The organism is Mesorhizobium album (genome assembly GCF_033977205.1).
Taxonomy (GTDB): Bacteria; Pseudomonadota; Alphaproteobacteria; order Rhizobiales; family Rhizobiaceae; genus Mesorhizobium; species Mesorhizobium album.
The window spans coordinates 1-226,408 of the sequence record NZ_JAVIIW010000002.1 but is presented as its reverse complement, the minus strand read 5'-3'; the positions used below and the strand labels follow the sequence as shown (position 1 = coordinate 226,408).

General features: G+C 63.8%; 211 protein-coding genes and 2 pseudogenes (1 of these 213 cut by a window edge). 111 read left to right on the top strand and 102 right to left on the bottom strand.

Annotated features, from left to right (window positions below; all coding sequences use genetic code 11):
* A protein-coding gene (locus tag RFN28_RS02845) for a bifunctional diguanylate cyclase/phosphodiesterase (protein ID WP_430677087.1) crosses the window boundary here: on the top strand, positions 1-1,152 show its end. It extends 1,503 nt beyond the left edge of the window; the window shows 1,152 of its 2,655 coding nt (coding positions 1,504-2,655); the start codon falls outside the window, past its left edge; it ends in the stop codon at positions 1,150-1,152.
* 170 nt (positions 1,153-1,322) lie between these two features.
* On the opposite strand, the gene RFN28_RS02840 is transcribed toward RFN28_RS02845, so the two are convergent.
* On the bottom strand, positions 1,323-2,507 hold the full coding sequence (locus tag RFN28_RS02840) for a Gfo/Idh/MocA family protein (protein ID WP_320285853.1): 1,185 nt from the start codon (positions 2,505-2,507) through the stop codon (positions 1,323-1,325).
* A gap of 184 nt (positions 2,508-2,691) precedes the next feature.
* Between RFN28_RS02840 and RFN28_RS02835 the strand changes: the two genes are divergently transcribed.
* The 9 genes from RFN28_RS02835 to RFN28_RS02795 all read left to right on the top strand — a co-directional run bounded on the left by RFN28_RS02835 (position 2,692) and on the right by RFN28_RS02795 (position 12,511).
* Positions 2,692-3,597: a MurR/RpiR family transcriptional regulator gene (locus tag RFN28_RS02835; protein ID WP_320285852.1), complete on the top strand. Its 906-nt coding sequence runs from the start codon at positions 2,692-2,694 to the stop codon at positions 3,595-3,597.
* A 70-nt stretch (positions 3,598-3,667) separates the two neighbouring features.
* The gene (locus RFN28_RS02830) at positions 3,668-4,450 is read left to right on the top strand and encodes an SDR family oxidoreductase (protein ID WP_320285851.1); all 783 of its coding nucleotides are present in this window, start codon (positions 3,668-3,670) and stop codon (positions 4,448-4,450) included.
* On the top strand, positions 4,426-5,982 hold the full coding sequence (locus tag RFN28_RS02825; RefSeq protein WP_430677084.1) for a mannitol dehydrogenase family protein: 1,557 nt from the start codon (positions 4,426-4,428) through the stop codon (positions 5,980-5,982). The genes RFN28_RS02830 and RFN28_RS02825 overlap by 25 nt, the downstream gene beginning before the upstream one ends.
* Before the next feature lie 18 nt (positions 5,983-6,000).
* The gene (locus RFN28_RS02820) at positions 6,001-6,915 is read left to right on the top strand and encodes a sugar phosphate isomerase/epimerase family protein (protein ID WP_320285849.1); all 915 of its coding nucleotides are present in this window, start codon (positions 6,001-6,003) and stop codon (positions 6,913-6,915) included.
* 92 nt (positions 6,916-7,007) lie between these two features.
* Positions 7,008-8,057, top strand: coding sequence for an ABC transporter substrate-binding protein (locus RFN28_RS02815; protein WP_320285848.1), 1,050 nt, complete (start codon positions 7,008-7,010; stop codon positions 8,055-8,057).
* A 53-nt stretch (positions 8,058-8,110) separates the two neighbouring features.
* Complete coding sequence (locus tag RFN28_RS02810; RefSeq protein ID WP_320285847.1) at positions 8,111-9,691, top strand: sugar ABC transporter ATP-binding protein; 1,581 nt, start codon at positions 8,111-8,113, stop codon at positions 9,689-9,691.
* Positions 9,688-10,674 carry an ABC transporter permease gene (locus RFN28_RS02805; RefSeq protein WP_320285846.1) on the top strand — a complete coding sequence of 329 codons (987 nt, stop codon included), beginning with the start codon at positions 9,688-9,690 and terminating at the stop codon, positions 10,672-10,674. Before RFN28_RS02810 ends, RFN28_RS02805 begins: the two co-directional genes overlap by 4 nt.
* Positions 10,671-11,657, top strand: a complete 987-nt coding sequence (locus RFN28_RS02800; protein WP_320285845.1) for an ABC transporter permease — start codon at positions 10,671-10,673, stop codon at positions 11,655-11,657. Before RFN28_RS02805 ends, RFN28_RS02800 begins: the two co-directional genes overlap by 4 nt.
* Positions 11,658-11,788: 131 nt before the next feature.
* The gene (locus RFN28_RS02795) at positions 11,789-12,511 is read left to right on the top strand and encodes a Crp/Fnr family transcriptional regulator (protein WP_320285844.1); all 723 of its coding nucleotides are present in this window, start codon (positions 11,789-11,791) and stop codon (positions 12,509-12,511) included.
* A gap of 42 nt (positions 12,512-12,553) precedes the next feature.
* Here RFN28_RS02795 and RFN28_RS02790 read toward each other — a convergent pair whose 3' ends face one another.
* Genes RFN28_RS02790 through RFN28_RS02775 form a run of 4 tightly spaced genes read right to left on the bottom strand, consistent with a single transcriptional unit; the run spans position 12,554 to position 15,957 of the window.
* Positions 12,554-13,021, bottom strand: a complete 468-nt coding sequence (locus tag RFN28_RS02790; protein ID WP_320285843.1) for a hemerythrin domain-containing protein — start codon at positions 13,019-13,021, stop codon at positions 12,554-12,556.
* Positions 13,022-13,060: 39 nt separating this feature from the next.
* On the bottom strand, positions 13,061-13,192 hold the full coding sequence (gene cydX, locus RFN28_RS02785) for a cytochrome bd-I oxidase subunit CydX (protein WP_320285842.1): 132 nt from the start codon (positions 13,190-13,192) through the stop codon (positions 13,061-13,063).
* A 19-nt stretch (positions 13,193-13,211) separates the two neighbouring features.
* Positions 13,212-14,366, bottom strand: coding sequence for a cytochrome d ubiquinol oxidase subunit II (cydB, locus tag RFN28_RS02780; protein ID WP_320285841.1), 1,155 nt, complete (start codon positions 14,364-14,366; stop codon positions 13,212-13,214).
* A gap of 19 nt (positions 14,367-14,385) precedes the next feature.
* A complete protein-coding gene (locus RFN28_RS02775) occupies positions 14,386-15,957 on the bottom strand; it encodes a cytochrome ubiquinol oxidase subunit I (protein ID WP_320285840.1) in 1,572 nt (523 codons plus the stop codon).
* Between the two features lie 99 nt (positions 15,958-16,056).
* Here RFN28_RS02775 and RFN28_RS02770 point away from each other — a divergent pair, with 99 nt between their 5' ends.
* Both RFN28_RS02770 and RFN28_RS02765 read left to right on the top strand, forming a co-directional pair.
* A complete protein-coding gene (locus tag RFN28_RS02770) occupies positions 16,057-17,661 on the top strand; it encodes an ATP-binding cassette domain-containing protein (protein ID WP_320285839.1) in 1,605 nt (534 codons plus the stop codon).
* The gene (locus RFN28_RS02765; RefSeq protein ID WP_320285838.1) at positions 17,658-19,256 is read left to right on the top strand and encodes an ATP-binding cassette domain-containing protein; all 1,599 of its coding nucleotides are present in this window, start codon (positions 17,658-17,660) and stop codon (positions 19,254-19,256) included. Before RFN28_RS02770 ends, RFN28_RS02765 begins: the two co-directional genes overlap by 4 nt.
* Here RFN28_RS02765 and RFN28_RS02760 read toward each other — a convergent pair whose 3' ends face one another.
* A complete protein-coding gene (locus RFN28_RS02760) occupies positions 19,257-20,750 on the bottom strand; it encodes a helicase HerA domain-containing protein (RefSeq protein WP_320285837.1) in 1,494 nt (497 codons plus the stop codon).
* Between the two features lie 320 nt (positions 20,751-21,070).
* Between RFN28_RS02760 and RFN28_RS02755 the strand changes: the two genes are divergently transcribed.
* Positions 21,071-21,325, top strand: a complete 255-nt coding sequence (locus tag RFN28_RS02755) for a hypothetical protein (protein ID WP_320285836.1) — start codon at positions 21,071-21,073, stop codon at positions 21,323-21,325.
* 36 nt (positions 21,326-21,361) lie between these two features.
* On the opposite strand, the gene RFN28_RS02750 is transcribed toward RFN28_RS02755, so the two are convergent.
* Positions 21,362-21,847 carry a hypothetical protein gene (locus RFN28_RS02750; protein WP_320285835.1) on the bottom strand — a complete coding sequence of 162 codons (486 nt, stop codon included), beginning with the start codon at positions 21,845-21,847 and terminating at the stop codon, positions 21,362-21,364.
* A 207-nt stretch (positions 21,848-22,054) separates the two neighbouring features.
* Here RFN28_RS02750 and RFN28_RS02745 point away from each other — a divergent pair, with 207 nt between their 5' ends.
* Positions 22,055-22,420, top strand: coding sequence for a RidA family protein (locus RFN28_RS02745; RefSeq protein ID WP_320285834.1), 366 nt, complete (start codon positions 22,055-22,057; stop codon positions 22,418-22,420).
* Between the two features lie 28 nt (positions 22,421-22,448).
* Positions 22,449-23,672, top strand: coding sequence for an amidohydrolase/deacetylase family metallohydrolase (locus RFN28_RS02740; protein ID WP_320285833.1), 1,224 nt, complete (start codon positions 22,449-22,451; stop codon positions 23,670-23,672).
* Between the two features lie 203 nt (positions 23,673-23,875).
* Here RFN28_RS02740 and RFN28_RS02735 read toward each other — a convergent pair whose 3' ends face one another.
* Together RFN28_RS02735 and RFN28_RS02730 are read right to left on the bottom strand one after the other, a co-directional pair.
* Positions 23,876-25,666: an NAD(P)/FAD-dependent oxidoreductase gene (locus tag RFN28_RS02735; protein WP_320285832.1), complete on the bottom strand. Its 1,791-nt coding sequence runs from the start codon at positions 25,664-25,666 to the stop codon at positions 23,876-23,878.
* Positions 25,667-25,810: 144 nt separating this feature from the next.
* Complete coding sequence (locus tag RFN28_RS02730) at positions 25,811-26,086, bottom strand: hypothetical protein (protein ID WP_320285831.1); 276 nt, start codon at positions 26,084-26,086, stop codon at positions 25,811-25,813.
* Between the two features lie 472 nt (positions 26,087-26,558).
* Here RFN28_RS02730 and RFN28_RS02725 point away from each other — a divergent pair, with 472 nt between their 5' ends.
* The 14 genes from RFN28_RS02725 (at position 26,559) to RFN28_RS02660 (ending at position 38,359) form a co-directional block, all read left to right on the top strand.
* Positions 26,559-26,648, top strand: coding sequence for a K(+)-transporting ATPase subunit F (locus RFN28_RS02725; RefSeq protein ID WP_040990279.1), 90 nt, complete (start codon positions 26,559-26,561; stop codon positions 26,646-26,648).
* Between the two features lie 27 nt (positions 26,649-26,675).
* Positions 26,676-28,379 carry a potassium-transporting ATPase subunit KdpA gene (kdpA, locus tag RFN28_RS02720; protein WP_320285829.1) on the top strand — a complete coding sequence of 568 codons (1,704 nt, stop codon included), beginning with the start codon at positions 26,676-26,678 and terminating at the stop codon, positions 28,377-28,379.
* A 233-nt stretch (positions 28,380-28,612) separates the two neighbouring features.
* Entirely contained in the window at positions 28,613-30,706 is a 2,094-nt protein-coding gene (kdpB, locus tag RFN28_RS02715; RefSeq protein ID WP_320285827.1) for a potassium-transporting ATPase subunit KdpB, read from the top strand.
* 12 nt (positions 30,707-30,718) lie between these two features.
* Positions 30,719-31,282 carry a potassium-transporting ATPase subunit KdpC gene (gene kdpC / locus RFN28_RS02710; RefSeq protein ID WP_320285826.1) on the top strand — a complete coding sequence of 188 codons (564 nt, stop codon included), beginning with the start codon at positions 30,719-30,721 and terminating at the stop codon, positions 31,280-31,282.
* A 55-nt stretch (positions 31,283-31,337) separates the two neighbouring features.
* Positions 31,338-34,061: a DUF4118 domain-containing protein gene (locus RFN28_RS02705; protein WP_320285825.1), complete on the top strand. Its 2,724-nt coding sequence runs from the start codon at positions 31,338-31,340 to the stop codon at positions 34,059-34,061.
* Positions 34,058-34,750, top strand: a complete 693-nt coding sequence (locus tag RFN28_RS02700) for a response regulator transcription factor (protein WP_320285824.1) — start codon at positions 34,058-34,060, stop codon at positions 34,748-34,750. Before RFN28_RS02705 ends, RFN28_RS02700 begins: the two co-directional genes overlap by 4 nt.
* Positions 34,751-34,863: 113 nt before the next feature.
* Complete coding sequence (locus RFN28_RS02695; protein ID WP_320285823.1) at positions 34,864-35,181, top strand: hypothetical protein; 318 nt, start codon at positions 34,864-34,866, stop codon at positions 35,179-35,181.
* A 145-nt stretch (positions 35,182-35,326) separates the two neighbouring features.
* Positions 35,327-35,794: an NUDIX hydrolase gene (locus tag RFN28_RS02690; protein ID WP_320285822.1), complete on the top strand. Its 468-nt coding sequence runs from the start codon at positions 35,327-35,329 to the stop codon at positions 35,792-35,794.
* A 166-nt stretch (positions 35,795-35,960) separates the two neighbouring features.
* On the top strand, positions 35,961-36,284 hold the full coding sequence (locus RFN28_RS02685; protein ID WP_320285821.1) for an ArsR/SmtB family transcription factor: 324 nt from the start codon (positions 35,961-35,963) through the stop codon (positions 36,282-36,284).
* Positions 36,281-36,691: an SRPBCC family protein gene (locus RFN28_RS02680; RefSeq protein WP_320285820.1), complete on the top strand. Its 411-nt coding sequence runs from the start codon at positions 36,281-36,283 to the stop codon at positions 36,689-36,691. Before RFN28_RS02685 ends, RFN28_RS02680 begins: the two co-directional genes overlap by 4 nt.
* Before the next feature lie 77 nt (positions 36,692-36,768).
* Positions 36,769-37,161: a VOC family protein gene (locus RFN28_RS02675; RefSeq protein ID WP_320285819.1), complete on the top strand. Its 393-nt coding sequence runs from the start codon at positions 36,769-36,771 to the stop codon at positions 37,159-37,161.
* A 40-nt stretch (positions 37,162-37,201) separates the two neighbouring features.
* Complete coding sequence (locus RFN28_RS02670; RefSeq protein ID WP_320285818.1) at positions 37,202-37,435, top strand: hypothetical protein; 234 nt, start codon at positions 37,202-37,204, stop codon at positions 37,433-37,435.
* Positions 37,435-37,884, top strand: coding sequence for a DUF1801 domain-containing protein (locus RFN28_RS02665; protein WP_320285817.1), 450 nt, complete (start codon positions 37,435-37,437; stop codon positions 37,882-37,884). Before RFN28_RS02670 ends, RFN28_RS02665 begins: the two co-directional genes overlap by 1 nt.
* 76 nt (positions 37,885-37,960) lie before the next feature.
* Complete coding sequence (locus RFN28_RS02660) at positions 37,961-38,359, top strand: DUF1801 domain-containing protein (protein WP_320285816.1); 399 nt, start codon at positions 37,961-37,963, stop codon at positions 38,357-38,359.
* Here RFN28_RS02660 and RFN28_RS02655 read toward each other — a convergent pair whose 3' ends face one another.
* On the bottom strand, positions 38,360-38,908 hold the full coding sequence (locus RFN28_RS02655) for a GNAT family N-acetyltransferase (protein WP_320285815.1): 549 nt from the start codon (positions 38,906-38,908) through the stop codon (positions 38,360-38,362).
* A gap of 395 nt (positions 38,909-39,303) precedes the next feature.
* Here RFN28_RS02655 and RFN28_RS02650 point away from each other — a divergent pair, with 395 nt between their 5' ends.
* Entirely contained in the window at positions 39,304-39,759 is a 456-nt protein-coding gene (locus RFN28_RS02650) for a DUF2214 family protein (protein ID WP_320285814.1), read from the top strand.
* Positions 39,760-39,798: 39 nt separating this feature from the next.
* On the opposite strand, the gene nth is transcribed toward RFN28_RS02650, so the two are convergent.
* Positions 39,799-40,605 carry an endonuclease III gene (nth, locus tag RFN28_RS02645; protein WP_320285813.1) on the bottom strand — a complete coding sequence of 269 codons (807 nt, stop codon included), beginning with the start codon at positions 40,603-40,605 and terminating at the stop codon, positions 39,799-39,801.
* A 22-nt stretch (positions 40,606-40,627) separates the two neighbouring features.
* On the opposite strand from nth, the gene RFN28_RS02640 reads away from it, so the two are divergent.
* From RFN28_RS02640 to RFN28_RS02600, 9 genes and pseudogenes are all read left to right on the top strand, one after another.
* Entirely contained in the window at positions 40,628-41,122 is a 495-nt protein-coding gene (locus tag RFN28_RS02640) for a DUF2244 domain-containing protein (RefSeq protein ID WP_320285812.1), read from the top strand.
* Positions 41,123-41,292: 170 nt separating this feature from the next.
* On the top strand, positions 41,293-42,198 hold the full coding sequence (locus RFN28_RS02635; RefSeq protein WP_320285811.1) for a methylated-DNA--[protein]-cysteine S-methyltransferase: 906 nt from the start codon (positions 41,293-41,295) through the stop codon (positions 42,196-42,198).
* Positions 42,199-42,381: 183 nt separating this feature from the next.
* Positions 42,382-42,831 (top strand): hypothetical protein, encoded by a 450-nt coding sequence (locus RFN28_RS02630; RefSeq protein ID WP_320285810.1) that lies wholly within the window; start codon positions 42,382-42,384, stop codon positions 42,829-42,831.
* 45 nt (positions 42,832-42,876) lie between these two features.
* Positions 42,877-43,248 (top strand): hypothetical protein, encoded by a 372-nt coding sequence (locus RFN28_RS02625; RefSeq protein ID WP_320285920.1) that lies wholly within the window; start codon positions 42,877-42,879, stop codon positions 43,246-43,248.
* Positions 43,215-43,756 (top strand): annotated as a pseudogene (locus RFN28_RS02620) (hypothetical protein). Before RFN28_RS02625 ends, RFN28_RS02620 begins: the two are co-directional and overlap by 34 nt.
* Positions 43,731-44,213, top strand: a complete 483-nt coding sequence (locus RFN28_RS02615) for a hypothetical protein (protein WP_320285809.1) — start codon at positions 43,731-43,733, stop codon at positions 44,211-44,213. Before RFN28_RS02620 ends, RFN28_RS02615 begins: the two are co-directional and overlap by 26 nt.
* A 152-nt stretch (positions 44,214-44,365) precedes the next feature.
* Complete coding sequence (locus RFN28_RS02610; RefSeq protein ID WP_320285808.1) at positions 44,366-45,268, top strand: ribokinase; 903 nt, start codon at positions 44,366-44,368, stop codon at positions 45,266-45,268.
* A 5-nt stretch (positions 45,269-45,273) separates the two neighbouring features.
* Positions 45,274-46,725 (top strand): amidase, encoded by a 1,452-nt coding sequence (locus RFN28_RS02605; protein WP_320285807.1) that lies wholly within the window; start codon positions 45,274-45,276, stop codon positions 46,723-46,725.
* Positions 46,726-46,816: 91 nt separating this feature from the next.
* A complete protein-coding gene (locus RFN28_RS02600; RefSeq protein ID WP_320285806.1) occupies positions 46,817-47,431 on the top strand; it encodes a LysE family translocator in 615 nt (204 codons plus the stop codon).
* A gap of 162 nt (positions 47,432-47,593) precedes the next feature.
* Here RFN28_RS02600 and RFN28_RS02595 read toward each other — a convergent pair whose 3' ends face one another.
* On the bottom strand, positions 47,594-48,535 hold the full coding sequence (locus RFN28_RS02595) for a nucleoside hydrolase (protein WP_320285805.1): 942 nt from the start codon (positions 48,533-48,535) through the stop codon (positions 47,594-47,596).
* 141 nt (positions 48,536-48,676) lie between these two features.
* Between RFN28_RS02595 and RFN28_RS02590 the strand changes: the two genes are divergently transcribed.
* Together RFN28_RS02590 and RFN28_RS02585 are read left to right on the top strand one after the other, a co-directional pair.
* Positions 48,677-49,102, top strand: coding sequence for an Hsp20 family protein (locus RFN28_RS02590; RefSeq protein WP_040973938.1), 426 nt, complete (start codon positions 48,677-48,679; stop codon positions 49,100-49,102).
* 62 nt (positions 49,103-49,164) lie between these two features.
* Complete coding sequence (locus RFN28_RS02585) at positions 49,165-49,422, top strand: BQ00720 family protein (RefSeq protein WP_040973937.1); 258 nt, start codon at positions 49,165-49,167, stop codon at positions 49,420-49,422.
* Positions 49,423-49,527: 105 nt separating this feature from the next.
* Here RFN28_RS02585 and ptsN read toward each other — a convergent pair whose 3' ends face one another.
* The 6 genes from ptsN to lptC form a co-directional block, all read right to left on the bottom strand.
* A complete protein-coding gene (ptsN, locus tag RFN28_RS02580) occupies positions 49,528-49,992 on the bottom strand; it encodes a PTS IIA-like nitrogen regulatory protein PtsN (RefSeq protein ID WP_027165361.1) in 465 nt (154 codons plus the stop codon).
* Between the two features lie 63 nt (positions 49,993-50,055).
* Positions 50,056-50,640 (bottom strand): ribosome hibernation-promoting factor, HPF/YfiA family, encoded by a 585-nt coding sequence (gene hpf / locus RFN28_RS02575; RefSeq protein ID WP_320285804.1) that lies wholly within the window; start codon positions 50,638-50,640, stop codon positions 50,056-50,058.
* 314 nt (positions 50,641-50,954) lie between these two features.
* Positions 50,955-52,484: an RNA polymerase factor sigma-54 gene (rpoN, locus tag RFN28_RS02570; protein ID WP_320285919.1), complete on the bottom strand. Its 1,530-nt coding sequence runs from the start codon at positions 52,482-52,484 to the stop codon at positions 50,955-50,957.
* A gap of 190 nt (positions 52,485-52,674) precedes the next feature.
* Positions 52,675-53,493 carry an LPS export ABC transporter ATP-binding protein gene (gene lptB, locus RFN28_RS02565; RefSeq protein WP_292302580.1) on the bottom strand — a complete coding sequence of 273 codons (819 nt, stop codon included), beginning with the start codon at positions 53,491-53,493 and terminating at the stop codon, positions 52,675-52,677.
* A complete protein-coding gene (locus RFN28_RS02560) occupies positions 53,493-54,110 on the bottom strand; it encodes an LptA/OstA family protein (protein WP_320285803.1) in 618 nt (205 codons plus the stop codon). The genes lptB and RFN28_RS02560 overlap by 1 nt, the downstream gene beginning before the upstream one ends.
* Positions 54,097-54,810, bottom strand: a complete 714-nt coding sequence (gene lptC / locus RFN28_RS02555; RefSeq protein ID WP_320285802.1) for an LPS export ABC transporter periplasmic protein LptC — start codon at positions 54,808-54,810, stop codon at positions 54,097-54,099. Before lptC ends, RFN28_RS02560 begins: the two co-directional genes overlap by 14 nt.
* 294 nt (positions 54,811-55,104) lie before the next feature.
* Here lptC and sppA point away from each other — a divergent pair, with 294 nt between their 5' ends.
* The 4 genes from sppA (at position 55,105) to lhpI (ending at position 57,924) form a co-directional block, all read left to right on the top strand.
* Positions 55,105-56,058 carry a signal peptide peptidase SppA gene (gene sppA / locus RFN28_RS02550; RefSeq protein ID WP_320285801.1) on the top strand — a complete coding sequence of 318 codons (954 nt, stop codon included), beginning with the start codon at positions 55,105-55,107 and terminating at the stop codon, positions 56,056-56,058.
* Positions 56,059-56,136: 78 nt separating this feature from the next.
* Positions 56,137-56,421 (top strand): integration host factor subunit beta, encoded by a 285-nt coding sequence (locus RFN28_RS02545; protein WP_027165368.1) that lies wholly within the window; start codon positions 56,137-56,139, stop codon positions 56,419-56,421.
* Positions 56,422-56,537: 116 nt separating this feature from the next.
* Positions 56,538-56,870, top strand: coding sequence for a DUF1049 domain-containing protein (locus tag RFN28_RS02540; protein ID WP_320285800.1), 333 nt, complete (start codon positions 56,538-56,540; stop codon positions 56,868-56,870).
* Between the two features lie 91 nt (positions 56,871-56,961).
* On the top strand, positions 56,962-57,924 hold the full coding sequence (gene lhpI, locus RFN28_RS02535) for a bifunctional Delta(1)-pyrroline-2-carboxylate/Delta(1)-piperideine-2-carboxylate reductase (RefSeq protein WP_320285799.1): 963 nt from the start codon (positions 56,962-56,964) through the stop codon (positions 57,922-57,924).
* Here lhpI and RFN28_RS02530 read toward each other — a convergent pair.
* The 3 genes from RFN28_RS02530 to RFN28_RS02520 form a co-directional block, all read right to left on the bottom strand.
* Positions 57,917-58,354 carry an EVE domain-containing protein gene (locus RFN28_RS02530; RefSeq protein ID WP_320285798.1) on the bottom strand — a complete coding sequence of 146 codons (438 nt, stop codon included), beginning with the start codon at positions 58,352-58,354 and terminating at the stop codon, positions 57,917-57,919. The genes lhpI and RFN28_RS02530 overlap by 8 nt on opposite strands.
* Positions 58,351-58,731, bottom strand: a complete 381-nt coding sequence (locus tag RFN28_RS02525) for a VOC family protein (protein WP_320285797.1) — start codon at positions 58,729-58,731, stop codon at positions 58,351-58,353. Before RFN28_RS02525 ends, RFN28_RS02530 begins: the two co-directional genes overlap by 4 nt.
* 70 nt (positions 58,732-58,801) lie before the next feature.
* Positions 58,802-59,512, bottom strand: a complete 711-nt coding sequence (locus RFN28_RS02520) for a helix-turn-helix transcriptional regulator (protein WP_320285796.1) — start codon at positions 59,510-59,512, stop codon at positions 58,802-58,804.
* Between the two features lie 124 nt (positions 59,513-59,636).
* Here RFN28_RS02520 and RFN28_RS02515 point away from each other — a divergent pair, with 124 nt between their 5' ends.
* The 6 genes from RFN28_RS02515 to olsB all read left to right on the top strand — a co-directional run bounded on the left by RFN28_RS02515 (position 59,637) and on the right by olsB (position 66,634).
* Entirely contained in the window at positions 59,637-60,683 is a 1,047-nt protein-coding gene (locus RFN28_RS02515; protein ID WP_320285795.1) for an RsmD family RNA methyltransferase, read from the top strand.
* Positions 60,684-61,544, top strand: a complete 861-nt coding sequence (locus tag RFN28_RS02510; protein WP_320285794.1) for a TrmH family RNA methyltransferase — start codon at positions 60,684-60,686, stop codon at positions 61,542-61,544.
* A gap of 10 nt (positions 61,545-61,554) precedes the next feature.
* Complete coding sequence (lspA, locus tag RFN28_RS02505) at positions 61,555-62,043, top strand: signal peptidase II (RefSeq protein ID WP_320285792.1); 489 nt, start codon at positions 61,555-61,557, stop codon at positions 62,041-62,043.
* 111 nt (positions 62,044-62,154) lie between these two features.
* Positions 62,155-63,144: an acrylyl-CoA reductase (NADPH) gene (gene acuI / locus RFN28_RS02500; RefSeq protein ID WP_320285791.1), complete on the top strand. Its 990-nt coding sequence runs from the start codon at positions 62,155-62,157 to the stop codon at positions 63,142-63,144.
* Positions 63,145-63,287: 143 nt separating this feature from the next.
* The gene (locus RFN28_RS02495) at positions 63,288-65,564 is read left to right on the top strand and encodes a hybrid sensor histidine kinase/response regulator (protein ID WP_320285790.1); all 2,277 of its coding nucleotides are present in this window, start codon (positions 63,288-63,290) and stop codon (positions 65,562-65,564) included.
* Positions 65,565-65,761: 197 nt separating this feature from the next.
* On the top strand, positions 65,762-66,634 hold the full coding sequence (gene olsB, locus RFN28_RS02490; RefSeq protein WP_430677115.1) for a l-ornithine N(alpha)-acyltransferase: 873 nt from the start codon (positions 65,762-65,764) through the stop codon (positions 66,632-66,634).
* A 139-nt stretch (positions 66,635-66,773) separates the two neighbouring features.
* On the opposite strand, the gene RFN28_RS02485 is transcribed toward olsB, so the two are convergent.
* Together RFN28_RS02485 and grpE are read right to left on the bottom strand one after the other, a co-directional pair.
* Positions 66,774-67,406 (bottom strand): trimeric intracellular cation channel family protein, encoded by a 633-nt coding sequence (locus tag RFN28_RS02485; protein ID WP_320285788.1) that lies wholly within the window; start codon positions 67,404-67,406, stop codon positions 66,774-66,776.
* A 121-nt stretch (positions 67,407-67,527) separates the two neighbouring features.
* Positions 67,528-68,175 (bottom strand): nucleotide exchange factor GrpE, encoded by a 648-nt coding sequence (gene grpE, locus RFN28_RS02480; RefSeq protein ID WP_320285787.1) that lies wholly within the window; start codon positions 68,173-68,175, stop codon positions 67,528-67,530.
* 218 nt (positions 68,176-68,393) lie between these two features.
* Here grpE and RFN28_RS02475 point away from each other — a divergent pair, with 218 nt between their 5' ends.
* Positions 68,394-68,591 carry a hypothetical protein gene (locus tag RFN28_RS02475; RefSeq protein WP_320285786.1) on the top strand — a complete coding sequence of 66 codons (198 nt, stop codon included), beginning with the start codon at positions 68,394-68,396 and terminating at the stop codon, positions 68,589-68,591.
* Between the two features lie 254 nt (positions 68,592-68,845).
* On the opposite strand, the gene RFN28_RS02470 is transcribed toward RFN28_RS02475, so the two are convergent.
* The 7 genes from RFN28_RS02470 to cysG all read right to left on the bottom strand — a co-directional run bounded on the left by RFN28_RS02470 (position 68,846) and on the right by cysG (position 76,251).
* Complete coding sequence (locus RFN28_RS02470; protein ID WP_320285784.1) at positions 68,846-69,466, bottom strand: DJ-1/PfpI family protein; 621 nt, start codon at positions 69,464-69,466, stop codon at positions 68,846-68,848.
* Between the two features lie 195 nt (positions 69,467-69,661).
* Positions 69,662-71,269, bottom strand: a complete 1,608-nt coding sequence (locus RFN28_RS02465) for a GMC family oxidoreductase (protein ID WP_320285783.1) — start codon at positions 71,267-71,269, stop codon at positions 69,662-69,664.
* Between the two features lie 78 nt (positions 71,270-71,347).
* A complete protein-coding gene (locus RFN28_RS02460; RefSeq protein ID WP_320285782.1) occupies positions 71,348-71,881 on the bottom strand; it encodes a DUF934 domain-containing protein in 534 nt (177 codons plus the stop codon).
* A gap of 171 nt (positions 71,882-72,052) precedes the next feature.
* Entirely contained in the window at positions 72,053-72,817 is a 765-nt protein-coding gene (locus RFN28_RS02455) for a phosphoadenylyl-sulfate reductase (protein WP_320285781.1), read from the bottom strand.
* On the bottom strand, positions 72,792-74,462 hold the full coding sequence (locus tag RFN28_RS02450; protein WP_320285780.1) for a nitrite/sulfite reductase: 1,671 nt from the start codon (positions 74,460-74,462) through the stop codon (positions 72,792-72,794). The genes RFN28_RS02455 and RFN28_RS02450 overlap by 26 nt, the downstream gene beginning before the upstream one ends.
* A gap of 38 nt (positions 74,463-74,500) precedes the next feature.
* The gene (locus RFN28_RS02445; protein ID WP_320285779.1) at positions 74,501-74,806 is read right to left on the bottom strand and encodes a DUF2849 domain-containing protein; all 306 of its coding nucleotides are present in this window, start codon (positions 74,804-74,806) and stop codon (positions 74,501-74,503) included.
* Positions 74,803-76,251, bottom strand: a complete 1,449-nt coding sequence (gene cysG, locus RFN28_RS02440) for a siroheme synthase CysG (RefSeq protein WP_320285778.1) — start codon at positions 76,249-76,251, stop codon at positions 74,803-74,805. The genes RFN28_RS02445 and cysG overlap by 4 nt, the downstream gene beginning before the upstream one ends.
* 432 nt (positions 76,252-76,683) lie before the next feature.
* Here cysG and RFN28_RS02435 point away from each other — a divergent pair, with 432 nt between their 5' ends.
* Positions 76,684-77,127, top strand: coding sequence for a baeRF12 domain-containing protein (locus tag RFN28_RS02435; RefSeq protein ID WP_320285777.1), 444 nt, complete (start codon positions 76,684-76,686; stop codon positions 77,125-77,127).
* Positions 77,128-77,351: 224 nt separating this feature from the next.
* The gene (ybaL, locus tag RFN28_RS02430) at positions 77,352-79,130 is read left to right on the top strand and encodes a YbaL family putative K(+) efflux transporter (RefSeq protein WP_320285776.1); all 1,779 of its coding nucleotides are present in this window, start codon (positions 77,352-77,354) and stop codon (positions 79,128-79,130) included.
* Between the two features lie 92 nt (positions 79,131-79,222).
* Here the strand turns inward: ybaL and RFN28_RS02425 are convergent, their stop codons facing one another.
* Complete coding sequence (locus RFN28_RS02425) at positions 79,223-80,029, bottom strand: AraC family transcriptional regulator (RefSeq protein WP_320285775.1); 807 nt, start codon at positions 80,027-80,029, stop codon at positions 79,223-79,225.
* 220 nt (positions 80,030-80,249) lie between these two features.
* On the opposite strand from RFN28_RS02425, the gene RFN28_RS02420 reads away from it, so the two are divergent.
* Positions 80,250-81,170, top strand: coding sequence for a zinc-binding dehydrogenase (locus RFN28_RS02420; RefSeq protein WP_320285774.1), 921 nt, complete (start codon positions 80,250-80,252; stop codon positions 81,168-81,170).
* 20 nt (positions 81,171-81,190) lie between these two features.
* Here the strand turns inward: RFN28_RS02420 and RFN28_RS02415 are convergent, their stop codons facing one another.
* From RFN28_RS02415 to RFN28_RS02405, 3 genes are all read right to left on the bottom strand, one after another.
* Positions 81,191-81,940 (bottom strand): SDR family NAD(P)-dependent oxidoreductase, encoded by a 750-nt coding sequence (locus tag RFN28_RS02415; RefSeq protein WP_320285773.1) that lies wholly within the window; start codon positions 81,938-81,940, stop codon positions 81,191-81,193.
* Positions 81,941-82,006: 66 nt separating this feature from the next.
* Positions 82,007-84,244 (bottom strand): transglycosylase domain-containing protein, encoded by a 2,238-nt coding sequence (locus tag RFN28_RS02410; protein ID WP_320285772.1) that lies wholly within the window; start codon positions 84,242-84,244, stop codon positions 82,007-82,009.
* Between the two features lie 342 nt (positions 84,245-84,586).
* Positions 84,587-86,032 (bottom strand): adenylate/guanylate cyclase domain-containing protein, encoded by a 1,446-nt coding sequence (locus RFN28_RS02405; RefSeq protein WP_320285771.1) that lies wholly within the window; start codon positions 86,030-86,032, stop codon positions 84,587-84,589.
* Positions 86,033-86,396: 364 nt separating this feature from the next.
* On the opposite strand from RFN28_RS02405, the gene RFN28_RS02400 reads away from it, so the two are divergent.
* Entirely contained in the window at positions 86,397-89,300 is a 2,904-nt protein-coding gene (locus tag RFN28_RS02400; protein WP_320285770.1) for a trifunctional glycosyltransferase/class I SAM-dependent methyltransferase/polysaccharide deacetylase, read from the top strand.
* A gap of 152 nt (positions 89,301-89,452) precedes the next feature.
* On the opposite strand, the gene RFN28_RS02395 is transcribed toward RFN28_RS02400, so the two are convergent.
* Together RFN28_RS02395 and RFN28_RS02390 are read right to left on the bottom strand one after the other, a co-directional pair.
* Positions 89,453-90,133 (bottom strand): redoxin family protein, encoded by a 681-nt coding sequence (locus RFN28_RS02395; protein ID WP_320285918.1) that lies wholly within the window; start codon positions 90,131-90,133, stop codon positions 89,453-89,455.
* A gap of 19 nt (positions 90,134-90,152) precedes the next feature.
* The gene (locus tag RFN28_RS02390) at positions 90,153-93,452 is read right to left on the bottom strand and encodes an adenylate/guanylate cyclase domain-containing protein (protein ID WP_320285769.1); all 3,300 of its coding nucleotides are present in this window, start codon (positions 93,450-93,452) and stop codon (positions 90,153-90,155) included.
* A 243-nt stretch (positions 93,453-93,695) separates the two neighbouring features.
* On the opposite strand from RFN28_RS02390, the gene RFN28_RS02385 reads away from it, so the two are divergent.
* Positions 93,696-93,821 (top strand): hypothetical protein, encoded by a 126-nt coding sequence (locus tag RFN28_RS02385; protein ID WP_320285768.1) that lies wholly within the window; start codon positions 93,696-93,698, stop codon positions 93,819-93,821.
* Between the two features lie 78 nt (positions 93,822-93,899).
* Here the strand turns inward: RFN28_RS02385 and RFN28_RS02380 are convergent, their stop codons facing one another.
* The 3 genes from RFN28_RS02380 to RFN28_RS02370 form a co-directional block, all read right to left on the bottom strand.
* Positions 93,900-95,285 (bottom strand): hypothetical protein, encoded by a 1,386-nt coding sequence (locus RFN28_RS02380; RefSeq protein ID WP_320285767.1) that lies wholly within the window; start codon positions 95,283-95,285, stop codon positions 93,900-93,902.
* Between the two features lie 157 nt (positions 95,286-95,442).
* Positions 95,443-95,967, bottom strand: coding sequence for a GNAT family N-acetyltransferase (locus RFN28_RS02375; protein WP_320285766.1), 525 nt, complete (start codon positions 95,965-95,967; stop codon positions 95,443-95,445).
* A gap of 74 nt (positions 95,968-96,041) precedes the next feature.
* Positions 96,042-96,866 (bottom strand): hypothetical protein, encoded by an 825-nt coding sequence (locus tag RFN28_RS02370; protein ID WP_320285765.1) that lies wholly within the window; start codon positions 96,864-96,866, stop codon positions 96,042-96,044.
* Between the two features lie 203 nt (positions 96,867-97,069).
* Here RFN28_RS02370 and RFN28_RS02365 point away from each other — a divergent pair, with 203 nt between their 5' ends.
* A complete protein-coding gene (locus RFN28_RS02365; protein ID WP_320285764.1) occupies positions 97,070-98,485 on the top strand; it encodes an adenylate/guanylate cyclase domain-containing protein in 1,416 nt (471 codons plus the stop codon).
* A gap of 22 nt (positions 98,486-98,507) precedes the next feature.
* Here RFN28_RS02365 and RFN28_RS02360 read toward each other — a convergent pair whose 3' ends face one another.
* From RFN28_RS02360 to RFN28_RS02325, 8 genes are all read right to left on the bottom strand, one after another.
* Entirely contained in the window at positions 98,508-98,987 is a 480-nt protein-coding gene (locus tag RFN28_RS02360; RefSeq protein WP_320285763.1) for a class I SAM-dependent methyltransferase, read from the bottom strand.
* A 181-nt stretch (positions 98,988-99,168) separates the two neighbouring features.
* Positions 99,169-100,350 (bottom strand): ABC transporter permease, encoded by a 1,182-nt coding sequence (locus RFN28_RS02355; protein ID WP_320285762.1) that lies wholly within the window; start codon positions 100,348-100,350, stop codon positions 99,169-99,171.
* Positions 100,347-101,345: an ABC transporter permease gene (locus RFN28_RS02350; protein ID WP_320285761.1), complete on the bottom strand. Its 999-nt coding sequence runs from the start codon at positions 101,343-101,345 to the stop codon at positions 100,347-100,349. Before RFN28_RS02350 ends, RFN28_RS02355 begins: the two co-directional genes overlap by 4 nt.
* Positions 101,346-101,347: 2 nt before the next feature.
* Positions 101,348-103,246, bottom strand: a complete 1,899-nt coding sequence (locus RFN28_RS02345; RefSeq protein WP_320285760.1) for an ABC transporter substrate-binding protein — start codon at positions 103,244-103,246, stop codon at positions 101,348-101,350.
* The gene (locus tag RFN28_RS02340; RefSeq protein WP_320285759.1) at positions 103,243-105,138 is read right to left on the bottom strand and encodes an ABC transporter ATP-binding protein; all 1,896 of its coding nucleotides are present in this window, start codon (positions 105,136-105,138) and stop codon (positions 103,243-103,245) included. Before RFN28_RS02340 ends, RFN28_RS02345 begins: the two co-directional genes overlap by 4 nt.
* 168 nt (positions 105,139-105,306) lie before the next feature.
* The gene (locus RFN28_RS02335; protein WP_320285758.1) at positions 105,307-106,644 is read right to left on the bottom strand and encodes an adenylate/guanylate cyclase domain-containing protein; all 1,338 of its coding nucleotides are present in this window, start codon (positions 106,642-106,644) and stop codon (positions 105,307-105,309) included.
* A 250-nt stretch (positions 106,645-106,894) separates the two neighbouring features.
* Positions 106,895-108,238 (bottom strand): nucleotide sugar dehydrogenase, encoded by a 1,344-nt coding sequence (locus tag RFN28_RS02330; protein ID WP_320285757.1) that lies wholly within the window; start codon positions 108,236-108,238, stop codon positions 106,895-106,897.
* 105 nt (positions 108,239-108,343) lie between these two features.
* Positions 108,344-109,504, bottom strand: coding sequence for a DUF3095 domain-containing protein (locus tag RFN28_RS02325; protein WP_320285917.1), 1,161 nt, complete (start codon positions 109,502-109,504; stop codon positions 108,344-108,346).
* Positions 109,505-109,596: 92 nt separating this feature from the next.
* Between RFN28_RS02325 and RFN28_RS02320 the strand changes: the two genes are divergently transcribed.
* Together RFN28_RS02320 and RFN28_RS02315 are read left to right on the top strand one after the other, a co-directional pair.
* Positions 109,597-110,685, top strand: coding sequence for a glycosyltransferase family 4 protein (locus RFN28_RS02320; protein ID WP_320285756.1), 1,089 nt, complete (start codon positions 109,597-109,599; stop codon positions 110,683-110,685).
* A complete protein-coding gene (locus RFN28_RS02315; RefSeq protein WP_320285755.1) occupies positions 110,682-111,446 on the top strand; it encodes a polysaccharide deacetylase family protein in 765 nt (254 codons plus the stop codon). Before RFN28_RS02320 ends, RFN28_RS02315 begins: the two co-directional genes overlap by 4 nt.
* A 1-nt stretch (position 111,447) precedes the next feature.
* Here the strand turns inward: RFN28_RS02315 and RFN28_RS02310 are convergent, their stop codons facing one another.
* From RFN28_RS02310 to RFN28_RS02295, 4 genes are all read right to left on the bottom strand, one after another.
* Positions 111,448-112,305: an MBL fold metallo-hydrolase gene (locus RFN28_RS02310; protein ID WP_320285754.1), complete on the bottom strand. Its 858-nt coding sequence runs from the start codon at positions 112,303-112,305 to the stop codon at positions 111,448-111,450.
* 71 nt (positions 112,306-112,376) lie between these two features.
* Positions 112,377-112,826 carry a cyclic nucleotide-binding domain-containing protein gene (locus RFN28_RS02305; protein ID WP_320285753.1) on the bottom strand — a complete coding sequence of 150 codons (450 nt, stop codon included), beginning with the start codon at positions 112,824-112,826 and terminating at the stop codon, positions 112,377-112,379.
* A gap of 102 nt (positions 112,827-112,928) precedes the next feature.
* The gene (locus RFN28_RS02300; protein ID WP_320285916.1) at positions 112,929-115,643 is read right to left on the bottom strand and encodes an ABC transporter transmembrane domain-containing protein; all 2,715 of its coding nucleotides are present in this window, start codon (positions 115,641-115,643) and stop codon (positions 112,929-112,931) included.
* A 17-nt stretch (positions 115,644-115,660) separates the two neighbouring features.
* Entirely contained in the window at positions 115,661-115,981 is a 321-nt protein-coding gene (locus RFN28_RS02295) for a hypothetical protein (protein ID WP_320285752.1), read from the bottom strand.
* A 125-nt stretch (positions 115,982-116,106) separates the two neighbouring features.
* On the opposite strand from RFN28_RS02295, the gene RFN28_RS02290 reads away from it, so the two are divergent.
* Positions 116,107-116,781: a class I SAM-dependent methyltransferase gene (locus tag RFN28_RS02290; RefSeq protein WP_430677041.1), complete on the top strand. Its 675-nt coding sequence runs from the start codon at positions 116,107-116,109 to the stop codon at positions 116,779-116,781.
* Positions 116,782-116,878: 97 nt separating this feature from the next.
* Here the strand turns inward: RFN28_RS02290 and RFN28_RS02285 are convergent, their stop codons facing one another.
* From RFN28_RS02285 to RFN28_RS02275, 3 genes are read right to left on the bottom strand one after another with little or no spacing between them, the layout of a single operon-like run.
* Positions 116,879-118,069, bottom strand: a complete 1,191-nt coding sequence (locus RFN28_RS02285; protein ID WP_320285751.1) for a glycosyltransferase family protein — start codon at positions 118,067-118,069, stop codon at positions 116,879-116,881.
* Positions 118,066-119,310 carry a glycosyltransferase gene (locus tag RFN28_RS02280; protein WP_320285750.1) on the bottom strand — a complete coding sequence of 415 codons (1,245 nt, stop codon included), beginning with the start codon at positions 119,308-119,310 and terminating at the stop codon, positions 118,066-118,068. Before RFN28_RS02280 ends, RFN28_RS02285 begins: the two co-directional genes overlap by 4 nt.
* Position 119,311: 1 nt before the next feature.
* Entirely contained in the window at positions 119,312-120,526 is a 1,215-nt protein-coding gene (locus tag RFN28_RS02275) for a glycosyltransferase family protein (RefSeq protein ID WP_320285749.1), read from the bottom strand.
* 575 nt (positions 120,527-121,101) lie between these two features.
* Between RFN28_RS02275 and RFN28_RS02270 the strand changes: the two genes are divergently transcribed.
* Positions 121,102-121,977, top strand: a complete 876-nt coding sequence (locus RFN28_RS02270; RefSeq protein WP_320285748.1) for a FecR family protein — start codon at positions 121,102-121,104, stop codon at positions 121,975-121,977.
* Positions 121,978-122,018: 41 nt separating this feature from the next.
* On the opposite strand, the gene RFN28_RS02265 is transcribed toward RFN28_RS02270, so the two are convergent.
* From RFN28_RS02265 to RFN28_RS02245, 5 genes are all read right to left on the bottom strand, one after another.
* On the bottom strand, positions 122,019-124,223 hold the full coding sequence (locus RFN28_RS02265) for a CHASE2 domain-containing protein (protein ID WP_320285747.1): 2,205 nt from the start codon (positions 124,221-124,223) through the stop codon (positions 122,019-122,021).
* Between the two features lie 201 nt (positions 124,224-124,424).
* Positions 124,425-125,651: an alpha/beta hydrolase gene (locus tag RFN28_RS02260; RefSeq protein ID WP_320285746.1), complete on the bottom strand. Its 1,227-nt coding sequence runs from the start codon at positions 125,649-125,651 to the stop codon at positions 124,425-124,427.
* Between the two features lie 60 nt (positions 125,652-125,711).
* On the bottom strand, positions 125,712-126,656 hold the full coding sequence (locus RFN28_RS02255) for a formylglycine-generating enzyme family protein (protein WP_320285745.1): 945 nt from the start codon (positions 126,654-126,656) through the stop codon (positions 125,712-125,714).
* A 5-nt stretch (positions 126,657-126,661) separates the two neighbouring features.
* Positions 126,662-128,170: an arylsulfatase B gene (locus tag RFN28_RS02250; protein WP_320285744.1), complete on the bottom strand. Its 1,509-nt coding sequence runs from the start codon at positions 128,168-128,170 to the stop codon at positions 126,662-126,664.
* Between the two features lie 198 nt (positions 128,171-128,368).
* Positions 128,369-129,154 (bottom strand): hypothetical protein, encoded by a 786-nt coding sequence (locus RFN28_RS02245; RefSeq protein WP_320285743.1) that lies wholly within the window; start codon positions 129,152-129,154, stop codon positions 128,369-128,371.
* Between the two features lie 390 nt (positions 129,155-129,544).
* On the opposite strand from RFN28_RS02245, the gene RFN28_RS02240 reads away from it, so the two are divergent.
* The gene (locus RFN28_RS02240) at positions 129,545-130,519 is read left to right on the top strand and encodes a helix-turn-helix domain-containing protein (protein WP_320285742.1); all 975 of its coding nucleotides are present in this window, start codon (positions 129,545-129,547) and stop codon (positions 130,517-130,519) included.
* Between the two features lie 641 nt (positions 130,520-131,160).
* Positions 131,161-133,383, top strand: a complete 2,223-nt coding sequence (locus tag RFN28_RS02230; RefSeq protein ID WP_320285741.1) for a mechanosensitive ion channel family protein — start codon at positions 131,161-131,163, stop codon at positions 133,381-133,383.
* A gap of 173 nt (positions 133,384-133,556) precedes the next feature.
* Here RFN28_RS02230 and RFN28_RS02225 read toward each other — a convergent pair whose 3' ends face one another.
* From RFN28_RS02225 to RFN28_RS02200, 6 genes are all read right to left on the bottom strand, one after another.
* Positions 133,557-133,940 carry a hypothetical protein gene (locus RFN28_RS02225; RefSeq protein WP_320285740.1) on the bottom strand — a complete coding sequence of 128 codons (384 nt, stop codon included), beginning with the start codon at positions 133,938-133,940 and terminating at the stop codon, positions 133,557-133,559.
* 207 nt (positions 133,941-134,147) lie between these two features.
* Complete coding sequence (locus RFN28_RS02220) at positions 134,148-134,294, bottom strand: hypothetical protein (RefSeq protein WP_320285739.1); 147 nt, start codon at positions 134,292-134,294, stop codon at positions 134,148-134,150.
* A gap of 25 nt (positions 134,295-134,319) precedes the next feature.
* The gene (locus RFN28_RS02215) at positions 134,320-134,574 is read right to left on the bottom strand and encodes a GlsB/YeaQ/YmgE family stress response membrane protein (protein ID WP_320285738.1); all 255 of its coding nucleotides are present in this window, start codon (positions 134,572-134,574) and stop codon (positions 134,320-134,322) included.
* Between the two features lie 200 nt (positions 134,575-134,774).
* Positions 134,775-134,975, bottom strand: coding sequence for a hypothetical protein (locus RFN28_RS02210; protein ID WP_320285737.1), 201 nt, complete (start codon positions 134,973-134,975; stop codon positions 134,775-134,777).
* 68 nt (positions 134,976-135,043) lie between these two features.
* Positions 135,044-135,664: a ribonuclease D gene (locus tag RFN28_RS02205; RefSeq protein ID WP_320285736.1), complete on the bottom strand. Its 621-nt coding sequence runs from the start codon at positions 135,662-135,664 to the stop codon at positions 135,044-135,046.
* A 135-nt stretch (positions 135,665-135,799) separates the two neighbouring features.
* The gene (locus tag RFN28_RS02200) at positions 135,800-137,185 is read right to left on the bottom strand and encodes a M20/M25/M40 family metallo-hydrolase (RefSeq protein WP_320285735.1); all 1,386 of its coding nucleotides are present in this window, start codon (positions 137,183-137,185) and stop codon (positions 135,800-135,802) included.
* A 413-nt stretch (positions 137,186-137,598) separates the two neighbouring features.
* On the opposite strand from RFN28_RS02200, the gene polA reads away from it, so the two are divergent.
* The gene (polA, locus tag RFN28_RS02195; protein ID WP_320285734.1) at positions 137,599-140,556 is read left to right on the top strand and encodes a DNA polymerase I; all 2,958 of its coding nucleotides are present in this window, start codon (positions 137,599-137,601) and stop codon (positions 140,554-140,556) included.
* Positions 140,557-140,791: 235 nt separating this feature from the next.
* On the opposite strand, the gene RFN28_RS02190 is transcribed toward polA, so the two are convergent.
* From RFN28_RS02190 to RFN28_RS02155, 8 genes are all read right to left on the bottom strand, one after another.
* The gene (locus tag RFN28_RS02190) at positions 140,792-141,196 is read right to left on the bottom strand and encodes a Fur family transcriptional regulator (RefSeq protein WP_059184736.1); all 405 of its coding nucleotides are present in this window, start codon (positions 141,194-141,196) and stop codon (positions 140,792-140,794) included.
* Between the two features lie 154 nt (positions 141,197-141,350).
* Positions 141,351-142,397, bottom strand: coding sequence for an L-glyceraldehyde 3-phosphate reductase (mgrA, locus tag RFN28_RS02185; protein WP_320285733.1), 1,047 nt, complete (start codon positions 142,395-142,397; stop codon positions 141,351-141,353).
* Positions 142,398-142,512: 115 nt separating this feature from the next.
* Positions 142,513-143,655, bottom strand: coding sequence for a Gfo/Idh/MocA family protein (locus RFN28_RS02180; protein ID WP_320285732.1), 1,143 nt, complete (start codon positions 143,653-143,655; stop codon positions 142,513-142,515).
* Between the two features lie 12 nt (positions 143,656-143,667).
* Positions 143,668-144,414: a sugar phosphate isomerase/epimerase family protein gene (locus tag RFN28_RS02175; RefSeq protein WP_320285731.1), complete on the bottom strand. Its 747-nt coding sequence runs from the start codon at positions 144,412-144,414 to the stop codon at positions 143,668-143,670.
* Positions 144,415-144,463: 49 nt separating this feature from the next.
* Positions 144,464-145,573, bottom strand: a complete 1,110-nt coding sequence (locus tag RFN28_RS02170; RefSeq protein WP_320285913.1) for an ABC transporter ATP-binding protein — start codon at positions 145,571-145,573, stop codon at positions 144,464-144,466.
* Entirely contained in the window at positions 145,573-146,496 is a 924-nt protein-coding gene (locus RFN28_RS02165; RefSeq protein ID WP_320285912.1) for a carbohydrate ABC transporter permease, read from the bottom strand. The genes RFN28_RS02170 and RFN28_RS02165 overlap by 1 nt, the downstream gene beginning before the upstream one ends.
* A gap of 13 nt (positions 146,497-146,509) precedes the next feature.
* Positions 146,510-147,403: a carbohydrate ABC transporter permease gene (locus RFN28_RS02160; RefSeq protein ID WP_320285730.1), complete on the bottom strand. Its 894-nt coding sequence runs from the start codon at positions 147,401-147,403 to the stop codon at positions 146,510-146,512.
* Between the two features lie 77 nt (positions 147,404-147,480).
* The gene (locus tag RFN28_RS02155; protein ID WP_320285729.1) at positions 147,481-148,719 is read right to left on the bottom strand and encodes an ABC transporter substrate-binding protein; all 1,239 of its coding nucleotides are present in this window, start codon (positions 148,717-148,719) and stop codon (positions 147,481-147,483) included.
* 372 nt (positions 148,720-149,091) lie between these two features.
* On the opposite strand from RFN28_RS02155, the gene RFN28_RS02150 reads away from it, so the two are divergent.
* The gene (locus tag RFN28_RS02150; protein WP_320285728.1) at positions 149,092-150,135 is read left to right on the top strand and encodes a LacI family transcriptional regulator; all 1,044 of its coding nucleotides are present in this window, start codon (positions 149,092-149,094) and stop codon (positions 150,133-150,135) included.
* Here the strand turns inward: RFN28_RS02150 and gnd are convergent.
* From gnd to RFN28_RS02125, 5 genes are all read right to left on the bottom strand, one after another.
* Positions 150,132-151,559: an NADP-dependent phosphogluconate dehydrogenase gene (gene gnd, locus RFN28_RS02145; protein WP_320285727.1), complete on the bottom strand. Its 1,428-nt coding sequence runs from the start codon at positions 151,557-151,559 to the stop codon at positions 150,132-150,134. The two genes, RFN28_RS02150 and gnd, sit on opposite strands and share 4 nt — an antisense overlap.
* A 105-nt stretch (positions 151,560-151,664) precedes the next feature.
* Entirely contained in the window at positions 151,665-153,299 is a 1,635-nt protein-coding gene (locus RFN28_RS02140; RefSeq protein ID WP_320285726.1) for a copper resistance CopC/CopD family protein, read from the bottom strand.
* Positions 153,300-153,387: 88 nt separating this feature from the next.
* Positions 153,388-153,933 (bottom strand): copper chaperone PCu(A)C, encoded by a 546-nt coding sequence (locus RFN28_RS02135; protein WP_320285725.1) that lies wholly within the window; start codon positions 153,931-153,933, stop codon positions 153,388-153,390.
* A 98-nt stretch (positions 153,934-154,031) separates the two neighbouring features.
* Complete coding sequence (locus tag RFN28_RS02130) at positions 154,032-154,379, bottom strand: hypothetical protein (RefSeq protein WP_320285724.1); 348 nt, start codon at positions 154,377-154,379, stop codon at positions 154,032-154,034.
* A 129-nt stretch (positions 154,380-154,508) separates the two neighbouring features.
* The gene (locus tag RFN28_RS02125) at positions 154,509-155,411 is read right to left on the bottom strand and encodes a GntR family transcriptional regulator (RefSeq protein WP_320285723.1); all 903 of its coding nucleotides are present in this window, start codon (positions 155,409-155,411) and stop codon (positions 154,509-154,511) included.
* Positions 155,412-155,662: 251 nt separating this feature from the next.
* Here RFN28_RS02125 and RFN28_RS02120 point away from each other — a divergent pair, with 251 nt between their 5' ends.
* The 6 genes from RFN28_RS02120 to RFN28_RS02095 all read left to right on the top strand — a co-directional run bounded on the left by RFN28_RS02120 (position 155,663) and on the right by RFN28_RS02095 (position 163,189).
* On the top strand, positions 155,663-157,168 hold the full coding sequence (locus RFN28_RS02120) for a UxaA family hydrolase (protein ID WP_320285722.1): 1,506 nt from the start codon (positions 155,663-155,665) through the stop codon (positions 157,166-157,168).
* A gap of 66 nt (positions 157,169-157,234) precedes the next feature.
* A complete protein-coding gene (locus tag RFN28_RS02115) occupies positions 157,235-158,233 on the top strand; it encodes an aldo/keto reductase (protein WP_320285721.1) in 999 nt (332 codons plus the stop codon).
* A 196-nt stretch (positions 158,234-158,429) separates the two neighbouring features.
* The gene (locus tag RFN28_RS02110) at positions 158,430-159,425 is read left to right on the top strand and encodes an ABC transporter substrate-binding protein (RefSeq protein WP_320285720.1); all 996 of its coding nucleotides are present in this window, start codon (positions 158,430-158,432) and stop codon (positions 159,423-159,425) included.
* 162 nt (positions 159,426-159,587) lie between these two features.
* Positions 159,588-161,141: a sugar ABC transporter ATP-binding protein gene (locus RFN28_RS02105; protein WP_320285719.1), complete on the top strand. Its 1,554-nt coding sequence runs from the start codon at positions 159,588-159,590 to the stop codon at positions 161,139-161,141.
* Complete coding sequence (locus tag RFN28_RS02100; RefSeq protein WP_320285718.1) at positions 161,138-162,103, top strand: ABC transporter permease; 966 nt, start codon at positions 161,138-161,140, stop codon at positions 162,101-162,103. Before RFN28_RS02105 ends, RFN28_RS02100 begins: the two co-directional genes overlap by 4 nt.
* Positions 162,104-162,172: 69 nt before the next feature.
* Positions 162,173-163,189 carry a zinc-binding alcohol dehydrogenase family protein gene (locus RFN28_RS02095; RefSeq protein ID WP_320285717.1) on the top strand — a complete coding sequence of 339 codons (1,017 nt, stop codon included), beginning with the start codon at positions 162,173-162,175 and terminating at the stop codon, positions 163,187-163,189.
* A 294-nt stretch (positions 163,190-163,483) separates the two neighbouring features.
* On the opposite strand, the gene phnF is transcribed toward RFN28_RS02095, so the two are convergent.
* Positions 163,484-164,263 (bottom strand): phosphonate metabolism transcriptional regulator PhnF, encoded by a 780-nt coding sequence (gene phnF / locus RFN28_RS02090; RefSeq protein WP_320285716.1) that lies wholly within the window; start codon positions 164,261-164,263, stop codon positions 163,484-163,486.
* A gap of 91 nt (positions 164,264-164,354) precedes the next feature.
* Between phnF and phnG the strand changes: the two genes are divergently transcribed.
* From phnG to phnE (RFN28_RS02030), 12 genes are all read left to right on the top strand, one after another.
* Positions 164,355-164,816, top strand: a complete 462-nt coding sequence (phnG, locus tag RFN28_RS02085) for a phosphonate C-P lyase system protein PhnG (protein WP_320285715.1) — start codon at positions 164,355-164,357, stop codon at positions 164,814-164,816.
* Positions 164,816-165,427, top strand: a complete 612-nt coding sequence (phnH, locus tag RFN28_RS02080; RefSeq protein ID WP_320285714.1) for a phosphonate C-P lyase system protein PhnH — start codon at positions 164,816-164,818, stop codon at positions 165,425-165,427. The genes phnG and phnH overlap by 1 nt, the downstream gene beginning before the upstream one ends.
* Before the next feature lies 1 nt (position 165,428).
* Positions 165,429-166,541 carry a carbon-phosphorus lyase complex subunit gene (locus RFN28_RS02075; protein ID WP_320285713.1) on the top strand — a complete coding sequence of 371 codons (1,113 nt, stop codon included), beginning with the start codon at positions 165,429-165,431 and terminating at the stop codon, positions 166,539-166,541.
* Positions 166,538-167,449 carry an alpha-D-ribose 1-methylphosphonate 5-phosphate C-P-lyase PhnJ gene (locus RFN28_RS02070; RefSeq protein ID WP_320285712.1) on the top strand — a complete coding sequence of 304 codons (912 nt, stop codon included), beginning with the start codon at positions 166,538-166,540 and terminating at the stop codon, positions 167,447-167,449. The genes RFN28_RS02075 and RFN28_RS02070 overlap by 4 nt, the downstream gene beginning before the upstream one ends.
* Complete coding sequence (phnK, locus tag RFN28_RS02065) at positions 167,446-168,222, top strand: phosphonate C-P lyase system protein PhnK (RefSeq protein ID WP_320285711.1); 777 nt, start codon at positions 167,446-167,448, stop codon at positions 168,220-168,222. Before RFN28_RS02070 ends, phnK begins: the two co-directional genes overlap by 4 nt.
* A gap of 2 nt (positions 168,223-168,224) precedes the next feature.
* Complete coding sequence (gene phnL, locus RFN28_RS02060; RefSeq protein WP_320285710.1) at positions 168,225-168,932, top strand: phosphonate C-P lyase system protein PhnL; 708 nt, start codon at positions 168,225-168,227, stop codon at positions 168,930-168,932.
* Positions 168,929-169,543 carry a DapH/DapD/GlmU-related protein gene (locus RFN28_RS02055; protein ID WP_320285709.1) on the top strand — a complete coding sequence of 205 codons (615 nt, stop codon included), beginning with the start codon at positions 168,929-168,931 and terminating at the stop codon, positions 169,541-169,543. Before phnL ends, RFN28_RS02055 begins: the two co-directional genes overlap by 4 nt.
* Positions 169,544-169,708: 165 nt before the next feature.
* A complete protein-coding gene (locus RFN28_RS02050; protein WP_320285708.1) occupies positions 169,709-170,419 on the top strand; it encodes a DUF1868 domain-containing protein in 711 nt (236 codons plus the stop codon).
* Between the two features lie 172 nt (positions 170,420-170,591).
* Positions 170,592-171,449, top strand: a complete 858-nt coding sequence (phnC, locus tag RFN28_RS02045) for a phosphonate ABC transporter ATP-binding protein (protein WP_320285707.1) — start codon at positions 170,592-170,594, stop codon at positions 171,447-171,449.
* A 142-nt stretch (positions 171,450-171,591) separates the two neighbouring features.
* Entirely contained in the window at positions 171,592-172,500 is a 909-nt protein-coding gene (phnD, locus tag RFN28_RS02040) for a phosphonate ABC transporter substrate-binding protein (RefSeq protein ID WP_320285706.1), read from the top strand.
* Between the two features lie 58 nt (positions 172,501-172,558).
* A complete protein-coding gene (gene phnE / locus RFN28_RS02035) occupies positions 172,559-173,515 on the top strand; it encodes a phosphonate ABC transporter, permease protein PhnE (protein WP_320285705.1) in 957 nt (318 codons plus the stop codon).
* Position 173,516: 1 nt separating this feature from the next.
* A complete protein-coding gene (gene phnE, locus RFN28_RS02030) occupies positions 173,517-174,884 on the top strand; it encodes a phosphonate ABC transporter, permease protein PhnE (RefSeq protein WP_320285704.1) in 1,368 nt (455 codons plus the stop codon).
* Between the two features lie 243 nt (positions 174,885-175,127).
* Here the strand turns inward: phnE (RFN28_RS02030) and RFN28_RS02025 are convergent, their stop codons facing one another.
* The 3 genes from RFN28_RS02025 to RFN28_RS02015 form a co-directional block, all read right to left on the bottom strand.
* Positions 175,128-175,979: a sugar phosphate isomerase/epimerase family protein gene (locus RFN28_RS02025; RefSeq protein WP_320285703.1), complete on the bottom strand. Its 852-nt coding sequence runs from the start codon at positions 175,977-175,979 to the stop codon at positions 175,128-175,130.
* Positions 175,980-176,194: 215 nt separating this feature from the next.
* Entirely contained in the window at positions 176,195-177,382 is a 1,188-nt protein-coding gene (locus RFN28_RS02020) for a Gfo/Idh/MocA family protein (protein ID WP_320285702.1), read from the bottom strand.
* Positions 177,383-177,538: 156 nt separating this feature from the next.
* On the bottom strand, positions 177,539-178,594 hold the full coding sequence (locus RFN28_RS02015) for a sugar phosphate isomerase/epimerase family protein (RefSeq protein ID WP_320285701.1): 1,056 nt from the start codon (positions 178,592-178,594) through the stop codon (positions 177,539-177,541).
* 403 nt (positions 178,595-178,997) lie between these two features.
* On the opposite strand from RFN28_RS02015, the gene RFN28_RS02010 reads away from it, so the two are divergent.
* The 4 genes from RFN28_RS02010 to RFN28_RS01995 are packed head-to-tail and all read left to right on the top strand — an operon-like array spanning position 178,998 to position 182,808.
* Positions 178,998-179,885, top strand: a complete 888-nt coding sequence (locus RFN28_RS02010) for a sugar phosphate isomerase/epimerase family protein (RefSeq protein ID WP_320285700.1) — start codon at positions 178,998-179,000, stop codon at positions 179,883-179,885.
* 51 nt (positions 179,886-179,936) lie between these two features.
* On the top strand, positions 179,937-181,106 hold the full coding sequence (locus RFN28_RS02005) for a mandelate racemase/muconate lactonizing enzyme family protein (protein WP_320285699.1): 1,170 nt from the start codon (positions 179,937-179,939) through the stop codon (positions 181,104-181,106).
* Positions 181,107-181,108: 2 nt separating this feature from the next.
* Entirely contained in the window at positions 181,109-181,825 is a 717-nt protein-coding gene (locus tag RFN28_RS02000; protein ID WP_320285698.1) for a FadR/GntR family transcriptional regulator, read from the top strand.
* Between the two features lie 5 nt (positions 181,826-181,830).
* On the top strand, positions 181,831-182,808 hold the full coding sequence (locus tag RFN28_RS01995; RefSeq protein WP_320285697.1) for a hydroxyacid dehydrogenase: 978 nt from the start codon (positions 181,831-181,833) through the stop codon (positions 182,806-182,808).
* A gap of 21 nt (positions 182,809-182,829) precedes the next feature.
* On the opposite strand, the gene RFN28_RS01990 is transcribed toward RFN28_RS01995, so the two are convergent.
* Positions 182,830-184,125, bottom strand: a complete 1,296-nt coding sequence (locus tag RFN28_RS01990) for an amidase (RefSeq protein WP_320285696.1) — start codon at positions 184,123-184,125, stop codon at positions 182,830-182,832.
* A 178-nt stretch (positions 184,126-184,303) separates the two neighbouring features.
* On the opposite strand from RFN28_RS01990, the gene RFN28_RS01985 reads away from it, so the two are divergent.
* Positions 184,304-184,651: a GFA family protein gene (locus tag RFN28_RS01985; protein WP_320285695.1), complete on the top strand. Its 348-nt coding sequence runs from the start codon at positions 184,304-184,306 to the stop codon at positions 184,649-184,651.
* Positions 184,652-184,714: 63 nt separating this feature from the next.
* Positions 184,715-185,791 carry an Acg family FMN-binding oxidoreductase gene (locus RFN28_RS01980; protein ID WP_320285694.1) on the top strand — a complete coding sequence of 359 codons (1,077 nt, stop codon included), beginning with the start codon at positions 184,715-184,717 and terminating at the stop codon, positions 185,789-185,791.
* Between the two features lie 93 nt (positions 185,792-185,884).
* Here RFN28_RS01980 and RFN28_RS01975 read toward each other — a convergent pair whose 3' ends face one another.
* On the bottom strand, positions 185,885-187,099 hold the full coding sequence (locus RFN28_RS01975; RefSeq protein WP_320285693.1) for an MFS transporter: 1,215 nt from the start codon (positions 187,097-187,099) through the stop codon (positions 185,885-185,887).
* Positions 187,100-187,271: 172 nt separating this feature from the next.
* On the opposite strand from RFN28_RS01975, the gene RFN28_RS01970 reads away from it, so the two are divergent.
* Positions 187,272-188,249 carry an AraC family transcriptional regulator gene (locus RFN28_RS01970; RefSeq protein ID WP_320285692.1) on the top strand — a complete coding sequence of 326 codons (978 nt, stop codon included), beginning with the start codon at positions 187,272-187,274 and terminating at the stop codon, positions 188,247-188,249.
* Positions 188,250-188,350: 101 nt separating this feature from the next.
* A complete protein-coding gene (locus RFN28_RS01965; protein WP_320285691.1) occupies positions 188,351-188,782 on the top strand; it encodes a DUF4437 domain-containing protein in 432 nt (143 codons plus the stop codon).
* Between the two features lie 151 nt (positions 188,783-188,933).
* Here the strand turns inward: RFN28_RS01965 and RFN28_RS01960 are convergent, their stop codons facing one another.
* The 8 genes and pseudogenes from RFN28_RS01960 to RFN28_RS01925 all read right to left on the bottom strand — a co-directional run.
* On the bottom strand, positions 188,934-189,596 hold the full coding sequence (locus RFN28_RS01960) for a c-type cytochrome (protein ID WP_320285690.1): 663 nt from the start codon (positions 189,594-189,596) through the stop codon (positions 188,934-188,936).
* A 322-nt stretch (positions 189,597-189,918) separates the two neighbouring features.
* The gene (locus RFN28_RS01955) at positions 189,919-191,004 is read right to left on the bottom strand and encodes an ABC transporter ATP-binding protein (protein WP_292623314.1); all 1,086 of its coding nucleotides are present in this window, start codon (positions 191,002-191,004) and stop codon (positions 189,919-189,921) included.
* Positions 191,004-192,110 carry an ABC transporter ATP-binding protein gene (locus tag RFN28_RS01950; protein WP_320285689.1) on the bottom strand — a complete coding sequence of 369 codons (1,107 nt, stop codon included), beginning with the start codon at positions 192,108-192,110 and terminating at the stop codon, positions 191,004-191,006. The genes RFN28_RS01955 and RFN28_RS01950 overlap by 1 nt, the downstream gene beginning before the upstream one ends.
* Complete coding sequence (locus tag RFN28_RS01945) at positions 192,107-192,328, bottom strand: hypothetical protein (protein WP_320285688.1); 222 nt, start codon at positions 192,326-192,328, stop codon at positions 192,107-192,109. The genes RFN28_RS01950 and RFN28_RS01945 overlap by 4 nt, the downstream gene beginning before the upstream one ends.
* Positions 192,325-193,281 (bottom strand): carbohydrate ABC transporter permease, encoded by a 957-nt coding sequence (locus RFN28_RS01940; RefSeq protein WP_320285687.1) that lies wholly within the window; start codon positions 193,279-193,281, stop codon positions 192,325-192,327. The genes RFN28_RS01945 and RFN28_RS01940 overlap by 4 nt, the downstream gene beginning before the upstream one ends.
* A gap of 1 nt (position 193,282) precedes the next feature.
* A complete protein-coding gene (locus RFN28_RS01935) occupies positions 193,283-194,188 on the bottom strand; it encodes a carbohydrate ABC transporter permease (RefSeq protein WP_320285686.1) in 906 nt (301 codons plus the stop codon).
* A gap of 66 nt (positions 194,189-194,254) precedes the next feature.
* Positions 194,255-195,571 carry an ABC transporter substrate-binding protein gene (locus tag RFN28_RS01930; RefSeq protein WP_320285685.1) on the bottom strand — a complete coding sequence of 439 codons (1,317 nt, stop codon included), beginning with the start codon at positions 195,569-195,571 and terminating at the stop codon, positions 194,255-194,257.
* 388 nt (positions 195,572-195,959) lie between these two features.
* Positions 195,960-196,619: pseudogene (locus RFN28_RS01925) on the bottom strand (TetR/AcrR family transcriptional regulator); the annotation flags it as partial.
* A gap of 123 nt (positions 196,620-196,742) precedes the next feature.
* Between RFN28_RS01925 and RFN28_RS01920 the strand changes: the two are divergent.
* From RFN28_RS01920 to RFN28_RS01910, 3 genes are read left to right on the top strand one after another with little or no spacing between them, the layout of a single operon-like run.
* Complete coding sequence (locus RFN28_RS01920) at positions 196,743-197,939, top strand: Tm-1-like ATP-binding domain-containing protein (protein WP_320285683.1); 1,197 nt, start codon at positions 196,743-196,745, stop codon at positions 197,937-197,939.
* A 12-nt stretch (positions 197,940-197,951) separates the two neighbouring features.
* Positions 197,952-198,803: a phosphoenolpyruvate hydrolase family protein gene (locus RFN28_RS01915; protein ID WP_320285682.1), complete on the top strand. Its 852-nt coding sequence runs from the start codon at positions 197,952-197,954 to the stop codon at positions 198,801-198,803.
* A 14-nt stretch (positions 198,804-198,817) separates the two neighbouring features.
* On the top strand, positions 198,818-199,234 hold the full coding sequence (locus RFN28_RS01910) for a cupin domain-containing protein (RefSeq protein ID WP_320285681.1): 417 nt from the start codon (positions 198,818-198,820) through the stop codon (positions 199,232-199,234).
* Between the two features lie 75 nt (positions 199,235-199,309).
* Here the strand turns inward: RFN28_RS01910 and RFN28_RS01905 are convergent, their stop codons facing one another.
* Positions 199,310-200,491, bottom strand: a complete 1,182-nt coding sequence (locus tag RFN28_RS01905; RefSeq protein WP_320285680.1) for a M24 family metallopeptidase — start codon at positions 200,489-200,491, stop codon at positions 199,310-199,312.
* Between the two features lie 338 nt (positions 200,492-200,829).
* Here RFN28_RS01905 and RFN28_RS01900 point away from each other — a divergent pair, with 338 nt between their 5' ends.
* From RFN28_RS01900 to RFN28_RS01875, 6 genes are all read left to right on the top strand, one after another.
* Positions 200,830-202,440 carry an ABC transporter substrate-binding protein gene (locus tag RFN28_RS01900; RefSeq protein WP_320285679.1) on the top strand — a complete coding sequence of 537 codons (1,611 nt, stop codon included), beginning with the start codon at positions 200,830-200,832 and terminating at the stop codon, positions 202,438-202,440.
* Between the two features lie 138 nt (positions 202,441-202,578).
* Positions 202,579-203,565 carry an ABC transporter permease gene (locus RFN28_RS01895; RefSeq protein ID WP_320285678.1) on the top strand — a complete coding sequence of 329 codons (987 nt, stop codon included), beginning with the start codon at positions 202,579-202,581 and terminating at the stop codon, positions 203,563-203,565.
* Complete coding sequence (locus tag RFN28_RS01890) at positions 203,562-204,392, top strand: ABC transporter permease (RefSeq protein ID WP_320285677.1); 831 nt, start codon at positions 203,562-203,564, stop codon at positions 204,390-204,392. Before RFN28_RS01895 ends, RFN28_RS01890 begins: the two co-directional genes overlap by 4 nt.
* Positions 204,389-205,396, top strand: coding sequence for an ATP-binding cassette domain-containing protein (locus RFN28_RS01885; RefSeq protein WP_320285676.1), 1,008 nt, complete (start codon positions 204,389-204,391; stop codon positions 205,394-205,396). Before RFN28_RS01890 ends, RFN28_RS01885 begins: the two co-directional genes overlap by 4 nt.
* Positions 205,393-206,172, top strand: coding sequence for an ABC transporter ATP-binding protein (locus RFN28_RS01880; protein WP_320285675.1), 780 nt, complete (start codon positions 205,393-205,395; stop codon positions 206,170-206,172). Before RFN28_RS01885 ends, RFN28_RS01880 begins: the two co-directional genes overlap by 4 nt.
* Positions 206,169-206,675: an L-2-amino-thiazoline-4-carboxylic acid hydrolase gene (locus RFN28_RS01875; RefSeq protein WP_320285674.1), complete on the top strand. Its 507-nt coding sequence runs from the start codon at positions 206,169-206,171 to the stop codon at positions 206,673-206,675. Before RFN28_RS01880 ends, RFN28_RS01875 begins: the two co-directional genes overlap by 4 nt.
* Here the strand turns inward: RFN28_RS01875 and RFN28_RS01870 are convergent.
* On the bottom strand, positions 206,672-207,346 hold the full coding sequence (locus RFN28_RS01870) for a GntR family transcriptional regulator (RefSeq protein ID WP_320285673.1): 675 nt from the start codon (positions 207,344-207,346) through the stop codon (positions 206,672-206,674). The two genes, RFN28_RS01875 and RFN28_RS01870, sit on opposite strands and share 4 nt — an antisense overlap.
* A gap of 136 nt (positions 207,347-207,482) precedes the next feature.
* Between RFN28_RS01870 and RFN28_RS01865 the strand changes: the two genes are divergently transcribed.
* The 8 genes from RFN28_RS01865 to RFN28_RS01830 all read left to right on the top strand — a co-directional run bounded on the left by RFN28_RS01865 (position 207,483) and on the right by RFN28_RS01830 (position 216,254).
* A complete protein-coding gene (locus RFN28_RS01865; protein WP_320285672.1) occupies positions 207,483-208,070 on the top strand; it encodes an amino acid synthesis family protein in 588 nt (195 codons plus the stop codon).
* A complete protein-coding gene (locus tag RFN28_RS01860) occupies positions 208,063-209,856 on the top strand; it encodes an alpha/beta fold hydrolase (RefSeq protein ID WP_320285671.1) in 1,794 nt (597 codons plus the stop codon). Before RFN28_RS01865 ends, RFN28_RS01860 begins: the two co-directional genes overlap by 8 nt.
* Complete coding sequence (locus tag RFN28_RS01855) at positions 209,853-210,890, top strand: LLM class flavin-dependent oxidoreductase (RefSeq protein ID WP_320285670.1); 1,038 nt, start codon at positions 209,853-209,855, stop codon at positions 210,888-210,890. Before RFN28_RS01860 ends, RFN28_RS01855 begins: the two co-directional genes overlap by 4 nt.
* 22 nt (positions 210,891-210,912) lie before the next feature.
* Positions 210,913-212,388, top strand: a complete 1,476-nt coding sequence (locus RFN28_RS01850) for an aldehyde dehydrogenase (RefSeq protein WP_320285669.1) — start codon at positions 210,913-210,915, stop codon at positions 212,386-212,388.
* 66 nt (positions 212,389-212,454) lie between these two features.
* The gene (locus RFN28_RS01845; protein WP_320285668.1) at positions 212,455-213,459 is read left to right on the top strand and encodes an ABC transporter substrate-binding protein; all 1,005 of its coding nucleotides are present in this window, start codon (positions 212,455-212,457) and stop codon (positions 213,457-213,459) included.
* A gap of 56 nt (positions 213,460-213,515) precedes the next feature.
* Positions 213,516-214,376 (top strand): ABC transporter permease, encoded by an 861-nt coding sequence (locus tag RFN28_RS01840; protein WP_320285667.1) that lies wholly within the window; start codon positions 213,516-213,518, stop codon positions 214,374-214,376.
* 1 nt (position 214,377) lies between these two features.
* A complete protein-coding gene (locus RFN28_RS01835) occupies positions 214,378-215,178 on the top strand; it encodes an ABC transporter permease (protein ID WP_320285666.1) in 801 nt (266 codons plus the stop codon).
* A complete protein-coding gene (locus tag RFN28_RS01830; RefSeq protein ID WP_320285665.1) occupies positions 215,175-216,254 on the top strand; it encodes an ABC transporter ATP-binding protein in 1,080 nt (359 codons plus the stop codon). The genes RFN28_RS01835 and RFN28_RS01830 overlap by 4 nt, the downstream gene beginning before the upstream one ends.
* Positions 216,255-216,296: 42 nt before the next feature.
* On the opposite strand, the gene RFN28_RS01825 is transcribed toward RFN28_RS01830, so the two are convergent.
* The 7 genes from RFN28_RS01825 to RFN28_RS01795 all read right to left on the bottom strand — a co-directional run bounded on the left by RFN28_RS01825 (position 216,297) and on the right by RFN28_RS01795 (position 224,182).
* The gene (locus tag RFN28_RS01825; protein ID WP_320285664.1) at positions 216,297-217,592 is read right to left on the bottom strand and encodes an NAD(P)/FAD-dependent oxidoreductase; all 1,296 of its coding nucleotides are present in this window, start codon (positions 217,590-217,592) and stop codon (positions 216,297-216,299) included.
* A gap of 2 nt (positions 217,593-217,594) precedes the next feature.
* Positions 217,595-218,971, bottom strand: coding sequence for a glutamine synthetase family protein (locus RFN28_RS01820; RefSeq protein WP_320285663.1), 1,377 nt, complete (start codon positions 218,969-218,971; stop codon positions 217,595-217,597).
* A 407-nt stretch (positions 218,972-219,378) separates the two neighbouring features.
* Positions 219,379-220,140 (bottom strand): SDR family NAD(P)-dependent oxidoreductase, encoded by a 762-nt coding sequence (locus tag RFN28_RS01815; protein WP_320285662.1) that lies wholly within the window; start codon positions 220,138-220,140, stop codon positions 219,379-219,381.
* A gap of 11 nt (positions 220,141-220,151) precedes the next feature.
* On the bottom strand, positions 220,152-220,964 hold the full coding sequence (locus RFN28_RS01810) for an ABC transporter permease (protein ID WP_320285661.1): 813 nt from the start codon (positions 220,962-220,964) through the stop codon (positions 220,152-220,154).
* Complete coding sequence (locus RFN28_RS01805) at positions 220,964-221,857, bottom strand: ABC transporter permease (RefSeq protein ID WP_430677001.1); 894 nt, start codon at positions 221,855-221,857, stop codon at positions 220,964-220,966. Before RFN28_RS01805 ends, RFN28_RS01810 begins: the two co-directional genes overlap by 1 nt.
* Positions 221,858-221,901: 44 nt before the next feature.
* On the bottom strand, positions 221,902-223,065 hold the full coding sequence (locus RFN28_RS01800; protein WP_320285660.1) for an ABC transporter substrate-binding protein: 1,164 nt from the start codon (positions 223,063-223,065) through the stop codon (positions 221,902-221,904).
* On the bottom strand, positions 223,046-224,182 hold the full coding sequence (locus RFN28_RS01795) for an ABC transporter ATP-binding protein (protein WP_320285659.1): 1,137 nt from the start codon (positions 224,180-224,182) through the stop codon (positions 223,046-223,048). The genes RFN28_RS01800 and RFN28_RS01795 overlap by 20 nt, the downstream gene beginning before the upstream one ends.
* A gap of 119 nt (positions 224,183-224,301) precedes the next feature.
* Here RFN28_RS01795 and RFN28_RS01790 point away from each other — a divergent pair, with 119 nt between their 5' ends.
* Complete coding sequence (locus RFN28_RS01790) at positions 224,302-225,114, top strand: LuxR C-terminal-related transcriptional regulator (protein ID WP_320285658.1); 813 nt, start codon at positions 224,302-224,304, stop codon at positions 225,112-225,114.
* A 214-nt stretch (positions 225,115-225,328) separates the two neighbouring features.
* Positions 225,329-226,027 (top strand): GntR family transcriptional regulator, encoded by a 699-nt coding sequence (locus RFN28_RS01785; protein WP_320285657.1) that lies wholly within the window; start codon positions 225,329-225,331, stop codon positions 226,025-226,027.
* A 167-nt stretch (positions 226,028-226,194) separates the two neighbouring features.
* Here the strand turns inward: RFN28_RS01785 and RFN28_RS01780 are convergent.
* A partial coding sequence (locus RFN28_RS01780) for a transposase (protein WP_320285656.1) occupies positions 226,195-226,408 on the bottom strand: 214 nt, incomplete at its 5' end.

Genomic DNA, 226,408 nt, shown 5'->3' with positions numbered 1-226,408 from the left:
AACGATACGCTTGGTCACGCGGCGGGTGACGCGATGCTGGTTCATGCGTCATCTGTTCTGCAATCCAACGTCGGCGAGCAGGGATTCGTCGCTCGAGTCGGGGGAGACGAATTCATCATACTCTGTCGAGTGCGCGACGATCTCGACCAACCGGCCGTGCTCGCCGATCGCATCATCAAACAGATGCGTCAGCCTGTCTATTACAAGGGTCACCAATGCCGCTTCGGCGTCAGCGTGGGCATAGCCATCGACAATGGAAACGACGTCGAGGCCAGGCAGTTGTTGGTGAATGCCGATATCGCGCTTTACCAGGCAAAGAGTCGCGGCCGCAACCGGCGCGAATTCTTTACCGGAGCGCTGCAGAGCGAGATCATCAACACGAAGAGAATTGCCGACGAGATTCTAAACGGCCTGGAACGCAACGAGTTCATCGTATCTTACCAGCCTCAATTTGATGCACAGACACTCGATATTGTTGGTGTTGAGGCGTTGGCGCGATGGAAGCATCCAGAGAAGGGCATTCTGGCACCAGACGCATTTCTGAAGATCGCGGAAGAACTGAACGTCGTCTCGACGATCGACAGAAGCGTACTTAAGCAATCGCTTTCGGATTTCGATGAGTGGGCCGCCGAGAACCTCGGGATTCCACATGTATCAGTCAACGTTTCCGCCAAGCGCCTCCAAGATGAAGAGCTCATCAAGAACTTGAGGGAACTCAAAATAAAGAAGGGGACAGTTTCCTTCGAACTTGTCGAGTCTATATTTCTCGATGAAAACGATGACTTGGTCACATGGAACGTAGAGCAGATAAAGCAACTTGGCATCGACGTGGAAATCGACGATTTTGGCACCGGCTATGCTTCCGTTATCAGCCTGCTCAAATTGCAACCACGCCGGCTGAAGATAGACCGCCAGCTTGTATTTCCGATCGTCAGATCGCGGCAGCAAAGACAGCTCGTCTCGTCTATCATTGAAATAGGCAAGTCCCTGGGCATTGAAATCGTGGCGGAGGGCGTGGAGACAATGGAGCACGCGCGTCTCCTCAAAGGTCTTGGCTGCGACGTGCTGCAAGGTTACGCGTTCGGGCGCACGCTGGCTTCCGATGAACTGAAGACCTTCGTTCGATCTCGTCGGTTATCGGTCGCCAGCTGATGCATGTCGGCGAAAAGTCTGCAGCGGTTGGGAAATGACGTAAAAACAAATGCTTAAAGCGCGTCGCTCGAATCCTTTTCGCCGCGGCGTGCTTTAGAGCCTGTTCGATTGAAAGCACTGGCATTTCAATCGGAAGACGGAGCTTTCGCGGGCTCTTCCTGCCGATGTTCTCACCCGAACCGCGCCGGCGTCCACGTTCCCCCTGCCGCGTTCGATTCCACCGCCGCCGCCACGAACTTCACGCCGCGCGCGCCGTCGACGACATCGGGCACCTGCGCCACGCGTGCGGCATCGACCTCGGCACCAGAACGATGCGCGCGAATGATGTCGGCGGCATCACAGTAGAAATTGGCGAAGGCCTCGATATAGCCTTCCGGATGCGCGGCCGGCATGCGCGACACGCGTTGGGCTTCCGCCGTCGAGCCGTGGCCGCCGCGCACCAGTATGCGCGTCTCCTCGCCATAGGGCGAGAAGCGCAGTTCTTCCGGCCGCGTGCCCGACCATTCGAGCCCGGCCTTGTCGCCATAGATGCGCACCGAGAGATCGTTGTAGTGGCCGGGCGAGGTCTGACTGGCCAAGATCGTGCCGCGGGCGCCACCCGTCCAGCGCACCAGTACATGCGCGTTGTCGTCGAGGCGACGACCGGGCACGGCGGTGAAGAGGTCGGCCGAAACCGCCTCGCCCTCGAAGCCCGAGATATAGCTCGCCAGGTTGAAGGCGTGCACGCCGATATCGGCGAGCACCGCCGATTGCCCGGCGCGCGCCGGGTCGGTGCGCCATTCGGCCTGCTTCTGCCCTTGCGCGTCGATCGGCTGCGTCAGCCAGTCCTGGATATAGGCGCCATGCACCGAAACGATGCGGCCGAGCGCGCCCGCCGCCACCATCTCGCGTGCCTGGCGGACCATAGCGTAGCCGGTGTTGTTGAGTGTGACGACGAAGCGGCGCTTCTTCGCGCGCGTAAGCGCCACCAGCGCTTCGGCGTCGGCAAGCGTCGTCGACAGCGGCTTGTCGCAGATGACGTCGATGCCGGCCTCGAGGAAGGCGGTGGCGATCGGCGCATGCAGATGGTTCGGCGTGACGATGACGACCGCCTCGATGCCGTCCGGCCGCGCCGCTTCGGCTTTCGCCATGGCGTGATAGTCGGCATAGCTGCGCTCGGGCGCGATGCCCAGCTCGGCGGCCGAGGCTGCCGCATTGTCCGGATCCGAAGAGAGCGCGCCGGCCACCAGAGAGATCTGGTCGTCGAGCCGCATGGCGAAGCGATGCACGGCGCCGATGAAGGCATTGCGGCCGCCTCCGACCATGCCGACCGTCAGGCGTTGGCGCGAGGTTCCGTCAGCGGTTGCACAGACCATGATTGCGATTATCCTCCCTGAATAGCGATCCGTTGTCGGTGCCGCCTGCCGCAATTTTCGAATGATATTTCTATTTTTCGTTTTGTAAAACTATTGTGCCGCGATAGCGTTTTCTCGTGGCCCGGTCGATGGGCCGAATCCGAAGGAGGGCTCGGGTGTTTCAAACCGTCTTTGGGTACGTCGTATGAGCGGGCGTCGTAAAGCGGCCGACGAGCCGTCTCAGCACGGCCTGGAGGCGGCGGCGAGAAAGCGCGGCCGTTCGCTGGCGGCACTTGGCTACACGAAACCTCAAACCTACGAGGAACTGCGCGCCGTGCTCTCTTCCGGCACCGTGCATTTTCCGAAGCGGCTGCGCCAGGTCGCGATCTTCCTGTGGCAGCATCCGAGCGACGTGGCTCTCGGCACCATCGGGCAAGTGGCCGAGCAGGCCGGCGTGCAGCCCTCGACCCTGGTGCGTTTCGCGCAGATCTTCGGCTATGCCGGCTTTTCCGATTTTCAGGACCTGTTTAAGGACCACATGAAAGGCTCCTGGCCGGAGGGCCGCGGACAAGGCGGTCAGGAACAGGCGGCTGAGGCCAACGCCGGCCTGCATTTCCTCAACGGCATGGTCGGCGCCTCGCAGGCCTCGCTCGGCCGCATCGGCAGCGGTTTCGACATCGACAGCTTCGAGAAGATGGTCGACCTCTTGGCGGCGGCCGAGCTGATCTATGTCATCGGCAGCAAGCGCGCCTTCCCCGTCACCACCTATCTGTCGCTAACGCTGTCGCAGCAGGGCGTGCGCAATGTGCTGGTCGACAATGTCGGCTCGACAGCGTTCGATCAGGTCGGCTGCATAAGCCCGCGCGACACGGTGCTCGCCGTCTCCTTCAGCCCCTACAATTCGATCACGCCCGACCTCGTCGCCGTCGCGCATGAGCGCAAGGCACGCATCGTGACCATCACGGACAGCACCTTCTCGCCGCTGGTGAACCTCTCCGACACCTGGCTGGAGGTGGTCGAGTCCGACTTCGCCGGCTTCCGCTCGCTCGCCGCATCGCTCGCCGTCGGGATGGCTTTGGTCCACGGCGTCGTCGCCCGCCGGATAAGCTGACCGACGCGATTGACTATCGGGAATTGTCGTTCCATTTTCAAAAAATAGAAACTTTGTTCCGGGAGGAGGAATGGAGGTTCGTCTCGACGGCAAGGTGGTGCTGGTCACCGGCGCGACGCAAGGTGTCGGCCGCGCGATCGCCGAGACGGCCGCGCGCTCCGGCGTCGCTGGCCTGCTGATCACCGGACGCGACAGGAAGCGCGGCGACGCCGTCGCGGTGCAATTGTCTGCTATCGGCACGCCAACCGTCTTTGCCGCCGCCGATCTCGGCGCTCCCGAGACTCCGCCAATGCTCGCCCAAGCCTGCATCGGGCGCTTCGGCCGCATCGACGGTCTGGTCAACGCTGCCGGCCTTACCGACCGCGCCTCCTTCATCAATGCCAGCCTGGACGACTGGGCATCGCTGTTTGCCGTCAACGCGCGCGCTCCTTTCTTTCTCATGCAGGCGGCCATAGCCGAGATGAAGCGCCGCGGACAGGGCGGCGCCATCGTCAACATCCTGTCGATCAACGCGCATTGCGGCGCGCCGGAGCTTGCCGTCTATTCCGCCACCAAGGGCGCGCTGGCGACGCTGACCAAGAATGCCGCCAACGCCCATCGCTTCGACCGCATCCGCGTCAACGGCATCAATGTCGGCTGGACCGACACGCCGGCCGAACGCGTCATGCAGGCCGAAACCCTCGGACAGGGTCCGGGCTGGCTCGACGCGGCCAACGCCGCGCAACCCTTCGGCCGGCTGTTTTCGGTGAACGATATCGCCAACCTCGCCGTCTTCCTGCTCTCCGATGCTGCCGGGCCGATGACCGGCGCGCTGATCGATCAGGAGCAATGGGTGATCGGAGCGAACCGGTGAACGCGGCGCGCGCCGAAAATCTCGGCCCGCCCCTGCTCGGCCGCCTGCCGCCGGAGGTCCGCAAGCCGGCATACGATCGCGCCGCGCTCGAGCCAGGCATCGCGCATATCGGTGTCGGCGCCTTCCATCGCTGCCATCAGGCTGAATACACCGACGACCTTCTGGCGAGCCATTTCGACCGCTGGGGGCTGGTCGGCATCAACATCCGCCCTCCCATGCTTGCCGAAACGCTCGGCCGGCAAGACGGCCTCTACACGCGGCTGATCCGCCAGAACGACGAGGTCGAGGCGCGCGTCATCGGCAGCATCGTGCGCGTCGTCGACAGCCAGGACAGCGCGGAGCCGGCGCTGGAGGTACTCGCCTGGCCCGACATCGAGATGGTCACCATGACGGTGACCGAGAAAGGCTACTGCCACGTCCCGTCGAGCGGCGCGGTCGACCTCGACCATCCCGACATTGTTCACGACCTCGTGAACCCCGAGGCGCCGCGCAGCGTGCCCGGCATCCTGGTGAAGGCGTTGGAACTGCGCAGGGCTTCGCATGGCCGGCCGGTGACGCTGCTTTCCTGCGACAACATCCCGGCCAACGGCACCATCCTGCGCAATGTCGTGCGGGCGATCGCCGAGCGGCGCGGCAACGGGCTGGCGGACTGGATCGCCGCCAATGTCGCCTTCCCCTCGGCCATGGTCGACCGCATCGCGCCGGCCACGACCGAAGCCGATATCGATACCGTCGCAGAGCGCTTCGGCTATCGCGACGACGCCGTGGTCGTCGGCGAGCGCTTCCGCCAATGGGTGATCGAGAACCGCTTCGCCGGCCGCGTTCCGCGCTGGGACCTTGTCGGCGCCACCTTCGTCGACGATGTCACCCCGTTCGAGCACCTCAAGATGCGGGTGCTGAACGGCGCCCAGACGACGCTCTGCTATCTCGGCGTGCTCGGCGGCTTCGAGCACACTTTCGAGGCCGTCGCCAACCCGCTTCTGGCGACCTTCGTCCGCCGCATGCTGACTGAAGAGACGCTGCCGACACTGATGCCGGTTCCAGGCATCTCGCCGGCCGCCTATGTCGAGCAGAGCCTCGCGCGGCTCGCCAACACGGCGATCCGCCATCGCAATCACCAGATCGCCACCGACGGCTCGCAGAAGATCGCCCAGCGCCTGCTCAACCCGATCCGCGACCGGCTGGCCAAGGGCGAGAGTATTGCGCTTCTGTCAGTGCCGGTCGCCGGCTGGATGGCTTATCTGGTCAAGGCTTCCGCGCGCTTTGGCCGTGCCTGGCAGGTGTCCGATCCCTTTGCCGAAAGGATCGCGGCCATTGCTGACCGTGTCGGTGCGGGCAGCAAGGGACTCGCCGACGCTATCCTTGCCATCGATGCCATCTTCGATCCGTCCTTGGCGGCCAATGACACACTCCGCGCGAATGTCATCGCCGCACTCGATGGATTGCTCTCAAAGGATCCGATGGCCTTTGTCAGACATGTCTGCGCTGAACCAATAGATGCGCGGTTGAAGCGACCAGTACGATCTGCATAGTACAAGAAGGGAGGCATCATGAAACTTGGACTGCTCACGGCGCCATTTCCGGATACTCCACTCAGCGAGGTCGCCGACTGGGCGCGCTCGGCCGGCTTCGAGGCGCTGGAAATCGCCTGCTGGCCGAAGGCTTCCGGTGCCAGCCGCCGCTATGCCGGCACCAGCCATATCGACGCCGCCGGCACTTCGGCAGCGCAAGCGAAGGACATCGCCGACGAGCTTGCCGGCAAGGGCCTGACCATCTCCGGCCACGGCTTCTACCCCAATCCCCTGCACCCGGATCAGGCGCATCGCGAGGCGGTGATCGATCATCTGAAGAAGGTGATCGTGCTGGCGAGCCGTATGGGTGTCTCGGTGGTCAACACCTTCTGCGGCGGCGATCCCTCGAAGACCATCGACGCCAACTGGGAAGACGCGCAAAAGGTCTGGCCCGCGATCATCGCCCATGCGCGCGAGCATGGCGTGAAGCTCGCCTTCGAGAACTGCCCGATGATCTTCAGCTACGACGAATGGCCGGGCGGGCATAACATCGCCTACTCGCCTTACATCTGGCGCCGCATCCTCGAAGCCTGGGGCGGCGACATCGGGATGAATTTCGACCCCTCGCATCTCGTCTGGCAGATGATCGACAAGGAACGCTTCATCCGCGAGTTCGGCCCACACATGCTGCATGTGCACGCCAAGGACCTGATGATTGATCATGATGGTTTGTACGAGCGCGGAATTCTCTCCGCCGGCATAGGCTGGCAGGTGCCGCGCATGCCGGGGCTGGGCGACATCAACTGGAGCACGATCTTTTCGGGTCTTTACCGGGCCGGATATGACGGGCCGATCATCATCGAGCATGAGGACCGCCGATTCGAGGGGAGCGACGAAAAGGTGAAGCGCGGATTCCTGCTTGCCCGCGACGTGCTGCGCCCCTTCGTCAAGTGACCGGGACAAAACGGCTTGGCTCCTACGGCGCCGAGGACGCCCTGGAGCTGCAACTGAACTGCAACTGACAATCAATGTGGAGGAGTACTGAAATGAAGAAATACCTGACCATGGCCCCGCTGCCCATTGTCCCACTACTTGCCGGTGCCGCCTTGCTTGCCTCGGTGGGCGTCTCGTCCGCCGCCGGCAAGTACACGATCGGCATTTCCAACACCGTGCAGGGCAATGGCTGGCGCGAGGAGATGATCTGCGCCATGAAGGCGCAGGCGCTCGCTTCCGGCGAAGTGGCGAAGCTCAACATCGCGCACCGCAATACCGACGCCGCCGGCCAGCTCGAGGACATCCGCAACCTGATCAGCGCCAAGGTCGACGCCATTGTCGTCAACCCGGCCGACCCGGCCGGCATAAAGGCCGGCCTCGAGGAAGCGACCAAAGCCGGCATCGTCGTCGTCGCCGTCGACCAGGCGGTGACCGAGCCATCCGCCTACATCATATCCAACAACCAGGAAGACTATGCCTATCTCGGCGCCAAGTGGCTGTTCAAGCAGATGGGCGGCAAGGGCGAGGTGCTTTATATGCGCGGCGCCGCTGGCGCCTCGGCCGACAGCGATCGCGACAAAGGCTTCAAGAAGGCGCTGGCCGAATTCCCCGACGTGAAGGTGGCGCAGGAGGTCTTCACCGGCTGGCAGCAGGATCAGGGCAAGCAGCAGATGCTGTCCTTCCTCGCCTCAGGCGCGCCCTTCAACGGCGTCTGGACCTCCGGCATCGACAACGTGATCGTCGACGCGCTTGTCGAGCAGCAGGCGCCGATGGTGCCGGTCGTCGGCGCCGACAATGCCGGCTTCGTCGGCCAGTTGAACTCAGTCAAGGGCCTGATGGGTGCCGCGGTCACCAATCCGGGCTCGATCGGCGGCGCGGGCATCACGCTGGCGCTGCAGATCCTCGATGGCAAGAAGCCGGCTGAGCAGACCGTGCTGGTCCAGCCGCAGCTCTGGGAAAACGCCACCGACGAAGGCAAGGCCAAGCTGAAGTCGGCCGCCGACCCGTCGCTCAGCCCCGAATGGCCGGTCTCGATCTCGATCCCGGACTGGACCAGCTACACCAAAGACCAGATCGTCGCCTGCAAGGGCCCGGGCGAGTAATTGCGCAATTGAGTTGAAACACGAGGACGGCAGGTATCAACTTGCCGTCCTCGATGCTTGAGCCGAGAACGCAAGTTTTGACGACGAACGAATTGCCGAAAAAAGCATTGCTGGACGCCACCGGCGTGGCGAAGAACTACGGTGCGGTTGCCGCGCTGCGCAACGCCTCGCTCTCGGTGCTGCCGGGCGAGGTCCATGCGCTGATGGGCGCCAACGGCGCCGGCAAGTCGACGCTGGTGAAGATTCTGACCGGCGCCATCCGGGCGGATGCCGGCCGCATCTTGATCCGCGGCGAGGCCCGTGATGTCCGCTCCCCCGCCGCCGCCCGCCGCGCCGGCCTGCTGCCCGTCTACCAGGAGCCGGCGCTGATCCCCGATCTCAACGTGCTTTCCAATCTGCGGCTCACCGGCACGCCGGTCGAGCCGTTCCGTGCCTGGGTGCGCGAGCTCGGCATTCCGAACCTCGACATACGCGAGACCGCGCGCGACATTCCGCTCGCCGTGCTGCGCGTGCTCGACCTGGCGCGCGCACTTGCCATGGAACCCGATGTGCTGCTGCTCGACGAGATGACGGCGGCACTTCCCGCCAACCTCGCCGAAAAGGTGCTGGAAGTCATGCGCCGCCAGGGCAACAGCGGCCGCTCTGTCATCTTCATCTCGCACCGTTTCGTCGAGATTTCCGCGCTTTGCGACCGCGCCACGGTGCTGCGCGACGGCGCCACCGTCGGCGTCGTCAACATCGGGCCGGGCGTCGAGGAGAAGATCGTCGAGATGATGCTTGGCGCCCGCATCGAGAAGACCAGCGTCGCCGCGGCACGCACGGCAAGCGAGGCGCCGGTCGTGAAGGACAGCCACCCGCGGCTCTCGGTCCGCAATTTGCAGCTCGGCACCAAGCTGCACGATGTCTCCTTCGATCTCGCCAATGGCGAGGTGGCCGGCGTCGTCGCGCTCGAAGGCCAGGGCCAAGACGAGCTTTTCGCCGCCCTTGCCGGCTCGATCCGGCCGGCCGCCGGCACGATCGCCGTCGACGGCGTGCCAGTGAAGTTCTCGCATCCGAGCGACGCCATCCGCGCCGGCATCGCCTATGTGCCGGGCGATCGCACCGAGGCGCTCGCCATGCAGCGCTCGGTGCGCGAGAACATCGCGTTGCCCTTCAGCGCCGCGTTCCGCAAATGGGGACCGATCAAGGTGCGCAGAGAGCGCTGGGTCGTCTCCAGCGCAGTCGCCCGTTTGCAGATCGACACCCGCGCTCAGGGCGAGGTTCAGCGCCTTTCCGGCGGCAACCAGCAGAAGGTTACCATTGCCCGCTGGATCGCGGCGGACGCCCGCACCATCCTCTGCTTCGACCCGACGCGCGGCATCGACGTCGGCACCAAACAGGAGATCTACAAATTGCTGCGCGAGCTCGCCGGCCTTGGCAAATCGGTTCTGTTCTACACGTCGGAACTGGAAGAGGTGCAGCGTGTCTGCGACCGTGTCATCGTGATCTTCGGCGGCCGCGTCGTCGACACTTTTCCGGTCGAGCTCGCCGACGAGCCGACGCTGATGCGGGCAGCCTACGGCCTGCCGCGCGGCGCCAGGGAGGATGTCGGCATCCTTGCCGATGTCAGGCCCGATGCGGAGGCAGCGCCATGATGCGCTTCCTGCGCCGCCAGGGCTGGGTCGCCGGCCTGCTCGCCCTGTTAATATTCCTGTTCGTCATCACCAGGCTGATCCAGCCGGGCTACGGCAGCGGCGACTTCGGCTCGCTCGCGCGGGCAGTTTTGCCCTACGCCTTTGCCGTCGCGGCGCAGACCGTCGTCGTCATCGCCGGCGGCATCGACCTCTCTGTCGCCGCCATGATGGCGCTGACCAGCGTGACGGCCGCCTCGATGATGAACGGCGCCAGCGAAGAATTTGCCTTCTTCGTCGTGCCCTTCGTGCTGGCCATGGGGCTAGTGCTCGGCGCGCTGAACGGCATCCTCATCGTCGTCACCCGCGTGCCAGATATCGTCGTGACTTTAGCCACGCTGTTCGTGCTGCAGGGGGCGGCGCTTCTGGTGCTTGACGCGCCCGGCGGCGCCGCCGCCGAATGGCTGAAGGCAAGCGTCGTCGGCACCATGCCGATACCCGGCCTGCCGGATTGGGCCGACGCCTGGGTTCCGAAGGCGCTGGTGCTGCTCCTTGTCTGCCTCTTCATCATCTGGATCCCGCTGCGAAGTTCGCGCCTCGGGCTTTCCATCTACGCCATCGGCAGCGACGAGCTTGCCGCCTTCCGCAGCGGTGTGCCGGTGGCCCGCACCAGGATCGTCGCCTACGCGCTCTCCGGCCTGTTCGCGGCGTTTGGCGGCCTGTCGCTCACCATCAGCACCGGCATCGGCGCGCCTATCCCAGGCCCCTATCTGCTTGCCAGCGTCGCGGCGGTGGTGCTGGGCGGCGTCGCGCTCGGCGGAGGCAAGGGCGGGCTGCTCGGACCGATCATTGCCGTCTTCGTGCTCAGGCTGGTGCGCACCGACCTCACGCTTCTCGCCATCGATCCCAACGTCACCGCCATCATCGAGGGCGCGATCATGGTCGCCGTGGTCATGTTCGGCGCCTTCATCACCATCCGGGGCCGCCCGGCAGGAGCAATGCCATGAGCAGCAGCGCGACCATGCCCCAACCGGCCCCCTTCGGCCGCCGCCTCAAACGCTTCATGGCGGATCGGCCGCTCATCCCGCTGATCATATTGCTGATCATCCTGGTCGCGATCCTGCAGGGTCTGCGCCCGGGCATCGTCAACGAGCGCTGGATCGCCAACACGGCGAAGTTCGCCATTCCGCTGGCGATCCTCGCCGGCTGCCAGACCATGACGATGCTGACCGGCGGTATCGATCTCTCGGTCGGCACGGTGGCGACGATGGGCGCCTTCATCATGGCCAGCCAGATCGTCAATCAGGACCCCACGGTGGCTTTCATCCTCGCCATGCTGCCGGCGGTGCTGATCGGCCTCGTCAACGGCATAGGCGTCGGCGTCTTCCGCGTCCATCCGCTGATCATGACGCTCGGCACCAGCCTGATCGGCACCGGCTTCCTACAGGTCTACCAGCGCACCGTCATCGCCTCAGGCGCCAGGATCCCGGATTTCCTCAACTGGCTGGGCACCGGCCTCACCTACGGCTTCCCAAACGCGCTCTTCCTGTTCGTGCCGGTGGCGGTGTTGATCGTCTTCACGCTCAACCGCACCGGTTTTGGCCGCCTGCTCTACGCCGTCGGCGACAATGAGCGCGCGGCACGCCTCTCCGGCGTCCGCTACTGGCAGGTGATCACCGCGCTCTACGTCATCTCCAGCCTGCTCGCCGGCATCACCGGCCTGCTCTATATCGGCCTGATCAAGGCGCCCTCGCTCTCGCTCGCCGAGCCGCTGGTGCTGCCTTCGGTGGCCGCCGCCGTCATCGGCGGCACCTCGATCTTCGGCGGCCGCGGCGGCTACATGGGCACAATCGTCGGCGCGCTGATCCTCACAGTTCTGACGACGCTGCTCACCATCCTGCAGATGCCCGAAGGTGGTCGCCGCATCCTCTTCGGCTTCATCGTGCTGTTCGTGACCGCGGCGTATTTGCGGATCATCGAGGATCGCTGAGACGGCTCGCGCGGTGGTCGTGGGTAGTTCGGAGGCGGTGGGGACGGAGGGTTCGTAAGGCGGGGCTGCGACGCTATCGCCCTCTCCCTTGCGTTGCTGGCGGGCGGCAGGAACACTATAGGTGTTCCATCGTGCGCGAAGACATTCACACGACGGGCATTCCGGCTCTCTGCGTTTCATGCGAAGCGCGGCATCGCGGCGTTTGCGGCGCGCTCAGCTCCGACCAGCTTGTCGCCCTTTCCAAATCGACGAAGCGGCACAAGGCCGAGGCCGGCAAGGAACTGGTGAGCGATTCCAGGAGCGTCGAACGCTTCGCAAACGTGCTTTCCGGCGTCGTGAAGCTCACCAAGACGCTTTCCGACGGCCGCCAGCAGATCGTCGGCCTGCAGTTTGCTCCGGATTTCCTCGGCAGGCCGTTCCAGGCCGAGAGCTCGCTGACCGCCGAGGCCGCAACCGAGGTCGAGCTGTGCTCGTTCCCGCGTCAGGCGCTGGAGCGCTTGATGAAGGAGCAGCCGGACCTCGAGCATCGCCTGCTTGAGCAGAAGCTGCGCGAGCTCGACCAGGCGCGCGACTGGATGGTGGCGCTCGGCCGCAAGACCGCAGCCGAGAAGATCGCGAGCTTCCTTTTGATGATCGCGCGCAACATCGATCCTGCCGCCGGACCGGAGCGCCGCAGCGCCGCTTTCGAACTGCCGCTGTCGCGCGCCGAGATCGCGGATTTTCTCGGGCTGACCATCGAGACGGTTAGCCGTCAGATCACCCGCCTGCGCGGCGAAAACGTGATCCGCGTCGAGAATAATCGCCACGTCATCGTCGACGACATCGGGCGTCTGGCTGCGCGGGCCGGGGACTGATTTCCGCCTGCCTGTCCGTTGGCAATCCGGCACAGGAAGTCGCTACGGATTGTTGCCGGAACCGTTCCCGCGAGCGCCGAGGATCTCGGGCAGCACATGGTCGCGCTCGAAGGCGATGTGGCGGCGTGTCGATTCGAAAAAGGCGCGCAGCATGTAACCGAAAGCCTCGGGGTTCTCGATCGGCCGCCCGTGACCGTGAGCGAGCAGGGCCTCGCTGAGGTCCGCCGCTGCGCTTTCGTCCTCCACATGCTCGAGCCTGAGCCGCGCGACGATGTCTTCCTCGCCTGTTCGCCGCAGGAAGGCGGGGAAGACGACCTCTTCCTCGAAGCGATGACACTCGCGCAGCACAGGCAAGAGGTCGGCCGCCACGGCGAGGCACTGAAGCCGGTCGACGCGCGACGGCAGATCGTCGGCGATGCCTTCAAGCATGTGGCAGAGCGCGAGCATCTGCACATGCGCCCGCCTTAAATCCGCCGGGCTGCGCAACGGCTCTGGGTTTGCGTCTGTCATATTGGCTCCTCCGCCTGACCGGACTGCAAATAATCGGACTCAAGGGGTGGGTAAGACCACGGCGTCCTGGGTAGGCTCTTCGCGAACGGTGCGCAGCTCGTACCAGAGCGCGTTGAGGATGCCGACGGAGGCGGCCAGTCCGAGGCCGAGGATCCAGGAAAAATACCACATGGTCAGTACTCCGGTTGAATCAATAGGCCGACGAGCCGGCCTTCTCGATGCTTTTCTCGCCGACCTTGCCCCACAGCACGCGGTAGACCCAGCCGGTATAGGCAAGGATCAGCGGCATGAAGACCACCGTGGCGATCAGCATGTTGCGCAGCGTGGCGCGGCTTGACGAAGCGTCGAAGACGGTGAGCGAATGGCTGGGGTTGCTGCTCGACGGCAAGAGGATGGGGAACATGGCGAGCCCGACGGTCGCGATGATCATCGCCACGCTGAGCTTCGAGACGAGGAAGGTCCTGCCTTCGAGCCTCGCGCGGAAGCCAAGCGCGGCAAGCAGCGGCGCGGCGATGCCGAGAGCGGGCACGATCCAGAGCAGCGGGTGGGCCTGGAAGTTTGCCAGCCAGGCGCCGCCATCGGCCGTAACCGTCTTGGCGAGCGGATTGGACGGCCCACCCCAGGCGATCGGCGAGGTCACGCGGTAGCCGCCGAGCAGGCCGAGCCAGACGAGCACGCCGCCGCCCGCGAAGAGCGCCGAAGTGACGATGGCAAACCTTGCGCCGATCGCGCGGGCGCGCTCGGCGACGCTGCCTTCCGCCTTGAAGGTGAGCCAGGCCGCGCCATGCGTCACCAGCATGGCGAGCGATACCAGGCCGCAATAAAGCGCCAGCGGATTGAGCAAGCCGAGTAGACTGCCTTCGTAGACCGGGCGCAGGTCCGGCGTGAAATGGAAGGGCACGCCTTGCAGCGTGTTGCCGACGGCGACGCCGAAGATCAGCGCCGGCACCGCGCTTCCGACGAAGAGTGCCCAGTCCCAGCGCGTGCGCCAGGCCGCCTCGGGCCGCTTCGAGCGGTACTTGAAGGCCACCGGGCGCATGATCAGTGCCAGGAGCACCAGGAACATGGCGAGGTAGAAGCCGGAGAAGCTCAGCGCGTAAAGCGCCGGCCAGGCCGCGAAGATGGCGCCGCCGCCGAGGATGAACCACACCTGGTTGCCTTCCCAGACCGGGCCGATGGTGTTGATCGCAACGCGACGTTCAGCATCGGTTCGGGCGACGAACGGCAGCAGCGCGCCGACGCCCATGTCGAACCCGTCGGTCGCGGCAAAGCCTATCAGCAGCACGCCAAGCAGGATCCACCAGATCACGCGCAGCGTTTCATAGTCGAAGAGAAAGTCGATCATCGTCGTGATCCTTTGCGCGTCATTCTGCGGGTTGCATGGCAAGGTCGGCGTCCGGGCGCAGGTCATCGATGACCTTCGCGACCTCCGGCCCCTTGCGGATGGCGGCGAGCATCAGCCTGACCTCGATGATGGCGAGCACGCCGTAGACGAGCGTGAAACCGGCGATGGTGAGGAGCAGGTCGGCGACGCCAAGCTCGGACGTAGCAAGGAAGGTCGGCAGCACCCCGTCGATGATCCAGGGCTGGCGGCCGAATTCCGCCACGAACCATCCGACCTCGATGGCGATCCAAGGCAGCGGCATGGCGATGAGGGCGGCGCGGAAAAGCCAGCGCGGCGCCTCGGTTTCCCGCGTCGTGTGCCAAAGCGACAGCGCGAACAGGGCAAGAAGCACGAAGCCGCAGCCTACCATCAGCCGGAAGCCGAAGAAGAGCAGCGGCACATAAGGCACCGTCGACCAGGCGGCATCCTTGATCTGCTGCTCGCTCGCCTGCCTGGGGTCGGGCAGGTATCGCTTGAGCAGCAGCGCGTAGCCGAGATCCTTGGAGCTGGCATTGAATACTGCGCGAGCGGCAGTGTCGCCGCGGTCCGCCTTGATCTTCTCCAGCGCGTCATAGGCGACGATGCCGTTGCGGATGCGGGCTTCGGCACGGGCGACGAGCTCATCGATGCCGGCGATCGGCCTGTCGACCGAACGCGTGCCGATGATACCCATCACCCACGGGATGCGGATGGCGAAATGCGTCTCGCGGTCGCTCTGGCTTGGGATGCCGAAGGCCGTGAACGACGCCGGTGCGGGCTCCGTCTCCCACATGGCCTCGATGGCCGCGAGCTTCATTTTCTGGTTGTCGGTGAGCGCGTAGCCGCTCTCGTCGCCGAGCACGATAACCGAGAGCGCCGAGGCCAGGCCAAAGGCCGAGGCGATCACGAAGGAGCGCTTGGCGAGCTGGACATGGCGTCCCTTAAGCAGATACCAGGCCGAGACGCCGAGCACGAAGGTGGCGGCGCAGACATAGCCGGCAGAAACGGTGTGGACGAACTTCGCCTGCGCGACCGGATTGAAGATCACCGCCATGAAATCGGTGACCTCCATGCGCATCGTGTCCGGGTTGAAGGTCGAGCCGACCGGATTTTGCATCCAGCCATTGGCGATCAGGATCCAGAGGGCGGAGAAGTTGGTGCCGAGCGCCATCAGCCAGGTCACGATCATGTGCGCGCGCGGCGACAGCCTGTCCCAGCCGAAGAAGAACAGCCCGACGAAGGTGGCTTCGAGGAAGAAGGCCATCAGGCCCTCGATGGCTAAAGGCGCCCCGAACACGTCGCCGACATAGTGCGAGTAATAGGCCCAGTTCATGCCGAACTGGAATTCCATGGTGATGCCCGTGGCGACGCCGAGGGCGAAGTTGATGCCGAACAGCACGCCCCAGAATTTCGTCATGTCGCGCCAGATGGTCCGGCGCGTCATCACATAGACCGTTTCCATCATGGCGATCAGGATGGAGAGGCCGAGCGTGAGCGGCACGAACAGGAAGTGGTAGAGGGCCGTCAGCGCGAACTGCAACCGGGACAGGTCGACGAGAAGGAAGTCGGACATGGGAAGTATCCTTTTGGATACGTCTCATAGCGCCGGGACGATCGTCATGACTTGATATGGATCAACTCGTTCGGTCGCGGCGCGTGCCAAGAACGAGGCATGAGAAAGCGCTCCGCCCCGCCCCAATATCCTGATCCCGCCTCGCGGGGCGCCTTTCAGGCGCTGACTGCCGCGCGGCGACTGGCAAAACCCGGATTGCGTGGCTTTCTCGTCTTGCAGCTCGTCCGCACCGCGCTGCGGCTCGGCTTCGCCGCCACGGCGGCGATGGCCGTGGGACGCCTCGTGATGGGCGGGTCCGTCGATCCGGAGCTCCTGGCGGCGGCGATGGTTCTTCTGGCGGTTTCCTGCCTTGCCGGCCTTGCCGCCGATAGGGTGCAGGCTTCCGCGGAAAACGCCGTGTCGACCGGCCTGCGCGAGCTGGCTGGCAAGCGCCTGGACGAAATGCCGGCGAAGCTCCTGCAATCGCTCCCGGTCGGCAGCGTCATCGTATCGATGCAGCGGCATCCTGAGCAGGTGGCGGCGCTGGTCATCGGCCATCGCGCCGCCACGGTTATGATGGCGGCCGGTCCGCTGCTTGCGGCCTTGTCGCTCTGCTTCGTCTCCTGGCAGGCGGCGCTGCTGCTCGTCGGCCTGACGCCGGTGATGGTCCTGTTCTTCGCGCTGGTCGGCAATGCCATCCGCCGGCGCGCCGATGCGCAGGAACGCGCCTTCGGCCGGCTGGCCGGCCAGTTCGCCGACCGCATCCGCACGCTGCCGACGATCCTCGCCAACCATGCAATGGTGGGCGAAGCGGCAAAGCTTGCCCGACGCCTCGAAGACTACGCCGGCAGCACGATCGGCCTGCTGCGTATCGCCTTCGTCAATGCCGGCATCATCGATTTCTTCGCCTCGCTCTCGATCGCGCTCCTCGCCGTCTTCCTCGGTCTCGGGCACCTGAAGCTCGCGACCATCCCCGGCTTCTCCAATCTCGAGCTCTGGCAGAGCCTGTTCATCCTGATGATCGCGCCGGAATATTTCGCGCCGTTTCGGCGCTTTTCGGAGCAGTATCACGCCAAGGCGGAAGGGCTCGCGGCGGCTGCGGCGCTCGACCGGCTGCTCGACGCCAAACCGGTCGCGGCGAAGGCTCTGCCGGTGCTCGATCGTCTGGCGCTCTCACTGCCGGCGCAAGGTCTCGTCGCCATTGTCGGCCCCAGCGGATCGGGCAAGTCGACCCTGCTGCGCCGGCTCGCCGGCCTCGAACAGCGCGGAATGTCGGGCGCCGACGGGCTCGCTGGCGAGGAGATCGCCTGGGTCTCGACCGACAGTTTCGTGCCGGAGGGAACGCTCGCCGAAGCCATCGCCTGGAACGCCGGCGCCATGACCCGGGACCGGCTGGAGGACGCCGCCGGCGCGATCGGCCTGCTCGACGACGCGCTTCTGCCGGGCGGCCTCGATGCCAGGCTCGACAAGGGCGGCGCCAACCTTTCCGGCGGCCAGCGGCTGCGCATCGCGGTCGCTCGCGCGGCGCTTGCGGGGCGCGCCGTGCTGGCCGACGAGCCGACGGCAAAGCTCGACCGCGAGACTGCCGAAGCGGTGCGGCGCACGCTGCTTGCGATGTCACGGTCGCGACTGGTCGTCGTGGCCACGCATGACCGGGACCTATCTGCCGCTGCCGACCTGACGGTCGATCTCACCCACGACGATGCCATCGAGGTGGCGGCATGAACACTGCACTCCAATCCTCGAGCCGGAACGTGTGGCGGCTGGCGGCGGCCTTTGCCTTCGCGGCGCTCTTCTGCGCCATATTGCTCGGCGGCGTTTCCGCCTGGCTGCTGGGATCGGTGGCGATCGTCGGCCTATCCGCTACCGCCCTGACCTTCAATTTCCACATGCCGGCGGCTTTCATCAGGCTGTTCGCCATCGGCCGCACGGCGGCCCGTTACGGCGAACGCCTTGCGGGCCATAAGGCGGCGCTCGCCGATCAGGTAGTGCATCGTGTCGAGCTCTTCGCCGCGATGGCGGCGGCGCCCGCGGTGCGCCGGGCCGGATGGCAGCTCGGCGACGACGCACGGCTTGCCGACTATCTCGACGATGTCGAGGACCTCGACTACGCGAAGCTGCGCGCCGGCTTGCCGGCGCTGACGCTGGGCTGCGGGCTCGCCGTGCTGGTCGCCGCGTCGGCGATGCTTGCGCCTTTGTCCCTCTTGCCGATCGTCCTCTTGGTGCTCGCCATTCTGTTCGCGGGGAACAGGGTGGCCAAGGCTGGCGCCATGGCATGGGAGCGCGCCAGGTCGCTGCGCCGCGATGGCGCGAGCCGGCTTGGCGCGGCCATGGCGTCAGCCGTTCCACTCAAGGCGGAGCGTGCTTGGAGCGGTGAATGCGCCGAAGCGCTTGCCGCGTTGTCCCGCGCCGACGGCGCGCTGCTTGCGCTCCGCCGGCTGCAGGCTGGGCTCGACATGATCGGCGCGGCCTTCGGCCCGGCAGCCGGCATCAGCGTGATGGCGGCTGCCTGGCATGCCGGCAGGCAAGGCACGGAACTGCTCCTGCCCATGCTGCTTGCCTTCTCCTGGCTGGCGTTCGGCGAAACCATGAACGGCGCATCGCGCATGCTGGTGGCCATGTTGCGCCGCAACGCCGCCGGGGCGGAGATCGGTCAATGGACGCGCGTGGCTTCGGCCGGCAGGCCCGAACTTGCGCCCGGAGAGGTCGAACCTCGACTGCTTCGGCATGGCGCCCTGCAACGCCGCGCGCCCGACGGCCGGGCGATCGGAACGCCCATCTCCGTGCTCCTCGCAAGGGGTCAGCCGACGGTGCTTGTCGGGGCAAGCGGCTCGGGCAAGACCAGCCTGTTGAAGCAGATCTCCGGCTGGATCGGCGAGGATGCTCTTGCCGCGGGCGACCGCATCCTGTCGGCAGGCGAGCGGCGGGCGCTTTCGGCACTCGTCTTGCACGACGCCGTCATCCTGGAAGACACGGTGCGCGCCAACCTCTTTGCCGGCGACGTCCCGGACGCCGCGCTTTGGCGGGCGCTCGAAGCCGTCGAGATGGATGGCCGCATCCGCGAGGCTGGCGGGCTGGATGCCTGGATCAGGCAGGACAGCTTCTCGCTCGGCGAGGTGCAGCGCATCAATCTTGCGCGCGCTTGGTTGTCCTCCCGGCCGCTCGTGCTCCTCGACGAACCGACCGAGCATCTCGACAACGCGCAGGGCGAGCGCATTCTCGGGCGGCTGCTCGCTCGCTTGAGCGACAGGATCGTCGTGGTCTCCACCCATCGCGCGACGCCGCCTGGCGACGCCCGCACCGTCGAGCTGCAGCCGTAATCAGGCCGCCGAGCTGTCCTGCTCCGCGGCGTTCGGATCGCCCGGCGCCGTCGCCCAGGCGAGTTCGACCAGCGTCACCGTTCGCCGGCCGGCGCCGTCGATCTGGCAGACGATCAGGCCCTGCTCCTCGATATAGTCAAGCAGCCGGCGCGCGCGGCGCAGCGAATGCGAGCCATAGGCCCGGGCAATCGCCGCGTCGCTCGGACAGGGCCAGCCCTCCTTGGCCGCGCGGGCGATCATCATGAACACGCCCTGCATGTCCTCGGGCAGAAGCGAGGCGCGTACCGAAACGTCCCGCCACGCATCGTCCTCGGCCATGTCGGAGCCGACGCCGGCGCGGGCGCGCGTCAGCATGCGGCGGAATTCCGAAAGGTCGGGCACGACCGAAGCCAGGCCTTCGATCCGGCAGCGGACCACGAACTCCTGGTAGAGCACGCCGATGACGCGGAAGCCGGCGTCGGGCTCGGCAAGGATGGCGCGCAGGATGCGGTCCATCCGCTGGCGCCGCTCGGCGAGGTCCTCCGCGCTCGGCTGCGGCTCGGCTGGCTCGGGACGGATGTCGAGCGGAGCGGCCTTGGCCGCCATCAATTGATCGAGCAGGTCCGGCGAAGGCCGGCGCTGTGGTCGCACCGTCTCCGGCGGCGGCGCCGCCAGGATGATCGAGCGCGCATCCTCCAGCGCCGCCTCGGGCAGCGGCATCAGCCGTGGCGTGCCGTTGCGAGGGCTCGTCTCGGTCGATCCGATCCGTACGCTGAGCGGGCGACGCGACAGCGCGGGCCCGAGCGCCATGAAATGCCCGCGCTCCAGATCGCGAAAAGCTTCCGCCTGCCGCCGCTCCATGCCGAGCAGGTCGGCGGCGCGCGCCATGTCGATGTCGAGGAAGGTGCGGCCCATGAGGAAGTTGGAGGCTTCCGCCGCGACGTTCTTGGCAAGCTTCGCCAGCCGCTGCGTGGCGATGATGCCGGCAAGCCCGCGCTTGCGCCCGCGACACATCAGATTGGTCATGGCGCCGAGCGAAAGCTTGCGCGCTTCGTCCGACACCTCGCCGGCGGCGGCCGGCGCGAAGAGCTGCGCCTCGTCCACCACCACCAGCATCGGATACCAATGGTCGCGCGCGACTTCGAACAGGCCGCCGAGGAAGGCGGCGGCGCGCCGCATCTGGTTTTCGGCATCGAGCCCTTCGAGGTTGAGCACCGTCGAGACGCGGTGGATGCGCGCCCGCTCGCCGGCGGCCTGCAGGCCGCGCTCCGTATGCTCCTCGGCGTCGATCACCAGATGGCCGTAACGCTCGCCGAGCGATACGAAATCGCCTTCGGGGTCGATGATGGTCTGCTGCACCCAGGGCGCGCTCTGTTCGAGCAGACGGCGCAACAGATGCGACTTGCCGGAGCCCGAATTGCCTTGCACCAGCAGGCGGGTCGCCAGCAGCTCCTCAAGGTCGAGGGCCGCCGGCGCGCCTGCCGTCGTCTGCCCCATCTCGATTGCAACCGTCATAACTCGACTCGGATAGTCTCCCTGCGCGGGAGGGGCTTAGCAACCGGAGGGCTGTGCGTCGAGCATGCGTCATGATCCTCGGCGCGGTGTTCCACACTTAACGTATGTCGCCCAAAAGCGCGCAGCAGGTTTTGGAAAAATCACATGCGCAAATACAAAGACTTAAAGCGCGTCGCCTGATCCTTTTCAGCGCAACGCGCTTTGACGGACAATGGCGGTAGGCTGTCGCCAATCGCACTGGTAGGACCACCATTTCGCTGGCGCTATCCACCGATTGGCGTATCATTCTCGCCCGGAGGGTTCATGGCAGGAGGAGGCCAATGAACGTCGCTGCGGAAGTGCCCGTCATGGATCCGACGGCCCAAGATCTTGTTTCGTCTGCTCTTTCGAAATTTCGCGCCGGCGACACGATTTCGACCCGGGCGATGCTCGATATCATCCATCAATCGGATCCCGCCTGCGAGGACACCGACGACCATCTGGTCGAGCTGATCGTCATGGCCGCCGTTGGTAAGACCATGGGCGTCGTCTTCGATCACCGCTCGCCCGATGAGCAGTTGCCGCGCATTTCCTAGAAGGCCCAGTTCGATCAGGTTAGCTGGGATAGCCCCCTAGCTTCCCAGCGGATGCGGCATGTAGCCGACGAAACCGGCGATCCTCCAGCGGCCGCCGACCTTGCGGCAGAAATAGAGCGTCTGCCATTTGAGACGGTCGACGCCGCCGTCCGCCTTGGCGACGGAACCGTCGAACTTCTTGTGCAGCACGGCGCGGTCGCCGTCGACGTCGATATCGCGCATGTTGGTGACGCGGAACAACGCCTCGCGCAGCGGCTCGGCGAATTTCGTCGCCGCGGTCTCCTTGGCCTGGCGCAGCCATTCGTCGCGATAGACTTCGAGCCTCGGGAACTGCAGCCGCCAGGCGTCGGCATTTTTGAGGAAATGCGCATGCATGCCGAAGAAGCTCTCCGCGATGAAATCGTCCTCGACCATCGACCAGTCCTGGCTGAGAAAGGCATCGATGTCGCGCCGCACCAGCATTTCCCAAAGCGCATGGCGATCGACATCGCCTTCGGGAAACGGATTCTTGTCGAAGGTCATGCTGGATCTCCCCTCTTTTGTGCGTGCCGTCGGTATCCTACCGATTGCAGACCCGGCTTCGCGGGGCAAGATGCTCAGGGATTTGTAATTAAGCAACATGGATTTCGAAAAAATGTTGCTTTCCAACAGGGGGCACTATGAGGATCACGCCGACAGGCGTAGAGGGCTGTAGGAATAGCTTATCCAGTCGACAAGAGGAGGCTCACTTTGCCCAAGCAGTGCTTTGGAAAATCGCATGTCCCGCTCTCGCCAGCCGTCCGCGCCGGCGATTTCGTCTATGTCTCCGGCCAGGTGCCGATGGGCAGCGACGGGCTGGTGGTCAAGGGGGGCATCGCCGAGCAGGCCGAGCAGGTGCTGCAGAACGTCAAGACGGCGCTGGCGCTGGCCGGCTGCGCCATGGACGATGTGGTCAAGACCACCGTCTGGCTCGAGGACGCCCGCGATTTCGGCGTCTTCAACACGGTCTATGCCAGGCATTTCCCGAATGACCCGCCGGCGCGCACCACCGTCGAGTCCCGCCTGATGATCGACATCAAGATCGAGATCGAAGCGGTCGCCTATCGGCCGATATGATCGCGAAGGGACAAGAGGAGGCATCCTGATGCAGTTCGATCTGCTGATCAAGGGCGGCCGTGTGATCGACCCGGCCTCCGGGTTGAACGCGCCGCGCGACGTCGCCATCGCCGATGGCCGTGTCGTGGCGATCGAAGTGGCAATCGATGCGGAGGCCGCCGGTGCGGTCGTCGATGCGAGGGACTGCCTCGTCACACCCGGCCTCGTCGACCTGCACAGCCATGTCTACTGGGGCGGCACCTCGCTCGGCGTCGACGCCGACAGGCTGGCCGCCAAGAGCGGCACCACCACCTTCATCGATGCCGGCAGTGCCGGCGCCGGCAATTTCCTGGGCTTTCGCCACCACGTTATCGAGCGCTCGAAGGTCCGCATCCTCGCCTATGTCAACATCTCGTTTGCCGGCATATTCGGCTTCGCCCAGACCGTGTCGGTCGGCGAATGCAGCGACCTCAGGCTCTGCGAGCCCCGCGAGACGGTGGCGGCGGTGCGCGAGCACGCCGACGTCATTGTCGGCGTCAAGGTCCGCTCGGGCCGCCACGCCGGCGGCACCAGCGGCATCGCGCCAGTCGACCTCGCGCTCGAGGCCGCCGACAACGCCGGCCTGCCGCTGATGGCGCATATCGACGAGCCGCCGCCCGGCCGCTCGGAAGTACTGCCCAGGCTGCGTCGCGGCGACATCCTCACCCACTGCTTCCGGCCGTTTCCCAACGCACCGGTCTTTGCCTCCGGCGCCGTGCGGCCGGATATGCGGCTGGCCCGCGAGCGCGGCGTCATCTTCGACATCGGCCACGGCATGGGCTCTTTCGATTTCGAGGTCGCAAAGGCCATGCTCGCCGAAGGCCTGGCGCCCGACGTCATTTCGAGCGACGTGCATCTCTACTGCGTCGATGGCCCAGCCTTCGACATCCTCGTTTGCATGTCGAAGCTCATGGCACTCGGCATGCCGGTGGTGGAGGTGTTGCGCGCTGCGACGCAGCGCCCGGCCGAGGCGATCGCCAGACCAGAGCTCGGCAGCCTGAAGGTCGGTGGCATCGGCGATGTCGCGGTGCTCAGGCTGCAGCCCGGCCGCTTCACCTTCGTCGACGCAGTCGGCGCCTCAATGGTCGCGGACCAGCGGCTGGTCTCCAACGGCATCGTCATCGGCGGCAAATGGTGGCCGAACGAGGCGCCCGACCACGACGAGACGGAGCGCTTCGAGGCGCATGCGCATCACACGCATGTCGAGGTTGCGGCGGGGCATTTTGGGAGGTGATTGGCCAATCTCCCCCTTGTGGGTCCCTTGTGGGGGAGATGCCCAGCAGGGCAGAGGGGGGCGCGAAGGAACGCCAACCTTAGTGGTTTTGCGGCGAACCAAGGACCAACTGACGACGCAATTGCAATCCATTGATAGGCTGGCGGGACAGCGCCCCCCTCTGGCCTGCCGGCCATATCCCCACGAGGGGGAGATCGGCAGCTTCACCTCCGTGCGTTGCTCGGCTCGCCGTAAACCGGCGTCGCAATCCCCTCCATGCGCGCCTTGAGCTGCAGCGCCACGAACTTCGAATAGAAGCGCGACAGCGCCAGGTTGCCGCCATGGAACCACAGCGCTTCCTGTGCCGTCGGCTTCCACATGTTGCGCAATTCGCCCTGCCAAGGGCCGGGATCGCCCTTGACGCCCGAGCCGAGGCCCCAGCACGGACCGACCTTGTCGGCGACCTCGCGCGACACGATTGCCGCCACCGTCTCGTTCATCGACTGGTAGCCGGTGCAGCAGACGATCGCGTCGACCGTAAGCTCGCTGCCGTCCTCGAACAAGATGCCGCTCGGCGTCAGTGACTTGATGTCGACGCCGCTTTTCACCGCGATCTCGCCATTCAAGATCAGCTCGCAGGCGCCGACATCGATGTAAAAGCCCGAGCCGGTGCGGTAGGCCTTCATCAAGAGCCCGGTCTCGTCCTCGCCGAAGTCGATGGCAAAGCCGCTGTCGCTGAGCCGCCTGTAGAAATCCGCGTCGCGCTCGCGGATGACGTCGTAGAGCGCCCGCTGGCCCTTCGGCACCAGCGCGAACGGCGTCGAGGCGACGATCATGTCCGCCTTGTCGGTGGTGATACCCCGCGCCAGCGCTTTCTCCGAAAAAATCTCGAAGCCGATCTCCATCAGCGTGTCGGACTTCACCACAGTCGTCGGCGAGCGCTGCACCATGGTGACCTTGGCGCCGGCCTCCCAGAGATCGACGCTGACATCGTGGCCTGAGCTTGCGGCGCCGATCACCGCGACACGTTTGCCGCGGAATTTCTCGCCGGTGGAATACTGGCTGGAATGCAGGAGTTCGCCCTTGAAGCTTTCGGCGCCAGGCAGCTCGATCCGCCGCGGCGGTCCGTAGGCGCCGGTCGCGAAGACGATGTGCTTCGGCTTCAGCGTGATGCGCTGGCCGACGCGGTCGACCACCACCGTCCAGACCTTTTCCGCCTCGTCATACGCCGCACTGATGCATTTGGTGGCGACCCAGTAATTCAGCTCCATGACGCGGGCATACATTTCCAGCCAGTCGCCCATCTTGTCCTTGGGCGTGAAGACCGGCCAGTTTTCCGGGAACGGAATGTAGGGCAGATGGTCGTACCAGACCGGGTCGTGCAGCACGAGCGAGCGGTAGCGGTTGCGCCAGGAATCGCCGGCGCGCGCGTCCTTCTCGACGATCAGCGCCGGAACGCCGAGCTGCCGCAGCCGCGCGCCCAGCATGATGCCGCCCTGGCCACCGCCGATCACCAGGCAATAGGGCTGCTGGTGCACGCCAAGCTCGCGCGCCTCGCGCGCTCTTGCTTCCGCCCAGGTCTCACGCTCGGGATCGGCCTTGTGACGGATGCCGAGCGGCCGGGCCGGTCCTTTCTGCTCCTCGAAACCCTTGAGTTCGCTCATCGCCGTGAACAGTGTGCGGCAGCGGCCATCCTTGAGCCGCAGGATCCCTTCTCCGCGCGCGACCACTGTCTCGAAGCTGAACCAAGCCTCGATGATGCCGTCATCGACGCTCGCTTCGCCGGACAGGCGCCAATGCGACGGCTGCGCCGACGGCAGCGTGGCCTTGAGCGTGGCGCGGATCGCCGCCTGGCCTTCCATGGTCTTGATGTTCCATGTGAAGGTGAGCAGATCGCGCCAGTAGCAATCCTCAAGGAAAAGACCGGTCGCCGCCTCGATGTCGCCGGCCTCGAGCGCCCGGCCGAACGAGCCGAGCCAGGTAGCCGCCTGTTGCGATGGTGCGATATCGAGCATTTTTGTCCTTCCGGCTGGCCTCGCATGGCTGCAGGCTTTGTTCAGCGTCCCCGAGTTTAGCATATTTGCGATTGTCCGCTGCTGGCCATAGGCAATCGCCGATGACCAGCAGCGTCTCTGCTGACGCCGTCGCCGCACCCTTCATCAGCCCTTTGTTTCGAGAGCGTAGACCAAGCCGGGCTGCACGATCCACTCACCGGGCCGCAGCGAGTCGACATCGTATCGTCCATCGGCAGCGCGTGTCGCGACACCGACATAGCGATAGCGGAGGCCGCGGTCGTCGACCACGATTTCGGAGATCGGATGATCGGCCAGCCGGCCGACAACCTTCCCTTCGTTCCTGAGATTGGCAAGGACAAAGTATTCGGTCGGGATAGTTCGACTGAGCCTCGGCGCAACTCTGAGGGATACGAAGGTCATTTCGAATCTCGAAAAATGCCCGCGGGAACGCCGGCGAGGTCCGCGGTGCAGATCTAAATAGGCGTCCGCCGCATGAATTCGAGAGGGGATTCCGGGGCAGTTTATATATGCGTCTTTATTCGATGCGCCCGAGGGCAAACTGCCTGGGTTGAAGGCGGCGAATTACGCAAGAGCTGCGGAAGGCGCGGGCCAACCTTTATGAAATTCCTATATCTTTCCTCTCGGCCTCGTCTCGAACCTTTATGGCGATCGGGTCCATATTCCGCCCGAAAAAGAAGCTTTGGCCAAAATCAAGGCCGGATGGCACGCGCCCTCTGCAGTTTCTCAGCCCACCGATCGTGGCTGAATGTTCAAGCAAAACAAGGAATGCTTCCAATGGACATTATTGTTCTCGGGATCGGGATTTTATTCTTCGCCCTGTCCTTAGCCTACGTCAGAGCCTGCGACAGAATCTGAGCGAAGGGACCGGACCATGCTTCTCGATTACATCCTCGGCGGCGCGGTGACCTTGTTCCTGCTTGCCTATCTCACCTATGCGCTTATTCGCCCCGAGCGCTTTTGATCGTACGGGCCTGCGGGAAGTCACATCATGACAATATACGGCTGGATACAGATCCTTCTCTATTGCGGCATCCTTGTCGCGCTCGTTAAGCCGATCGGCGGCTATATGTACCGCGTCTTCAACGGCGATCGCACCTTTCTTTCACCGGTTCTCGTCCCGATCGAGCGCGGACTCTATCGCCTTTCGGGGACGAACGAGAAGGAAGAGCAGCACTGGGCCGTCTATACGACCGGCATGCTGCTGTTCCATCTTGCCGGCTTCCTGCTGCTTTACGCGTTGCAGCGGCTACAGGGAGTTCTTCCCTACAACCCCGCAGGCATGACCGCGGTTGAGCCCGGCCTCGCCTTCAACACCGCCGCCAGCTTCATCACCAACACCAACTGGCAGAATTACAGCGGCGAAAGCACGATGTCCTACCTCGTGCAGATGGCCGGCCTCGCGGTCCAGAACTTCATGTCCGCTGCGGTCGGCATCGCCATCGCGGTTGCTTTGATCCGCGGCTTCGCTCGCGCTTCAGGCAGGTCGATCGGCAATTTCTGGGTCGATCTGACCCGCTGCACGCTTTACGTGCTCTTGCCAACCTGCATCGTGCTGACGCTCGTCTATGTCTGGCTGGGCATCCCGCAGACGCTCGGGCCGTATGTGGATGCCACCACGCTCGAAGGCGCCAAGCAGACCATCGCGGTCGGACCGGTGGCTTCGCAGATCGCCATCAAGATGCTGGGCACCAATGGCGGCGGCTTCTTCAACGCCAATGCCGCGCATCCGTTCGAGAATCCGGACGCGATCTCCAACCTGATCCAGATGCTGACGATCTTCGTGCTGGGTGCTGCCCTCACCAATGTCTTCGGCCGCATGGTCGGAAACCAGCGCCAGGGCTGGGCGATCCTCGCCTCGATGGGCGTGCTGTTCATCGCCGGCGTCATCGTCTGCTACTGGGCCGAGGCCGCCGGCAATCCGCTGGTCCATGCGCTGGGCATCGACGGCGGCAACATGGAGGGCAAGGAGACCCGCTTCGGCATTGCGCTCTCGGCCCTGTTCGCGGTCATCACCACCTCCGCCTCCTGCGGCGCCGTCAACGCCATGCACGACTCTTTCACCGCGCTTGGCGGCATGATCCCGATCATCAACATGCAGCTCGGCGAGGTCATCGTCGGCGGTGTCGGCGCCGGTTTCTACGGCATCCTGATGTTCGTCGTCGTCGCCGTCTTCGTCGCCGGCCTGATGGTCGGCCGCACGCCCGAATATCTCGGCAAGAAGATCGAGGCCAAGGAGGTCAAGATGGCGATGCTCGCCATCCTCTGTCTGCCGCTGGCGATGCTGATCTTCACCGCCATCGCAGTGGTCCTGCCGAGCGCCGTGGCCTCGATGGCCAACGGCGGGCCGCACGGCTTCTCCGAGGTTCTCTATGCCTACACTTCGGCGGCTGCGAACAACGGCTCGGCCTTTGGCGGACTCACCGGCAACACGCCCTGGTACAACCTTACGGGCTCTATCGGCATGCTGATGGGCCGCTTCCTGGTCATCATCCCGGCTTTAGCCATCGCCGGCTCGCTGGCCGCGAAGAAGACCGTGCCCGCTTCGGCCGGCACCTTCCCGACTGACGGCATGCTGTTCGTCGGCCTGCTGGTCGGCGTCATCGTCATCGTCGGTGGTCTTACCTTCTTCCCGTCGCTCGCCGTCGGTCCGATTGTCGAGCACCTGGCGATGATCCATGGGCAGACCTTCTGAGATGACCATGCCCGGGTTCAACGACATACGTCTGCATGACCGTCACCATCCGGTGACGGAATGCCAGATGACGGAAGGGACGGAAGACCCCGTCCTTTCCCCACGCTCTCCACCTTCCTCGGCATGGCAGCCGTGCCGTTCGTGCTGTGGCTGCTGGCTTCCGGTCTTCCGCCCCTGTTCCCGACGACCGAGCAGCCCGCGCCGTCCAACACAATCGATCCTGGAGCTTCGAAATGAACCAGCCCAAATCCGCGAGCATTATGGATGCCCGCATCCTGGTGCCCGCCATCGGCGGTGCCTTCCGTAAGCTCGATCCGCGCACGTTGATGCGCAACCCGGTGATGTTCGTCGTCGCCATCGTCTCGGCGCTTACGACCGTGCTGTTCGTCAAGGACCTGGTCACCGGCGGCCGCGATCTCGGCTTCACCCTGCAGATCATCATCTGGCTGTGGTTCACCGTGCTGTTTGCCAACTTCGCCGAAGCCGTCGCCGAGGGCCGTGGCAAGGCGCAGGCCGACTCGCTGCGCAAGGCGCGCACCGAGACCCAGGCCAAGCTGCTCACCAATGGCGATCGCGGCAAGTTCAAGCTGGTGCCCGGCACCAGCTTGAAGGTCGGCGACATCGTCCTGGTCGAGGCCGGCGACATCATCCCCTCGGACGGCGAAGTGATCGAAGGCGTGGCCTCGGTCAACGAGGCCGCCATCACCGGCGAATCCGCGCCCGTCATTCGCGAATCCGGCGGCGACCGCTCGGCCGTCACCGGCGGCACCCAGGTGCTGTCCGACTGGATCCGCGTGCGCATCAGCGCCGCCTCCGGCCACACCTTCCTCGACCGCATGATCTCGCTGGTCGAAGGTGCGGAGCGCCAGAAAACCCCGAACGAGATCGCGCTCAACATCCTGCTCGTCGGCATGACGCTGATCTTCGTGCTTGCCACCGCGACGATCCCGAGCTTCGCCTCCTATTCGGGCGGCTATATTCCGGTCACTATCCTCGTTGCTCTCTTCGTGACGCTGATCCCGACCACGATCGGCGCGCTGCTCTCGGCCATCGGCATCGCCGGCATGGACCGGTTGGTGCGCTTCAACGTCCTGGCCATGTCCGGCCGCGCCGTCGAGGCCGCCGGCGACGTCGACACGCTGCTGCTGGACAAGACCGGCACCATCACGCTCGGCAACCGCCAGGCGACCGAGTTCGGTCCGGTCAAGGGCGTCACCGAGCAGGAATTGGCGGATGCCGCCCAGCTCGCTTCGCTCGCCGACGAGACGCCGGAAGGCCGCTCGATCGTCGTTCTGGCCAAGGAGAGATACGGTATCCGCGCCCGCGACATGGCAACCTTGCACGCGACCTTCGTGCCCTTCACCGCGCAGACCCGCATGAGCGGCGTCGATGTCGACGGCTCGTCGGTGCGCAAGGGCGCGGTCGACGCGGTGCTGGCGCATGTCAACCAGGCGGCGTCCGAGTCCCACGGCGCGCGTCCGACGAGCGACACCATCCGCGACCTGCAGGCCATCGCCGGCGAGATCGGCAAGGCCGGCGGCACGCCGCTGGCGGTCGAGCGCGACGGGCGTCTCCTCGGCGTCGTCCATCTCAAGGACATCGTCAAGGGCGGCATCCGCGAACGTTTCGCCGAGCTGCGCAAGATGGGCATCCGCACTGTGATGATCACCGGCGACAATCCGCTGACGGCGGCAGCCATCGCCGCCGAGGCCGGCGTCGACGATTTCCTTGCCCAGGCGACGCCGGAGAACAAGCTGTCGCTGATCCGCGAGGAGCAGGCCAAGGGCAAGCTGGTCGCCATGTGCGGCGACGGCACCAACGACGCACCGGCGCTCGCCCAGGCCGATGTCGGCGTCGCCATGAACACGGGCACGGTGGCCGCGCGCGAGGCCGGCAACATGGTCGACCTCGACAGCGATCCGACCAAGCTGATCGAGATCGTCGAGATCGGCAAGGCGCTCTTGATGACGCGCGGCTCGCTGACGACCTTCTCGATCGCCAACGACGTGGCCAAGTATTTCGCCATCATCCCGGCGATGTTCGCGGTCTTCTACGTCGCGCCCGGCCAGTCGGCGGGGCCGCTGCAGGCGCTCAACATCATGCATCTGGCGACGCCGCAAAGCGCCATCCTGTCGGCCATCATCTTCAACGCGCTGATCATCATCGCGCTGATCCCGCTATCGCTGAAGGGCGTGAAATACCGCGCCATCGGCGCCGGCGCGCTGCTCACCCGCAACCTGCTCGTCTACGGCCTCGGCGGCATCATCGTGCCTTTCGTCGGCATCAAGGCGATCGACCTGATCGTCACGGCCCTCGGCCTCGCATAAGGATCCATTCCGATGTTCAAGCAACTCAGACCCGCGATCGTCATGATCGTCTTCTTCACGGTGCTTACCGGCCTCATCTATCCGATCGGCATGACCGGCATCGCCCAGGCGCTGTTTCCCAAGCAGGCCAACGGCAGCCTGATCGCCAAGGACGGCAAGGTCATCGGCTCCGAACTTATCGGCCAGGCCTTCGCCAGCGACCGCTATTTCCACGGCAGACCCTCGGCCGCCGGTGACGGTTACAACGCCGCCTCTTCCAGCGGCTCGAATCTCGGACCGACCAATGCAAAGCTGATCGAGCGCATCAAGGGCGATGCCGAGAAGCTGAAGGCGGAGAACCCGAACGCGCCGGTTCCGATGGATCTGGTCACCACTTCCGGCAGCGGTCTCGACCCCGACATCAGCCCGGAGGCTGCCTATTTCCAGGTGCCACGGGTCGCCAAGGCCCGGGGTCTCGATGAGACGAAGGTCAGGTCGCTTGTCGACAGCCATGTCGAGGATCGCGAGTTGGGCTTCATGGGTGAGCCGGTGGTCAACGTGCTTGCCCTCAACCTCGCGCTGGACGACCTGAAGTAGTCAGCACCGCGCCGGGGATCGACACGATCCCCGGCACAATTCATGATTGGACTTGATGCCGGACGACAGGACCAACCCCGAGAACAGACCATCTCCCGACGCGCTGCTCGAGCATGCCGAGCGGGAGGGCCGCGGCCGTCTGCGCATATTCCTCGGCGCAGCCCCAGGCGTCGGCAAGACCTACGAGATGCTGATGGCGGGCCGCGCCCGCCTCGCCGATGGCATCGACGTCGTGATCGGCGTCGTTGAAACGCACGGCCGCAAGGAAACCCAGGCGCTGGTCGACGGCTATGAGGTGATCCCGCGCAGAGAGGTCGAGTACAGGGGGCGCACCCTCGACGAGATGGATATCGACGCCATCCTGAAGCGGCATCCGGCACTGGTGCTGGTCGACGAGCTCGCGCACACCAATGCGCCCGGCAGCAGACATCCCAAGCGCTACCTCGATGTGCAGGAAATCCTGACGCGGGGCATCGACGTCTACACCACGCTCAACATCCAGCATGTCGAAAGCCTGAACGATGTCGTGGCGCAGATCACCCGCGTCCGGGTGCGCGAAACCGTTCCCGATTCCATCATCGACCGGGCCGACGACATCGAGGTCATCGACCTCACCCCCAACGACCTGATCAAGCGGCTTCACGAAGGCAAGGTCTATTTCCCTCAAACCGCCCAGCGCGCGATCGAGAACTATTTTTCGCCGGGCAATCTGACCGCACTCAGGGAGTTAGCGCTGAGGCGCACCGCCCAGCGTGTCGACGAGCAGTTGCTCAGCCACATGCAGTCCCACGCCATCCCAGGGCCGTGGGCTGCCGGCGAGCGGGTTCTGGTCTGCGTCGACTCACGTCCCGGCGGGGCAGCTCGCATTCGCTACGCGCGCCGGCTCGCCGATCGTCTTCGCGCCCCCTGGACGGCGCTGCATGTCGACACGCCGCGCCTGGCCGGCATGTCCGAAGAGGACAAGGACCGGCTGGCGACGAACCTGCGCCTTGCCGAGCAGCTTGGCGCCGATGTGACGACCATCCCGGGTCAGAACGTCGCCCAGGACATCGTGCGCCACGCGACGGCGAACAACTTCACCCATATCGTCATCGGCAGGCCGACCCGCTCGCGTTGGCGGGAACTCATCGAGGGTTCGCTGACCTACGATCTGATCCGCAATGCCGGCGACATCAGCGTCCATGTCATTTCGGGCACGGAGCGCAACACGGAGATGCCTTCGACAAGGGTGAAGGCGGCCACCGAGGGGAGACAGTTTCAGGTTTGGCCCTATCTGCTTGCCACCGCCTATGTTGCCGGTGGGCTGGCCGTAAGCTCGGTTCTCGATCAATTCCTCGACGTCCGCAATCTCGCGATCGTGCTTCTGCTGTCGGTGCTGACAGCGGCGGTGACCAGCGGACTGTGGCCGGCGCTCTATGCCTGCTTCCTGAGCGCGCTTGGCTTCAACTATTTCTTCCTCGAGCCGCGCTACACGCTGACGATCAGGGACCCGGAGAGCATCGTTGCCTTTGCCGTCTTCCTCGTCGTCGCCGTTATCGCCAGCAACCTGACGGCGCGCGTGCAGCGGCAGGTGGTCGCCGCCCGTTCGCGCGCGCGGGCCACCGAAGACATCTATTCCTTCTCGAAAAAGCTCGCCGGCGCCGGCACGCTCGACGACGTGCTTTGGGCCACCGCATTCCAGATCGCCTCGATGCTGAAAGTGCGCGTCGTGCTGCTTCTGCCTGAGAACGGCGCCATCACCGTCAAGGCCGGCTATCCGCCGGACGACACGCTGGCCGAGGCCGACATCGCGGCGGCCCGCTGGGCCTGGGAGCATGATCGCCCGGCCGGCCGCGGTGCCGACACGCTGCCCGGCGCAAGGCGGCTCTACCTCCCCTTGCGGACAGGCAGAACGGCGGTCGGGGTGATAGGCCTCGACAATGACAAGCAGGGCCCGTTGCTGACCCCCGAGCAGCAGCGCCTGCTCGATGCGCTTGCCGACCAGGCGGCGGTCGCCATCGAGCGCATCCAGCTTGTCGCCGATGTCGACCGCGCCAGGCTGGCGGCGGAGGCGGACCGGCTGCGTTCGGCGCTGCTCACCTCCATCTCCCATGATCTGAAGACGCCGCTTGCGGCGATCATGGGCGCGGCGGGCACGCTGCGCGAGTTCGCCCCGGCATTGCCCGAGGAGGATCGGGCCGACCTTCTGGCGACGGTGCTGAACGAATCGGAGCGGCTGAACCGCTTCATCGCCAACCTGCTCGACATGACCAAGATCGAATCCGGCGCGATGGAGCCCAACTATGCCTTCCACTATCTCGGCGATGTCGTCGGATCGGCACTCAACCGGGCGCACAAGATTACCGGCGAGCATCGGATCGAGACCGATATTCCGCCCGACCTGCCGATGCTGCGGCTCGATCCCGTTCTGTTCGAGCAGGCGCTTTTCAACCTGCTCGACAATGCCGCGAAATACGCGCCTCCGGGCTCGGCCATCCGCCTGCAGAGCTGGGTCGACAACGGGTCCGTCATCCTGCAGGTCATGGACGAGGGTTCAGGCATCCCGCCGGACGACCTCGAGCGGATTTTCGACACCTTCTACCGCGTGCGCAAGCGCGACCAGGTCCGCGCCGGAACCGGCCTCGGCCTGTCGATCAGTCGCGGCTTCATCGAGGCCATGGGCGGCACGATCTCGGCGGCGAACCGGACCGACCGGCCGGGCGCGATCTTCACAATCAAGATGCCGGTGCCGGCGGACTTGCCCGATATGAGCGACGCCAGGATGGACCAGACGGCATGACCAATCAGAACGTCAGCATCCTGATCGTCGACGACGAGCCGCCGATCCGCAAGCTGCTGCGCGTCGGCCTCGGCAGCCAGGGCTATGCAATATCCGAAGCGCCGAACGCCAAGGCCGCGATCGAGCTCATCGGGACGGAGACGCCCGATCTCATCCTGCTCGACCTCGGCCTTCCCGGCATGACCGGCCTCGAGCTGCTCGGCAAATGGCGCGGCGACGGCCTCGACATTCCGGTCGTCATCCTGTCGAGCCGCACTGATGAGGCCGGCATCGTCACGGCGCTGGAACTCGGCGCCGACGACTATGTGACAAAGCCCTTCGGCATGAACGAGCTTATCGCCCGCATCCGCGTGGCGCTGCGGCACAAGTTCCAGCAACAGGGCGAGAAGCCGGTATTCCAGACCGGCGATCTTTCCGTCGACCTCGTCAAACGCATCGTCAAGGTCGAGGGCAAGGAGGTGAAGCTGTCGCCCAAGGAATACGACATCCTGCGCATCCTGGTTCAATACGCCGGCAAGGTGCTCACCCACCAGTTCCTGATGAAGCAGATCTGGAACGACACGACCGACGTGCAGTATCTCAGGGTCTATGTCCGCCAATTGCGGCAGAAGATCGAGAAGACACCGGACCAGCCGCGCTACATCATCACCGAGACCGGTGTCGGCTACCGTTTGCGCGAAACGGAGTAGTCCTTCCAGGATTCTCTTTGGCAGGACGTTCGATTACCTGACCGCCTGCGCAAGCTCGAACCATGGCATATCCGGACGAGCGTCCTATATTACAGCAAGGTTCTGTCTTTCACATGAAGGAAGCGATGTCGCATCCTCGTTTATCGGCGGTTTTGATGTCGGCGGCTCTGGCAATTGCCGTCCTGTCGGGCACGGCTTCAAATGCCTCGGCGCAGGTGGTCATCCCGACGAATCGGGACGTCCTGATCCAGCAGAACGAGCTGCAGACGCTCCGGAACCAACTGCAGCGGCAGCAGTACCAGCAACAGCAGCAGCTCTATCGCGAGCAGGACCGGCAGATCGTGCCGACGCCTCGCCCTGAAGTGCCGGTCGTCAAGCAGAATTGCCAATCTCAGGTGATTGGCACAACCATTTCACGGGTTTGCCGCTGACATTCCGTATCTTTCGGTTTATTTAGCCGACTTAATTGCCGGCAAATGCCGGATTGCAAGGGCGGTCGTTTTGGGGTTTGCAGGGGCAGGGTTCTGCCGTGCGCGCATAACGCGCCGGGCGAATGCCGCTCTCATCGGATTTGGGATGGCAACAGCCAAGAAGAAGGCAGTACGCAGGGCAAAGAAAGGGGAGCGGATCCGCCAGGTGGCGGCCATACCCTTTCGTTTGCGCCAAGACGGCAACCTCGAGGTGCTGCTGGTCACCTCGCGCACGACTAGGCGCTTCATCGTTCCCAAAGGCTGGCCGATGAAAGGCAAGACCGGGCGCAAGGCGGCCATGATCGAGGCCCAGGAAGAGGCAGGCGTGCTCGGCAAGGCGCTGAAGCAGCCCGCCGGCACCTATTCCTATTGGAAACGCATGGCCAGCCGTTTCGTCCGTGTCGATGTGGTCGTCTACCTGCTCGAGGTCACCGGGGAGATGGCCGACTGGCGGGAGGCCGCGAATCGGCAACGGGCCTGGCTGCCGCCGGCCGATGCTGCCTTGCTCATCGACGAACCGGAGCTTTCGACGCTGCTCGGGGATTTGACGGTTCCCGCAGCCGTTCAAGCCTAATAAGAGCTCCCTGCTCGGAGTTGCCTGGAAGGGTCGCGCCGGCACAGGCGCGCCCGACATGGCCGGCTACTCCCGTGACGAGGATCATCCTGCCGCTCCTCCCGCTTGACTCACATATATCTACATGGTTATAGATCGATCAATAGCCATCGAGTTATCGATCCAGATGCCGAATGCGCATGATATGCTCTTCCGGACGCTTGCCGATCCGACAAGGCGTGCCATTTTCGAGCGTCTATGCCGCCAGGGCGAGCAGACGGTGGGCGCGCTGACGGCGCAGGCCGGTGTCTCGCAGCCGGCGGTGTCGAAGCACCTGGGCGTGCTCAAGGAAGCCGGGCTGGTGCGCGACCGCCACGAGGGCCGGCAGACCCACTACAGCGCGCAGCTTGCCGCCCTGGCGCCGCTGATGGACTGGACACGCGAGATGGCAGGCTTCTGGGAGAGCCGCTTCGACGATCTCGAGGATCTGCTGAAGAGGATGGATCAATGAACGATATGCCGGCCGAAACGCGCTCCGTCGTCGTGGAGCGCGAGATTTCTTACCCGCCGGAAAAGATCTGGCGCGCGCTGACCCAACCGCATCTCATCGAGGAGTGGCTGATGAAGAACAACTTCAAGCCGGTCGTGGACCACCGTTTCAATCTCAGCGCGGACTGGGGCGGCGTCCAGTGCCAGGTCCAGACGGTCGAGCCCAACAAAACGCTCTCCTACACCTGGGACACCAAGGATCTGGAAAGCGTGGTAACCTGGACGCTCACTCCGACGAGCACCGGCACCCATCTGCGCATGGAGCAGACAGGCTTCCGCGCGGATCAGCAATCCTACTACCGGGGCGCCACCGTCGGCTGGCAGAGGTTCCTTACGGCCCTGGAAGAGGTCCTGGCGCGGATCGACTGAGAACCCGTCGGAAGGATTCAGAAAGCAGACATTTTTGGCGGGTGGCAACCTGCAGGCGTAAGCGATGGAGAAATGCAATGAAGATCAAGCTGACCAGCGTCTATGTCGACGACCAAGAGAAGGCGCTTGGTTTCTACACCGGCGTTCTCGGCTTCACCAAGAAAGCCGATTTCACCAACGGCCCGTTTCGCTGGCTAACGGTCGCCTCGCCCGAAGACCCGGACGGCACCGAGCTGCAGCTGGCGCTGAACGACAATCCGGCGGCGAAGACCTACCAGCAGGCGATATTCAAGCAGGGCCAACCGGCGCTGATGGTGTTCACCGACGACATCAAAGGGGACCACGAGCGCATCACGGCGAATGGCGGCAGCTTCGCCATGGCGCCGACCGAGGTTACCGGCTCGACCATCGCGCAGCTCAACGACACCTGCGGCAATCTCATCCAGATCACGCAGCTGGCGCGCTGGTGAGCAGCCCAATCCGTTCAGATTCATTTCCATGGAGGCAACATTGGACTGGAGCAAGTGGATTCGCCAAATTCATCGCTGGCTTTCGATCATCTTCACCGCGACCGTAATCGCCAATTTCGTTGCCATGGCATTGGGCGAGCCGCCCGCCTGGGTGGTCTATTCGCCGCTCCCGCCGCTCTTCCTACTGCTATTCAGCGGCCTCTACATGTTCGTGCTGCCCTATGCCGTCAGATGGCGCGGTGAGCCAGCGCGCGAGCGCATAGGATCGGCCTGATGGCGAAGGCGAAATCGCCGAAGGTTGCCGCCAAGCCCTCGGACGCGAAGCCCGTCCTGCTTTCTGGCGGCAACCCGCAGATCGCGAAGGGCTATGGCAACGCTTCCGTGCAGGCCTATATCGCGGCGATGCCGGGCTGGAAGAGCGACGTCGGCCGCCGGCTCGACCAGCTCATCATGCAGGCCGTTCCTGACGTGCAGAAGGCCGTCAAATGGAATTCGCCGTTTTACGGGATGGAAGGCGAAGGCTGGTTTCTCGGCATCCACTGTTTCACCAAATACATCAAGGTGGCCTTCTTTCGCGGCAAGTCGCTCGAGCCCGTGCCGCCCGGCGAATCCAAGAGCAAGGACACGCGCTACCTCAATATCCACGAAGGCGACCCGCTGGACGAAGCGCAATTCGTCTCTTGGGTGAAACAGGCGAGCCGGCTGCCGGGCGAGCGAATGTAAGCGCTGGCGGCGGTCCGTGGTCCCGGCTAGAAGATTTGCAGGGGCGGCTTCCATCCGGCCTTCGGGGAGAACAGACATGGAAAAAACCGGCTCACAGGCAGGCAAGTCTCCTTCCGAGCTGATCGATGGACGCATCGAGGAATTGGGCGATTGGCGCGGCGAGATGCTCAGCCGCCTGCGCGCCCTGATCAAGGAGGTCGATCCCGAAGTCGCCGAAGAGTGGAAATGGCGCGGCGTGCCGGTCTGGGAGGACGCCGGAATGATCTGCACCGGCGAGACCTACAAGGCAGTCGTCAAGCTGACCTTCGCCAAGGGGGCGGCGCTGCCGGATCCCGCGGGCCTCTTCAACTCCAGTCTCGAGGGCAACACAAGGCGCGCCATCGACTTTGGCGAGGGCGAGGAGATCGACGAGGAAGCGTTCAAGGCTCTCGTCCGCGCTGCCGTGGCCCTGAACAGGTTGAAGGCCAAGCGCTGATCAGCCGAGATTGCCTCCGGCGGGCCGCTCCAACAGGATCGTCGGCTTGTCGTGATAGGTGGTCCGCAGGATTTCGCGATATCCGTTCTTTTCCGCCACCTTGAGCGACGCGCCGTTTTCGGGATCGATGATGCAGACGGTCCTGGCCCGCCCGAACACCGCGTCGCCCCAGGCGACGATCCGCCCGACGACCTCGCTGGCAAGCCCCTGGCCGTGCGCGACCGAAGCCAGCGCCCAGCCCGCTTCCGGCACGCCTTCGATCGAGGGCTCGATGTCGCGCTTGAGATCATGGAAGCCGGCCTCGCCGATGAAGCGGCCTGTTGCCTTGTCCTCGATCGCCCAGAAACCGTAGCCGAGCAGCGACCAGAGCCCGGCATGACGCAGGAAGCGCAACCAGCTTTCCTCGCGGGTGCGCGGCTTGCCGCCGATGAAGCGGGTGACCCCCGGATCGGCCCACATGGCGACATAGGCCTCGAAATCATCGAGCCGGTGCGGCCGCAGGATGGTCCGCGCCGTCTCCAGGATCGGCACGCCGGCTTCAATCTTCATGGTACTCACCCCTGTTGAGGCGGAAGCGCTTAGCAAACCAGCATGTTAGAACAAGGGCCAGGATGACCGGAGCCATCTTCCAGAGGCAAGCAAGATGACAGGCACGCAGACGCTGGAGAGGCGACTTTCAGCCGTGCCTGGCCATGTTCATGTAGACGCCGCCGCGCGCCAGGCGGCCATCAGTCCCAGCTCCGCGAGTACGGCTCGAACGTCTTCAGGCATCGGATTGAGGGCGCGCTTCAGTCGGCTCATGGTTCCAAGCAATAGACTGTCGGCAGGTGGCGTCAACGACGCCTATGGTTAGCTTGCGCATATGGGATTTTTGCCTCGCGATGCTACTCTGCAACCGCTGAAAACGGATTCAACACTCGCGCTCTTCGATCGAAGGAAGAAACATGGACACTACCGACCTTCTGCTGGCGATTGCCCATCATCTTTTGGTGTTCTCGCTGGCCGGCATCATCGGCGCCGAATTCGTGCTGGTGCGCGGCGACTTGGGCGCGGCGACGCTCAAGCGCCTTGCCGGCGTTGACCGCCATTACGGCATCATCGCCACACTGATCGTCATCGTCGGCATCTGCCGGGTGGTCTTCGGGCTGAAAGGCTGGGAATTCTATGTCTACAACTGGGTGTTCTGGGCAAAGATGGCGGCCTTCATCATTGTCGGCCTGCTGTCGATCGTCCCCACTGTGCGCTTCATCTCCTGGAACAGGCAGGCCAGCGGCAACCCGTCCTTTGCGGTGCCGGCAGCCGAACGTGCCTCGGTGAAGAACTACGTCCGCGCCGAGGGCTTCATCTTCCTGCTTATTCCGGTCTTTGCCGCAGCGATGGCGCGTGGCTACGGTTACTGAGCCATTCCCGGAAAGCCGTCCGGAATTGCAGCAAAGACTCTAAATCTCCGCGGGAAAAGCCTCCTTCAAGGGCGCGATCGGCACTAGCGGCGCCGGCACGTCGGTGGTCTTTTCCTTGGACTTGCAGATGTCGGCAATCACGCAGGCCGGGCAGTCGGGCTTGCGTGCCTTGCAGACATAGCGCCCATGCAGGATCAGCCAGTGATGCGCGTGGCGTATATAGTCGGCCGGGATGACCTTCAAGAGCCCTTGCTCTACCTGTTCCGGCGTCTTGCCCGGCGCCAGCCCGATCCGGTTGCCGATGCGGAAGATATGCGTGTCGACCGCCATCGTGTGCTGGCCGAAGGCGACGTTGAGCACGACATTGGCGGTCTTGCGCCCGACACCGGGCAGCTTGACCAGTTCGTCGCGATCCTCCGGCACCTTGCCACCATGCTCGTCGATCAGCGCCTTCGAGAGCGCAATCACGTTCTTGGCCTTGTTGCGCCAGAGCCCAATGGTGCGGATGTAGTCGCCGACCTTGGCCTCGCCGAGCGCCAGCATCTTCTGCGGCGTGTCGGCCACCGGAAACAGCGCCTTGGTCGCCTTGTTGACGCCGGCATCGGTCGCCTGTGCCGACAGCACCACCGCGATCAACAACGTGAAAGGGTTGATATAGTCGAGTTCGCCCTTCGGCTCGGGCCGCTGCACGGAAAAGCGCCGGAAGATCTCGTGCACCTCGCCGGGTGTGTAGAGCGAGCGCGGGCCACCTTTCCGGGAAGGCGCCCTTGCCGTCGCGCCGCCGCCCGAGGCGGACGCTGATGGCTTTTTGTCGGATTGGGAATTTTTGGACTTGGGGGGCGCCATTCCCCTCCTATAATATGACCCTATGAGCGACACAAACGCCTCGTTCGATGCCGACGAGCCATTCTTCCAGGCGTTGCTGACGCCCCATCGTTCGCTCGGCCGCACCGGTTTTCTGATATTGATGGGCGCGCTGCTGTTCGGCTGGGCGGTCACTGGGGTGATCTTCCTGGCGCACGGCGCCTGGCCGGTTTTCGGCTTCTGCGGGCTGGATGTGCTCGCCGTCTACATCGCCTTTCGCGTCAACTATCGCGCCGCCCGCGCCCGCGAGGAGATATCGGTTTCGCGCACCAGCCTCGACATCCGCAAGACAGCGCCTTCCGGCCGTTTCGAGGACCATCGCTTCAACCCGTTCTGGGCGCGCTTTTCGATCGCCCGTCATGCCGAGATCGGCATCACCAAAATGGCCGTCGAAGCGCAAGGCAGGAGCGTCTCGATCGGCAGCTTCCTCAACCCGGACGACCGCGAAAGTTTTGCGACGGCCTTTTCGCGCGCTCTGGCGACCGCCAAGGCGCGCTGAGGGCCTCCCTCGCCCCGGTCAGACTTGCCTTTTCGCCGGCCATGATTGTCCCCTTCGGTTCGGAGCCGACCCTGTCTGGATAGGGCGGATGAAGGCAAGTTTCGGGTGGTGGCCAAGCGCAGGAAGAACGATATTCGCGGTCAAGGAGATATTGCCATGGAGATATTGCCATGAACGCTCAGATGACCATGAATACGCAGATGAAACCGTCAGCGATCCTGCAGAACGACATCACGCCCGAAGGCAGCGACTACGAAATCGTGCGCCGCGCCATCGAGAAGATCAGCCTCGACTATCGCGACCAGCCCTCGCTCGAGGTTCTGGCCGAGGCGGTCGGCGAGACGCCGACCGGCCTGCAGAAACTGTTCACGCGCTGGGCCGGCCTGTCGCCCAAGGCCTTCCTGCAGGCGGTGACGCTCGATCACGCGCGCAGGCTGCTCGATTCAGGCATGCCGCTTTTGGAAACCTCGTTCGAGCTCGGCATGTCGGGACCTGGACGGCTGCATGACCTGTTCGTCACCCATGAGGCGATGTCGCCCGGCGACTACAAGACCCGCGGCGCCGGCCTCACCATCCGCTACGGCTACCACATCTCGCCCTTCGGCATCGCGCTTATCATGGTCACCGACCGCGGACTGGCCGGCCTCGCCTTCTGCGACGCCGGCGGCGAGCGGGCTGCCTTCGCCGACATGTCCGGCCGCTGGCCGAACGCTTCCTATGTCGAGGACATGTCGGCCACCCGGCCTTATGCGGCGCGCATCTTCGACCCGACGCTGTGGCGGGCCGACCAGCCGCTGCGCGTGGTCATGATCGGCACCGATTTCCAGGTGCGCGTCTGGGAGGCGCTGCTGCGCATCCCAATGGGCAAGGCTTGCACCTATTCCTCGATCGCCGCCAGCATCGGTGCGCCAGCCGCAAGCCGGGCCGTCGGCGCGGCTGTCGGCGCCAATCCGATGTCCTTCGTCGTTCCCTGCCACCGGGCGCTGGGCAAGTCCGGCGCGCTCACCGGCTATCACTGGGGTCTGACGCGCAAACGCGCCATCCTCGGCTGGGAAGCAGGACAGGTGGCTTCCTGAAAACCTCGATTTTTCCGCACACTGTTGCGAAAAACCGCCGATCGTAATATCTGCAAGTGTAATCGAAAGAAATTCGCCAGCATATACGGACAATACAACCGAAAACAACCTCTGGTTACTCAATTTGTATTGCAGGCTGCTTGCTAACGCCATTTCAGTTAACGCTAAATTAACCATGATGAGATGGTCGCAAGCCTGCTGGCCGCCGGCGCCGGCCAGACGGCATCGGCCGCCACCGGAAATGTCCTCTTCAACGGCACCATCACCGCCACTTGCACGCTGACGGTCAACGCCAACGGCACCATGACCGTCAGCAGCAACCTGCAATCGCTGAGTTCCCACAATGCGGGCGGCTCCGCCGGCAGTGTCCAGGTCGACACCACGGGCGGCGTTTCGCTGAGCGTCGACCCGGTGACCGCCACAACCGTGCCGGCGAGCGACACCACCGCCACCACCTGGACGCCGACCTTTGCCACCACCGGCGCGCAGACGATTGCCGAGACCGGCACGGCGACGGCGCTCACCGTGCCCGGCACGTCGACAGCCGCGATCAATCTTACCGGCACCAAGAGCGGCACCAACCGCTTCTCGGCCGGCGGTTACCAGGCAACGGTGACCGTGCGCTGCGAATAACCCCTCTCGCCAATGGAGCGGTCGTTGACAAAGGTTCGGATCTTCATGGCGGCGCTGGCCGCAACCCTTGCTCCCTTAACCGCGACGGCCCAGTCGATGACGCCCATGCGCGGCGAGGTGAGATCCTTCACCGATGCCTTCGCCGTGCGGGTCTTCCCAGGCAACCCTTACGACCAGCGCATCCGTGTCGAGGTCCACGTCTACGACCAGGACTTCCAGCCGATCAATGCCGAGATCTCGCCAAGCGCCTTCCTTCTGGCCGGACAGGCGTCGCGTCCCGTTCTCGTGATCGTTCCGTTCGACGGCGCGACCGACCGTAAAGTGCGTATCTGTACCGAGAGTATTCCCTTTCCAGGGGAGCAGACGCAGATAAGGGCACAGATATGTGGAAAGTTCTTCGGGCATCGCAGGTCCTGACCCTTTCGCTGCTGACCGCCTTGGCGGTCGTGAGTCAGGGGCTTGCCGAGGACATCCTGAATCTGAATCAGAACCAGACGGGCTTCAGCTTGCCCGGCGTCAGCCTGCCCCAGGGGCAGGACGAGGTCCATGCCAGCGACGGCACGACCTGCCGCTCAGCCGTTTCCGGCAGCGGCGCCTATCTCGACCTCGGTGTCATCCGGGGCGACAACACCAGCAGCCAGTCGAACAGCGACATCGCCACCTACGGCCGCGTGGTGATCCCGATATCGGACGGACGCCGAAGCGCCTCGATTGCAGCCGCCTCTACGAGCTCGAGGTCGAACGACTGCAGATGGAGTTGCGGCTTTTGAAGATGGGACTGGCCTCGGATGGCCAGACAGCGAGCACGACGAACACGGCTGCCGCGGCCGCAGCAGCTCCCCAGGCAACATCAGCCGGATGGGCCAACGAGGGCTGGACCATCAGAGGCACGAAAGGCAATGAGACGAAAAAGCGGAAGAAGTAGCCGCGCCCTGCTTGGCGCAGCTGTGCTGGCGGCTTGCTGTGTGCCCACTCAGGCCGCGATCGTCGGCACCTGCACGATCGTGATCGGCGCCTCGGGAACGATGAAGGCGAACCCGGCGATCAACATATTCGGCTCCAAACAGGCGGGCGGATCGAGCGCAACCGCCACCATCACCGCGAACTCGGTGCTCTGCACCTTGTTCAACCTGATCGACTGCTATTCCGTCTCGGCGCCTGCCCCGCTCGCCTTCACCTCGGCGCCGAGCGGCGGCGACACCAACGTCACTTTCGACACCCTCTTCCGCCTAGACGGTTCGGCGGTCGACATTCCCGGCAGTTCGCCGGAACGGGTGATCAACGGAACCCACTCCATCGAGGTCGATCTTACGGCAACGAAATCGCCCGGCATCTTCCCGGCGGGCAACTATCAGGGCACGGTCACGGTGCGCTGCGAATGATCCTGTGGGCCAGGCCTCGCGCACGGCCGGCATGATCTGGCAACCGGCGGTCTTTGCCGCTAGCCTCCCGCGCAATCAATTGTGTAAAAGCATATACTTGGAGCGGGTCGGCCTTCGATCGAAGGCCGACCTCCTCCGGCAGGAGGCGCTTCTTGATCATCATTGTCGGTTCGATCAACCTTGACCTCATCGCCAATGTCGACCGCTTGCCGGAACCTGGCGAGACGGTCCGCGGCTCCGGCTTCGCTACCGCTCCCGGCGGCAAGGGCGCCAACCAGGCGCTGGCCGCCGCCCGCGCCGGCGCTGAGGTGCGCATGGTGGGCGCCGTCGGCAAGGATAGTTTTGCAGGGGAGGCGCTGGCGCTGCTGAAAGCCGGCAATGTCGATCTTTCCGGCGTCGGCGAGAGCTTCGCCTCCACAGGCACGGCGCTGATCCTGGTCGGCGCCGACGGTGAGAACGTGATCGCGGTGGTGCCGGGCGCCAATGATTCGGTACTGCCGGGCGACATTGCCAAAGCCCATCTGAAAAAGGGCGACGTCGTACTTCTGCAGCATGAAATCCCCCTGCAGACGGTGGAAGCAGCACTCGATGCAGCACGCTCGGCGGGCACCGTGAGCGTGCTCAACACCGCGCCTTTCCGAGCCGAGGCCGCAGGCTTTCTCGGCAAGGCCGACTACGCCGTCGCCAACGAAACCGAGTTCGACCTCTATGGCGAGGCGCTTGCGCTCTCCGGGCGCGACCGGCAGGCTCGGATGCGCGACTATGCCCAAAAGACCGGCAGGACCATTGTCGTCACCCTCGGCGGCGACGGCGTGCTGGCCGCCGCTCCCGACCAGTTCCTCACCGTCCCGGCACTGAAGATCACCCCGGTCGACACGGTCGGCGCCGGCGACACCTTTTGCGGCTATTTCGGCGCCGGCCTGTCGTCGGGCCTGTCGCTCGAACAGGCGCTTGTCCGCGCCGCTGCGGCCGGCTCGCTCGCCTGCCTGAAGCCGGGCGCCCAGCCGGCGATCCCGCTGGCAAGGGACGTCGACGCGGCCTTGGCCGCGCGGTGACGGCGATGCGTCCCGTAACCAAGCATGCCGTGCCGCCGGCCGGCGACATCTGCCGCCTGTCGGCGATCGATCTTGCCCAAGCCATCCGGCAGCGGCACCTGTCGGTGGGCGAGGTGGTCGGCGCCTTCCTGGACCGCATCGAAGCGGTGAACCCGCTGGTCAACGCGATCGTGTCGCTGCGCGAGCGCGACGATATCCTCGCCGAGGCCGACAGGGCCGATGCGCATCTGGCTCGCGGCGGCGCGGCCGGATCGCTGTTCGGCCTGCCGATCGCGATCAAGGATCTGGCATCGACCACGGGCCTGAGGACGACCTTCGGCTCGCCGATCTTCGCCGATTTCATCCCGCAAGAAGACGATTTCTTCGTCGAGCGAATCCGCAAGGCCGGAGCCATCATCATCGGCAAGACCAATGTTCCCGAATTCGGACTGGGCTCCAACACCTACAATCCGGTCTTCGGCCCGACGCTCAACGCCTTCGATCCGGCGCTCACCGCCGGCGGTTCGAGCGGCGGCGCGGCGGTGGCGCTGGCGCTCGACATGGTGCCGGTTGCCGACGGCAGCGATTTCGGTGGTTCGCTGCGCAATCCGGCTGCGTACAACAATGTTTATGGCTTCCGCCCCTCGCAGGGGCTGGTGCCGGCCGGCCCCGACATCGATGTCTTCCATGCGCAGATGGGCGTCGAAGGCCCGATGGGCCGGAGCGTCCGCGACATCGCGCTGCTGCTCGACGAGCAGGCGGGCTATCATCCAAGGGCGCCATTATCGCACAACAAAGAGGGCTCCTTCCTCGAAGGCCTGCGCTCGAAAGCCACAGGCGGCCGCATCGCCTGGCTCGGCGATCTCGGCGGCCGCCTGCCGATGGAACCCGGGATCCTCGAGCTTTGCGAAAGCGCGCTGGCCCGCTTTGCCGAGGCATCCTTCGTCAGCGAGGCGCTGGTTCCAGACGTCGACTTCGAGGCGCTGTGGCAGGCCTTCGTGACGCTCCGCCAGGCAAGCAGCGGCTGCGGGCTGAAGGCGCACTATGACGATCAGGAAAAACGCAAGCTGCTGAAGCCGGAAGCGGTCTGGGAAGTCGAGCAGGCGATGCGCCTCAGCGCGCCGCAGGTCCACGCCGCCTCGGTCCGGCGCTCCTCATGGCATCGGACGTTGCTGTCGCTGTTCGAGCGCTTCGACCTGATCGTCCTGCCGACGGCGCAGCTCTTTCCGTTCGACGTGACCATCCATTGGCCGAAGGAGGTCGCTGGCCGCACCATGGACAGCTATCACCGCTGGATGCAGGTCTCCGCCTTCGCCACCTTGGGCGGTTGCCCGGCGCTCAATGTGCCTGTCGGTTTCGATGAGACGGGTCGGCCGATGGGCATGCAGCTGATCGGCCGGCCGCGCGGCGATTTGGCGGTGCTCCAGGCCGGCGCCGCCTATGAGACGATGCTGCCCTGGCCGGCTGGCGCCGCCTGACGGCCACCTAGCCGGCGCGCTTGCGCCGGCGTCAACTCCGTGCATTGATCGCGCTCCGCCCCGTCGGCGCCATCCTGTTCGAGGGAAGATCATGTCGCTGGAACTTTACGCCACCTATGTCGTCGCCTGCATCGTCATCGTCCTTGTGCCCGGACCGACGGTGACGTTGATCATCGCCAACAGCATGCGTCACGGCTCGAAGGCTGGTCTTGCCAATGTCGCCGGAACCCAGGCCGGGCTCGCCATCATGATCGCCATCGTCGGCATCGGCCTCAACACGCTGATCGCCGGCATGGGCCACTGGTTCGAATGGGTGAGACTGATCGGCGCCGCCTACCTGATCTGGATGGGCGTGCAGATGTTCCGCTCGAAAGGCAAGCTGAACCCCGATGGCTCGGCGAGGAAGCCGCGCGGCGGCTTCTTCCTGCAGGGTTTTTTGGTGGCGATCTCCAATCCGAAGACGCTTGTCTTCTTCGGCGCCTTCTTCCCGCAGTTCATCGCGCCCCAAGGCAATTATACCCTGCAGATCGTTGTCATGGGCCTGACCGCGATGGTCTTCGCCGCAATGTCGGATTCCACCTATGCGCTTGCCGCCGGCCGCGCCGGACGGCTGCTGTCTGCCAGCCGCGTCAAGCTGATGTCCCGGATCAGCGGCAGCTTTCTGGTCGGCGGCGGGCTGTGGCTGGCGTTCTCGAAGGCGAAGTAAGCGCCTCCCCTTCTCCCCTTGTGGGAGAAGGTGTCGCCGAAGGCGACGGATGAGGGGTGTTCCAGGAAACACCAGCGTCTCACTCCGTCCAACACCCCTCATCCGTCTCGGCGCTTCGCGCCGATCCACCTTCCCCCACAAGGGGGGGGAAGGAAGGGTGCCCTACAGCCGCCCCAGCCTCTCGACCAGCAGCGCAAAGAAGGCGTCGTGGTCGATGTCGCGCATCACCATGGCGTTCTTCTCCCGCTTGGTGACGCCCCACCAGTCGATCACCGTCATGCCCATGGTGAGCTCGGAGGAGGTCTCGACGCTGACGTTGCAGCGGCGGCCCTTGAACAGCTCCGGCTTCAAGAGATAGGCGATCACGCACGGATCGTGCAGCGGGCCGCCGTCGGTGCCGTATTTCTCCTCGTCGAAACGCTCGAAGAACTCCAGCATCTCGGCGGTCGCGATGCCGACCCTGGTGCCGAGATCGCGGAAAGCCTTGGTGCGCTTGGCCGTGGTCAGCGCCTTGTGGGTGACGTCGAGCGGCATCATCACGATCGGAATGCCCGACTTGAACACCACGTCAGCCGCCTGCGGGTCGACATAGATGTTGAATTCGGCGGCGGGCGTGACGTTGCCGCCCTCGAAGAAACCGCCGCCCATGAGCACGATTTCCTTGATGCGCGGCGCAATCCGCGGCTCGCGGATCAACGCCAGGGCGATATTGGTGAGCGGCCCGAGCGGGCAGAGTGTGATCGTGCCCGCTTCCTCGCGCATCAGCGTCTCGACGATGAAATCGACCGCGTGTTGCTGCTGCAGCGGCATTGTGGGTTCGGGCAGCTGCGGCCCGTTGAGGCCGGTCTTGCCATGCACTTCCTCGGCGGTGACGAGCTCTCGCGCCAGCGGGCGGATGGCGCCGGCAAAGACCTTGACGTCGGGCCGGCCGGCGAGCTCGCAGATCTTGCGGGCGTTCTTCTCGGTCAGCTTCAGCGGCACGTTGCCGGCAACGGCGGTGATGCCGACGACCTCCAGCTCGGAGCTGCCGAGCGCCAGCAATATAGCGACGGCATCGTCCTGGCCGGGGTCAGTGTCGATGATGATCTTTCGTGACTGGGGCATTTCAATTCCTTTGTGGGGAGTCTTTTTGGGCGGGGTTTTGATGGCTTGAACTTGATCGCGCGGCGGACCATATCAAGACAATCGGGAAAAATGCCATCCGGGTTTTTCCAGTTTATGTCGCTCTTGAGAGGACAGTGTAACATGAGCCGAATGACGCCCTTCTCCAGCCCGCTTCTGCTGGGTTTTGACGCTATGGAAAAGACGCTGGAGCGTTTGGCGAAGTCCGGCGACAGCTACCCTCCGTATAACATCGAGCGCCTGGGCGCCGCTGACGGCAAGGCCGAGAGGCTGCGCATCACGCTCGCCGTGGCGGGGTTCGCCGAGAGCGACCTCGATGTCACCACGGAGGAAAACCAGCTGATCGTGCGCGGCCGTCAGACCGATGATACCGAGCGCGAATTCCTTCATCGCGGCATCGCCGCGCGCCAGTTCCAGCGCTGCTTCGTGCTGGCCGACGGCATGCGGGTGATCGGCGCGGAGCTGAAGAACGGCCTTTTGTCGATCGATCTCGATCGGCCTGAGGCCGAGCGGCTGGTACGGAAAATAAACATATCGGTGAAAGACTGATCTTCGCCGATGGCTCTATGCGGGACGGCCGACATGGCGTTCTCGCGGCAAGGAGGCTTGAAATGACCAGAACTGACGAAACTCTGACCATGACCAGTGGCGAATTCGCCCATTTGGGCGAAGGTTCGGTCGCTTACCTGAGGAAAGTATCGAGCGACGATCTGCGCGGCCGCTTCCCTGGCCTCGCCGAGATCGCGCCCGGCCTGGAACTGTGGGCGCTGTTTGCCGCCAACGGCCAGCCGATCCTGCTTTCCGATGCCCGTGACCGGGCGCTGGCGGGTGCGTTGGAGAACGATCTGACCACGGTCGCCATTCACTGACCCTGGTCATTGCCCGAATTGGAGAGGGCCGCTCTCGGCGGCCCCTAAAGGTTTTATCCCAAAAACCAGGTTTTGGCCAAAAGGCCAGGCTTCACCCTGAAGGCTTCAGGCTGCGTGCGAGGCCTGCGTATCCGACAAGAGCGCGTGGATTGCCACCGCGTCGCGCGTTCCCCTGATTTTAGCCACCGTGTCGGCATCGCGCAGCACCCGCGCGATGCGCGACAGCGCCTTGAGATGGTCGGCGCCGGCGCCTTCGGGCGCAAGCAGCAGAAACACCAGATCGACCGGCTGGTCGTCGAGCGCCTCGAAGTCCACCGGCGTCTCCAGCCGGGCGAACACACCCGCAATCCGCTTCACGCCGGCAAGCTTGCCGTGCGGAATGGCGATGCCGTTGCCGACGCCGGTGGAGCCCAGCCGCTCGCGCTGCAGGATGGTGTCGAACACTTCCCGCTCCGGAATCCCGGAGATCGCCGCCGCCCTCTCCGACAGCAATTGCAGAAGCTGCTTTTTGGAATTCGCCTTCAACGCCGGCATGATAGCCGAGACGCTGATGAGATCGCTAAGATCCATGCTTGAAAAATCCCTTGCTCGCCTGCCGCGCCGGTCGTCGTCCCCCTCGCGCGGCCGACTTTCTTATCCCTGGGCGACTTTGGTCGTCGACGGATCGATCCAGCCGATGTTTCCATCCGGCCGGCGGTAGACGATGTTGAGATGGTCGTTTCCGGCGTTGCGGAAGACGAAAACCGGGCTGTCCTTGGTATCGAGCTCGATGACGGCCGATGCCACCGACATGGTGCGAAGCGTCATGGTCGACTCGGCGACGACGACCGGGGCGAAGTCCTCCGGAATGTCTTCTTCATCGTCGGCGAGCGGCGCCATCACCGTGTAGGCGATATCGGTGGGCTCGCCATTGCCGTTGCCGGAACTATGCGACTTGAGCCGGCGCTTGTAGCGCCTGAGCCGCGTTTCGAGGCGATCGGCGGCGGCCTCGAAGGCGAGCGTGGGATCCTGGGCGTCGCCGGTCGCCTGCAGCGAGGCGCCGGAATCGAGCCGGATCATGCAATCGGCCGAGAAGCGCGACCCCGCTTTGATGACCGTGACATGTCCTGAAAAACCTCGGTCGAAATACTTTTCGATCGCTTCGTTGACACGATCGTTGATGCGCGTGCGGAACGCATCGCCGATGTCCATGTGTTTTCCCGAAATGCGCAGATTCATCTGAAAACTGACCTTCCTTGCTCAGGCTTCAAACTGTGTCGAGTTTATACCCGTGGTGCGCGCGCACAAGCTTTGCGGCGGCACGCGCGCCGATTTTAGACCCGAACTTTCCGGTTGATCACAAGTCGCCTCTTGGCCGTCCGAGGCCTTCGCTTTGACGGACCCTTTCGCGAGCGGGCATCACGGCCCGGCTCATGCGGGCGGGCTTCTAGACACTTCATTGCAGCTTGTCAATGAAGCACGAAAACTGTGGAAATCCGCCATTCCCCGAGCCAGCACCAAACTAGGTCAGGCCGGTTGGATATCAACTCCCCTTAGCGTCCGGCGTTGGCCATCGCCCGCTTCTCGCGCCGCCGCTGCACCGATGAGGGGATGTTCATGCCTTCCCGGTACTTGGCGACGGTGCGGCGCGCAATATCGACGCCGCTTTCCCGCAGCATGTCGACGATGGCATCGTCTGAAAGCACGTCGGCGGGCCTTTCCTCGTCGATCAGCTGCTTGATGCGGTCGCGCACGGCTTCCGAGGAATGCGCTTCCCCGCCTTCCGCCGAGGCGATCGAGGCGGTGAAGAAATAGCGCAGTTCGAACACGCCGCGCGGCGTCAGCATGTATTTGTTAGCGGTGACGCGGCTCACCGTCGATTCATGCATGCCGATCGCGTCGGCCACGGTGCGCAGGTTGAGCGGCTTCAGGTGACGCACGCCGTGAACGAGGAAGGCATCCTGCTGGCGCACGATTTCGGAGGCTACCTTGAGGATCGTCTTCGCCCGCTGGTCGAGGCTGCGCGTCAGCCAGTTGGCGTTCTGCAGGCATTCGGACAAGAAATCCTTCTCCGCCTGGTCCCTGGCATGGCTGGAGACGCGGGCAAAGTACACATTGTCGACCAGGACGCGCGGCAGCGTGTCGGGATTGAGCTCCACCGCCCAGCTGCCGTCGGCGGCCGCCCGCACCTCGACATCGGCGACGATCGCGTCGCTCGCCCCGCCCGAAAACGCCGTGCCGGGCCGCGGATCGAGCGCCCGGATCTCGGCCAGCATGTCGAGAAGGTCTTCCTCGTCGACGCCGCAGATGCGCTTCAGCGTTTGGAAGTCCCGTCGCGCCAGAAGCTCGAGGTTCGCCAGCAGGGCCTTCATCGCCGGATCGAGCCGGTCGCGCACCATAAGCTGCAGCGACAGGCATTCGGCAAGGTCGCGGGCAAACAGGCCGGCCGGCTCGAGGCTCTGGCAGACGGCCAGCACACGCGCCACCGCCGCCTCGTCCGTGCCGAGCCGCGCAGCAATGTCATCCAGGTCGGCACGCAGATAGCCCGCCTCGTCGAGGCTGTCGGCAAGCTCGCCGGCAATCAGGCGTTCTGCGGGGTCGGTGAAGGCAAGCGCGATCTGCTCGCCGACATGTTCGCGCAGCGTCACCGTGGTCGCAGCCATCTCGCCGACATCGAAGCCTTCCGACGAAGCGCCGCCGGCGCTGCCGCCGGACGCCGACTTCCATTGTGCCGTGAGGTCCGGCCCGAGTTTGTCGCTCGTCCCGGGATCGTCGGGAAACAGGTTTTCCAGCGAAGAATCGAGCTTTTGCGAGATCGCCTCGGCGCTCCATTCCGTCTCGCGTTCGAACCAATCGTCTCCGGCAGCGGGTTCCGAAACAGTCTCGGCCTTCTGCGGCTGGTCGCCGCCCGCCTCGTCCTGCGGCTCGGCCCGCTCCAAGAGCGGGTTGCGCTCGATCTCCTCGTCGATGAAGCGCTCGAGCTCGACATGGGTGAGCTGCAGCAGCCGGATCGACTGCATCAGCTGGGGCGTCATCACCAGCGATTGGGACTGTCTGAGCTGCAGTTTGGCCGCCAGCGCCATGGTCGAATTCAAACGCCTCGTCTACGCTTCGGAGTACAGTTTTCCGGTCGGGCATAGAAACTGGCCCGGCTTTTGCTTGTCAAGCCAAACGCTAACAGAAGCGGCTTACCGGAGCGTTATCCGGGAGCAGCTTGCCGAGAATCTCGTCAAGCCGGGCGAAAATTCGGGCAGGAAACCGGACTTTCCACCCTCAGAGGGTAAAGCCCTCGCCGAGATAGAGACGCCGCACATCGGCATTGGCGACGATCTCGTCAGCCCGGCCATGTGTCAGCACCTGGCCGGCATGGATGATATAGGCGCGGTCGATCAGGCCAAGCGTCTCGCGCACATTGTGATCGGTGATCAGCACGCCGATGCCGCGCGCGGTAAGATGGCGAACGAGCTGCTGGATGTCGGCAACCGCGATCGGATCGATGCCGGCGAAAGGCTCGTCGAGCAGCATATAGGCCGGCCGCGTCGCCAGCGCCCGTGCGATCTCGAGACGGCGTCTTTCACCGCCCGAGAGCGACAGCGACGGCGCCTTGCGAAGGTGGCTGATGTGGAATTCCTCGAGCAGTTCGTCGAGCGTGCGCTCGCGCTCCTTGCGGCTCTTTTCCACCACCTCCAGCACGGCGCGGATATTCTGTTCGACGCTGAGACCGCGGAAGATCGACGCTTCCTGCGGCAGGTAGCCAATGCCGAGGCGGGCGCGGCGGTACATCGGCATCGAGGTGACGTCGAAGCCGTCGATCTCGATCGTCCCTTCATCCACCGGCACGAGACCCGTGACCATGTAGAAACAGGTGGTCTTGCCGGCGCCGTTGGGGCCGAGCAGGCCGACGGCCTCGCCGGCGCGCACGCCGAGCGTAACCCCGCTCACAACTTTGCGGCCCTTGTAGCTCTTTGTCAGGCCCTTGGCGATGAGGGTGCCCTTGAACTTCGCCTTGTCGACGCCGACCATTGCCGGCGCGGCCGGTTTGCCGGCAGCCCGTCCGGGCAGACGGGCCAGCAGCGACGATACGCCGGCCATTAGTTGTTCGACGCTCCCTGCTGGGTCGTGCCCTTCTGGGGCGTCCCTTGCTTCTGCGGCGTGATCGACATGATGACGCGACCGCTGCTGCCGCAACCGTCGACATTGGCAAGGCCGCTCTTCATCTGCACGGTAAGCTTGCAGCCCTTGAGCACATTGTCGCCCTGCGACAGCACGACTTCCTTGCCCTGCAGGGTGAGCACCTGCGTCTTCATGTCGAAAGTGCCGGTATCGCCGGTAGCGATCTGGTCGTTCGATTTGATGTAGACTTTGTTCTCGACCACGAGGTGGTCGATGTTGGCGGCGCCCGTCATCGCAGATGCGCCGGCCGCCGCGCCCTTGGGGGCGTTGGGATCCTTGACGTAGTAGACCGTCATCTTGCCGGCCTTGAGCAGCGTCGGCCCCTGGTTGACTGTGACGTTGCCGCTGAAGATCGCCGCGCTGTCGGCCTGACGGACCTCGAGCTTGTCACTTTCGATCTGGATCGGCTGATCGCCGGAGAGCTTCAGGCCGGACATCTGGCTGGTCGCGCTCGACTGCGCGAACGAAGGCGCCGTTCCCAAGAGCAGCAACGCTGAGGCCGCGCCCAGAAGCCATGCGGAATTACTGCGACGCATTCTGCTCTCCACTCTTAGCCTCTGCCGCCTTCAGGCTGGCCGGATCGATGTTGACGCGCACCCGGTTCTCGAAGACCACGACCCTGCCGTTTTCCTCGACCGACATCGAGTCGGCGGTGATGCGCGACCCGCCACGGCTGACATCGACCGGATTGCCCGTCTTCATAGAGCCTTTGCCCATGTCTAGGAAGACCGATTTGAACTTGGCGACCAAGCCGTCGGTGGTCGTTACCGAGACATCGCTGGTCAGGTCCATCGTGTTGGCGCCGCGGTTATAGATGCCGTGCGCGGCATTGACGGCCACGACATTGTCAGTCGCAACCGGCAACTTGGCGTCGATGCCTTCGAGATCGATGATGTCCTGCTTGCCGACATCCTGCGTCGCCCTGGTCGCGGTCAGCGAATAAGGCAGCTTCTGTTTGGTGAAGCCGTTGAGCTTGGGATTGGCCATCACCAGCTTGCCGTTCGAAAAGGCGCTGCCTTCGGCCTGCACCGAGATCGACACCGGCGCTGCGAGGTAGGAATAGACCGGAAAGGCGATCGCGATCGCGGCCGCAAGCAGCGGCACGGCGAACTTCAGCACGCGCACGCGGCGCGAATGCCGCTGCGCGCGGTCGAACGCGTCGCCGCGCGTGCCGCTTTCGCCAGCGGCAACCGACGCCATCTCGGCATCGCTTGTTTCGTCAGATCGCGCCAACATGACTGTTTCTAATGAGCCCTTGCCCCCGCCAAACACCGCCTATAGGTGGTATGCCGGCCCCCGCACGCAAGCACAAGCGGAGGAAAACTGCAAAAATGTGACGGCTGCTACCGCACGACTAGGACGAATTCGGCCGAACTGCCAGCCTTTCATAGCAGATAGGGACAGGCTGCGTTAATTTTTCGTGAGGCCGTCATCCGCGTCCATCGTTCGCGCTGGAGTTGACAGGAAACGGTAGCCCAGCGTGGGCGGTTGCTTTAAAAGCGTGCTTTCCCAGCGACTGTGAGGCTGACAATGGCAATGAGAGCCGACGACCTGATCGACCGCCGCCGCTTGCGCCGCAAGCTGACGTTCTGGCGCGTGGCCGCGTTTGTGGTTCTGGCGGCAGCGCTGATCGCCTTTTCGGCATGGATCTACGGTGAAGATTTCACCGGGCAGGCGGTCGACCACATCGCCAAGGTCAAGATCGAAGGCACCATCACCGAGGACGAGGAACTGATCAAAAGGTTGGAGACGATCCGCAAGTCCGCAACGGTGAAGGGCGTCATCCTGTCGATCGATTCGCCAGGGGGCACCACGGTCGGCGGCGAGTCGATCTATGAGGAAGTGCGCAAGCTTGCCGGCGACAAGCCGGTGGTTGCCGAGGTCGGCACGCTGGCGGCGTCCGCCGGCTACATGATCGCAAGCGCGGCCGACCACATTGTTGCCCGCAAGACCTCGATCGTCGGCTCGATCGGCGTGCTGATCCAGTATCCCGACGTGAGCGGCCTGATGGACAAGCTCGGCATCAAACTCGAGGAAGTGAAATCCTCGCCGCTGAAGGCTGCGCCCTCGCCCTTCAAGCCGACCAATGACGACGAGCGCGCCATGGTGCGCAAGCTGATCCTCGACAGCTATGACTGGTTCGTCGGCATTGTCGCGGAGCGGCGCAAAATGACGCATGAGCAGGCGCAGGCGCTGGCGGACGGTTCGATCTTCACCGGTCGCCAGGCGCTCGGCAATCATCTGGTCGATGCCGTCGGCGGCGAGACCGAGGCGATCGACTGGCTGGCGAGCAAAGGCGTCGACAGCAAACTCAAGGTCGTCGAATGGAAAAGCACAGAGGGGCGCAGCTACCTGTTTCCGAGGAGCATGACCAAAGCCGTCGCCAACGCGCTGGGCCTGCCGGACGCCGGCGGCGATGTCATTCACGAGCTCGGCGCAGACCGCTTGTTCCTTGACGGTCTCGTTTCGGTCTGGCACCCTTGACAAGCTGTTGGGAAGAACCAAAAAAGCAATAAAATCATCCTGATAATTTGACCGCAGTGGTTTACGGGGAACGTTCTCATGATCAAGTCCGAACTTGTGCAGATCATTGCCGCGCGCAACCCGCACCTTTTCCTGCGCGACGTCGAAAACATCGTCGGCGCGATCTTTGACGAAATCACCGACGCCCTTGCCGAAGGCAACAGGGTCGAGCTGCGCGGTTTCGGTGCCTTTTCGGTGAAGAACCGCCCTGCCCGCACCGGCCGCAACCCGCGCACCGGCGAGTCCGTCGAGGTCGAGGAGAAGTGGGTGCCGTTCTTCAAGACCGGCAAGGAGTTGCGCGAAAGGCTGAACGGCGGCAAATAGGCGTCGCGCCGGCGGGTCCAAACGACGTGTCGGCGCTTCAAGCATGTCTCCCGAAAATGGAAACCGGTTTCGGGACAAAGACATGCGCGCTTTTAGATGCTCTCCATGGAGATCTGATGCTCAATCGCTTCGTGCTCGTCGTGGTCTTCGTGCCGCTGGCCGTCATCCTGATCGCGCTCGCCGTCGCCAACCGCGGACCGGTCGCCTTCACGCTCGACCCGTTCCATCCGGGCAATCCGGCGCTGACGCTGAACTTGCCGCTCTTCTTCTTCCTGTTCCTGGCTTTAGCCATCGGCATGATCGTCGGCAGCATGGCGACCTGGGTGAAGCAGGGCCGCTATCGCAAGCTCGCGCGCCAGCGCGGCCTCGAGGCCGAGAACCTGCGCCAGGCGGTGAGCCGCGCGCCGGCGGCGCCGAAAGGACCGGCGCTGCCCAAGCCGACGAACTAAAGCAATTCCAGGAAAAGTGTGTGGCGGTTTTCCGTCCGGAATTGCGTGAAAACAAACACTTCAGCGGCCACTCACTTTCGCGGAGTTTCACATGCTGACCATTTCGGCCGCCGAGGTCGATCATGCGCTCACCTTTCCCGGGCTGGTCGAGACGCTGCGCACCGCCTTCCGCGAAGGCGCGGTGCAGCCGGTGCGCCACCATCACGCGGTCGAGCGGCCGGACGGCGCCGCCTCGACGTTGCTGCTGATGCCGGCCTGGACCGATTTCAACACCGCCGGCACCTCGGCGGGCGGCCATATCGGCGTCAAGATCGTCACCGTGTCGCCGGACAACAACGCCATCGGCAAGCCGGCGGTGATGGGCCTCTATCTGCTGCTCGACGGCGTGACCGGCGAGCCGGAAGCGCTGATCGATGGCCAGCGGCTGACGCATTGGCGCACCGCCTGTGCCTCGGCGCTCGCCGCATCCTACCTCGCCCGCGAAGACGCCTCGCGGTTGCTGGTGATAGGGGCCGGCGCCTTGTCGCCCTTTCTCGCCAAGGCGCATTCGGCGGTTCGGCCAATCAAGTCGATACGCATCTGGAATCGCACGCCGGCCAATGCCGAAAAGGTGGCAAGCGCACTGCGCGCCGAAGGTCTTCCAGCCGAGGCTGCAGGCAATCTCGAAGCCGAGCTTGGCGAGGCTGACATCGTCTCCTCGGCTACCATCTCGACCACGCCGCTGGTCAGAGGCGCGCTGCTGAAGCCGGGCGCCCATGTCGACCTGGTCGGCGGCTTCACGCCGCAGATGCGCGAAAGCGACGACGACGCGATTGCGCGCGCCCGCGTCTATGTCGACACCCGCGCCGGCGCCACCAAGGAAGCCGGCGACATCGTCCAGCCCCTGGCCTCCAGCCTGCTGAAGCCGGAGGCGATCGTCGCCGACCTGCATGAACTTGCGCGCGGCGAGAAGGAGGGCCGGCAGAGCGACGGCGAGATCACGCTGTTCAAGTCGGTCGGCGCCGCTCTCGAAGACCTCGCCGCAGGCATCGCCGTCTACAAGGCGCTCAAATAGCTGCTCTAGCCAGCCTGGCCCCCATCACTTCGCCGATCAGCAGGAAATCGTGCTCACTGATCTCGAACAGCCCAAACCGCAACTGATAGCCCCAGTTCGGCTTGCCGGCGGTGAAATCCAGCTGGTCGAGCAGAGGCTTGATCGGCGCTTCCTTGGCATCCGACCAGTCGACATCGCGCCGCGCCGGCTTGAAACCGGTGCCCATGATGCCCTGATAAACCTCGCCCTCCCGCACAGTGCCGAGGGCGGTGAAGGACTGTAGTCCGTCCTTCTCGCCCAGCACCGTGCTCGGTGAGTAATAGGCGATGCCGTCGCCCGGCTTGATCCGACGCAGCGGCGCCGCCTTGCCGTGGTTCACCTGCATGAAGCCACTCTTGCGGCCGATCCGCACATGCTCGGCCGATGCGACAGCAACCCAATAAGCGCTCATCCCTGTGCCCCCTCGAAAGGCCAGTAGACGCGCATGCGGTGACCGTCGGGATCGAGCGCGACGAATGTGCGGCCGAAATCCATGTCGGTCGGCGCCTGCAGGATCTTCAGGCCGCGCCCGGCCCAGTCCGCATGCGCGGCGTCGACGGCAGCCGCATTCTCGACCGCAAGCACGAGCTCACCGCCTCCGCCCGCCGCGGCGGCGGCCGGCTCCACGGTGTGTCGCGACCAGAGCCCGAGCTTGAAGCCTTTGTCGAGCACGAACATGGCGAAGATCGGTGAGGCCTCGACCGGCTCATGTCCCAGCAGCGAAGCGTAGAAGGCGCCGCTCTTCTCGGGGCTGTCGACATAGAGGATGACGAAATTGGGCGTGGACATATCTGTTCTCCAAGGTGTCTGGACCTTGGTGAACGTAGATCATGACACTGTCAGATTCTGGCAGCAGCCGTCACCCGGCCGCGTCTTTCGGTGCGTTCTGGCCCGGCTTATCGAGGGTCGCTTTCCATTCCTTCAGCATCGCCTGGCGGCGGCGTGGATAGCGAATATCTGCAGCGGTGAGATGAGACATGCGATCGGCGCGGAAATGCCGGAAATCCTGGCGCGTCTCGCACCACGCCACCATCACCCGCACCTTGTCGAAGAAGCCGAGCGCGAACGGCCAGACCATGCGCTCCGACGCGGCGCCACCGGCATCGCGGTAGAGGAAGCCGAGCTTGCGCTCGTTGCGGATCGCCTGCCTGACAATGCCGAGATCGATCGCCTCAACGATCGCTGAGCTCGGCCCGACCAGCAGTGTCGTGGCGTCGAGATCCTCGCGCAGATCGTCCGGCAGCACCGCCGCGATCTTGGACAGCGCGTCTGTTGCGGCCGCTGCCAGCCGCTTGTCTGGCTGCTTGGCCACCCAGCGGGAGCCGAGCACGATCGCCTCGATCTCCTCGTCGGTGAACATCAGCGGCGGCAACATGAAGCCGGGTTTCAGCACATAGCCCAGCCCCGCCTCGCCTTCGATCGGCGCACCCTGTCCCTGCAGCGTCGCGATGTCGCGATAAAGCGTGCGGATCGAGATGCCCATCTCGCCGGCGAGCGTGCGGCCGCTCACCGGCAGGCGGTGCCGGCGCAGGATCTGGATGAGATCGAGGAGGCGTTCGGAACGGGACATGACCGGAGATTTGCCCGTTTCTTCGGGCGAGGTCCATCGCTTCGCGACCGAACAGCGCCGGACCATCCGGTTGCGAAGGCGGAGGGCCTATGCCAAAAGCAGCCTGCCGTTCCGGAGATTGTTCTTGAAGTCCTTTCGCGACCGAAACCGCGACAACCGCCCGCGCCAGCCGGCGAAACCCGGTCCCAGCCAGTCGCAGCGCGGAAGTAGTGTCGCGCCTGCCAACCGCCAGGAGGCAAAACCAGAGCCGCGCCCCCTCGTCCGCCGCGAGGGCATTTTGCCCGCCGAGCGCCTGCCGCTGATCCTCGAGGTCGCGCCCAATGCCGATTATGCACTGCTGGACAGCGGCGCCGGCGAGAAGCTGGAGCAGTACGGTCCCTACCGCATCGTACGCCCCGAGGGCCAGGCGATCTGGCAGCGGGCGCTTCCCGCGAAGGAATGGGAGCGCGCCGACGCCATCTTCACCGGCGACACCGACGAGGAAGGCATCGGCCGATGGCGCTTTCCCAAGGCGCCGCTCGGCGAGACATGGCCGATGAAGCATGACGGCATCGATTATCTCGGCCGCTTCACGTCCTTCCGCCATGTCGGCGTCTTTCCCGAGCAGGCCTCGCACTGGGACCACATGGCCGGGCTGATCGCCGCCGCCAAACGCCCGGTCAAGGTGCTCAACCTCTTCGGCTATACCGGCCTTGCCTCGCTGGTGGCAGCGCGCGCCGGCGCCGAGGTCACCCATGTCGACGCCTCGAAGAAGGCGATCGGGTGGGCCCGCGAGAACCAGGAAATGGCCGGGCTTTCCGATAAGCCGATCCGCTGGATCGTCGAAGACGCGGTGAAATTCGCCGAGCGCGAGGAGCGCCGCGGCAGCCGCTACGATATCGTGCTGTTCGACCCGCCCGCCTATGGCCGCGGCCCCAAGGGCGAGGTCTGGCAATTGTTCGAGGACCTGCCGGGGCTCACCGACCTCTGCCGCTCGATCCTGACGCCGAAGCCTATCGCCGTGGTTCTCACCGCCTATTCGATCCGCGCCTCCTTCTTCGCCATCCACGCCTTGATGCGCGATACCTTCGCCGGCATGGGCGGCACGGTCGAATCCGGCGAGCTGATCATTCGCGAGAAATCCGCCGGCCGCGCGCTGTCGACCTCGCTGTTCTCGCGCTGGGTGGCTTGAATGGTCCCGCATGATGGAGCCCGACCTGTAGGCCAGGTCAAGGAAGTCACCAGCCTCGCCAATCCGCTGGTCAAGGACATCAAGGCACTCGCCCTGAAGAAATTCCGCGACCAGCAGAACGCCTTCATGGCCGAAGGCCTGAAGCTGGTGATCGACGCGCTCGACCTCGGCTGGTCGATCAGGACGCTGGCCTTCGCCAAGGCGGGGCGCGGCAATGCGGCTGTCGAAAAGGTCGCGGCGCGCACGGTCGCCGCCGGCGGCACTGTGCTGGAAGTCTCGGAAAAGGTGCTCGCCGCAATCACCCGCCGCGAGAACCCGCAAATGGTCGTCGGCGTCTTCGCGCAGCAGACGCTGCCGCTGAAGGAAATCCGCGCCACGGACGGCGATGTCTGGGTCGCGCTCGACCGCGTGCGCGACCCCGGCAATCTCGGCACCGTCATCCGCACCGTCGATGCCGTCGGCGCCAGGGGCGTCATCCTGGTCGGCGACACCACGGACCCGTTCTCGCTGGAGACGGTGCGCGCCACCATGGGCTCGATCTTCGCCGTGCCGGTCGCCAAGGCGACGGAGCAGGCCTTCCTCGCCTGGCGGCGCGACTTTCCGGGCCTGGTTGCGGGAACGCATCTCAAAGGTGCGGTCGACTACCGCTCGGTCGACTTCTCGCGCGGGCCGGTGTTGCTCCTGATGGGCAACGAGCAGCAGGGCTTGCCGGACAGTCTTGCCGAGAGCTGCGACCGGCTGCTCAGGATCCCGCAAGCCGGCCGCGCCGATTCGCTCAATCTGGCGGTTGCCACCGGCGTCATGCTGTTCGAGATCCGACGCGGCGCGCTGAAGCTCGACCCCGCCACCGACACCCGATGAGGACTGCAAAGTGAAATCCTGGTCCCCCTATGCCGTGCTGGCGGTTGTCGCCATTGGGCTCGATCAGTGGATCAAACAGCTGGTCGAGAACGGTCTCTCCTTCCAGGACAAGGTCGATCTCCTGCCGTTCCTGGCGCTGTTCCGAACCTACAATACCGGCATCGCCTTCTCGATGTTCTCGTCCTTCGGCGACACCGGCCTGGTGGTCGTCGCCGCGCTCGTCGTCGCCTTCGTGCTCTATCTGGCTGCACGCACGCCGCCCGGCCAGGTCATTGCCCGTATCGGCTTTGCCCTGATCGTCGGCGGCGCGCTTGGCAATCTGATCGACCGCGCCATATACGGCCACGTCATAGACTACATCCTGTTTCACACACCGGTCTGGTCCTTCGCGGTGTTCAACCTCGCAGACGCCTTCATTTCCGTCGGGGCAGCACTAGTTGTCTTCGACGAGCTGATCGGCTGGCGGCGGGAAACCAAGCCCCAGGATCCAGGCAATTGACCTCACGCGGCCATCGCCGCAAATTTGTTTCAAGAGCAATTCCAGGAAAAGCGTACTGCGGTTTTCCGTCCGGAATTGCGTAAAACAATCGCCAGAACCGAGGAGACAAAAGTGTCCGATACCTTCAAAGCCATCCTCGTTTCGCGCGACGCCGAGAAGAAGCAGTCGGTCGAAGTCGTCGACCTCACCGAAGCCGAGCTGATGGAAGGCGATGTCACCGTCGCCGTCGATGCGACGACGGTGAACTACAAGGATGGGCTCGCCATCACCGGCAAGGCCCCTGTCGTGCGCCGCTGGCCGCTGGTGCCCGGCATCGATTTCGCCGGCACCGTCATCTCCTCGTCCCATCCCGACTGGCGCAAGGGTGACAAGGTGATCCTCAACGGCTGGGGTGTCGGCGAGACGCATTACGGCGCCTATGCCGGGCGCGCCCGCGTCAAGGGCGACTGGCTGGTGCCGCTGCCCGAGGGCATGAGCCCGCATGATGCAATGGCCGTCGGCACCGCCGGCTATACCGCGATGCTCGCCGTCATGGCGCTGGAGCGGCACGGCATCGTGCCGGATCGCGGACCGGTGGTGGTGACGGGTGCGGCCGGCGGCGTCGGCTCGGTCGCCATCTCGATCCTCTCCACCCTCGGCTACCACGTCATCGCTTCCACCGGGCGCAATGCCGAAAGCCCGTATCTGATTGGCCTCGGCGCGTCGGAAGTGATCTCGCGCGAAGAGCTCAGCCAGCCGGCCAAGCCGCTCGCCAAGGAACGCTGGGCCGGCGGCGTCGATTCGGTCGGCACCCACACGCTCGCCAATGTGCTGTCGATGACCTCCTATGGCGGCGCGATCGCCACTTGCGGCCTGGCCGGCGGCATGGACCTGCCCGGCAGCGTTGCCCCTTTTATCCTGCGCGGCGTCTCGCTGCTCGGCATCGATTCCGTCATGGCGCCGAAACCGGTCCGCCTCGAGGCATGGCGCCGTATCGGCACCGATCTCGACTTGAAGAAGCTGTCGACCCTGTCGCGCTCGATCGGCTTCGACGGCATCATCGGCGCCGCGCGCGATATCGTCGAAGGCAAGATCAGGGGCCGCGTGGTCGTCGATATGTAGCGCAATTCCAGGAAAAGTGTTCGGCGCGTCTCCATCCGGATTTGCGCCAAAACAAGTCAAAACCGCCGCAATCCGCGCCAAACACTAAAATTCGAGCGATCAGCCGCAATCTTCCATAATTTCTGTCTGGCAAGGTTTGCCGCATGTTCGCGGACTCCGACATCAGGCAGGACAGCAGGGCCGCCGGCGACGACGGGCCGGAGCTGGGCGCGCCGAAGCGGCAGGTGCTTGCCGCGCCGCCGCTCGTCCCGGCACTGGAAGCGGACAGCCATGAAGGCCTGCCATTCCTCTTGGTCGTCGCCATTACCGTGATGGCCGGGCTGGCACATCTCACCGGTGCGTCGACGTTCATCACCGTCGGCCTCTTGGCGACAAGTCTCGGCGGCCTCGCCATGCATCTGCGCAACCGGCGCACGGAGCGCCGCACCGCGGCGCTTCTCGACGAGACCGCCGCCCGCAGCCGCGCCGAGATCGAGACGCTCGCCGACCGCATGTGGGAGATGCAGGAAAGCGAGGAGCGTTTTCGCGGTCTGATCGATGCGCTCGGCGATCTCGTCGTCCATCGCGACCGCGACGGTCACATCGTCCACGCCAACAAGGTGTTCGCCTCGCTCGTCGATGTCGACCCGCGCGACCTCGCCGGCAAGACGCTTTCCGAGCTCGGCATCGATGTCGGCGTCGTGCCCGACGCCGCCTTCGCGGACCACGAATGCCTGAGCTCCACCGATGTAGCCATCCGCACGCCGAACGGGCCGCGCTGGTTCTCCTGGATCGAGCTGTCGGTGCGCGACAAGGATACGGGCGCGGTGTCGCACCGGGCGATCGCCCGCGACATCACTGCCCGCAAGCGCGCCGAATCCTCGCTGATCACCGCCCGCGAGCGGGCCGAATATGCCAGCCAGGCCAAGTCTCGCTTCCTCGCCACCGTCAGCCACGAAATCCGCACGCCGATGAACGGCATCATGGGCATGGCGAAGCTGCTTGCCGATACCAACCTTTCGCCGGAGCAGCGCACCTATGTCGGGGCCGTCTCCACATCGGCGAGCGCGCTGCTTGCGCTGATCGAGGACCTGCTCGACTATTCCAAGATCGAGGCCGGCCGCTTCGATCCCGAGCCGCAGCCGACATCGCTGCGCGAGATCGCCGACAACATTATCGAGCTCCTGGCGGCGAAGGCCTTCTCGAAGAACATCGGCCTCGGCTGCCATGTCGAGCCCGATGTGCCGCAGATGGTCACCGCCGATCCCGGCCGCGTGCGCCAGGTGCTGCTCAACCTCATCGGCAATGCCGTCAAGTTCACGGATGCCGGCGGCGTGCTGCTCACCGTCGCGCGCGTCCGCACCGAAAGCAGCGACCGCATCTGCTTCACCGTCGCCGACACGGGGCCAGGGCTGCGTGAAGAGGACATGGAGCGCATCTTCGAGGAGTTCGAGCAGTCGGACGGCACCTCGACCAGGGTGCATGGCGGAGCGGGTCTCGGCCTTGCCATCTCCAAGCGCCTGGTCATCGCCATGGGCGGCACGATCTCGGTTGCAAGCCGGCTCGGCGAGGGCTCCGAATTCGCCTTCGACCTCCCAGCGACCGCTGCGACCGAGCCGCCGCCGCATCGCCAGAACATCCTGTCGGACCAGCGCGCGGTGATCGTGTCGAAGAACGCGGTCGAGGCAGATGCCATCGCGCGCACCATCCGCGCCCATGGCGGCGCCGTCGAGATCACCGCAACGCCGGACCAGGCGGCTGCGTTTGCCGCCGGATGCAACGTGCTTCTCGTCGATGCCGCGCTCGAAAACAGCGACGGCCGTCTGCTCAGGCGCCTGCGCCAGAGCGGCTTTGCCGACTGCCAGGCCATCACACTGATCGCGCCCACCGATCGCGGCATGCTTGGCGAGTTCCGCGCCAGCGGCTACGCGACGTTCCTCGCTCGGCCGGTGCGCGGCGAGACGCTGCTGCGCGTGCTGTTGACCAGCCATGTGGCGGCGCCCGCCGAGCCGCAGCCGGAACCGCGCGGCGCCCCGTCCCGCCGCCGCGACCAGGGCCTGTCCGTGCTGATCGCCGAGGACAACGACATCAACGCCATGCTTGCCCGCGCCACGCTTCTCAAGGCCGGGCATCGCGTCAAGATCGTCGGCAACGGCAAGGCCGCAGTCGAAGCCGTAACCGACGCCGGCCTCAAGCACCGCTTCGACGTGGTGCTGATGGACCTGCACATGCCAGTGATGGACGGGCTGGACGCAATCGCCGCCATCCGCCGCCACGAGGAGGCGCTTGCCGTGCCGCCGATACCGATCATGGTCCTTTCGGCCGACAGCCAGGAAAAGACCCGCCACAGCGTGCTCGCCCACGGCGCCAGCGGCTTCGTCACCAAGCCTCTCGACCCCGATGCGCTCGTCCAGGCCGTCGAGGCCCAGGTCGCGGCGTAACGAATTTTTTAGGCTTGTCGAACGCCTTGGATTGCCTGGCTTTCGCGTCCATAAGATAGCCGGTTGAGGGTATTGCCCAGCCGACGAAGTATTGCCGGCCCCGCCGTATCACGGTACTGTCACAATCCTGTTGCACCTACACCGTATCCCCGTGCCAAGAGGGATGGCTCGAAGGAGAATCACTCGTGCATACAGTCATGCCTGAATGCGATACTCGGTCGAACGCCAGCGCCCTGCTCGCTACGCGTGCTGTCGACGCTGTCGCAAACGGCGCAACGCTGGGCCGTATCGGTAACCTTGAAGTGCGGCTCGCCCGCAACGAGGCCGAGATCGCTGCCGCCCAGGAAGTGCGCTACCGGGTATTCTATGACGAGCTTGGCGCGAGGAAGGATCTGTTCCAGGCGCAGGACCGCCGCGATGCCGACCGTTTCGACCCGCTCTGCGATCATCTCCTGGTTTTCGACACCTCGCTTCCCGGTCCCGAACACCGCCGCATCGTCGGCACCTACCGTCTGCTGCGGCAGGAGATCGCCACGGCCGCCGGCGGCTTCTATTCCGAGGGCGAATTCGAGCTGACCAAGCTGGTCGCGCGCCATCCGGGCCAGCGCTTCCTCGAGCTCGGCCGCTCCTGCGTGCTTCCTGAATACCGCTCCAAGCGCACCATCGAGGCGCTCTGGCAAGGCATCTGGGCCTACATCAACCATTACGGCATCGGCGTGATGACCGGCTGCGCGTCCTTCCACGGCACCGTGCCGGCCGCGCATGCCGAGGCGCTCACCTATCTCGCCCATCATTGCCGCACCGACCAGGCCTGGGATGTCCGGGCGGTGGCCGGCCGCTATTGCTCGATGGACCTGATGCCGATCGAGGCGGTCAACGCCAAGGCGGCGATCGCCGCCATGCCGCCGCTGGTCAAAGGCTACCTGCGCGTCGGCGCCCGCATCGGCGACGGCTGCGTCATCGACCACGAATTCTCGACGGTCGACGTTTTCGTCGTCATGCCCGTCAAGGAAATCGGCGCCCGCTACGTCAACTATTATGGCGGTGAAGGCCAGCGCTTCGCGGCATGAGCCTAGCGAATAGCGAATAGCGAATAGCGAATAGCGAATAGCGAATAGCGAATAGCGAATAGCGAATAGCGAACGAAATAGATGTCGGCGAGTGATTACAACAGCCCTATTCGCTACTCCCTATTCGCTATTCGCTCCTTCACGGAATATCCTCCGGCCTTCGGCCGGGCCGGCTCTTATAGGCCGGAAACGACCAGCCGAATTTGAGTGCGCCGCCGCGCACCAGGAAGGCGGCGGCGAAGCCGAGCAGGCTCGAGGCAAGCGCCGGCAGGCCGGCAAGGTCGCCAAGCGTGAAGAGCGCAGCACCGGCAAGCGCCGCCGTGACATAGATTTCGGGTCTCAGCAGTACGGAAGGCTCGCCGGCGAGCAGGTCACGCAATATGCCGCCGAAGGTGGCGGTGAGCACCCCGGTGATGACGGAGACGACGGGCGAGCCGGTGATCGCCAGGCCCTTTGCGGCCCCCATCACCGCAAAAGCGGCAAGCCCGATGGCATCGAGCCAGAGCAGCAGCTTGTAGCGGGATTCGACGCGATGGGCGCTGAAGAAGACGAGCACCGCCACAACGGCGCAGATCAGCACATAGCCGCTGTGGGCGACCCAGAATACCGGCAGGTTGAGGATCACGTCGCGCAAGGTTCCGCCGCCGATGCCGGTGACGCTCGCCAGGAACAGGAAGCCGATGATGTCGAGCTCCTTGCGTGACGCCGCGAGCGCGCCCGTCGCCGCAAAGACGGCGACGCCGGCATAATCGAGCAGCTCGATGGGATTCATGAGGGTAAGGGAGTAGGGCAGTAAGGGAGTAGGTGAGTAGGGACCATAAATAGCACAAGCCGGATGAAATGTACGGCCGCTATCCCTACTTCCTTACTGCCCTACTCCCTTACTCCCCTAATTACGCATCCTTCTCGGCCTGCTCGTTCACCGGCCCTGGCTCGACCTTCGCCTCGGCGGCGGCCTTCGGGCCGCCCTTGGAGACGCCGACCATCGCAGGCCTCAGCACCCGCTCGCCGATCGAATAGCCGGGCTGTACCACCTGAACGACAGTGCCGGCCGGGACGTCGGCGTTGGGCACTTCGAACATCGCCTGGTGGAAGTTCGGATCGAACTTCTCGCCTTCGGGCGCAAGCTTCTTCACGCCGTGCCGCTCCAGCGCCGACAGCATGGCGCGTTCGGTGAGGTCGACGCCCTCGATCAGCGCCTTGAAACCGGCATCGCCGGAGGCCTTGGCCTCGGCCGGAATGGCGTCCAGCGCGCGGCGCAGATTGTCCGACACCGACAGCATGTCGCGTGCGAAGTTGGCCACAGCGTAGGTGCGCGCGTCATGTACGTCGCGCGCGGTGCGGCGCCGCAGGTTCTCCATCTCGGCAGCTATGCGGAGCGCGCGGTCCTTCAGTTCCTCGTTTTCCTTCAGCAGCCGCACAAGCGCTTCATAGTCGCCGTCGACGCCGCCTTCCGCACGTTCGCCGGAAGCCTTGGCGCCGGAAGCTTGGGTGGCTTCGATTCCCTCGGGCGCGCGTTCGTCTTTTGCCTGGTCGCTCATCGCCATTTCCCGTCATTCGGATTGGTTCGGATTTGCGCCCGATATCGAGGTTTGATGGTCAAAAATCAAGGGGTAAGCGCCATCGGCGGCCTGCCTCGGATCGTTCCAGATTAATTCAAATTTTACCTTACCGGACGGCTTTGCTTGCCTTCAAGGGCCAATGCGGGAACCATTGCCGGGCTGCAGGAGTTTCGAAGCCGACACAGGATTTTGGGACTATGAACGGTACCAGTGGCGAGAGGCGCGCCAAACTCGCCCACGACATCAGGCGACAAATTGGCACGGAAGCGACGAAGCGCTTTCTGCGCACGCTGCCGGCATTTCGCTTGGAAAAAGAGGTGCCGAAGCGGCTGACGGACCTGCTCGACCGCCTGGAAGGGGCCGAGGCGGCCAAGGCAGGCGGCGAGCGGCGTTAATAGCCGCATGCCGCCCTTGATGAAGCTAGGCTGCGAAGAGTGGGGAAAGAGCTAGAGCAATTCCAGGAAAAGTGTGAAGCGGTTTTCCGTCCGGAATTGCGTGAAAACAAAGAGATAGAGTGGTTCGCCGTTTCCGTGAAACGGTGAACCGCTCTAACGCATGCCGCCCAAAAGTGCGTAGCGGTTTTGGGCGACATGCGTAAATACAAAAACTTAAAGCGCGTCACCTGAATCCGTTTCAGCGCGACGCGCTTTTAAGCTGCCTTGCGCTCGTCGCGCATCAGCGCCTCGCCATGGTGGATCTCCGTGCCGAGCACCTTCAGGCATTCCCGCATGAAGGCGGCAAGGCCGGGCCATCCCTTGGCCGAAACCAGATTGCCGTCGACGTGCGCACCGGTCGGGGCAACGTCGATATAGGTGCCGCCGGCGAGCGTCACTTCGGGCTCGCAGTAGTGCAGCGCTGCCACTTGCCTACCGCGCACCACGCCGTCGACGGCAATCAGGATCTGCACGCCGTGGCAGATGGTGAAGATCGGCTTGCCGGTCTCGTGGAAATGCCTGACCAGCGCCTGCACGCGCCTGTCGATGCGGATATATTCCGGCCCGCGCCCACCCGCCGCGTAGACCGCGTCATAGTCGGCGGGATTCACCTCGGCGAAAGTCTTGTTGAGGATGTAGTCGTGGCCGAGCTTCTCGGTATAGGTCTGATGGCCCTCGAAGTCGTGCAGCGAGGTCTTGAGCACGTCGCCAGCCTTCTTGTCCGGGCAGACGACATGGACGGTGTGGCCGACCGCATGCATTGCCTGCTCAAAGACGAAAATCTCATATTCCTCGCTGAACTCGCCAACGAGCATCAATATCTTCTTGCCTGCCATGCCGGTTCCTCCCTTAGCTGGCTATTTATTTCGGGGTCCAAAATAATAACCCCATCCTAAGGGCAAGACGGCGGGAGGGGAAGAGCAAATCGCGCAAGTGGTCTGACCAGATGGATTCGATCCCGCGATTGCGTCCCCGAGTCAGGCTCGGCAGAGGCAAAATCGAAGAAGCTGGTCCTACCAAGCATCGAAAGATCAGGCAGCCGCCCGGATCATGTCCGCGGCCTTCTCGGCGATCATGATCGTCGGCGCATTGGTGTTGCCGCCGATCAAGGTCGGCATCACCGAGGCGTCGACCACGCGCAGCCCCTCCAGCCCGCGAACCTTGAGCTTCGGGTCGACCACGGCCATGTCGTCGACGCCCATCTTGCAGGTTCCGGCAGGGTGATAGATCGTGTCGGCACGCGCCCTGATATGCGCCATCAGGTCGGCGTCGCTGGAAGCGCCGGCGGTGTAGATTTCCTTATGGCGATACTTTGCCAATGCCGGCGCCTCCAAAATAGCGCGCATCATCCGCACCCCCTTGAGCAGAAGCTCGGCATCGCGCCCGTCCTCCAGGAACCGCGGATCGATGCGTGGCGGCGCCAGTGGATCCGCGCTGGAAAGCCCCACCTCGCCGCGCGAATAGGGTCTCAGCACGCAGACATGACAGGAAAAGCCGTAGCCCATATGCAGCTTGCGGGCATGGTCGTCGACGATGGCGATGCAAAAATGCAATTGCAGGTCGGGACGCTCGACCGCCGGATCGGATTTGAGGAAGGCGCCGGCTTCGGCATAAGGCGTGGCGATCATGCCTGTGCCATCCTTGCGCCAGCGCAGCATGTGCTTGACCAGCCCCGGCATGCCGCGCAGGCCGATCCCCATCAAATCCGTCTCCCGCGACCTCCAGGCTAAGATGAAATCGAGATGATCCTGCAGGTTCCTGCCGACGCCGGACAATTCGTGGACGAGCGGAATGCCGTGCGCGGCAAGCTCGACTGCCGGACCGATGCCGGAGAGCAGAAGCAGTTGCGGCGAGCCGAAGGCTCCGCCGCAAAGGATCACCTCTCGTCTCGCTTCCGCCAGGGCCTCGTTCTTGCCGATACGATATCGCACACCCTTGGCGCGCTTGCCGTCGAGCACGATGCCTGTCGCGTGTGCGCCGGTGACGACGGTGAGGTTCGGCCGCCCGACCGCCGGATGCAAATAGGCGGCGGCCGCCGAGCAGCGCTCGCCGTTGCGGCGCTCGCCCCAGAACTGCGTGACTTGGTAAAGCCCCGCCCCTTCCTGCTCCGGCCCGTTGAAGTCGTCGTTGCGCCTGATCTGGTTTTCGCCGCAAGCCTCGACAAACGCTCTTGCGATCGGGCGCGGCTCCTGCTGCTCGGCAACCCTGAGCGGCCCCTCTCCGCCATGCAGCGCATCAGTGCCGCGCTGGTTGCCCTCGGCGCGCCGGAAATAGGGAAGCACCTCATCCCACGACCAGCCGTCGCAGCCGAGATCGGCCCATTCGTCATAGTCGCGGCGATGACCCCGCGTATAAAGCATAGCGTTGATGGCGCTGCAGCCGCCCAATGCCTTGCCGCGCGGCTGATAGCCCCTGCGGCCATTGAGACCTTCTTGCGGCACGGTCTGGAAGGCCCAGTTGTTGATCTTCGGCCTGCCCGGCAGCAGCGCGATGATGCCCGCCGGCGCGCGGATGAGCAAATCCTTGCCGTCGCCTCCCGCTTCGATCAGGCACACCGTCTTCGATGGATCCTCGGAAAGCCTGGCGGCAAGTGTGCAGCCGGCGGAGCCGCCTCCGGCGATGACATAGTCGTAGCGCATGGTCCCCTCCCCGGCGGATGTTTCCGTCCGTTCTTGGAGAGAAGACTTGCGCGAATGCCTTGTAAAGATGCCGCTGCGTCAGCCGGGGCGCTTGCGCCGCCAGGAATATTTCGGCCCCTTGGCCTCCGGCTCCACGGCCGGCTGGTAATAGACCGGCAGCCCGCCGGTGCGGCCTTCCTCCAGCCGCTTCAGGAGCACCGGATTGGAGACTTCGAACTCGTCGAAGCCGAGCCTCAGCATATGCGGCAGCTGGTCGACCAGCACCTGGCCGGTGGCACGGACTGCGCCCTTGAAGTTATGCCGGGTGCGCAGGAGCTCGCCCTTGGAGAAGGAGCGCCCGTCATTGAACGCCGGGAAGGCAAGCGCCACCAGCGACAGCTGGTCGAGCAGGCCGACGATCTTGTCGAGCTCGTCGCCGGGCAGCAACAGCACGCCTATGCGCTCCTTGGCCGACCTGCGGGTGTCGTCATCGAGCGCGAGGAAGGCTTGCAGCGGCAGGATGAAGCGGCCATTTCCGGCAAGCGCCTCGGCGCTCTCGGAGTGCGTCCAGTCATCCTCGCGAAAACCCTTCGGGGTCCAGAGTCGGGTTTCCGGTTTGGTCAGTTCAGTCATCAAGGAATTCCTAAAGCTCAAAGAACGCCCAGGGCGTGTTGAGATTTAGGTCAGGCCGAACCGAAAACGGTGGCTTCCGAGAACCGGAGCGGAGCGTACTATAGTACGTGAGCACCGGAAGCGCAGGAAACCGCCGTTTGCAGGCCGGCCTCACCTGAATATCAACATACCCTAAAGCGATGCGTCGGTCAGCGATTTCTCCAGCCCCGACAGGTGGATGCCGCACTCGGTCTTGGCGTGCCCTGCCCAGCGGCCGCTGCGCGCATCCTCGCCGGGCTGCACCGGCTGCGTGCACGGGAAGCAGCCGATCGAGAGATAGCCATAGGCGACCAGTGGATTTTCGCGCAGTACGTGGGCGCGCATGTAGTCGGCCTGGTCCGACGTCGTCCAGTGCGCCAGCGGATTGATGCGGATGCGCGTGCCGACCGCCTCGAAAACCGGAAGTGCCGCGCGCGTCGAAGCCTGGAAGCGCTTGCGCCCGGTGAACCAGGCGCGGAACGGCTCGACGCCGCGCGCCAACGGCTCGACCTTGCGCACATTGCAGCAGGCGTCGGTGTCGGTCTCATGCAGCCGGCCGGTCGGATCGACGCGTTCGAGCGCCGCCTCGTCCGGCTTGATGACCCTGACATCGGTCAGGCCGAAATCGGCGACCAGCGCGTCGCGATAGTCCAGCGTTTCCTCGAAATGCTTGCCGGTGTCGAGGAAGATCACCGGCAGCGAGCGGTCGATCTCGGCGATCATGTGGAGCAGCACCGCCGAATCCGCGCCGAAGGACGACACGGCGGCGATCTCGCCACGGAAGGATTCGCGCAGCGAGCGCTCAATGATCTCGATCGGCTTCAGATGGCCGAGCAGCGCGTCGAGCCCCGCCGCTTCCGCGGCAACGCCGGCCTCGACGCCGCCGATCCGGTCAAGCGGCCTTGGTTTCGCCAGCATAGAGCGCCTCCTTGAACGGCGCGGGACCGACACGGCGGTAGGCGTCGATAAAACGTTCATCGGGATTGAGCCGAAGGCCGAGATAGGTTTCGACGATCTGCTCGATGGCATCGGTGATCTCTTCCGAGGAGAAGCCGGGGCCGACGATCTCGCCGACCGACGTGTTCTCGTCGGCCGAGCCGCCGAGCGTCACCTGGTAGAGCTCGGTGCCCTTCTTCTCGACGCCGAGGATGCCGATGTGGCCGACATGGTGGTGGCCGCAGGCATTGATGCAGCCGGAGATCTTCAGCTTCAACTCGCCGATCTCGCGCTGCCGCTCCAGCGAGGCGAAGCGGCGCGAGATTTCCTGCGCCACCGGGATGGAGCGTGCCGTGGCCAGCGCGCAATAGTCGAGACCCGGGCAGGAAATGATGTCGCTGATCAGGTTGGAATTGGCCGTCGCCAGCCCGATCTCGACCAGCGCGTCATAGACCGCCTTGAGGTCGGCGCGCGCAACATGCGGCAGGATGACATTCTGCTCGTGGCTGACGCGCAGCTCGTCGAAAGCGTATTTCTCCGCGATGTCGGCGACCGCCTCCATCTGGCTGTCGCTGGCGTCGCCGGGTACCTCGCCGATGCCCTTGAGCGAGATGGTCACCGCCGCATAGTCGGGGTGGCGATGCGTCACCACGTTCTGGTCGAGCCACTCCGAGAAGCTCCTGGAATCGAGTCGCGCCTGCTTGACCAGCGCATCGCCCTCCGGCCGGTCCGGCAATGCCGGCGGCGCGAAATAGGCATTGATCGCCTGGATGTCGGCGTCAGGTAGCTTCAGCTCAGCGTCCTTCAGTTCCTGCCATTCGGCTTCGATCTGGCGGGTGATTTCCTCCACGCCGGTCTCGTGGACGAGGATCTTGATGCGCGCCTTGAACTTGTTGTCGCGGCGGCCATAAAGGTTGTAAACGCGCAGGATCGCCGTGCAGTAGGACAACAGCTCGGCTTCCGGCAGGAAGTCGCGGATCTTCTTGGCGACCATCGGCGTGCGGCCCTGGCCGCCGCCGACATAGACGGCAAAGCCAAGCTCGCCGGCCGCGTCCTTCTTCAGGTGCAGACCGATGTCGTGCGTCTGGATGGCGGCGCGGTCGCGCTCGGCACCGGTCACCGCGATCTTGAACTTGCGCGGCAGGTACGAGAACTCCGGATGCACCGAAGACCACTGGCGCAGGATTTCCGCGTAGGGGCGCGGATCGGCGACCTCGTCGGCGGCCGCACCCGCGAAATGGTCAGCGGTGACGTTGCGGATGCAGTTGCCGCTGGTCTGGATGGCATGCATCTCGACACTCGCGAGATCGGCGAGGATCGCCGGGATGTCGGACAGCGCCGGCCAGTTGAACTGGATGTTCTGGCGCGTGGTGAAATGCCCGTAGCCCTTGTCGTATTTGCGGGCGATATGGCCGAGCATGCGCAATTGCCTGCTGTTCAGCGTGCCGTAGGGCACGGCGATGCGCAGCATATAGGCATGCAGCTGCAGATAGACGCCGTTCATCAGCCTGAGCGGCCGGAACTGGTCCTCGGTGATCTCACCGGCAAGCCGGCGCTGCACCTGGTCGCTGAACTCTGCGACGCGGGCCTTTACGAAATCGTGGTCGAACTCGTCGTAACGGTACATGCTTCGTCTTCCGGGGCGCGTCCGCCCTCTTCCTTGAACTATGCCGCCCGGGCCGGTGGGGGGCTCGCCTGCTTGCCGATATCGGTGCGGATGGTGGGACCCGCGGCGCGGATCTTCTCGCGCAGCCGCACCGGCTCAACCAATCCGTTGACCACGGTGACGTCGATCAGGTTCACGTCGACCACCTCATTGTTGGCGGCCGCCGCGGCGCCGATCGCTTCCAGCCGGTCTTCCGCCGCCTTGTCGTGGGCAAGGTCGGCATGGCCGATTGTTTCCGCCCAGCCGCCGTCGGCGTACCAGACGGCGATTCCGTCGGAGAGCCTGTTCGCGGTCAGAACCTTCATTGCTGAACTCCCTCGGCCGTAACACTGGCCGTATCTTCATGCATATGTGCCGCGAGCGGCTCGGATCGGTCGAAATTGGCGCCGGCGACAGCGTCGCCGATGATCGTCATGACCGGGCCGGTCAGATCGGCACGAGCTTCGAGCGACGGCAGGTCGGCCAGCGTGCCGTGGAAGCGGCGGCGGTTGCCGAGGCTGGCATTCTCAACGACGGCGACCGCCGTGTCGGGCGACAGCCCCGCTTCGATCAGCCGGCCGGCGACCTCGGCGGCAACCGAGCGGCCCATATAGACGGCGACGGTTGCCCCGGAGATGGCGAGCCTTGCCCAGTCGGGCAGCGAGTTGCCCTTGAGGTCGTGCCCGGTGGTGAACACCATCGAGGACGTCACGCCGCGCAGCGTCAGCGGCAGTTCGAAATCGGCTGCCGCGGCGAAGGCGGCAGTGACGCCCGGAACCACCTCATAGGCGACGCCCGCCTCGCGAAGTGCCGCCATTTCCTCGCCCGCCCGGCCGAACACCAGCGGGTCGCCGGACTTCAGCCGCACCACGCGTTTACCGGCGCGGCCGAGCTCGATGAGCAGCGCGTTGATCTGTTCCTGGCTCTTGGAATGACAGCCCTTGCGCTTACCGACGGGCAGGCGCTCGGCATCGCGGCGGCCTATGGCGACGATCCCTTCCGGCACCAGCGCGTCGTAGACGATCGCGTCCGCTTCCATCAGCAGCCGGTGGGCACGCAGCGTCAAAAGGTCCTCCGCGCCCGGGCCGGCGCCGACCAGCGCGATATGGCCCGCTGCCGGCGCGTTGGCGGCAAGAAGGTCGAGCGCCGCATCATGCGCCCTGGCGAACTCTCCGGCTTCGATGGCCTTGGCCGGAGCGCCGGCGAAGAAATCGCTCCAGAAGCGACGGCGGCGATTGCCCTTCGGCAGCCGCTCGGCAGCAGTGCGCAATGAAGCCGCCAGGGCCGCTAGCCGGCCGAGTGACGGCGACAGCATGCGGTCGATGCGTACGCGCAGCATCTGCGCCAGGACCGGCCCGGCGCCCTCGGTGCCGATGGCAATGGCCACTGGCGCCCGGTTCACCAATGCCGGGGTGAAGAAATCGCAGAGTTCCGGCCGGTCCACGGCGTTGACCGGGATGCCCAGCCGGCGTGCGTCCTCCACGACGCGGCGGTCGAGCGCCTCGTCGCCGCTGGCGGCAAACACCATGGCCGCGCCTTCGAGATGCGCGGCATCATAGGCAGCATCGACATGAACGGCACGGGCGGTCGCGATGAAATTCAAAAGTTCGGGATCGGCATCGTCGGCGATGATGCGCAGCGTCGCGTTTGACTGCGCAAGCAACCTGGCCTTGGCAAGCGCTCCCTCGCCGTTGCCGACGATGGCCACAGCTTCGCCGTCGACCCGGATGAAGACGGGGAAGGCATTGAGCTTGGCGTTGGCTTGCGACATGGCGATAGCAAATACGATAACAGTCTGGCAGTTTTATGCGGACGCGGCAAAAACCAGAAGGCAAGCACTCGCGCATCCCTCGATGGCAGGCAATCGCTTTTTCGCAACTGCGAAAGGCAGGAGAAAAAAATTCTATGCCGGAGATCAAGGCGGCCAGACGCCTTGCCGGCACCCATTGATCTGGCATATTTTTTAGCGCCGCTCGGCCAAGGCGGCAAAACGGTTTTTTCTAATTTCTACTAAGTTAGTAGATTAAAGCTGTATCCTCGCCGAGCGGCCGCTCGATACGCCTTGCAGCAGACGATCGAGCAGTCGTGGTCGGCTGGAACAATCGGGCTCGGCGGCACGTTTGGCTAGCGATCTCATCCCTGCCGGCAGACCGCATTTTTGAAGCCTGATCGACAGGCCCGCAAGCTGAAAAGGAGGAGCACCATGAGCATTACTCTGAAACGTGGCCTTTGGGTCATCGTAGCAGACGGCGAAAAGGCGCTTTTCCTTCGCAACCGGGGGGACACCAGACATCCAGACCTGCAGGTCGTCCAGGAGATGGAGCAGGAAAACCCTGCCACTCGTGAGCAAGGCACGGACAAACCGGGCCGATACAATGAGGCGGCCGGCCCCCGCAGCGCTATCGAGGAAACCGACTGGCACCGTATCGGCAAGGAACGCTTTGCCGACAATATAGCGGGGCGGCTCTACAAGCTTGCGCACCGGGGCGCGTTCGAGGAGGTCGTGCTGATCGCGCCGCCCCAGGTGCTGGGCGAGATCCGGCTGAAGCTGCACAAGGAGGTCTGCGACAAGGTGAAGGCGCAGATACCGAAGACGCTGACGAACCACACCGTCTCCGAGATCGAGAAGCTGCTCCAGGCGGCCTGAGCCGGACTGCGAAAGGCCGCCGAACGCATCGGGGTTGGGCGGCGACCGACCGCGCGGCAGCCGATTGCGATTTCTTTGCGGTTTCTTCCTCAGTGCCGTTCTCGGCACGGATTTCTGCGTGACAGCGGTTGCGTCATCGCCTCGCCCTCCACCATATTGCCGAAGGCGACAGCCTCGGCGAGCGCCGACCGATATCGAGATCTTCGAAAGGCGCCCCATAGACAATGCCGCATGACACGCCCCTTATCGCCACCATCGTCGCCGGTTTGGGGCTTGCTTTCGTCTTTGGAGCTTTGGCTAACCGTTTCCGCATCCCACCGCTCGTCGGCTATCTGGTGGCCGGCGTGCTGGTCGGGCCGAACACGCCAGGCTTCGTCGCCGATGCCGGCCTCGCCAACGAGCTCGCGGAGATCGGCGTCATCCTGCTGATGTTCGGCGTCGGCCTGCATTTCTCGCTGAAGGACCTGCTGTCGGTTCGTGCGATTGCCGTGCCCGGCGCCGTCGTGCAGATCGGCTTTGCCACGCTGCTCGGCGTCGGGCTTGCCTGGCTGCTCGGCTGGTCCTTGGGCGCCGGCCTGGTCTTTGGCCTCGCATTGTCCGTCGCCTCGACCGTGGTGCTGCTGCGCGCCATGCAGGAGCGGCGGCTGATCGAGACCGAGCGCGGTCGCATCGCGGTCGGCTGGCTGATCGTCGAGGATCTGGCGATGGTGCTGGCGCTGGTGCTGCTGCCGGCTTTGGCCGGCGTGCTGGGCGGCCAGCCGCAGGCCGTCGACCATTCGAGCCTGCTCTCGCTGCCTGCGAGCTACGGCATATGGGGCGTCGTCGGCGTGACATTGGCCAAGGTCGCAGCCTTCGTCGTCGTCATGCTGGTCGTCGGCCGCAGGGTCATCCCCTGGACCCTGCATTATGTCGCCCATACCGGCTCGCGCGAGCTGTTCCGGCTCTCGGTACTCGCCATCGCGCTCGGTGTCGCCTTCGGCGCGGCAAAACTGTTTGGCGTCTCGCTGGCGCTCGGCGCCTTCTTCGCCGGCATGATCATGAGCGAGTCCGAGCTCAGCCACCGCGCGGCCGAGGAATCGCTGCCGCTGCGCGATGCTTTTTCGGTGCTGTTCTTCGTCTCGGTCGGCATGCTGTTCGACCCGTTCAGCCTCCTCAGCAACGGCCTGCCTATACTTGCTACGCTTGCCATCATCGTCATCGGCAAGTCGCTTGCCGCCTTCGTCATCGTCATCGCCTTCCGCCATCCGATCGCCACGGCGCTGATGATTTCGGCGAGCCTTGCCCAGATCGGCGAATTCTCCTTCATCCTGGCCGAGCTCGGCGTCGGGCTGAAGCTGCTGCCCGAGCAGGGCCGCGACCTGATCCTCGCCGGCGCGATCCTGTCGATCCTGCTCAACCCGCTGATGTTCATCTTCGTCGACCGGATGAAGCCGTGGCTAGAGAAGCGCGCCGGCAAGGCCGCCGCGCCCGAGGAAGCAGGACCGATTGGCCCAGCGACGGCGCCGGGTCAGGTGGCTTCGGTAACGGCTTCGGAGAAAGAGGACGGCCCGCCGCTACGGACCGCGCAGACCGACCATTCCATCCTGATCGGCTATGGCCGCGTCGGCAGCCTCGTGGGTGCTGCGCTGAAACAAGCCGCCCTGCCCTTCCTGGTCATCGAGGATGCCCAAAAGACGCTGGCGAAACTCAAGGCGGACGGCATCGAAACCGTCGCCGGCAATGCCGCCGATGCGGACGTCTTTTCGTCCGCCAATCCGGAAGGCGCGACACGGCTGATCCTTGCCATCCCCAATGCCTTCGAGGCCGGACAGATCGTGCTAAGGGCCCGCGCCGCCAATCCGGCGATAAGCGTCATTGCGCGAGCCCATTCCGATGCCGAGGTCGAGCATCTGAAGGGGCTCGGAGCCGACACCGTGATCATGGGCGAACGCGAGATCGCACGCGGCATCGTCGAAGAGGTGATTGGACGCAAACCGCCAGCCGCTGAGCCATCAGCCGCCTGAGCCGGACCTGCACGGTCATGCGTGTTGGTCGCACTGGCCGACTGGCGACAGGCTGCACGGCCGATCTCAGCCGACCGTCCGCAGGCGATTGATCACGCCACGAATTCAGAGCCGCCGTTTTGAGCGATACTGCCCAGGTATTTTGCCGGAGACTTCCCAAGCGCCTTCTTGAACATGGTGATGAAGGCAGTGACTGAACCATAGCCGAGATCGCCCGAGACCTGTTGAACGCTCGCACCGGCGGCCAATTCTCGAATGGCGACGATCAAGTGCAATTGCTGGCGCCAACGCCCGAAGCTCAAGCCTGTCTCCTTTGCCACGAGGCGGGCCAGACTGCTTTCGCTGAGCGCAACGCGGTTGGCCCATTCCGCCAGCGTGCTGCGGTCGGCAGGGTCTTGCGCCAACGCTTCGGCGATCTTCCTCAAGCGCGGCTCGGATGAGATCGGCAGATGCAGCTGCTGGACCGGCATGCGCGGCAACTCGGTGAGCAGGACCCTGGTCAAGAGCTCGCCCCTCGCGTCGCCCTGCCCGAAGTCGGACAGTTCGACGATCAGTTCGCGCAGCAGCGGCGAGATCGACAGCGTGCAGCACCGCTCCGGCAAGTCGGCAGCACCGGGCTCGATGTAGACGAAGAAAATCCGGGCGTTGGCGGTTGCAATGTTGCTGTGCTCCATGCCGCTCGGAATCCACACACCGCAATGCGGCGGCACCATCCACAGGCCGCTGGGAACGCGGCATGTGACGCCGCCTCCCAATGCGAAGACGAGCTGGCCTTTGCGATGCCAATGGTCGGGCACCTCCGCCCGGGTCTCGGTGACATCGACGCGCACGGCAATTGCCGGCGCATCGACTTTATCGACGTCGAAATCGAGCCAAGGCCAGCGAAGAGGTTGCCTCATGATTGACGGCTTTTAGCGATTAAACGCCATGATAGCTAAATTCATCAACCTTGGAAGCCGATAGGCTCCGGTTTGCGCGTGGCAGGCAACAGCTGATCGTGTTGACGCTGCGCACACCCATCCCTCGGCCCGTGATCTTGACGGGTCTTTCGAGTGGGCGGCTTGCCCTGCCTTCCAGGAGAAGCCGGCTTCCCACAAACCAGCAAGAAGGTACGTCCCCATGCTCGCCCTGGTCACGTCTCCCGACAGCGCCACCGGCCTGAGGCTCGCCGAGTTCGAGGAACCTCAGCCCCTGGCGAACGAGGCGCTTGTCTCGGTCCACGCAACCTCGTTGAACCGCGGCGAACTGCGTCTGCTCGCCATCCGTCCGAATGGCTTCATACCCGGCCAGGATGTCGTCGGGGTTGTTGAACGCGCGGCAGCCGATGGTTCCGGACCCGCCGCGGGCACCCGGGTTGCGGCTTTGGTCGACCAGGCCGGTTGGGCCGAACGCGTCGCCGTTTCGACCGACCGTCTCGCCATCCTGCCGGATGGCATCAGCTTCGTGTCCGCAGCCACCCTTCCGGTGGCGGGCACGACGGCGCTAAGGACGTTGCGCCATGGCGGCGACCTCGCCGGCCAGCGGGTCCTGATCACTGGTGCAAGCGGTGCGGTCGGTCGTTTCCAGATCCAGATCGCTCATCAGCAGGGCGGCTTCGTGACCGCGGTCGCCGCCGCCCGTCACGACGAGGATCTGCGGGGGCTGGGAGCCAGGCAAGTCGTCGAGTCGATCGAGCTGGCCGAGGGTCCGTTTTCGTTGATCACCGAGTCGGTCGGCGGCGAAAGCCTCGCACACGCGATCGAACGCGTCGCGCCTGGCGGGACCATCGTCATGTTCGGTTCGAGCAGCGGCGAGCTGACGCCGATCGGATTCCGCCAATTCGTTCCGGGTCACGAGGGCGCGAGGCTCCAGACCTTCGCCTACTACACGTCCGGTTCAGGCATTGGCGCCGACATCGCCTCGCTGCTTGGCTTAGTCGCGGCCGGCCGGCTGGAAACCCGTGTGGCCTTGACCGCACCCTGGACAGACATCGGCCAAGCGCTCGACGCACTGCGCCAACGCAGCATCAGCGGCAAAGCTGTTCTCACGATATCCAGATGAGCACAGTTAGCCTGGCCGGCTCACACGTGCTGGCCGCCATTGATATGGATTTCCGAACCGGTCACGTAGGACGCTTGGCCGGAGCAAAGGAAGAAGATGATGTCGGCGACTTCCGACGTGGCGCCGAGGCGCCTTAGCGGGATCGTCTCGACGATCCTGTCGGTGCCCGGCGACAAGATCGCCGTGTCGATCTCGCCCGGCGCGATGGCGTTGACGCGGATGCCGTGCGGGCCGAAGTCATGCGCCATCTCGCGTGTCAGCGAACCCAGCGCGGCCTTCGATGTCGCGTAGGCGGTGCCGGCGAACGGATGCACCCTGGTGCCGGCGATCGAGGTGACGTTGACGATCGAGCCCTTGGCCGCGGCGAGTTCCTTGAACAGGCCGCGCGCCAGCATGATCGGCGCGAAGAAATTGACCTGGAACACGTCGCGCCAGACATGCATCGGCGTGTCGATCGAGTTCATCCTGCCGCCGTCCTTGAGCTTCGGCGAGATGCCGGCATTGTTGACCAGCGCATGCAGCTGTCCGCCATGCGCCTCCAGCCGGTGACGGATTTCCGAGATCGCGATGCCGACATCCTCCTGGTCGGCAAGATCGACCTTGATGTGGTCTTCGGGGCCGGCCGGCCAGGGACAATCCTCTGCGAAGGCCTGGCGCGAACAGGTAATGACGCGCCAGCCTTCGCGCGAGAAGCGTTTCACCGTCGCATGGCCGATGCCGCGGCTGGCGCCGGTAAGCACGATGGTTTTTCTGGTGTCGGTCTCGGCCATGGCTTTGGTCTCCGGCCGGACATGTAGCCGAACGCGCCAGCCATTGCGAGAGGCGAAGTTGCCGCTCTAACCGCCGCTCAGGATATCGAGGATCGAAGTCCGGCGCTTTTTCGTCGGGCCGCCGACATCGCCGGGCGGCACCGGATGCCCGACCGACGCGGTGGTGCCGCCGTCGCTCGGCATATCGAAGCCGTTGGCATCGACGGTCTGGGCCGGACGAGCCTGTCGTGCAGGCGCAGGCGCCGACTGGCCGACCGGGGCGGGCGGCGCCGACGGCGGCTGCGAGGCATCGCTCGACGGGATCTCGTCCGGCACGATCGTATCGGGCGGCGTCGACTTCCAGGTGCCGGGCAGCGGCCGGACCGGCACGCCCTCATGCGCCGCCACCATGAATTCGTGCCAGGCCTGCGCCGGCAAGGCGCCGCCGGTCACTTTCTTCATCGGGCTGCCGTCGTCATTGCCGAACCACACACCGGTTGTGAGGTTGGCGGTGTAGCCGACGAACCAGGCGTCGCGTGAATTCTGGCTGGTGCCGGTCTTGCCGGCCGAGGGCCAGTTGAAGGCCGCCTTCTTGGCGGTGCCGACCTCGACCGTGCCCGTCATCATCGAGTTCATCATGCCGACGATGTCGGCCTTGAGGACGCGCGGCGCGCTGCCGCCATTGTTCTCGTAGAGCACCTTGCCGCTGGCCGTGGTGACGCGGCGAATGAAATGGATGTCCGGCTTGTAGCCGCCATTGGCGAACGGCACATAGGCCGCGGTCAGCTCGAGCGGCGTCACTTCCGATGTGCCGAGCGCGATCGAGGTGTTCGATTGCAGATCGGATTGGATGCCCATGCGATGCGCCGCCTCGACCACCGCGTCGGGTCCGACTTCCATGGTAAGCTGCGCCGCCACCGAGTTCAGCGACTTCGCCAGCGCGGTGGCCAGCGTCACCTTGCCATAGTATTTGCCGCCGTAATTGTCGGGCGTCCACTTGCCTATTTTGATCGGCGCGTCGTTGCGCACGCTGTCCGGCGTGCGGCCGGCTTCCAGCGCCGCCATGTAGACGAACGGCTTGAAGGCCGAGCCCGGCTGGCGGCGCGCTTCCGAGGCGCGGTCGAATTGGCTGGTCGAATAGTCGTAGCCGCCGACCATGGCGCGCACGGCGCCGGAATCGTCGATCGACACCAGCGCTCCTTGCGTGACGTTGAGCTTCTTGCCGCTCTCGTCGATCAGCCGGCGGATCGACTGCTCGGCGAGCTTCTGCAGGGTCAAGTCGACGGTCGTGTCGATGACGATGTCGCCGCGCACGTCGCCGATCAGGTCCGGAAGCTCTTCCATCACCGTGTCGGCGACATAGTTCTCCGAGCCGGTCCAGTAGGACGGCGCGCGCGTCGCCGGCGCGCTCAGCGCCACCTTGTACTCTTTGTCGCTGATCTTGCCTTCCTCGCGCATGGCGGCGAGCACGAGCTGCGCGCGCTCTTCCGCTGCCTTCGGGTCGCGCGCCGGCGACAGCCGCGACGGCGCCTTGAGCAGACCGGCGAGAAGTGCAGCCTCCGACAGCGAGACATCGCGCGCGCTCTTGCCGAAATAGCGCCGCGAGGCGGCTTCCACGCCATAGGCGCCGGATCCGAAATAGACCCGATTGAGGTACATTTCGAGGATCTGGTCCTTGCTGTGCTTATGCTCCAGCCACAGCGCGAGCAGCACCTCCTGCACCTTGCGCTCCAGCGTGCGGTCCGGCGTCAGGAACAGGTTCTTGGCCAGCTGCTGCGTCAGCGTCGAGCCTCCCTGCGAGAAATGGCGGCCGAGCAGATTGGTGACCATGGCGCGCGTCAACCCGATCGGGTCGATGCCGAAATGCGAATAGAAGCGGCGGTCCTCGATGGCGACGACGGCCTCGGGGATATAGGGCGACATTTCATGCAGGCCGACGGCCTCGCCGCCCGACATGCCGCGATTGGCGATCAGCCCGCCGTCCACCGAGACGATTTTGATGTTGGGCGCCCGGTCCGGGATCGACCAGGTCGTCGCCGCTGGCATCTTGGCGCCGTAGTAGACGACGACGCCGGCCACGGCGATGCCGCCCCAGATGCAGAAGACGAAACACCAGTAGAGCAGCCGCCCGAAAATGGAAAACAGCCCGCGACGGCTGCGATCTCGGCCGCGCGATTTCGCCCTGGCGGACTTGCGTTTCGCTGCGGATTTGCGATTTGCCGGCACGACGCGATCCTCCTCGCTGACCGAAAAGCCGTCGGAGGATTTCGCGCGCGGCGCGCCCTCGAAGCTCGGTTCGATGCGACTGTCTCTGCGGTTCGCCATGCGCTGTGCTTGTCTGTCCCCGGTGCCGATGGCGCTCGGGTTGCAGACTAGATGCGGCGGTTTAAAGGCGCGTTAAAACAGGGTTTATGCAGCGTTTTGAAATTCCTTAGGAATTTCTAAATCCGCTACGGGCGTTACCGCTGCTGTTACCGATCTGTTCACGGCGCTTAAGCCTAGCCTCCGAAACTCGCGTCTCATGAAGCGCCGCCACGATCGCGAGCGCTCTTGTTGAAGGCGGAACGCGGTGCTTCGAGGGCGCGATCGAATAAACCGCGCTCACCAGACGGGCGCCATAAGCTCCGGTTCCAGGCAGTACGAAAGGGGGTTGGCACGCAATCGTGTCTATCCCCGCATAATGCGATAGACAGTTGCGTCACCCTCCACACCTCGAAGAGGCGCGTCAAAGGCCACGACACTATGGCCGGCAAGCATTTCGCTAACCCCGGGCGCGGAATGGAGCGCCTCGGAAATGCAGATCTGTCCGGCTTCCGCCAAGGACTGCACGCGCGCGGCGACATTCACGGTCTGGCCGAAATAGTCGAGGTTGTCGTTGAGCGTCACGGCGATCGACGGTCCACAGTGGGCACCGATCTTGAGGATGATCCCCGGCCCGTCATGGTCGCCGTTGAAGCGATCGATTTCTTCAAAGATGTGGAGCGCAGCCGCAATCGCATCCGACGGCTGCGAGAACACAGCCATCACCGCATCCCCAATCGTCTTGACCACCGCTCCGGAATGTTGCCGAACCGCCGCGTTGACCAGAGCGAAATGCTCGCGGACCAGTGCATAGGCGTTGAGGTCACCCAGGCGCTCATACATGGCGGTCGAACCCTTGAGGTCCGTGAACAGGAAGGTGATCTGCCGGATGCCGAGCCCCTCCTTCTCGTCGACACGTTCGGACCGGAAGAGCTGGCGAAAGGTCTGCCGCGCAAGCAGCGCTCCACCGGAAACATAAGGGTCGAAATCGAGCGCCGGCTTGGTGGTCAGCGCGACAAGCTCGGGCGGCCAGTTGATGGCAAGCAACGAACCTCGCGCCGCCCCCCTATTCGCTACCTCAATGACAATCGGACCAGGTGGCACAGCGGGCAACGCCGGCAAGAAGCGTTTGCCGTCATAATCGATCTTCAGAAGTGTCGGCGCCAACACCGGATCGCCCGATATTGGCACAGCGAATGCGGCCTGCGTCTGAACGTTGACGCCCGCAAGGGCGCCCGGTCCCAGGTCGGCGCGGAGCACTGTGGTGGTGCCGGGCGGCAGAAACGTCATGCCCCGAACAAAGCCGCGCAGAACGTCAAGGAAGCGAACCTCTTGCCCCGGCAGCCGCCCGTCATGTTCGAAGTGGAGCTTCCAGTGAAAATCCTCGACAGGCAGCGTCTCGGGATCGTGGTACGGCAGGCGCCTCAGCTTCGGCGATATCGAGAAGGTGACCTCGATGAAGTCGTCGAGGTCGGTGTCGCCCGAAACGTCGCACAGGCCACAGACGTAGTGGGTCTTCAGCGTGCGCAGGGCGCCGAAACTATCGAGCACCATGCCGGACTGGGGACAGAGCACATCCCAGCTCATGTCGAATAGCCCACAGCGGGCGGCGTGAAGGAAGAGGTCGATTGCTTCAGTCTCGGCGATTGCGCGGTCGCGAGCAAAGGTCAGCGGATTGACGCGATAGAGTGAGTGGTCGTCGGCGCTCCTGATCAGCGTCTCGAATTTCGAGATGACGCGCGGGCTCCAGGCTCGCGCCTGCTCCACCTTGGTCATCTTGCTTTCGAGAAGACGATCGTTGACTACCGTCACGCCGGATCCTCAAACCTGCCTCGCCACAGCCTACTAGAAAACCGGCGCGCTGCGAATGGATTGAGTCCTTTGCCGTACGATGGTCTTGACAGAGCGGTGCTGCCATCCGATGCCGTCATCCGTTTTGACATTCCGAAGCTCGATGATCCAGGACAATGCTCCGGTAAGCGTTGTGGTACCGATGGCCAATGCCAAGCAAACCATCGGCGGATCGGGTTCGACGGCCTATGCCAGGCGCAGGAGACTGTTTGGACTTAGCGTCCCTGAAAACCGTTTCCTTTGGCAGGAAGTCGCCGGCTATGTTTTGGGACTCTTGTTCTACCTTCGAAGCAGGCGCGGGTAAGACGCTGTGGCGCATAATCCCTTGGTTTCAATCGTGGTTCCTGCGCACAATGCCGAGGCAACGCTGGCGCGCGCACTCGATTGCCTCGTCGATCAGGAAATAGCGGATTGGGAGGCGATCATCGTCGACGACGCCTCCACGGACCGCACCCCCGCGATCATCGCTGGTTATGTGGAGCACGATGCCCGATTTCGCACGTTGAGCTCTTGCGCGTCTAGCGCCGCCGGCGCGCGCAATAGCGGCATTTCGATAGCGCGCGGCCAATGGCTCATGTTTCTGGATGCGGACGATTGGGTGGATGCCAGCTTTCTTGCGAAAATGCTGGCCGCACTGAAAGCCGCTCCCGATGCCGTGGCCGCCTATTGCGGTTCTCGGCGAATAATGCCCGATGGCGAACTCACCCCGTCGAGCATCGCAACGGAGGTTGCGATCCAGCCCTTCGAAACATTCGCCCGCCGGTGTGCCATCTGCACTCACGCGCTGCTGGTCGACCGGGAGACAATTGTCGAGTTGGGCGGTTTCGACGTCTCGCTGCACACTTTCGAGGACTGGGATCTGTGGCAGCGCCTCGCACGTCTAGGCAAACGTTGGGTGATGGTCGATGAGCCGCTCGCTTTCCATCGGGTCAGCCCCAACTCGCTCTCCCGCAATTCGACGCAGATGCTGGTAGATGCGGAAATCGTGATCGCCCGCGGCTTTTCTCCTGATCCGAGGGTCAAACACCCAGCATCGGCTCACGCCAATGGAGCGATCGAGGCGAACGGCCGCACCGCTGCCGAAGCGCTCGGGTGGTTCGCGTTGTGGAGCGCCGCGTCGGATTGCGGCCGCGGTTTGCGCTCAATCAACCCGCAGTTCCTGCGCGCGCTCCCGGCAGGACGTAAATGGATGCGTGAAATCGCCAGGGTGGCCTTAGATGGCCTTATGCTAGGAAGCCTATCGGTGCCAGCCCAATTGGCTGCCAGGTGGGACAGGTTCGGCGGCCCCCTCACCGAGTTGGTCATCGAACTCGGCAAGATCTGGGGCGATCCCGTAGCGGGACGCCGCGTCCAATACCACCTTGAGCAAATGCTTCTCGACTTCGACGACCTCGCCGCGCCGCGCAAACTGCGGCAGACACTCGGAATTCGCGTCGACGCTCGAAATCCGACCTCGATCGAACTTCCGGAAGGAGTCGATCAAATTTATGCCTATCTGATGATGGATGGCCGGATCGCGGCTCGCGTCCAGTTCGGCGTGCTCGGGAAAGTGACAAGGCGTCATTGGATTGAATTGATCCTGAATCTCGTGCCCCCCGAGCGGCTTGCACCGCAAAAGGGCGCCGGTGCCGACACGTCAAACATGTTTGCAGCCGAGGCATCGTTGTCCATATCCGATCGGGACAGCCACGTCGGCAAACTCGCACGATTGGCCGCTGAGGCGCAGGAGCTGGTTCGGTCGAGCGCCGAACCTGCAGAGCCTCTTGCAGCGCCGCGCCGTAAACCGGCCGCGGATGGGCACGATAATGATCGCACGTCGTTCTGGAATCGCCATTTCGCGACCGAGGACCCCTGGCACTACGGTTCGCCCTATGAGCAGGAAAAATATGAGCGGCAGCTCGAAATTCTGCCTGCCGGCCCCATCGGACGGGCGCTTGAGCTGGCCTGCGCGGAGGGCCACTTCACGCGGCAACTGGCGCCGCGAGTGGGCCATTTGACCGCAACCGACATCTCCGCCGTGGCCATCGAGCGGGCGCATGACAGATGCAGCGATCAGCCGAATGTTGACTTCGGCGTACTGGATTTCTCTGCGGACACGCTTCCGGGTGAGATGGATCTGATCGTCTGTTCGGAAGTGCTCTACTACCTGGACGATCTCGCGGAGTTGCGGCGCATCGCCAAAAAATTTGTTGAGGCGTTGGCGCCTGGCGGCAGCTTCATCAGCGCACACGCATTCGTGCTCCGTGACAATATTGAAAGGACGGGCTTCGACTGGAACACATTCGGTGCACAAGCGATCTCAGAGACGCTGGCAGCGACCGATGGCCTCGTCCTCGAGCAATCGATCCAGACCGAGCTCTATCGCATTGACCGCTTCCGCCGCCTGTCACCAGGCGACGTGGCGACGGAACCGGTGATCGATCACGTGCCAATACGCGCGCCTGTCGAAATTGGGGTCGCGCGAAAAATCGTCTGGGGCGGGGCGCGGGCTTTGCGCCGCGACGTCGCGCGTAGCGAGCGGCGGCAGCGCATCCCTGTCCTCATGTATCACAGCGTCGCCGACGATGGTCCGGCCGCGCTCGCCCGTTTTCGGTGCACGCCTGCCGCATTCGGCAGCCAGATGACATGGCTGCGCGCCAATGGCTTTCACGCGATTACGTCCGAGCAGCTGGAACGGTTCATTTCCAACCCTCAACCCTTCGTTGGCCGCCCGGTGCTCATCACCTTCGATGACGGCTTCGAGAACTTTGCCGACCACGCCTGGCCGATCTTGCGCGCCAACGACCTGACCGCGGAAGTGTTCCTGGTGACGGACTTGGTGGGTCAAAGTGCGCAGTGGGACGCCGCCAGCGGTCCGCCAACGCAGCTTATGGACGCCGGGACGGTGCGACGCCTCGCCAGCGAAGGTGCATTCTTCGGAAGCCATCTGGCGACGCATCGCGCAATCGATGGTCTGTCGACCTCTGACTTGGCCGCCGAACTCTTGCGCTCTCGCATGTTCATCGAACGGTGGACCGGTCGGCCAATCGCGTCGTTCGCAGCGCCCTTCTCTGTCACCGACCGACGGCTTGGCCGGCTGGCCAGGGAGTGCGGCTATCGGATCGGCTTCGGCGGCAGATACGGGCCGGCGCACCTCGAGTCCGATCCCATCGACCTTCCGCGCATCGAGATTCGTGGGGATCGCTCGCTCGATGACTTTGTTGCCATCGTCGAGGCCGTGCTCGAATGAACGGTGAACTTGTCAGTCGGGTGCGTGTTGGCACGAGCGTGCGGGTCATTGCCAGAACCGTACATTCTGGCTTGCCGAGGCCAATGCCTAGCTTTGTGACAAATTGGTTCCGCTTTTCGTTCAGAGTCCCGCCCGTCACCTCGTTCGCAAGTCTATTGGGCGACTTGGGACACGGCCGACATCAGCTCCTGCGGGTTTGGCGCCGCAAACATGTATCGCCCACCCTCTGGAACCTCCGTGAAGCTCCAGCGGACAACCCCCTGCCGGTCGAGCAGGAACTGACCGATCAGTTGTCCGTGTCCGGTTGCCATCATCTGCTCGTCGGCTTCGGTCACTTCGTAATGGTCCCTCTTGTCGAGGAATTCGCTGGCCGCAAAAGGATCCATTGGACCGGGCAACTCGCCTGGTAAGTCGACCCGCATATCCTTAGCCGCTGCCATCGAGACCTTGTACGGCCAGTTCGTCTCGTTTTCGGTGAATTCGAGATTGGGCAGTCCAAAAGCACGATGCGAAGCGCGTTCGGGGTCGGAGGCCGCAAGCAGATTCGGCATCGGGTGGTAGCGGAAATAGAGACGCGCCCGTTCGATCGGCGTGTTGACCACCGTCAGGCTCCCCACACCCTTTTCGCGCAGCTCCGGATCAAGCCGCGCCTGGGCGGCGATATGGCGCCGGCAAAACGCGCAATGCAAGCCTCGAAACAGGCCGACCAGCACCGGTTTTTGTCCGCGAAAGTCGTCAAGCGCGATCTTGCCTTCCTGGGTGATGGCGTCGAGCACCACGTTCGGCGCACGGTCGCCCGGTTGAAGCGGTACCAAGTCACTAGGCGCGGACATTTCCAACCTCCAACCCCGGCTAGTCGAGAAAAGGCAGCACAACAAGTCCTTCCGGGTCGAGCCCGTGCTGGGCGCATATGCCCTGCGCCAGGGAAAAGTAGCGTTCGGCCTCGGCCAGATTGTCGAGGTCGAGATTAAGCGTTGCAAGGCCATCATAGCACGGAAACAGCAGTTGGGGTTCGCCCGTTTCGCGGGCTACGTCCAGTGCTTCGTTGAACAAGCCAGCCGCCAGCTCCGGACGGCCGTTGCACTGATGGATCTGCCCAAGCACGATCAACGGCACCGGCAGGTGCTCGCGCTGGTCGAGCGCGCGGTCGATCTCGATGGCCTTCTCGGCAGCAGGCACGCCCTCCGTTGGACAGCGATCCGTGAACGTACAACAGGCGACCGCCAGATTGGCGAGGAGGCGTGCCTGGAAACCCAAATCACCAATATGGCGCGCCACTTCAAGGCCGCGCCGACAGACCTCCATCGCCTTTGTCGGATCGATGGTCGTGTAAAGCACGCCGAGATTGGTGTAGCCGCGGCAGGCCGTGCCCAGTAGACCGGCGGCTTCGGACAATTCAATGCTGCGCTCAACTTGGCTAACGGCTTCACGGTTTCGTCCTAGGCGAGCCAGCGCAACAGCCTTGGTATTGAGTGCCTCGGCGGTCACAAGAGTGGCATCACGCCCTACCTCGGAGACGTGCTCCGTTGTCAGATTGCGTACGCAATCCAGCGCCGCGTCTGCCCATTTTGCCGCGAGAGCGTTATCTCCGCTACGGAACGCCTGTCGGCCACGTTCTTGCCAGAGATGCGCCTGCTCGATCGGGGCATCCGCTCCATCGAGGAGCGCTGCCGCTTCAGCATAGCGGGATTCTGCGTTGTTCCGCTTGCCGACGTCCCAGAGCAGCCGACCGATCTTACGCAAAACTCGCACCGAAGCGACACGATCGGCCGACTCGCGGTATGCCTGCAACACCGTCTCGTAGTGCTGGTGCGCGATCTCGCGGCGGCCTAACGGGCCGCTCAAATCGGCAATGCGCTCTGCAATTGCCAGTTTGAGCGGTGTTTGCCCCGTCGCGCCCAACGCAGTCAGTGCTCGCTCGTAGAAACGGAGGGCGTCGTCGTTGGCATATATCATGCGAGCGCGATCGCCCGCCGCCAGCAGGTAATGCGCGCCCTTCTCCCGCTCGGCGCTCTGTGCGAAATGATGACCGAGCACGGTCAAATCCTCGAGCCGTTCCGGCTTGTCGCCGCACAGTTGCTCCAAGGCAGCACCGACCCGCCCGTGGATGTCGGTCCGGCGTTGCAGGAGCAGATTCTGGTAGATCACGTCCTGCAGCAACGTTTGCGTAAAGCGGTAGCTTTGCGACGAGACCGAGCCTGATCCGGCAACCTCCTCGATGATTTCCGCATCGCAAAGCAGTTCGCAGCCGGCTTCTACTCGGCCGGGGTCGGCTGTCACGGTTTTCAGAAGTGTGGCATCGAAGCGCGGGCCGATTACCGCGGCTTCCTGGGCCAAGCGGCGCACCTCCTGGGGCAACCGGTCGACGCGGGCAAGCAACATTGCCTGGATCGTGGCGGGAATGCCGGTTGCAACTTCGCCTGCCACAGTCCGCCATTGCTGGCCCTCGCGCATAAGTACACCGCGATCGATAAGGCCGCGAACGATCTCTTCCACAAAAAGAGGGTTGCCGCCCGCGCGCTCGAGGATCTGGTCGGGAAGCCCGCCTGCGGAGTTTACCCAGCTCTCGCCGAAAAGCGCCGCCAGCAGGCTGCGTCCGTCATCACGCTTGAGCGGCGAAAGCCTGAGCGCTGTGTGACTGACCCGACTCGAGTCGAGTTGGTCGTTGTGCGGCGCCGGACGATGCGTGACCAGCAACATCAACCGCGTGCGTTCCAACCTGTCCATCACGAAACGCAGTGCCTCGAGCGACACGGCGTCGGCCCAGTGCAGGTCCTCGACAACAATCAACAGCGGCGACAACGCAAGCCGCCGTTCGACGAGTGTGCGAACCGCGTAGAGAATTTGCCGCCGCAGCTGCTCGGGCTCGACATACTGCAAGGTGGCGTCGGGGTCGCCAAGGCCGAGCACATGGTAGAGCAAAGGCATCAGCCGCTTCGCCTCCTCGCCCTGCAGACCGAGATCGGTAAGCAAGCCTGCGAGCTTGCCCCGCATTTCGTCCCCACTGTCGTTTTGCATCATCCCGGCAGCGCTGCGCACCACTGCGCCCAAAGCGCCAAATGATTGTTCGCCAAGCGGTGAGCACGTGGCCTGCCGCACGGCGACGTTGCGAAAACGATCCTCGTCGCCGACGCGGGCGACGAACTCTTTCACCAGCCGCGATTTCCCGATACCGGCCTCTCCGACGAGGCGGACAAGTTGGGCCGAGCCGCCGCACGCCTGATCAAGGCTCGCCAGCATTCTATTGAGCTCCGCACCACGACCTATTATCGGCGCACTGAGGCCGAGCGCCTCGAGCCCACGCGCTGCACGCGGCGCCGCAAGCGGTCCATCCAGTCGATGGACGAGCACACTGCCAGCCTTGCCGCGAAGCACGACATCACCCAGCGACTCATAAGAGAAGGCATGCCGGGTCAGCCTGTGAGTGAGCTCGCCAACCAGGACCTCACCCGGTGCGGCCAGCGATTGCAGGCGTTGCGCCGTATTCACGGTATCGCCGGTCACCGAATAGGATTTGGCGGTGCCGATGCCCAATCCCCCGGTAACGACCGGACCAGTGTTTATGCCGATGTGAAGTAACAGAGGCGAGCCGGAGTGGAAGGTGCTTTCGCCGAGCCGGGTAGTCCGGGCCATCATGTCGAGAGCGGCGCGAAGCGCACGTTCCGGATCGTCCTCATGCGCGACCGGCGCACCGAACAAGGCAAGCAGTGCATCGCCGATGAATTTGTCGACGAAACCCCCGAAGTTTCGCACGGCCGCCGTCAATTCCTTGAACAGTTCGTTCTGCAGCGTTTGCATGACCTCGGGGTCGAGCTGCTCGCTGAGTGTCGTGAAGCCGCAAAGGTCGGCGAACAGGACCGTTACGGTCCTGCGATCCGCGTCAGAGACGGGATGCAGCCCATCTTCGCTTTCGATGTTCGCAAGCAGCGACGGAGTTCGAGAAGGCGGCACAATGGTCCGGCTTGGTGTCGGAGCAGGCCGTTCGACGGCTTTTGCGGGCGCACCGACGCTGGCCCCACATTTCGGACAGAACTCGAAATCAGGCGCGCAGGGGTAGCCGCAATTGGCGCATGGCACGGGCTGGCGCTTGCCACACCTCGGACAGAAGGCGTAACCGCTCTCAACCTGGAAACCGCAGCCCGAGCAGTCCATAGAACCAGACCTCTCTTGCGGCCGTGACAGCGTAATCTCGCTACGCGCTTCACGGCCAGGGTATTCACAAGGATGAACCGATAGGCGTCGACCGGCAAGCGGCAGCGCAAATGTGCATCGAGCGATCGGTGCGGGTCCGGTGGGCAGAGCGCTGCCGATTCGGGCGGCTGCGTGGCCGTCGTTTGCGAAAGTTCCCTCTTACCCTCCGTCTTCCTGCTATCGTGGAGATGAGGAGACGGACCCATGAGCGAGAATCGTAAGCTAGCCGCAATCCTGGCTGCAGATGTGGTCAAAGTCTTGCCCTACAAGAACCCAGCGGATTTCGAACGCGTGGTGGGTGGGCTCCGCAAAGCCGGCGTTGTGCAATGACAGGTGAGTCAGATCAGGGCGGGCTTGAACTGCAGCCGATCGCGATCGACCCTCCGCGAATAAGGCCTGAAGTGAGGCTCAGGTCGCCTTGATCTCTGCCCGGCCGATCTTCCGCCATCGGGCGTCTTCGCGAACCAGTTTCAGGTCGTCGGTCGTCTCGGCAAATGTCCGCAAACGATATTGGCGGAGCAGTTCCGGGAAGAGCGCTCCTTCCGGCAGGCCGGCAAGCTGCTCGCGGACCGAGATCTTTTCATCGATGACCCGCATGCCCCAGGCATTTTCCCGAACCTGCAGCTCCGCAGCCAGATCGCGCTCTTCCGGCGCGTTTTCGTCCAGCACAGCCAGCAGGATCGAGTGGAAAAGCGCTACATAGCCAATCTGTCTCAGGCCACCCACAACACGCACGCGCGGCAATATGGCGAGGACGAGGAACATCAGGAACAAGTTCGGCAGCAGCACGCCGTCCAGCAGCGCCTGCTTGAGATGCGGACGCTCGAACGGGATGGAAAGACCATGTGGCCTGTCAGGCTCGATCAGGTGCCCGTCCTCGAGGACGAGCTTGCGCACGCGCTCCTCGCGAATGCCCCAAAAATAGGCCGTGGAATTGGGCAGGAACCTGCCAAATGGGCCCGATGCGGCCTCCTGCAAGGCACGTTCGAGACGCTGGCGCCTTGCGGGCTCAATGAGCAGCCTGGAGAGAAGGCTGCCGTCATGTTCTAGATGCCGCGCCATGGCAGCCGCGGCAAGCCGATCATCGATGAAGACCGGAACGGCCTTGCCGGAACGATCCCAGTTGGCGACGAGATCCTCGTTGAGGGCTGTCAGCGCATCGGCGGCGGTTCCAAACACTTTGTCCTGACTGGCAAGCAGTGTGCCCAGCCAACGGCTGGCATCCGTATCATCGCCCGCCGCTTCGAGCGCGCGCTTGTTGAGGGAGACGGGACCGGCCACGCAGGCGCTTTTGCGGCACAGTTTGTGGCGCCCCATGCCAAACAGGTTGACCTTGTCGTCGCCGACATCGAGCCATCCCGGCCCCTCCCGGCCAATTGTCTCCATGGTCATCGTCGTTCCCATGAAGTTGACGAAGGCCGACAGCCCGTTTTCGACCGCGCCGAGCCAGGCAAGCAGGAGGGCATCGAAGGTGATCCGGTCCATCAGAAGCAGGCAGTGCAGGCCGGATTGAATCACCGGTCTGTGCTCGAACTCTTCGAGGGCCTTGCCGATCTCCTCAGGCTGCATAATCACACCGAGGCGCTGACGCAGGACGTCGCGCAGGATCGAGCGGGCAGCGATTGCCGGACCCGATGCAGGCCTTGCCACCGGCCGCCACAGATGGCGGGCGTAGTCGGAAACCGGTGCATTCCAGTTCTGCTCGATGTCGCGCACGACTTCCGGGCAGAGCAGCGACAGCACAGCCAGAATTTCCACTGGAGGAGTAGGAGTTGGCTCAAAGACGGCGGTCATTGGTTCCCGTCAAGCCGCTTGCGGTGCAAACACCAAGGGAGACCAGACTTGCTGGACGCGCTCGGCCCAGGCAACTCGATCAAATGGTGTGAGACGAAATTGACCGTATCCTACGGAGTCCTCCATCAGCAATCACCTATTCGCCAAACAGCAGATCTTAGAACCGCAGCCGGGCCATACTCAGGAGGTCGTGGTACTGCCCGTCGGTAAAACCTGCCTTCACATGCCGACCTTCGACCTCGAAGCCGTGGCTTGTGTAAAGATGGATGGCCGGTTCGTTGTCGGCATAGACGCTCAATTCGACCCGCTTCAGGGCCCGCCAGTTGTCGGCCACGTCAAGCAGCGCGCCCAGTATGGCGGAACCGACGCCCTTGCCGACAAAGGCATCGTCAAGGCCGATATTGATCTCGCCGACATGCGAACGGCGCGGCGAGCCATGCACGACCAAGCTGCCGTGGCCGACGACCTTGCCGTCCACCTCCGCAACGATCCAGGTGGTTTCCTGGCCGGACTTGGCGATGCGCCGCTCCACCTGCTCCACCCTCTCGAAGGGCATCCTGAACGTGCCCCGGCGGAAGCCCGGCATGTTGAAGATAGCGCAAAGCGCCTCCGCATCGCTTGGCCGGACGGGTCGGAGCTGTGGCTGGATCTTCTCGGACGATGGCGAGGTCGTGCTGGTCATGGCGTTCCCGGCGAAGGCAATCGGCCCGGCACGATGCACCGGACGTTACCTGAAAATCCAGCCGTCTCTGCAACCTATGATGCCGATTGCGAGCTAAAATATCGGGAGGCGGCATAGAGTTTGAAGACGCCGCTGATGCAGATCCAGCCGAAAAGGGCGAGCCAGCACAACGTCCCGGTCGCCGTCCAGTCGATCCGATGCACCGCAGCGTCGGTGATGACGAGGCCAAGGATGGCAAGCAGGCCAACCAGAAACTGCGCCAGGCCGAGCACCAGCAGCTCCTCGCGCGGCGCGCTTCTCCAGACGAGAGATATGCCGCCCGCGCCGGCGAGGAAGATGGCGCTGTAGACCTGGGCGTGGAAGGCGTCGACCGGCCATGGCCAGATGCTGCTGAACGTCAGAGGAAACAGCAACAGGCCGACGCCGTAGAGCCCGAGGATCGCCGATTCCACCGGCATGTAGCTGCGCCATGCTGGGTTTAAGGTGACGCCTTTTGCAGAAGGACGATCCCTGGCCTGCCACAGGAACAGCCCGGATACCGCGACCGAGGCAAGATAGACCAAAAACCAGAGCCAGGGCGCTTTGCGCTGAAAGTTGAAATAGCCGAGATTGATGAACGAAGCCGCCGACACGACGACGGTGAAGATGAAGGCCATGACGAGCACGAGCCTGCCGGGCGACCAGCGGTTCCAGAACAGCAGCGCCGCCATCACGACCATTTCGGCGGTGTAGAAGCCGCCGAGGAAGCGGGCATTGAACGGCGTGACGGCCCAAGGCCAGCGCGGCTTGACCAGCACAGGCGCGAAAAACAGGCCCGCGCCCACGATCAGGACGATGATGACCATCGCGGAGAAAAGGCGCAGGGCCGCGGGAAATGGTGGGTTGTTGGATGTCGGCATGGGAGAAAGCCCCAAAGACGAATGCCCATGGACCATCATAGTGCCGCTTGCGGCCGGAGAAAATCTGCCGAATGGAAATTGAACTGTCACCAGGCTTATCTATTCGAATGGCCGTGCGGTCCGTTTCGAAGTAAAATGCAGCGCTCGGACCAAGAGCGGTCCGGTCAACACGCGGCGGGGGGCGCGTTTCTGGGGCCTGCACGATGAACGAAGCTCAGGATCTGTTCTCGCTTCTGCGGCAATCGACCGATGTCGATCTATTGGCAATCGACGCGATCAAGCGAACCATCGCGGAGGGCGATGACCGTGAGCTTTGCCGCATCAATGCGCCGGCCTTCGCCAGCAAGCATGGCCTCGATGAGGAACGCGCCATAGGCGCCTTTCTCCATGCGGCGCGGGTGGGCATCTTCGACATTTCCTGGAATGTTCTGTGCCCCGGCTGTGGCGGCGTGCTCGACACCAACGCCACGCTGAAAACGGTGCAGAAGGACGAATACACTTGCACGCTGTGCGCCGAGGGTTATTCACCGACCCTCGACGAGATGGTCGAGGTGACATTCACCGTCAGTCCCCGGATACGCAGGATTGCCGCCCACAATCCGCACGAGCTGCCGTTGATGGAGTATTTCCGGCAGATCTACTGGGCGTCCGGCGTCGATCTGCCGAATGAAGACTTCGCGAAAAGGATGGAAGAGATCTCGCTGGAGGACATCGAGCTTGCGCCCGGTGAAAAGGCGGTTCTGCCAGTACAGCTTCCGTCCGAATTCATCATCGTCTTCGAGCCGGTCACCCATTCAGTGCAGTTCATCGACGTGAAGGGCGAACCGACAAAGGAGCGCCGAAGCCTGTCCTTGGTCTTCGACCGCGACCATGTCCAGAGCCAGACGCTGGAGATGCAACCAGGCCCATTGCGCATTTCGCTGGAAAACAGGACAGACACCCGCGTGCTGCCGACGGTCTTCATCGCCGGCCAGGGTTTGCATGATTTGCTGGGCAAACGCCGGCCCTTCCTGACCGCCAAACGCCTGCTCACCAACCAGACGTTCCGCGATCTCTATCGCGCGGATACGCTCGACATCAACCAGCGCCTGAAGATCACCAGCCTGACATTCCTTTTCACCGATCTGCGCGGCTCGACCGCGCTTTACGAGCGGGTGGGCGACCTTTCGGCCTTCGATCTCGTGCGCGCGCATTTCCAGGTTCTGCACGAGATCGTCGCGGCGGAGGCAGGCGCGGTGGTGAAGACGATCGGCGATGCGGTGATGGCGACCTTCGCGACACCTGATCGGGCGATTGCCGCGGCCCTCAGGATTCGCGAAGCCATGCATGCGCTCAACGAAAGGAGCGGGCGCGAGGACCTGCTGCTCAAGATCGGAGTCCATACCGGCCCCTGCATCGCCGTGTCCATGAACGAGCGGCAGGACTATTTCGGCCAGACGGTCAATATCGCGTCGCGGGTCCAGAACCTTGCCAACGCACAGGCGATCTTCGCCACTCGTGCGGTGGTCGATGACAATCTCACCGCCGATCTGTTGCACAGGAAAGCGCTGACGCCCGTGCCCCACGAGGTCTCGCTGCGCGGCATTGAGCGAGAGATAGCCGTCTATACGATCCCCTGAAGACTTGGGTCGTCTCGGCCCCTCACACGCGCCTGCAGATAAAATAACGATCGGTGGGCACCGAAGGCGGCAGCGGGAGGCGTTGCAACTGCGGGTGATCGAGCGGCGTGCCGCTGACCGCGATGCCGCCGACGCGAAGCAGGCGCGCGGTCAGATCGGGAAGCCAGGTAGCGGTCACCGCGTCGCGATCTTCATAGCCGGTGCCGATGTCGGCATGAACAAGAGCGGCGTCGATGCCAATGAACCTGCTCGCCGTCTCGCGAATTTCGCCGAGCACGAGGTTTTCAGCTTCGGGAATTGAGCTGGAGTGTGCGGCCAGTGCGCGGTCGAACGCCACGATCCGTCGGCCGGGCAGGCGTTCGCGCAGATGGTGGAACGTCCGGCCATTGCCGAGGCCGAGCTCGAGGATGGGGCCCTCAATCTTCGCCACCTCCGCGCAGACTTGATCGAGAATGTCGCGCTGTGCGGTCAGCCTGCGGATGAAACTCTCGAGGCGACTCATGTGCGTTTGTGTGTCCTGAACAGCTCAAGAGGCCGGCAATGCCCGCGACCAGGGTGAAACCCAAGAGCGACGTGTTAGGGCCGATCCAGCCTCGCCGCATATAAAGGCGAACGGTGAACACTGCAACAACCGAACAGGCCCGGGTGGAGTCTGCGGCCAGGCGCGCGGCGGAATAGCGATGTCACTTGTAGGGGTCTGCGGCATCCCGCAAGCCGTCGCCGAGGAAGTTGAACGCCAGGATGACCAGAATGACGGGGAGGATCGGCAAAAGCAGCCATGGATAAAACGCGATCACGCTGACACTGCGCGCCTCGGTGAGCAGGATGCCCCAGCTGGTTATCGGCGCCCGCAGGCCGAGCCCGAGGAAGCTCAGCGCTGTCTCGCCCAGAATCATGCCGGGTATGGAGATCGTCGCCGTCGCGATCAGATGCGACATGAAGCCCGGAATGAGGTGCCGCCGGATAATGCGGCCGCTGCTGGCGCCCATCAACTGAGCGGCCAGAACGTAATCCTCCTCGCGCAAGGCTAGAAGCTTTGAGCGCACGGCCCGCGCCAATCCGGTCCAGTGGAGCAGCCCGAGGATGACGGTGATGCCGAAATAGATCAGGATCGGACTCCAGGTTATCGGCATGATCGCCGCCAGGGCCAGCCATAGCGGAATGCTGGGGATCGATTGCAGAACTTCGATTATCCGTTGAACGATCAGGTCGAAGATACCGCCGTGATAGCCGGCCAGCCCCCCGATGACGATGCCGAGCAGGAAGCTGAAACCGACGCCGACGAGGCCGATCGTTAGTGAGATGCGTGCGCCATAGATGATGCGCGAGAGCACATCACGCCCCAGCCTGTCAGTGCCGGCGAGAAAGAGCTGGCCGTTTTCGGCGGGGCAGACAAGATGCCTGTCACCTTCAATCAGGCCCCAGAACCGGTAACTGTCGCCCTTGCAAAAGAAACGGATCCGCTGAACATCATCCTGCTTGTCGATGTAGTTCCGTTTGAGCGTGTCCATGTCCAGCGTCATCTGCCGGCCATAGACGAACGGCCCGACGAACTGGCCGTTGTGGAACAGGTGCACCCGCTGCGGCGGCGAATAGATGTAGTCCATGTTGCGCGCATGCAGATTGTAGGGCGCCAGGAACTCGCAGATCAGTATCCCGAGATAAAGCGCTGTCAGGAATATGCCGGATATAAGGGCAAGCCGGTGCCGTCGGAATTTCCACCACATCAGCCGCAACTGCGACGCCTGAAAGACCTTCGACTGCTCCGGCGTCATCGCCTCGACCGACTGCAGGTCAAAGGGCGCGATGGATACGTAGTGTTGCAGTGGGGCACCTGGAGCGGGCAGCGGCGATTGCGTGTTCATTTGGTGCTGCCGCCCTGCAAGCGAATTCGTGGATCAAGCAGCGCCAGCGCCAGGTCGGAAATCAGGACGCCGATGACAGTCAGGAAGGCGAGGAACATCAGGAACGACCCTGCCAGATACATGTCCTGGCTTTGCAGCGCCCTGATCAGCATCGGCCCGGTCGTTTCCAAAGACAGGACGATCGCCGTGATTTCGGCGCCGGAGATGATGGCCGGCAGGATAGAGCCGATGTCTGAAATGAAGAAATTGAGCGCCATGCGCAGCGGATATTTGACCAGCGCCTTGAACGGATGAAGGCCTTTGGCGCGCGCGGTCACGACATATTGCTTGTGTAGCTCATCAAGCAGATTGGCGCGCAGTCGCCGGATCATGCTTGCCGTGCCTCCGGTGCCGATGATCAAGACCGGGATCCAGAGATGGGCGAGGATCGACTTCGCCTTGGCCCAGCTCATCGGCTCGCCGAGATATTGCTGGTCCATGAGATGGCCGATGGACGTGCCGAACCAGATGTTGGCGAAATACATCAGGATCAGTGCCAGCATGAAGTTCGGAATGGCAAGGCCGAGAAGGCCGAAGAAAGTCAGGCCGTAGTCGCCCCAGCTGTATTGATGCGTGGCGGAGTACATGCCGATCGGAAAGGCGATGAGCCAGGTGACGACGATCGTGACGAAGGAAACCAGCACGGTCAGCCACATTCGGTCTCCGATGACATCGCGAACCGGCAGCTCATATTCGAAGGAATAGCCGAAATCGCCATGCAGCATCCCGCCGACCCAGTAGAAGTAGCGAATGACCGGCGGCTTGTCGAAACCATATTCCGATCGCATCATCTGGATGCGATCGGAATCCACCGCTTCGCCCTGAGCCCGAAGCTCGGCAACATAGCTGTCGAAATAGTCGCCTGGGGGAAGTTCGATGATCGTGAACACCAGCGCCGATATGATCAGCAGCGTTGGAACCATCACGGCGATGCGCCAGACAATATATCGAAGCACGCTCAGGACTCTCCAAACCAGAATGTGTCCGGCATATAGACACCGAAATAGGCGGTCGGGTCGTAGCCGTAGAGCGCCTTGTCAGGCAGATTGCGTAGCCGCGAAGACGTCAGAACCGGCTGATGCGTTCCGTTCACCGTGCCGATCGAAAACACCTGATCGGTGTAGATCGACAGCATTGAATTCCAGATTTCAGCGCGCTCCGTGGCTCCGGTCGAAGCGTTCCAGCGCTTGAGCAAAGCCATCAGCTCGACCACAGGCGGAAGATCGGGCGCCTCACCGAGCGTGCCATGAGACAAGTAGTGAGCGCCCCAGAGCGGCCATTGCAGTTGGTCGTCGATGGTGGGGGCCAACTGGTACGGATTCATATCGGCGGTCGCCACGCCATTGTCGATGCCCGACCACATCGACATCATGATCTGGCCGCCAAGCGCGCGGCTGCGGAAGACGTCGCGCTGCGAAGTCCTGATGAACAAAGCGATGCCGATCTGGCGCCAGTGATCGGTGATGAGTTCGAGCGCGTCGGTTTCCAGTGTGCTTTCGCCGGCCGTTTCCACGATGATCTGCGCCGGTCGTCCATCGGGAAGTATCCGCAGGCCGTCATCGTCACGCGTCTGAAGCCCGACCTCGTCGAGCAGGGCATTGGCCTGGTCAGGATCATGGGCGACCCAGGCCTTCGCGAATTCCGGCCGGTAGAGCGGGCTCTCCGGCAGGACCGTATCGGCGCTTTCCTGCGCCAGTCCGTAGAACACGGCCAGATTGATCTCGCGCCTGTCGACGGCGAGCGAAAGTGCGCGGCGCACCCGCACGTCACGAAGAAGGCCACGCCACACCTGGTCGGCACAATTCAGATTGGGCAGCAGCGCCAGCCGCGACCCCTGTGTGCGTTTCCACAGATGCATCTTCACCGGGTAGCGCTTCTCCGCGTCCTTCAGAAACGCGTAATCGGCGAAGTCAATTCCCATGCCTTGGAGGTCGCTTTCGCCCGCACCGGTCTTGGCGGAAATGATCGCCGACGAGCTGACATTCATGACAACCCGGTCAATGTAAGGCAGTTGCCGGCCATTCTGGTCTATTCGATGAAAGAACGGGTTCCGCTCGAAGACGAACTGCTCGGCCGGCGGCTTGGTGCGGTTCCGCCAGGGATCGAGCGTCGGCAGATCCGGGTTCTCCGGACGATACTGCCGCGACATGCGGATATGCAGGAGCGTCCATTTCTGGGCCCGGTTCTCCTTCATCAGGCCGGCGAGCCGGAATGGATCCTGATATTTCTTGTGGAACTGCTTGAGATAGGCGGCCGGCAGAACAAGCGGTAGCGGCGAAGCAGCAGCGAGCTTGGGCAGGAAGTCGGGATTGGGCGCATCCCAGCTATAGCGGACCGTCAGCGGATCGACGATCTCGAAGCGTGGCGGCTTGCCGTCCGCCAGCAGGGCCGGGGCAAGCCCGCCTTGCGAAAGCTCGTCGTTCAGCCAGACATCTTCCCAGCAATAGCGAAAATCCTCCGGCGTCAGCAGGCTACCGTCGGACCATTTATGTCCTTCCCGTATCTTGAAAGTGAAGACGCGATCGTCTGCTACGTCGAAACTTTCGAGAATGTCGGGTTGCAGATTAAGCTTTTCGTCATAGCCGACCAGGCGAGCATACCCGTAGATCGTCATCATCCGGATATCTTTCTGGCTGCCGATGATCGTGCGCAGCGTGCCGCCATATTGGCCGGGCTGCCGGCCCATCGCAGCGAGATTCAACACGCGCGGGCTCTTGGGCAGGCGTTCGGCGAGTGCCGGCAGCGCCTTGGCCTTCAGCTGCGGCTGAAGAAATTCCGGCTCCAGATCGCCGGCGCGCAACGTGCCCGGCAGAAATGCCGAAGCCATGAGCCCAAGCACGGTGCGCCGGCTGATCAATGGCGCAACTCACTGACATCGGCCGAACGTCGGGCCAGCACGAGGTGGCCGCCGCCCAAATCGAGCGGCGACAGCATATCCTCGTGGCCCTCGTCGCGGAATTGCGGTTCCCATGCGCTGGTGTCGGAAGCGCCGCCGAGCTTCAGCGTCTTGAAATCCATCGGCCTGTCGAGATCGGGAAAAGGTACTGCGGCGACCAGTGAGCGCGTGTAGGGGTGGACCGGTTTCCTGAGCAGAATTTCGCGCGGCGCAAGCTCGACGATACGCCCGCCGCACATCACCGCGATGCGGTCCGCCATGTAGTCCACCACCGCCAGGTTGTGCGATATGAACAGGTAGGTAAGGCCCAGTTCCTTCTGCAGGTCCTTCAGAAGGTTCAGGATCTGCGCCTGGACAGAGACATCGAGCGCCGAAACCGGCTCGTCGCAGATCAGCAGTTCAGGCCCCAGCGCCAATGCGCGCGCTATGCCGATACGCTGACGCTGCCCGCCGGAGAAACTGTGCGGATAACGCTTGATAAAGCGCGGATCGAGCCCGATTGCCTGCATCAGGCTCTTGACCGTGGCGAGTCGGGACGCGGCATTGCCACGTTGATGGATCTCCAGCGGCTCGCTCAGGATGTTCTCCACCGTCATGCGAGGTGAAAGCGATGAAACCGGATCCTGGAAGACCATCTGGATTTTCGCGCGCAGCATGCGCAGGGCGTCTCCCTCGCCTCGCAAGACGTCGATCGCTCCATCGCGGCCGTTGAACATCACAGAGCCGCCGCTAGGGGTGACAGCCCGCATCAGGATCTTGCTGACGGTGGTTTTGCCGGAGCCGCTTTCGCCGACCAGACCCAGGCACTCACCCCGCCTGATATCGAAGCTCACGCCGTCCACGGCGCGAACAGTGGTTTGATGATCCCCGCCGAACCATCCGGACTTGCGGATGGTGAAGGTCTTTTTCAGATCCCTGACCGACAGCAGGATGTCGTCCGGCCGCCTCGATGCCGGCGCCGTCTGCTTGCCGAGCAGGTTCCCAACGTTCACCGGCACCTCGCGAAGCGCCTTCAGCCTTTCGCCAGGCTTCAGGTCGAAATGCGGAACGGCTGCCATCAGGCCCTTCAGGTAAGGATGGCCTGGCCGGCGGAATATCGCCTCGACAGGTCCCGCTTCCATGATCTCGCCATGGTAGATGACCACCACCTCGTCGGCGACATTGGCGACCACGCCGAGGTCGTGGGTGATCAGCAGCATCGCCATGTTCAGCTTGGTCTGAAGCCCGCGCAGCAATTGCAGGATCTGCGCCTGGATGGTGACGTCCAACGCCGTCGTCGGCTCGTCGGCGATCAACAGGGCGGGCCGGCAGATTAGCGCCATGGCGATCATGGCGCGCTGACGCAATCCTCCCGAAAGTTCGAAGGGATACATATCATAGGCGCGCTTGGGATTCGGAAAGCCGACAAGGCTGAGCATTTCCTCGGTCCGCGCCTTGCGCTCAGCCCGAGCCATGGGCGTATGAATCTGCAGGGATTCGCTGACCTGGTTGCCGATCGTGTGCAGCGGCGATAGCGATGTCATCGGCTCCTGAAAGATCTTGCCGATGCGGCTGCCTCTCAACGCCCGGATTTCGGGTCCGTCACGCGGCATCTGCAGGATATCCTGCGTCGTGCCGGGCTTTTCAGGATCGGAAAACAGGATCCGGCCGCGAACATGAGCTGTGTTCGGCAAGATGCCCATCACTGCCTGGCTGAGAACCGATTTTCCGGAACCTGACTCGCCCACAAGCGCGGTAACCTTGCCGGGCAGCACGCGAAGATTTGCACGCCTGACGGCATGCAACGGTCCCCCGACAATGGCAAAAGAGATGCCTACGTCTTCGATCCGCAGCAGATCAACACCCGAATTCATTCTCACACCAGCCCCACTCTGGCGGCCTGCCGGGCGGCGGCAGGCCCAGTAAGCGAGACTAGCGCATTGCCAGCCTAGAGCAACTTGGATTCGAAACGATCGCCCGCCCCCCTCGCGGAACCGGTGACTGGACTGCATACCAAAGGCATTTGGATCAGATCGTGGCGGTTACTGGAGCTTCGTCGAGCCGCCCGCCGAGAGCCGCGCGGCATCGCGGTGAAGCAGCATGACCTGCTCGGCGTCCGATCTTCGGTCGTAAATCGGCTCCAGTGTACCGTCTTCATCTGCTGCGAGAGCACCCGACAGATCGGGTGAAAGCACCGTCAGCTTCTGCTTGATGCCCGCCAGTTCCTCGCTGCCGAGCGTCAGCCAGCTGTTGGCGCCGCAGTAGCTGGCGAAGTGTTCGCTGGCGAGAACGCTGTGCGGATATTTCTTGGTCAGGGTCTGGAGGCGTTGAACCTCGTTTACAGCCGAGCCGAAGACAGAGAATGTGAGCCGGTCGGTAAGCCCGACATTGCCGAACATCACATTGCCGACATGCAGGCCGATACCAAATTTTATGTCGGACAACCCCTTTTCCTTTCGGCGCAGATTGAGATCGATCATGCGCGCCGTGGCCTTGTGAGCGGCCGCAAGAGCAGCCTGGCAGGCGATCTCGGACTGCGAGCGGTGCCTTTCGCAAGGGTAAACGGCAATGAAGCCATCCCCTATGAAACTCATGATCTGCCCGCCTGTGCGATTGAAAGGCGCAGCAACGGCGTCGAAAAACTGGTTCAGCGTATCAATGTAGATTTCGCGGCCCGAGGTTTCAGCAAGCCTTGACGACCCACGCATATCGGCCATGACGAGTGCGGCCCGGATTGTATCGCCCTCGCCGCGCTTGATCTGACCGTCAAGCACGCGCCTGCCAGCGTCACCGCCTAGATAAGTGGTCATCATGTTGTCGGCGAGCTTGGTGAGCACCGCCATCTTGGTTGCGATAGCGAGATGGCTCTGGATGCGCAGCAGCGCCGAAATCATGCTGTCGCTGAAACCTGCAGCACTGTCAGTGGACCAGGACCCCATCATGCCCTGACTGGTGTTGCCGCTGAAGGTTTGGATGAAAGCCATGTAATCGGTGACGCCCATAAGCCTGAGTTCATCGAAAACAGGAAACTCCGACTGCACCGACGGGTCGAGCCGGCGTCGCAGATGCTCGAGCTGATTGCTGAGCAGATGGTAGTATGGGCTGGCCAGGAATCTGTCAGACGGCACGCCGGGCCTATTGCGGAAGCTTTCTATTTCCATGCCCTGGCCGCGAAGCCAGGTGAAGCCAAGCGCGTCATAAAGCGGATGAAGCATCGAAAAGCTCAAATGCACCCGCTTCAGCGGCAGGCCAGCAGCGGCCAGCCGATCGCAAAAGCCTTTTACCAATGTTTCCAAGTCGTTGCCCGCCAGCGCCGACTGATTCAGCCAATCGGCAACCTTGTCCATGAGAATGGGGGAAATTTCTTGCGCTGTGCTCATGCTATCTCGAAACCCGTCGAAGACGAGCCATTCTCCTTTGATCCGCCCACAACGCAGCCCGGCAACGACCGAGAGATGAGACCCTCGAAGTCAGTGAAGCCGGCTTCGGCGGCAAAAGCCGGCGAAGAATTTCTCGAATGACTGTCCTTACCGCAGCAGGCGTAACTGCAAGGCATTATGTGTCGACGCTGCCGGCAGAGTGCAACCACGATCCTGACATCGGGCAAAAAATTCGCCGGCTCAGACGCCGTCAGGCCTTCACTACCGTCTCTCGGGCTAGCCCGAGGCGGCCAAAAACATTGCGCGTGTCGACGATCAGAAGAGCGTGATCGGCGATCGCCTGATAGTCGATCGTGTCGTGGTCGGTTGCAACGACGACAGCATCGAAATCCTTCAAGGCCGCCTCGCTCAATTCGACCGAGCGACGCCCCTTGATCGCCATATGCTCCCGTGTGGTCGGAATTTCTCTAACGTGCGGATCGTGGAATTCCGCCTTGCCGCCCCACTCCTCGATGAGTTCAATGAGCCGCAATGAAGGGCTTTCGCGGATGTCGGGCACATTCTTCTTATAGGCGAGCCCAATGATGAGAATGCGCGAGCGGCTGAGCGCTTTGCCGCAGCGCCGGTCCAGCGCCTTCGCCAGTTCATCGACCACATGACGCGGCATAGCCGTGTTGATCTCTGCCGCCAGCTCGATGAAGCGGGTCGGCAGTTCGTATTCGCGTGCCTTCCACGTCAGGTAGAACGGATCGATCGGAACGCAGTGCCCGCCAAGTCCAGGGCCAGGGTAGAAAGGCATGTAGCCGAAGGGCTTGCTTTTTGCCGCCTCGATCACCTCCCAGATGTCGATGCCCATCGCACCGAGTACGACCTTCAACTCATTGACCAGGGCTATGTTGACCGAGCGGAAGATGTTTTCCGTCAGCTTGACCGCTTCGGCGGTCGCCGTGGTGGAAACCGGAACGACGGTCTTGACCACGCTTTGGTAGAAAGTCTGCACGAGCGTCGCCGCTTCAACGCCGTCGCCTGCCACGACTTTGGGGATCGTCGCGACTTCAAAGCTGCGGTTGCCGGGATCCTCGCGTTCGGGCGAGAAGCCGAGGAAGAAGTCGATCTTCGACTGCAAGCCGGTTTCTTCCAGTATGGGCCTGATCACGTCGTCGGTGGTGCCGGGATAGGTGGTCGATTCCAGAACGATCAGCTGGCCGAGACGCAGACGCTTCGCGATGCTGCCTGCCGTGTTCCTGACAAAGGAGAGGTCCGGCTCACGGTTCTTCGTCAGCGGTGTCGGAACACAGATGATGATGACATCGCAGACGGCCAGTTCGGCAAAATCTGCAGTGGCGCGGAACCGTCCGCTCGCCACCTGACCGGCAAGGGCTGTCGTCGTCACAGCCTCAATGTAGGATTGGCCGTTGTTCAGGCTCTCGACCTTTTGGGCTTCGATGTCGAAGCCGGAAACCGGAAAGCCGGCGCGTGCGATCGCAACTGCCAGCGGCAACCCGACATAGCCCAGTCCGATCACGCCGACTTGCGCCGTACGCGTCGAAATCCGGTCCAGAAGACGGTCATATACTGATCGCGAGGCGTCCAAAATCTGTTTTCCCGTCAATTCGGACAGGCTGTCCGCCGAGGCTCACTTGGTCGCAGGAACCATGGCCGAGGGATATTGCGGAAGATCGATTTCCGCAAGCCGTCATCAAACCGACACCTTCGCCTTCAGGCTTGCGGCAGCCATCGCATAGCCGCCGGCGGCGCCGTCGATGAAATGAACGTGATCGCGCTGCAGCGGCGAGGCGACGAGACACGTCATCAAGGCCGATTGCTGGCGGTGCAGGCCATAGTTGCAAACGCCCGCCTGTTCCGCCTGCTGCAGCCGGTTCTCGATCCGTTGCAACACATCAGCGTCAACGTCGATGGTCATCTTCAAGCCGTCGTCGAACTTCCGGAAATCCGAATTGCTGGCCACGTCGCGTTTGTAGATCTTCGGATCGAACCTACCGATCGTCCAGCCATATCGATCGGTGACAGCCGTAAGCGTCATGAGGAACACTACCCACAGCTTCGCCAGCCACCGCCGTCCCGCCGGCGCGACGGCCCGCGCCTCGATATCTAGACCGGCGGGTAGCAAACTGTAGTCCGGCCCGTCCACCGGCACCGGGTGGCCATCGCGCTCCTGCCTGCCGGCAAGGGCGATGATGTCGGAGACCAGTAACTGAAAACCGTGCAAGTCGCGCGACGCCCCCGGTATGGCTATGATCGAGACGATTTCGCCATGCCGGGTTTCGATAGGGTTCCAGCGGCAGGAGAGGCCGGTCAGATCCGGCCGCGCGCCGGCCGGCGCAGGATCGATCAGGTAGCGCCCGGCTTTCATCTCGGCTTCCGCCCAGCTGCCGCCACCGCCGGCGAACATGGCATAGAAGACCGCTTCGGAGGCTTGGAATCTCGCCACGCGAACGTCGAGGCCTTGCGCTCTTATATCCCTTATCGGCACGATTGCGGCACGCAAGGTCAGGTCCAGTTCGTCCGCCACCCATCTCTGGACCGCGGCAAGCGCGTTGCGGGTGATCTCCAGCGCCGATCCGGGGAACGCCACGAGCGCACCGTCACCGCCGAAGACAAAGGGAAAATCTTGCCGGCCCAGCGCATTGAGCAGCGCCGAAATGACGCTGGCACCGGCCATATTGACGGTTTTATAGCGCCCAGCCTCGATCGCCTTGGTCGAGCCGACGATGTCGGCGGTGGCCAGCGCCCAACCATCGGGGAGAGGCTTATAATTGTCGATATCGGCAACGCTTTCGAACTTTGCGAAGACCGGCAGAGAAGCGACAAACGGGTCGGACGCGGCAGCTGTTTCCATGAGCATCAGATAGCACATTCCACTGCTTGAAGGTGACGTCGATCCTGCTTCGAAATTGACTTGTGCAGGCTTTCAAATGATAGGGTCCGGCAATGCGAATTGCCTTCTACGCGCCGCTGAAGTCACCCAATGATCCCGTTGCCTCCGGCGACCGCCAGATGGCACGGACGCTGGTCAAGGCGCTGGAGCATGGAGGGCATAGCGTCGAACTGGCATCCGAATTGCGATTCTATCTACGCGAACCGGAGCCGAAAAGTTTCGATGCGCTTAAGATCGAAGCCCGAGAGGAAGCCGCGCGGCTGAAAAGGCTTTGGGATCGTGACGGCAAGCCCGATCTCTGGTTTACCTACCATCCCTACTACAAGGCGCCCGACCTGATCGGGCCCGAGCTGGCGTCGGCTTTTGCTGTCCCCTATGTGACAGCGGAAGCCTCCTATTCGAGGCGGCGCGACACCGGTTTGTGGGCCGATACGCAAGCGTTGGTGGCGCGAGCCGTCGAACGGGCAGCGCTGAATATCTGCTTCACGCAAAGGGATCGTCAGGGACTGACAGACGCGGTTCCCGGCGCCGCTCTCGGCATGCTTGCGCCCTTCATCGACACATCGGCATTCCGTGAAACGCCCGCACAGGGTTGTCCGACGCGCCTCGTTACCGTCGCCATGATGCGCCCGGGCGACAAACTGCAAAGCTATCGCATGCTGGCGCAAGCGCTCGGTTCGATCGGCCACCTGCCCTGGACCATGTCGGTCGTCGGGGACGGGCCTGCCCGTGAAGAGGTCAAAGCGCAGTTCGCCGGCTTGCCCGCCAACCGTATCGAATGGCTTGGCGCGATCGAGCCAGCCGCAGTGCCGGAGGTCCTCTACAGTGGCGGAATTTACGTCTGGCCGGGTTTCGGCGAGGCCTATGGCGTTGCCTATCTTGAAGCTCAGGCCGCCGGCCTTCCGGTGGTGGCTCAGGACATCGCCGGCGTGCCGGAGGTCGTGCGGGATGGCCAGGCCGGGTTTCTCACCCCACCGGGCGACGTGGCGGCGTTCGCTTCTGCCATTGAAAGGCTTCTGGCCCGTAACGACGAAAGAACCATCATGGCCGCAGAAGCCAGACGTTTTATCCTCGAGGAACGTTCCCTCGGTGCCGGGGCGGCGCGTCTGGCCGAACTGCTTGCGAAGATCCCGGTGTCATGACATCCGATCAGATCTGGCAACCCTTGGTGGAAGAACTGGAGTGCCGGCAACGGGCGCATCGTAAGGCAGAGTTCTGGCTGCGCGACGATGACGCCGTGGATCCGACGCCTGCGCTAGATCGGCTGCTCGACCTCACAGCGGAATTCGCGGTTCCGGTCACTCTGGCCGTCATTCCGGCCCTGACGGATGAGAAGCTTGTCGCCCGGCTCGACGAGGCGCCGCATGCCACGGTCGCTATCCATGGCTGGGCGCACCGAAATCATGCGCCCGAGGACCAGAAAAAGCAGGAGCTCGGCCCGCATCGGCCACGCCAGGCGGTGCTCGACGATCTGGCTCGCGGGCTGTCGCAAGTCACCGGCCTGCATGGCGCACGTGCCGTTCCGATGCTGGTGCCACCCTGGAACAGGATCGACCCAGGCTTGGTATCCGACCTTGGATCGATAGGATTTGCCGCATTATCGGTCTATGGGCCGCCGAAACCGGCTTCGCTGGCGGTCATCAACAGCAATGTCGACATCATGGATTGGCATGGCACGCGCGGCTGCCGCGATCATGGCCTGTTGGTTCGGGCTATCGTCGCGCAATTGCAGCATGCATTCGACGGGGGCGAACCGGTCGGCCTGCTCACCCACCATCTCGTCCATGATGAATCGGCCTGGCTCTTCCTCGAACGGCTGTTCGCAGTCACCGCACAGACTGAAGCCTGCACATGGCTTCCGATCAGGACATTGATCGGGCGCAGCGCCGGCAAAGGAAAATAGCTCAGCGCCTTTTGTGCAATGGAACTGGAAATTTGAGCGTCTGGCCATCCCGCGCTGCAAAAGCGCCGGCAAACTTGTCCTTGGCCAGTTTCTCGATCACGTCCAGTTCCTCGTCGGTGCGTGTCGGATCGTGGTGAAACAGCGCAAGCCCCCGCGCACCGGCTGCCTCACAGAGTTTGACGCCCTGTTGCCACGTCGAGTGCCCGGTACCGCGGCGGTGTTCCATTTCCTCCTCGGTGTACGCACAATCGTAGATGACGAGGTCGGCATCTTCGATCAAGCCGAGCACCGCCTGATCGAGTTTGCCCGGCTCGTGCTCGGTGTCGGTGATCACCGCCACGACGTGGCCGCCCCATTCGACCCGATAACCTATACAGCCGCCCGGATGGTTAAGACTGCCGGTTCGGACCACCACTCCTTCGCGCGGCCGAAGCACGTCTCCGGATACGAAATCGCGGCAGTCGATGCGTGCCTTGCAGATATCGAGGTTCACCGGAAACCACGGCGGCCGCATGAACTCATCGACCATCTGCCGGGTCGTCATGCGTCCTGCAAGATGCCCGGACCAGAGCCTAACTTTGACGTTCCGGTCATAGATCGGCTTAAAAGCCGGCAGCCCGATGATGTGATCGTAATGGCAATGGGTGAAAAACAGGTCGAAATCGCTCACTCCCGACGCCCGAAGCGCTCCGCCGGCAGGCCGCAGGCCAGAGCCCGCGTCGAACAGAAGCGTATGCTTGCCGCATCGCATCTCAATGCAGATTGTGTTGCCGCCATAGCGAGAGAATTCTGGCCCCGATACCGAAATGCTGCCGCGCACGCCCCAAAACCTGACCAGGAAGATGTCGTCGTCGTCCATGCTACTCTTTCGCACTCGAGTCGCCCCTGGTAGTCGGTGCCATTACGGGAGGATTAAGCGCATATCAGTCGTTACTTGGTGCTTCGTGCGTCGATCAGATCCGCAGTCGTATGGCTTAGGCGATCGGCAAGAACCCGCAATATCTCGATGGTCATTTCCGGGAACTCCTTCATAAGCCTCAGGAAATGGTCCTTGCGGATTCTCAAGGCTTCCAGCGGACTTGCTGCTCTGACTGTGGCCGTGCGGGAGCTGTTGCACAATATGGCGATCTCACCAACAATCGAATTTGGCACCAGTTCGGCAACTTTTATCGGTCCGCTGTCGGAATCGACCAGAATATCTGCCCTGCCTGAAAGGATAACATAGGCGGCGTCTCCTTCGTCGCCCTGCCGGAAAAGGATCTGGCCGGCGCTGTAGCTCACCCGATCGGATGTGAACGCAAGCAGCTTGAGCTTTGTCGGCTCTACGCCAGAGAACAAGGGAACGCGTTGCAGCATTCCAACCTCATCCTTGAGCAGCATTGTCGCAAACCTTCTCAAAATTCGCGTTTGCCAGACGCCGTATCCGGTGGCCTTGCAGCCAATTCCCACCGGCAGAATGATCCCATCTGAACGCCGGTTGCTCTATGACAGCAGTTCCTTGAAGATACCCTTCCCTGCCAAAAGTGTCTCGTGTGTTCCGTCTTCCACCAATTGACCCGAGTCGAAGACGATAACGCGATCGAACATCATCCCCATCGACGGATTCGTCACGACCCACACAATTGCCGGCGAATGGCCGTCGCACCTGGCTTCCTCGAGCACGTTTCGTAGCACCTTCTCCTGCACGCGCTGATCGAGTGCCGACAGCGGCCGGTTGAGAATAAGAAAATCAGGACGCTTGAGCAGGGCCCGGGCAACATCGAGCTTCTGTCGCTGTCCAGCGGTCAGCCGCCTGCCGCCGGCGCCGACGTTGAAGTCCAGGCCGACATCCAGAAGTTCGGCATAAAGCCCCAGTTCGTCCAGAATGTCATAGACGATGGAGCGTATGCGGTCCGGCGCGTCGGGATGGCTGTTGCCCACACGCCCGAAAAGGACATTATCCATGACGGTGGCCGCGGCAATGTATTTGGCAGGATCATACCGTTCGATCGCATTTTGGAGCTCGGGCGGCAGGTTTTCATAGAACCGGCTGCGTGCAGCGACGATTTTGCTCATGAGCTCGTCGCTCAGAAGGCCGAAGCGGTGCCGGGGCTCGATATAGGCAAAGCTCAAGGTCACGATCATGGCGCGATCGCTCTCCGAAACCGCCTCGTAGGGACGGTTGTTGAGCCGTTGCAGCAAGGTTTCGTAGGCGGGTATCTCCTCGGCGCTCATGAAGGCGAGCTGCTGGAAGAACTGATGATCGGGCGGCAGGTCGGCAAACAGCTCGATCGCCTGTTCGGCGATCTCCATGCCCATTTCGTAGAGCGTGCGGTCGAGGCCTGCTTCCCTCAGCACAGAAGCAAAATAGGGATTGGCCGCTAGAGCCTTGTCGGCCAGTTCGGGGCCGGCAGCAGCGCCGAAGAGCAGGTTTTGGCCGATCGTTGCTTCCTTATTGTAGGCACCCGGTTCGAAAGGAACCACCAGTCCGCTCAGCCCTTCGTGTTCTAGCCGGGTTCGCAGTGCCGCCCGCAGTTCGACGATCCGCCTGGCGAGCTCCGTGTGACGCGTGAGGTCAGCCGAAGAGCGCAAGCCAAGATCCAGAATGTCGCGCGACAGAAGAACCGCGTCGAGCACCCGGCGCACCGCTTCAAAGAGGTCATGCGGGCCGGTGGCGCCGGCCGACGCATAGTCGATCCAGTCGCTGTGGATATCAAGATCCGGATTACCCGACCGGCGCGCCTCGTGGACGTTCCAGCTGTGCTGCTCTGCCGCAGCACCGTCATAAGACACCGATCTCAGCGGCGCATGCTTCAACCCGTAGAGCAGGTTATCGCGGAGGCTTGCATGGAACAGGAAAACATCCGACGAGGCATAGGACATGCGCCGGCCGGTCACGGCTTCGGGGAGTTCAAGCAGGTCGTCGGCGCCCGAAACGATCTTTCCGCTGTCCGGCCAGTTCAGCCGCGCAAAGGCTTCTGCAAGCGCCTCCGCTCCACCTGTTGCGGTACTGACCAGCGCCACCGTCTCACCCGGCTTGACCTGCAGGGAGATACGGTCGAGGAGCATTCCACCGCCATCGTCTGCTATGGACAGACTGATCGTCGACAAGGGGCCGGTCATCGGATCGGGATCCTCGATCGTCAACGCTCCGATCGTCGGCGCAATGAGACCCTCGACGGTGAACTGTTCAACGACCTGCTGATATTTGACCTGTACATCCTGCCGCGCCTGATCCCAGTCGATCAGTTCTTTCATCGGTCCGGGCAGGTCCTTGTAGGCGCTGATCACGGCCACAAGCTGGCCGACATCCAGCCGCCCCTGGATGACCAGATACCCACCGATCATGTAAAACAAAAAGGGCGTGAGCTGCGCGAGAAAATTGTTGAGGAACTTTACCATGAATTTCCATTGGTAAAGATCGAAGCGGATCTTGAAGATGAGCCCGAGTCGGGCAGCTATGTCGGCGCGCTCGTAGTTTGATGTATCGTGGACGTGAACCGCGCCGATGCCGTCGACGATTTCGCCAACCCGGCCCGAGAGAGCGCGCGCGGTCAACTGCCGTTCACGCCCCAGCACGATCAGCCGCCGCCGCATTCGCGGGATGAGCACAATCTGGATCACCACGATTACGGCCGCTATCATTCCGAGCCAGAAATTCTGGACCATAATGAACAGCATGGCCGTCAGCGCCTGGCCGCCGAGCAGCACCGGTTGCAGGAAGGCATCGCCGATAAAGCCGCCCAGCGGCTCCACCTCGTCCTTTACCATGGTCGCCACTTCGGCGGATTTCACTCGTTTGAAGTAAATCGGCGGAAACCGCAGCACACGATCGACCAGATCGAAGCGGATACGCCGCAGCATGCGTTCGCCGAGGCGGCCCTTGTAGGTGTTGATGTAGAGTTTGAACAGGCCGTTGATGACGACTAGCAAGAGGAACACAATGCTCAGGGCAAACAGCGTCGCCGTGCGGTCGAGCTGAAAACCGGAGAAGAACTGGACCTCTCCAATGAACGGCAGGTCATAGTGTAGCCTCATGAATGGCTGGATCGCGCCGGGTTGCCCGAAACCCTTACCTTGGATCGGGCCGTTGACGATCAGCTTCGGCAGGTCGAAGGATATGAAATACGGGATCATCGAAAGCAGGACGATCATCAATATCCAGATCTGCTGCTTCTTGGTGTGCGTCCAGATATAGCGGGCTAAGCTTGGTTCCATATGCGACTGTGGACCGTTCAATTGGAAGGTTGCAGCATGTAAAGGCACCTTCTGGCGAATGGCATATCGGCAATTTCTTCGTCGCCAACGACAAGCTCGAAGCCACAGTGCATGGAGACTGTCCTGTGCTTAACCATGGAAGGAACCTGCAAGGCGGCGCGATCCAGTTCCGGCACATCGGTGACAACGACATGGGCATTGTTGATCAGCGAAGAATGCAGCTGGCCAAATGGTTCGCGGCTTCGGTAGGGTTTCGGCGAATAGCCAAGCAACACAAGGCCGCGACTGCGCGGCTGATGCTGACTGATGCACGCCGATGGTCCGGTCAGATGATGCAACACGCTCTCTCCGGCACCGGGCAATGGCGAAGCGGTTTGCGGCATAGTCCCGTCCGCGATTCAACCAGCCTTGCGGGAAGCAAGATTGCGTTGTGTCGCCCGAAATCCCAACATACAAGACCAATATGATGGATGTCACGCAACCACGCAATGCCGGCATGGATTGGCACGAGCAGGCCTTGGACCTGGCGCGCGGAATTGCTGCCTATGTCGACTGCCCTCTCGTGGCAGGGCTGGCGCGCGTCATCGCCAAGCATCCGAAGGCCGATATCGCCAACGCCTTCAACCACAAGCAGGTCGCCTGCAAGAAGTGGGCGCTCGACAGGCTGTACGACAGCTACGGCGGCCGGTTCGGGCGCATATGGGTTCTGGGTGGATGGTACGGCGTATTGCCGGCAATGCTTTTCAACGACGCCCGCTTCGACATCGCGGCGGTCGATAGCATCGACATCGATCCCGAAGTCGCGCCGGTCGCCCGGACCCTCAACCGGGAAGCCGGCGACCGGTTCCGGGCGCTGACGGCAGATATGTACGCGCTCGACTATGCGGCCGGGCGGCCCGACCTGGTGCTCAATACGAGCTGCGAACACATAGCCGATTTGCGCGCCTGGCTTGCTCTGCTTCCGCGAGGCACGAATGTATTGCTGCAATCGAACGACTATTTCAGCGAGCCCACGCACATCAACTGCGTGGCTTCACTTGCAGCCTTCGAAGCAATGGCGGCGCTAAGGGACCTGCGGTTCTCCGGCGAACTGCCGACAAAGAACTATACGCGCTTCATGCTGATTGGAACTGTTTAATGCATTTCGCCCAAAGCGTGGGCGGTTTGGGACAACGACATGCATAAAAACTAAGGACTGAAGCGCGTCGCACACATCCCACCCGACGCGACGCGCGTTAGCGTCTATCATCTGTTTGAACTTTTCCGAAATCGGGCCCCACTTTTAGGGACCATGTTCGATACCGCTCGCGCAGGATTTGCGCCGAGCGACGCGCGCCTTCCAGATCGAGACGATGCGCGGTTGGCCTTGGTCTCGCAAGCGCCTGTTCGATCGCTTGCGCCAAACCTTCAGGCGTTAGGTCCTTTTCCATCAGCACCGTTGCAAGGCCGAGTTCCTCGAGCATCAGGGCGCGAACCGTTTGTTCGGTTTCCGCCCCGGCTGCAAATGGAACGAGCAGGGAGCGACAACCCGCCCGCAGGACATCGCAGACCGTGTTGTAACCCGCCTGCGAAACTGACAGGCGGGCGCCGGTCAGCAGGCTGGCGAAATCCTCACGGAACCGGAAGACGGACAGGCCCGGCGTGGCATCGCGTGCGATCGCGTCAAACTCGTCTTTCGGCAGGTTCGGGCCGGTGATCAAACACCATTTCCAAGCGTTGTTGGCATTCCGCGCCGCTGCGATGGTGGAGCTGACAAGGCTCTTTCCGGCAGCCCCGCCGCCAACCGACACCAGAACATCGAAGCGCTCTGAGGCCACCGGCGATGGCGGCGCGGCAACGAGCCCTGTGTAGGTGACCTCGGCCCTGATCGCCCCAGCCAGTGGAAATGTCTTGTCTATGGTTGCGAAAGCCGGATCGCCGTGGACCATAACAAGGTCGAAATGCCTGTTGATGAGGTCGACCGTTTCCTCGTTTCGGCCCGGCTTGACGCGCTCCTGAAGGATATCACGGACGGACGTCGCCAGCAGCGGTCTGGGCGAAGTCGCGTTGATGACCTCGATCAGCGGCAAGAGCTCGAAACGCATCTGCCGGCGTCCAAATGGAAACGCCTCGACAATGACGATATCAGGCCTGCAATCCCGGAATGCCTGCAGCAGCATCTCCGAACGCCGTTTCTTGAAATCATCGTCGACGGATTTGCCTTGGAGGTCGACAAGTCCGGAAAATCCTTCATCACCGGAGGTGACAGGTGGCAGGGCTACAGATTTTACACCCACTCCCGGAAACCCCGCGATCGGCGCTCCGCCGGTCACGACGGTTACGTCGAACCCGTCATCGACCAGAGCCGCCGCAATGCGGCTGGCGCGCGCGAGATGGCCGATACCGAGGAGGTGCTGGACATAAAAGAATGCGCGCAGCCGCTTCATTCGCCGGCCCGCCACTCCCGCTCGAACAGTTCCTTGAGCTGTCCAATGCTTGCCATATGATCGAAATTGCCGCGCACGCGCCGCTCTGCGGCGTCGCCGAGGCGGGCGCGCAGCGCGGGATCACGGATCAGGCGCTCCAGCGCCTGGGCCAGGGCAATTGGGTTTTCCGTCGGAACCAGCAGCCCGGTTTCATCCGGCGATAAAAGTTCCGGCACGCCGGAAATATCGGTCGACACGCAGGCAAGCCGCTGGCTAGCGGCCTCCACCAGAACATTCGGCAGACCGTCCCGGTCGCCATTTGCGGTGATCCTGCAGGCCAGGGCGAAGATGTCGGCGCGGCGGTAGTGCTCAAGCACCTCCTCCTGCGCGAGCGCGCCTTTCCAAGATACGCGACCAACCAGGCCGAGCTTTTGCGCCAGCGCCTTGAACCGTTCCAGTTCCTCGCCGCCGCCGATATGCTCGAAACGCCACGCCAAATCGCCAGGCAAGAGGGCAAGAGCCTCCAGCAAGGTATCGTAACCTTTCTTTGCAACGGCGCGCCCGACACTCAGAACGATAACCGGTTCGTCCGGCCCCGAGCCGTCATGCTGTTTCCGCGCCTCGCCGAAACTGCCGAAGCGATCAAGGTCGAGCCCATGATAGCTCAGATGCACAGACGCGTTGCCGTTGGCGAGTTTTTTCAGACGGTCGAAGCCGGTTTTCGTGCAAGTGACCGTCCAGCGCGCCGAGGAAAGCTTTCCAGCCAGATCCCAGTCCGCCGAAGTCCAGATGTCCTTGGCATGGGCCGAGCAGCTCCAAGGCAGGCCACGAAGCTGGCTGGCATACCGCGCCACCGATGCCGGAGTGTGCGCGAAATGTGCATACAGCCAGCCCGCGTCTTCCGGCCATTCGGCCGCCAGCACGAGCGCTTGCCCGAAGCGGCGAGCGCGATTGCGCGTAAAGTCGCGGGAGATATCGGTAGCCAGCGATCGGAGCGCGCGCCAGAAGCCCGGCCGCGGCAGATAAGCAAACAGCGAGCGAACCACGCGCAGCGGCTCTTCATGCAGATATTCCGGCAGATAGTGCACCGGCGCTTTGATCTCATCATGCACGGGGTGGCGTTTTGTGTCGGTGGGCCGCCTGAGCGCGATGAGTATCAGGTCGAACCCCGCACGCTCCAAACCGAGCAGTTCCTGCGCGATGAAGGTTTCCGACAGCCGCGGATAGCCCTTCAGAACCACGACGATCTTGCGGTGCTGCAACTCAGTTCGTGCCTTCAATGACCGAAAGGTGATGGCCGGCCCGCCGCTCGAGCAGTTCCGCAACGATTTCGGAAATATGAGGCAGCCCTTCGAGCGTCAGATGTGGATTGCTCTGCGACGGGCGGGGCCGATCCGGCAGCACCTTCAGTGTGTCGGCAAACCGCTGGGAATCCTCGGCTTCTTCCGGCAAAAGCATCTCGATGAGGCCGAGTTCGGCTGCGCGCCGAGCGCGGATCAGTTGTTCCTCACGGGGCTCGACGCGCGGCACGATCAGCGCCGGCTTGTCGAAAGACAGTATCTCGCAATAGGTGTTGTAACCGCCCATAGCCACTACCGCCTTGGCGCCGGCAATCAGGTCTTCCATGCGGTTGTCGAACTCGATGATCTTGATATAGGGGATCTTGGCCCCCTTCTTGAGCAACTTGTTGCGCTTGCGCGCCGGCATGTAAGGCCCAAGCACGATCAGCGCCCTATGCTGCAATTGCGGATCCTGCTGATAGGCATCGATGACGTCGTGGATCAGGTCGGCGCCGTCACCGCCGCCACCGGTGGTAACGAGGATATACTCGCCCTCGGGCCGGTGGCCGGGCAACTCGGTCCGCTGCAGGCTCCGTTGCAGGAAGCCAACGAACCTCATCTTTGCCCTGACAGCCTGCGGCACATCCAGGCCGGTCAACGGATCGTAAAAATCCGGCGGACCATAGGCCCAGACCTTGTCATAGAACAGGCCTATCTTGCGCATCACATCCCGAAGTGCCCACTCTGCTTCGAGCAAATGCGGCGCGTCCATCACCTCGCGCAGGCCAAGCACGAGCGTGGTACCCCGCGTCTTGAGGTAGGACAGCGTGTCCTCGATTTCGCCGCGCAGGCCGAGCGGTTCCTTGTCGACGATGAAGATATCCGGCCGGAAAGTCTCGGCTGTGTGGCGGATGATCGACTGGCGCATCCTTAGCGTCTCATGCAGATCGATATCCTTTTCCAGCGAGGTGTATTCCCCGTTGCGCAACTTGATGACGCTGGGGATCTTCACGAAGTCGACACGGGCGCGGTAGTCGAAGGCGCCGGCGATAGGCGCACCCGAAATGATAAGCACCTGAAGTCCGTGGAAATCCTCGACCAGCGAATGCGCGATCGTTCGGCAGCGCTGCAAGTGGCCGAGCCCGAACGTGTCGTGGCTGTACATGAGAATTCGAGCGTTCTCTACGTGCTGGGTCATTGTTGAACGTCTTTCCGAATTCTCGCCTTGAGGACGGTGGGCGACCCGCAGGATTCGAAACCATTCCCGCGGGTCTATCGACTGTTTTGAACATGAGGGAGCAATTTTTTCAATTGTATTACTCAAGAGGTCCATATGCTGAAGCTGCGACTGCTCAGCTGCCATGCGCATCAGATGCGATGCCCAGCGCATCGGCCTCGTCGGTCTCGTTGCGCTGTGCATGGATCACGGCGCATAAATGCACCTGGCTCCAGACAAATCGCGGGCTGGCCGAAGTTCTTGCTTTCCGAATGCGCGCTCTTGCGTCGCCAACGCAAATCATCGCCTTGTCCCTCAGCAGACGAATTCAGTAACAGCACTTTATTGGCGGGATCCCACCTCCGAATCGATGCGCGCGGGGTCAAAGAAAAGCTAACGGAACCTGCGCGGTCTACACAAGCACAGAACCTAGCGTCGACGATTGTGCCTTCGAGCGTCGCCTGAGCGAACAAGCTATGTTCTACTCAAATTGATGTATGCCTCCGCAGAGACAGTCTTTCAAGCATGTGCTAATAAAGGCATTGCAGGAGGATGCCATGCCGTCCTTGAGGTGGGCTGCTATTGTCGCACTGGCCGCGACGCTCAACAATTCGACACCGATAATGGCCGCCGAAGCAGTGGGCCAGGCAGTCGTGATCAAGACTGCCGTTACCGGCGCAACCGGACCGCTGGTGGTCAGCGCACCCGTTCATCGGGACGAACGTATCAGTACATCCAATACCGGGCTTGGCCAATTCGTGTTCCTGGACGGCACCAAGCTGGCGGTAGGGTGGGGTTCTTCCGTCGTCATCGACAAGTACGTCTTCAACAATGAGAATTCAGTGAAGAACCTTACCATCCGCGCTGCCAAGGGAACGTTTCGCTGGATAAGCGGGAGCTCGCCCTCGTCCGCCTACCAGATCGTGACGCCAGCAGGCACGATAGGCGTGCGGGGAACAGCATTCGATGTCCACATCGCGCCCAACGGCAAAACCGCCGTCGTGCTCTTGAAGGGGTCGGCCCGGTTCTGCGGCGGCAGCGGGTGCAGGGAACTGAAGCGGCGCTGCGATTGTGTGGTCGCGACACCATCAGGCGCGATGACCGACGTTATCAAGGTCAATCGATCTGTGCTCACCGCACTCGGCACATCGCGGGCATTGCCGTTTCTGACCGGCAATCAGCAGCTTTCGGGAGGCCTTGCCGCAATCGGCGGAAATTGCGGGCTTACGGCTGCCATTCAGCAAGAGCATACGGCGCGGCCGCAGCAGCGCAACTCACCGGCGCCCGGTCCACCCAGTCCGGGCACGCCCGATACGCCGAGCCCGCCGGACCCGCCACCGCAGGGCGATGACGGCAACAACGGCCATGGAAATGATCCGGGTAAGCACGATCCCAGCAATCCCGGAAAATCCAACGGCCCTGGCCACGGATAGCGCAAGCGCGGTGGCAACGGCAGGCCCTGTATGAGTGCTGATCAGGAACCGGAGCCGAATTGTTGCTCCGCATAGCCGGCATTCGCTTCCACCGCCGCTCCCGCCCGTTTGGCAAGAAAATCATCCGCTCTGCGCGATATCCGGCCATAGAAGTCCTGCAAGCCTGCCGGCAGGCCCGCGGCCTTGGCTTTGGCCGCCGCGACGATCTTTCGGCTGCCTGGCGAGCGCGAATGCAACGCCTCGATGAGCTTGCCGTGGAGAAGCCGCAATTCCGCAAAATCCGGCGACGACGCAACATTTTCATCGCCGACGACGGCGTTGATTCTCGTCCTCGCGCTCTTTCCCTTGAGCTCCAGCGATCCCGCGTCGAGCAAGGCCCAGCCTGGCAGCGATCTTACTGTGTTGTCGGACGCGAGGATGTCGAAACTCACCGTCTTGCACGCTGTCTCGATACGCGCTGCTATGTTCACCGCGTCGCCAACGGCCGAATAGTTGAATCGCGACTCCGCACCCATGTTTCCGACGCAGGCGACGCCGGTATGGATTCCGATACCGATGCGAACCGTCTGCCCGGCCCCGAATCCGAATGCATCGCTTTCGTTGAGGCGGGCAATCGTCTCGCGCATGGCCAATGCCGCGCGAACGGCCTTGGCAGGATGGTCGGTGACATCGACCGGGGCATTCCAAAAGGCCATGATCGAATCGCCGATGAACTTGTCGAGTGTGCCTTCATTGGCGGTGACATGACGGCTGAGCGCGTCGAGAAGCGTGTTCAGAAACCGTACGACAGCGGTGGGCGGCAGTCTTTCGCTGATCTCGGTGAAGTTGCGCACATCGACAAACATCACGGTCAGCTCGCGGTCGTCTCCGCCAAGACGAAGTGCGTTGCGCGTGTGCTCGATGCGGTAGAGAAGCGACGGCGACAAATATTGGCCGAAGGCCCGCCGGATCGCGCGCCGCTCCCGGTCAGTCACCAGGAAGCGGAAAGAGGTTGTCGCGAAATGCGTGATCGTGCCCATGACGATCGGCGCAAACGGGTCGAACAGCAGTCCCGCAAGCGAAAAGGCAAGCCATGATGCGACGAGCGCCAGGCCCGTGATCGCCAGGCCGCAGGCGAGCGCAATCGCGGGGCTTACGAAAATCGTGAGAATCACCAGAAGGATGCCCAGCATCGCGATCGACGCGATTTCCAGCCCGTTTGCCCAGTCGGGCCGCGACAGATAGTGGCCGGACAGTACCTGTTCAACCATCTGCGCGTGGAGCGAGACGCCCGGCACGTTCTCACCGAGTGCCGTGACACGAATATCCTGGAGCCCGGCGGCGGAAGTGCCGACAAACACGATGCTGCCGTCGATCGCGGCCTTTGTTTCAGGCGAGACGCCGTCGGGTGCGAGCACGTCCTTCGCCGAAACATACCGTTCCGCTCTGTCGGGACTGACATAGAGCCAGAGTTCGCCGGCCGAGGTCACCGGGATAACGAAGTCGCCGATCTTGACGGAGGTCATTATGCCCTGCCGATCCGGCGCGCCGGCAATGAGATAGGTGGAGGCGCCTTGCGCAACCCTCATGGCCTCGAGCGCAAGATCCGGATAAAGCTGCTCGCCATCAGTCAGAAAAAGTGGAGTTGCCCTCACAACAGCGGTCGACCTGCCCGGATTGAGGCTGATATGCCCGATGCCGGCGGCATTGGCCTCAAGCTGCGGCCGCAGCGGTGTGGCTGCCTTGATGTGGGGAGGAGCATCGACCGGGCTTTCGCCCGTAAAGGCGATGCCAGCCTTCATTCGCGGACGATAGTTCCCTTCGTTGGAGATGCCGTAACCCAGGATAACTGGCTTGCCGGCGATCGACCGGGCGAAGGTCTCGTCGTTGTCGGGCAGGCGGTCGAGCAGGGCAGGATCGATGCCTGGCACGTCGCGGACGACAGTGCGAGGCGACAGACGATCGGGCTCGGCGAAAAGGATGTCGAATGCGATGGCTGCCGCACCAAGCTCCGTCAGTTTCTCGACCAGAGCCGCCATGCGATCCCTGGGCCACGGCCACTGCCCGAACTGCTGCAATGAGGCCTCGTCGATGTCGACCACGCGGACGGGCATCGACTCGAAGTGGCGAGGTGCCAGCCTCTGATATTGGTCGAACGTCGCTTCGCGGGCCAGTCTCAACGGCTGCGGGTCGCTCGCCCGGACAATGGTAAGCACCGCTACCAGCGACAAGCCCAGGATGACGCCGGCCAACTGGGCGCGTGTCATGACTTCTGCACCGGCTGCTGTGCTGCGTGTCCTTCCTGCATGGTCCCGCCCCGGGAGGTAAGTTTCGAGCCTCAAAGCTAGGCTGCATTGTTCCCGGCGAATGTGCAATCACCAACCTTACCGCCTCAACGGAGTAGCGCAGTCCCAGCGCTGACGATTTTCCGCAGCCACGAAGAACCGAGTAAACACTGGGGCTACGAATCACTGCGTCGTCGCATCGCCCTTCAGTATCGTCTCCAGGTCGTCGGGCGGCGGTTTGTTCGTGTTCCCCTCAACAGCCGCAATGGGCGCGCTGACCGTGCTTGCCGCGGCGTTGCCGATCGTGTCGACTGTGCCGGCGACCACCAGGCCCAGTTCGTCGCCAAGACCCACTCTCTGGTCCGTCAAGGTTTGGCCGGAAGCGAGTTGCGCCCCAAGCAACTGAACGATCTCAGGACTTTCGGCAAACTTGCTGTGGTTCAAACGATCCGCGGTCTTCACGTCAGTCAGATCCAGAACCGTTATACCGGCCGCCTGCAGCTTCGATTTGTACGGCTCCTTTGACGGATCGGCCTGCCCCACCCTATCGACATTGCCCGCGATCAGACGCGAAACGGCAAGCGCCCGGTCGTCCCGCGAGACGGTGATGGTGAACTTCGGCTTTTTCGGTCCGAGCTCGGTCCACTGGCGGCCGAAGACATCCACGTCGAGATCGGGAGATGCCAGGATGACGTTCCTGATCTTGGGCGAAACGCGCCCGTCCTCCAACGCCATCTGCCTCAATGATTCCATCGCGAGCCAGGTGCCCATCGAGTGCGCCATGACCGTGACGTCCGTCACGCCGCGGTCGTCAGCCAAGGCCTTTAACGTCCGCTCGAACGCGGTGCGTGAAAAATTGGTGCTTTCCTTGTCGTAGTTGTAGCCGAGAACACTGGCGCGCGACGGCCATGTGAAAAGGACCGGCACGACCTTTGCCCGCGAGTCATGCACGAACTGCGCGAAGCGAAACACCGAATCCTCATACCGGTTGTTGAAGCCATGCACGAAGACGAGAACGCGGCCGTTCGAATTATGAGAATGCAGCCATTTGTGAGCTTTGGGAATCGACAGATTTTTCGCGGCAACGACGGCGAAATCCTTCCGGGGATCGGGCGGCAGCTTTTTCGGCCATTCGACCGTGCCGGGCGCACGGTTCGGCGGGATTGAGATGGTGAGGTCGGTCAAGGAAAGTGCCGGGCTGCGCTCGCCCGTGAACAAGGTCGCCGGGTCGCCGGAAGGCTTGCGGCTGGTCGCAACCAGCATCGTCACATCCGAGGCTGCCGGCGAAACCAGGTTCGCGGGGATCGGCGCCAGGACGCCTTCCGGGCCTGTTCCGCACGCCGTCAGCGTGAGGAAAACGGCCGATATACTTCCTGCACCCCGCCAGCGCGCCGATTTTGACCTCGCCATTACTTTCCCTTTGCGAATGTCCCGGTGCTGCGATGTCCATAGAGCGCGCCGCACCTCCCCTCACGACGAACGCGCGATGCAACGAAAGCCAAGGTGACAGGTGGACGTATCCACGGGCTGCGCCATGCGAGCGGCCGGGCGGTAACGTCGACAGTAGCTGGGAGCACATAGGAAGGATCCGCCCTTGGTCACCTTGCGCGGGATCCTGATGTCGGGCGTCAGCGGATCGTAGCTTGCCTCGCGCTCGCCGCCGCGCGGATTGGTCATCGTGCAGCACGGGCTCTCGATCTGCCGGTGCTCCTGGTACCAGTCGACAGTCCACTGCCAGACGTTGCCGGCCATATCGTAGAGCCCATAGCCGTTTGCCGGAAACGAGCCTACCGGCGCGGTCCATTCGTAGCCGTCCTCGCAATCGTTGCGGAATGGAAACTCGCCCTGATAGGTGTTGGCCATATGCTGGCCGCCGGGGGTCAGTTCGTCGCCCCATACGAATTCGGCGCCGTCCAATCCGCCGCGCGCGGCAAACTCCCACTCGGCCTCGGTCGGCAGCGCCTTTCCCGCCCAGTTTGCATAGGCTTCCGCGTCCTCGTAGGCGATGTGCACGACAGGATGGCTCTCTAGCCCCTTGAGGCCGCTGGCTGGCCCGCGTGGATGCCGCCAATTTGCCCCCCGGACGTAAGCCCACCAGTTGTAATGATTGTTGCGATCGATGCCGCGTGGAGGCCTGACGAACAGGGCTGAAGCCGGAGCCAATGAATCGACGCTGGCTCCGGGATAGTCAGCCGCATTTGCCGGTCGCTCGGCCAGCGTGACGTAGCCGCTGGCCTCGACGAAGCGCCTGAACTCGGCATTCGTGACCGTCGTGCGATCCATCCAGAAGCCGCCGACGACGACGCGATGCGCCGGCGCCTCTTCCGGATAATGGCTGTTCGAGCCCATCAGGAATTCGCCGCCGGGCACCCATACCATGTCCTCGCGGGCCAGCGCCTCAATCGGCCTGCCCATCCCGATCAGTCCCCAACATTGAACATTTCGGATGCGTCAGGCAGCAAGGTCTGCGAGTGCACAAGCATCTTCACGGCATCCAGCATGATCAGCGGGGGAGCCATCTGAGACGCAAGTTCCGTGATGCGCGCCTGCAGCTTCTTCACCATTTCGGGATTCTGATCAGCCAGGTTGTTCGTCTCCTGATGATCCTTGGAAAGGTCGAAGAGCTCGATCTTCTGCGGCAGCGTCGCTTTCCAGACGAGCTTCAAATCGCCCTCGCGCACGGCGGCGGTCATCGGCTCGACATTGTAGACGACCTCGGTTCGTGGCGAGGACTTTCCTTCGCTGAGCACCGGCCACATGTCCATGCCATCCAGCGGCTTGTTCTTGCCGAGCTTGGCGCCCGCCAGGCCTGCGAGCGTCGGATACATGTCGACGACGTGCATCACACCATCGACCGACGCAGGCTTGATCTTTCCCGGCCAGTTGACGAGGCCAGCAACACGCGTGCCTCCTTCATACGTCGTACCCTTGCCCTCGCGATAAGGACCGTTGTCGGCGGGAAGCTTGCCCTTGACCGCGCTTTCGCCCGCAAAGTGCGCGTCGATCACGCCGCCATTGTCACTCTGGAAGACTATCAGCGTATTCTCGCGCATGCCGCGCTTTTCGAGAGCCTCGACGACCTTGCCGATTTCGTCGTCTATCACCGAAATCATAGCCGCATATTTCCGCCGACTCTCGTCGGTGATGTTGCTGTAGCGGTCGAGAAATTCCTTCGGCGCCTGGAACGGAGTGTGTGGCGCGGTAAAGGCAAGATACAGGAACAGGGGCTTTTTCTGATCGTGTTTGTCGATCACCCGCACAGCTTCTGCGCCGAATAAAATGTTGTCGTAACCCTGCTCGTTGAGAGCCTTGTTGTTCCGATACCAATCCGGACTGCCATTCGCCGCCTTATGCGTGAAATGGTCGATCTCGCCGAGCAGTGCACCGTAGTATGAATCGAAACCCCGCTGGCGCGGCCAGTATGCGGTCTTGGAGTGGCCCAAGTGCCACTTGCCGCTCATCGCGGTGGCGTATCCCGCGTCCTTGAGCATTTGCGGCAGCGGATATTCGTCGAGCGCCAGGCCGTAAGAGCCCCCCTGGGGAATAACGGCGGTCTGCAGGCCGTACCGGAAGGGATAGCGGCCAGTCATCAGCGCTGCGCGCGTCGGCGTGCACATGGGCTGGGCGTAGTACTGCTCCAGCCGCGCACCTTCGGCCGCCAGCTTGTCGATGTTTGGCGTCTTGATATCGGACCCATGGTAGCCCACGTCCTTCCAGCCCTGATCGTCCGATATGATGTAGACGATGTTGGGCCGCGCCGCTTGAGCCGCCGCCGTCTGAGCGCCGGCGAGGCCGGCGAGCGCGCCCGAAAGGCCGACGGGCGCGGCAAATCGAGAAACGGCAGCCGCCGTGCCGGCCATCAATGCGTCGCGCCGTGTGATTTTGTTGCTTGTGCCGGCTTCAGCCGGGAAGTCTCGATCGATACTCATACTCTCCGCCCTTCTCCCCTTTGGGTAAATGCTCTTGGGGTATCAACGTCACTCCTCCCTGAAGGCCGAAGCTTCAGGACCTGTGTTTCTGTTTTCCGACCAGAAAGCACACCGCTGCCGCGCAGCAGCCGATGCCCTCTCCGCCATCCAGCCCAGCTAAACGCAAGCGCCACGAACCAACCACTCCGTCTCAATCCTTTATTGGACCGAGAATTTATACGTGAAACCCAGCATCGGTCCCTGCTGGGTGAGTTTATTCACGAAGCCGTCGTGACTATAATTGTCGTGCACAGCCCGATAGCCGACAAACATCGACGTCTTTTCGTTGAATTGATAACCGGCGCCACCCATCACATCCCACATGGATTTGGACCCTGCGCCGAAACCACCGACCATGCCCCAGCCGGCCAGGTAGATTCCGTTGCCGACATCGGCCTTGAATTTGGCGCCGATCACCGGATCGACCCATGTATCGCCATCGCTCGCCGACGTGCCGTCAAGCGCGCCGCCGTGGAACTCGAAACGGTTGTCGGCCGACCACAGGCGGGCGCCGGCCACCAGATCGAAATTCGTCCCGTCCTGATAATACACGCTGTAGCCGCCGAGCGCCGTCCCCATGAATGTGCTCACGGTCGCATCGATGTTTGAAGCGAGGATCCCCCGGGGGGTGTCTATGTCGGCGTTGAGCCTGGCGTAGACTGTGTCCGTGCTGATGGTGAAACGCCCGTTGCGGGCTTCCGTAACGCCCATGAAGCCGAATTTGAGGTGCTGCAGCACATCGCTGAAGCTCACATCGACATCCTGAGGCGGGAATCCGAAAAGGCCGCTTTCGCCGTTGATTCCCGATGCCCACAGATACGGGGCGACAGTAACAGTCCAGCCTTCATCCTGTTGCTGCTTGGTCGCGTCTGCCGCAAACGCATTGGCCGCACAAAGTAGAGACACCGCTGCCGTTCCCGAGGCGGCGGAACGAAATTTGTTCATGAGAGTCCCCATCTTTCCTCCCTGTAGCCCACTTGCTGGTGGCGAAGACACCGGAGTGAACTATGCACCGAGTCATATTCGATACGGCATCGGAGACTAGATGAAATCTCGCTTTGCGCTAGGTCAATTCGGCGGCGATGCAGCGGAACGTGACGGATCAACATATCAACGTCTTGCGCCATTCGCTCCTCCGGTCCCGGCGCTGTACGATAATCATGGCAAAGACGCTCGATGTTCTCGGCGAACCCGTCTGAACCATATCTATTTCGTCCACAGTCCCCACCAGCCGTGCATCGGCCATATTTTGCGCCGATTGATCTCGCGCAATTCGAATTTAAGATACACCTAATACAACCGTCCCGCTATCCACTTTGCGCAAAGGACGTATTTTTGACTGCCTGGCCTTCATCGCCTTCGTACAGGGATGTGCTGCTTGGCCCTGACGACCTGACCAGCGCCGCCTCCGGTCTGCCAGTGAAGGTCGACAGGCTTTCGACCGGCTGGCTTCCCTCGCGCATCCGGCAAATCCAGTCCCCCGGCAAGTGGGCGCTCGACCTGCCCGAATTCAATTGCGCCTTCCGCGCCAATGGCGGTTTCGATCGCGGCTCCGTGGCGTTAGTGGCCATCGAGCGGGCCTGTGGGTCGACGATATGCGGCATCCCGCTCGAAGACGACTTGGTCCTGGCAATCCCTGCCGGCACGAGCGTGACGGCAACGGTCCGGCCCGGCCTCACCTACGCAGTCGCCATTGTTCCGACCGCGACCTGGATGGAAATCCAGTCGGTTGTTGCGGGGACGGTCCTCGAACAGATCAGCGATCGCCCTACGGCAGTTCGGCTCGCCGCCGGTGAAGCGCAAACAATCCGAAGCCAGATGAAGTCGATGGCAGACCACCTCGCGACAGTTGCAAGCGATTCGGTTCTGCCAAAGCAGCCGCCAGGTGCATTCGTGGAATACCTGGGAGTGGTGGCTGATGCCTTCGCGGGCGCAGATAGTCGTGAGATCGGCACAGCCGGTTCCGCGAGCCATCATTTTAGACAAGCATCGGCGGCCGAGGATTTCATTCGCACTCATATCCGGGAAGACATACCCATTGTTCGACTGTGCAAGGAAATCGGCGTCAGCCGGCGACAGCTCGAGTACGCCTTTCGCACCACATTCGCTGTAACTCCGCTCGAATTCATCAGAGCGCTCCGCCTCAACGAAGCCAGACGGCTCCTTACCACTGCCCGTGCAAACGGCTTGAGCGTTACAACGATCGCAATGGATGTGGGTGTCAACCATTTGGGCCGCTTCGCCGCCAACTATCGCCTGTTCTTCGGTGAGTCTCCCAAGGAAACACTCCAGCGCGCCGGAAGATCGTGACCAGGGCACAGTGCAGTCCTCGAAATTGCGCCCCCGTCATCGATGGAATTTGCGCAATCCGGATAGAAGTCGCATCTTCAAATTAGTATATTCTAAAATAGTAAATGCATTGCCCCTGGCCCGCTGGGCCAGAGAGCAAGCCCGGTTTCGGGTTCGGCTCTGGTTTGCGTCGGTTTGCATCGGGCGCGAATCTAAACGCACGGAGTGGTGAGTTTCTGGGAGGACGCAAAATGACAAGATTTAGCTTGAGATTGACCGGCGCCGCCGGAATCGTCATCGCCTTGATGTTTGGAGGGCTTGTCGACGCCGTTACGCCCTTCGCCCCTTTCGTCGGCGACGCACAGGCGCGAGTTGGTCACCCACTCACGCCAGGCAGTGTAGCAGGGGTTGCGAGGCGTACCACACGCCGAACGATTCGCCGTTCGACTATCTACGTGAGCAGGCTCCCGGCGGCGTGTGTGAAGACTTCGATCAACGGCACCGTGCTCTGGCACTGCGGCAGCAGCTACTATCAGCCCTACCAAGGGCGCTATGTCATCGTCTACATACATTGAATGGCAAGCTGCCCCGAATTAATGATTCGACGATTGGGAGCCAGGAACCTGGCGCGCCCGACACGACATGTCGGACATCTGACCGCGATGTTTTTCCTGATCGCCAGGTCCCTCGTCTTTGGGATCGCCCTCTCGCTGGCTGGTCCGGCGCAGGCGCAGGCGCCGGCGACCGTCCCGCCTGAAAGGGTCAAACAGCTATTCGAGCTTCTCGACGATCCGTCGGTGAAGGCCTGGATGGCCGAACAACGAAAGCAGGACGCCGGGTCAACGGGAGCGCCTGCCGCGGCAGGAGCTTCACCGGCCGCATCGTCCGACGCCGTGGCCGCACCAGGCCAGATGAATACGATGGCGTCCTCGACGCTCGATCGGATCAAGCATCATATCGAAAGAATCGTGCGGACTTTGCCCCTGCTGCCAGGCCAGTTCGCGCGCGTTCGGGCAGAGACCATGGAGGATATGTCCGGCAGGCGGCCTGCCGGCGTGCTTTTGCTGATCGCAATGTTCATCGCTGCCGGCGTGGCGCTCACCTGGGCAACCTACAGGCTCACCCGTCCGTTTCGTCTTTGGATCATCGCGCAGCCGAAGGATACGCCCATTGGGCGGGCCAAGAAGATTGGTGGTCGCACGCTTTATTCCAGCCTGCTGATCGTCTCGTTCGCGCTTGGCAGCGCTGGCGCGTTCATGTTGTTCGACTGGCCAATGCTTATCCGCGAGATCGTGCTGACATTTCTGATGGCTGCAGTCGTTACAGCGGGTGTGCGCATGTACCTCGCAGCCATGCTCGTCCCTTCCTTCATGCAGGTCGAGAACGCCGTCGAGGTTCGTGCTTTGCCGATCACCAACGAGATGGCTGACCATTGGTTCTATTGGCTGCCCCGGATCGTCGGCGTCTTCGCCTTCTTCGGTGCTGCGTTTATCCTCTTGCCGGGTCTCGGCATCGATCAGGATGGAATGCTGGTCCTGTCAGTGGGTGCCGATTCCGCACTGCTGTTGCTCTTTTTGCTGGCCGTTTGGCGTCGGCCAAGAACACAGCGAGAGGGTGCGCACCAAGCGGGTCACACCGGAGCGACATGGTTTTTGACTGCTTATTTCGTCGTCCTGTTCCTGCTGCGCATCGCCGGCCTTCCCATATTGTTCTGGTTTACCTTCGCCGCATTTTTCCTGCCTTTGACAATCGTGCTGACGCAGCGCGGGGTTAATTTCGTCCTGCGGCCGGGTTCGGAAGATGCTGGCCGGCCTACGATCCCGGCGGTGACGATCGCTGTCATCGATCGCGCAATCCGGATGATCTTGATCCTGGCGGCGGCTTACGTTCTCGCACGTGTCTGGGGTCTGAACATGCAGTCCATGCAGGACAGCAATACGACGACCACGCTCATATTGCGCGGCTTGATCAATGTCGTGGTCATTGCACTCGCAGCCGATTTCGGCTGGTCGATCATCAAAGCTTTGATCGAGAGAAAGCTGGGCATCGAAACGCCGCACGCGGAGATCGGCGACGAGGAGATGCCGATCGTCGATCCGCAGCAGGCGCGGTTGCGCACGCTCTTGCCGATCATCCAAAACATTCTGCTCGCAGTGATCGTCGTCATGGCGGTGCTGATGATACTCGCCTCAATGGGTATCGAGATCGGCCCGCTGATCGCCGGCGCCGGCGTCGTTGGTGTCGCTGTGGGATTTGGAGCACAAACCCTGGTCAAGGACGTCATTTCGGGCGTGTTTTTTTTGCTCGATGATGCGTTTCGTGTTGGCGAATACATTACAGCCGGCCGTTATGTGGGAACGGTGGAGAGCTTTTCGCTGCGCTCGGTGAAGCTGCGCCACCATCGTGGCTCGCTGTTCACAATACCTTTCGGTGAACTCGGGGCAGTCCAGAACCAGAGCCGTGACTGGGTTACCGACAAATTCAACATCACCGTCGGCTATGACACCGATATCGACTTCGCTCGCAAGCTGATCAAGCGAATCGGCCTCGAACTGGCGGAAGACCCCGAATTCAAACCCTGGGTGCTCTCACCGATCAAGATGCAGGGCGTACAGGAATTCGGCGAGTACGGCATCGTATTGAGGGTCAAAGTCACAACCAGACCGGGAGGCGCCTTCGGTATGAAACGCAAATTCTATGTGCGCATCCGCCAAGTCTTCAAGGAGCAGGGCATCGAACTGCCATTCCCGACCGTCCACGTCGAAGGGTTGCAGAACCCGCATGGGGCAGAGAATGCGCCTGTGGAGATCACACCCGAGTTAAAACTCGCCGTCGCGCAGTCGCACACCAATCGGCGCAGGAAAAAAACTAGCACAACGGAGTAGGAAAGCTGTGACACCTGTCGGTAACAAATCAGACGATCCCGCCGTTCCGCAGGGGGAGCTTACGGCTTCGAGACCATCGGTGTTTTGAGCCTTGCAGGAGCGCGATCGGCGCAAGGATCCGACCGCGCTCCTTGCCGGACTGCATCCGGCAGGCAAGTCAGGCGTGGATCACACTAGTCGAGCACTGCACGGACCGAAAGCGCCGCTCTCGATGCCTGCATGACGTCGCCGACATGGCAGTAGCAGACGATCTCATGCAACTGATGGTCGGTCAGCTCGAAGAAGCGCTTTGCTTCGCCGTAGGTGTCGTTTTTCAAACCCTCATCGTACAAAACCGGGTCTTCCAGGGCGACGGATATCGGCGAGCCGTCGCCGCGCATGACATTGCGTTCCCGCGGGGCGCGATATTCGGTGCCGGTAAGCGCGGTCAGGAGCCGGCCGGGCTCACGCTCGAGAAGCTCCGCCCAACGGACGAGACGCTGGGTTCGGCTCATGACGGGTTTGGCGGTTTTGACCTCGGCAACAGCGTGCAGCTGGTCCAGTGTTTGGTGCCTCATGGCAACCTCCTAGTGGCTAGGTTGGTTGGCCCCAAACTCCCTATTTAACCATGATACCGCCGAACCGCCCGAACGTCACCCTTCTTGCTGCCCCACTCCCGCAAGATTGATGAGCACCGCCCGCGGCCGCCCTGAAACGAGGGATGGACAAAACCCGCCGCAGGGGTGCGAGTGGAGCGGGCCCGTCAGCCGCGGGATGCGACGGGATCAGTTCTGCTGGATCGAAATGCCCTTGTCATCGATCTTGAGCTCGACGCCTTTCGGCCTGGTCTGCTCGCGATAGATGTAGGCGCCAAGTGCGATGACCACGACGACCAGCGCGCCGATGATGAGATAGAGCAGGTTCTGTCTCATCACGCGCCCCTCCTGCGATTGAGCCTCACGCCCGCTTCAAGACCCGGACCACCAACAACAGGATGATGGCGCCGATCGTGGCATTAATGATGGAGGCCAGGATGCCGCCGCCGATGGCAAAGCCCAGCCTCGGGAAGAGCCAGCCGGCGATGAAGGCGCCGATGATACCGACGACGATGTTGCCGATCAGGCCGAAGCCGAAGCCCGACACGATCAGGCCGGCGAGCCAGCCGGCGATGGCGCCGATGATGATGAAGACGAGAAGACTTTCGATACCCATGCAGGTTCCCTCCGGGCAAGCGACGCGAGCGGAGCAAGGCTCCGAATCGCCTTCGAGATCAACGAATTCAAGCTATGCGAAAGTCCTTGCCGGCGCCAGCGACGGCGCTACGAACGCAGTGTGCAGCGGTTTTGGGATAACGACATGCGTAGAAAAAGCTAAAAGCGCGTCGCCTCAATCCGGCTCATCGCGACGCGCTTTTAGTCGTCGTCATCGCCCGATGCCGGCCGCCAGCTCGTCGGATCGACCTTCTTCTGCGTGTTGCTGTCGGTGTAGACCCACCAGCCGCCGTCGCGATATTGGCCGACGGATTCATTGACCACGCCGTTGCCGTCCTTCCACATGACGGTGACCTTGGAGCCGTCCTTCGGCGCGCTCGCGATTGGTTTGCGCTCTGCCATTTCACTGCCTCCCCCATCTCACTCCGACAAGGACCCGGCAGGAACGCCGCTCGACGCGCCGGGTTCCGTCAGCTGTGCGCGAAGATGTCTTCCTCCGCCCAGCCCATCAGGTCGAGCTTGGCGCGCGTCGGCAGGAAGCGGAAGCAGGCGTCGGCCTCCTTGGTGCGGCCCTCGCGCGCCAGCCGCATGGCAAGAACCTCGTGCAGCCGATGGAGGTAGAGCACGTCCGATGCGGCGTATTCGAGCTGCTCGGGCGAGAGCGTTTCGGCCGCCCAGTCCGACGACTGCTGCGCCTTCGAAAGGCCGATGCCGAGCAGTTCGTTGCAGATGTCCTTCAACCCATGCCGGTCGGTATAGGTGCGGGTGAGCCGCGAGGCGATCTTGGTGCAAAACACCGGCTCGGCCATGACGCCGAAGGCGTGATAAAGCACGGCGATATCGAAGCGGCCGTAATGGAACAGCTTGGTGATAGCGCGGTTTCTGAGCAGCGTGACGAGGTTCGGCGCCTTCCTCTGACCAGGCGCGATCTGGATGACATCGGCGCTGCCGTCGCCGGGCGAGATCTGCACCACGCAGAGCCGGTCGCGGTGCGGGTTGAGCCCCAGCGTCTCCGTGTCGATGGCCACGGCCCCGACATTGTAGCGGGACAATTCCGGCAGATCGTTCTTGTGGAAACGGATGTCGGTCATTCTCTTCTCCGGATCGCGGCCTGCAGCGTCGCGCATCCTTTGGGATGCGCAAAGGACGCCGCAGCACTTTGCGCTAGATAGATCGTCCTCGCCGCGATCCCGAGAAAAATCAACAGAAACTTGATCTCACGCGTCTCAGCGCGTCAGCGCATCGAGGATGCGCGCCCAGGAGCGCTGCCCCTTGTGGAAGGAGGTGAGCTCGTATTTTTCGTTGGGCGAATGGATGCGGTCGTCATCGAGGCCGAAGCCGACCAGCAGCGATTCCATGCCGAGATAGGTCTGGAAGTCGCCGACCACGGGAATGGAGCCGCCGCCGCCGATGCTGAGAGCCTGCTTTTCCCATTCGTCGGAAAGCGCATCCTTGGCCTTGGCCAGGAAAGGCGAGTCGTAGGAGAGCTGGATCGCCGGCGAGCCGCCATGCGGATGGAATTCGACCGAGCAGTCGCCGGGAATACGCTCGCGCACGAACGCCTGGAAGGCGGCGCGGATCTTCTTCGGATCCTGCTTGTGCACGAGGCGGAACGACACTTTCGCCGAGGCTTCCGCCGCAATCACCGTCTTGAAGCCCTTGCCGGTATAGCCGCCGATGATCCCGTTGAACTCGGCCGCCGGCCGCGCCCAGGTGAGCTCGAGCACGGAGCGGCCCTTCTCGCCGGCGGGGATGGAAAGCCCGACCGGTCCGAGGAAGGTCTCAGCGGTTTCGCCGAGCCCCTCCCAGGACTTCAGCACCTGCGAGGGCGTCTCCTCGACGCCGTCATAAAAGCCCGGAATGGTGACGCGGCCGTTTTGATCATGGATGTCGGCTAGGATCCTGGCCAGGATCCGGATCGGATTGGCAGCCGGACCGCCATAGAGCCCGGAATGCAGATCGCGGCTGGCCGCCTTGACCGTGACTTCCTCGCCGACCATGCCGCGCAGCGACACGCAGATCGAAGGCGTTTCGCGATCCCACATGCTGGTGTCGCAGACCAGCGCGAAATCCGCTTTCAGCTCCGCGGCATTCGCCTCGAGGAACGGCTTCAGCGACGGCGAGCCGGATTCCTCCTCGCCTTCGAACAGGATGGTGACGCGGCAGGGCAGATTGCCGTGCACCTGCTTCCAGGCGCGGCAGGCCTCCACGAAGGTCATCAACTGCCCTTTGTCGTCGGCCGAGCCGCGCCCGGTGATCACCCTGCGGCCAGGCTCGATCTCCTTGATCGACGGCGCGAATGGATCGCTCTCCCAAAGCTCGATCGGATCGACCGGCTGCACGTCGTAATGACCGTAGAACAGCACATGCGGCGCGCCGGCCGGCCCTTCGTGATGCGCCACCACCATCGGGTGGCCGGGCGTGTCGCGCACGCTGGCGTCGAAACCGATCAGCCTGAGCTCGCCGACCAGCCAGTCGGCAGCCGTGCGACAATCGGTGGCAAAGGCCGGGTCGGTGGAGATCGACTTGATGCCGAGCAGGCCAAAAAGCCGTTCCAGGCTCTGGTCGAGATTCTGGTCGAGGCGGTCGAGGACGGGGGAGATTCTGGACATGCAGTGGCCTTTCGATTTTGCGGCAGACCCTAAAGGGCAAGACCGGAAACGGAAAGCCGCGATCGTTGGACCAAGCCGATCGAAAGGCAAAAAAGAACCGCCGTGGTGGAGGGGAAACCACGGCGGTCTCTACTGAAACGTTGCGGCAGCCCGGAGAGGGGGGATAGGCTGCCGCAGTTTGTCCGGGATAGGCGGGGGACGGGCCTTACACCGGACTTCGGCTAAAAACTGCCGATGACAGCTATTTGGGTCCCTGAACATGGCGATTCAAGGGCACGAAGATTACACTTTTGTAACATGACCGTGAGCGGCCCATCCCGTCGGACAGGAACTGTCAGGGGCATTGCCGGAACCCGTGGGTTGCGCCGCCTTTGGCATGGACCGCGGAGCCCGGCCGCGCTATCCCTGCCGGCATGAAAAAAGGCGATCATCTCTTCCTTGTCGATGGCTCCGGCTACATTTTCCGCGCCTACCACGCGCTGCCGCCGCTCAACCGCAAGTCCGACGGCCTGCCGACCAGCGCCGTGCTCGGCTTCTGCAACATGGTGTGGAAGCTGATGCAGGACGCCCGCAACACCAGCGTGGGCATTGCGCCGACGCATTTCGCTGTCATCTTCGACTATTCCTCCAAAACCTTTCGCAGCGATCTTTATCCCGAATACAAGGCCAACCGTTCGGCGCCGCCGGAAGACCTCATCCCGCAATTCGGCCTGATCCGCCAGGCGACCGTGGCGTTCAACCTGCCCTGCATCGAGATGGAAGGTTTCGAGGCCGACGACATCATTGCCACCTATTGCCGGCTGGCCTGCGAGGCCGGCGGCGACACCACCATCGTCTCCTCCGACAAGGACCTGATGCAGCTCGTCGGCCCGACGGTCCGTATGTACGATCCGATGAAGGATCGCCGGATCAGCATCCCCGAAGTGATCGAGAAATGGGGCGTGCCGCCGGAAAAGATGATCGACCTGCAGGCGCTGACCGGCGACTCGATCGACAATGTGCCTGGCGTGCCGGGCATCGGACCGAAGACCGCAGCACAGCTTCTGGAGCAGTTCGGCGACCTTGACGGGCTGCTCGCACGCGCCTCCGAGATCAAACAGGACAAGCGGCGCGAATCGATCATCGCCAACGCCGACAAGGCGCGCATATCGCGTGAGCTGGTGACGTTGAAGAACGACGTGCCGCTGAAGGAAGGGCTGGACGATCTCATCCTTCATGCGGCGGACGGGCCGAAGCTGATCGGCTTCCTGAAGACGATGGAATTCACCACGCTGACCCGCCGCGTCGCGGAAGCGACCGGGACCGACATCGGCGACGTCCAGGCCGCGCCCGTCACCATCGAGCGCGCCGATACCGCGCACGGCCCCGATGTCGGCGCCGGTGCGCCGCCAGCCGCAGCCGCCGCAGGCGATGCCGCAAAGCCTGCCCAGCCGCCCGTCAGGGCCGAAGACACTCCGCCCCAGGGCGACACCCCTTCCCTGCTCTCGGCATTGCGGCTCGAAAAGGCGGCGGCGCTCAAGATCGATCCCTCAGCCTACACAGCCATTCGCGATGCGGCCGCGCTCAAAGCCTGGATCGCCGAGGTGAACGAAGCCGGCATCCTCGCTCTCGAGGCCGAAACCACATCGTCCGACCCGATGAAGGCCGAGTTGATCGGCCTCTCCATGGCAGTCGCGCCGGGCCGCGCCGTCTATCTGCCGCTCGCCCACAAAAACGGCAACGGTGACCTGCTTGGCGGCGGCCTGCTGGCGGACCAGGTCCCCGTCCGCGAAGCGCTGGCGCTGCTCAAGCCGGTGCTCGAGGACCGGGCGGTTCTCAAGATCGTGCAGGACATGAAATACGACATCGTCGTGATGAGCCGGCACGGCATCGAGGTCGCCCCGTTCGACGATACGATGCTGATCTCTTATGTGCTCGATGCCGGCACCTCCGGCGGCCACGACCTCGCCTCGCTGTCGGAGAAGTGGCTGGGTCATGCCCCGGCGTCGAAGAAGGAGCTTGCCGGATCGGGCAAGAGCGCCGTCGGCTTCGACCAGGTCGATATCGAGCGGGCGACCGCCTATGCCGGCGAGCAGGCCGATCTGGCGCTGCGGCTCTGGCAGTTGCTGAAGCCTCGGCTTGCCGCCAAGGGTCTCGTTTCCGTCTATGAGCGGCTGGAGCGGCCGCTGGTGCCCGTGCTCGCCCGCATGGAACAGCGCGGCATCTCGGTCGACCGCCAGATCCTATCCCGGCTCTCGGGCGAGCTGGCGCAAGGCGCCGCCCGTGTCGAGGAGGAGATCTACGGGATCGTCGGCGAGCGCATCAACATCGGCTCGCCCAAGCAGCTCGGCGACATTCTGTTCGGCAAGATGGGCCTGCCGGGCGGCTCCAAGACCAGGACCGGCCAGTGGTCGACCTCGGCGCAGCTTCTGGAGGATCTTGCGGCGGAGGGCCACGAACTGCCGCGCAAAATCGTCGACTGGCGCCAGCTCACCAAGCTGAAATCGACCTATACCGATGCGTTGCCGGGCTTCATCAATCCCGCAACCAATCGCGTTCACACTTCCTATGCGCTGGCCGCGACGACCACAGGACGCCTGTCGTCCTCCGACCCCAATCTGCAGAACATTCCGGTGCGCACCGCCGAGGGCCGCAAGATCCGAACCGCCTTCATCGCCGAGAAGGGTCACAAGCTGGTCTCGGCCGACTACAGCCAGATCGAATTGCGCGTGCTGGCGCACGTCGCCGAGATTCCGCAGCTCAAGCAGGCCTTCGCCGACGGCGCCGACATCCATGCCATCACCGCATCGGAAATGTTCAACGTGCCGGTCGCGGGCATGCCGTCGGAAGTGCGCCGTCGCGCTAAGGCGATCAATTTCGGCATCATCTATGGCATCTCGGCCTTCGGCCTCGCCAACCAGCTGTCGATCCCGCGCGAGGAGGCAAGCGCCTACATCAAGCGCTATTTCGAGCGCTTCCCGGGCATCCGCGACTATATCGAGGAAACCAAGGCCTACGCGCGGGAAAACGGCTTCGTCGAGACCATCTTCGGCCGCCGTATCCACTATCCGGAGATAAGGTCCTCCAATCCGTCGATCCGCGCCTTCAACGAGCGCGCCTCGATCAATGCCAGGCTCCAGGGCACCGCTGCCGATATCATCCGCCGTGCCATGGTGCATATGGAAGAGGCGCTGGAGAAGGCGAAGCTGTCGGCCCGCATGCTCTTGCAGGTGCATGACGAGCTGATCTTCGAGACGGTGGAAGCGGAGGTCGAGGCGACGATTCCCGTCGTGCGCCGCGTGATGGAGAACGCGCCGATGCCGGCAGTCTCGATGTCTGTGCCGCTGCATGTCGACGCGCGTGCCGCCGACAACTGGGACGAGGCGCACTGAGCTTCGGCGGACGTAGATACCGGCAAAGCGCCGCGATCCTTCACACCCCCCTCTGTCCTGCCGGACATCTCCCCCGCAAGGGGGGAGATCAGCAGTCACGTCGGATTTCGCCAATCTCCAACGTTGCAGAATGAGCGGGGCGCGAAAGCTGCCAATCTCCCCCCTTGCGGGGGAGATGTCCGGCAGGACAGAGGGGGGCGCTGTCCCTCCAGCATAAACAGGTTAGCTGCCTAACTTAAGCCGCCTCAGCTCTACACTTGGCACACACACCCCGAAACTCGATCACCGCCTTCTTGGCGGCGAAGCCGGTCGAGCGCACCCATTCGTCCAGCCGGTGGTCGACATCATGGTCGGACATCTCGGTCACCTGGCCGCAGCTGTCGCAAATGGCGAAGGCGGTCATCGAATGGCTGTGGTCGTGCGGCTCGGCGCAGGCGACGAAGGAGTTGAGGCTTTCGAGCCGGTGCACGAAGCCGGATTTCACCAGCGTGTCGAGCGCGCGGTAGACCTGAAGCGGCGCCCGGAAGCCGCGCTCGCGCAGCTGGTCGAGCAGCATATAGGCGCTGAGCGGCCCGCTGGCGGCCTCGAGCTTCTCGAGCACGCACAGCTGGTTCTTGGTCAGCGCATCCCTTGCCGTCATCTTGTCCGTCCGGTCGTCGCGTCATTTCGCGTGCCGATTGTGCACGCGAACGCGCTCTGGTCCATGAGATAGCGACGAACGCGCATCTTTGCCACTGTTTCCGCAGCAGGTGCCACCGGGCGACAGGCAGCGGTCATGGCGGGCCGGCCAATCGTTATTTGCGCGGCGGTCCCTTGCGCTCGGCGGAAGCCGCCCAGAGGTTGATGTCGGCCTCGCGCGCATAAGTATCGATCTCTGCGAGCTCGGCATCCGTAAAGTCGAGCGCCTTGAGCGCGCCGACGCAATCCTCGACCTGCTCCGGCCGGCTGGCGCCGATGAGCGCCGTTGTCACCCGGCCCTTGCGCAGCACCCAGGCCAGCGCCATCTGCGCCAGCGTTTGTCCGCGCCTGGCGGCGATGGCATTGAGCGCCTTGATGTTGGCGATCGACTGGTCGTTGATGAAGGCCGGCCTGAGCGATTTGCCTTGGGATGCGCGGCTGCCCTCGGGGATGCCGCCGAGATATTTGTCGGTCAGCATGCCTTGCGCCAGCGGCGAGAACACGATCGAGCCGATGCCGAGACCGTCGAGCGTGTCCAGCAGCCCGTCCTCCTCGACCCAGCGATTGAGCATGGAGTAGCTCGGCTGGTGGATGAGGCAGGGCGTGCCCAACTGCCTCAGAATGTCGGCTGCTTCGCGCGTGCGCTGCGAATTGTAGGAAGAGATGCCGGCATAGAGCGCCCTGCCCGAGCGCACGGCATGATCGAGCGCGCCCATCGTCTCTTCCAGCGGCGTCTCCGGATCGAAGCGGTGGGAATAGAAGATGTCGACATAGTCGAGCCCCATGCGTTTCAGGCTCTGGTCGAGGCTGGCCAACATGTATTTGCGGCTGCCCCACTCGCCGTAGGGGCCGGCCCACATCCCGTAGCCCGCCTTGGTCGAGATGATCAGCTCGTCGCGATAGGCAGCGAAATCGGTGCGCAGTATCTCACCGAACGCCGTCTCGGCCGAGCCCGGCGACGGGCCGTAATTGTTGGCGAGGTCGAAATGCGTGATGCCGAGGTCGAAGGCCTTGCGGACGATCGCCTGCTTGGTCCCGTGCGGCGTGTCGTTGCCGAAATTGTGCCACAGCCCGAGCGAGATGGCCGGCAGCTTGAGGCCGGACCGCCCGCAACGATTGTAGATCATTGTCTCGTAGCGGTTCTCGGCGGCGACATAGGGCATGGAAAATCCTCGGGAAACGGAGCGGCGCGGCGATCGTCGCGCAGATAAGTTGAATCGATGCTTGCCCCACTCCCTTACCCTCTCCCCGCCGAAACGGGGAGAGGGTAGTTGCCACCTACTTTTTCTTCGCCAGAAGCGCCTTCGCCTCCTTGATGCCGAGCGCCGCCGGTCGCTCGCAGCTCGTCTGCATTGCGACGAACTTGCCGCTTTCGCCCGAGCGCAGGATGCCGGTCATGACATCGACGGCATGCAGCGCCAGCTCCATCGAGCAGCGATGCGGCCGCCCTTCGGAGATCGCGATCGCCATGTCGGCAAGGCCGGCGGTGCGGTAGTTGGCCATCATGCCTTGGCTGTGCATCTCGTTGGGTACGCCGAAGGGATGATCCCACTTCGGCAGCTTCTTCACCGGCTTGGTGGCATCGGTGAAGCGGACCTCGCCGCCGAAGAAGTTCGGGTCCGGCACGAAGACGGTGCCCGCCTCGCCATAGAGCTCCATCGGCGCGTGGCCGTGGCTCCAGACGTCCCAGCTGGTGTTGAGCGTCACCACAGCGCCGTTCTCGAATTCGAGCAGCGCATGGATGGTGGTCGGCGTGTTGACAGGGATCTTTTCGCCCGCGCGCGGCTTGGAGCTGATGGTGCGCTCCTTGGCCGGCGTCGCCGCGAAGGCCGCAACCTGCTTCACTGGCCCGATCAGTTGGATCAGGTTGGTGACGTAATATGGGCCGATGTCGAGCACCGGGCCGGCGCCAGGCTGGAAGAAGAAGTCGGGGTTGGGGTGCCAGTGCTCCATGCCGTGGCCCATGACATGGCAGGTGCCGCTGGTGATCTTGCCGAGCTTGCCGCTATCGATCAGCTCGCGTGCCAGCTGATGCGCACCGCCGAAGAACGTATCCGGCGCCGAACCGATGCGCAGCCCCTTCGTCTCGGCCCGCTGCTTGAGGTCGAGCCCTTCCTCGATCGACAGCACGAAGGGCTTTTCCGAATAGACGTGCTTGCCGGCCTCGAGCACCGCCTTCGACACTTCATAATGCACGGCCGGAACGGTGAGGTTGACGACGATGTCGATCTCCTCGTCCTTGAGAAGCTCGTTGACCGTCTCGGCGCGGAGCTTGAACTCCTTCGCCCGCATCTTCGCTGCGTCCATGTTGATGTCCGCGCATGCACGCATCTTGATGCCGCGGAACAGCGGGGCCAGCGAGAAATACGCTTTCGAGATGTTGCCGCAGCCGATGACGCCTACGCCAAGTTTGCTTGCCATTTTGATCTGCTCCTACCAGCTCTTGGCTGCTGCGATCGAGCGACGGGCAAAGCGCTCGATGTCGTTGGGGTTGTCTTGCTCCATGACGAAATACTGCGCCGCGCTTCCAGCGCGCAGCGCCTTGATCAGGCCGGGCCAGTCGATGGTGCCGTGGCCGACATCCGACCATCCGTCCTCGTCCAGTCCCTCGCCGGGCTTCGCCATGTCCTTGACGTGGACGGCATTGATGCGCTTACCGTGCTTCTCGATCCAGGGCAGCGGATCGGCGCCGCCGCGCACCACCCAGGCGACGTCCATTTCCCAGCCGATGTCGGGCGCGGTCGACAGGATATGGTCCTGCGGCACAGAACCGTCGGCGAGTGCCTTGAACTCGAAATCGTGGTTATGCCAGGCAAAGCCGTAGCCGGCCTTCTTCGCCGTCTCGCCGACCTTGGCGAGACGCGCGCCGAAGCCGCGCCAGCCGGCGGCATCGCCCGGCCGCGCATCGGGCATCAGGTAGGGGCAGATCAAGAGCGTGATGCCCAGCGCATCGGCGATCCTGCGCACGCCGTCGAAATCCTTTTCCAGCGCATCGATCGAGAAATGCCCGGTCGGCATGGCAAGTCCGTTCTTGTCGAGCTCGGCGCGGAAAGCCTTGGGATCGTCATAGACGCCGCCGAAACCTTCGACCTGGCGGTAGCCGAGCTCGCCGAGCATTTTCAGCACGCCGTCCCATGGCTGAAAGTTTCGGGCACTATAAAGTTGGAATGACCAGTTCATCTGTCTGTCCGTTCTGCTTGATGGTTCCGGGAGGTTGTGGTCTGGGAGGTTAAAGGCGGCTGTCGGTCTCGGCATCGAACAGCGAAGCGCGCGCCGGATCGAAGCCGATGCGGATCGCATCGCCGTTCCGCAGCGTCTTGTCGGCTTCGACGCGGAAGGAAAGGATCTGGCCGCCAAGCTTGGTCCACACCAGCGTGTCGGAGCCCATCGGATCGACGATCTCGACCGTCGACTCGGCGGTGAAGGGCATGGCCCGCGCCGCTTCGCCAAAAGCGATATGCTCGGGCCGGATGCCGAACACGCAGGGCTTGGCGGCGCGGCCGCCGTCGCCGTCGAATTGATAGCGGCCGAGCGGCACCGACACGCCGTCCGCCTTGAACACCGGCGCCTCGCCGGTCTCCAGGTGACCCTTGATGAAATTCATCGCCGGCGAGCCGAGGAAGCCGGCGACGAAGCGGTTGACCGGGCGGTTGTAGATGGTCTGCGGCGCATCGAGCTGCTGGATGACGCCGCCCTTCATCACCGCGATGCGGTCGGCGAGCGTCATCGCCTCGATCTGGTCGTGGGTGACGTAGATCATGGTGTTCTGCAGCCTGCGATGCAAAAGCTTGATCTCGACGCGCAGCTCCGAGCGCAGCTTGGCATCGAGGTTGGACAGGGGTTCGTCGAACAGGAAGACGTCGACATCGCGCACCAGCGCCCGCCCGATCGCCACGCGCTGGCGCTGGCCGCCGGAGAGCGCCGAGGGCTTCCTCTGCAGCAACGGCTCGATCTGCAGGATCTCGGCGGCACGCGCGATGCGTTTGGCGATCTCGTCCTTCGGCACGCCGGCGACGCGCAGGCCGAAGGAGAGGTTCTTCTCCACCGTCATCTGCGGATAGAGCGCGTAGGACTGGAACACCATGCCGATGCCGCGATCCTTCGGCTCCTCCCAGGTGACGTTCTTGCCCTTGATGAAGATGCGGCCTTCCGAAATGTCGAGCAGGCCGGCGATGCAGTTGAGCAAGGTCGACTTGCCGCAGCCGGACGGCCCGAGCAGCACGATGAACTCGCCCTCGGCGACGTCGAGGTTGAGCGTCTTCAGTACCGACATGACGCCGAAATTGAGCGACAGGTTCTGGATCGAAACGCTGGGATTGGCGATCGCTGCTTCCATCATCATCCTTTCACCGCGCCGGCGGCGATGCCGCGCACGAAGAGCTTGCCGGAAACGAAATAGACGATGAGCGGCACGAGGCCGGTCAGGATGGTTGCGGCCATGTTGACGTTGTATTCCTTCACGCCCTGCACCGAGTTGACGATGTTGTTGAGCTGCACCGTCATCGGATAGGTGTCGGGGCGGGTGTAGACGACGCCGAACAGGAAGTCGTTCCAGATGCCGGTGACCTGCAGGATGATGGCGACGACGAAGATCGGCATCGACATCGGCAGCATGATGCGCAGATAGATGCCCCAGAAGCCGGCGCCGTCGACGCGCGCGGCCCTGAACAGCTCCTCCGGCATCGACGTGAAATAGTTGCGGAACAGAAGCGTCAGGATCGGCATGCCGAAGATCGAATGCACGATCACCAGGCCGGTCAGCGTGCCATAGATGCCGATCTCGCGCAGGATGATGACGATCGGATAGATCATCACCTGATAGGGGATGAAGGCGCCGACGATCAGGATGATGAAGAAGGTGTCGGCACCCTTGAAGCGCCAGTTGGCTAAAGCGTAGCCGTTCACCGAGGCAACCGCGATCGACAGCAGCACCGACGGCACGGTGATGCGCACCGAATTCCAGAAGCCGCGCGAAAGCCCGTCGCAGTTGAGCCCCGTGCAGGCGCTGGACCAGGCCTTCACCCAGGGTTCGAAAGTGATTTCCAGCGGCGGCGAGAAGATGTTGCCGAGGCGGATTTCCGGCATGCCCTTCAGCGACGTGACGATCATCACGTAAAGCGGCAAGAGGTAATAGAGCGCCACGACGATGAGCGTGCCGTAGAGGAAGATGTTGCGGCGCGAGAACACGTGTCGCGGCTTCGTTCCGCTCGGCCCCAATGCATCGCGCAACAGGGCTTCGCGCCGGAGAGCGTCACCGGACATGGAGGCAGCGACTTCAGCCATGTTTCTTGCCTCCGAATTCGAGATAGGCCCATGGCACGATGACGATCACCACCGAGAGCAGCATCATGGTCGAGGCAGCGAAACCCTGGCCGAGATTCTGGGCGAAGAACATGTAATCGTAGACATATTTGGCCGGCACCTCGGAGGCGATGCCCGGACCGCCGCTGGTCTGGGCCACGACGAGGTCGTAGACCTTGACGATGCCTGCGGCGATGATCACCAGGGTGGTGATGAAGACCGGCCGCATCATCGGGATGACGATGAAGACATAGGTCTTCCACATCGGTATCCCGTCCACCCGCGCCGCCTTCCAGATGTCCTCGTCGATGCCGCGCAGACCGGCGAGCATCAGGCACATGATCAGCCCCGTGCCTTGCCAGAGCGCCGCAATCGAAATGCCGTAGATGACGATGCTGGAATTGTAGAGCGGATCGAAGCTGAAGCTCGTCCAGCCGATATCGCGCACGACGCGCTGGATGCCGAAGTCTGGATTGAGCAGCCACTGCCAGACCAGGCCCGTGACGATGAAGGAGAGCGCGAAAGGATAAAGGAAGATAGTCCGGAACGTATCCTCGAAGCGGATCTTCTGGTCGAGGAGCGCCGCGAGGATGAAGCCGATCACCAGCGAGAATACCAGCGAGATCACGCCGTAGATCAGAAGGTTCTCGATCGACACCAGCCAGCGCGGCGTCGCCCACAGCCGATAGTACTGGTCGAGCCCGACGAAGTTCAGCCGCGGCAAGAGCTTCGAATTGGTGAAGGAATAGAACACCGTCCAGGCTGTGCCGCCGACGAAGACCACCAGCGCGGTCAGGATCATCGGGATCGATGCGACCTTGGCGTTAAGGTTGCGGAAGAGCTGGTTGGGGCGTTCGCGGTTGCTCATCTCGTCAGCCCGGCAATGAGGACATTACGCTCCCGACCCCGATAGGTAGGGCCGGGAGCCGGCGGGGGCGCCGGTCGTCAGTCGGCAGATGCGATGATGTCGGCGAAGCGCTTCTGCGCCTCTTCGAGCGTCATGTCGGGCTTGGCGAAGAATTCGGAGAACAGGTCCTCCTTCTGCTTCTGGCTGTCCTGCGACATGAGCTGGTCCGTCCACGGGATCACCGCGCCCTTGGCGAGAATGGCGAGACCCTTCTTCATGCAGTCGTTCGCCGCGTTGAGGTCGACATCGCCGCGCACCGGCAGCGAGCCCTTCTTGAGATTGAAGGCGACCTGCGTCTTCGGATCGAGTAGCGTCTCAGCCAGGACTTCCTGCGCCTTGGACTTCGCTTCATCCTTGAGCAGCGGGAAGTAGAAGGCGTCGCCGCCGGTGGCGATGACTTCGTTCAGACCGAGGCCGGGCAGGCAGGTATAATCCTTGCCGGCGGTCTTACCGGCGACCTGGAACTCGCCCTGCGCCCAGTCGCCCATGATCTGGCCGCCGGCCTTGCCGGTGATGACGAGATTGGTCGCTTGGTTCCAGTCCTGCACATTGGTGTTCTTGGCCATCTTGCGGGCGTCGTCGGCCGCCTTGAACACCTTGGCGATCTCCGGGCCGGCCGCGAACTTGGCGTCCTTTTGCTGGTAGACCTTGAGGAAGGCGTCGGTGCCGCCGACTGCGGCGAGCAGTACGTCGAAGGCGCCCGAGGCCTGCCAGGGCTGTCCGCCGACGGCGAGCGGGACGATGCCGGCCTTCTCCAGTGCCGGAGCGGCGGCCACGAATTCATTCCAGTCCTTCGGCATCGGCACGCCGGCCTTCTGGAAGGCTTCGCTCGACAGCCAGAGCCACTGCCAGGAGTGGATGTTGACGGGCACGCAATAGATCTTGCCGCCGATGGTGCACGAGTCGAGCAGGCTCTTCGGCCGTACGATTTCCGTCCACTTCTCCTTGGTGGCGATATCTGTGAGGTCGCGCATCAGCCCGGCCTGGACGAGTTCCTCGGCCTGGCGGCCGTGGTTGAACTGGGTAGCGCCCATCGGATCGCCGCCGGTGATGCGGCTGATCATGATCGGCCGCGCCGTGCCGCCGGAGCCGGCGATGGCGCCGTCGACCCAGTGATTGCCGGTTGCATTGAATGCCTTGGCAAGTTCGGCCACCGCCGCCGCTTCGCCGCCCGAAGTCCACCAATGGGTGACTTCGAGGTCGGTCGCGGCAGCCGGTCCGGCGAAGTTCAGCGCGACCGTCGCGGCAAACGCGGCAGTCAGGAATTTGTATCGCATTTCGGTTCCTCCCAGAATCTGAAACGTTACAGATTTTCGATACGGCAATTGGCGGACATAGGCAACCCCTCGAATGGAAACGGCATGAGATTTTTTCGGGGCGCGAACAAAATCCTTCGGTTAATGTGCTCTATTTGGTCGATTGGCGTCAAAAGCCACCAGAAAGCGGTATTTCCTTGTGATTCCAGTGCCTTTCGGTGCGCTTCCTCGCCTCCGGCCAGGAGGATCGCGACCGGCCGTTCGGCCGCGGGCGTTGGCAATCTGTAACGTTTCAGTATATTGAACCGCGCCACGCGCCGAAAGCCGTGCAATCGGCAACGCGCAGATTGCCGGTCGGCCTCGCGGCTGCTATGCGCCTGATGGGCGGGACGAATGGATAGACGAGCTACCGAGAAGGACGACGAGACGTCGGCTACCGAACGGCCGACGCTGAAGACGCTTGCCTTCATGACCGGGCTCGGCGTCACGACGGTCTCGCGCGCGCTGAAGGACGCGCCGGAGATCGGCGCCGAGACCAGGCGTCGCGTGCAGCTCGTCGCCAAGCAGATCGGTTACCGGCCGAACCGCGCCGGCGTCAGGCTGCGGACCGGCAAGACCAACGTCATCAGCCTGGTGCTCAACACAGAGCACGAGCTGATGAGCTTCGTCTCCGACATCATCTATGGCGTCACCGAAGTGATCGCCGATACGCCCTATCACCTGATCGTCACGCCCTATTCGCGCTCGCAGGACCCGCTGGATCCGGTGCGCTACCTGGTCGAGACCGGCTCGGCCGACGGCGTCATCATTTCGCGCACGCAGCCCAACGATCCGCGGGCCCGCTATATGCTGGAGCGCGGCATTCCCTTCGCCACGCACGGTCGCACCGATATGGGGCTGGTGCATCCCTATCACGACTTCGACAATTACGCTTTCGCCGGCGAGGCGGTTCGCTATCTCGCCGGCGTGGGCCGGCGCCGGCTCGCTCTGATGACGCCGCCGGTCGGCCTCACCTATTACGGCCACACGGTGAACGGGTTTGCCGACGCGCTGAGCGAGGTCGGCGCCAGCGAGGTGCCGTTCAACACCGTCTCCATCGATCACACGATCGAGCAGATCAGGATGCGCACCGCGCAGCTCATGCGCCGGGACGATCGCCCGGACGGCATCATCAGCAGCGCCGCCGCTGCGACGCTTGCCGTCGTCGCCGGCATCGAGGACGCCGGCCTGAAGCTCGGCCGGGATGTCGACGTGGTGTCGAAACAGTCGTCGGAGGTGCTGCACCTGTTCCGGCGGGAACTGCTCGTCGTCAACGAGAATTTCCGGCTCGCCGGCTCCGAGCTCGCCCGCGCGGTGCTAGGCTGGATCGGCGGCGCGGCACCCGGATCGCTGCAATCGCTCAGCAAGCCTAGCGAAGTCCTGCCCTATCGCGGCTAGTGGCCTGCCCCACTGCCCCACGGCCCATGGAACGCACCCTGCTCGCCGATGCGCTCGAAGCCATGGGCGCCGAAGAAATCGCGCTGCGCCTGGATCAGGTTCGAGGTGCCGCGGCCCTGGCGGTAGCTGTCGAAATAGGCGAGCGCGGAAGACAGCGCCGGCACCGGCGAGCCGGCCTCTGAGGCCCTTGCCACGATGCGCCGCAGCGACGGATGCGCTTCCTTCATCATGGCGATGAAGGCCGGCGCCATCAGAAGGTTGGTGGAGGCGCCGCCCGAGCCGAACGCCTCCGCCATCGTGTCCAGCATCTGCGAGCGGATGATGCAGCCGGCGCGCCAGATCTTGGCGATGGTCGGCATCGGCAGGTTCCAGTTGAACTCCCTCGAGGCGCCGCTCATCACCGCGAAGCCTTGCGCGTAGGCGGCGATCTTGCCGGCGAACAGCGCCAACTCGAGGTCCTTCAGCAAGGCTGCCCTGTCGCCGGAGATCTTCTCGACGCCGATATTGCCATAGGCCTTCTCCGCCGCCTGCCGCTCGTCCTTGATCGACGACAGCACGCGCGCCGCAACCGCCGCTTCGATGGCGGTCGCGGGAATGCCGAGCTGCTGCGCCTCGATGACCGACCATTTGCCGGTGCCTTTCTGGCCGGCGCGGTCGAGGATGATGTCGACCACCGGCTTGCCGGTCTTGGCATCGTCGGCGGCGAGAACCTTGGCGGTGATCTCGATCAGGTAGGAGTTGAGCCGGCCCTTGTTCCAGTTTTCGAAAACCGCGCCGATCTCCTTCGGCCCCATACCGAGCCCATCGCGCAGGATGCCGTAGATCTCGGCGATCATCTGCATGTCGGCATATTCGATGCCGTTATGGATAGTCTTGACGAAATGCCCGGCGCCGTCGGTGCCAAGCCAGGCGGCACAAGGCTCGTCCTTGAATTTGGCGGAGATTGCCGTCAGCACTTTCTCGACGCGCTTCCACGATTCTTCCGTGCCGCCGACCATGATCGAGGGCCCGTGGCGCGCGCCCTCCTCGCCGCCGGACACGCCCATGCCGATGAAAGTCAGGCCCGAGCCAGATAGTTCGGAGAAGCGCCGCATCGTGTCGCGGAAATTGGCGTTGCCGGCGTCGATGACGATGTCGTTGTCGGAGAGCACGCCGCGAAGTGCCGCGATCTGCTCATCGACCGGCTTGCCGGCCAGCACCATGATGATGATCGGCCGCGGCGGCCGGATCGCGGCGGCCAGTTCCTCCAGGCTGTAGCAGGGAACGATCCTATCCTTCAGCGCGCCGGCGTTCTCGACGAAGGCGTCGGTACGCGATCGCGTGCGGTTGAAGACGGCGATGCGGTGCCCGTGCTCGGCGATGTTGAGCGCCAGGTTGGAGCCCATCGTGCCAAGGCCGATCAGGCCGATTTCGGCTTTTTCCATCGTTTCTTCCCTGCTTTCAGATCTTTTGTTGAGGCAGCGTTTTGCCGGATGATTGACGGGCCTTCGCGACGGCGTCAACCGCCTCGCCAAATTGTGTCGGTCGACCTAGTCAGACCGGATATCGATCGGCGCCTCTATCTTCACCATCTCGAAATCCGAAACGAGGATATCGAGCCTGGCCTTCCAGCGGCCGGGCAGCGGGATGTCGAGATTGTCCACCCGCCAGGTGCCGTCGCCGGGCTTGGTCGCGGGCCGCTTGATCGGCTCGATGCCGGAATCGGGCTTCGACAGCACCAGCGTCACTTGCTTGGCGTCCAGAGGGCCGAAATCGCCGGTCATAATGACCATGGAAGCGGCGACCTGCCCCGCATGGCCGGGTGTGATGCTGAGATCGGCCATCGCCTGCAGCGTATGGATATGGACCGAGACCGGCTGCGCGGCAGCGATCGCCAGCGCGCGCGGCGGTGGCGTGAAGCGCCAGCCGGCGGCGACGCCGAAGATAGCGAGCACGATCAGCGTCTCGATGCCGATCGAACGCACCAGCCGCCGCTGCACTTCGGTGTCGCCAGCCTCCGCCGGCGCGGTCAGCGTCCAGCGATTCACCGAGGCGAGGGTGAATAGGAACAAAAGCAGGGCCAGCTTCAGCAATAGCAGGCGGCCATAGGCGGTGTCGATCAGCGCAGCCGGCTCCCGTACCTGAATGACCGCCAGCACGACGCCGCTTGCGGCGAGCACTGCGACGATGGGCAGTATCGTGCGCGAAAAGCGCCGCAGAAAAGCTTTCGCCTCCGCTGGCCTGTGCCGCAACGCAAGGCCGAGCGGCGCCAACGCGCCGGTCCAGAAGGCTATGGCCGTACCGTGCAGGAAGACCAGCGGCCGCGTCAGCCATTGCGGCGCGGCAGTACTTGCATGGCCGCTGGCGGCAAGCGCCGCGCCGACGCCGAAAAGCCCGGCGAGCGCAAGCAGCTTGCGGGAAGTGCGCGGTCCAACGAGCGACAGCAAGGCAAGCCCGAGCGCGATCATGGCGGCAAGCACCGTCCAGTTGAAGCTGGTCGTGATCGCGGTCTTCCAGACGATCGGAGCCGCAAACCGCGCAAGCGGCGCACCGAGCGCGTCCAGCCCCTGAAAGCCAAGCGAAAACGGGGCGGCGACCAGGCCGCAGAGCAGACCGCCGATGACGAAACGCCGGCCGCAGCGACAGTCTCCGGCCAGCCAGGCAAGCGCGAAGGCGCCGCCGGCGCCGAGAAAGAGGCCGGCATAGAGAAGGAGCTTGCCGATCCAGATCGCCGTGCGCAGCGACAAATCGACGGCTTCGCCCGCCACTGGCGCGGCGCTTGGCGCGCCGACGGAAAACAGCGCCGAACCGCCGACCGGATGGCCGTCCTGCGAGATCACCCGCCAGTTCAGCACATGCGTGCCCGATTTGAGCGTCTCGGGATTGTCGATCTCGACGGTCTGGTCATTGGAGCGGAACGAGGTCAGCGAGAGCTGCGTGCCGTCCGGCCGCACCATCGTGAGAACCAGCGGCTCGACGGGCTCGCTGAAGGTCAGCGAAAATCGCGCCGGGCTCTGCGCCAGCACGGCGCCATCGGCCGGATCGGCCGCCACCAGCGCCGCATGCGCAAAGGCGCGGCATGGCAACACCAGCAGCGCCACCAGCACGAAGGCGACGAGTAGGCCGCTGGCGACACGCCTGGTGTGAATACCGCTCAGGCGGACCGGGTAAGATGCTGCGCTCATGCCATCTTCGCGAGAAGTGATGGCGCGCCCCATGGAGCGTGCCATCGAGAGGTCATTGCTTCGGCAGCGGTTTGAGGCCGGCACCAGGTCACTCGGTGTGATCTTCCATGCCGCCCATTTCGCCCATGCCTTCGACAGCGAACTCGATCGTTACGCTACCGGCTTTCTCGAAGGTCAAGGTTGCCGGGAATTTCTCGCCCTGCTTGGGCTGCATCTTGAGGCCGACAAACATCACGTGATGGCCGCCCGGCTTCAGCTCGATCTTGCCGCCCGCGGGAATTTCCAGCCCGCCGGTGACCGGCCGCATCGTCATGACGCCGTCCTTAACGCCCATTTCATGCACCCCGGCCGTGTCCGAAATGTCGGAGGAAATCGACAGCAGCCGGTCGGGCGAGCTGCCCTTGTTGGTCACGGTGAAAAAGCCGCCGGCCACCTTGGCGCCGGGCGGCGTCGCGCGCGACCAGGGGTGGCCGATCTCCAGATCGCCCACCTTGAATTCGTGCGCCAGGGCGCCGGGGACGCAGGCGAACAGGAGAAGGAGGGCGAGCGCCACGAGGCCGGGGCTCTGTTCGAAGCCACGCGAAAACAAGCCGCGCCGAGCATGCGCACGCGCTGCGGGAAGAAAACTGGACATGGTTGCTCCATGGATATGAGGTCGCGCCGTCATCCGGTCGCGAGCAGGCTGAATTTGGATGAATGCACCCCGCGAAAGGTTACCGCAGGGTCTTGTCGTCAGACCATTGCCGGCGGCGCGCGCGGATTGGCCGGAGAGCGGTCGCGGGCGAAATCGAGATGGCGGAAGGTTGGAGGCGGGAAGGCGACCGCTGCGGACGCCAGGGTCCTTGTAAGCGCGCCGGTTTCCGGCGGCGGCAGATGCGCCGGCGAAACCATGCTGCAGCCCACCAAGCAGCAGGTCGGCAGGTGCCCTTGGTTTGTATCGCCGCCAGGAAGCTTGACCGCTCCTTCATGGGTGCAGATGACGTTGCCGAAGGCGTCGAGCTGCGAAGGGCCGCCGAACGCCAAGGCGCCGAGCGTCGACTGGAGCAATAGCAGCCATGCCGCGACGAACGCGGCCGGCATGCTCCATCGTCTCAGCCGGATATCCAACAGACTGCCTCTTGCCAGCAACTTTGCCGACCCTAGCACGCGGCCTGCGGCCGGAAAATCGGCAAAACCGGGCTGCGGCAACGCAGCGCGATGCGGCAAATTTCAAGCGGGCTGCGCCTGCCGTCCTTCCGGAATGGAGCTGAGCAGCGTCTGCCGCGCCGACTTCAGGTGCTTGCGGCAAGCCGTATCCACCTTGCCGGGATCGCGCGATTTCAGCGCCGCGATATAGGCAAGATGCTCCTGGACCGCGACCTCGTTGCGCTGGCGCTCCTCAGCCTTGTTCCACTGGTAGTGATAATGGAAGATCATCGCGATCACGTCATAGAAGTCGACGATGAAGCGGTTGTGCGAGGCGCGGTGGATGAGCCGGTGGAAGCGCTCGTCGAGCTCCGAGAATTCGTTGAAGCGCGTCGCGATCTCGCCGGCGAGCTGGCGATGTTCGACCTCCAGCCGGTCCAGATCGGCCCAGACCGCGCTATCCTCCGGCAGCGCGGCGAAGGCGGCCGCCGAGCGCAGCTCGAACATCTCGCGGATCTCGGTCAGCTCCAGCGCGAAGGCGCGGGTGAAACCCTTCAGCACCCAGTGGCTGTTGCGCCGCTTCTCGATCAGGCCGAAGCGCGAGAAGCGGATCAGGAATTCGCGCACGCTGGTGGTGCCGACGCCGATCTCGCGCGCCAGCTCGAGCTCGTTGATCTGCATGCCGGCCTCGGCGCCCTCGGCAAGCAGCCGGCGCATGAAGGACCGCTCGATGATCTCGGCGAGCGAGTCTGTCTCCTCCTCGGGGAAGAAATCTTGCGGCCGCGGCGGTCTCAGCACCGTCTTGTCGCGCTTGTTCCAGGCGATCAGCCCGGTCTCTTCCATGCGCGCCAGGATGCTGCGCACCGTGGTGCGGCTGACGCCGAGCAGGGTGCCGAGTTCCGGCTCCGAGGGCAGGCTCCTGGTTTCGTCGAGCAGCCGCAGGCAGCGGTTGAAGGCGTCCTTGTAGACGTTGTTGCTCTTCGACATGCCCCGTATCCCCAACGCTTGCGGCAGCCAGCCGGAAGCGCGATATGATCGGTGTTCCTAGCGCAAGCCTCCGAAAAGCGGAACGCCTTTCGCCGGCTTGCTGGCGGGCAATCGCGCGCTGCCAAGCGACGCTCCGCCCGGAGCGAAAAAACAATTGACGTAAAAATGTTTTTTCACGATAAAAGACATTATCTTCAAACGGGCGTATGTCAATCCGCCCGCACTCCCAGGATCACCCAGGACAGCCGCCCGTGAACGCTGCAAACACCATCCTTCTCTCCCCCGCCGACAATGTCGCGGTTGCCAATGGCCGCATCGAAATCGGCGCGGCGCTGCCTGGCGGCGCGGTTGCGGTGGCGGCGATCGACCCCGGGCACAAGGTGGCAATCAAGCCGATCGCGGCCGGCGAAGCGGTGGTGAAATATGCGCAGGCGATCGGCCGCGCCACTCAAGACATCGCACCCGGCGAGCATGTCCACTCGCACAATCTGGTGTTCGAGAGCGGCCGCTTGCCGGTGGTGCCGCCGAGCGAGGCCGAGCACGCCACCGAGGCCGACCGCAAGCGCACATTCATGGGCTATCGCCGCGCTGACGGCCGCGCCGGCACGCGCAACTTCATCGGCATCATCGCCAGCGTCAATTGCTCGTCCACCGTCTGCCATGCGATCGCCGACGAGGCCAACCGCACGCTTTTGCCGAAATATCCCGGCATCGACGGCTTCGTGCCGATCGTGCACGGCCAGGGCTGCGGCATGAGCGCCACCGGCGACGGCATGATGGTGCTGCACCGCACGCTCGCCGGCTATGCGCGCCATCCGAATTTCGGCGGCGTGCTGATGGTCGGGCTGGGCTGCGAGGTCAACCAGCTCACGCTTTACGGCCAGAAGGGTGTTGCCGCCGGCAAGCGGCATTTCAACATCCAGGAAGCCGGCGGCTCGCGCAAATCGGTCGAACGGGCAATGGGCGTGCTGGCCGAGATCGCCGAGGAAGTCGGCCACCTCAAGCGCGAGCCGATCCCGGTCAGCGAGATCGTGGTCGGCCTGCAATGCGGCGGCTCCGACGGCATGTCCGGCATCACCGCCAATCCTGCGCTGGGAGCGGCGGTCGATATTCTCGCCGGCTGCGGCGGCATCGGCATCCTGTCGGAGACGACCGAGATCTATGGTGCCGAGCATCTGCTTGCCTATCGCGCAGCCTCGCCGGAGATCGCCGCCAAGCTCGACAGCTACGTCAAGTGGTGGGAGGACCATACCGCCAAGCATGGCGCGTCGATCGACAACAATCCTTCGCCCGGCAACAAGCGCGGCGGCCTGACCACAATCCTCGAGAAGTCGCTGGGCGCGGTCGCCAAGGGCGGCCAGACACCGCTCAACGGTGTCTTCGGCTATGCCGAGAAGGTCGGCGGGCACGGCCTGGTGTTCATGGACACGCCCGGTTACGACCCGGTCTCGGCCACCGGCCAGGTCGCCGGCGGCGCCAATGTCATCGTCTTCACCACCGGCCGCGGCTCCTGCTTCGGCTGCCGGCCGACGCCGTCGATCAAGGTCGCCACCAACTCGACCATGTACCATCAGATGGAAGAGGACATGGACGTCAATTGCGGCGTCATCGCTTCCGGTGAGAAGACCATTGCCGGCATGGGCCGCGAGATCTTCGAGCTGATCATCGAGACGGCGTCCGGCCGCAAGACCAAGAGCGAGGCCTTCGGCTACGGCGACAACGAGTTCGTGCCCTGGCACCTCGGAGCGACGCTCTAAATACCGTGCTCTAAATACCGTCAAAATAACGAAAACGGCCGGTCGAACGGCGAAGGGGAGGCTTTGATGAACAAACGCCGGATCGGCACGACCGCGCTCGAAGTGACCGAGATCAGCTTCGGCGGCGCGGCCATTGGCGGACTCTATCGCGCCTGCCCTCGCGACGCCGCGATGGCGACGCTCGATACGGCCTGGAATGCCGGGCTGCGTTATTTCGACACCGCGCCGTTCTATGGCTTCGGCCTGTCCGAGCGCCGCACCGGCGACTTCCTGCGCGACAAGCCGCGCTCGTCCTATGTGCTCTCGACCAAGGTCGGCCGCCTGTTCCGGCCCGTGCCGGCGGACCAGGTTCCCGACCACTCCTATGTCGATCCGCTGCCCTTCGCGCTCGACTACGACTATTCCTATGACGGCATCATGCGCTCGGTCGATTTCTCCTACGCGCGGCTCGGCCTCAACAGGATCGACATCCTCTTCGTCCACGATATCGGCATCTACACGCATGGAGTCGAGAAGACGAAGCTGCACTTCCGCCAACTGATGGACGGCGGGCTGAAGGCGCTGGAGGAGCTGAAGTCGTCCGGCACGATCTCCGCCTACGGGCTCGGCGTCAACGAGGTCCAGATCTGCCTCGACGTGCTCCGCCGCGCGCCGCTCGACTGCATCCTGCTAGCCAGCCGCTATTCGCTGCTCGACCGCAGCGCCGAGGCCGAATTGCTGCCGCTCTGCCGCGAGCGGAAGACCTCGCTAATCGTCGGCGGCGTCTTCAATTCCGGTATCCTGGCGACAGGCCCGGTCGAGGGCGCGCATTTCGACTATCTGCCCGCCACCAAGGATATTCTCGACCGCGTCGGCGAGATGCAGAAGATTGCCGCCGAACGCGGCTATCCGCTGGCCGCCGCCGCGTTCCAGTTCCCTTTGCATGAGCCGGTCGTCGCCTCGGTGCTGACCGGCACGGCCAAGCCCGCCAACCTGACGCGCAACCTCGAGCTGCTCGACATCAAGGTGCCGGCGGCCGAATTCGCCAGATACGATCCTTACACGATCGTCCAGCAGCTTGGCTGAGACGCGGAGAAACCGACAGAGCGACTAGTCACCACACAGCATCACGCAAACGGCACCAAACACCCGCTTGCATCAGCCTGACCGATGCACTATCAAAACAAGGCAAATGTTTTTTATTGATAAAGTTCTGTTTGGCCCTCGCCTATCCAGATAGAGCTTTCCGAACCTTCACCAGGCGACTTTAGGGAGGAACCTAATGAAATTTGTGACCAGCCTTCTCAACCGCCGCGCCTTCGTGGCTCTGGCCGCCGCCTCGATGCTCGCCGGCGCGATGCATTCCGCACCCGCCTCGGCGGCCGACGTGACCATCCCGATCATCGTCAAGGACACCACCTCCTTCTACTGGCAGATCGTGCTGGCCGGCGCCCGCAAGGCCGGCAAGGACCTCGGCATCAACGTGCCGGAGCTCGGCGCCCAGGCCGAGACTGACGTCAACGGCCAGATCTCGATCCTCGAAAACGCCGTCGCCGGCAATCCGGCAGCGGTGGTGATCGCTCCGACCGAGGCCAAGGCGCTCGGCAAGCCGATCGACGAGGCGGCGACCAAGGTCAAGGTCATCGGCATCGACTCCAGCGCCGAATCCAAGGCCTTCACCTCCTTCCTGACCACCGACAACGTCCAGGGCGGCCGCGTCGCGGCTGACGGTCTCGCCGCAGCGATCGCCGCCGCCAATGGCGGCAAGGTCGAAGGCAAGGTCGCGCTGATCACCGCGCTCCCCGGCGCCGGCTCGCTCGAGCAGCGCGCGCAAGGGTTCAAGGAACAGCTCAAGGCCAAATATCCCGGCCTCGAGCTCGTCGCCGACAAATATGCCGACGGCCAGGCCACGACCGGCCTCAACATCGCGACCGACCTGATCACCGCCAACCCCGACCTCAAGGGCATCTTCGCCTCAAACCTGATCATGGCGCAGGGCGTCGGCCAGGCGATCGCCGAGAATAACCTTGCCGGCAAGGTTGGGCTGATCGGCTTCGACAGCGACGAGAAGCTGATCAAGTTCTTGAACGACGGCGTCATCTCAGGCCTCGTCGTCCAGGATCCGTACCGGATGGGTTACGACGGCATCAAGACCGCGCTCGCCGCATCGAAGGGCGAGAAGGTCGAGGCCAATGTCGACACCGGTGCCAATCTGGTCACCAAGGCCAATATGAAAGAGCCGAAGATCGACGCGCTTCTCAACCCGAAGCTCAAGTAAGCGCCGCCATGAGTGTCGTTTCCGGGGCCATGGCGCCCCGGAAACATACGCAGCGAGCGACTTGGCAATTCGCTGGCTTGCTTTAGGCTTCATCTTCAAGATGCGCGCTCAAGACGCATCGCGGCGTACCCCAACGGTTGAGAACAATCTGGGAGGATTGTCATGACATCGACGGCGCAGGAACTGCATCCGCCTCCCACGCTGGAACCGGGCAGGACTATCCTCGAGCTGAAAGGTCTCGAAAAACGCTATCCCGGCACGCATGCGCTGAAGCCGGTGGACCTTGCCTTCAAGTCGGGCGAGATCCACGCCATCGTCGGCGAGAACGGCGCCGGCAAGTCGACGCTGATCAAGCTGCTTACCGGCGTCATGCCGCGCACCTCCGGCGAGGTCATCTGGGAGGGTAAGCCTGAAGCGCTCGCGACCCCGCATGAGGCGATGGCGCTCGGAATCAACGCCGTCCACCAGGAGGTCGTGCTCTGCCGCCACCTCACCGTCGCAGCCAACATGTTCCTCGGCGAGGAGAATTCCCGCTTCGGCCTTCTGCAGCAGCGCGCCATGGTCAGGGAGGCGCAGAGGATCATCGACGGCTTGGGCTTCGACCTGCCGGCCCATGTCATGCTTGGCGACCTCACCATCGGCCAGCAGCAGCTGATCGCCGCCGCCCGCGCCACGGTGCGCGGCACGAAATTCCTGATCTTCGACGAGCCGACCGCCTACCTCACCCGCAAGGAGGCCGACCAGCTGTTCACGCTGATCCGCCGGCTGAAGGGTGAAGGCGTCACCATCATCTATATCAGCCATCGCATGGAGGAGGTGTTCGAGCTTGCCGACCGCGTCTCGGTGCTGCGCGACGGCACCCTCGTTGGCACCCGCAATATCGCCGAGACCAGCGAGCCCGAACTGGTCAGGCTGATGATCAACCGCTCGATCGAGCAGATCTACCACAAGGAGCATTTCACGCCGGGCGCGACGATCGTCGAGACGAAGAACCTCTCCGGCAAAGGTTTTGAGAACGTCTCGATGACCGTCCGCGCCGGCGAGATCGTCGGCCTCTATGGGCTGATCGGCGCCGGACGCAGCGAGTTCGTCACCACGCTCTATGGCCGCCACAGGAAGTCTGCCGGCCAGATCCTGTGGCAAGGCAAGGAGGTGCACATCAACTCCGAGCATGACGCGATAAGACTCGGCATGGCGCTGGCGCCGGAAAGCCGCCGCGACCAGGGCCTGTGCCTCAACCTGCCGGTCGGTATGAACCTCAACCTGCCGATCTACAAGCGCATCTCGAACAATCTTCTGATCTCCGGCTCGCGCGAGAAGGCCGAGGCCGAGCGCCAGATCGCGGATCTCCGCATCAAGACGCCGACACGCCATGCACTCGCCTCCAGCCTGTCGGGCGGCAACCAGCAGAAGATCGTCATCGGCAAGTGGCTGGCGCATGGCGCCAAGCTGTTCATTTTCGACGAGCCGACGGTCGGCGTCGATGTCGGCACCAAGGCCGAGATATACCGCCTGTTCTCGACGCTATTGTCCAAGGGCGCCGGCATCATCCTGATCTCATCCTATCTGCCTGAGGTCTATGAGCTCGCCGACACGCTGCATGTGTTCCGGCGCGGCAAGCTGGTCGCCACGCATGGCTTCCACACCGCCAGCCACGAGGACATTTTGGGCCAGGCGCTGGCCGAGAAACAAGAAAAGACGGGAGGACAAAAATGAGCACCGAGGCGATCCCTGCCGAAAAACCCAAGCGCAATTTCAATGCCCTGTTCGGGCTGACGCTGCTTGGCCTTCTGCTCTTGATGTGGGTCGTGCTGGCGCTCGCCACGCCGTCCTTCGCCACGGCGCTCAACATCACCAACCTCTTGCGCCAGGGCTCGCTGATCGCCATCCTCGCCGTCGGCCAGACCTTCGTCATCATCACCGGCGGTATCGATCTTTCGGTCGGCGCGGTGGTCGGCTTTACCACGGTCGTTGTCGCTCTTCTGATCAATGCCGGCTGGCCGATCTGGGCGGCGGTGCTGATCACGCTGCTGGTCGGCATTGCCATCGGCCTGTTCCACGGCTTCGGCATCGTCAAGATGGGCCTGCCGCCCTTCATCATCACGCTAGCCACCATGACCTCGCTGCGCGGCATCGGCTTGCTGATGACCAACGGCAACTCGATCTCAATCAACAGCGATCCGTTCCAGGCCTTCTCGCGCGGCTCGCTGCTCGGCATCCCCTATCTGTTCTGGATGGTGATCCTGGTCGCCATACCGTCCTACGTCTTCCTGCATCACACGCGCTGGGGGCGATACTTGTTCTCGGTCGGCTCCAATGCGGAAGCCGCGCGCCTGTCGGGCGTGAACGTGCCGCGCACCATCTTCATGGCCTATATACTGTCCGGTCTGCTGGCGGCCTTCGTCGGCGTGCTGCTCGCCTCGCGCATCGGCATCGGCAACCCGACCCAGGGCGACACCTATGAACTGCAGGCCATCGCCTCGTCGGTCATCGGCGGCACCTCGCTGTTCGGCGCAATCGGCTCCGTGCATGGACCGCTGATCGGCTCCTTCATCCTTTCGACGATCAACAACGGCGCCAACCTGCTCAACGTCAATACCTTCTGGCAGCGTGTCATCACCGGCATGCTGATCATCGTCATCGTCTACTTCGACGGCCTGCGCCGTCGCGGCAAATAACCGTCTCGGAAATGACGCGCCGGCCCACCAAGCGATGGGCCGGCGCTGTCGCAAATACTGGATCAGCGCATGAAAGCCGTCGTCTGCCGCTCGCCCGGCGATCTTGTCCTCGAAGACCGCGCCGCTCCCGGCGTGCCGCCTCCCGGCTGGGCGCGGGTCGCCGTCAGCCATGTCGGCATCTGCGGCACCGACTACCACATCTTCGAAGGCAAGCATCCCTTCCTCGCCTATCCGCGCATCATGGGGCACGAGGTGTCGGGCACGGTCGCCGAGAAGGGTGAAGGCGTTGGCCTCACGATCGGCGAGGCGGTGATCATCAATCCTTATCTCGCCTGCGGCAAATGCATCGCCTGCCGGCACGGCAAGCCGAACTGCTGCGTGAGCATCGAGGTGTTGGGCGTCCATCGCGACGGCGCCATGTGCGACGAAATCCTGGTGCCGGCGCAGAATCTCTACCCGGCAAATGGTCTGTCGCTGGCCGATGCTGCGGCGGTCGAATTCCTGGCGATCGGCGCGCACGCCGTGCGGCGCTCACTTACCTCACCCGGCCAGCGCACGCTGGTCATCGGCGCCGGCCCGATCGGCCTCGGCACGGCGCTGTTTGCGCGCATTGGTGGGCTCGACGTCAGCCTGCTCGACATGAGCACAGAGCGGCTCGGTTTTGCCGAAGGCGAGCTGGGCTTCGCCGCGCTCGACGGCTCGAAGGCGCCGGCGGCCGACCTGGTGCGACAGGCGACGGGCGGCGAAGGCTTCGACCTGGTGTTCGACGCCACCGGCAACACGCAGTCGGTGCAGTCCGCCTTCGCCCATGTCGCGCATGGCGGCACTCTGGTTTTGGTCAGCGTCGTCAAGGACGACATCACCTTCTCCGACCCTGAGTTCCACAAGCGCGAGATGACGCTGGTCGGCAGCCGCAACGCGTTGCGCGCCGATTTCGACCATGTCGCCGCCTCGATCCGCAACGGCGCTGTGCCGCTCGCCAAGCTCGTCACCCACCGCACGACGCTCGCAGCCACGCCGCGCGATCTCGCGCGATGGGCGCATGAGAAGTCGGGGCTGATCAAGGCCGTCATCGAGGTCGGGTAAGATATCGGTCCGACACGAGCAGTGCGGGATTTGGCAGAGCGCATGCCTTTGCGATTAGCCGAAACCTTTGTCGCCTCGTCATCCACGGGCGGAGCAAGGAGCGTAGCGACGCAGCGCAGACCCGAGGATCCATTCCGTGACTTCGACGCGTTGCAACGATCCAGAATTCTGCTCCGCTGCGCTCTACAATCAAGGTTACGGCATGGATCCTCGGGTCTGCGCTCCGCTTCGCGTCGCTCCGCCCATGGATGACGACCTCTTTGGTCACCGCCCAAGGATTGATGACGTTGAAGGTTAATCGTTCGCCAAGAGCCTGAGCTCCACCCGCTCCGCCGGGAACCGCGACTCCGCGAACTGGATCGGCTGGCCGTCAAGTGTGACGTTGACGGCGACCGTCACCAGCACGATGGCGCCCGGCTGCAGATCGAGGTCGGCAAGATCGGTGGCATCGGCGTGACGTGCCGAGAGCACAGTCGAATGCCTCAGATAATCGTTGATGCCGAAGCGCTTGAGCGAGGCGGTGATCGATCCCGTCTCCGCCATCGCGGCCTCGATGCCGGCGAAGCGTTTTGCATCGAACCAGGTTGTCGCGCGTGACACCGGATGCCCGTCGGCCTCGCCGCGCGTCTCCAGGCGGATCACCGCTGACGCCTTTGTGATGCCGAGCGCCTCGGCAATGCGCCTGTTGGCCGGCTCTGTCGATGACGACAGCAGCGCAATATGGCGCTCCGTTGTTTGCCCTTGCAGCCCGGTCGAGAAGCGCGTGCGGGCGCCGATCGGATAGGACAGGCGCTTGCGCGACAGGACGAAGGTGCCGCGCCCCTGCTCGGCCTTGAGCACGCCTTCCTGCACCAGCGCTGCGATGGCGCCGCGCACCGTGTGACGATTGACGCCGTAGCGCTCGGCCAGTGCGACCTCGGGCGGCAGCGCTGCGTTCTCGGCGAAATCGCCGCTCGCGATCCCCTCCAGGATCCTGTCGGCGATCTGCCGCCACAGCGACACGCCGCTGCGCCTCTCGATACTGCTCGCCAGCCCGATCAATTTTTGCCCCCGATCATTCTTCCCCTTTGTCATCCACCCGTCATGGACTCACGCTACGTGACGACTATAATTTGTATAGTTGTCTATATCAATAGACAAATATTCCGATGCGAGGAGTGAGGCGATGCGAGGACAGGAAGCGCGCGAGCAGACCGAGCGGAGGGCGGTGATGACGACGCTGGCGCACGCAGCGGCTGAGGACATCTCGCGCCTATGGGACGGCTCCGGCCTGCCCACCGAGGCCGAAATGCTGCGCGGCCCGGAAACCGGGTTGGTGACCGTGCGCGGCCGGATCGGCGGCGGCGGCGCGCCGTTCAATGTCGGCGAGGCGACCGTCACCCGCGCGACGGTGCGGCTGCCCTCCGGACAGGTCGGCCATTCCTATGCGCTCGGCCGCGACAAGGGCAAAGCAAAGCTCGCGGCAATCGCCGACGCGCTCTGGCAGGACCCTGCCCAGCGCGAGGCGGTCGAAACCAGACTCATAGCGCCCCTGCGCGCGGCGCTCGAAGCGGCGCGCGAGAAGCGGCGCGTCGAGACGGCGGCCACGAAAGTGGATTTCTTCACCATGGTGCGCGGAGAGGACTGATGGATATCGCCACGCAATCGATCGAAGGCGGTTTCGCCGATCCGGTCTTCAACGCGCAAGCCGTGTTCCGGGCCGTCATGGACGCGATGGCCCGCCCCGGCAGTGTCCAGGCCCTGCCGCCGCTCGCCCACCCGCCGGCCCCGCTGTCGGCGACCGCCGGCGCGGTGGTGCTTTCGCTTTGCGACAACGACACGCCGATCTGGCTCGACCCGCGGCTGCAAGCGGAGCCCGCGGTCAAGGCCTGGCTCGGCTTCCACACCGGCGCGCCTTTGGCCAACACGCCGGCCGATGCGCATTTCGCGATTGTAGCCAACCCGGCGGAGATGGCGGCGCTCGACGGTTTTTCGCAGGGCACGCAGGAATATCCCGACCGCTCGACGACGCTGATCCTTTTGGTCGACGGTCTCGCCTCCGGTCCCTCGCTCCTGCTCGAAGGCCCGGGCATCGAGAAGACGGCGATGATCGCGCCGACAGGCATGCCGCGCCATTTCGTCGAGCAGTGGAAGCAGAACAACCAGCGCTTCCCGCGCGGCGTCGACATCATCCTGGCGGCGCCAGGCCACCTCGCCTGCCTGCCGCGCACCACCCGCATCAAGACGATGGAGGCGTGACATGTATGTCGCGGTGAAAGGCGGCGAAGCCGCAATTGCCAACGCCCATCGCCTGCTTGCCGACCGCCGGCGCGGCGACCGCTCGGTGCCGGCGCTGCGTCTCGACCAGATCGTCGAGCAGCTGGCGCTCGGCGTCGACCGGGTGATGAGCGAAGGCTCGCTCTACGACCGCGAGTTGGCGGCACTTGCCGTCGCCCAGGCGCGCGGCGACTTGATCGAGGCGATCTTCCTGGTGCGCGCCTATCGCACCACGCTGCCGCGCTTCGGTTACACCAACCCGGTCGACACTGGCGCGATGCAAGTGGAACGACGCGTGTCGGCCACCTACAAGGACCTGCCCGGCGGCCAGGTGCTCGGCCCGACCTTCGACTACACCCACCGCCTGCTCGACCCCGAGCTTGCCGCCGGCGCCGATGTCGCGGCGCCCGCGCAGCGTCCGGTCGAAGCCGAGGCCATGCCGCGCGTCTCCTCGATCCTCGCCCATGAAGGGCTGATCGAAGCCGACGGCGATATGCCGCTTGATCATATCCCCGGCGACATCACGCGCGAGCCGCTGCAGTTCCCGATGGCGCGCGACATACGCTTGCAGGCGCTGTCGCGCGGCGATGAGGGTTTTCTGCTTGCGCTCGGCTATTCGACGCAGCGCGGCTATGCCCGCAACCATCCCTTCGTCGGCGAGATCCGCATCGGTGAGGTCGAGCTCGAGCTCGACGTGCCGGAGCTGCCCTTCGCCGTGCCGCTTGGCTCCATCCGCATCACCGAGTGCCAGATGGTCAATCAGTTCAAGGGCTCGGCCAAGGCGCCGCCGCAATTCACCCGCGGCTACGGGCTGGTCTTCGGCCAGAGCGAACGCAAGGCGATGGCGATGGCGCTCTGCGACCGGGCGCTGCGCGCCACCGAGCTTGGCGAGGATGTCGTCGCGGCCGCGCAGGACGAGGAGTTCGTCATCTCGCATTCCGACAATGTGCAGGCGACCGGCTTCGTCGAGCATCTGAAGCTGCCGCACTATGTCGACTTTCAGGCCGAGCTCGACCTGGTTCGCCGCATGCGCGCCGAATACGAGGCGCGGGAAAACGAGGGCAAGGTAGAAGAGAAGAGGGAGGCCGCGGAATGACTGCCCAACCGACAGAGATCGCCACCTACAACTTCGCCTATCTCGACGAGCAGACCAAGCGGATGATCCGCCGCGCCATCCTGAAGGGCATCGCCATTCCCGGCTACCAGGTGCCCTTCGCCTCGCGCGAGATGCCGATGCCTTACGGCTGGGGCACCGGCGGCGTGCAGGTCACAGCCTCGATCATCGGTCCGGACGACGTGCTCAAGGTCATCGACCAGGGCGCCGACGACACCACCAACGCCGTCTCGATCCGAGCTTTCTTCAAGAAGGTCGCCAAGGTCGCCGTCACCACCGAGACGGCGAAGGCGACCATCATTCAGACCCGCCACCGCATCCCGGAGCATCCGCTCAACGCGGGACAGGTACTGGTCTTCCAGGTGCCGATCCCCGAGCCGCTGCGCTTCCTCGAGCCGCGCGAGACCGAAACACGAAAAATGCATGCGCTGGAGGAATACGGCCTCATGCATGTGAAGCTCTACGAGGACATCGCCAGGCACGGCCGCATCGCCACCACTTACGCCTATCCGGTCAAGGTCGAGGGCCGCTATGTGATGGATCCCTCGCCGACGCCGAAATTCGACAATCCCAAGATGCACCGCTCGCCGGCCCTGCAGCTCTTCGGCGCCGGCCGCGAGAAGCGCATCTACGCGGTGCCGCCTTTCACCGAAGTCGTCAGCCTCGATTTCGAGGACCACCCCTTCGAGGTGCAGACCTTCGACCAGCCCTGCGCGCTCTGCGGCGCCGAGAATGTCTATCTCGACGAGGTCATCCTCGACGACCACGGCGGCCACATGTTCGTCTGCTCGGACACCGACCATTGCGAGAAGCGCCGCGCCGATGGCCATCGCGGCCATCTTGCGCCTGAAACCCATCTTGCCCTGGAAAAAACGGAGCCGGCGCAATGACCGACGAACCGCTGCTGCGCGTCTCGGCGCTTTCCAAATTCTACGGCTCGCGCGTCGGCTGCGAGAACATCTCCTTCGACCTCTGGCCGGGCGAGGTTCTGGCGGTGGTCGGCGAGTCCGGCTCGGGCAAGACGACGCTGCTCAACTGCCTGTCGACGCGGCTGCTGCCCTCTTCCGGCACGGCGAGCTACCGCATGCGCGACGGCCAGTGGCGCGAGCTCTATCGCATGAGCGAGGCCGAGCGCCGCTTCCTGATGCGCACCGACTGGGGCTTTGTCCATCAGAACCCGGCCGACGGCCTGCGCATGACCGTGTCGGCCGGCGCCAATGTCGGCGAGAGGCTGATGGCGGTCGGCGATCGCCACTACGGCAAGATCCGCGCCACCGCCGTCGATTGGCTGTCGCGCGTCGAGATCGACGAGGATCGCATCGACGATGAGCCGCGCGCCTTTTCCGGCGGCATGCGCCAGCGCTTGCAGATCGCCCGCAATCTGGTGACCGGGCCGCGGCTGGTGTTCATGGACGAGCCGACCGGCGGCCTCGACGTCTCGGTGCAGGCGCGCCTGCTCGATCTGTTGCGCGGGCTCGTCACCGATCTCGGCCTCGCCGCGATCGTCGTCACCCACGACCTCGCCGTGGCGCGGCTGCTCTCGCAGCGCATGATGGTGATGAAGGACGGCCGCGTCGTCGAAAGCGGCCTCACCGACCGTGTGCTCGACGACCCGCGCGCGCCATACACGCAGTTGTTGGTTTCCTCGATTTTGCAGGTGTGAATATGGCCACTCCGCTCGTTGTTTCCGATGTCGCGAAAAGCTTCACCATGCATCTGCGCGACGGCGTCACGCTGCCGGTGGTGGCTGGCGTCTCCTTCTCGATCCGCGCCGGCGAATGCGCCGTGCTCGGCGGCCCGTCCGGCGCGGGAAAAAGCTCGATCCTGAAAATGCTCTACGGCAACTATGCCGTCGACGAAGGCCAGATCATCGTTCAGCACGAGGGTGGCCTGATCGATCTCGCCTCCGCCAGCCCGCGCACCGTGCTTGCCATACGCCGCCATACCATCGGCTATGTCAGCCAGTTCCTGCGCACGGTGCCGCGCGTCTCGGCGCTCGACGTCGTCGCCGAGCCGCTGGTCGAACGCGGCGAGGACAGAGGAGCCGCGCGCGACAAGGCGCGCGCGCTTCTTGCGCAGCTCAACCTGCCGGAAAAACTCTGGGCGCTGCCGCCGGCGACCTTCTCCGGCGGCGAGCAGCAGCGCGTCAACATCGCGCGCGGCTTCATCACCGAGCATCCGATCCTTTTGCTTGACGAGCCGACCGCTTCCCTCGACGCCAAAAACCGCGATGTCGTGGTCGAGCTCGTCGCCGCCAAGAAAGCGGCTGGCGTCGCCTTGCTCGGCATCTTCCATGACCAGGATGTGCGCGATGTGGTGGCCGACCGCGTCATTGACGTCACCGCCTTCGCCGCCGGAAAGACCGCCGCATGAGAAAGCTTTCGGAGGCGCCGCTGGTGCACGAGACGGCTGAGGTCGAGAACTCGACGCTCGGCCGCTGGACCGAGATCGCCGAACGCAGCCGCGTCTCGGAAAGCGAGCTCGGCGACTATTCCTACATGATGCAGGACTGCGCCGTTTGGTGCGCGACCATCGGCAAGTTCTCCAACATCGCGGCAAGCGTGCGCATCAACGCCACCAACCACCCGACTTGGCGGCCGACGCTGCACCACTTCACCTACCGCGCTTCCGACTATTGGGACGACGCCGAACATGAGAGCGAGTTCTTCGCTCAGCGTCGCGCCAAGCGCGTCACCATCGGCCACGACACCTGGCTCGGCCACGGCTCGACCATCCTGCCCGGCGTGACCGTCGGCGACGGCGCGGCGGTCGGCGCCGGGGCCGTGGTGTCGAAGGACGTCGCGCCCTACACGATCGTCGCCGGCGTGCCGGCAAAACCGATCCGCGTGCGCTTCGCCCGCCGCACCGCCGAGCGCTACCAGGCGCTTGCCTGGTGGGATTGGGACCATGCTCGGCTGCGCGCCGCGCTCGACGATTTCAGGGAGCTGTCGGCGGAAGCGTTTCTGGAGAAGTATGGTGGCTGAGCGCGGTGAATGGTGAATGGTCAATAGTGAATGGCCGGCAACAAGGTCTGGGCTAGGGAAGCCTTCTTCACCATTCACCATTCACCATTCACCATTCACCATTCACCATTCACATCCTTGACACACGACTCGGACAGGAGGCGATTTCCCCCCACGGAGATCGCCATGCTCGACAAGGTAAGACCCTCGCTCGCCTTCTTCTTCGAAGGCACCAATCCGATGCCGCCGGTGCACCTCGGCACACGCTACGACAGATCGGGCAATTTTCTTCTCGAGCCGGGCAACACGGTCGTCAGCCACCTCGTTCAGGGCTCGCCATCAGAAGCCGCAGTCATCGAGGTGCGCGAGCGCATGCGCGCCATGCCCGACGCCGATCGCCTTGCCTTCACGCCGATCTCCAGCCTGCATATGACCGTGTTCCAGGGCATCATCGAATACCGGCGCCGCCTTCCCTATTGGCCAGCCGATGTGCCACTCGATACCGGCATCGACGACATGACCCGCCTCTATCTGCGGCGGCTGCAAGACTTTGAACCTTGCCCTCCGTTTCGCATCAAGGCCATCGGCGTCACGCCGAACGGCCTCACCGTTGCCGGTGCGTCCCCGGAGGACGAGCATATCCTGCGCACATGGCGCGACGCGCTCTCCGTGCCGTTCGGCTACCGCCATCCCGATCACGACGCATATGTCTTCCACATCACTTTCGCCTATCAGATCCGCCGGCTCGCCGATGACCGTGTGGCCGCCTGGCAGGACCTGCTCGACAACTGCCTGTCGTTCCTCGAGCGTGAGGCTCCGGTGATCGAATTGCGCCCGCCGGCCTTCTGCAGCTTCAAGGACATGAAGCATTTCGAGGAATTGCTTGTCTTTGGCTGACGCTATGCATGTCGCCCAAAAGTGCGCAGCGGTTTTGGGACAACGATATGCATAAACAAGGATGGCCTGTGGGACGTAACAAAACTGACATCAATCCGACACCCCAGCTTCATGGGGCTGCGCTAGCGAAGGTTAACGGACCTTCAAAACCGCGACGGACTGGAGTCTTGCCATGTCAGCATCATCGGCCACGCTGGAAATCCGCGGCGTAACCCGACGATTTGGCAAGAACACCGCCGTCAGCGACATCAACATCTCGATCCCGCAAGGCCAGATGGTCGGCATCATCGGCCGCTCCGGCGCCGGCAAGTCGACGTTGCTGCGCATGATCAATCGTCTGATCGATCCCAGCCAGGGATCGATTTTTTTTGACGGCGCGGAGGTGTCGCGCCTGCAGGGGTCGCCGCTGCGCCGCTGGCAGCGCGACTGCGCCATGATCTTCCAGCAGTTCAACCTGGTGCCGCGCCTTGACGTCCTGACCAACGTGCTGCTCGGCCGTCTGAACCACCGCTCAACGCTCTCCAACCTGCTTGGCATGTTTTCGCGCACCGAGTGCGCCGAGGCGGTGGCCGCGCTCGAGCGCCTCGACATCGCCCGCACCGCGCTGCAGCCGGCCGGCACACTTTCCGGCGGCCAGCAGCAGCGTGTGGCGATCGCGCGCGCCATGATGCAGCAGCCGAAGGTGCTTCTGGCCGATGAACCGATCGCATCGCTCGACCCGCTCAACGCCAAGGTGGTGATGGACTCACTGCGCGACATCAATCTGCGCGAAGGCATCACCGTGGTCACCAACCTGCATACGCTGGACACCGCCCGCGCCTATTGCAACCGCATCATCGGCATGGCCGCCGGCAAGGTCGTCTTCGACGGCGCGCCGGAGGACCTCGACCGCGAGGCCGTGCGCACGGTCTATGGCGCGGATGCCAACGGCGTCGAGATCTCCGAGGCCATCACGTCGACCAGCGTCACCGTCAAGCCGAAGATCACCGCATCCGCCGGACCGCTCGAACCGGCCTTCCCTGGCTACTGAGTCCGCCGCCCGGGCTGAAGCTGGTCCGGGCAAATCGTGAATTTCAGCAAAAGAGCAACCCGGATCGCCCGCCCGCGTCAAAGGCTGAACTCAAAAATTCGAACGCCACCGGCGCGAAGCCGGAGCAACAGGAGAGAGATCAATGTTCAGGAAAATGGTTTTTTGCGCCGTATCGATGCTGGCCATGGCGGCAAGTGCCGCCCACGCTGCCGACATCAAGGAGTTCCGCGTCGGCATCCTCGGCGGCGAGAACGAGACCGACCGCCTGCGCAACTACCAGTGCCTCGCCGACCACCTCAAGGCCGAATTCGGCTTCGAGAAGGTGTCGCTGTTTCCGGCCGCCGACTATGACGGCGTCATCCAGGGCCTGCTCGGCGGCACGCTCGACTTCGCCGAGCTCGGCGCGTCCGGCTACGCCAGCGTCTATCTGAAGGACCCGAAGGCCGTCACTCCGATCCTCACCACCAAGCAGACCGACGGCTCGACCGGCTACTATTCGATCGGCCTGGCGCTGAAGACTTCCGGCATCACCGACATCAAGTCGGCCAAGGGCAAGAAGCTCGGCTATGCCGACCCGGATTCGACCTCGGGCTATCTGATCCCGCTGACCCAGATTCCGAAGGACACCGGCGCTTCCAACGAGACCTACTTCGCCTCGACCCAGTTCAACGGCGGCCACGAGAACAACGTCCTTGCCGTCCGCGACGGCAAGGTTGACGTGGCGGTGGACGATTCCTCCGGCATCGGCGACTTCAAGAACGGCTACACCTCCGGCACTTTCCACAAGGAAGTCGCCAAGGGCGCCGTCGACCCGAACGACTTCGTCGAAGTCTGGCGCTCGGGCCTGATCCCCAACGGCCCGCTGGTCGTCCGCACCGCGCTTGGTGCCGACATGACTGCCAAGCTCACCGACTTCTTCACCGCCCTGCCGGGCAAGGACAAGGCCTGCTTCGAAGGCGTCGAGGGCGGCGATTTCACCGGCTATGTCCCGGTGAAGTCGGACTTCTACAACGTCATCATCGAAGCCCGCAAAGCCGCGATCGGCGGCTGACGGCATCAGCAAAAAAGGGCGGCGTTTTAAAACGCCGCCCTTTTTGCATTCACCGATCATGACCCTTTCGACGACGATCCATTCCGAAGCGACAAGGTACCAGGCCGACGCCTGGCGGCGCCAGACCTCGCTTCGCCGTTTCTACACCGCGCTCGGCGTCGGCCTGCTGCTGGTCGCCATGGTCGCGACCATGTGGTTTGCCGACGAGGCCAATGCCGGCCATTTCTTCGAGCGGCTGCCGCATATGCTCGACTTCCTGAGCTGGCTGATCCCGAAGGATTGGAACGACGTCTGGCGGGCGCTGTTCGACATCGCCTCGCCGCACGACAAGGGCACGCAGGAGTTCAACTTCCCGCTTGGCCGCGTCTACATCTGGGGCGGCTTCTACATCCCCGAATATTTCGAGCTGATGCTGACCACCGTCAACGTGGCGCTGGTCTCGACCTTCATCGGCTTCATCTTCGCCGTGCCCTTCTCCTTCATCGCCGCACGCAACCTGACGCCGAGCCCAATCCTGCGGCTGGTGGTCAAGCGTTTTATGGAATTGCTGCGCGCCTTCCCGGAGATCGTCATCGCCGGTCTTTTCGCGGCAATCGTCTCGATCGGCCCGGTAGCGGCCATCATCGCCATCGGCCTGCATTCGATCGGCGCGCTCGGCAAGCTGTTCTACGAGATCAACGAGAACATCGACATGCGCCCCGAAGAGGGCCTGCGCGCGGTCGGCGCCAACTGGATCGAGCGCGTGCGCTTCGCCGACCTGCCGCAGGTGCTGCCCAACTTAATGTCCTACACGCTGCTCAGGATCGAGATCAACGTGCGCATCTCGACCATCATGGGCGCCGTCGGCGGCGGCGGCATCGGCGAGGAGCTGAAGCTCGCGATCTCCCGCGGCTTCGGCGCCAAGACCCTGGCGCTGGTGCTGCTTCTCTTCGTCACCATCTTCCTCGTCGACCAGTTCTCCGCCTGGCTGCGCCGCAAGCTCGTCGGCGAGCAGGCTTTCCTGATGAGCGCTTGATATGCCTGCCCTTACCGTCGACGAAGTCAGTGCGATCGAGGAACGCCATCCGCAGATATTCAAGCGGCCGGCCTACAAGCGTTTCTGGCCGCTGCTCCTGATCGCGGGCACGGTGCTGTATCTCACCTATGCCTTGTGGTTCTTCAGCCTGCCGCAGGTGCTGAAGGATTCGCATTGGGAGCGCCTGCCGCTCTTCCTGTCGCAATGGATCAGCTACGACCTGCAGCCGGAATTCCGTCTCGACCAACCGGAGATCGCGCCGAAATATCCGCGCTTCTCAGCGCTCGGCGAACATCCCGATCCGGACTGGGTGATCAGGAACCTCGACGGAACCTACACCGTGCAGATCGACGGCGACGCGAAATCCGTCACCTTCGACAAGACCAGGGCGACGATCGTCGCCAACGGCCAGACCGTGCCGATATCGCTGACCGGCGGCAAGCCGGTGGTTACAGATCCGGTGCCAGACTGGGTGACGGTGCATGACGACGAGGTCGTCGCCAGGATGGGCTTTGTCGGCGAGGTGCGCGTCACCGTCGACCGCGTCAAGGTGCGCAAGCGCTTCCTCGGCTGGGCGAACTTCGTCTTCGACACGCGCTCGCCCTTCTTCGGCAAACCGGCCGGCGAAGTGTTCTCGCTGATCGTGTCGGGGCCCGAGCTGCAGCCCGGCACGTCGAACCTCGCTTTAGCCGCCGACAACATCTGGAACAACGCGCAATGGCAGCATGGCGATGTCTGGACGAAGCTTTTGCAGACCATCGTCATGGCGTTCCTCGGCACGCTGCTCGGCGGCATCGTCGCCTTCCCGCTAGCCTTCTTCGCCGCCCGGAACATCACGCCGAGCGGCCTGCTCGGCCAGGTGCTCAGGCGCTTCTTCGACTTTATGCGTTCGGTCGACATGCTGATCTGGGCGCTGTTCTTCACCCGCGCCTTCGGCCCCGGCCCGCTCGCCGGGAGTGCCGCGATCTTCTTCACCGAGATTGGAACGCTCGGCAAAACCTATTCGGAAGCGCTGGAGAACATCGACGACAAGCCGCGCGAAGGCGTGGCCTCGACCGGCGCCAACGGCCTGTTGGTTCAGCGCTACGGCGTGCTGCCGGAAGTGGTGCCGATCTTCATCAGCCAGACGCTCTACCAATGGGAATCCAATACCCGCGGCGCCACCATCATCGGCGCCGTCGGCGCCGGCGGCATCGGCCTGAAGCTCTGGGAGGCGATGCGCACCAACTCGAACTGGGCCAACGTCTTCTACATGGTGCTGTTGACGCTGCTCGTCGTCTTCATCTTCGACAACATCTCGAACTTCCTGCGCCGCAGGCTCAGCCGCACGCTGCATGATTACAACCGGCTGCAGGCTGCGCAGGGGTGATTTGCTCACAATCGGCGATGCCTCCCGCGACTTCGTCATCCACGGGCGGAGCAAGGAGCGAAGCGACGCGGCGCAGACCCGAGGATCCTGTAACATCGGCCATGGAATACCGCTGCCCAAAAGAGGGGTGCCCATTCGGCGTCCCGATCTGCAGCGCTGCTGCTCTCGGAATTCGCGGAATGGATCCTCGGGTCTCCGCGTCCGCTTCGCTCCCGCTCCGCCCGTGGATGACGAAGGGAGGACCTAGGCGGCCTTCTTCCACCCGTCCCTGATATGCCTGTACCCCTCGCGGTACACCGCCTCCGGACTCTCCGCGAAATCGCGCCACACCTTGGTCGCCGCCGCCAGATCCTTTAGCGAGCGGCCGAAGGACTCGATCGTCAGCCAGTCGTCGTAACCGCTCTTGCGTATCGCGGCGAACGTCTCCTTCCAGGGGATGTGGCCGCGTCCCGGCACGCCGCGGTCGTTCTCCGAAATATGGATATGGACGACGTTTCTGCGGTTGCGCGTATAGGCGCCGATCGGGTCGGCTTCCTCGATATTGGCGTGGAACGTGTCGTACATCGCCTTGACGTGCGGCCGGTCGATCACATCGATATGCTCCGACAGATCGTCCATCGTGTTCACCAGATAGCATTCGAAACGGTTGAGCGCCTCAAGCCCGATGGTGACGCCCTTCTTGCCGGCATGGTCGCCAATGGCCCGCTGTGAGGCGATCGAGCGCTTCTTCTCCGCCGCCGTCGGACCGCTGCCGGAGAAGGCGCCGAGCGTCGAATGCAGCGGCCCGCTCAGCCTGTTCGCGCCAAGGGCTGCGCTGCAATCGATCGCCCATTTCATGTAGTCGATGCCGGCCTTGCGCGTCGTGGCGTCCGGCGAGATCAGGTTCATCGTCGGGTCGCCCATGGCCGAGACCGCGGTGCGTTCCAGGCCGATGCGATCGAGTATCTCGCCGAGCCTCTTGTAGTCATCCGGCTCGCCCACGAAGACCGGTATCTCGACGCCGTCGAAGCCAGTCGCCTTGATGTCCTTCAGCAGCGCCCCGTGCTTCTTCGAGACGCTGGTCGTCCACAAGAACATGCACATGCCGATTTTCATCGACACCCTCCCCCTTTGACGGCCGGCTGTTCCCTCCCGCCGGCGTTGCCCCCCTCATCCGGCCGCTTCGCGGCCACCTTCTCCCCGAGGGGAGAAGAGGTTTGGCGCCGGCGATCTCCTCTCCCCGAGGGGAGAGGTCGGATTGCCCCGAATTGCCTTTGCAATTCGGCTGGCAATCCGGGTTGAGGGGGACTCGCCGCCCGCCGAGCGCGCGACTACAGTTTCGTCCAGGCCCCGTTCTTCTTTGAAGACTTCACGCAGGCCTCGATGAAGGCCATGCCTTCGACGCCGTCCGCGATCGTCGGGAACACGACATCCTTGGCCAACTTGCCGCCCTTCCGGCGCGCCGCGCGGATGGCGCGGGCCGCTTCCTGGTAAATGTTGGCGAAGCCTTCGAGATAGCCCTCCGGATGGCCCGACGGCACGCGCGTGACACGCGCTGCGACAGGCATCGCTCCGGCGCCGGCGCGGGTGAGCAACTGCTTCGGCTGGCCGAACGGCGTGTACCAGAGATAGTTCGGGTCGGCCTGCACCCATTCCAGCCCGCCCTTCGAGCCGTAGATGCGCAGCTTCAGTCCGTTCTCGTGCCCTGGCGCTACCTGGCTTGCCCAGATCATACCCTTGGCCGGATGCCCCTTGCCGACCGGCTTGAAGCGCAAAAGCACATTGACGTTGTCGTCGAGCTGGCGGCCCGGCACAAAGGCGTCGAGGTCGGCCGAAAGCGAATCGAGTTCCAGCCCCGAGACGAAGCGGGCGAGATTGTAGGCATGCGTGCCGATGTCGCCGAGCGCGCCGCCGGCGCCCGCCTGCTTGGGGTCGGAGCGCCACGAAGCCTGCTTCTGGCCGGTGGCGGCGAGGTCTTCCGTCAGCCAATCCTGCGGATATTCCGACTGTACGATGCGGATGTCGCCGAGCACGCCCTTGGCCACCATCTCGCGCGCCTGGCGCACCATCGGATAGGCAGTGTAGTTGTGGGTGAGCACGAAGACCTTGCCGGTCTTTTCGACCAATGCCGCAAGCTTCTTCGCTTCGGCCAGCGAAGTCGCAAGCGGCTTGTCGCAGATCACATGGATGCCGGCTTCGAGGAAGGCCTTTGCCGCCGGCACATGCACATTGTTGGGGGTCACGATCGCCACCGCCTCGATGCCGTCCGGCCGCTTCGCCTCGGCTTTCGCCATCTCCGCATAGGAGCCGTAGCTGCGGGACGGATCGAGCCCGAGTTCGGCGGCCGAGGCCTTCGCCCGTTCCGGGTTCGACGACAGCGCGCCGGCCACCAGCACGAAATCATTGTCCATGCGCGCTGCGATCCGATGCACCGCGCCGATAAAGGCGCCCTGCCCGCCGCCGACCATGCCGTAGCGGATCGGGCCGCCTCCCGTTTCCGACTTCGATGCGCCGACCATGTTTCTTTGTCCTCTATTGTCTTGAATATTCCTCCCCCTCGAGGAGAGGGTGGCCTGAAGGGCCGGGAGGGGTCGGTTCATGCCGAGTTCCACGCCCGGCGCCCCCACCCCGATCCGCTTTGCGGATCGACCCTCCCCTTCGAGGGTAAAGCGGTGCTAGATCCCCATCATCGCGCGCAGCAGCTTCTTGTCGCTGGTGCCGCCGGCGAAATCATCGAAGGCCCTCTCCGTGACCCGGATGATGTGGTGCTGGATGAAGGGCGCGCCTTCGGCCGCGCCGTCCTCCGGATGCTTCAGGCAGCATTCCCATTCCAGCACCGCCCAGGAATCGTAGTTATACTGGGTGAGCTTGGAGAAGATGCCGCTGAAATCCACCTGCCCGTCGCCCAGCGAACGGAAACGCCCGGCCCTGTTCACCCAGCCCTGATAGCCCGAATAGACGCCCTGACGTCCCGTCGGGTTGAACTCGGCATCCTTGACGTGGAAAGCCTTGATCCGCTCGTGGTAGATGTCGATGAACTCGAGATAGTCGAGCTGCTGCAACAGGAAGTGAGACGGATCGTAGTTGATGTTGCAGCGCTTGTGGCCGCCGACCGCTTCGAGGAACATCTCGAAGGTCGCGCCGTCGAACACATCCTCGCCTGGATGGATCTCGTAGCCGACATCGACGCCGTTCTCGTCATAGACGTCGAGGATCGGCTTCCAGCGCTTGCCGAGCTCGGCAAAGGCTTCCTCGATCAACCCCGGCGGACGCTGCGGCCACGGATAAAGATACGGGAAGGCGAGCGCGCCGCTGAAGGAAACAGACGCCTTGAGGCCGAGATTCTTCGACGCCTTGGCGCCGAACTCCATCTGCTCGACCGCCCATTTCTGCCGGGCCTTCGGATTATTGTGCACCTCGGGCGGCGCGAAACCGTCGAACTGCGCGTCATAGGCCGGATGCACCGCCACAAGCTGACCCTGCAGATGCGTCGACAGCTCGGTGATCTCGACGCCGGCGTCGGCGCAGATGCCTTTCACCTCGTCGCAGTAGGTTTTTGACGACGCCGCTTTCTTGAGGTCGAACAGGCGGCCGTCCCAGGTCGGAATCTGCACGCCCTTGTAGCCCAGGCCGGCCGCCCATTTGGTGATCGAAGCCAGTGAATTGAATGGTGCGGCGTCGCCCGCGAACTGCGCCAGAAACAGGCCGGGACCCTTCATCGTCGTCGGCATCGGCATCCTCCCTCTCTCGTTTGTCGCGACCAAGCATAGCGCCGATTGGAGTGAGGGCCAGCTGTTTGGTCTTTTCCTGCAGACACGTGTTCGTGCCGCCATTCTGGTAATACCAAATCCAGGCTTTCGGTCAAGCGGCCGAAAATAAGGGGAAAGCCGCGAGCGTGGTCGCACTCGGGAGATTTAATCCATTGAAATCAATAAATTGCTTGATGGCCTGCCCTCTCTCTTCGGTCTCCTTGCCGATCATGAGAATTTCCTGTAGAGGTCTTGTCAGGCCCAATTGGTCGAACCAGTTTTGAGAAAAAAGCCGCTGGAACGCCTTGGGGAGGAGATCATGCGACGGACTCGCTGGAGAACGCCGCGAACAAACGTGACAGGCGATTTCTGGGAAGGATAGATCATGCACCTTTCGACGCACAACTGGATGCGGGCGGAGCCATTGGAGACGACGCTCAAGCGCATCAAGAAGCTCGGCTATGAGTCGATCGAGATTTCCGGCGAGCCCGCACAGTACAAGATCAAGGAGACGCGCGCGCTCCTGAAGGAGCACGGCATCCGCTGCTGGGGCGCGGTGACGCTGATGCTGGGCGAACGCAACCTCGCCGCCAAGAACCAGGGCCAGCGCGAGCGCTCGGTGCAATACGTCAAGGACGTGCTGACCATGGTGAGCGAGCTCGACGGCGAGATCATCACGCTGGTTCCGGCGACCGTTGGCAAGGTGGTGCCCGACGGCACCGAGGCCGAAGAATGGGGCTGGGTGGTGGATGCCACGCGCGAATGCTTCGCGCATGCCAAGAAGGTCGGCGTCAGGATCGCCATCGAGCCGCTCAACCGCTTCGAGACCTATCTCTTCAATCGCGGCGCCCAGGCGCTGGCGCTTGCCGACGCGGTGAGCCCCGAATGCGGCGTCTGCCTCGACGCCTACCACATCCATATGGAAGAATTTAACGTCTATGACGCCATCCGGCAGGTGGGAAAGCGCCTCTTCGACTTCCATGTCGCCGACAACAACCGCTTCGCCGCCGGACTCGGCCAGATCGACTGGCCGAAGATTGTCGGCACGCTGAAGGAGATCGGCTATGACGGCGCGTTGACCAACGAGTTCGTCGCGCCCGTCGACCGCACGCCGGCCGCTCCCTATCCGGAGATGGTCGAGCGCAACCCGGTCGATATCTCGCCCGAGCAGCTCAAATTCATCCAGGACCATGGCTCCAGCCTGCTCACCGAGAAGTTCTACACAGACCAGATGCGCATCACCGCCGAAACGCTGCTGCCGCTGATCAAGTAGACGGTCCGATTGAAGCCTTTCCGCCTTGCGGCGGTGGGGCTGGGGATGAATATGCGTATCAGAAACGTCCAGGCCTGGTGGGTTCGCATACCGATCGAAGTCGCAAAGCAGCACCGCAGCGACTTCGGTCAGGTGACGACATTCGACGCCGCCATTTTGCGCATCGAGACCGATGACGGCCTTGTCGGCTGGGGCGAAGGCAAGAACGCCGCCGGCAGCGCCGGCAGCTACGGCGCGCTGGTCCACATGCTGAACCACGAGATTGCGCCGCAGCTTATCGGCCGCGATCCTGCCGATATCGGCATCATCTGGGAAATGCTCTACAACGGCGTGCGCCACCACACGGCGGCCCATGCCGGCCACGCCATGCCGCAGCTGGCGCGGCGCGGCATGAGCGTGGCGGCGATCAGCGCCGTCGACATCGCGCTCTGGGACATCCTCGGCAAGTCGCTGGGGCAGCCGGTCTGGCGGTTGCTCGGCGGCCGCAAGGTCGAGCGCATGCGGGCCTATGCGTCGGGCGGATGGGCCGCGGCCGATGCGATCGGCGAGCAGCTCAAATCCTACATCGCCAAGGGCGGCTTCAAGGCGCTGAAGATGCGCATCGGCGCCATGGATGGCGCGCCGCATATTTCGGCCGCGCGCGTGCGCGCCGCGCGGCAGGCGCTCGGTCCTGACGTGGAATTGATGGTCGACGCGCACGGCACCTACACCGTCGCCGAGGCGAAGCGCTTCGTCAGCCTCACCGGCGACCTCGACCTCGCCTGGTTCGAAGAGCCGGTGATCGCCGACGACAAGCCCGGCATGGCCGAAGTGCGCGCCTCAGGCTCCGTCCCGGTCGCCACCGGCGAGAGCGAGGCGACGCGCTATGCGTTCCGCGATCTTGCCGTGCTGAAATCGGCCGACATCTTCCAGCCGGATCCGGCCTTCTGCGGCGGCATCAGCGAGGCGATGAAGATCGGCACCATCGCCAGCGCCTTCAACCTGCGCTTCGCGCCGCATCTTTGGGCTGGCGCGCCCTGCTTCTTCGCTGGGCTGCATGTCTGCGCGGCCTCGCCCTCGAGCTTCATCGTCGAATATTCGCTGGGCGCCAATCCGATGCTCCACGATCTCGTCGAAGAGACTGTCGAAGCGAAAGACGGTATGATAGCGATCCCTGAAAAGCCCGGACTGGGTTTCACCGTTTCGGAGCGGTTCCTGGAGGCGCACGCGCAACGCATTTGACGATGAAAGAAAAGAACCTTCTTGCGGAACTCGCCGCCTATCTGTTCTCCAACTCGGACAAGGACACGGGCCGTACCCCGTCGGAGCGCGAGCTGGCGGAGCATTTCGCCGTCAGCCGCGGCCAGATCCGCGAGGCGCTGGCGATCCTGGAAGCCATGCGCATCGTCGAGCGCCGCGCCAAATCCGGCATCTATATCGACACCAAGCAGGCAAGCGTCGAGGCGCTGGCGCTGTTCGCGCGCGCGGGCCTGCCGCTCGATCCGGTGCGGATCTACGAGACCGTCGAGCTGCGCAAGATCCACGAGATCAAGGCCGCCGAGCTTGCCTGCTCGCGCGCCACCGAGGAGAATTTCGAACGGCTTCGCGAGATCCTGAAGGCTTCCGAGGAGCGCATCGCCGCCGGCGAAGGTCTCGCCAAGGAGGACCGCGAGTTCCACCTCGAGATCGTGCGAGCGACCAAGAACGGCGTCTTCCACAATATCTGCAGCGTCTACTATCTGATGGGCGAGCAGCGCCTGCCGATCTATTTCAACGATCTGGAGCGCAGCAAGCGCTCGCATGCCGAGCATATCCAGATCTACGAGGCGCTGCTGCGCCGCGACGGCAACCTCGCCCAAGCGCTGATGAGCGCCCATCTTCAGGGCGCCGAGAGCTACTGGAAGGGTCTCATCGAGGGTCGGGGAACGGAGCCGAAGAGCGCAGAGCTCGAAAAGGCCTGAGCGTTATGCGCAAGATCCTGTCGACGCACCCGCTGCACCCGCGCGCCACGGCCATGCTGGCAGGAGCCGGCCGGCTGGCGATCGCATCCGCCCTCGATGCCAGGACCCTTGCCACTGAGGCCAGGGACGCCGACATCGTCATCGTGCGTGCGCCGCTGCCGCCCGAGCTTTTCGGCGGCGCCAAGAACCTGCGCGCCGCGATCCGCCATGGCGCTGGGCTGGACATGATCCCAGTCGAGGTGGCAACCTCCGCCGGCGTGCTGGTGGCGAACGTGCCGGCGGTCAATGCCCGCTCGGTCGCCGAACATGTGATGTTCACGGCGCTCGCGCTCTTGCGGCGCTTCCGCATGATGGATCGCGACCTCCGCACCCAAGGCTGGCTCGCCGGGCGCGAGCACGCCAATTCGACCAGCGAGCTTGCCGGCAAGACGATCGGCATCGTCGGCCTCGGCGCGGTCGGCCAGGCCGTCGGCCACATCGCAGCGCACGGTTTCGACCTCAAGGTCGTGGCGACCACGCGCAGCATGCGCCCGGCGCCCGACCGCGTCGGCTTCCTGTCGATCGATGCGCTGGTCGAGCAGAGCGACATCATCGTGCTCTGCTGCCCGCTGACCGAGGAGACGCGCGGCCTGATCAGCCGCGAGCGCATCGCCCGCATGAAGCCCAGTGCGCTGCTGATCAACGTCTCGCGCGGGCCCGTCGTCGACGACGAGGCGCTGATCGAAGCCCTGCGGAAGGGCCGTATCGGCGGCGCCGCGCTCGATGTCTTTGCGACGCAGCCGCTGCCGCCCAACCATCCCTATTTCGGCTTCGACAACGTCATCGTCACTCCGCATATGGCCGGCATCACTGAGGAATCGATGATGCGCATGGGCGTCGGCGCCGCCGGCGAGGCGTTGCTGGTGCTCGCCAACAAATTGCCGGTCAACCTGCGCAATCCGGAAGCGATCGAACACTATCGCCGGCGCTTTCCGGTTGACTGACACTCGCCGTTTGCCTCGCCCTCAACCGTTCAGCAATGCCTCGACCGCGGCAGCGATTCCAAGCAGGTACCGGTCGTGTCCATGCCTGCCCACCAGCATCAGTCCGGCCGGCAGCCTTGTGACGGGCATCGGCAGCGAGATCGCGCAAAGGTCGAACTGGTTGGCGACCTGGGTATTGCGCAGCAACAGGCCTTCCGTGCGGTCGCGAAGCGCTTCATCGCCGGCCATGGCGGCGATCGACGGCGCAACCATCGGCACGGTCGGCAGGGCAAGCACGTCGATCGCCTCCAGCCGGTCGTCCATGGCTGCGACCAGTTCCCGCCGGCGACGGATCGTCTTGATATAGACGGAAGCGGGAACCGTCAGCGCCCGCGACAAAGGCCCGCTGACATGCGGGTCAACCGGCACCGAGGCGCCGGCCGCCAGCCAGTCGGCATGCACCTCCGCGCCTTCGATTGCCGCGATCGAGGCGCGCCTGGTCGCCGCGCGCATTTCGGCGATGAGGTCGTCGATCGGCAAATCGGCGACGCGCGCGCCCGCCTGTTCGATTTTGCCTACGCATGACTCGAAAGCTGCCGAGACCTCGGGCTGCGTCTCGCCGAAGAGCACGCCGCGCGGGATGCCGACGCGCAGGCCGGCGAGCGGGATCGGCTGAAGAACAGACGGCTCCTCTCCTCCCATGATCGCATCGGCGATCGCGCAGTCGGCGACGCTGCGGGCGAGCGGCCCGATCGAATCCAGCGTCGTCGACAGGGGAAAGGCGCCCGCCAAAAGCACGCGCCGCGCCGTCGGCTTGAAACCGACGACGCCGTTGAGCGAGGCCGGAATGCGCACCGAGCCGCCGGTGTCCGAGCCGATCGAGATGTCGCTGCTTCCCTCGGCGACCGCAACGGCAGCACCGGACGACGAACCGCCCGGGATCAGGCTTGCATCGGCAGCGTTGCCCGGCGTGCCGTAATGCGGATTGTCGCCGATCGCGGTGAAGGCGAATTCGGTCATGTTGGTCTTGCCGAGGATCATCGCACCGGCCTGTCGCAGCCTGCGCACGATCGCCGCGTCCTGCGCGGCAGGCTCTGCACCGGCGCGCATCAGCGAACCGGCCCGGGTGGGCTCTCCCGCGATATCGAACAGATCCTTGATCGAGACGATCGCGCCATCGAGCGGCCCGAGACTAACGCCGGCCTTGCGCCGGGCGTCGGCCGCGTCGGCAGCGGCGCGTGCCGCCTCGGTATAGAGCTTCGTGTAGACCTTCTCGTCGGCGAGGCGGTTCGCAAGGCGCGACAGGGTCGCTTCGAGGCGGTCTCGGAGAGATTGCATGTCGATGTCGGACTCCCGAAAGCTGCAGCGTCTTTAAAGCAATTTCCAGAAACAGTGTGCAGCGGTTTTCCGTCCAGAATTGCGTGAAAACAAATACTTAATGTGGCCGGCCAGGTCTTGAGAAAGGAATAACCCGGCAAGCGTGCCGTTGCACCTGCCGAAGCGAGGGGAAGAACCTATGCTCTACAAAGGCAGCTGCCACTGCGGCAAGGCGGCGTTCGAGGTCGAGGGCGAGCTTGGCGGCGCCGTGCGCTGCAATTGCTCGATCTGCGCGCGCAAGGGCGCGCTGCTGTGGGCCGTGCCGCACGCCAGCATGCGCGTGGTTGCCTGGGGCGACGACCTCGGCAAATACAGTTTCGGCAAGGGCTCGATCGCACATCGCTTCTGCCGGACCTGCGGCATCCACCCCTTTGCCGAGGATATCGGCCAGGGCAGCGAGCGCAGCGCCTACATCAACATCAACTGCCTCGAGGACGTCGACCTTGCCGCTGTCGAGGTCTTCGAGTTCGACGGCCGCTCGGCTTGACCGGAATCAAGGGGCGATCTTCCGCGCGGTACTACCTTGCCATGCGGTTGATCAGGAGGCGAAATGAACAGGCGGACAGTGCTTGTCGGTGCGGGGGTCGCGCTTGTCGCAGCCGGCACCGGCGTCGCCGCGTGGCAAGCGGCGACCGGGTCGATGGCCGAGTACGAAACCTTCGCCGCCGGGCTGCGCAGCCAACTGACGCCCGATCTGCAAGCCGTGGTCCGTTACGCCACCCTGGCGGCCAACAGCCATAACACGCAGCCATGGCGGTTCCGGTTTGACGGGCAAGCGATCGAGATCCGACCCGACTTCCAGCGGCGGACGCCTGTCGTGGACCCGGACGATCATCATCTCTATGTCAGCCTTGGTTGCGCCGCCGCCAACCTCGCGCTCGCCGCGGCGGCGACTGGCCGCCCTGGCGAAGCCTCGCTTACGGCCGACGGAGTCCGTTACGATTACGTCACGGACGTCCCGAAGGTGGACCCGCTCGTCGACGCCATTTCAAAACGCCAATCGACACGTGCCGAATACGATGGTCGTGCCATCCCTCCCGCGGATCTCGCTGAACTTGAGCGGACAGCAGCAGCGCCGGGTGTGAGCCTGGCGCTTGTCACTGACCGGGTGCGGATGAAGCGTGTGCGGGATCTGGTCCTTGCCGGCAACCAAGATCAGATGAACGACCCCGCGTTCATGCGCGAACTGAAACAGTGGATACGATTCAACCCGCGCAGCGCGATGGCTCGAGGCGATGGGCTCTTCTCCGCCTCCAGCGGCAACCCGGCACTGCCGACCGGCTTGGGTCGGATCGCGTTCGACCGTCTATTTGACGTCGCGCGGGAAAATCGGAACTACGCCCGTCAGATCGACTCTTCCGCCGGGGTCGCGATCTTTTTTGGCGAGCGACCTGACCATGATCACTGGATCAGGGTCGGCCAGGCATGCCAGCGCTTCGCGTTGGCGGCGACGAAGTTGGGCCTGAAGGTGGCCTTTATCAACCAGCCCGTCGAGGTCGCCCGCCTGCGCGCCGATCTGGCGGCAATCGTCGGCGAAACCCGCAGACCCGACCTTGCGATGCGGTTCGGATATGGACCCACCTTGCCGTTCTCGCCGAGGAGGCCGGTGGTCTCGGTTATCGTGTAACAATAACCGACTTTCGGCAGCAGCGGTTGCTGAGGTGTCGGCCCGGAACACCGAGGGCCCGGGGCCGACATGAGACGGATCATACCGATCAGACTATTCGGCCTGTTTCGGCCCGATGGCGAAAGTCACCACCGCGGCGAGCAGCGTCGCCGCGGCGCCGTAGGCGAAGGCGCTCGCCACGCCGGCATGATCGACCAGCAGGCCGCCGAGCACGGCGCCCAGCGCGATCGCCACCTGGAAGGTCGCGACCATCAACCCGCCGGCGCTCTCGGCCTGGTCGGGAGCGGCTCGCACCAGCCAGGTCTGCAGCCCGACCGGCACCGCGCCGAAAGCAAAGCCCCAGGCGGCGACCGCTGTTGCCGCGATCACCGGCGAGGCGCCGAAGATGAGCATGGCAAGCGCCGACAGTGCGATCAGCAGCGGCGCCAGTGCGACCGCAAGCTTCAGATTGCGCTCGGCCAGGAAAGCCCCGGCAAAATTGCCGAAGAAGCCGCCGATACCATAGGCGAGCAGCACCAACGAGATAGTCGCGATCGGCATCACCGGCACGGTCTCCAGGAACGGCCGCACATAGGTGAAGCCGGCAAACTGTCCGGAGGCGACGAGCAGCACGACGAGAAGCGCGACGCGGATGGTCGGCCGCTTCAGCACCTCGATCAGGGTGCGGAAACTCGCCACGGCCGTCGGCGGCAAGCTGGGGATGGTGGCGAGTTGCACCAGCAGCGCCAGGGCGCCGACGACCGCCGCGATCATGAACGCCGTGCGCCAGCCCCAGATGTCGCCGACATAGGCGCCGACGGGCGCGGCGGTGACGGTCGCAACCGAAACGCCGGTCAGGATGATCGACATGGCGCGCGGCATCAGCCGCATCGGCACCAGCCGCATCGCCATGGCGGCCGACATCGACCAGAAGCCGCCAAGTGCAACGCCCAGAACCACACGGGCCAGAAGCAGCATCGTGAGCGAGGATGCGAAGGCGGCAAGCAGGTTGGAGACGATCAAAAACACGGTGAGCATCCACATGACCAGCCTGCGATCCAGCCGCTTGGTGACGATGGCCATAGTGGGCGCGGCGATCGCGCCGACAACGGCCGTCGCCGTCACCGCCTGGCCAGCGGCGCCTTCGCTGACGCCGAGATCCTGCGCCAGACGCGTCAGCAGACTGGCGGGCAGGAATTCGGCGGTTACCAGGCCGAACACGCCAAGCGCCAACGAGACCACCGCGCCCCACACAGGCTCGGTTCGTTCCTCGGATTCGGTTCTATCGAGAACGGTGGCGTCGATGACGCCCGTGGCGGGTTCGGTCATGGCGAATCTCCGATCTGTCTGCGGCGCCACGTGGGAGGATGACCGGGTCGGGCTCCACCCGTTACATGCGTGGCGGGCGGCTCCGTCAGTCCAATTTGGTTGCGGCGCAATATTTGGCTGCGATGCAACATAGGAAGTGACTGGCTGGAGTTTCCATGCTAGAAACGCCGAAATGAATTACAATTCGTCCAAAACCACATTGCCGGCGTCCAGAGATCCGCTGACCGACATGCTGCGCGGCTTGCGGCTCGACGGCGTCGACTATGGCCGCTGCGTGCTGGGCGAGCCCTGGGCGGTTTCCTTCCCCGCGCAGAAGGCGGCGCGCTTCCATTTCATAGGCCGGCAGGGCTGCTGGTTGTTCTCGCCGGCCAGGGAATGGATCGAGCTCTCGGTGGGTGACGCGCTGCTGATTCCGCGCGGCGACGAGCATGTGCTGGCGAGCGCGCCCGGCGTGCCACCGGTACCGATCGGCCGCTACACCATCGAGCCCGTCTGCGAGAACATCTATGACGTCACCAACGGCTGCGGCGGCCGCAAGACGCTGCTGTTCTGCGGCAGCATGCATTTCAACCTCGACGGCTCGCATCCGCTGCTCGATATGATGCCCGACCTGATGCAGGCGCATAAGTTGATGGCGAATGCGCCGGGCATCCAGCATCTGCTCGATGCGATGGCCGGCGAGGTGACGATGGACCGGGTCGGCTCCGGCGGCATCCTGGCCCGGCTCGCCGACGTACTCGCCGCCACGATCATCCGCTCTTGGGTGGAAAACGGCTGCGGCGACGCCACCGGATGGATCGCCGCGGTCCGCAACCCGGACGTCGGCAAGGTGCTCGCCGCCATTCACCTGCAGCCCGATCGCGACTGGACGGTCGAGGCGCTCGCGAAGATGATGGGCGCATCGCGCTCCGCCTTCGCGCAGCGCTTCGCCACCGTGGTCGGCGAGACGCCGGCTAAATATGTGCTGCGCGTGCGCATGCATCAGGCGCGGCAATGGCTCGCCCGCGACGGCATGAGGGTGTCGGTGGCGGCGGCGAAACTCGGCTACGATTCGGAAGCTTCCTTCAGCCGCGCCTTCAAGCGGGTGATGGGCGTCGCGCCAAGCCATCTTCGCAACACCGCGGACGGCGAGGACAGACCGAGCGCTTGAACCCTGTCCGATTCCCCTTGGAGGAATTGCCAAGTTTTTTGGACGACGCGTCATTCTCCGCCGGCCCAGGCTGCCTAAGCTGGCGGGCGGAGGAAACCACCATGGCCAATCACCTTGCACCACTTGCGCTCGCAGCGCTTGCCATCCTTCCGGGACAGGCATTCGCGCTCGAAGACAGCTACCTGCCCGCCGATAAGATCCCTTACGTCGTCGAGGCGCCGGACCAGCCGCAGCGCCTCGGTCCGCTATGGGGCGAGCGGGCCAAGGGTCCGGCCGGTACGCTGCTGAAAGTTCCCGGCAACTGGCGCGCGCCGGTCCACGCCCACACCGCCGACTACCGCGCGGTGGTGATCAAGGGGCTCTGGGCGCATTGGCAGGTGCAGGGCGGCGAAGCGACCAAGGTCGAGCTGCCGCCGGGCTCCTACTGGACCCAGAAGGCCGACGAGATGCATGACGATGCCTGCCTCTCCGAAACCGAATGCGTGATCCTTTTGATCAACGACACGCCCTACGAGACCTATCTGCCGAAATAGCCGAGCAGTGGGCCGCGGAGCTCCGCGGGCGAAAAAGGCAGGCTCGCCAGCCAGCTTGATTGGTTGGAGCCAAGCAGGAACGCGAGGCTGCCCTGATCATCGGCGCTTCATCACTGCAGCAGGTGCGCATGCTTGCCACGGAGGCCGAAGATCAGTCGGCCCTTCGTCGCCACGACCTACAGCGATCGACGGCGCTTTCGCTATCCGTGTACACCTCATTTGCGAGACGCAGCCGATCCATGGTCTTCACCTTCAGCCTGATGATGCCCCCACCTTCTGAGGCTTCGGTAATCTTCTCGTATTCGGATAGCGACATCTTCGGCAAACGGCGAACAAAAGCCACCATCGCCCATAGCTCTTCCTGATTATGCGTTGGACCAAACGCAGGCATCCCGGTCATTTTTATGCCGTTTTGCACAATCCAATAGAGCTCAGCATCATCCAAGGTGGCAGTGGCTCGTGTAAGATCCGGCGGCTTGGGCCGCATGTTCTTGGCGAACTCCGCCGGAGAAATTCCCGGGCCACCATGACAGGCGACGCAGCCTTCCTCCTTGTAGTGATGGCCACCAGTGTGGATCATCTCCGGATCGTCAAGCGATCGGGCCAGGCTGACATTGTGGCCGGCGTGACGTTCAATGGAATTGGTCCGGATTGTCTCAAGCGACCAGCGGATGACGTTCGCGTCCTGCTCGCTGGCAGCAACATTGTAGAATCCGAAATAGGCGTAGCTTGCCAGTCCGATGATGATTGCAACCAGGACAACAGCGATCGCAGCCAGGGTTCGCACGGTCAACTCCGTGGCGGCAGGCGTCATCGCGTATGCCCACCGTCTGCCAAGTGAACGCCTGCAGCCGCCAAATTATTCCGTGGCTTATCTCACGACATCACGAGCCACGTGTTCGAGACCAACGCGGTGGTAGTCCGGCAGTGCGTCAATCAGAACATCGAATTGGGGGCCCCTATTGAGGTGCAACCCTGCGAGTGGATAGATCGTGTGAGGATGCCACGATGTGTCGCGCAACCTGATCCGAGGCGCGGCGAAGCAGCCGCTCCACATAATCCCGCGCTCCGCATAATTCGGCTTATGTCGAATTCAACATAGGTTCAAAAACCGTACCGGTTTTCGGGGCCATCCCTTATCCGGCGTGCCGCAGGCTGACCCCGCTGCCCTTGTCGAACATCACCACCTTGTCCGGATTCCAGGCGAAGCGGACCGGCTGCTCGATCTCGACGGCGGTCCTGGCCGGCACGGTGGCTCTCAGCATCGTGTCGCCGACCCTGAGCGTCACGATCTTCTCGACGCCGTGGTTCTCGACATCGTGGACCTGCGCCTCGACCGGCGCCCCGCCCTCCAGATAGACATCCTCCGGACGGATGCCGAAGACGAGCGGGCGACCGTCGGTCGCACCGCCCGTCCTGGCTCCCCCGGTAACCGGCAATTCGAAACTCATCGGCGCCATCACCGCACGGTCGTCGACCAGCTTGCCGTCGATGAGGTTCATCGGCGGCGAGCCGACGAAGCTCGCGACATAGGTGTCGCGCGGATTGTTATAGATCTCCTGCGGCGTGCCGGTCTGGACGATGCGGCCGTGGTTGAGCACGCCGACCTTGTCGCCCATCGACATCGCCTCGATCTGGTCGTGGGTGACGAACAGGAAAGTGGCGCCGAGCTGCATCTGCAGGTTCTTCAGTTCGGTCCGCAGGGCCTCGCGCAGCTTGGCGTCGAGCGCCGACAGCGGCTCGTCCATCAGGAAGACGCGCGGCTTGCGCACGATCGCCCGGCCGATCGAGACGCGCTGCATCTCGCCACCGGAAAGCCGATCGGTCTTGCGGTCGAGCAGGTGCTCGATGCGCAGCGTGCGGGCGGCGCGCGCGACGCGATCCTTGATCTCGGCATCCGGCAGGCGGCGGATCTTCGGCTTCAGCGGGAATTCGAGGTTCTCGCGCACGGTATAGCGCGGATAGAGCGAATATTGCTGCAGCACCAGCGCAACGTCGCGCTCGGCCGCACCCCATGCGGCGACATCGACGCCGTCGATGAATACCTGGCCCTCGGTCGGCTTCTCGAGCCCGGCGATCAGGCGCAGCGTCGTCGTCTTGCCGGCGCCGGTCTCGCCGAGCAGCACGAAGAACTCGCCGTCGGCGATCTCCAGGTTGAGGCCGGTCAGCGCGGTGTGGCTGCCGAACTTCTTGGTGATGTTCTTCAGTTCGATATGGGCCATTACAGCCTTACTCCGAGTGACTTGCCACTTGCCGTGTCGAAGAAGTGCGCCTGCTCGGGATCGATGCGAGCATGGACCTTTTCGCCTGGGCCTGAGACGTAACCGGCCTTTGTGCGGGCGCGCAGCATCTTGGAGCCGACCTGAAGGTCGACGATGTCGAAGGAGCCGAGCGGCTCGATGATGTGCGCCTCGACCGGCATATAGCCCGGCGCGGCGTCGCGCCGGACGAGAACGCCCTCCGGACGGATGCCGAGCGTCAGGCCGCCATTGGCGGCGTGGCCGTTGAGCTTGGACAGGAGCGCGCGAGGGAACTCGAAACCTGTTGCGGCATCGCCGACCGTGACGGTGGCAGCGCCAGCCTGATCGGCGACGCTGGCCTCGGCGATGTTCATCACCGGACTGCCGACGAATTGCGCCACGAAGAGGTTTGCCGGATGCGAGTAGACCTCGTCCGGCGTGCCGACCTGTTGGATGAAGCCCTCATGCATGATGACGATGCGGTCGGCCAGACTCATCGCCTCGATCTGGTCGTGGGTGACGTAGATCGTGGTCGATCCCTGCTTGACATGCAGGCGCTTGATCTCGGCCCGCATCTCCTCGCGCAGCTTGGCGTCCAGCGCACCGATCGGCTCGTCCATCAGCATCGCCTTCGGGCGCCGCACCAGCGCGCGGCCGATCGCCACCCGTTGCATGTCGCCGCCCGAGAGCGCCGACGGCCTCTTGTCGAGCAGGTCCGCGATGCGCAGGACCCGGGCGATCTCGCGCACCGACTTGTCGACCTCGCCGCTGCTCATGCGCGTCGCACGCAGCGGAAAGGCGATGTTCTCGAACACCGTCATATGCGGGTAGAGCGAGAAGGACTGGAACACCATGGCGATGTCGCGGTCGGCCGCCTTGAGGTGCTGCACCGCTTTGCCGTCGATCAGGATGTCGCCCTTATCGATCGTCTCAAGCCCCGCTATCGCGCGCAGCGTCGTCGTCTTGCCGCAGCCCGACTGTCCGAGCAGCACGATGAACTCGTTGTCGGCGATGGCGAGGTTCAGATTGTGGATGACCTGGACGGCGCCGAAGAATTTCTCGATGCCGCGAAGTTCGATCTGCGTCACTGCCGGGCCCCCTCATGCGTCGCGGCACCGGTTTCCTCGCTATCCTCCGGCGCAATCTTGGACGTGATGTTGAAGCCGATCAGCCCGATCAGGATGATCGTCACCCCATAGGAATGCAGGCTGAGGCTCCATGGCTGGCAGAGCGCGATGATGCCGAGCACCATGAGGATCTGCGACGCCGGCAAAAGGTACTTCTCGTTGACCGCGCGAAAACTCATTTGCGGATCGCTCCGAAGGTCACGCCGCGAAGCAGGTGGTTGCGCAGCAGGAAGGTGAAGATCGCGACCGGCAGCAGGAACAGGAAAGTACCCGCGGCGATCGTCGTCCAGTCCGGCAGGCCGGAGCCGATCTGGCTGGGGATGAAGGGCGGCGCCGTCTGGGCGCGCCGGTTGGTCATGATCAGCGCGAAGGCGTATTCGTTCCAGGCGGTGATGAAGCAGAACACGGCGGTGGCGGCGATGCCGGTCGCCGCTTCCGGCAGCACGATCTTGAAGAAGGCCTGCATGCGCGTGTAGCCGTCGACGAGCGCTGCCTCCTCATACTCCTTCGGGATCTCGTCCATGAAGCCTTTCATCAGCCAGACCGAGAAGGACAGGTTGAAGGCGACGTAGAGGATGATGAGCCCGATATGCGAGTCGTTGAGGCCGACCGCCCGGTACATCAGGAACATTGGGATGGCGACCACTACTGGCGGCAACATGCGCGTCGACAATATGAAGAACAGAAGGTCCGCCTCGCCGGCGATCTTGAAGCGCGAGAAGCCGTAGGCGGTGAAGGTTCCCATGCCGACGGCAAGCACGGTGCTGACGATCGCCACGATCAGGCTGTTCGTGAACCGGTCGGGATATTGCGAGAGCTGAACGTCGGTGCCGACCTTGAGCACCCGCTCGCCGCCGTCATAGATGCGCTTCTCCCACCAGGGCGCAGCCTCGTAGACTTGCGGGTCGACGGTCTTCTGCATCTGCACGCGCTTGGTGAAGAGCCGCACGAACGGCGTCACCTCGGGCTGGAAGAGGACGGTTGGCGGCACGCTGACGGCGAGGTCCTTCGGCTTGAACGCCGTGGAAGCGATCCAGTAGATCGGCGCCAGGAAGATCAGCGTCGCGATCAGCACCGCGACGATGGCGGCGCGGTTGAGGGCGACCTCGGAAGAAGTGCGGACGGCAGCCATCTCAACGCTCCTTCACCTTGTTGAGATACTTCACGTAGAGGTTGGTGATGGCTAAAACCATGATCAGCACGATGTAGGCCAGCGCGCAGGACTTGCCTGTATCCCACTGCTGGAACGCCTGTTTGTAAAGCCGGATCGCGATCAGCTCCGCGGTCGGCTGCGTCGTCATCGTGTAGGCGATGTCGAAGGTCTTGAAGGCTTCCATGGTGCGGAAGATCAGCGCGATAAGCAGGATCGGCGAGACCAGCGGCAAGGTGATGCGCGTGAAGGTGTACCACCAGCTGGCGCGATCGATCGCGGCGGCCTCGTAGAGATGCTGCGGCACCGCCGACAGGCCGGCGAGCGAGAGCAGCATGACGAAGGGCGACCACATCCAGATATCGGTGATCGCGACCGCGTAGAGCGCGCTGTCCGGATTGGAAAGCCAGGCGAAGTCGCCCAGGCCGAAGACGTAGTTGATCGGGCCCCAGGACGGGCTGTAGAGCAGCTGCCAGAACAGGCCGACGACCGCCGCCGACATCATCATTGGCAACAGCAGCAGCGTGGTGATCAGGCCCTTCATCGGGAAGCTGCGGTTGAGCAGAAGCGCGAGCCCGAAGCCCACGATCATCTGGCCCGCCACCGACACGATCACGTATTTCGCGGTGATGATGAAGTTCGACCAGATGTGGTCGTCGCTGAGCAGCTCCCGATAGTTCTGCAGGCCGACGAACTGCCACGGCTCGCTGCGGTTGGCGGCGAAATTGGTGAAGGAATAGCCGAGCGAATAGATCAGCGGAAAAATGTTGAAGACGATCAGGAAAACCAGCGTCGGGATGATGAACATGTTGCGGATGGTCAGATCCGACCAGCCGCGCGCGGCGGCCCTGGATGCGGGATCAAGATTGGTGAGGGCTACCGAAGCCAACGGTCGTTCTCCCTGAAACAGGAATGCCGGAGGGGCAACCCTCCTCCGGCATTCTGACTGTGACGCTTACTTGTAGCGGTTGTATTTGGTGAACGTCGCCTTCCAGTCGGCGGCGGTCTTGTCGAGCGCTTCCTGAGCGGTGCCCTTGCCGCCGACCACGAACGGATAGATGTTCTGGTTCAGCTGATCGAGCACCTCGGCATATTCAGGCGTTGCCCAGAAGTCCTTGACCATGAACATCGTGTCGTAGAACGCCTTGTTGTAGGGCGTGGCATTCTGGAAGGCTTCGGACTTCAGCACAGCCTGGCTGCAGGTGTAGCCGCCGAGCTCCGCCCACTTCTTCTGGGTCTCGTCCTTGATGAACCACTCGAGGAACTTCATCGCCTCGTCCTTGTTCTTCGAGTACGAGACGACGGAGATGCCCTGACCGCCGAGAGCGGCGAAGCGCTTGCCGTCCGGCCCGGCAGGATTGGCGAAGAAGCCGGTGACGTCGGCATAGGGGTTGGTGGCCTTGTTCACCAGCGGCGGGAAGAAGGCGAAGAAGTTCATGCTCATCGCGGCGAGGCCGCCGGTGATCGCCTGGTTGTCTTCCACGAAGAACGTCTTGCCCCAGCCGGGAGGCGTGAACTTGTAGAGTTCCTTGTACATTTCGAGGCCGGCGGCAGCCTGCTTCGAATTGGTGATGCCGTCGACCTTGTAGGTGGCGTAATCGCCGAGATCGCCGCCATAGCTGAAGATGGCGCTTTCGACGCCCATCGCCATCGCGTCATAGGAATTGTCGGTGTAGATTGCGATGCCGTACTTCTTCTGGTCCGGACGGTGGAAGAACTCTGCGATGTCGCGCAGCTGCGCGTACGTCTTCGGCACGTCGAGGTCGTAGCCGTACTTCGCCTTGAAGGCTTCCTTCTCCTTCGGGTCCTCGAACCAGTCCTTGCGGTAGGACCAGCCGATCGCATCGCCTTCCAGCGGGATCGCCCAGTACTTGCCGGAACCGCCGGGATATTCGGCATAATACTTGATGGTCGCCGGCGCCATCACATCGCCAAGCTTGTGCTTGTTGAAGAAGTCGGTCAGGTCGACATAGTGGCCCTGCGTCGAACCGGCGCCCAGCCATTGCGAGTCGCCGACCACCATGTCGTAGGCGTCGCCATGCGCGTTGAATTCGGTGAAGGCCTTGGTCTGGAAATCCGGCCACGGCGTGGTCTGCACCGTGACCTTCACGCCGGTCTCGGCCGTGTAGTCATTGACGAGTTCCTGGAGATAGTTCGCCGGATCCCATTCCGCCCAGAAGATGGTGAGTTCCTTGTCCTGCGCGCGGACGGATGTCCCGCAGGCAAGCGCCAACCCGATACCAGCAATCACGCTGGTCACTATCTTGCGCATAGTTTTCCTCCCTTGTGCGCATTCTACCGTGTCATGCAGGCCGGCTGCGTGGCCGGCCCTGGTAGTTCCTCCCGTGATGGCACTTTCCGGTTTGGGCCTCCTCGCCCAGCCGGAAAAACGGATCGCAATCCTCATTTTCGATCCGCTTCATGCGTACTGATCTGGTATTACCAATTCAAGATGGCCGTCAAGCGCTTTCTTGGACGCCGAAAAGCGGTCCGACAAGCCAATCGAGACGGTATCTGTCTGTTTTCTCTTATTTTTCCTACTCCTTGATATGAGGAGGCCTTGTTTGCGGCGATACATCACAACTACTATCAGCGGCCGGCTTCCCAATCTGGTCGAACCAGATTTTAGACATCCCCGTCTTGGATGCCGCTATGAGTCCACCCGCTTTCGCTTCCGATTCCACCATCGCCGCACGCACCAGCGCGCCCGCCGCCCACTCGGCGACCGCCATCATGTCGCGGCTGTCCAGCCCCCATATGTCCTTGAGCACGATCAGCACCTCGACACCGAACGTCAGCGACAGTGCCTGGGCGAGACGTTTGAACTGACGCGGCTTCAACCGGCCCTTGAGCGGCGCGATCGCATCCTTGAGCAGGTCGATGCGATGGCCGCGCGTGAAGGCGGGCTCGGAGCCCAGCGTGCCTGCCTGCTGCTTCGCCCATTGTTCGAGCGAAAGCTTGAGCGCCGCCTTGAATGTCGCCTCGAAAGCCTCGATGCGCGGCATGGCGGAGGCGAACAACTCGGCCACCCGCCGCTCCGGATCGTTGGAAGCCGATTTCCAGGTGAGGATCGGCCCGAGCCCCTCGTCGACGACCGCCTGTACAAGTGCCGCCTGGCTCGGGAAGTAGCGATAGGCGGTCGCGCGGGAGACTTCCGCCGCCTCGGCCACCTCGCTTACGGACGGCGTCACGCCGGACTGCATCAGCCTCGTCGCCGTCTCCAGCATCAGGCGCTTGGTGCGCGCGCGTGGCCCCTTTTCGGCCGCCGGCGCTTGCCCGGCTTCGTCGTTGGAAGCGGCTTGTTGACGTGAGACATCCATGTCAATACGATACGCGCGTCTCAAAAAATTGCAATGGCCCGGCCTTGGCAGGCGGCCAGACATGAAGCGGCAGGCGGCAGTGCCGAGCACGCCAGACAACTGAGGGGACAACGGGGAACTCGGATGAAGCGCATCTATGTGGTCGGCACTGCCGACACCAAGGGTGAGGAACTCGCTTTCCTGGCCGATGCCGTTGCTGCTGCCGGCGGTCCGGTCATCCGTGTCGATATCGGCACGCGCGGCGCGACCGTCCCCGTCGATGTCGCGGCAAGCGAGGTCGCCGCTCACCATCCGGATGGAGCCGGCGCGGTGCTCGGCATCGACAACCGCGGCACCGCCGTTGCCGGCATGGGCGTCGCATTTGCCCGCTTCATCCAATCCCGCGACGACGTTGCCGGCGTGATCGGCATTGGCGGCGGCGGCGGCACCTCGATCGTCACCGCCGGCATGCGTGCGTTGCCGCTCGGCCTGCCCAAGATCATGGTCTCGACGCTCGCTTCCGGCGACACCGCGCCTTACGTCGATGTCTCCGACATCGTCATGATGCCGTCGGTCACCGACATGGCGGGCCTCAACCGGCTGTCGCGCGTCGTGCTGCACAACGCCGCCCAGGCGATCGCCGGCATGGCGGCTAAGCCGGCGCCGATCGCAGCCGGCAAGCCGGCGCTTGGGCTGACCATGTTCGGCGTCACCACGCCATGTGTCACGGCAATCGTCGAGCAGTTGCGCGCCGACTATGACTGCATGGTGTTCCACGCTACCGGCACCGGCGGTCGCTCGATGGAAAAGCTCGCCGACAGCGGTCTGCTCGCCGGCGTGATCGACATCACCACGACGGAGGTCTGCGATCTTCTGTTCGGCGGTGTGCTACCGGCAACGCAGGATCGCTTCGGCGCCGTTGCCCGCACCAGGCTGCCCTATGTCGGCTCGGTCGGCGCGCTCGACATGGTGAATTTCTGGGCGCCGCCGACGATCCCCGAGCGCTATCGCGGCCGTCTCTTTTACGAGCACAATCCGAATGTCACGCTGATGCGCACGACCGCCGAAGAATGCCGCAGAATAGGCGAATGGATCGGCGGTCGCCTTGCCCGTTGTGACGGCCAGGTTCGCTTCCTGATCCCGGAAAAGGGTGTGTCCGCCCTCGACATCGAGGGCGGCGCCTTCTTCGACCCGGAAGCCGATGCGGCGCTGTTCGAGGCCATCGAGCGCACGATCAAGCCGACGAAGAACCGCACCGTGACGCGCCTGCCGCTGCACATCAACGATCCCGCATTCGCCAAGGCCGCAGCCGAAGCCTTCCTCGACATCGCCAAGACGTGAGACCCGACAAGCATGGCCGCCATTCCGCGCAAAGAGATCCTGGAAAAATTCCGCAAGATGATCGCCGACGGCGTGCCGATCGTCGGCGGCGGCGCCGGCACCGGCCTGTCGGCCAAGGCGGAGGAGGCCGGCGGCATCGACCTCATCATCATCTACAATTCCGGCCGCTACCGCATGGCCGGACGCGGCTCGGCCGCCGGCCTGCTCGCCTACGGCAATGCCAACGAGATCGTCAAGGAAATGGCCTATGAGGTGCTGCCGGTGGTGAAGAGGACACCGGTGCTGGCCGGCGTCAACGGCACTGATCCTTTCGTCATCATGCCGTTGCTGCTCGCCGAGCTGAAGACGATGGGTTTCTCCGGCGTGCAGAATTTTCCGACCGTCGGCCTGTTCGACGGCACCATGCGCCAGAGCTTCGAGGAGACCGGCATGGGTTTCGGGCTCGAAGTCGACATGATCGCCGAAGCGCACGAGCTCGACCTGCTGACCACGCCTTACGTCTTCAACCCGGACGAGGCGCGCGCCATGACACAGGCCGGCGCCGATATCATTGTTGCCCATATGGGCGTGACGACCGGCGGCTCGATCGGCGCCACCTCGGCGAAGTCGCTCGATGCCTGCGTGAGGGAGATCGACGCCATTGCCGACGCCGCGCGCTCGGTGCGCAAGGACGTCATCCTGCTCTGCCACGGGGGCCCGATCTCGATGCCGGACGATGCGCGCTACATTCTCGAACGCTGCCAGGGCCTGCATGGCTTCTATGGCGCAAGCTCGATGGAACGGCTTCCGGCGGAAGCGGCAATCGCCAGGCAGACGGCGGATTTCAAGGCGGCAATCGACAAAGCGAATACTGCCGGCAAATAGAAAGGGATGAGGCAATGGCCGACAAGAGCAACGTGTTCGTCTACCCGAAGGATGTCAGCGCCTTCGGCTTCGACTGGGGCAGGCTGGCCCTCACCGTCGCGCCGGAGGTCAATGGCGCGGTCCGCTTTTCCGGCGGCGTCGTCGACCTGCCGCCCGGCAAAGGGCACACCCGCCACAACCATCCGGGCGCCGAAGAAATCATCTTCGTCATCTCCGGCAACGGCGAGCAGATGGTCGAGGACGAAAAGGGCAATCCGGTGGTCGCGAAGGTCGGCCCCGGCTGCACCATCTATGTCCCCGAGAGCCGCTTCCACTCGACGCTCAACACCGGCGATCAGCCAATGCAGCTCTTCGTCGTCTACTCGCCGGCCGGCCCAGAGCTGGCGCTGCGGGAGCTACCGGATTTCAGGCTGCTGCCGAGCGGGCAGTGATGAATTTTCCTTCTCCCCGTTCTACGGGGAGAAGGTGCCGGCAAGCGGATGAGGGGCAGCGCCGACCGCGGTTTATCAAGCCCCACCCCTGTTCCACCCGCGCCCGCGATCGCCGAACATCACATAGCCGGCGTCGGTCACCGCGACGGTGTCCTCCAGTTTGATGAAGCCGCGTGTCGGGTGGAGCATGGTGGTCTCGACCGAGAGCACCATGTTCTTTTCCAGCGGCTTTGCCGCATAGGTGCCTTCATAGGTGACCGGATGGTTGGTCATCAGGAACGGCGCCTCATGCGTGATCAGACCCATGCCGTGGGCGAAGAAATCCGTAAAGGCCGCCACCTTCGAGGCCTTCAGCACGCTCTCGGCGTGGGCAATCATGTCGCCGCCGAGCGTGCCCAGTTTGACCTTTGAGAAGGCCGCCTGCTGCACCGCCTCGACTTCGGCCAGAAGATCCTCCAGTTCGGCATCCGGCTCGCCAAGCACGCCCATGCGGCATAGATCGCCGATATAGCCGTGATAATTGCCGCCGGAATCGATCGACAGCACCTCGCCCTTTTTCCACGCCTGGTCTGAGGCGGCACGGTTGTGGTTGGAGCCCAGCGTCAGCAGGCAATATTCGAAATGCGCGCCGCGATTGGTCTCCTCTCGCCTGAGCCGTTCGATGATGTCGGTCTTGGTCGTGCCCTCGCGCGCCCAGGCAATCGTCGCCAGCATGGAATCGGTGATCAGTTCGGAGGCGATGCGCAGCTTTTCGAGCTCCGCTTCGGTTTTGATGGCGCGCATATTTTCCAGCATGCCGGTCGCGTCGATCAGCTTCGCATCCGGCAGCGCCTTGCGGATCAGCGTATAGGCATCCGATGGCAGGAAGCCCGGCTCGATGCCGATGCGCGCCGCCGACTTGCCGATCTTCTGCAGATGCTCGACCGCAAGGTTGGCGGCGTCGAGCGTCCCCCAGCAGGCGGTATGCAATGTCGGCGTCCAGAACGGATGGTTCTGATGCTCGCCGCCTTCCATGCGGTTGCCGATATAGGCTGCATGCTCCGGCCCGCCTTTTTCGTAGAGGACGATCGGCAGGTAGCGGCTGTGTCCGATGGCATCCATCGCCGCGAAGAAGATGAACTTGTAGCCACCGAGCAGATATTGCGTGTTGTGCTTGGAGGTGGCGAAGAGCACGTCGATGCCGGCCTCCTCCATCAGCCGGTCCACCCGCGCCTGGTCGAACGGGATGACGCTGGTCTTGCCCGGAGCGATGTTCATCTGCCTCTCCTGATATCCTTGGCAGCGCAAGCGGCGAATTTTCTCGAATTGCGATTGGCGGCGAAATCTGCACCATTTTAGCCGCTCTGGTCCAGCCAGAATTGACAGCGTGCGGTCGGCACAACCTTCATCGGCAGGCAACTGGAGGCGTTACCTCATATCTGGTCCTACCAGATAATCGCAGCCGCAGCTTGAATATAACTGGTCCAGCGGACGAAAATTTCAAAGCCAAGCCGGCATGCGCCAAATCCGTCTCTGGCGAAACCTTTGCCGAAGGCCATAATCCCCAACTGTTCGAGATAGCCGCACCTGCCGTGGGCGAAGAGGGGAGTTGAGCGATGTCCGAATTGACGATTTCACGCCGCAGCCTGCTTGCCGGTTCGGCGTTCCTTTTGGCCTCGACTGCGCTGCCGGCAATCGGCCGGGCGCAGACGCCGAAAAAGGGCGGGCGGTTGATCGTCGCCGCCGACTCCGAGCCGCGCAACCTCAACCCTGCGATTGTCGCCTCCAATGGCGTCTTCTTCATTTCCAGCAAGGTCGTCGAGACGCTGGCCGAAGCCTCCTACGACGGCAAGGATGGATTGCAGCCGCGCCTGGCACTTTCCTGGGAAGGTGCGGCCGACGGCCTGTCGGTGACCTTCAAATTGCGCGACGGCGTCAAATGGCATGACGGCAAGCCCTTCACCTCCGCCGACGTCGCCTTCTCGGCGCTGCAGGTCTGGAAGACGCTGCAGAATCTCGGCCGCACCGTGTTCAAGGATCTCAGCACGGTCGACACGCCCAACGACCTGACCGCCGTCTTCAAATTCGCCAAGCCGACGCCGCTCCAGCTGATCCGCAACGCGCTGCCGGCGTTGACGAGCGTCGTGCCGAAGCACGTCTATGAGACGGGCAAGATCGAGGACAATCCGGCCAACAACGCTCCGGTCGGCACCGGCCCGTTCAAATTCACCGAATACAAGGCCGGCCAGTACTATCGGCTAGCGCGGAACGACGATTATTGGGGCAAGGACGAGCCCTATCTCGACGAGATCGTCTACCAGGTGCTGCCCGATCGCACCTCGGCGGCGGCCGCGCTGGAGGCGGAAGAGATCCAGCTCGCCGCCTTCTCCGCCGTGCCGCTCGCCGATCTCGACCGCATCTCCAAGGTGCAGGGCCTGAAGGTCATCACCAAGGGCTATGAAGGGCTGACCTACCAGCTCGTGGTCGAGATCAACCATCGCCGCAAGGAACTGGCCGATCTGAAAGTGCGCCAGGCGATCGCGCATGCCATCGACAGGGATTTCGTCGTCAAGACGATCTTCCTCGGCTACGCGGCGACCGCGACAGGCCCGGTGCCGAAGAACGATCCGCAATTCTACACCGCCGATGTCCCGACCTATCCGTTCGACGTCGCAAAGGCCAACGACCTGCTCGATGAAGCCGGTTACAAGCGCGCCGACGACGGCAAGCGGTTTGCGCTGAAACTGCTGCCGGCGCCCTATTTCAACGAGACGAAACAGTTCGGCGACTATCTGCGCCAGGCGCTCGCCGCCATTGGTATCGATGCCGAGATCGTCAACAACGACTCGGCCGCGCATATGAAAGCGGTCTATACCGACCACGCCTTCGACCTCGCCGTTGGCCCGCCGGTGTTCCGCGGCGACCCGGCGATCTCGACCACCATCCTGGTGCAGAGCGGCATCCCCGACGGCGTGCCCTTCTCCAACCAGGGCGGCTACAAGAATGCCGAACTGGACGCGCTGATCGCCAAGGCATCGGAGACGCTCGACACATCAGCGCGCACGGAGCTCTACAAAGAGTTCCAGAAAAAGGTGGCGGCCGACCTGCCGCTGATCAACGTCGCCGAATGGAGCTTCATTTCCGTCGCCCGCGACACCGTCGGCAACATCGCCAACAACCCGCGCTGGGCGGTGTCGAACTGGGCGGACACGTATTTGCAATCATGACACACTCGCGCGGATGAGCGTTCGCGAGGAAATCATCGTAGACATCGAGCTCTACGAGACCCCCCTCTGTCCGGCAGGACAGAGGGGGGTGCCTTGGCGTAATCCTAGCCAGGATGTCGGCAATCCCTCGAGGCGCGCATGACCCGCGCCCTCCGCCTCCTGCGCCGCCGTTTCGTCGGCAGCATCTTCGTGCTCCTGATCGTCGTCATCGGCAACTTCCTGCTGCTCGAAGCAGCCCCCGGCGACGCGGTCGATGCCTATATCGTCTCGACCGGCGGCGATGCCGGCATGATCGAATTGCTGCGCCACCGCTGGGGCCTCGACCAGTCGGAACTGACCCGCCTCGCCAACTTCCTCTGGGCGCTGCTGCATCTCGATCTCGGCCAGTCGGTCACCTTCTCGCGGCCGATCAGGGACGTCATCCTCGAACGCCTGCCCACCACGCTCATCCTGATGGGCAGCGCCATCGCGCTTTCCTTCGGCCTCGGCTCGGCGCTCGGCATCTATGCCGGCGCGAGACCGGGCAGCGTTCGCGACCGCTTCCTCTCGCTCGGCTCGCTGGCGCTCTATGCCGTACCCGGCTTCTGGCTCGGCCTAGTGCTGATCGTCGTCTTTGCTGTCGATCTGCGCTGGCTGCCGATCGGCGGCATCGAGGCCGTCGCTTCCGACAAGACCGGACTTGCCCGCGCCACCGACATCGCCATCCATCTCGTGCTGCCGGTGGTAGCACTCGGTTTCATCTATCTGGCGCTCTACCTGCGCATGATGCGCGCCGGCATGGCCGAGGCCTGGCGGCAGGACTTCGTGCTTGCCGCCCGCGCCAGGGGTCTGCCGCGCCGCCGCATCGTGCTCGCGCATGTCGCCCGCAACGCGCTCCTGCCTCTGGTCACCATGCTCGGCCTGCAGTCGGCGCAGATGCTGGGCGGCAGCGTCGTCATCGAAAGCGTCTTTGCCGTGCCAGGCCTCGGCCGGCTGGCACAGGAAGCCGTCGCCGGTCGCGACACGCCGCTGCTGCTCGGCATCATTCTGGTCAGCGCCGTTCTCGTCATCGTGATCAACCTTGTGGTCGACCTCGCCTACGCCTTCCTCGATCCGCGCGTCGGCGCCAGCGAGGCCGGCGCATGAGCCGACTGAGCCGCTTCTTCCGCACGCCAGAGGCCATCGCCGGCGCGCTCGTCCTTGCCTTGCTCGTCGTGATGGCGCTGACCGCACCCCTGCTTTTCCCAGGCGACCCGCAGGCGATCGCCGGTCCGGCGCTGCTGCCGCCCTTCCAGACATGGTCGCTGCCGCTCGGCACCGACCGGCTCGGTCGCGATGTGCTGCCCGAGCTTTTCCACGGCGCCCGCACCTCGCTGGCGGTAGGACTGGCGGCGGCCGCCGCGGCACTCCTGATCGGCGCGGCGGTCGGCACGCTGGCCGGCTTCGCCGGAGGTCTGATCGACGAGGTGCTGATGCGCATCACCGACGCCTTCCAGACGGTGCCGAGCTTCCTGCTGGCGCTGGCCTTCGTCAGCATCGTCGGGCCCTCGCTCGGCGTCGTCATCGGGGCAATAGCACTCGGCGCCTGGACCGGACCCGCGCGGGTGGCGCGCGCCGAAGTCCTCTCGATCCGCGAGCGCGATTATGTCGCCGGTGCCCGCGTGATCGGCATGCATCCGTTGGAAATTGCTTTCCGCGAGGTGCTGCCCAACGCCTTGCCGCCGGTGCTGGCGCTGTCTTCTGTGATCGTCGCGGCCGCCATCCTCACCGAGGCAGCACTTTCCTTCCTCGGCCTTGGTGACCCGAACCGTGTCACCTGGGGCGGCATGATCGCCGAAGGCCGCGCCGTCTTGCGCACCGCGCCGTATCTGTCGATCTTTCCCGGTATCGCGCTGGTGCTGACCGTGCTCGGCGTCTACCTCGCCGGCGAAGGCGTGGTCGAAGGCAACGCGGTGCGCAGGAGCCTGTCGTGACGGCCCTGCTCTCGATCCGCGACCTTTCGGTGCGCTATCGCCAAGACGGCGTCGATGTGACAGCGCTGAAAGGCATCAGCCTGGATGTTGAAGCCAGCGAGCGCCTGGCGATCATCGGTGAAAGCGGTTCGGGAAAAAGCACGCTGGCGCTGGCGGCAGCGGGGTTGTTGGCGGGATCTGCCAAGATTGACGGGCGCATCGATTGGTTCTTGCCAGCAAATGCTGGCGCCAAGGCACCCCCCTCTGTCCTGCCGGACATCTCCCCCTCAAGGGGGGAGATTGGCAGCTCCGTTGCCGACGCACTTCTTGCGACCTCGAAGATTGGCGAAGGCGGAGATCACAAACCAATCTCCCCCCAAGAGGGGGAGATGTCCCGCAGGACAGAGAGGGGCGCGACAGAACGCCGGCTGTCCGTGATTGGCGAAATTCAAGCCCCTCTCCTCGGCCGCGACATCGGCTTCGTCTTCCAGGACCCTTCCTCCAGCCTCGACCCGGTGATGCCGATCGGCGAACAGATCGCCGAGGTCGCCCGCACGCATCTCGGCCTGACCTGGCCTGAAGCTTATGCCAAAGCCAAGACCCTGCTGGACCGCGTCCACCTGCCCGACCCGGAAGCTACGTTGGGTGCCTATCCGCACCAGCTCTCCGGCGGCCAGAAGCAGCGCGTGGCGATCGCCGCGGCAATCGCCGCCGGACCGAAGCTGCTCATCGCCGACGAGGCGACCAGTGCGCTCGACACCATCGTGCAGGCCGAGATCGTGTCGCTGATCCGCCGGCTCGTCGCCGAGGACGGCATGACGCTCGTCTTCATCAGCCACGATATCGCGCTCGCCGCCACCCTTGCCTCGCGCATCGCCGTGCTGCGCCATGGCGAGTTGGTCGAGTTCGGCAAGACGCATCAGATCATCGACGCGCCGCGCCACGCCTATACCCGCACGCTGCTCGATGCCCATCTCGGTCTCGACGCCGAGCCTCTGCTTGACCGGCAGGGTGCTTCGGCATGACCGTGCTCGCCGTCTCCAATCTCGCCAAGCGCTACCGCCGCGGCGGCAAGCCCTTTGCGGCGGTCGACGATGTCTCGTTCGAGATCGGGCCGGCCGAGACGCTGGCGCTCGCCGGCCCCTCCGGCAGCGGCAAGTCGACCATCGCGCGGCTGGTGCTACGGCTGCTCGAGCCCGATGCCGGCCGCATCGAATTCGAAGGCGCGGACTTCCTTGCGCTGTCGGGCGCCGCGCTGCGCGCGCGCCGCGCCCGCCTTCAGATGGTGTTCCAGGATCCGCTCGCCGCCTTCAACCCGCGCGCCACCGTGGCGCGCGTGCTCGACGACCCCTTGCGCATCCATGGCATCGCCTCGCGCGCCGAGCGCCCGCGCCGCATCGCGGCGCTTCTGGAGCGTGTCGGCCTCGGTGCCGATCTTGCCGCCCGCGCCATCCACGAGATTTCCGGTGGTCAGCGCCAGCGCGTAGCGATCGCCCGCGCGATCGCCACACAGCCTTCCTTGATCGTCCTCGACGAGGCGGTGTCGGCGCTCGATGTTTCGGTGCGCGGACAGATCCTGGAATTGCTGCTCGACCTGCAACGCCAGGAACGGATCGCTTATCTCTTCATTTCACATGATCTCGGCGTCATCCGCGCCGTCGCGCATCGCGTCGTCATCCTCGACGCCGGCCGGGCGGTCGAGAGCGGCGTCGCCCGCGCCGTCATCGGCAACCCGCAATCGGCGATCGGCAAGGCGCTGGTGGCGGCGACGCCTAAATTGAACAGGACCACAAGACCATGAACGACCACGCACTGAGAGCCGAGAAACTGTCGCGCGAGCTCGATTCTGCGTTCCGCAACCGCGCCGACCTCTACCGTCTTTTCCTGGACGAGCTGACCGCTGAGCTCGGCGCCGAGAGGGCCGAGGCGGTGATGGTCCGCACCATCGAAAAGCGCGGCCGGGAGGTCGCTGCGACGGCCTTCGCCGGCTTCGGCCCCAACGACGCGCTGGCGATCGGCGAGGCGTTCCTTTCCGTCAGCCCGGATGGCGGGCGCATGTACCCGACCCATGTCGAGCACGGACCGGACCATATCGCCTTCAAGGTTAAGCGCTGCCCGTTGAAGGATGCCTGGATCGAGGCCGGCGTCGGCGAGGAAAAGCTCGCCACGCTCTGCCGCATCGCCGGCGCCTTCGACCGCGGCCTGTTCGAGGCGACTGGCGTGCGCTTCGCCAACGTCACCTGGACGCCGGGCCACGGCTCCGGCTGCTGCCACATCGCGCTGGCCAACAGGGACACCGCCTAACCATTCGGCTGCAGCGCCGTGCGGGCGATCTTCCAGGCGGATTCGACATGCCGCCGCGCCGCCGCTTCCGCCTCCTCCGGCTTGCGCGCCCTGATCGCATTCATGATCTCTTTCATTTCGGCGATCGCCGGCTCGCGCCGGTTCGCCGAGGCTATCGTCATCGAACGCAGCTGGTTGATGCGCACGTTGAGCCCGCTCACGATCTCCCAGGCGACGCGCTTGTCAGCGGCCTCGAACAGCGCTTCGTAGAACTTCGTCGTCGCGCGCATCACCGCCGGCGGCTTGCCCGAGGCCCAGGCTTCGAAGAGCTCGCTGAGGGCATGCTCCAGCACTGCCAGTTGCGCATCGGTTGCCGATAGCGCGCAGGCGCGCGCCGCGATCCCTTCCAGCAGGGCCCTGAGCTCGTAGATCTCGTCGGTGCGGCCGAGATCCGGCTTGGCCACCGCCGGCCCGTGTCCGGGGATCATCTGAACGAGACCCTCAGCCTCCAGCTGCCGCAAAACCTCGCGCACAACCGAGCGGCTGACGCCAAGCTGATCGCAAAGCGGCCGCTCGACCAGCCTTTCGCCGGGCTGGAAATGAAAATCCATGATGGCTTCGCGCATGCGCTCGAGAGCCAATGTTCTCAAGGTCTTGGCGCTGCGATCGATGCGAAGGGTGTCGTCCTGCATGTCCTTGCTCCCTGCGTCGCCACGAAAACAGATTCCATGGCCGGTTGACAAGGTATTTGGTGCTCCATAGTATGGTATACCATAAGACGATAGAGGAGATGGCGCTTTTCGCAGGCGTCGCACGACAGAGGTTTCCATGCAGCCAGCCATTCGCAAGATCGTCACCTACACCGAGAACACGCTGATCGAAGGCGGCAAGGCGGCGCCTCGGCCGCTGCGCCTGATCGGCGTCGCCGCCGTGCTGACGAACCCCTGGGCGGGACGCGGCTTCACCGAAGATCTTTCGCCCGAGATCCGTGCCTATGCGCCGGTGCTGGGAGAAACCCTGACCCGCGAGATCATCGCCGTGGCCGGTTCGGGCGAGGCGATCGAAGGCTACGGCAAGGCCGCCATCTGCGGCACGTCGGGCGAGGTCGAGCACGCCTCGGCGCTGATCCACACGCTGCATTTCGGCAACCATTATCGCCGCGCCGTCGGCGCCAAGACCTATCTTGCCTTCACCAACCTGCGCGGCGGACCGAACACGCCGATCATGATCCCGCTGATGGACAAGAACGACGAAGGCCGGCGCTCGCATTATCTGACCGTGCATTTCCAGATCGGCGACGCGCCCGCGCCGGACGAGCTGGTGGTGGCGCTTGGCGCCTCCATCGGCGGCCGGCCGCATCATCGCATCGGCGACCGTTACCAGGACCTCAAGGAGCTCGGGGACCTGCATGGCTGACGCCGTCGCATTTGAATGGACCCGGGCCGCAGCGCCCGACGGCACCAGCTTCATTCGTGCCGGATCGGGCACGCCGGTGCTTTTCATTCACGGCGTCGGCATGAACGCGGCGATCTGGCAGCCGCAGATCGAGCGCATGGCGGATCGTTGGGACATCATCGCCATCGACATGCTTGGCCACGGCCGCTCGCCGCTACCGCCGCAGGCGCCGGAGCTGGCCGACTACGCTGGGCAGGCGATCCGCCTGCTCGATCATCTCGGCCTCAAAAGCGTATCGGTGGTCGGCCACTCGATGGGCGCGCTGGTCGCGCAGGAACTCGCTCTGCTCGCGCCGGAGCGTGTCAGCCGCATCGTTTCGCTCAACGCCGTGTTCCGCCGACCCCCCGAACTTGCCGAAGCCGTTCGCGAGCGTGCAGCAGCGCTCACCGGACGCGGCGACGCCGCAGGCGCCGCGCAGACCATTGCGCGCTGGTTCGGCCACCCGGTTCCGGACGGTCTCACGGCGGCGGCCGCAAAGACCGCGGCGGCGTTGAGCGAGGTCGATCCCGAAGGCTATGCGCGCACCTATCGCCTGTTCGCCCGCGCCGACAGCGACCATGCCGACCGCCTGCCGACGCTGGCCGTGCCCGCCCTGTTCATGACAGGGTCTGAGGACAGGAACTCCTCGCCGGCAATGTCGGCCGCCATGGCCAGGCTCGCGCCGCATGGCCGCTGCACCGTGCTCACCGGCCAAAGGCACATGATGGCGGTGGCCGATTCCGAGCTCACCACGCGCCACATCGCCGATTTCCTCAGCGAGGAAGCAAGCCGGGGCGACGGAACGCAGCCAGGCTTCGACAGCGGCGAGTTCCGCCGCGCGCTCGGTTCTTTCCTCACCGGCGTCACCATCGTCACCACGATCGGGCCGGAAGGCGAGCCGCGCGGCTTCACCGCCAACTCCTTCACCTCCGTGTCGCTCGATCCGCCGCTGGTGCTTGTCTGCATCGCCCACAAGGCGCTCGGACATCCGGTGTTCGCGAGCTCGAAAAGCTTCGCCATCAATGTGCTCGGCGAAGACCAGAAGGCCGCGTCCGGCGTCTTCGCGTCGAAGGCGGCGGACAAATTCGCGTCCGTCGCCTGGCAGCCGGGGCAGACCGGCAGCCCGGTTCTCGACGGCTCTGTCGCTTGCTTCGATTGCGACCTGGAGCGGCTGGTCGAGGCGGGAGACCATTCGATCCTGATCGGCCGCGTTCGCGACTTCCAGCACAACTCCGCGCAGCCTCTCGGCTATTGCCGCGGCGCCTATATCACACCTGGCCTCAGCCAGGAGGCGCTCGCCGCCGCCCAGCCCGGCACCGATGTCGGTGCCATCCTCGAAAATGGCGGCAGGATCCTGTTCCTCGAAGCGGCGGACGGGTCGTTCGAGCTGCCGAGAGGGCGAGGACTGGGCTCGGCCGGCGACGGCAAAAGTCTCAAAGGGCTGCTTGCCGCGAAATCCATCGAAGCGCAGCTCGGCTTCCTTTATGCCGTCTGGGACGATGCTGGAAATCAATCGCGCACGCATGTCTACTATCGCGGCACGTTCGATGTGCCAGCCTCCAGCGATCGCGGCATTCGGCTGATCGACATCGACGCGATCGAGGGCTTGCAGATCGCCGATCCGGCCATTCGCTCCATGCTTGCCCGTTATGTGCGCGAATGCACCGAGGACGCTTTCGGCGTTTATGTCGGCAACGAGGTCGAAGGTGAGGTGCGACCGCTCGCTCGGTCCGATGCCGCTTCGCTCAATCAAGGTGACCAGGGATGAAGTTCTCGCTTTTCGTGCATATGGAACGCTCGGATCTCGGCAAGCCGCATTCGGAGCTTCTGGACGAGCTGGGAGAGCTGGTGATGCTCGCCGAAGAGGCGGGCTTCGAGACGGCCTGGATCGGTGAGCATCACGGGATGGAGTTCACCATCTCGCCCAATCCGTTCATCAACATCGCCTATCTGGCCGCCAGGACCAGCCGCATCCGGCTTGGCACCGGAACCATCATCGCGCCCTTCTGGCACCCGATTAAGCTGGCCGGCGAGGCGGCGATGACCGACATCATCACCGGCGGCAGGCTGGATGTCGGCATCGCGCGCGGCGCCTACAGCTATGAATATCAGCGCGTCTTCCCGGGGCTCGATGCCTGGGGCGCCGGACAGCGAATGCGCGAGATGATCCCTGCGATCCGCGGCCTCTGGGACGGTGATTACGAGCACTCCGGCGAGTTCTGGCAGTTCCCGCCGACTACCTCCTCGCCCAAGCCCTTGCAAAAACCCTACCCGCCGATCTGGGTGGCGGCGCGTGACCCGAACTCGCACGACTTTGCCGTCGCCAACAAATGCAAGGTGCAGGTGACGCCGCTGGCCTCCGGCGACGACGAGGTCGCAAGCCTGATGCAGCGCTTCGAGACCGCATGCGCCGCCCATCCGAACATAGCGCGCCCGGAAATCATGCTCCTGATGCACACCTTCGTCGCTGACGATGCGGCCGATGCCGACCGGCTCAGTGAGGATCTGTCGAACTTCTATTGCCAGTTCGGCTCCTGGTTCCAGAACAAGAAGCCGGTGCATCAAGGCATATTGGAACCGCTGACCGGCGACGAGATTGCCGCCATGCCGCAATACGCGCCGGACAAGATGCGCAAGAACCTGGTGATCGGCGAAGCCGACGAAGTCATCGTCCGGCTCAAGGCCTACGAGGCGCTCGGCTACGACCAGTATTCGATCTGGATCGACAGCGGCCTTTCGCATGAGCGCAAGAAGAAATCGCTGCAACTGTTCATCGACCGGGTGATGCCGGCCTTCATCTGATCGCGAACGAACGGGCAAGGCCATGACCGACGCCGCATTCAGGAACTTCATCGACGGCCGCTTCGACGAGCCGTCCGCGACCTTCGACAGCATCGACCCGTCGACCGGCGCGCCATGGGCGAAGATGCCGGCGGCAACCGAAGCCGATGTCGACCGCGCCGTCGAGGCCGCGCACCGCGCGCTGCACTCGGGGCCTTGGGCGTCGATGACGGCGACCGCGCGCGGCAAGCTGCTGGTCAGGCTCGGCGATCTTGTCGCCGCCAATGCCGGCCGCCTTGCCGAGTTGGAGACGCGCGACACCGGCAAGATCATCCGCGAGACCCGTGCCCAGATCGCCTATGTCGGCGACTACTACCGCTACTATGGCGGGCTGGCCGACAAGCACGAAGGCGCCCATGTGCCGATCGACAAGACGGATCTCGACGTGACCATCCGCCGCGAGCCGATCGGGGTCGTTGCCGCGGTAGTGCCGTGGAACTCGCAGCTCTTCCTCTCGGCGGTCAAGCTCGGTCCGGCGCTGGCCGCGGGCTGCACGGTAGTGCTCAAGGCCTCCGAGGACGGCCCGGCGCCGCTGCTCGCCTTCGCCGAGCTGGTCAGCAAAGCGGGCTTTCCCGCCGGCACCGTCAACATCCTCACCGGCTTCGGCCAGGACTGCGGACGGCGCCTGACCAGCCATCCGCTGGTCTCGCGCGTTGCTTTCACCGGCGGTCCGACGACGGCGCGCGCCATCGTCAGGAACACGGCGGAGAATCTCGCCTATACGACGCTCGAGCTTGGCGGCAAGAGCCCGGTCGTCGTCTTCGCCGACGCCGATCTCGACAGCGCCGCCAATGCGGTCGTCGCCGGCATCTTTGCCGCGACCGGCCAGAGCTGCGTCGCCGGCTCCCGGCTGCTGGTCGAGCGCTCGGTGAAGGATAGCTTCCTCGATCGACTGAAGCGCAAGGCCGAAGCGATCCGCATCGGCGACCCGCAGGATCCGGCGACCGAAATGGGACCGCTCGCCACGCTGCGCCAGCGCGACCGGATCGAAAGCATTGTCGCCGACAGCCTGGCCGACGGCGGCCGGCTGATCACCGGCGGCGCGCGCCCCAAAGACAGGACGGACGGATTCTACTACGCGCCGACGATCATTGAGGCCTCGGATCAGGCGCTAGCCTGCATGCGCGAGGAACTGTTCGGCCCGGTGCTCACCGTGCTTGCCTTCGATACCGAGGCCGAGGCGCTGACGCTCGCCAACGACACGCCCTTCGGCCTCGCCTCCGGCGTCTTCACCTCGAATCTCGGCAAGGCGCACCGCATGGCGCGCGACATCCATGCCGGCGTCGTCTGGGTCAACACCTACCGCGCCGTCTCGCCGCTGGTTCCCTTCGGCGGCTACGGCCAGTCCGGTCTCGGCCGCGAAGGCGGGCTCGACGCCATCAGAGACTACACGCGCTCGAAATCCGTCTGGATCAAAACCTCGGACGAGCCGATCCCCGATCCCTTCGTCATGCGCTGAGAACGGCATGGCGAAGGTGCACTGACAAGAACAAGAAACGGAACAGAGAAATCAGAGGAGAATGACATGAAACTGATATTAGCCGGCGTCCTCGCCGGACTGCTGGCGGCAACGGCCGCCAAGGCAAACGAAATGGTATTCACCAGCTGGGGCGGCACCACGCAGGAGGCGCAGACCAAATCCTGGGCCGAGCCGTTCACGGCCAGCTCCGGCATCAAAGTGCTGCAGGACGGCCCGACCGACTATGGCAAGCTGAAAGCCATGGTCGACGCCAAGAACGTCACCTGGGATGTGGTCGACGTCGAGATGGACTTCGCCATCAAGGCGGCGAAGGACGGACTGCTCGAACCGATCGACTTCGCGGCCGTGCCGAAGGCCGATCTCGACCCGCGCTTCAGCAACGAGCACGCCGTCGGCAGCTTCTACTATTCCTTCGTGCTTGCCTGGAACAAGGGCGCCGTCTCGGGCGAACCGACGAGCTGGGCCGACATGTTCGACACCAAGAAGTTTCCCGGCAAACGAACCTTCTACAAATGGTCGGCGCCGGGCGTAATCGAGATCGCGCTGCTCGCCGACGGCGTGCCGGCGGACAAGCTCTATCCGCTCGATCTCGACCGCGCCTTCAAGAAGCTCGACACCATCAAGTCGGACATCGTCTGGTGGGGCGGCGGCGCGGAGTCGCAGCAGCTCATCGCTTCGGGCGAAGCCGCCTTCGGCCAGCTCTGGAACGGCCGTGTCTTCGCGCTGGAGAAGGACGGCGCCGATGTCGGCGTCTCATGGAACCAGAACCTCACCGCCGCCGACGTTCTCGTCGTGCCGAAGGGCGCCAAGAACAAGGACAGCGCCATGAAGTTCCTCGCCGCGGCTACCAGCCCGACCGGCCAGGCGAAGTTCGCCGAGGCGAGCGGCTACGCGCCGATCAATACCGAGGCCAAGGCCGAGATGCCCGCCGACGCGGTCAAGGGCCTGCCCGACGCCCATGTCGACGGCCAGATCAATCTCGACATGAACTACTGGGCCGAGCATCGCGACGAGATCGCCACGCGCTGGTACGCCTGGCAGACCAAGTAAGCCGCTGCCAGTAGGAACGGGGCGCGGCAACGCGCCCCGTTTGAAAGGGACGTTCCATGACGGGAAGCGCTTTCAGACGCCAATCTTTTGCCGGCCTGCCGGCCGATAGCGGCGGCGCCTTGCCGGCGCTCGCGCTGGTCGGCCTGTTCTTCATCGTACCGGTGGTCGCCTTGCTGCTGCGCAGCGTCACCGATCCCGAGCCCGGCCTGCAGAACTACGCCGCGCTCTTCGGCAGCGGCACCTATGTGCGGGTGTTCCTCAACACCTTTCTGGTCGCCGCCGTTGTCACGTTTGTGACCATCGTCGTGGCATTTCCGGTCGCCTGGATGCTGGCGATCATGCCGCCGGCGCTCGGCTCGATCGTCTTCGGCATCATCATCCTGTCGATGTGGACCAACCTCCTCACCCGCACCTACGCCTGGATGGTGCTTTTGCAGCGCACCGGCGTGATCAACCGCGCGCTGATGGGCATCGGCATCATCCACGAGCCGTTGCCGCTCATCAACAATCTGACTGGCGTCACCATCGGCATGGTCTACATCATGCTGCCGTTCATGATCCTGCCGCTGGTCGGCACGCTGCGCGCCATCGACCCGATGACGCTGCGCGCCGCCGCCCTTTGCGGCGCAGGCCCGCTCCAGGCGTTCCGCCGCATCCTCCTGCCGCTGTCGCTTCCCGGCATCGCCGCCGGCGGGCTGATGGTCTTCGTCATGTCGCTCGGCTATTTCGTGACGCCCGCGCTGCTTGGCGGCACGTCGAACATGATGCTTGCCGAGATGATCGCCCAGACGGTGCAGTCGCTGCTCAACTGGGGGCTGGGCAGTGCCGCCGCCTTCGTCCTGCTTGCCGTCACCATGGCGCTCTACGCGATCCAGCTTCGCCTGGTCGGCGCCAGGCGCTTGGCCGGAGGCCTCTGAGATGCTGCTCGACTACGACCGGCTCGGATGGCTGCGCGCGGCACTTGCCGGTTTCACCGCGCTTGTCGCCGCTTTCCTTCTGCTGCCGGTGGTCTTCATCATCCTGCTGTCGTTCGGCTCGTCGCGCTGGCTGGCCTTTCCGCCGCCCGGCTGGACGCTGAAGTGGTACCAGGAACTGCTCGCCGATCCGGCATGGATCGACGCCGCTTTGACCAGCGCACGCATCGCCGCGATGGCCGCCGTCCTCGCGGTGCTGATCGGCCTGCTTGCATCCTTCAGCCTGGTCAGGGGCGAGTTTCGCGGCCGGCAGTTGCTGCGCGGGCTGCTCTTGACGCCGATGGTGCTGCCGGTCGTGGTCTTCGCCATCGCCATTTACGCCTTCTTCCTGCGCATCGGCCTTGCCGGCACCACGACCGGCTTCGTCATCGCCCACACCATCCTGGCGCTGCCTTTCGCCATCATTCCGATCGCAACCGCGCTCGAGGGCTTCGACAAATCCATCGAGGATGCGGCGATCGTCTGCGGCGCAAGTCCGCTGCAGGCGAGGCTTCAGATCACTCTGCCCTCGATCCGCATCGGCATCTTCTCGGCCGCGATCTTTTCCTTCCTCGCCTCCTGGGACGAGGTGGTGGTGGCGATCTTCATGGCGAGCCCGACCTTGCAGACCTTGCCGGTCAAGATCTGGGGCAGCCTGCGCGCCGACCTCAGCCCGGTCGTCGCCGCCGCTTCCAGCCTGCTCGTCGGCCTCACGCTGTGCCTGATGATCGTGACCGCACTCCTTCGCAGAAAACTCTCCAGATGACCCGGCCATTCCTCTCCATACGCGCGGTGCGAAAGACGTTCGGCGGCTTCGTCGCCGTCCACGACGTCACCATCGATGTGCCCAAGGGCGAATTCCTGACGTTCCTCGGTCCCTCGGGCTCCGGCAAGTCGACGACGCTCTATGCGATCGCCGGGTTCCAGGATCCGACGTCGGGCGACGTGCTGCTCGAAGACAAGTCGCTGCTTGCCGTGCCTTCCCACAAACGCAACATCGGCATGGTCTTCCAGCGCTACACGCTGTTTCCGCATCTGAGCGTTGCCGAGAACGTGGCGTTTCCGCTGCGCGTGCGCCGCAGGCCGGACAGCGAGGTGAAGCGCAAGGTCGCCGACATGCTGGCGCTGGTGCGCCTCGACAGTTTCGCCGACCGCTATCCGGGCGCGCTGTCGGGCGGCCAGCAGCAGCGCGTCGCCCTTGCCCGCGCGCTCGCCTACGATCCGCCGATCCTTCTGATGGACGAGCCGCTGTCGGCGCTAGACAAGAAGCTGCGCCAGGAAATCCAGGCCGAGATCCGCCGCATCCACCGCGAGACGGGCGTCACCATCCTTTATGTCACGCACGACCAGGAAGAGGCTCTGCATCTTTCCGATCGGATCGCCCTGTTCAGGAGCGGACGCATCGCGCAGATCGGCACCGGTGAGGACCTCTATCTGAGACCTGAGAACGAATTCGTCGCCGGCTTCATCGGCAACTCCAATTTCCTGCCGGCCGAGCATCTCGAAACGCAGAACGGCACTGCCGTGGTGCGGCTGGCCGACGGCTCGATCGTCAAGGGCGTGAAAGCGACCCATAAGCTCGACCGTGGCCAGAAGGCCAGGCTGATGGTGCGGCCGGAAGCTTTCCGCCTGACGCCCGTGCCGGGGAACGCCTCGCTCGCCGTCGAGATCATCGACGCCGCCTTTTTCGGTGATCGCCGCCGCGTCGTGGCGCGCACTGCGTCGGGCGAGGAAATCGACCTCAGGCCGACCTCGGACGCCGCGGAGCCGGACGGCACCGCTGCCGCTTCGAGCCGACAGATCTTCTTCGATCCCGCTTCGGCATTCCTGTTTCCAGCCTAAGAGGCCAATTGGCTGCACCGGCTCCGCCGGGACGCCGGCGCTTCAATGCCTCAGCCGATCGCGCATCGCGTACCACAGCATGCCGAGCACATAGAGCGGCCCGCGCAGCGCCGTGCCGCCGGGGAACGGCAGCGGCGTCAGCGTCGAGAACAGATCGAGCCGCGAGGCGTCACCGGTGATCGCTTCCGCAAGCAGCTTGCCGGACAGCGTCGACAGGATGACGCCCTTGCCGGAATAGCCATGCGCGAAATAGACCTCGCCATAATGCCCGACATGCGGCAGGCGCGACGTCGTCACCGACACCAGGCCGCCCCAGGCATGATCGATCCGGCAGCCCTTGAGCTGCGGAAAGGTCTTTTCCATATGCGGCCGCACGAAGCCGGCGATATCGGCCGGCGGCGAAGGCGTGTAGCGCTCGCCGCCGCCGAACAGCAGGCGGCCGTCCGCCGACATGCGGTAGTAGTTGACCACGAACAGCGTGTCCGAAACCGCAGCATTGGACGGGATGACATTGCGCGTGCCCTCCAGTGGTTCGGTGGCGACGATGTAGTTGCCGATCGGCATGATGCGGCTGTTGACGCGCGGCTCCAGCCCCTCGAGCAACGCATCGCCGGCCAGCACGACATGCCGGGCGCTAACCGAACCCTTGTCGGTCAAGACCCGGATGGACGGCTCGCGCTCCAGCCGCATCGCGACCGAGTTCTCGTGGATGGCAACACCTACTGCGGAAGCGGCGCGCGCAAGCCCCAGCGTGTAGTTGAGCGGATGCATGTGGCCGCCGAGCTTCTCGAAGGATGCGCCGTGATAGGGCGTGTCAACCATTCGCCGCGCTTCCGCCGCCGACAGTATCTCGACATGCGGAAAATTCATCACCTTGGCGAGGCATTCGGCCTCCTCCTCGAAGTCGCGCATGTCCGAGCCGTTGACCGCGCCGACCAGATGGCCGGTCAGGCGCAGGTCACACTCGATGCCGTGGCGCTCGATGATGTCGAGCACCAGACCCCGCGCCTCGAAGGCGAGGTCGAACAGCGCCTTCGCCCGTTCCTTGCCGAATGCCTTGACCAGCTCCTTGGCGCCCTTGCGCAGGCCGGGGATCATCTGGCCGCCATTGCGTCCGGAGGCGCCCCAGCCGATCTTGCCGCCTTCGAGCAGCACCACTTTCAGGCCGCGCTCTGCTGCGTGAAGGGCCGCCGACAGGCCGGTGCAGCCGCCACCGATGACCACCAGGTCGGCTTCGACATCGCCGACGAGCGCCGGATGGTCCGGCGCCGGATTGGCGGTGGCGACATAATAGGACTTGCCAATATCGAGACCGGAATTGAAACCCGTGGAAGCCATGGTCACACCTTGAGCAGCAGATGGTCGCGTTCCCACGACGTGACCACGGTCTGGAACAGATCAAGCTCGACGCTCTTCACGCGCAGATAGGTCTGGAAGACATCCTCGCCGAGCAGCGCCCGCACTGGTTCGCAGGCGGCAAAACGGTCGAGCGCTTCCTCCATGGTCTTGGGCAGCGTGCTTGGGCTGCGATAGGCATTGCCAAAGGCTTCCGGCGAGCGGGCGAGCTTCTCCTCGACGCCGAGATAGCCGGCAATCAGCGAGCCGGCCATGGCGAGGTACGGATTGGCATCGGCGCCGGGCAGCCGGTTCTCGACCCGCCTCGCGGCGCGCCCACCCATCGGCATGCGCAGGCCGCAAGAGCGGTTGTCGTGCGACCATTCGATGTTGGCCGGGGCGCTGTGCCCAGGCCGGAGGCGGCGATACGAGTTCACATTGGGTGCAAACAGCGGCATCACCTCGGGAATGTATTTCTGCAGGCCGCCGATGAAGTGTGCGAACATCTCGCTGTCCTCGCCGTCCTTGTCGGCAAACAACGGCTCGCCTCTCTCGTCGACGATCGACATGTGCAGATGCATCGAGCTGCCGGCCTGCGCGGCGATCGGCTTCGCCATGAAGGTGGCGTGCATGCCGCTCGCCTGCGCCGCCTGCCTTGCCATGCGCTTGAACAAAAGCACCTTGTCGGCCAGCGCCAGCGGGTCGCCATGCAGGAAGTTGATCTCGAGCTGCGCCGTGCCCGATTCATGGATCAGCGTGTCGAGCGGCAGGCCGGCGATGGCGGCGTGGTCGTAGAGGCGGCGCGTCACCTCTTTGAACTCCTCCAGCGCCTGCATATCGTAGGGATGCTGCACCCTTTCCGGCCGGCCGTTGCGCCCGACCGGCGCGGTCAGCGGCCGGTCCGGATCGGGATTGGGTGCCGTGAGATAGAACTCCAGCTCCGGCGCCATCACCGCGCGCCAGCCGCGCCGGCGGTAGAGCTCAAGCACGGCCCTCAACACATGGCGCGGCGAAGCCATCCAGGGCCGGCCGTCCATGTGGAAGGTGTCGGCAAAGACATAGGCCTTGCCGGCACCCCCGCCGGGCGCAAGGCTGAGCGTCGACAGGTCCGGCACCATGCGCATGTCGGGGTCCTGATAGGCAAAGCCTTCGTCGATGGAGCCGGAATAGCGGCCGTCGATGGCGACCAGAAAGGCGCTGCTCGGCAAATAGAGGGCCCGGTCTTCGAGCGACTTGATGAACTTGGCCGCCGGCAAGGCCTTGCCGCGCAGCACGCCGTTGACGTCTGGCACGAGGCATTCGACCTCGCTTATTCCATGCGTCGTCAGCCAGCTTTGCGGATCGGCGCTGCTGGAGGGTGAAAAGTCTTGTTTGTCAGGCATCGGTCATGTCCGTAGGAAGGAGAAATCGCTTCGGCGGGCACGTCCGTTTTCGGTTTGAGCGTTGAGTAAGCTACGTTTTCTGAATGACGGACGCCCGCCTGATGGCCGGCCCACGGGCCGGATCGAGCGCACCGCATACCCCTTCGGTCCAGCCGTCACGAACGACGTGCGAGCCGACCTTGGTCTCCTCCGCGCGTTGCAGGTTCTCGTGCCGGCAGCAGCGCATGACTAGTGATGCCCCGCCGAAGCGCGGTTTCTTGCGGCCGAAAACGGCCGAGAGCGGGAGAGTCTCTTTGCCATTTGCACGACAAGCCTCATCGAGGAACCTGGCCTATGGTTTGACCGATCGCCGCTTCTGAGGCAAGTCTGCTTCACTCGCCACACTCCTCGCGCTTCTAGACCAGCACTCAACCGATGCTTTCGCCGCCGTCGACGACCAGCGCTTGGCCGGTCATGAAGGACGAGCGATCGGAGACGAGGAACAGGATGGCCTCGGCGATCTCCTCCGCGCTCGCCCAGCGCCCCATCGGGATCTTGGTGCGGACATAGTCTTCGATCGCATCGCGCCCGCCCATCTGCGTGATGAACGGCTCATTGAATGGCGTGTCCACCCAGCCCGGACAGAGCGCGTTGATTCGCACATTGTGCTTGGCGTAGTCGAGCGACATCTGCCTGGTCATGGCCACCACCGCGTGCTTGGACGTGGCATAGGCGATCATCTCGCGGTCGTAGAAGACGCCGGAATTGGACGCAGTGTTGAGGATGACGCCGCCGCCCTGCGCGATCATCGCCGGCATGACGGTCTTGGCGGCGAGGAACTGCGCCCGCACATTGATCCGCCACGAGGCATCCATGCCGTCGGTGCTGACTTCGGTCAGCGGGCCGCCGACCTGGATGCCGGCATGGCTGTGCAGGATGTCGATCCGGCCATGCTTCTCCAGCGTTCCGGCGATGAGGCCCTCGACCGCCGTGTCGTTGCCAACATCGGTCGCGACCGCCTCGGCGCGGCCGCCGGCTTCGCGGATGTCCGACGCCGTGGCTTCGCCGGCCGCCGGATCGCGATCGGCGATCACCACGACCGCGCCTTCCCGCGCCATGATCATGGCGCCGGCGCGCCCGATGCCCGACCCGGCGCCAGTCACCACGGCAATACGATCTTTTAGAATCATGGACTTGTCTTTCAAGGCGATGGTTTTCGCCGGCCGAGCTGCCATTGCGCGAGCAGGACGAGCAGGACCGAGGCGGCAAGCACGATCGTGGCGATGGCGTTGATCTCCGGCGTGACGCCGCGCCGGATCGAGGCAAAGACATAGATCGGCAGGGTCGTCTGCGCGCCGGCGACGAAGAAGGCGATGATGAAGTCGTCGAAGGAGAAGGTGAAGGCAAGCAGGAAGCCGGCGATCACCGCCGGCATGACCTGCGGCAGCACGATCGAGCGGAACGTTGTCAGTGGCGTGGCGTAGAGATCGCTCGATGCCTCGACGAGGTTGCGGTCGAGGCTGCTGAGCCGCGTGCCGACGATCATCGTGACCAGCGCCATCGAGAACAGGCCGTGCGCGGCGATGATCGAGCCATAGCCGAGCGCCAGGCGCGGCGGCTGGTCGGTCGGCCACAACGAGGCGAGGAACGGATTGACGACGGCAAAGAGCTGCACCAGCGCGACCAGCGTCGAGATGCCGATGACGACGCCGGGAACGACGATGGCTGCGCCCAGCAGCGCATCGAAGAGCGCCCTTGTCCGCGCACCGACGCGCTGCAGCCCGAGCGCGGCGGCAGTGCCGCAGACAGCTGCGAGCAGCGCGCTGGTGGTGGCGATGAACAGGCTGTTCTTCAGCGCCTCGACCAGGAACGGGTTCGACAGCGCCTTGCCGTACCATTGCACCGAGAATCCGGTGAACTCGCTCGCGTGTTGCCCGGCATTGAAGGAGAACAGCACGACCAGCGCGATCGGCAGATAGAGGAAGCCAAAGACGGCAACGACGAAGGCGCGCATCAGATCAGATCCACGCGGCGGGCGCCGGAGAGCCGGGTCGAGATGCGGTTGGCGACGATCAGCACCACCACCGAGGCAAGCACCAGCGTGATGGCGATCGCCGATCCGAACGGCCAGTTGCGCGACTGCAGGAATAGGTCGACCAGCGCGTTGCCGATGAAGAACACCTTGCCGCCGCCGAGCAGCGTCGGGATCAGATATTCGCCGAGCAGCAGGATCATGACCAGCGAGAAGCCGGTCATGACGCCGGGCAGCGATAGCCTCAGCGTGACGCCGAGAAAGGTCGACAAGGGCGTCGCGCCGAGATCGGCGGCTGCCTCCAGCAGCCGGCGGTCCAGCCGCTCCAGGCTGACATAGATCGGCAGGATCATCAGCGGCAGATAGCCGTAGACGATGCCGAGCAGCACCGCGCCCGGCGTGTTGATCAGCCTGAGATCCTCGATGCCGACATAGGCAAGCAGGGCCGGAATGCCGCGCCCGCCAAGGATGTACATCCAGGCATAGGTTCGCATCAGAAGGCTGGTCCAGAACGGGATGACGATCAGCGCGAGCAGGATGAGCCGCCAGCGCTGCGGCGCGCGCAGCGCCAGATAATAGGCGACGGGATAGGCGACGAGCAGGCAGGCGAACGCACCGACAGGCGCCAGCACCATCGTGTTCCAGAAGGCAGTCGCCCGCGCCGGCAGGTTAGCGTATTGCGCGAATGTCAGCGCGGCCTGGTAGCCGCCCTCGGGCGCCCGCTCGCCGACGCTGAAGATGGCGATGGCGATGAACGGCAGGACCAGGAACACGACAAGCCACAGCGTCGCCGGGGCGAGCAGCAATGCCGTCAGGAGATTTTTGCGAAAGAGACTGCCGCGCATCGAGAAAGCCGCTTCGGCACCGGCGGGCATCTGCCCGCCGGCGGCACGAACCTGACTGGAGTTGGTGCTTTGCCTCACGCGGCTTTGAAGCGCGCCATCAGCTCGGCGCGGCCCGGATCGGTGAGGGTCGCTGCGGCACCGAACTCAAGCGGCTTGAGCAGATCGGCGGCCGGATAGAGGATCGGATTGTCGAGAACCTCCTTCGGCAGCAGCGCGTTGACCCGCGCGTCGGTCGAGGGCGCGCCATTGGCCAGATGCTCCTTCACCGCGACCTTCGGGTTCATCAGGTAGTTAAGCAGCGCATAGCCGGCCGGCTTGTTCGGGGCATCCTTCGGGATGGAGTAGAAGTCGGTCCAGATCTCGCCGCCTTCCTTGCCGAGCACATAGGCGATCTCGGGGATGTCGCGATGGAGCTGCGCGCCGTCATTGGTCCAGCACATCGTCATCCAGGCATCGCCGGCGCGCATTCCGGGCTGATAGTCGCTCGACACCGCGAACAGATGCGGCTTGACCTTGAGCAGCAATTCCTCGGCCTTGGCGAGCTCGTCCTGCTTCAGCGAATTGAAGGAATAGCCGTAATATTTGAGCGCATTGCCAATGGTGGTGAGCTGGTAGTCATGCACCATGGTGCGGCCGTCGCCTTCCGCCATCGCCGTATCCCAGAACTCCTTCCAGCTCGACATCGGCTTGGTAAGCTTCTTGGTATTAACCGCGAAGCCGGTCGTGCCCCAGTTCTTCGGCACGGCGTAGATCGTCCCGTCGATCGTGCCTTCGGCGGTGAAGCGCGCGTCTTCCTTGGTGCCGTCGAAATTGCCGAGCTTGGCCATGTCCAGCGGCTCGATGATGCCGAGCTTCTTGTAGGTCGAGATGGTGTAGTTGGTCGGCACGAACAGGCTCCAGCCCGAGCCGCCGGCCTGCAGCTTGGCCAGCATCTCCTCGTTCGAGCCGAAGACGTTGACCTCGACGGCGACGCCGGTCTCGGCCTTGAAATTCTCGAATGTCTGCGGATCGTGGTAGTTCGGCCAGGTGGCGATCGACATGCGGTCGCCGAGGTTCTCGGCGGCAAGGGCCGGCGTCGGCATGATGCCGAGCTCGCGCGCCATCACCGCGGTCGCGACACCAAGGCCGGTGAGGCCGAGGAAGTCGCGCCGGCTGATCGAGCCGCGCTTCAGGCGCATCAGCTGGTCGACAAATTTTTCGGGGCTTATCGGCAGTCCGTCACGATAGGATTTCGACATGTTGGTCTTCCCTCTGGTTGGTCCCGTTGTTCTTGGCTCCCGGAAACGCCAGCGGCGCTCCGGCGGCAAAGCCGATAGCGACGGGTTCGCCCGGCTTGAAAAGGTTGCCCTGACCGATCAGGTGATCGGCCTTGGCGAGCAGTGATCCGATGCCCTGGACCTCGATCGCGTATTCCGCGGTCGAGCCGAGGAAAATCCGGTTGCGGACGATGCCCTTCAGGCTGCCGCCTCCGGGTGCGGAGAGGCTGAGCGATTCCGGCCGCAGGCTAACCGAGACGGCCTCGCCGCGGCGGAGCGGCACCCGCTTGCGCGCGGAAATCACCGTGCCGTCGGCGAGCGCGATGTCGACGAGATCGCCGGAAAGGCCAGCCACCTTGCCGCTGATGAGATTGGTCTTGCCGACGAAATCGGCGACGAACAGGTCCGCCGGCTCGTCGTAGATCTCGCTCGGCTGGCCAAGCTGGACAACGCGGCCGCCATTCATGACGCAGACGAAGTCGCTCATCGACAGCGCTTCCTCCTGGTCGTGGGTGACCAGCACGAAGGTGATGCCGATCTCGCGTTGCAGGTTCTGCAGTTCGATCTGCATGTCGGTACGCAGCTTCTTGTCGAGCGCCGCCAGCGGCTCGTCGAGAAGAAGCACCGCCGGCTTGTTGACCAGCGCGCGGGCGAGCGCGACGCGCTGTTGCTGGCCGCCGGAAAGCTCATGGATCTTGCGGCGTCCGTAGCCGGCGAGTTGCACCATGGCCAGCGCCTCGCCCGCCTTCAAGCCGATCTCGCGGGACGACAAACGCGGCCTCGCCTGGCGCAGCCCGTAGGAGATGTTTTCCTCGACATCCAGATGCGGAAACAGCGCATATTGCTGGAACACCATGTTGACCGGGCGCCGATAGGGCGGCGTGCCGGCCATGTCGCGGCCGCGGATCAGCACCTGACCTTCGCTCGGCTGCTCGAAGCCGCCGATCATGCGCAGGCACGTCGTCTTACCGCAGCCGGAGGGTCCGAGCAGCGCGACGAAAGCGGAGGGCGGGATGGCAAGGTCGATGCCGCTGACCGCCGTGACGGCGCCATAGCGCTTGGTGACCGCGCGAAACTCGATATCGGGCACTGCAGTCAAGCCACGGGCTCCAGCGACAGCGTGAGGCAATTTTCGCGACGCTAGCAGAGCCAATGGCGACTAGTATATACCTCGCGGGTGGTATATTTAGCTGATTTTATCGTTCAGAGGGGTATGCATTGGCCGCCTCCCGCAGCGACGACTACAACGCTTTAGCCACCGTGATCGCCGCGACGCGCGAGACCGGCGGCGACCATTTCGGCAAGGCGATCGTCGGCTGGCTGCGCGGGCATGTGCCCTTCGATCACTGCGTGATCTTCGGCTATCGCGGTGCTGCGCGGCCGCCGCTCTTGTTCGAGACCTTCTCGCCGGCCGAAAGCCACATCTTCGTCGCGCTCTATCAGGAAGGGCCCTATCTGCTCGACCCCTTCCATCACGCCGCGGTCGAGCGCAAGGAAGGGTTCTGGCGCATGCGCGAGCTTGCGCCGGACCGCTTCTATGCCAGCGAATACTACCGCTCCTATTACAGCCAGACCCGGCTCGCCGAGGAGGTCGGCTTCTTCGTTCCGCTGGCCGGCAAGGACGCGCTGGTGCTGTCTCTGATGCGGCTGCGCGCCTCCGGGCCGTTCGGCACCGCCGACGCCAGGTTGCTGCGCGACATGGCGCCGGCGGTGGTCGGCCTTTGCCGGCTGCGCTGGCCTGCTTTGCCTGCCGACGAGACCAGCGTTGCGCCGCCGGGCGTACCCGTCGCGACGGCCAACGAGTTGGATCGCGCGCATATCTGGAAGAGCCTGTCGCTGACCTCGCGCGAGAAGCAGGTCGTCGACCTGGTGCTTCAGGGCCACTCCACGGAATCGATCGCACGAGCGCTCAGGATCGTGCCGGGGACCGTGAAGGTCCATCGCCGCAACATCTACCGCAAACTCAAGATCAAGTCGCAGGCAGGTCTCTTCGCGCGCTTCGTCGAGATCATCGACGCCCGGATCGACTAGCGGACGCTCAGCGCGATCCGCTCCACGGCGCGCATGATGCCGCGCAGACGGGAGACCACGCCGCCATTGGGTCAGCCGGGATGCGGTCCTGGCCTCACTTGCCGCAGCGCGCGTTAACCGTCTATCGTGCGGCTCGAAAACCGCCGGCCAAGTATCCTGGTTGCAGACAGAGCGGCTAAACAGATTCAGGGACGGATGACGTAGCGCTTAGCCAATGGCCGACAAAACACAATTCGGACTGACTGCCCTCGACACGGTACCCCTGCATGAGAAAGTCTATCTGGAACTGGTGCGGGCGCTGATGTCGGGTCAGCTCCAGCCCGGCCAGAAGCTGACCTCGCGCAAGCTCGCCAAGGAGCTCGGCACCAGCGATATGCCAGTGCGCAGCGCCTTCATGCGGCTGCAGGCGCTCAGGGCGCTGAGCCCGATGCCGAACGGCAGCGTCGAGGTCCCGACCATCTCGGCCGATCGCTTCCAGCAGCTGACCGATGTGCGCACAATTCTGGAAGGCACGGCCACCGAGCTCGCCACCAAACTCATCAACGGCAACAATCTGCGCGCCATCCGCCGTCATTGCGCCGAGCTCACCCAGGCCGCCCGCAGCGGCGACATCGACGACTATCTGCGCAAGAACCACGACTTCAAATTCTCGATCTACCGCCATTGCGGCAACGAGCAGATGATCTTCCTGATCGAAACAGTGTGGATGCAGGTGGGTCCTTTCCTGAGGAACCTGCGCATCGGTTTCGAAGACGACCTCGCCGGCATCCTCGAAATCGACTACCACGAGGAAGTCGTAGCGGCGATCGAGACCGGCGACGGCAAACGGGCGCGCGCGGCCATCGTGCGCGACATCGACGAAGGTGCGACGCATATTCTCAAGCAGGTCAGGTTCCCGGAAGTGCGGCCGTAGGAAGAAGCCTTCGAGATTGGCCCAGAGCGTCCCAACTTCGTCATCCCAGGGCGAAGCTCCGTCGCGGAGACCCTTGGATCCATGCCGTGACCTCGAGCGTACGATGCGGCGGAGCAAAATTCTGGAACGCAGCAGCGTCTTTGAAGTCACGGAATGGATAACTGTGTTCATGCGAAAGCGGTTTTGTCTCGAATGATGGCGTTGAGGACGACCAGGAGCTTCCTTGCGACGGCGATGATTGCGAGTTTCTTGGAACCCGAGCGGGCTGCCAGGTTTGTGTAGAAGGCTTTGAAGCGGTCACAGGTTCGAATGGCGCTGAGCGCCGCCATGTAGAGGGCACGGCGCACGCGCGATCGGCCGCCCTGGATCTGGCTCCTGCGG

Bases quoted from the DNA above. Each gene is read 5' to 3' on its own strand.
- RFN28_RS02840 (WP_320285853.1), bottom strand. From the start codon at position 2,507: ATGGTCTGTGCAACCGCTGACGGAACCTCGCGCCAACGCCTGACGGTC.
- RFN28_RS02835 (WP_320285852.1), top strand. From the start codon at position 2,692: ATGAGCGGGCGTCGTAAAGCGGCCGACGAGCCGTCTCAGCACGGCCTG.
- RFN28_RS02830 (WP_320285851.1), top strand. From the start codon at position 3,668: ATGGAGGTTCGTCTCGACGGCAAGGTGGTGCTGGTCACCGGCGCGACG.
- RFN28_RS02825 (WP_430677084.1), top strand. From the start codon at position 4,426: ATGGGTGATCGGAGCGAACCGGTGAACGCGGCGCGCGCCGAAAATCTC.
- RFN28_RS02820 (WP_320285849.1), top strand. From the start codon at position 6,001: ATGAAACTTGGACTGCTCACGGCGCCATTTCCGGATACTCCACTCAGC.
- RFN28_RS02815 (WP_320285848.1), top strand. From the start codon at position 7,008: ATGAAGAAATACCTGACCATGGCCCCGCTGCCCATTGTCCCACTACTT.
- RFN28_RS02810 (WP_320285847.1), top strand. From the start codon at position 8,111: ATGCTTGAGCCGAGAACGCAAGTTTTGACGACGAACGAATTGCCGAAA.
- RFN28_RS02805 (WP_320285846.1), top strand. From the start codon at position 9,688: ATGATGCGCTTCCTGCGCCGCCAGGGCTGGGTCGCCGGCCTGCTCGCC.
- RFN28_RS02800 (WP_320285845.1), top strand. From the start codon at position 10,671: ATGAGCAGCAGCGCGACCATGCCCCAACCGGCCCCCTTCGGCCGCCGC.
- RFN28_RS02790 (WP_320285843.1), bottom strand. From the start codon at position 13,021: ATGACAGACGCAAACCCAGAGCCGTTGCGCAGCCCGGCGGATTTAAGG.
- cydX (WP_320285842.1), bottom strand. From the start codon at position 13,192: ATGTGGTATTTTTCCTGGATCCTCGGCCTCGGACTGGCCGCCTCCGTC.
- cydB (WP_320285841.1), bottom strand. From the start codon at position 14,366: ATGATCGACTTTCTCTTCGACTATGAAACGCTGCGCGTGATCTGGTGG.
- RFN28_RS02775 (WP_320285840.1), bottom strand. From the start codon at position 15,957: ATGTCCGACTTCCTTCTCGTCGACCTGTCCCGGTTGCAGTTCGCGCTG.
- RFN28_RS02770 (WP_320285839.1), top strand. From the start codon at position 16,057: ATGAGAAAGCGCTCCGCCCCGCCCCAATATCCTGATCCCGCCTCGCGG.
- RFN28_RS02765 (WP_320285838.1), top strand. From the start codon at position 17,658: ATGAACACTGCACTCCAATCCTCGAGCCGGAACGTGTGGCGGCTGGCG.
- RFN28_RS02760 (WP_320285837.1), bottom strand. From the start codon at position 20,750: ATGACGGTTGCAATCGAGATGGGGCAGACGACGGCAGGCGCGCCGGCG.
- RFN28_RS02755 (WP_320285836.1), top strand. From the start codon at position 21,071: ATGAACGTCGCTGCGGAAGTGCCCGTCATGGATCCGACGGCCCAAGAT.
- RFN28_RS02750 (WP_320285835.1), bottom strand. From the start codon at position 21,847: ATGACCTTCGACAAGAATCCGTTTCCCGAAGGCGATGTCGATCGCCAT.
- RFN28_RS02740 (WP_320285833.1), top strand. From the start codon at position 22,449: ATGCAGTTCGATCTGCTGATCAAGGGCGGCCGTGTGATCGACCCGGCC.
- RFN28_RS02735 (WP_320285832.1), bottom strand. From the start codon at position 25,666: ATGCTCGATATCGCACCATCGCAACAGGCGGCTACCTGGCTCGGCTCG.
- RFN28_RS02730 (WP_320285831.1), bottom strand. From the start codon at position 26,086: ATGACCTTCGTATCCCTCAGAGTTGCGCCGAGGCTCAGTCGAACTATC.
- RFN28_RS02725 (WP_040990279.1), top strand. From the start codon at position 26,559: ATGCTTCTCGATTACATCCTCGGCGGCGCGGTGACCTTGTTCCTGCTT.
- kdpA (WP_320285829.1), top strand. From the start codon at position 26,676: ATGACAATATACGGCTGGATACAGATCCTTCTCTATTGCGGCATCCTT.
- kdpB (WP_320285827.1), top strand. From the start codon at position 28,613: ATGAACCAGCCCAAATCCGCGAGCATTATGGATGCCCGCATCCTGGTG.
- kdpC (WP_320285826.1), top strand. From the start codon at position 30,719: ATGTTCAAGCAACTCAGACCCGCGATCGTCATGATCGTCTTCTTCACG.
- RFN28_RS02705 (WP_320285825.1), top strand. From the start codon at position 31,338: ATGCCGGACGACAGGACCAACCCCGAGAACAGACCATCTCCCGACGCG.
- RFN28_RS02700 (WP_320285824.1), top strand. From the start codon at position 34,058: ATGACCAATCAGAACGTCAGCATCCTGATCGTCGACGACGAGCCGCCG.
- RFN28_RS02695 (WP_320285823.1), top strand. From the start codon at position 34,864: ATGAAGGAAGCGATGTCGCATCCTCGTTTATCGGCGGTTTTGATGTCG.
- RFN28_RS02690 (WP_320285822.1), top strand. From the start codon at position 35,327: ATGGCAACAGCCAAGAAGAAGGCAGTACGCAGGGCAAAGAAAGGGGAG.
- RFN28_RS02685 (WP_320285821.1), top strand. From the start codon at position 35,961: ATGCCGAATGCGCATGATATGCTCTTCCGGACGCTTGCCGATCCGACA.
- RFN28_RS02680 (WP_320285820.1), top strand. From the start codon at position 36,281: ATGAACGATATGCCGGCCGAAACGCGCTCCGTCGTCGTGGAGCGCGAG.
- RFN28_RS02675 (WP_320285819.1), top strand. From the start codon at position 36,769: ATGAAGATCAAGCTGACCAGCGTCTATGTCGACGACCAAGAGAAGGCG.
- RFN28_RS02665 (WP_320285817.1), top strand. From the start codon at position 37,435: ATGGCGAAGGCGAAATCGCCGAAGGTTGCCGCCAAGCCCTCGGACGCG.
- RFN28_RS02660 (WP_320285816.1), top strand. From the start codon at position 37,961: ATGGAAAAAACCGGCTCACAGGCAGGCAAGTCTCCTTCCGAGCTGATC.
- RFN28_RS02655 (WP_320285815.1), bottom strand. From the start codon at position 38,908: ATGAAGATTGAAGCCGGCGTGCCGATCCTGGAGACGGCGCGGACCATC.
- RFN28_RS02650 (WP_320285814.1), top strand. From the start codon at position 39,304: ATGGACACTACCGACCTTCTGCTGGCGATTGCCCATCATCTTTTGGTG.
- nth (WP_320285813.1), bottom strand. From the start codon at position 40,605: ATGGCGCCCCCCAAGTCCAAAAATTCCCAATCCGACAAAAAGCCATCA.
- RFN28_RS02640 (WP_320285812.1), top strand. From the start codon at position 40,628: ATGAGCGACACAAACGCCTCGTTCGATGCCGACGAGCCATTCTTCCAG.
- RFN28_RS02635 (WP_320285811.1), top strand. From the start codon at position 41,293: ATGAACGCTCAGATGACCATGAATACGCAGATGAAACCGTCAGCGATC.
- RFN28_RS02630 (WP_320285810.1), top strand. From the start codon at position 42,382: ATGGTCGCAAGCCTGCTGGCCGCCGGCGCCGGCCAGACGGCATCGGCC.
- RFN28_RS02625 (WP_320285920.1), top strand. From the start codon at position 42,877: ATGGCGGCGCTGGCCGCAACCCTTGCTCCCTTAACCGCGACGGCCCAG.
- RFN28_RS02615 (WP_320285809.1), top strand. From the start codon at position 43,731: ATGAGACGAAAAAGCGGAAGAAGTAGCCGCGCCCTGCTTGGCGCAGCT.
- RFN28_RS02605 (WP_320285807.1), top strand. From the start codon at position 45,274: ATGCGTCCCGTAACCAAGCATGCCGTGCCGCCGGCCGGCGACATCTGC.
- RFN28_RS02600 (WP_320285806.1), top strand. From the start codon at position 46,817: ATGTCGCTGGAACTTTACGCCACCTATGTCGTCGCCTGCATCGTCATC.
- RFN28_RS02595 (WP_320285805.1), bottom strand. From the start codon at position 48,535: ATGCCCCAGTCACGAAAGATCATCATCGACACTGACCCCGGCCAGGAC.
- RFN28_RS02590 (WP_040973938.1), top strand. From the start codon at position 48,677: ATGAGCCGAATGACGCCCTTCTCCAGCCCGCTTCTGCTGGGTTTTGAC.
- RFN28_RS02585 (WP_040973937.1), top strand. From the start codon at position 49,165: ATGACCAGAACTGACGAAACTCTGACCATGACCAGTGGCGAATTCGCC.
- ptsN (WP_027165361.1), bottom strand. From the start codon at position 49,992: ATGGATCTTAGCGATCTCATCAGCGTCTCGGCTATCATGCCGGCGTTG.
- hpf (WP_320285804.1), bottom strand. From the start codon at position 50,640: ATGAATCTGCGCATTTCGGGAAAACACATGGACATCGGCGATGCGTTC.
- rpoN (WP_320285919.1), bottom strand. From the start codon at position 52,484: ATGGCGCTGGCGGCCAAACTGCAGCTCAGACAGTCCCAATCGCTGGTG.
- lptB (WP_292302580.1), bottom strand. From the start codon at position 53,493: ATGGCCGGCGTATCGTCGCTGCTGGCCCGTCTGCCCGGACGGGCTGCC.
- RFN28_RS02560 (WP_320285803.1), bottom strand. From the start codon at position 54,110: ATGCGTCGCAGTAATTCCGCATGGCTTCTGGGCGCGGCCTCAGCGTTG.
- lptC (WP_320285802.1), bottom strand. From the start codon at position 54,810: ATGTTGGCGCGATCTGACGAAACAAGCGATGCCGAGATGGCGTCGGTT.
- sppA (WP_320285801.1), top strand. From the start codon at position 55,105: ATGGCAATGAGAGCCGACGACCTGATCGACCGCCGCCGCTTGCGCCGC.
- RFN28_RS02545 (WP_027165368.1), top strand. From the start codon at position 56,137: ATGATCAAGTCCGAACTTGTGCAGATCATTGCCGCGCGCAACCCGCAC.
- RFN28_RS02540 (WP_320285800.1), top strand. From the start codon at position 56,538: ATGCTCAATCGCTTCGTGCTCGTCGTGGTCTTCGTGCCGCTGGCCGTC.
- lhpI (WP_320285799.1), top strand. From the start codon at position 56,962: ATGCTGACCATTTCGGCCGCCGAGGTCGATCATGCGCTCACCTTTCCC.
- RFN28_RS02530 (WP_320285798.1), bottom strand. From the start codon at position 58,354: ATGAGCGCTTATTGGGTTGCTGTCGCATCGGCCGAGCATGTGCGGATC.
- RFN28_RS02525 (WP_320285797.1), bottom strand. From the start codon at position 58,731: ATGTCCACGCCCAATTTCGTCATCCTCTATGTCGACAGCCCCGAGAAG.
- RFN28_RS02520 (WP_320285796.1), bottom strand. From the start codon at position 59,512: ATGTCCCGTTCCGAACGCCTCCTCGATCTCATCCAGATCCTGCGCCGG.
- RFN28_RS02510 (WP_320285794.1), top strand. From the start codon at position 60,684: ATGGTCCCGCATGATGGAGCCCGACCTGTAGGCCAGGTCAAGGAAGTC.
- RFN28_RS02495 (WP_320285790.1), top strand. From the start codon at position 63,288: ATGTTCGCGGACTCCGACATCAGGCAGGACAGCAGGGCCGCCGGCGAC.
- olsB (WP_430677115.1), top strand. From the start codon at position 65,762: ATGCCTGAATGCGATACTCGGTCGAACGCCAGCGCCCTGCTCGCTACG.
- RFN28_RS02485 (WP_320285788.1), bottom strand. From the start codon at position 67,406: ATGAATCCCATCGAGCTGCTCGATTATGCCGGCGTCGCCGTCTTTGCG.
- grpE (WP_320285787.1), bottom strand. From the start codon at position 68,175: ATGAGCGACCAGGCAAAAGACGAACGCGCGCCCGAGGGAATCGAAGCC.
- RFN28_RS02475 (WP_320285786.1), top strand. From the start codon at position 68,394: ATGAACGGTACCAGTGGCGAGAGGCGCGCCAAACTCGCCCACGACATC.
- RFN28_RS02470 (WP_320285784.1), bottom strand. From the start codon at position 69,466: ATGGCAGGCAAGAAGATATTGATGCTCGTTGGCGAGTTCAGCGAGGAA.
- RFN28_RS02465 (WP_320285783.1), bottom strand. From the start codon at position 71,269: ATGCGCTACGACTATGTCATCGCCGGAGGCGGCTCCGCCGGCTGCACA.
- RFN28_RS02460 (WP_320285782.1), bottom strand. From the start codon at position 71,881: ATGACTGAACTGACCAAACCGGAAACCCGACTCTGGACCCCGAAGGGT.
- RFN28_RS02455 (WP_320285781.1), bottom strand. From the start codon at position 72,817: ATGCTGGCGAAACCAAGGCCGCTTGACCGGATCGGCGGCGTCGAGGCC.
- RFN28_RS02450 (WP_320285780.1), bottom strand. From the start codon at position 74,462: ATGTACCGTTACGACGAGTTCGACCACGATTTCGTAAAGGCCCGCGTC.
- RFN28_RS02445 (WP_320285779.1), bottom strand. From the start codon at position 74,806: ATGAAGGTTCTGACCGCGAACAGGCTCTCCGACGGAATCGCCGTCTGG.
- cysG (WP_320285778.1), bottom strand. From the start codon at position 76,251: ATGTCGCAAGCCAACGCCAAGCTCAATGCCTTCCCCGTCTTCATCCGG.
- RFN28_RS02435 (WP_320285777.1), top strand. From the start codon at position 76,684: ATGAGCATTACTCTGAAACGTGGCCTTTGGGTCATCGTAGCAGACGGC.
- ybaL (WP_320285776.1), top strand. From the start codon at position 77,352: ATGCCGCATGACACGCCCCTTATCGCCACCATCGTCGCCGGTTTGGGG.
- RFN28_RS02425 (WP_320285775.1), bottom strand. From the start codon at position 80,029: ATGAGGCAACCTCTTCGCTGGCCTTGGCTCGATTTCGACGTCGATAAA.
- RFN28_RS02420 (WP_320285774.1), top strand. From the start codon at position 80,250: ATGCTCGCCCTGGTCACGTCTCCCGACAGCGCCACCGGCCTGAGGCTC.
- RFN28_RS02415 (WP_320285773.1), bottom strand. From the start codon at position 81,940: ATGGCCGAGACCGACACCAGAAAAACCATCGTGCTTACCGGCGCCAGC.
- RFN28_RS02410 (WP_320285772.1), bottom strand. From the start codon at position 84,244: ATGGCGAACCGCAGAGACAGTCGCATCGAACCGAGCTTCGAGGGCGCG.
- RFN28_RS02395 (WP_320285918.1), bottom strand. From the start codon at position 90,133: ATGTCCGCGCCTAGTGACTTGGTACCGCTTCAACCGGGCGACCGTGCG.
- RFN28_RS02390 (WP_320285769.1), bottom strand. From the start codon at position 93,452: ATGGACTGCTCGGGCTGCGGTTTCCAGGTTGAGAGCGGTTACGCCTTC.
- RFN28_RS02385 (WP_320285768.1), top strand. From the start codon at position 93,696: ATGAGCGAGAATCGTAAGCTAGCCGCAATCCTGGCTGCAGATGTGGTC.
- RFN28_RS02380 (WP_320285767.1), bottom strand. From the start codon at position 95,285: ATGACCGCCGTCTTTGAGCCAACTCCTACTCCTCCAGTGGAAATTCTG.
- RFN28_RS02375 (WP_320285766.1), bottom strand. From the start codon at position 95,967: ATGACCAGCACGACCTCGCCATCGTCCGAGAAGATCCAGCCACAGCTC.
- RFN28_RS02370 (WP_320285765.1), bottom strand. From the start codon at position 96,866: ATGCCGACATCCAACAACCCACCATTTCCCGCGGCCCTGCGCCTTTTC.
- RFN28_RS02365 (WP_320285764.1), top strand. From the start codon at position 97,070: ATGAACGAAGCTCAGGATCTGTTCTCGCTTCTGCGGCAATCGACCGAT.
- RFN28_RS02360 (WP_320285763.1), bottom strand. From the start codon at position 98,987: ATGAGTCGCCTCGAGAGTTTCATCCGCAGGCTGACCGCACAGCGCGAC.
- RFN28_RS02355 (WP_320285762.1), bottom strand. From the start codon at position 100,350: ATGAACACGCAATCGCCGCTGCCCGCTCCAGGTGCCCCACTGCAACAC.
- RFN28_RS02340 (WP_320285759.1), bottom strand. From the start codon at position 105,138: ATGAATTCGGGTGTTGATCTGCTGCGGATCGAAGACGTAGGCATCTCT.
- RFN28_RS02335 (WP_320285758.1), bottom strand. From the start codon at position 106,644: ATGAGCACAGCGCAAGAAATTTCCCCCATTCTCATGGACAAGGTTGCC.
- RFN28_RS02325 (WP_320285917.1), bottom strand. From the start codon at position 109,504: ATGGAAACAGCTGCCGCGTCCGACCCGTTTGTCGCTTCTCTGCCGGTC.
- RFN28_RS02320 (WP_320285756.1), top strand. From the start codon at position 109,597: ATGCGAATTGCCTTCTACGCGCCGCTGAAGTCACCCAATGATCCCGTT.
- RFN28_RS02315 (WP_320285755.1), top strand. From the start codon at position 110,682: ATGACATCCGATCAGATCTGGCAACCCTTGGTGGAAGAACTGGAGTGC.
- RFN28_RS02310 (WP_320285754.1), bottom strand. From the start codon at position 112,305: ATGGACGACGACGACATCTTCCTGGTCAGGTTTTGGGGCGTGCGCGGC.
- RFN28_RS02305 (WP_320285753.1), bottom strand. From the start codon at position 112,826: ATGCTGCTCAAGGATGAGGTTGGAATGCTGCAACGCGTTCCCTTGTTC.
- RFN28_RS02300 (WP_320285916.1), bottom strand. From the start codon at position 115,643: ATGGAACCAAGCTTAGCCCGCTATATCTGGACGCACACCAAGAAGCAG.
- RFN28_RS02290 (WP_430677041.1), top strand. From the start codon at position 116,107: ATGATGGATGTCACGCAACCACGCAATGCCGGCATGGATTGGCACGAG.
- RFN28_RS02285 (WP_320285751.1), bottom strand. From the start codon at position 118,069: ATGAAGCGGCTGCGCGCATTCTTTTATGTCCAGCACCTCCTCGGTATC.
- RFN28_RS02275 (WP_320285749.1), bottom strand. From the start codon at position 120,526: ATGACCCAGCACGTAGAGAACGCTCGAATTCTCATGTACAGCCACGAC.
- RFN28_RS02270 (WP_320285748.1), top strand. From the start codon at position 121,102: ATGCCGTCCTTGAGGTGGGCTGCTATTGTCGCACTGGCCGCGACGCTC.
- RFN28_RS02265 (WP_320285747.1), bottom strand. From the start codon at position 124,223: ATGACACGCGCCCAGTTGGCCGGCGTCATCCTGGGCTTGTCGCTGGTA.
- RFN28_RS02260 (WP_320285746.1), bottom strand. From the start codon at position 125,651: ATGGCGAGGTCAAAATCGGCGCGCTGGCGGGGTGCAGGAAGTATATCG.
- RFN28_RS02255 (WP_320285745.1), bottom strand. From the start codon at position 126,656: ATGGGCAGGCCGATTGAGGCGCTGGCCCGCGAGGACATGGTATGGGTG.
- RFN28_RS02250 (WP_320285744.1), bottom strand. From the start codon at position 128,170: ATGAGTATCGATCGAGACTTCCCGGCTGAAGCCGGCACAAGCAACAAA.
- RFN28_RS02245 (WP_320285743.1), bottom strand. From the start codon at position 129,154: ATGAACAAATTTCGTTCCGCCGCCTCGGGAACGGCAGCGGTGTCTCTA.
- RFN28_RS02230 (WP_320285741.1), top strand. From the start codon at position 131,161: ATGTTTTTCCTGATCGCCAGGTCCCTCGTCTTTGGGATCGCCCTCTCG.
- RFN28_RS02225 (WP_320285740.1), bottom strand. From the start codon at position 133,940: ATGAGGCACCAAACACTGGACCAGCTGCACGCTGTTGCCGAGGTCAAA.
- RFN28_RS02220 (WP_320285739.1), bottom strand. From the start codon at position 134,294: ATGAGACAGAACCTGCTCTATCTCATCATCGGCGCGCTGGTCGTCGTG.
- RFN28_RS02215 (WP_320285738.1), bottom strand. From the start codon at position 134,574: ATGGGTATCGAAAGTCTTCTCGTCTTCATCATCATCGGCGCCATCGCC.
- RFN28_RS02210 (WP_320285737.1), bottom strand. From the start codon at position 134,975: ATGGCAGAGCGCAAACCAATCGCGAGCGCGCCGAAGGACGGCTCCAAG.
- RFN28_RS02205 (WP_320285736.1), bottom strand. From the start codon at position 135,664: ATGACCGACATCCGTTTCCACAAGAACGATCTGCCGGAATTGTCCCGC.
- RFN28_RS02200 (WP_320285735.1), bottom strand. From the start codon at position 137,185: ATGTCCAGAATCTCCCCCGTCCTCGACCGCCTCGACCAGAATCTCGAC.
- polA (WP_320285734.1), top strand. From the start codon at position 137,599: ATGAAAAAAGGCGATCATCTCTTCCTTGTCGATGGCTCCGGCTACATT.
- RFN28_RS02190 (WP_059184736.1), bottom strand. From the start codon at position 141,196: ATGACGGCAAGGGATGCGCTGACCAAGAACCAGCTGTGCGTGCTCGAG.
- mgrA (WP_320285733.1), bottom strand. From the start codon at position 142,397: ATGCCCTATGTCGCCGCCGAGAACCGCTACGAGACAATGATCTACAAT.
- RFN28_RS02180 (WP_320285732.1), bottom strand. From the start codon at position 143,655: ATGGCAAGCAAACTTGGCGTAGGCGTCATCGGCTGCGGCAACATCTCG.
- RFN28_RS02175 (WP_320285731.1), bottom strand. From the start codon at position 144,414: ATGAACTGGTCATTCCAACTTTATAGTGCCCGAAACTTTCAGCCATGG.
- RFN28_RS02170 (WP_320285913.1), bottom strand. From the start codon at position 145,573: ATGATGGAAGCAGCGATCGCCAATCCCAGCGTTTCGATCCAGAACCTG.
- RFN28_RS02165 (WP_320285912.1), bottom strand. From the start codon at position 146,496: ATGTCCGGTGACGCTCTCCGGCGCGAAGCCCTGTTGCGCGATGCATTG.
- RFN28_RS02160 (WP_320285730.1), bottom strand. From the start codon at position 147,403: ATGAGCAACCGCGAACGCCCCAACCAGCTCTTCCGCAACCTTAACGCC.
- RFN28_RS02155 (WP_320285729.1), bottom strand. From the start codon at position 148,719: ATGCGATACAAATTCCTGACTGCCGCGTTTGCCGCGACGGTCGCGCTG.
- RFN28_RS02150 (WP_320285728.1), top strand. From the start codon at position 149,092: ATGGATAGACGAGCTACCGAGAAGGACGACGAGACGTCGGCTACCGAA.
- gnd (WP_320285727.1), bottom strand. From the start codon at position 151,559: ATGGAAAAAGCCGAAATCGGCCTGATCGGCCTTGGCACGATGGGCTCC.
- RFN28_RS02140 (WP_320285726.1), bottom strand. From the start codon at position 153,299: ATGAGCGCAGCATCTTACCCGGTCCGCCTGAGCGGTATTCACACCAGG.
- RFN28_RS02135 (WP_320285725.1), bottom strand. From the start codon at position 153,933: ATGTCCAGTTTTCTTCCCGCAGCGCGTGCGCATGCTCGGCGCGGCTTG.
- RFN28_RS02130 (WP_320285724.1), bottom strand. From the start codon at position 154,379: ATGCCGGCCGCGTTCGTCGCGGCATGGCTGCTATTGCTCCAGTCGACG.
- RFN28_RS02125 (WP_320285723.1), bottom strand. From the start codon at position 155,411: ATGTCGAAGAGCAACAACGTCTACAAGGACGCCTTCAACCGCTGCCTG.
- RFN28_RS02115 (WP_320285721.1), top strand. From the start codon at position 157,235: ATGAACAAACGCCGGATCGGCACGACCGCGCTCGAAGTGACCGAGATC.
- RFN28_RS02110 (WP_320285720.1), top strand. From the start codon at position 158,430: ATGAAATTTGTGACCAGCCTTCTCAACCGCCGCGCCTTCGTGGCTCTG.
- RFN28_RS02105 (WP_320285719.1), top strand. From the start codon at position 159,588: ATGACATCGACGGCGCAGGAACTGCATCCGCCTCCCACGCTGGAACCG.
- RFN28_RS02100 (WP_320285718.1), top strand. From the start codon at position 161,138: ATGAGCACCGAGGCGATCCCTGCCGAAAAACCCAAGCGCAATTTCAAT.
- RFN28_RS02095 (WP_320285717.1), top strand. From the start codon at position 162,173: ATGAAAGCCGTCGTCTGCCGCTCGCCCGGCGATCTTGTCCTCGAAGAC.
- phnF (WP_320285716.1), bottom strand. From the start codon at position 164,263: ATGACAAAGGGGAAGAATGATCGGGGGCAAAAATTGATCGGGCTGGCG.
- phnG (WP_320285715.1), top strand. From the start codon at position 164,355: ATGCGAGGACAGGAAGCGCGCGAGCAGACCGAGCGGAGGGCGGTGATG.
- phnH (WP_320285714.1), top strand. From the start codon at position 164,816: ATGGATATCGCCACGCAATCGATCGAAGGCGGTTTCGCCGATCCGGTC.
- RFN28_RS02075 (WP_320285713.1), top strand. From the start codon at position 165,429: ATGTATGTCGCGGTGAAAGGCGGCGAAGCCGCAATTGCCAACGCCCAT.
- RFN28_RS02070 (WP_320285712.1), top strand. From the start codon at position 166,538: ATGACTGCCCAACCGACAGAGATCGCCACCTACAACTTCGCCTATCTC.
- phnK (WP_320285711.1), top strand. From the start codon at position 167,446: ATGACCGACGAACCGCTGCTGCGCGTCTCGGCGCTTTCCAAATTCTAC.
- phnL (WP_320285710.1), top strand. From the start codon at position 168,225: ATGGCCACTCCGCTCGTTGTTTCCGATGTCGCGAAAAGCTTCACCATG.
- RFN28_RS02055 (WP_320285709.1), top strand. From the start codon at position 168,929: ATGAGAAAGCTTTCGGAGGCGCCGCTGGTGCACGAGACGGCTGAGGTC.
- RFN28_RS02050 (WP_320285708.1), top strand. From the start codon at position 169,709: ATGCTCGACAAGGTAAGACCCTCGCTCGCCTTCTTCTTCGAAGGCACC.
- phnC (WP_320285707.1), top strand. From the start codon at position 170,592: ATGTCAGCATCATCGGCCACGCTGGAAATCCGCGGCGTAACCCGACGA.
- phnD (WP_320285706.1), top strand. From the start codon at position 171,592: ATGTTCAGGAAAATGGTTTTTTGCGCCGTATCGATGCTGGCCATGGCG.
- phnE (WP_320285705.1), top strand. From the start codon at position 172,559: ATGACCCTTTCGACGACGATCCATTCCGAAGCGACAAGGTACCAGGCC.
- phnE (WP_320285704.1), top strand. From the start codon at position 173,517: ATGCCTGCCCTTACCGTCGACGAAGTCAGTGCGATCGAGGAACGCCAT.
- RFN28_RS02025 (WP_320285703.1), bottom strand. From the start codon at position 175,979: ATGAAAATCGGCATGTGCATGTTCTTGTGGACGACCAGCGTCTCGAAG.
- RFN28_RS02020 (WP_320285702.1), bottom strand. From the start codon at position 177,382: ATGGTCGGCGCATCGAAGTCGGAAACGGGAGGCGGCCCGATCCGCTAC.
- RFN28_RS02015 (WP_320285701.1), bottom strand. From the start codon at position 178,594: ATGCCGACGACGATGAAGGGTCCCGGCCTGTTTCTGGCGCAGTTCGCG.
- RFN28_RS02010 (WP_320285700.1), top strand. From the start codon at position 178,998: ATGCACCTTTCGACGCACAACTGGATGCGGGCGGAGCCATTGGAGACG.
- RFN28_RS02005 (WP_320285699.1), top strand. From the start codon at position 179,937: ATGCGTATCAGAAACGTCCAGGCCTGGTGGGTTCGCATACCGATCGAA.
- RFN28_RS02000 (WP_320285698.1), top strand. From the start codon at position 181,109: ATGAAAGAAAAGAACCTTCTTGCGGAACTCGCCGCCTATCTGTTCTCC.
- RFN28_RS01995 (WP_320285697.1), top strand. From the start codon at position 181,831: ATGCGCAAGATCCTGTCGACGCACCCGCTGCACCCGCGCGCCACGGCC.
- RFN28_RS01990 (WP_320285696.1), bottom strand. From the start codon at position 184,125: ATGCAATCTCTCCGAGACCGCCTCGAAGCGACCCTGTCGCGCCTTGCG.
- RFN28_RS01985 (WP_320285695.1), top strand. From the start codon at position 184,304: ATGCTCTACAAAGGCAGCTGCCACTGCGGCAAGGCGGCGTTCGAGGTC.
- RFN28_RS01980 (WP_320285694.1), top strand. From the start codon at position 184,715: ATGAACAGGCGGACAGTGCTTGTCGGTGCGGGGGTCGCGCTTGTCGCA.
- RFN28_RS01975 (WP_320285693.1), bottom strand. From the start codon at position 187,099: ATGACCGAACCCGCCACGGGCGTCATCGACGCCACCGTTCTCGATAGA.
- RFN28_RS01970 (WP_320285692.1), top strand. From the start codon at position 187,272: ATGAATTACAATTCGTCCAAAACCACATTGCCGGCGTCCAGAGATCCG.
- RFN28_RS01965 (WP_320285691.1), top strand. From the start codon at position 188,351: ATGGCCAATCACCTTGCACCACTTGCGCTCGCAGCGCTTGCCATCCTT.
- RFN28_RS01960 (WP_320285690.1), bottom strand. From the start codon at position 189,596: ATGACGCCTGCCGCCACGGAGTTGACCGTGCGAACCCTGGCTGCGATC.
- RFN28_RS01955 (WP_292623314.1), bottom strand. From the start codon at position 191,004: ATGGCCCATATCGAACTGAAGAACATCACCAAGAAGTTCGGCAGCCAC.
- RFN28_RS01945 (WP_320285688.1), bottom strand. From the start codon at position 192,328: ATGAGTTTTCGCGCGGTCAACGAGAAGTACCTTTTGCCGGCGTCGCAG.
- RFN28_RS01940 (WP_320285687.1), bottom strand. From the start codon at position 193,281: ATGGCTGCCGTCCGCACTTCTTCCGAGGTCGCCCTCAACCGCGCCGCC.
- RFN28_RS01930 (WP_320285685.1), bottom strand. From the start codon at position 195,571: ATGCGCAAGATAGTGACCAGCGTGATTGCTGGTATCGGGTTGGCGCTT.
- RFN28_RS01920 (WP_320285683.1), top strand. From the start codon at position 196,743: ATGAAGCGCATCTATGTGGTCGGCACTGCCGACACCAAGGGTGAGGAA.
- RFN28_RS01915 (WP_320285682.1), top strand. From the start codon at position 197,952: ATGGCCGCCATTCCGCGCAAAGAGATCCTGGAAAAATTCCGCAAGATG.
- RFN28_RS01910 (WP_320285681.1), top strand. From the start codon at position 198,818: ATGGCCGACAAGAGCAACGTGTTCGTCTACCCGAAGGATGTCAGCGCC.
- RFN28_RS01905 (WP_320285680.1), bottom strand. From the start codon at position 200,491: ATGAACATCGCTCCGGGCAAGACCAGCGTCATCCCGTTCGACCAGGCG.
- RFN28_RS01900 (WP_320285679.1), top strand. From the start codon at position 200,830: ATGTCCGAATTGACGATTTCACGCCGCAGCCTGCTTGCCGGTTCGGCG.
- RFN28_RS01895 (WP_320285678.1), top strand. From the start codon at position 202,579: ATGACCCGCGCCCTCCGCCTCCTGCGCCGCCGTTTCGTCGGCAGCATC.
- RFN28_RS01890 (WP_320285677.1), top strand. From the start codon at position 203,562: ATGAGCCGACTGAGCCGCTTCTTCCGCACGCCAGAGGCCATCGCCGGC.
- RFN28_RS01880 (WP_320285675.1), top strand. From the start codon at position 205,393: ATGACCGTGCTCGCCGTCTCCAATCTCGCCAAGCGCTACCGCCGCGGC.
- RFN28_RS01875 (WP_320285674.1), top strand. From the start codon at position 206,169: ATGAACGACCACGCACTGAGAGCCGAGAAACTGTCGCGCGAGCTCGAT.
- RFN28_RS01870 (WP_320285673.1), bottom strand. From the start codon at position 207,346: ATGCAGGACGACACCCTTCGCATCGATCGCAGCGCCAAGACCTTGAGA.
- RFN28_RS01865 (WP_320285672.1), top strand. From the start codon at position 207,483: ATGCAGCCAGCCATTCGCAAGATCGTCACCTACACCGAGAACACGCTG.
- RFN28_RS01860 (WP_320285671.1), top strand. From the start codon at position 208,063: ATGGCTGACGCCGTCGCATTTGAATGGACCCGGGCCGCAGCGCCCGAC.
- RFN28_RS01855 (WP_320285670.1), top strand. From the start codon at position 209,853: ATGAAGTTCTCGCTTTTCGTGCATATGGAACGCTCGGATCTCGGCAAG.
- RFN28_RS01850 (WP_320285669.1), top strand. From the start codon at position 210,913: ATGACCGACGCCGCATTCAGGAACTTCATCGACGGCCGCTTCGACGAG.
- RFN28_RS01845 (WP_320285668.1), top strand. From the start codon at position 212,455: ATGAAACTGATATTAGCCGGCGTCCTCGCCGGACTGCTGGCGGCAACG.
- RFN28_RS01840 (WP_320285667.1), top strand. From the start codon at position 213,516: ATGACGGGAAGCGCTTTCAGACGCCAATCTTTTGCCGGCCTGCCGGCC.
- RFN28_RS01835 (WP_320285666.1), top strand. From the start codon at position 214,378: ATGCTGCTCGACTACGACCGGCTCGGATGGCTGCGCGCGGCACTTGCC.
- RFN28_RS01830 (WP_320285665.1), top strand. From the start codon at position 215,175: ATGACCCGGCCATTCCTCTCCATACGCGCGGTGCGAAAGACGTTCGGC.
- RFN28_RS01825 (WP_320285664.1), bottom strand. From the start codon at position 217,592: ATGGCTTCCACGGGTTTCAATTCCGGTCTCGATATTGGCAAGTCCTAT.
- RFN28_RS01820 (WP_320285663.1), bottom strand. From the start codon at position 218,971: ATGCCTGACAAACAAGACTTTTCACCCTCCAGCAGCGCCGATCCGCAA.
- RFN28_RS01815 (WP_320285662.1), bottom strand. From the start codon at position 220,140: ATGATTCTAAAAGATCGTATTGCCGTGGTGACTGGCGCCGGGTCGGGC.
- RFN28_RS01810 (WP_320285661.1), bottom strand. From the start codon at position 220,964: ATGCGCGCCTTCGTCGTTGCCGTCTTTGGCTTCCTCTATCTGCCGATC.
- RFN28_RS01805 (WP_430677001.1), bottom strand. From the start codon at position 221,857: ATGCCCGCCGGTGCCGAAGCGGCTTTCTCGATGCGCGGCAGTCTCTTT.
- RFN28_RS01800 (WP_320285660.1), bottom strand. From the start codon at position 223,065: ATGTCGAAATCCTATCGTGACGGACTGCCGATAAGCCCCGAAAAATTT.
- RFN28_RS01785 (WP_320285657.1), top strand. From the start codon at position 225,329: ATGGCCGACAAAACACAATTCGGACTGACTGCCCTCGACACGGTACCC.